This window comes from Streptomyces sp. NPDC033180 (assembly GCF_055577645.1).
Genome location: NZ_JBVIPU010000009.1, coordinates 1 through 219245, shown reverse-complemented (window position 1 = coordinate 219245; position 219245 = coordinate 1). Strand labels below are relative to the sequence as shown.

Here is a 219245-nt window from a genome sequence, read left to right as displayed (position 1 = left end):
GGCCGTGCGTAGTGCTCGTCCCGCAGACTCAGCTGAAGCCCCGCCGCCGGGTCGCCGAGCCAGAACGCGTCCTGGTTGCGGGTGGGCGTGTCCCACTCCCAGTCGTACGCCGCCGGGCATGCCCGGCCCGTCAGACCGAGCCCCATCGCGTACCGCGCGATCTCCTCGCGGACCGGCACGTCCAGCGTCACGTCGAGCTCGGTGTCGGCTGTGGCCTCCACGGTGGCGCGCACCACGAGGAGGCCGTCGGCCTCCAACTCGCCCTCGGTGCGCAGGAGTACGTCCTGCCCTGCCGCCCGCGCCGACCAGCGCACCCGCGCCGGGCCCGGCCGGTCCATGCTGAGCGGCCCGTGCTCCAGAGGGCGGCCGATGTCCAGCGTGACGGGTGCGGCGAGCAGGTCACGCGGCGGTCCGTCGACGCGCGTGACGGCCGGCGTGAAGGTGGAGACCAGCCGCCGGGGGAGCCCTTCCGGGCCGAGCTCGACCGTGCGGCCGAGCAGCGTCAGGCGCTGCCCGCCGGCTTCCGCGGCCCCCAACTCGAGCGGGGTGTACGGGGCCACCGGTTGATCGTCCTGCGCGAGCGTCGAGTCCAGCCATCCGAGGCGCGCGAGCCGCCACGGTTCGCCGGCGCCGCCGTCGGTGACGACGTCCTGCCCGACGGTGAGGCGCAGCGGCAGCACGCGCTCCGGGGAGCCGGACGCGCGGACGGCGATCTCCCCTTCGTACAGGCCGGGTTGAGCGTCCTCGGGGATCTCCACGCCGAACCACAGCGCCCCCGCGCACCCTTCGCCGACCGAGACGTGCCGCTCGAAGCCCTGCCCGCGCGCGTCGATGCCGCCCGTGCTGAGGCACCGTACGGAGAAGGGGAGCCCGCGGATCTCGGCGCGCACATCCGTCAGCTCCTGGAGCGCGTACACGCCGGTCTGCACCGCGTGGAACTCCCCGCGGTCGGCCGTGACGTCGAGCGGCGCGAAGGGCGTGCCCAGGGCCCAGCGTGCCGGGAGCCGTTCGTAGCGGCCGAGCGGATGGGTGCGGTCCTCGCCGAAGAGGAGGAACCGCTCGTCGGTACAGGCCTGTTGGACACGTGAGCACTCGTCATCCGTCGCCGCGAAGCCGAGCGGCGCGAAGGAGTCGACCGCGCTGGCCGCCTCGTAACCGAAGGCCTCGGCGCGCGGCAGCTTCTCCCAGCCGGAGTCGCCGTGCAGGCCGCAGCGGTGCACCCAGCCCGGGTCCGCCGTCGGCGTCGGGGGCCGGTAGGCGGCCTGCGGATAGTAGGGCTTGCCCGTGTGCGCGTACGGGAGGTAGTGCACGGCGTAGGTGCCGGGGCCGTCCACCGGCTCGAAGGCGACGCGTCCCGCCTCGGCCGTGACCTCCACGGCGACGGTGTTGCGCACGCGTTCCCCGGACGGCCCGACCACGATCACGTCCACCGCGCCGGGGTCCGGGTCCTGGCGCCGCCACGGCAGTTCGGCCGCGACGGCCGGGGCCGTGCTGTCGGTGGCGGCGGTGCGTACGAGAATGCGGTGGTTGCCGTAGACGTCGCTGTCCCAGGAGCCGATCCCGCATGCCAGCTCCGGATGGCCGGTCTCACCCATCTGTGCTCCCCCAAGGGCGCTATTTATTAGGTAAGTTTCTCAATCGCTCCGGGTCACACTGGAGATCAACCGATCGCGCTGTCAAGGGGGACGCCTTGAATCGGGGAGACATGAGTGGGGACCCGTCGCTGCTGCGCCGCCTGAACGCGGCAGCCGCCCTGCGTGTGCTGCGCGAGCGGGACGAGATCACCGTGCCCGAACTGGCCACGCTCATCGGGGTGTCGCGGCCCACGGCTCAGGACCTCACGGCCCAGCTCCTGCGCGAGGGGCGCCTGGTGGAGTTGACCCCGGGCAGCGGCAGCGTGGGCAGGCCCGCCCGCAGGTTCCGCTTCCGGGCCGAGGCCGCCCACGTCCTGGGCGTGGACATCGGCGCGCACAAGATCCTGGTGCACGCCGCTGACCTGCTCGGCCGCAGCGTGGCCACCCAGCGCGTCGCCGTCACGCCCGAACTCCCCGCGGCCCAGCGCCTGGACGCCGTCCGCGAGGCGATCGCGGGCTGCCTCGCCAAGCCCGCCGCGGCGAACGTGCGCCCGCTGGCGACCGGCGTCGGCACCAGCGGCATGGTGGACGCCGTGGGCCGGGTGGCGGAGAGCGACTCGCTGCCCCAGTGGACGGGCCTCGACCTCACCCGCGAACTCGCCGACCCTGGCCACGGTCCCGTCGTCGTGGGCAACGACATCCAGCTCGCGACCCTCGCCGAGTGCACCGGGGGAGTGTCGGTGGGCGCGGGCGACTGCGTGTACCTGTACGTCGGCAACCGCCTGGGTATCGGCCTGTGGCTCCGCGGCGAGTTGTACCGCGGACACCACGGCGCGGCGGGCGAGATGGTCGCCGGGGACGGCTGGGAGCGCTGCTACCAGCGGCTTCTCGACTGGTTCGCCGGGCACGAGGGCGCGGACAGGCCCACCCGCGAGAACGCCGCCCGCGCGGTGGTGACCGCGGCGGCCGCGGGCGACGGCGGCGCCCGGTACACCCTGCGCGCCTTCGCCGAGGGCCTCGCCGAAAGCCTGGCCCGCCACGTCGCCGTACTCGACCCGCGGTCCGTCGTACTCGGCGGCGGCATCTCTCGCGCCGGCGCCCTGCTCAGCGAGCCGTTCGCGGCGCGGCTCGGCGCGCTCTGCCCCAACCGGCCGACCGTCCAAACCTCCGCACTAGGCGAGGAATCAACCGCAATCGGGGCAGCTCGCCTCGCACTGGAACACATCGATCACGCCGAACAGAAAAATCCAACTCTCTAGGGCCAGCAGGTGGTTGACGGGCGGGAGTCACGCTTCGATGATGTGGCTCTCTTTCGGCAAGTTGGCTACTTAATTGGCCGACTCTCGACTGCCGTCCCGGCTGTCGGCTGCCACTTTTCTGTTCCGTCGTGCCGCCAGGCCAGGGAGTACGTGTGACATCCCCAGCAACGCAACGCAGGCCACGAGCCGCGTCGCCGCCACCGTCCGGGTCAGATCCGACGTCGGATCCGAAGGCCCCCGGGCCGCCGCGCCACCGCCGCGTCCCGCTCCGCGTCCGACTGCGGAACAACTGGGTGATGCTCGCCCTCATGGCCCCGGGCCTGCTCTTCTTCCTGCTCTTCTTCTACGTCCCGATGGTCGGCAACGTCATCGCCTTCCAGGACTACCAGCCCTTCATCGGCTTCAAGGACAGCCCCCTGGTCGGCCTCGCCAACTTCCAGGAGCTCTTCGCCGACCCGGCCTTCTGGGAAGCGGTCCGCAACACGCTCGCCTTCGCCGCGCTCCAGCTGATCTTCTTCTTCCCGGCGCCGCTCGCCCTCGCCCTGCTCATCAACAGCCTGGTCAGCCCGCGCATCAAGAAGTTCGTGCAGAGCGTCGTCTATCTGCCCCACTTCATCTCCTGGGTCCTGGTCGTCGCGCTCTTCCAGCAAGTGCTCGGCGGGGCGGGCCTGTTCAGCAACTACCTGCGCGACCACGGCATGTCTGCACTGGACGTGATGACCGACCCGGGCACCTTCCCCCTCCTCATCACCGGCCAGGTGATCTGGAAGGACATCGGCTGGGGCATGATCATCTACCTGGCTGCCCTCGCGAGCGTCGACCAGAGCCTGTACGAGTCGGCGGCCGTCGACGGCGCCGGACGCTGGCGCCGCATGTGGCACGTCACCCTGCCCGCCGTGCGCGGCGTCACGATCATGCTCCTTGTGCTGCGCCTCGGTGACGTCCTGTCCGTCGGCTTCGAGCAGTTCCTGCTCCAGCGCGACGCGGTCGGGGCCCGCGCCTCGGAAGTCCTCGACACGTACATCTACTACCACGGCGTCGTCTACGGCGACTGGGGCGTCGGCGCCGCCGCGGGCCTGGTCAAGGGCGTCGTCGGGGCCCTGATGATCTACGGCGCCAACAAGGTCGCCCACGCCTTCGGAGAGCACGGGGTGTACAGCAAATGAGCAGCTTCGGATTCCCCCTGCGCTCGCCGCGGCCCCGCGAGGAGCGGCCCGCCTGGGAAGAGCCGCCGACGAAGATCGGCTCGACCGCCAAGGCCGTCGTCATCACCGTCATCTGCGCCGTGATGATCCTGCCCTTCCTCACGGTCCTCTCCACCAGCCTCGCCTCCCGCGAGGAGATCACCGAAGCCGGCGGCTTCGTCCTCTTCCCCACGGACCCGACCCTGGAGGCGTACCAGACGATCCTCTCCGGCGGCATCGTCTCCCGAGCCGTCGTCGTCAGCGTCCTGATCACGCTCGTCGGCACGGCACTCTCGCTCCTGACGACGATCGCGCTCGCCTACGGCCTCAGCAAACGCGGCGTCCCCGGCAGCAAGCCGATCCTCCTGATGGTGCTCTTCACGCTGCTCTTCGTGCCGGGCATGGTGCCGATGTACGTGGTGGTCAAGGAGCTCGGACTCCTCGACTCCTACTGGTCGTTGATCCTCCCGGTCATGATCAACGCCTTCAACCTCGTCGTCCTGCGGGCGTTCTTCATGAACATCCCCGAGGAGCTCTATCAGGCGGCACGGATCGACGGCGCGGGCGACTGGCGAATCCTGACCCGCATCGTGCTTCCGCTCTCCAAGGGCGTAGTCGCCGTCGTGGGGCTCTTCTACGCGGTGACGTACTGGAACGCGTTCTTCAACGCGATGCTCTACCTCAACGACTCGGGCAAGTGGCCCATCCAGCTGGTCCTGCGCACCTACGTCGTCCAGGGCAAGTCCATCTCCGGCGACCAGCTGGGCGTCAGCCATATGCCGCCGCAGCAGTCGATCTCCATGGCCGTCGTGATGATCGCGCTCATCCCGATCCTGCTGCTCTTCCCGTTCCTGCAGAAGTACTTCACCAAGGGCGTGCTCACCGGCGCCATCAAGGGCTGAACTCTCTTTCCTCTGAACCCCTTTGCGGAGATTCCCATGACAGGCATGTCCCGACGCACATTCCTGAGCCTCTCGACCGCCGTCGCGGCGGGCGCCGCCGCCACCTCGCTGACGGGCTGCGGCTCGGGCGCCAAGAAGACGGGCGAGACGGCATCGGCGAAGGTGAAGCTGCCTTCGTACGTCCCCTTCAGCAAGGTCAAGCCCGATCTGCCGCCGAACGCGAAGGGGTTGTCGGCGGGCTTCCTGTCGTACCCCAAGGACCTGGTGCGCAGCGTCCCGAAGACTCCCGGCGACGGCTCGAAGATCACGATGCTGACCGAGATCTGGACGCAGCCGCCGCTGCCCAAGGACTCCAACGCGTACTGGAAGAAGGTCAACAAGGAGCTCGGCGTCGACCTCACGGCGATCCTGGGCACCGACCCCGGTTACGAGGAGAAGTTCTCCGCCGTCATCGCAGGCGGCGATCTGCCGGACCTGCTGTGGATACCGCCGAACCAGGGCATCCAGCACATCGCCGAACTGCTCGAGGCCAAGTGTGCGGACATCACCGAGTACGTCTCGGGCGACGCGGTGAAGAAGTACCCCAACCTTGCCGCGATGACCCCCGCGCACTGGAAGACGGCGGTCGTCAACGGCAAGATCTGGGGTGCGCCCGTCCCGTACCCCGCTTTCGGTCAGGTCTACGCGGGCAACCCCGAGGTCTGGGAGAAGGCCGACGGGATCCAGGCGACCAGCCCGGAGGAGTTCCTCGCCAAGTGCAAGGAGGTCACCGGCGGCAAGGTCTGGGCCCTTGAGCCGATCTACGTGAACGCGGCCAGCGTCCTGAGCCAGTGTTTCGGAGCCCCCAACAAGTGGCGGCAGAACAAGGACGGTTCGCTCACCTGGTTCCAGGAGACCGACGAGTACGAGGAAGCTCTGAACTTTGTGCTCAAGCTGAAGAAGGCGGGCGTCTTCTATCCCGGCAACCCCAAGATGGCCGACGCGTACATCAAGATGGCGCAGGGCTCGATCGGCGCCACTGTCCACGCCAACCCCTACAACGCGCGCCAGGAAATCCGTGTCCAGGACCCGTCACTGGCTGCCGAGATCATGATCCCGTTCGCCGCGGGAGGCAACAAGCCCCATCACCACTACCACCTCGGCACCATCGGGTACACCGCCATCAAGAAGGGCGACGAGAAGCGGGTGCGCATGCTGCTCGAGGTGCTCAACTACCTGGCGGCGCCGTTCGGGAGCAAGGAGCGCGAGTTCCTCGAGTACGGCACGGAGGGCGAGGACTTCACGTTCGACAAGAACGGCTTCCCGGACCGCACGAAGAGGGGAAAGGAGCAGGTCGAGGGCCTGTACAGTGGACTGCAGACGTCGACGACCTCGCCCTTCGCCCTCATCGCCTCCAGCTTTCCCGGAAGCGAGCGGGCGCAGGACGTCAAGGACGTGTACGCCGCCGAGCAGAAGCTCATCGAGACCGCCATCCGTAACCCCGTGGTCGGCCACTACTCGGACGCGTACACGCAGCATTACGGCCGCATGGACACCGAGTCACGGGACCTCGTCAACGACATCGTCAGCGGCCGTAAGAAGCTGAGTGAATGGAAGCCGTTCTGGGCGGAGTGGCGGAACAGGGGAGTGGAGCAGATGGCACGCGAGTTCCAGAAGTCGATCGAGCGGAGCGCCTGATGCGTCAGGGCGCGGTGTCGCGCACGTCGGTCTTTGCCAACTCCGACTTCCGGTACGAGTAAGCGAAGTAGATGACAAGACCGACCGCGAACCACACCGCGAACCGCGCCCATGTCTGCCACTGCAGGAAAGTGATCAGCCAGATGGAGAAGACGACGCCGATGGCGGGCACCACCGGCATTCCGGGGCAGCGGAACGTACGCGGCAGATCGGGCTGCTTGTAGCGCAGCACGATCACCGCGACGCACACCACGACGAACGCCAACAGGATGCCGATGTTGGTGAGTTCGGCCGCCTCGCCGATCGGCAGGAAACCGGCGATGGCGGCCGACGCGAACCCGACGATCCACGTCACCCGGGTGGGCACGTGCCGGGTCTTGTGCGTCTTGGCGAACCACTTCGGCAGCAGCCCGTCACGCGACATGCTGAACCAGACGCGGGTGACGCCCAGCATGAAGGTGAACATCACGGTGAGGATGCCGATGATCGCGCCGACCGCGATGACATCGGCGAGACCGCCGAGGCCCACCGACTTGAAGGCGGTGGAGAATCCGCTCTCCGGGTCGATGTCCTTGTAGTCCTGCATGCCGGTGAGGACGAGACAGGCCAGGACGTACAGGACCATCGAGATCGCGAGGGAGTAGAGGATCGCCTTCGGCATGTGGCGCTGCGCGTCCTTGGATTCCTCGGCGGCGGTGCTCATCGCGTCGTAGCCGAAGACGGCGAAGAAGACCGTGGCCGCGCCCGTGAACGCCCCGCTGACGCCGAAGGGGAAGAACGGCTCGTAGTTCCCGGTGTTGATGTGGAAGAACCCGACCGCGATCACCACGAGCACGACGATGACCTTCAGCACGACGACGACCATCTCGAAGCGTGCCGCGTTCTTGATGCCGAGGGTCAGCAGATAGGCGATGAGCAGACACAGCACCGCGGCGAACAGGTCGACCTTGTGGCCGTCCCCGGTGCCGGGGGCGCCCAGCATCCAGTTCGGCAACTGGGCGCCCATGTCGTTGAGCAGGAAGTTGAAGTAGCCGGAGATGCCGATCGCGACCACCGCCACGATCGCCGTGTACTCCAGGAGCAGGTCCCAGCCGATGAACCACCCGGTGAGCTCGCCGAGCACCACATAGCCGTAGGTGTACGCCGATCCCGCCTTCGGGATGAGGCCCGCGAACTCGGCGTACGAGAAGGCCGCCGCCGCGCTCGCGACGCCGGCGATGAGGAAGGAGATGAGGACGGCGGGCCCGGCCGTGCCGTTGGCCACCGTCCCGGCGAGGGTGAAGATGCCGGCGCCGATGATGCCGCCGACGCCGATCGCGGTGAGCTGCCAGAGGCCGAGCGAGCGGGAGAGCCCGCCCTCCGCTCCCGCCTCTGTCTCTTCGATGTGTTCGATGGGCTTGCGGCGCAGGACGCCGTGCCCCATCCGGAGTCCCGCCATGAGCTCCACCTTTTCGCGGACGGCAGTCGGCTGATGGCGGATCATGATGGCGCAGGGGTGAGCATGACGGAAGACGCCACACCCCTCAAAGGTGTGAGGGTTCAGCAGTCTGGCGGCTGTGGGCTACGGAACCACGGTGACGGGCCACCGGCCCGCCTTGACGAGGCGCACCGCGACCGATCCGACGATCCGGTGGCCCGCCTGCTCGGATGCGCCGACGACCACGGCGTCCGCCTTGAGGTCGTCGGCCGCGGTGACCAGGCCGCTGTACGGGTCGCCGCGGAAGGTGTGGAACTCCCAGCGCACGTCGAATATGTCCTTCACCCGCTCGGCCGCGTCTCTGATCTCGGTGATCAGTCCCTCGGCGATCTCATCGGTCGCCTCGGCCACCGGGGCGCCGAGGGCGGCCCCCGCGGCCATCACCGGCTGGATGTAGACGACGGCGAGCAGGGCGCGCTGCCGCCGTGCAAGGCCTCCGGCATATGCCGCGGCCCTGAGTGAGGAGTCCGAACCGTCGACACCGACGACGATCACCTTCGGGCCGTCGGTACCGCGTTCGAACTGGTGGAAGTGGTCTTCAGTCACAGCCGAGAGGTTAACGGAGAGCACCGTTCCTGTTGAGGGCGCCCACGGCCGGGGCGGCGGCCACTGGCTCGACGGGCGGAGTGCACGTGCTCGACGGGCTTGCGCGCGCCCGCTCGACGGGCGGCACCGGCCGACCCTTCCTAGGGTCGATCCATGAGCACCAGCGTGGAAAGTCCGAGGACCGCGCCTTCGCAGGGCGCGCGTGACCGCTTCCTCAGACGAGTGCCGGAAGGGTTCGCCACCTTCTTCGGCGCCCTCGGCCTCTTCTGCGCGATCCTCGCGGTCATCGCCCCGCTGCGCCACCTCCTGCGCCCGGTGATCGGCGTCCTTGGCCTCCTCACGGTCCCGGTGAGCCCCAACCTCGCCTACGCCGTCTTCCTCTTCCTCCTCGCCGCCGCGACTGCAGCCCGCAAGAAGGTCGCGTGGTGGCTGGTCATCATCTACCTGGGCCTCCTCCTCGCTTTTGACGTGCTCGGCATCGCCCTCGGCTTCTGGGCGGACTCGCTCCCCTCGCTGATCGTCTGCGGCGCCGCCTTCGCCCTCCTGGTCCTGGCCCGCAAGGAGTTCTCCGCGGACTCCCGCCGAGGCGCGGTCCGGCGGGCCGTCCTCGTGCTGGTCGCGGGTCTCGCCGTGGCGATCCTGCTCGGCTGGGGCCTCGTCGCGCTCTTTCCGGGTACGTTGCCTCGCGGCGAGGCCCTGCCGTGGGCGGCGAACCGCGTCTGCGGCGGGCTCTTCACCGGCCACGACTACTTCGACGGCAGGCCACCGCGCACCCTGCACTTCTGGCTCGGCCTCTTCGGCGCCCTCGCCCTCCTGAACGCCGCCGCCGCGCTCTTCCGCTCCCAGCGCATGGAAGCCGCCCTGCACGGCGACGAGGAACCCCGCATCCGCGCACTCCTCGGCACGTACGGCGCCCAGGACTCGCTCGGCTACTTCGCCACGCGGCGCGACAAGGCCGTCGTCTTCTCGCCCAGCGGCAAGGCCGCCGTCACCTACCGCGTCGAGGCGGGCGTCTGCCTGGCCAGCGGCGACCCCGTCGGTGACCGCGAGGCCTGGCCGCACGCGATCGGCGCCTGGCTGGACGTGGCCCGGCAGTACGCCTGGGCCCCGGCCGTGATGGGCGCCTCCGAGGAGGGCGCCACCGCCTACGCGCGCTCCGGGCTCGGCGCGCTCCAGCTCGGAGACGAGGCGATCCTGCATGTCGCGGGCTTCGACCTGGACGGCCGTGACATGCGCGTCACACGCCAGGCGGTGAACCGCGTCCGCCGCACCGGCGCCACCACCCGCATCCGCCGTCACTCCACCCTCACCGACGAGGAGATGGAGGCGATCGTCGACAGGGCGGACGCCTGGCGGGACACCGAGACCGAGCGCGGCTTCTCCATGGCGCTCGACCGGCTCGGCGACCCCGAGGACGGCGACTGCCTGCTCGTAGAGGCCCTTGACGCCGACGGCCGGCTCATCGCGCTGCTCTCCCTCGTCCCCTGGGGCAAGGACGGCATCTCCCTGGATCTGATGCGCCGCGACCGGGCCACCGCGCCCAACGGCGTCATGGAGTTCATGGTCGCCGAACTCTGCGCGGGCGCGGGCAAGTTCGGGGTCCGCCGGATTTCCCTGAACTTCGCCGTGTTCCGCTCGGTCTTCGAGGAGGGCGCCCGCATCGGCGCGGGGCCGGTGCTGCGGCTGTGGCGCAAGCTGCTGCTCTTCTTCTCCAAATGGTGGCAGCTCGAAGCGCTCTACCGCTCCAACGCGAAGTACCACCCCGAGTGGTATCCGCGCTTCATCTGTTACGGAGACGCCGGAGCCCTCGCCCGGATCAGCCTCGCCTCGGGCATCGCCGAGGGCTTCGTCTCCGTGCCCTCGCTGCGCAAGCTCTGGGGCAAGGGCCGACGCTCCAAGGGCGTCACCAAGCCCACCAGCACGGAGGGCCTGCCGCCGATCTCCGCCCTCGGCCTCGCGGGACACGGGGACGCCACGGACGCCGACCCCTTGGCCGCGCTCCCCGACCAGGTCCGCATCCGCCACCGCAAGCTCGACGGGCTGCGGGCCGACGGCATCGACCCCTACCCCGTGGGCCTGGCGCCGCGGACCCACACTCTGGCCGATGTGACGCCTGCCCTGACGGGGGTGGAGGTCACGGTCGCGGGCCGCGTCATGCTCGTACGCGACTTCGGCGGGGTCGTCTTCGCCGTCCTGCGCGACTGGTCGGGCGACCGCCAACTCGCCCTGACCCGCGACCGTTCGGGTCCCGGAGTCCTGGACCGGTTCGCCTCCGGCACCGACATCGGCGACCACATCACCGCCACCGGCACGGTCGGCACCAGCGACCAGGGCGAGCTCACCGTCTTCGTCACCGGCTGGCAGCTCACCGGCAAGTGCCTGCGCCCGCTGCCCGACAAGCGCCGCGGTCTAGCCGACCCCGAGGCCAAGGTCCGCCGCCGCTACCTCGACCTGGTCGCGAGCCCCGGCGCCCGCGACGTCGTGCGGGCCCGCTCCACCGCCGTACAGGCCCTGCGCCAGGGGCTGTTGGACCGCGGCTATCTGGAGGTCGAGACCCCGATGCTCCAGCAGATCCACGGCGGCGCCAACGCCCGCCCCTTCACCACCCACATCAACGCCTACGACCTCGACCTCTACCTGCGCATCGCACCCGAGCTGTATCTGAAGCGGCTGTGCGTCGGCGGCATGGAGAAGGTCTTCGAGATGGGCCGCACCTTCCGCAACGAAGGCGTCTCCTACAAGCACAACCCCGAGTTCACGATGCTGGAGGCCTACCAGGCGTTCGCCGATTACGACGTGATGCTCGACCTCACCCGCGAACTCATCCAGGGCGCCGCCACTGCCGCCTTCGGCACACCCGTCGCCCGCAAGGCGGACGCGGACGGGCGGCTCACCGAGCACGACATCTCCGGCCCCTGGCCCGTCAAGACCGTCTACGGCGCGATCTCCGAAGCGCTCGGCGACGAGGTCGACGCCGACACCCCACTCCCGCGGCTGCACCAGCTCTGCGACCGCGCGAACGTCCCGTACAAGCCGGACGACGGCCGCGGCGACGTCGTCCTGGAGATGTACGAGCGGCTCGTCGAGGAGAAGACGCAGCTGCCCACCTTCTACAAGGACTTCCCGACCGACGTCTCCCCGCTGACCCGGCAGCACCGCACCGACCCGCGTCTCGCCGAGCGCTGGGACCTGGTCGCCTTCGGAACCGAACTGGGCACCGCGTACTCGGAGTTGACCGACCCCGTCGAGCAGCGCCGCCGCCTCACCGCACAGTCGCTGCTCGCCGCCGGGGGAGACCCGGAGGCGATGGAGCTGGACGAGGACTTCCTGGACGCCCTGGAGTACGCGATGCCGCCCACCGGCGGGCTCGGCATCGGCGTCGACCGGCTCGTCATGTTCCTCACCGGCCTGACGATCCGGGAAACGCTGCCCTTCCCGCTCGTCCGCCGCCGCTGATCCCCTCCCGCCCCTCGTCGGTTCTGCTGGTCCCATCGGGTGCTTTCGCGGCCCGCCGTGGTGTTGCTGGTCCTCCCCGGCCTTCCGCCATGCGACGGATTAGTAATGAAAAAGGATCAGATGACTCCAGGGCGGCGCGCACTCCTGCGCGGCGCCGCTGTCTTCGGTCTGGCCGCGGCCGCGGGGTGTTCCGGCACGGAGCGGCCGACGACCCCAGGACCCACGGCTCCCAGCGGTGCGGCGGCCGGTGGCCCGCCCGCCGCACGTGCCCGCAAGCCCTCCGCGTACCGCCTGCAGCCCATGGCGGGGCAGGGCCCGCCGCATGCCGCGCGCGCCCTGCCCCGCGTCCGCAGGAAGCCGATCCTGCGCATGGACGGACAGGGCCGCAGCATGTTCCTGACCTTCGACGACGGCCCGGACCCCCGCTACACACCGGGCATCCTGCGCACCCTGCGCGAGTACGACGTCCGCGCGACGTTCTTCGTCTGCGGCGAGATGGCGGTCGACAACAAGGATCTGCTGCGCGAGATGGCCGACGACGGGCATCTGATCGGCAACCACACCTGGACACATCCGCTGCTCCCGAAGATGAGCCGGAGCGCGATGCGCGAGGAGATCGAGCGCACCTGCGAGGTCGTCGAGGACGCCGTGGGCGAACCCCCCGCCTGGTTCCGCGCCCCCTACGGGGCCTGGAACCGCAACGCCTTCCAGCTCGGCGCCGACCTGGGCATGGAGCCGCTCGCCTGGACCGTGGACACCCTGGACTGGACCGAGCCGGGCACCGGCGCGATCATCCGGCGCGTACGGGCCGGTGCGGGGCCCGGTGTCGTGGTGCTCTCGCACGACGCGGGCGGCGACCGTTCCCAGAGCGTCGAGGCCCTGCGGACGTACCTCCCCGAACTCATCGATTCGGGTTACCGGATCACCGTGCCGAGCCGCTACTCCATGTAGGGGCTCGTAGGACGTGAGTTCAGGGCGTTGTTTCGCCCGCCCGGTGCCGTGTTCCGCCGACGCATTCGCCGTCAGCGCACATCCACCAGGCGGGCGAAAGCGACTACGTTCCCGTCGTATCCGGACCGCTTGGAGAACCCGCCGCCGCAGGTGATGACGCGCAGTTCCGGAGCTCCCTTGTCGCTGTATACACGGCTGCCCGGGAAATTGTTCTTCTCGAACACTTCGATTCCGTAGACCTCGAAAACCGCGGTCTTGCGATCCCTGCGCAGGATCTCGACGCGATTTCCCTTCTTCAGCGAGCCAAGACCGTAGAAGACGGCAGGGCCCTGCTGATTGTCGACATGGCCGACGATCACGGATGTGCCCTTCTCGCCCGGCGAGACGGCACCGGTGAACCAGCCGGCGAGGTTCGGGTCCTCCGGCGGCGGCGCGTCCACCCACCCGTCCTGGTCGAGCCCGACCGGCATGACCGGCGCGTCCACCCGGATGCCCTTGATCCCCACGCGCTCGGCGGGGGAGAACGTCAGTGGCGCGACAGCATCCCCGTCGGGCGTCCGGTCCGCCGCGGCGGCGGACGCCGGCTGGGGCGGGCCCACGTCGAATTCCCCTGAGCCATTCCGGATCAGCGCGAGGCCGGTCAGCAGGACAAGCGCCATCGCGCCCCACGGCGCGCGCTTGCGCTGCGGTTCCTCTTCATCGGCCGGCTGGGACAAAGGCATTCTCTGATCCCCTCTCAACGCGGCATTCGAACCGCGTCCGTTGCGCGTACAAGAACGCTAAGCGCGGCGCGCGCGACGGGCGACAGAGCGGGAGCGAACGGGTGGCGCCCATACCGGGCATGCGCCATATGAGTCGTGGTCGGCAGGAAATTTCTGACGGTCCGTGACCTGCGGCAATATCGGCTTGTACGTTCGCGCTTCGGCGTGTCGCCTCACCAGGACGGCCGATCGTCGAAATGCGGGTCTGTGCACGGCAACTGAGGGTCTGTTTGGGAGGCGCTCTCGCCGATCGACCGGGGACGGTTACCCCGGGGCGTCTTCCGCGGAGGATTCACATGCGTGCTTCTCGTATGCGCACCACTCGTGCCCTCGCGGTCGCAGTCACCGCGGGTGCCGTCGTCGGCCTCGCCGCCCCGACGGCATCGGCCTGGGCCGATCCGTCCAACATCGTCGCCATGCCGAGCGTGATCCCCCGAGGGGGACAGCTGACGGTCACGGTCGACGGCACGGCCTGCCACACCCCTGGCAGCAAGGTCACGTCGAACGCCTTCCCCAACACGAACCTGAAGACCATGGGCGGCGGCACGGCCAGCGCGAACCCCATGGTCTACCACCACGCCAGCCCCGGGGCCCACAGCATCACCGTGCACTGCGGCGGCAAGACCCTCACCAAGCCCGACGCGTTCACCGTCATCCACGGCGGTGTCCGCGGTGGTCTCGGCGGCAGCAGCAACGCCGGGGCGACCGGCACCGACATGGCGATCGGCGGGGCGCTTGTGGCGGTCGCGCTGGTCGGTGGCGGGGTCTTCTGGATGCGCCGCCGCTCGGAGAACGCGGGGCGCGGCCTCTGACCGTACGCCCCCGATACCGGCGCTCCCGTCACTCGCACGTCGGGGTGCCCGTACGTCGGGTGTGACCCGTTCCGCCCTCCTGACCGGCGCGTCCCCCCTTCCGCGCCGGTCGGGCGGCGGTTCGTGCCGGCCCGCATGTCGCAGCCCGGACGCCCGCTGAGCGCAGCGGTGTCCGGGCTGCGACATGCGGGTCGGCGTGCGGGGTCAGGAGTTGCCGTTGCCGTCCCCGGTGCGGCGACGCGTCCAGTAATACGCGGTGCCGAGTGTCCCCACGATCAGGGCGCCCCCGAGGGCGATCTCGTGCACATCGAGCCCGCCGAGGCTGCCGCCGGCGCCGGCCTTGACTCCGTGACGGACCGGGGCGCTCGGGTGGTGAGTGGGGTGGTGCGTGGGGTTCTGGGTGGGGCGGCCCGTGGCGATGGTGAGGTCCGTCGTGCCCTTCTCGCCCTTGCAGTCGAAGGTCACTTCGTACATCGCGCCCGGTTTGGCGTCCTCGAAGACCGTCGCGGTGGCCGACTGCTGCCCCTGGGGGATCTGGGCGTCGTTGAAGACACCGGAGGTGACGGTCGTGTTCCCTTCGCAGCCGTCCACGCTGAGGGTGACCTGGCCGCCGGCGGCGATGGTGGACGGGGTGACGCGGAAGCCGAACGAAGTGATGTTGTTGTTCGTGTCGTTCTCGTCAGCGACGGCAGTCGAGGCGGCGGTCGCGGTGAGGGTCAGGGTCGTGGCGGCGAGTAGAGCGGCCGAGGCGACGCGTATCGCGCGCATGCGAATTCCTCCGGGTCCCCGAGGAGCAGCCGCGGACCTTCTTCCGCTTTCACCTGATATGCACCTCGATGCCGAAAACGCTAAACAGGAAGCCACACCCCCGCGATCGCAGCCGCGCGAACGGGGCAACGGTGTGGGCCGGACAGGGGAACGGGGCGGAGTGTCGCGGGGCGGGTGCCGGGGGTTCGCGGCGTGGGGGGTGTAGTGGGGCGGGGCGGGTGCGGCGTGTGTGGGGGGCGAGGCTACCGGGCGGGCGTTGGCGCTCGGGATGCGCGAGGCTGCCTGGCCCTGCGCGGGCGGCGATGGCGTAGGGGCGCGAGGCTGCCGGGCGGTGGCGGTGGCATTTTGACGGCCCGGCTGTGTGCGTGCTGCCGCGATCCTTCCGTCGCGTCTCGGCTGCGAGCTGCGGTTTGGTCGGCGGGGGCCGGGTTGTGGTCTGCGCGGCGATCAGTCCGATGGCTTCGGGGTGCCTGGCCCTCTGTGCGTGGCGCGTGGCTGTGGGGCGGTGGCGGTGGCGTTGAGGCGGCCCGGCTGCCGGTTGCCTGCTGCCGCGATCAGACCGATGACTTTCGGGGGTGGTGTCGACCGGGCGGCCCTGGCCGGGAGGGGGGGGCAGGGCCGGTGTCGCGTCCAACTTGCTGTTTCTGCGCGGAAATCCAAGCCTGCGCAAGCTGCGGGCCCCGCAGCGGCTCAGGAACTCTTGGTCCACACATGCGCCCCGCTGCCGCGCCACTCCACGAGGTGGGGGTCGTCGAGGGCCATGTCGGCGTCGCCGAGACCCGCCCGGCGCAGGAATTCCACCAGGTCGCGGTCGTCGCGCGCGACACCGACGGCCTGCCCGCGCACGGTCACCCGCCGTCCGCCGTCGGCAGCGGGCGGGTGGACGATGATGGGTGTCTGCCAGGTCATGCCACCAGAGTGCGCCGCGCGGGGCCGCCGCGCAGCACGGTTTACGGACCCGTGTGCGAAGCCGGTGCCGGGGAGCCGGAGTAACCCCTGCGCCGACACCCCTCCCAGAGGCGCCCGCCGGACGGCGCGAGCACCTCGTCGACCAGCGCGACGAGGCCCGATGCCCTGCCCTCCAGGCCCCGCCGCGCCACGGCATCCAGCTCGGCGGAGAAGCCCGGCCGTACCTCGCCCACGCGCCGCACCGGCCAGCTCCCGCCACCCAGCCACGACCCCGTACGCAAGAGGACGAACTCGCCGATCCGCCGGGCGATCTCGGTGACGATGCGCAGGCGCTCGCCGGCCGCCCCCAGTTCCTCCGCCGTCACCTCGCGCGGCCCGGCCGCCATCAACTCCCGCGCCCCGTCACGGGGTCGGGCTGCCGCAGATTCCCTGCTCATCTCCCGGCGTTGCCGAAGAGCGCTTGGAACGGCTCCGGGGTGGCTGCGACGCCCCGGCTGTAGGGGGCGTCGAAGTCCCAGATGAGGAAGAGCAGGAAGGCGATCAAGGCCGAGAACAGCCCCGCCAGGATGAGTTCGCGGGGGGTTCGGCGGATCTGCAGGGCGAAGATCATGCCGACGGTGACGAGACCGCCCGTGATGAGCCCGAACCAGACCACGCCCGGCATGGTGGCCCCCGCACTGTCGCCACGGGAGCTTCGCGCGTCGGCGGCGGCCGCGACCGCGTCGACTAGCGGCTGGTAGGCCTGGGCCTCGAAGTCGGACTTGGGGTGGTAGTCGGTGACGTCGTGGCGTACGCGGGAGAGGAGTTGGGAGCCGCGGTCGGTGAGTTCACCGGTGTCAGCCATGGCATCCCACTCGGTGGTGACGACATGGCTGACATACGCGTCCACGTCCTTACGGATGCGCTCGCGGACGTCAGCGGGATAGACCCGCGCCCGCTCGGACACCTCGTGCAACGCCTGGGCCTCGCTGTGCACATGGTCCTGGGCGACGCTGCGGGCCTCCCAGACACCGGCGATGGCCAGGCCGAGGACGATGGCGTACACCACGCCGATCATCATCGTCATGTACTCGATGACGTCCGGAGTCTCCGAAGCGTCGTAGTCCGGGCTCGTCCTGCGGTGCCGCAGGAAGGTGACGACGAGGACGACGCCGCACGCGGCCGCCATCGCGAGGGTGAGAACAAGCCATTCCGACATGGGACCTCCGACGGTTCAGCGCGGCCGCAGCGCGGCTACGGCGAGCACCGCGGGCGCGGTGATGAGCAGGGTGAGCGAGACCAGGGAAGGGCCGCTGCGGGGCGGCGTCCTGCGTGGCGCGGCGCGGTAAGCGGGGTAACTCACCGGCTTCGGCGTGACCTTGGGGGGAACGGTGGGTGTCGGCTTCGGGCTCGGAGGCGGGGGCGGCGGTGGTGGCGCGGGCTCCGGAGGGGCCGGGCGCGCGGGCGGTGGCGGTGGCGGCGGGGGAGGCGGCGGCTCGGGCGCCGGTGGCTCCGGTCGAGGCGGCGGAGCCGGAGCGGGCGGCGGCGGAGGAGGTGGTGGAGGCGGCGGAGGCGGAGGCTTCGGGTGGCGCGTGGGGCCCGCTTTGCAGACCACTCCGTCACCCGCGACAGCCACGGCGTCACCGCCGGGACCGTCACCGATCGAGGCGTAGCCGCAGTTGTCGGCGGGCGCGGCGGCGGGCGCGACGGCGGGCGCGGCGGCGGGCGCGGCGGCGGGCGCGACGGCTAGTGCCGCGGGTGCGACCGCCGGCGCCGCGGCGGAGGCGATGACCGGTACCGCCGCAGCAGCCGGCGCACCGAGCAGCCAAGCCAGCACCAGCAGCGCCGGTAAGCGTGTGACCAGGCCGGACGAGGCCCTCATGGATCCATACACGTCAGGGATCATGGGCAGCATGTCGCCCTGCCACGCCGATGCCGCCCTCCTGTGACCCGAAGGGAGGAGACGCCGGGCGTGAGATTGACGAACAAAAGATTCTTGGACGCCGGTTGAACACACCGGCCGTTCCCACCCGTACCTAGGGCCATGCGTGACGCACTCAGCGGCGCGATACCCAAGGGACAGCGGGAGTCAGAAATGAAGACCTGGCGGAGCGCCTCGCTCGTAGCGACAGCTGCGGCCATGCTGGCGCTGACGACGGCGTGCGGTCAGGAAAAGGGGGACCAGTCGCCGAACGGACAGAACGTCGGCAACCAGGCCCCGGCCAAGTCGGACGGGTACGGTGCAGGCGACGGATACGGCGCAGACACGGGCGACGCGAAGGAGGGGGCGGGCAAGGCCAAGGCCGCCGGTCAACTCGCCGTCTGGGACAGCAAGAAGCTCGGCAAGGTCGTCACCGACAGCGAGGGCCGCACGCTCTACCGCTTCGACAAGGACACCGCCCAGCCCCCCAAGTCGAACTGTGACGGCGCCTGCGCCACGACGTGGCCCGTCGCGTCTCCGGAGGGCGCGGCGCCGCCGCCCGGCGTGGACAAGTCCCTCCTCGGCGAGGTCACCCGTACCGACGGCAGCAAGCAGCTGACCATCGACGGCTGGCCGATGTACCGGTACGCCAAGGACACCAAGGCCGGAGACGCCAAGGGCCAGGGCGTGGGCGGGACTTGGTACGCCGCCGCCCCCGACGGCAAGAAGGCGGCGCCCGCCGCCGACGAGGCCGACCCCCCGGCCGAGACCGCACCCGTCGACCCTGCGGGGCTCTCCACCCGCAAGGACCCCAAGCTCGGGGAGATCGTCGTGGACAAGAACGGCATGACCGTCTACCGGTTCACGAAGGACTCCGCCTGGCCGATGAAGTCCGCGTGCACCGGCGCCTGCCTGGAGAAGTGGCCGGTGGTTCCGCCCGTCGACAAGAACGACACCAAGGGAATTCTCAAGAAGGGGTTCGTCGTCTTCGACCGCCCCGACGGACAGCGCCAGCAGACGATCGACTGCTGGCCGATGTACACCTTCGCCGGTGACAAGAAGCCCGGCGACACGAACGGGCAGGGCGTGGGCGGCACTTGGTACGCCGCCGGCCCTGACGGAAAGCCTGTCGGCGCCCCGAAGTAGACGTACGGGAATCAGACGTACGGGAATCAGACGTACGGGAAGCAGACGTACGGGAAATAGACGTACAGGAAATAGAGGTACAGAAGCAGCCGGCGCCGCAGGGCAAGTGCGAAGAAGAACTCAGCCATGAAGGGGGGCAGTCAGAAGTACCTCGCGTACGGTCTACCGGTCCGTTCCTTTCTCCCCTCCCGGGGAAGGAACGGACCGGTTCTTTGGGTTGATATTCGGCACTTGCCACAGGCAGTGACCGAGAACGGACGGCCAATTTCCGTTTTGACTCGCTCCTTTGGCGGACGATCAGTAGCCTCGCCTTCGAACACCGGCTCGTCTCGCCTACGTCTTGGAGTCCTGATGGAGCGTCCCGCCTGGGCCCCGCAGGGCATCGACATCACGATGCCCAGCGTGTCCCGCATCTACGACTACTACCTGGGCGGTTCGCACAACTTCGAGGTCGACCGGGACGCAGCCCGCCGGGCCATGGAGTTCATGCCGGGGCTGCCCAAGATCATGCAGGCGAATCGTGCCTTCATGCGCCGAGCGGTGCGTTTCGCCGTCGACGAGGGCATCACCCAGTTCCTCGACATCGGTTCGGGCATCCCCACCTTCGGCAACGTCCACGAGGTCGCGCGGCGGGCGGACCCCGAGAGCCGCGTGGTGTACGTCGACCACGACGCGGTGGCCGTCGCACACAGCAGGGCTGTGCTCGACGGCGACGAGAAGGCAGCCGTCGTCGCCGCGGATCTGCGCAAACCGCAGGACATTCTGGGCAGTTCGGAGGTCGATGAGCTGCTCGACCTGGACCGCCCGGTGGCCCTTCTTCTCGTCGCCGTCCTGCATTTCGTGGAGGACGCGTACGATCCCTGTACAGCGGTCGCCGAACTGCGGGATGCACTCGCGCCCGGCAGCCTGATCGCCGTCACGCACGCCTCGTACGAAGGGATGCCGATCCCCGCCGAGCAGGCCGGTCAGGCCGTCGGCGTCTACAAGGACATCCGCAATCCACTGATCATGCGCTCGCGCGAAGAGATCGCGCGGTTCTTCGAGGGATACGACATGGTGGAACCCGGCCTCGTGCCGATGCCGCGCTGGCGGCCCGACACCGCGCCCGAGGAGGAGGATCCGTACGCCTTCTCCGGGTTCGCCGGCGTGGGGCGCAAGGCATGAGCGGGGAACCGGACGGCCCCGAGGACAGAGTGCGCAGGTTCGCCACCATCTGGAGCCGTGCCATCTTCCCGGTGACGGCGACCTCGCTGACCCGTCCCGAGTTCGAGCAGCAACTGGTGCCGCTGGCGCGGAGGTTGCGCGCCGCGCTGCACGAGCGGATCTTCGAATCGGCCGAGGGCCAGGCGATCGGCGCCGCGCTGGTCGGCACGCACTGCACCGATCCCGAGGCGCTGAGCCGCACGCTCGACTGCGTGGACGCCTACCTCGTCCTGTACTGCGGCGACGACGGGCCCCAGGAGGAGCTGAGGGCCCGCTCCGCGCGCCTGCAGCACGCCGTGGCCGCGGGCTTCGCGGCAGCCCTTCGCGAGCGGACCCTCGTCGAGCAGGAGGCGATATCCCGGGCCGCCCTGGACGCGCGCAGCGCCGTCGCCGAAGCCCTGCACGCGAGCGAGGCACGCTTCCGTGCCGTCTTCCACGGCGCGGCGATCGGCATCGGCATAGCCGACCTCACGGGCACGGTCCTCGAGGTGAACGACGCCCTGATCCGTATGTTCGGCGGCCTGGAGAACCAGCTGCGCGGGCGCAACGTCGCGGAGTGGACGCACCCCGACGACTCGCCCCACGTCTGGAAGCTCTACGACGAGCTGGTGCGCGGCGAGCGCGAGCACTACCGCGTGGAGAAGGCCTTCTACCGGCCCGACGGTACCGTCCTGTGGACCAACCTGACCGTCTCGCTGCTGCGTGACGCGGACGGAGTGCCGCAGTACCAGCTGGCGTTGATGGAGGACACCACCGAGCGCCGGCTGCTGAACCTGCGCCTTCGCTACGAGGCCACGCACGACGCGCTCACCGGACTGCCGAACCGGACCCTGTTCTTCGAGCGCCTGGAGAAGGCCCTCGCGGCGGGCGACGGCGCACGGTTCGGGCTCTGCTATCTCGACCTCGACGGCTTCAAGACCGTCAACGACAGCCTCGGCCACGCGGCGGGCGACCGGCTCCTCGTCGAGGTCGCCGACCGGCTGCAGTCCTGCGCCACGGCACCCGGCGAGATGGTCGCGCGGCTCGGCGGCGACGAGTTCGTGGCGCTGACCACCGGCCGTGACACCGAGGTCGAGGTGGACGAACTCGCGGGCCGCATCATGCACGCGCTCTCCACGCCCATCCGCGTCGAGGGGCGCGAGCTGACCGTGCGCGGCAGCATCGGCATAGTCGAAGGCCCGGCCGGGGAGCGCGGCGCGGCGGAGGTGCTGCGCAGCGCGGACATCACGATGTACCGCGCGAAGTCCGCGGGCGGCAACCGCTTCGAGCTCGCCGACCCCGAGGCGGACGCCCGCGCCATCACACGGCACGGTCTGACCACCGCGCTGCCCGCGGCTTTGGAGCGGGGCGAGTTCTTCATCGAGTACCAGCCCCTGGTGCACCTGGGCGACGGCAGCGTGCGCGGGGCCGAGGCGCTGGTGCGGTGGCTGCATCCGCAGCACGGCATCATCGGCCCGGACCGCTTCATTCCGCTCGCCGAGCACACCGGTCTGATCGTTCCGCTCGGCCGCTGGGTCCTGGAGGAATCGGTCCGCCAGGCCCGCACGTGGAAGGCGCGGCACAAGGACGCGGGACCGCTGCGGGTGAACGTGAACCTCTCGCCCATGCAGCTGAACCACCCCGGCCTGGTCTCGGACACGGTGGAGATCCTGGAGCGCTCCGGGCTCGAACCGGGCGCCCTGTGCCTGGAGGTCACCGAGTCCGCGCTGATCGGCGCCGACGACGACCTGCTCAAGCCGCTGCGGCGGCTGGCCGAGATGGGCGTGGACATCGCGCTCGACGACTTCGGCACGGGCTACTCGAACCTCGCCAATCTGCGCCGCCTGCCGGTGAGCATCCTCAAGCTCGACCGCTCCTTCACCCAGGGCATGCAGCACTTCCCGGCCGACCCCGTCGACCTGAAGATCGTCGAGGGGATCGTCGCACTGGCCCACAGCCTGAACCTCGCGGTCACGGTGGAGGGCGTCGAGACGGGCGCGCAGGCGGATCAGCTGCGAGAGTTGGGATGCGACACGGCGCAGGGCTGGTACTACGCGCGGCCCGGCCCGCCTGACCAGCTGCACGAGCTTGCGCTGGCGGACGCGACGAGCTGAGGAGTACGAGAGTGTCCGACGGAGTGATCCAGTGGGTGTACGCCTTCGTGGACCGGCCCAAGGACCGGTTCGCGAAGGCCCATGACTTCTGGGCGGCGGTCACCGGGACGCGACTCTCCGCGTTCCGCGGCGACGACGACCAGTTCGTGACGCTCCTTCCCGACGGGGCCCACGCCGTCCTGAAGGCGCAGGCGGTCGAAGGCTCCGGCGGCGCTCACCTCGACTTCGCCGTGGAGGACGTGCCGGCCAAGGCGCGCGAGGCCCGCGCACTCGGAGCCGTCCCGGTCCTTACGGGGGAGGGCCTTGAGGTCCTGCGCTCTCCGGGCGGCCAGCTGTTCTGCGTGGTGGAGTGGGAGGGCGAGAAGCTCCGCCCCGAACCGCTCGCCCTGCCGGACGGCACCACGAGCCGCCTCGACCAGATCTGCCTCGACGTGCCGCCGGCGGTGTTCGAGGCGGAGAAGGCGTTCTGGCCCGCCTTCACGGGGTGGTCCGACCGCCCGGGTTCGCGCCCCGAGTTCCACCTCGTGGAGCCCGATCCGCGTCTGCCGATGCGGATCCTGCTCCAACGTCTCGACGAGGACGGGCCGGCGGGAGCGCACCCGGACTTCTCCTGCTCCGACCTCGACGCGGATCGCGTCCGGCACGAAGCGCTCGGCGCCGAGGCGGTGTGGCGCGGGCCGCACTGGATCGTGATGCGGGACCCGGCGGGGGGCACGTACTGCTTGACGATCAGGAATCCCGAGACGGGCGGCTTGCCCGACGCGCGCTGACCCCGCTTCAACCTGCGGGCCGGTGGGGGCCGGCCGCGCAGTTCCCCGCGCCCCCGGCGGGGCGCTCAAGGTGCCCGTCTGGGGCTTCCTGATCGTGCCGGGCCCCCGCGGGGTCCGCCCTCCTCAAGGGGCGCGGGGCTGTGACATATGCGGCTCCGCCGCGCGGGCGTGCCCAGCCCCCACCGGGCCCGCGGTCTCGACACGGCACCGGAGCGCCTACCGCTCCAGGAGCATCCGCTGCAGCTCCCGCGCAGCCCGTGGCGGAGCCACGTCGCTGCGGTGGGCGAGGGCGATCGTGCGGTGCAGGGTCGGCCGGGCGAGGGGCGTCATCCGCAGGCCGCGGCCCGCGCGTTCGGCCACCATGCGGGGCACTACCGCCACCCCGAGCCCGGCCCGCACGAAGCCGAGCACCGCGTCCATCTCGCCGCCCTCGACCGCGAACTCCGGCTCGAATCCCTCGGCCCGGCAGGCGGCGACCGTCAGCTCCCGCAGGTCGTAGCCGTGCCGGAACATCACGAGCCGTTCCCGCTCCAGATCCGCGACGCGCACCGACCTGCCGCCGAACTTGCGCACGTCCGGCGACGACACCACGACCAGGTCCTCGCGGAGCAGCTCGACGGTGGTCAGGGCGGGGGACGGTGACGGGAGCGGAAGCACCACGATGGCCAAGTCCAGTGCTCCGCGCGCCAGTTCGCGTACGAGGTCGTGGGAGCCGCCCTCCTCCAGGAGGAGCTGGATGCCGGGGTGGCGGTCGTGGAAGGCGCGCAGGACCTCGGGCAGCAGGCCCGTGCAGACGCTGGGCGTCGCCCCCAGGCGGATCCTGCCGCGGCGCAGCTGGGCCAGCTCCTGGACCTCGATCCGGGCGGTGTCGGCGTCCGCGAGGATCCGGCGGGCCAGCGGAAGCAGCGCCTCGCCCGCGTCGGTCAGCGCGATGTTCCCGCGGGCCCTGCTGAAGAGCTCGGCGCCCAGCTCCTTCTCCAGGGCGCGGACCTGCTGGGAGAGCGAGGGCTGGGATACGTGCACCTGCTCGGCGGCCCGAGTGAAATGCCTGGTCTCGGCCACCGCGACGAAGTAGAGGAGTTGCTGGAACTGCATACACGTCAGGATACGGCCGATGATAGCCATTCGCTATCGAGATGAGCTGATCCATCTCTTGGACCGATCGGGACTTTCGGCCTTAGCGTCGGTCCCATGGCTCTGGCAACGCGGACGGACCGAAAACGGTCGTCGATGACGCGCACGATCTGGGACTCGTCCGTCGGCAAGAAGACAGTGATGGCAGTGAGCGGCCTGATCATGCTGCTCTACCTGATCGCCCACATGATCGGGAACCTGAAGATCTTCTTCGGGCCCGAGGAGCTCAACCACTACGCCCACTGGCTGCGCACGGTCGGCGAGCCCTTCATGCACTACGAGTGGACGCTGTGGCTGATCCGCGTCGTCCTCGTCGTCGCCGTGGTCGCGCACGCCGTCTCCGCGTACCAGCTGAGCCGCCGCGACATCAAGGCGCGGCCCACCCGGTACGTGAACAAGAAGGCGGGCAAGAGCTTCGCCACGCGCACCATGCGCTGGGGCGGGATCATCCTCGCCCTGTTCATCGTCTGGCACATCCTGGACCTGACGACCGGCACCGTGCACCCGGGCGGCTACGAGCACCTGCACCCGTACCAGAACATCATCGACACGTTCTCCACGTGGTACGGCAACGTCATCTACATCGTCGCCGTGGTCGCCCTCGGCTTCCACGTCCGCCACGGACTGTGGAGCGCCGCGCAGACCCTCGGCGCGGGCAGGGCGGCCCGCGACCGCGCCCTCAAGATCATCGCCAATGGCCTCGCGCTGGTCCTGACGGCGGGCTTCGTCGTCGTACCCGTGGCCGTCATGACCGGAGTGGTGAGCTAGCAGATGAGTTCCTCCCGTGAGCACACCTCCAGCGCGTACTCCTCCCGCGAGTACGCCGACTACGCGACCGGGGAGCCGGTCGTCGACACCAAGGCTCCGGCCGGTCCCGTCGCCGAGCGCTGGGACACCCGCCGCTTCGAGGCCAAGCTGGTCAACCCCGCCAACCGCCGCAAGCACACCGTGATCGTCGTCGGCACCGGCCTCGCGGGCGGCTCAGCGGGCGCCACGCTCGCCGAACAGGGCTACCACGTGGTGCAGTTCTGCTACCAGGACTCACCGCGCCGCGCCCACTCCATCGCCGCGCAGGGCGGTATCAACGCCGCGAAGAACTACCGCAACGACGGCGACTCCGTCCACCGGCTCTTCTACGACACCGTCAAGGGCGGCGACTTCCGCGCCCGCGAGTCCAACGTCCACCGCCTCGCGCAGATCTCGGTGGAGATCATCGACCAGTGCGTCGCACAGGGCGTGCCCTTCGCCCGCGAGTACGGCGGCCTGCTCGACACCCGCTCCTTCGGCGGCGTTCAGGTCTCCCGGACGTTCTACGCACGCGGCCAGACGGGACAGCAGCTCCTCCTCGGCGCCTACCAGGCACTCAGCCGGCAGATCGCGGCGGGAAACGTGGAGATGCACCCGCGCACCGAGATGCTCGACGTGATCGTGGTCGACGGACGGGCCCGCGGCATCGTCGCCCGCGACCTGATCACCGGCAGGATCGAGACGTACTTCGCCGACGCGGTGGTCCTGGCATCCGGCGGGTACGGCAACGTCTTCTACCTGTCGACGAACGCCATGAACTCCAACGCCACGGCCGTATGGCGTGCGCACCGGCGCGGCGCCTACTTCGCCAACCCCTGCTTCACGCAGATCCACCCGACGTGCATTCCGCGCACCGGCGACCACCAGTCGAAGCTGACGCTGATGAGTGAGTCACTGCGCAACGACGGCCGGATCTGGGTCCCCAAGGCCCAGGGCGACGACCGCCCGCCGAACAAGATCCCCGAGGACGAGCGCGACTACTACCTGGAGCGCATCTACCCCTCCTTCGGCAACCTCGTGCCCCGCGACATCGCCTCGCGCGCCGCGAAGAACGTGTGCGACGAGGGCCGCGGGGTCGGCCCCGGCGGGCAGGGCGTCTATCTCGACTTCGCCGACGCCATCAAGCGCATGGGCCAGAAGGCGGTCGAGGCCAAGTACGGCAACCTCTTCGACATGTACGCGCGGATCACCGACGAGGACCCGTACAGGACGCCGATGCGGATCTACCCCGCCGTGCACTACACGATGGGCGGACTCTGGGTCGACTACGACCTGCAGACCACCGTCCCCGGCCTGTTCGCGGTCGGCGAGGCCAACTTCTCCGACCACGGCGCGAACCGGCTCGGCGCTTCGGCCCTGATGCAGGGCCTCGCCGACGGCTACTTCGTGCTGCCGTCCACGATCAACGACTACCTCGCCCGCAATCCGCACCACGCCGAGGTCGACGCCGATCACCCCGTCGTACGCGAGGTCCTCGACGAGACCGCCGACCGCATCACCCGGCTCCTCGCCGTCGACGGCGACCGCACCCCCGACTCCTTCCACCGTGAACTCGGCGAGGTGATGTGGGAGTTCTGCGGCATGGCCCGTACGGAGACGGGTCTTCGCAAGGCGCTTGAGCGCATTCCGCAGATCCGCGAGGAGTTCTGGCGCCGGATCAAGGTTCCCGGCACCGGCGAGGAGTTCAACCAGTCCCTGGAGAAGGCGAACCGCATCGTCGACTACCTGGAGCTCGCCGAGCTGATGTGCCTCGACGCCCTGCATCGCGCCGAGTCCTGCGGCGGCCACTTCCGCGAGGAGTCGCAGACGCCGGACGGCGAGGCGGCGCGCGTGGACGAGGAGTTCTCCTACGCGGCCGCCTGGGAGTTCACGGCCACGGGTGAGGCTCCCACCCTCCACAAGGAAGACCTCGTCTTCGAGTACGTCCACCCCACTCAGCGGAGCTACGCATGAAGCTCACCCTGCGCGTCTGGCGCCAGCAGAACGCCGACGCCGACGGCGCCATGTCCACCTACGAGGTGGACGGCATCTCGTCCGACATGTCCTTCCTGGAGATGCTGGACACCCTCAACGAAGAGCTCATCGTCAAGGGCGACGACCCCGTCGCCTTCGACCACGACTGCCGCGAGGGCATCTGCGGTGCGTGCTCGCTCGTCATCAACGGCGACGCGCACGGGCCCGAGCGCACCACCACCTGCCAGCTGCACATGCGGTCCTTCAAGGACGGCGACACGATCGACATCGAGCCGTGGCGGGCCGCTGCCTTCCCGGTCGTCAAGGACCTGGTCGTGGACCGGTCGTCCTTCGACCGCATCATCCAGTCCGGCGGCTACATCAGCGCTCCGACCGGTGCCGCCCCCGAGGCGCATGCGGCGCCCGTGCCGAAGCCGGACGCGGACTTCGCCTTCGAGCACGCGGAGTGCATCGGTTGCGGCGCCTGCGTCGCCGCCTGCCCCAACGGCTCGGCCATGCTGTTCACTTCCGCCAAGGTCAACCACCTGGGTGTCCTGCCCCAGGGTGCGCCCGAGCGCGAGACGCGTGTCCTGGACATGGTCGCGCAGATGGACGAGGAGGGCTTCGGCGGCTGTACGTTGACCGGCGAGTGCGCGACCGCCTGCCCCAAGGGCATTCCGCTGCCTTCCATCTCCGCGATGAACAAGGAGTGGCTGCGGGCCACGAGGAAGGTGAGCCGCTAGGCATCGTGTGGGGCTGTGGGGATCTGCGGGTCGTTTGTGGCTTGTCACGCAGTTCCCCGCGCCCTTTCGGGCCGCGTACCGTCGCCGCATGCACCCGGGAGCGTACGACCCCGCCAGGCCGGCCGTCGTCACCGCCGACGGCACGAGGACCCTCACCTACGGACAGCTCGAAGAACGCTCCCTGCGGCTCGCGGATCATCTGCGGGCCGCAGGCTTGCGCAGGGGCGACCACTTCGCCCTGCTCAGCGACAACGACCCGCGCGCCCTGGAGGTCTACTGGGCGGCGCTGCGCTCGGGCCTCTATCTCACGGCCGTCAATCACCACCTCACGACGGACGAGGCCGCGTACATCGTCCGTGACTGCGGCGCGAAGGCGCTGATCATTTCCGGCTCGCTCACCGAATTCGGCGCGGCGGTGACGGAGTTGGCGGGCGGCCCGCCGATCAGGCTCGGCCTGGACGACGGAACGTACGAGAAGGCGCTGGAGTCGGCGTCCGCGCAGCCGCCCGACCACCAGCCGCGCGGCGCCGACATGCTCTACTCCTCCGGCACCACGGGCCGCCCCAAGGGCATCAAGCCCGTGCTGCCCGAGGGGGACGTGCGCGAGGAGCCGAGCACCTACGTGCTGATCTTCCAGGCCATGTACGGCTTCGGCGAGGACACCGTCTACCTCTCGCCCGCCCCGATCTACCACGCGGCGCCGCTGCGCTTCTGCGGAGTCGTCACGGCGCTCGGCGGCACCGTCGTCCTCATGGACACCTTCGACGCGGAAGGCGCCCTGGCGGCCGTCGAACGCCACCGGGTCACGCACAGCCAGTGGGTGCCGACCATGTTCGTACGGATGCTGAAGCTGCCCGCCGAGGTACGCGAGCGCTACGACCTGTCGTCGATGAGGACCGCCATCCACGCCGCCGCGCCCTGCGCCGTCGAGGTCAAGCGGCGGATGCTGGAGTGGTGGGGGCCTGTCCTGTACGAGTACTACTCGTCGACGGAGGGCAACGGCATCACGTTCATCTCGCCCGAGGAATGGCTGCGCAAGCCCGGGTCCGTCGGCAAGGACGGACTCCTCGGCGAGCTGCGGATCTGTGACGACGCGGGCGAGCCGCTGCCGATCGGCGAGACCGGCACCGTCTACTTCGAGCGCGAGGAACTCCCCTTCCGCTACCACGGCGACGAGGACCGCACCCGTGAGGCCCAGCACCCCACACATCCGAACTGGACCACCACCGGGGACATCGGGCACGTCGACGAAGACGGCTATCTCTTCCTCACCGACCGCAAGGCATTCATGATCATCTCGGGTGGTGTGAACGTCTATCCGCAGGAGGCCGAGGACTGCCTCGTGCTGCATCCGGCGGTCGCGGACGTCGCGGTGATCGGGGTGCCGGACCCGGAGATGGGGGAGGCCGTCAAGGCGGTGGTGCGCCCGGCCGACGGTGTGGCCGTGGGGCCCGAACTGGAGCGTGAGCTGGTCGCGTTCGTGCGGGAGCGCATCGCCCACTACAAGGCGCCGCGTTCTGTGGACTTCACTGACTCGCTGCCGCGGACCCCCACCGGGAAGCTGGCCAAGTCCTCGCTGCGAAGGTCGTACTGGGAATGACGCGAAGGGGCGGGTCGTGTCAGTCGATCTCGCCGCTCGCCAGGACCGTCGCGCGGAAGGACGCCACCACCGGCCGCAGATCGATGACGTGCCAAGCCGCCCAGAGGTGAACGGACGCCTTGTGCCAGGGCAGTTCACGTACGGCGACGCCGTCCGTCGTGCCGCGCACCATGCTCCTCTGGATGAGGGCGAGGCCGAGTCCGGAGGCGACGAGGCCGAGCGCGGTGAGCGGCTCGGCGGCGTCCAGGCGGATGTCCGGGGTGAAGCCGGAGGCCACGCACGAGGCGAGGAAGGCGTCGCGCCAGGCCGGGTCCTGCGAGTTCTCGACCGCGATCCACGCCTGGCCGTCCAGGTCGCCCGGCGCCAACTCCGCCTGCGCGGCCAGGGGATGAGCCGCGGGCAGCGCGAGCATCAGCGGGTCTTCGAGGAGGGGCGCCGCCAGGAGGTCCGGATCGTCGCCCGACGGCGGCTCCCGGACTAGGGCGATGTCGAGACTGCGCTGCCGCAGGCCCTCGAACTGTTCCGCCGCGGAGAGACTGTAGAGGGCCACATGGATGCCGGGACGCTCCTCCTGGAGGGTGCGCAGCGCGCCCGGCAGGACGCCGGTGTGCATGGCATCGCCCACGTATCCGATGCACAGGCCGCCCTCCTCGCCGCGGCCCAGCCTGCGGCCGAGATTCTCCAGACGGTCGGCGTGCCGCAGCAGGGCGCGGGCCTCGCTCAGGAAGACCCGGCCGTCGGCGGTGAGACGGATGCGCTGCTGGCTGCGCTCGAACAGGACGAGACCGAGCTGCTTCTCCAGCTGGGCGATCTGGCGGCTGAGCGGGGACTGGGAGATGTGCAGTGCTTCCGCTGCCCTGCCGACGTGTTCCGTCTCGGCGACGGCCACGAAGTAGCGGAGTTGTCGCAGGTCAAGCATGTAAGACCTCGGAGGACTCAAGTGTGTCCAAGCGAGTCTTGGACAGTCTCAAGCATCGATCCTAACCTCGAACTCGCAAGGCCGACGGATAACCCGAACCAGAGGAAACCGTCGGAAACCCACCACCGCGAGGAATCCCCATGAGCATCACCTCCCTCCTCCCCGGAGCGCTCGGCTTCGGCACCGCCCCGCTCGGCAACATGTTCCGCGCCATCCCCGACGAAGAGGCCGCGGCCACCGTCGAGGCCGCCTGGGACCAGGGCATCCGCTACTTCGACACCGCCCCCTTCTACGGCGCGGGCCTCTCCGAGATCCGTCTCGGCGACGTCCTCGCGGGCCACCCCCGCGACGACTACGTCCTGAGCACGAAGGTCGGCCGCGTCATCCTGGACGAGGTAGAGGACCCCGCGGCCCGGGACCTCGGCGAGAAGGGCGGCCTCTTCGAGCACGGCCGCCCGAACAAGATGGTCAACGACTACACGGCCGACGCCACCCTCCGCTCCATCGAGGACAGCCTGAAGCGGCTCAGGACGGACCGGCTCGACATCGTGTGGGTGCACGATGTCGCGCAGGACTTCTACGGCGACGAGTGGCTCGCCGCCTACGAGACAGCCCGCACGGGTGCCTTCCGCACCCTGGACAGGCTGCGCGACGAGGGTGTCATCAAGGCCTGGGGCCTTGGCGTGAACCGCGTGGAGCCGCTCGAACTCACCCTCGACCTGGACGAGCCGAGGCCCGACGCGTTCCTCCTCGCCGGCCGCTACACCCTCCTCGACCACGACCGCGCCCTCCAGCGCCTGCTCCCGGCCGCCGAGGCCCGGAACGTCGACATCGTCGTGGGCGGTCCCTACAGCTCGGGCATTCTGGCGGGCGGACAGCACTTCGAGTACCAGAAGGCGCCCGCGGAGATCATCGCCAAGGTCGAGCGCATCAAGGCGCTCGCCGAGCGGCACGGGGTCGGCATCAAGTCCGCCGCGCTGCAGTTCTCCCTCGCCCACCCGGCGACGGTCGCGGCGATCCCCGGGGCCACCAAGCCGAGTCGCATAGCCGAGGACGTCGCCGCGCTCGGCGAGAGTGTCCCTGCCGGGTTCTGGGGGGACCTGCGTGCGGAGAAGCTGATCGCCGCGGACGCGCCGGTTCCCACGGCCTGACCGCCAACTGCCCCCGCCCACACCCTCGTACCTCTCACAAGGAGAACCCGTGGCTTCCACCTCCGCGTCCATCGAGATCCCCGTACCGGCCGGCCGCGTCTGGCAGCTCATCGGCGGCTTCGACTCGCTGCCCGACTGGCTTCCGTTCATCCCCGCCAGCGAGTCCAGCGAGGGCGGCCGCGTGCGCACTCTCACGAGCGAGGACGGCGGCGTCATCATCGAGCGCCTCCTGACCTTCGACGAGAAGGCGCGCACCTACAGCTACTCGATCCTGAAGGCTCCCTTCCCCGCCACGGATTACGTGGCCACCCTCACCGTGCGAGAGGTGCCCGGACAGGAGGCGTCCCGCGTCGAGTGGTGCGGCGTCTTCACGCCGGTGGGGGTCGGTGAGGACGAGGTCGTCGCCCTCTTCCACGGCATCTTCAGCGACGGCCTCGCCGCCCTGAAGCAGACCCTCGCCGTCTGAGGCAGCGGTCGTCCGTCAGACCCGGGCGATGAGCTTGACCTCGACAAGCAGCTCCGGGAAGGCGAGCCGAGGGGTGCCGATCATGGTGCTCGCCACCTGGGGGTCCGGCCGACCGTAGGCCTCCTTGCGCACCGGTCCCGCCACGGCGTCAGCCGCGTCGACATCGAGTGCGTAGATGACTTCCTCGACGACGTCGTCAAGCGATGCGCCGAAGCGCCGGAGCAGTTCCGCCGCGTTGGCGTAGCACTGGCGCAGCTGATCGCCCATGAGGGAGAAGTCCGTGACCAGTGCGGCATCATTGAGGGGAGCGGGAGCGACGACTTCCGTCCCGCTGTGGGCCACTTGGCCGGAGAGGTAGATGGTGTCGCCGCGTCTGACCGCCTGTACGTACCCGTAGGTCTTTTCCCACGGGACGCCGAAACTCTCGACTTGCTGTGCGCTGCTCATGAGGCCGACGGTATGAGGCAGTTCCGGGGCGGACCAGGCTCGGCTGTGCCACTTACGGCAAGGATCGTGCCAGAGCCGGCATCAGGTCCGCGAAGGTACGAGGGGGCGCAGTTGGGATCCGCGGAAGGCCGGACGGTGGTCGCGATCCTGGTGATGCCGCGTGTGTTCGCGCTCGACGTCAGCATTCCTGAGCATGTCTTCGGGCGGCATCCGGGCTATCGAGTCCTCGTGCGCGCAGATGTGAGCGGCGGGGCGTCGCTCGCCGATGTTGAATCGGCCGACATCGTCGTCGTGCCCGGCTATGAGGAACCGCACGTCCCGGTCCCGGACGCGTACCTGAAGGCACTGCGGATCGCCGTCGAACGGGGTGCCCGTGTCGTGGCCATCTGCACAGGGGTGTTCGCGCTCGCGGCCTGCGGGATTCTGGACGGCAAGTCGGCCACGACGCATTGGCGCCATACCGAAGAACTCCGTCTTGCGTATCCGTTGGTGGACGTCGTCGAGAATCGGGTGTTCACCGAGGACGGGGCCCTTCTCACGTGCGCGGGCGGAGGCGCCGGAATCGACGCGTGCCTCCATGTCGTCGAGAGGGATTTCGGTACGACCGCCTCGGACGGCGTGGCGAAGGACCTCGTCTTCTCCTCCACGCGTGGCGCGAACGAACCGCAGTACAGGGACGTGCCCGCGCCACCGCGCGACAGCCTGCGGGCAACGCGGGAGTGGGTGCTCGACAACCTGGGAGCCGCGATCACCGTGCAGCGGCTTGCCGACCAGAGCCTGCTGTCGCGGCGGACCCTCATCCGTCGTTTCGTGCGCGAGACTGGCCTGCCCCCCATGCAGTGGGTCGCGCTCCAGCGGATTCTCGGTGCGCGCCGGCTCCTTGAGTCGTCCGACTGGTCGGTCGAGAGGATCTCCGGAGCGACGGGATTCGGATCGGCCGCCAATTTCCGGACGATCTTCCGAAGAGAAGTGGGCGTGACCCCGACCGCCTACCGGAAGACGCATGGTTGAGTCCTCCGGAGTGATCTACTGGCCTTGGGGGACAAGGCGGGGGTTCGCGTTCGGGGGGCCACACAGTCGCACCGCAGCAGGAGGTAGCAGCATGCTCGTCGATCTCTCCGGCAAGACCGCCCTCGTCACCGGATCGACCCAGGGAATCGGGGCGGCCATCGCGGTCGGCCTGGCCCGGGCGGGCGCCCGGGTGGCCGTCAACGGACGGTCCGCCGCCTCCGTCGACAAGGCCGTCGAGCGGCTGAAGGAGGAGCACGGCCGTGCCGAACTCCTCCCGGCTCCCGGTGACATCTCCACCGACGAAGGCGCCGCGCAGGTCTTCGCGGCAGTTCCCCGCGTGGACATCCTCATCAACAACCTGGGCATCTTCGGTGCGGAGCCGGCACTCGACATCAGCGACGACGAATGGCGCCGCTACTTCGAGGTCAACGTACTGACCGCCGTCCGCATGATCCGTCACTATCTGCCCGGGATGAAGGAGCGCTCCTGGGGCCGGATCCAGAACATCGCCAGCGACTCGGCGATCGTCATTCCCGCCGAGATGATTCACTACGGCACGTCGAAAACCGCCCTCCTCGCGGTCTCCCGGGGCTTCGCGAAGGAGGCCGCCGGATCGGGCGTGACCGTCAACTCCGTGATCGCGGGCCCCACGCACACCGGCGGCGTGGAGGACTTCGTGTACGAACTGGTCGACTCGGCCCTGCCCTGGGACGAGGCGCAGCGGGAATTCATGGTCAAGCACCGCCCGCAGTCCCTGATCCAGCGGCTCATCGAGCCGGAGGAGATCGCGCACATGGTGGTCTATCTCAGCTCTCCGTTGGCCTCCGCCACGACGGGCGGCGCGATCCGCGTCGACGGCGGCTACGTGGACGCGATCGTGCCGTAGCCATGACCTCCACAGCCATGACCTCGACCACCGTGCCCCGCACCGCCGGCCTCCTGCTCGGCGTGGACATCGGGACGTCCTCCTCCAAGGGCGTCCTCGTCCGCCCCGACGGCACGCTCCTCGCCCAGGCGCAGCGCGAGCACACGACGTCCACACCGCACCCCGGCTGGTTCGAGCACGACGCGGACGGCGTGTGGTGGCCCGAATTCCGGTCGCTGGCACGGGAGTTGCTGGCCGCACTGCCCGTCGGGGAATCGCTCGCCGCGGTCGGGGTCAGCGGCATCGGCCCCTGCCTGCTCCCCGTCGACGAGGAGGGCACGCCGGTCCGCCCTGCCATCCTGTACGGCATCGACACCCGGGCCGGCACCGAGATCGCCGACCAGAACGAGCGCTACGGCCCCGAGGAGATCATCCGCCGCTGCGGCTCGCCCCTGACCAGCCAGGCGATCGGCCCGAAGCTCGCCTGGCTGCGCCGCAACGAACCGGCGGCCTATCGCGCCACCCACCGCTGGTACATGGCGAGTTCGTACCTCGTCCACCGTCTCACCGGCCGGTACGTCCTCGACCACCACTCGGCGAGTCAGTGCACTCCGCTGTACGACCTCGCCGCCCGAGCCTGGATGGATGACCGCTGCGAGGAGATCGCCCCGGGCCTCGAGTGGCCCGAGCTGGTCTGGCCTGCCGACGTCGTCGGCGCCGTGACCCCTGGGGCCGAGGCCCTCACCGGCCTCCCCGCGGGCACCCCCGTCGTCGCGGGCACGGTCGACGCCTGGGCGGAAGCGGCCGGTGTCGGCGTCGCCGCCCCCGGTGACCTCATGCTCATGTACGGCACGACGATGTTCCTGGTAGGCATCCTGCCGGAGCCGCTGACCAGCCCGCACCTGTGGGGCACGGCGGGCGCGTTCCCGGGCACCTACTGCCTTGCCGCCGGAATGGCGACCTCGGGCGCGGTCACCGGCTGGCTGCGTGACCTCACCGGCACCTCGTACGAGCAACTGACCGCGGAAGCAGGCGCGTTGCCGCCCGGGGCCGAGGGGCTGCTGATGCTGCCGTACTTCGCGGGGGAGCGCACCCCGCTCTTCGACCCCGACGCGCGAGGACTCCTCCACGGCCTGACACTGCGGCACGGCCGCGGCCATCTCTACCGGGCCGCCCTGGAGGCCACCGCCTACGGTGTGCGGCACAATCTCGCCGCCATGACCGAGGCGGGCGCCACGGCCGACCGCCTGGTCGCGGTCGGCGGTGGCGCCCGTGTGCTGTGGACCCGGATCGTCTCCGACGTGACGGGACGCGTGCAGCATCTGCCGCGCCACACCATCGGAGCCGCGTACGGCGACGCGTTCCTGGCGGCCGTCGGGGCCGGTCTTGCCGAGCCCGGCGACATCGCGCACTGGAACCCGACGGTCGAGGTGGTCGCGCCGGACGCCACCACCTCGGCCGTCTACGACCGGCTCTACGGGCTCTACCTGGACCTGTATCCGGCGACCCGCGAGGCCGCGCACCAGCTCGCGCGCCTCAACTAGGCTGTGTCGACTAGTTGTTGGTGGTCACGTGGACGTAGTCGACGACGAGCTGCTGCGGGAAGGTCGTGCTGCCGTCCGGGTCGCCGGGCCAGTAGCCACCGACCGCGAGGTTGAGGATCAGGAAGAAGGGCTTGTCGAAGACCCACTGCTTGCCGCCGAGGTCGGCCGGGGTGCGGGTCTGGTAGACGTTGCCGTCCACGGACCACGTGACCTTGTTGGGCGACCAGTCCACCGCGAAGGTGTGGAACTTGTCCGAGAAGGCCTCGCCGCCGGGCAGGGTGTAGCCCGCGCCGATGCCGCCCGAGCCCGAGTAGCCGGGGCCGTGCAGCGTGCCGTGGACGGTGCCGGGTTCGAAGCCGACGTTCTCCATGACGTCGATCTCGCCGCTCTGGGGCCAGCCCACGTTGCCGATGTCGGCGCCGAGCATCCAGAACGCGGGCCACATGCCCTGCCCCTTCGGCACCTTCATCCGGGCCTCGACATGGCCGTACGTCTGGGTGAACTTGCCCGAGGTGTTGAGGCGGGCCGAGGTGTACTCGCAACGGCCGTACCAGCACTGGTAGTTCTCGGGGTTCTCCTTGCGGGCGGTGATGACCAGATTGCCCTGGCCGTCGAGGGCGGCGTTCTTGTTGCCCGAGGTGTAGAACTGCCGCTCGTGGTTGTTGACGTTGTCGCCGGTCTCGATCTGCCACTTGCCGCCGTCCACCGCGGAGCCGGCGGGCCCGTTGAAGTCGTCGGTGAAGGTGGGGGCCGCGGCGGCACCGGCGGTGGAGGTGGGGGAGGGGGCCGCCGAGGCTCCGGAGGGGAGTCCGGTGAGCGCCGTGGCGCAGCAGGCCAGGGCGGCGGTGGTGAGCGCCGCACGGCGGCGCCAAGAGGTGTGCACTGTCATCACATCGCTTCACGTGGGGGTGGCGAGGAAGTGGGGGGGTGCGAGGTACGGGGGGGCATCAGGGCATGCGCGCATCAGGGCATGCGCATGACAACGCGACATCAAGGACTGAACGCGGCGAGCGATCAACCCCGACGCTTTGTTCAGTACTTGATTTAAGGCAGACTCCCGGGCGCCGTCAAGGAGTTGGTGTGTACCAACCTCAGTGAACCCCGCCGTACGCTCGCGCCAGATACGGCGCCGTCCGGCTGCCCTCGGCCTGCGCCACTACTGCCGGCGGCCCCGAAGCGACCACCCGGCCGCCCTCGTCACCGCCGCCCGGACCCAGGTCGATCACCCAGTCCGCGCCGGCCACCACCGCCATGTCGTGCTCGACGACCACCACCGAGTGGCCGGCGTCGACCAGGCCGTGCAACTGGCGCAGCAGGACCTCGACGTCGGCCGGGTGGAGTCCGGTCGTCGGCTCGTCCAGGAGGTAGAGCGTGTGGCCGCGCCGGACCCGCTGCAACTCGCTGGCCAGCTTGATGCGTTGGGCCTCCCCGCCCGACAGCTCCGTCGCGGGCTGCCCGAGGCGCAGATAACCGAGACCCACGTCGAGGAGGGTCCGCAGACTGCGGGCCACCACCGGGGTGTCCGCGAAGAACTCCGCCGCCGCCTCCACCGTCAGGTCGAGCACCTCCGCGATGTTCCGTCCCTGGTACGTCACTTCGAGGGTCTCGGGGTTGTAGCGCGCACCCCCGCAGGCGGGACACGGCGCGTACGTACTGGGCAGGAAGAGCAGCTCCACGCTCACGAACCCCTCGCCCTGGCAGGTCTCGCACCGCCCGCCCGCGACGTTGAACGAGAATCGGCCGACGCCGTACCCCCGCGTGCGTGCCGCGTCCGTGGCCGCGAAGACCTTGCGCACGACGTCGAAGAGGCCGGTGTAGGTGGCCAGATTGGAGCGCGGCGTGCGGCCGATCGGCTTCTGGTCGACGCACACCAGGCGGCCCACGCCCGCCAGCTCCTCGGTGACCTCGCCGATGAGCGTGGACTTGCCCGAGCCGGAGACGCCGGTGACCGCGGTGAAGGCGCCGAGCGGGAACTCGGCCGTCACCTCGCGCAGGTTGTGCCGGCTGACGGGGCCGACCTTCAGCCAGCCGCGCGGGCCGCGCACCTCGCGGGCGGGAGCGGGCTCGCGATCGAAGAGGAAACGGGCCGTCGCGGACTCCGTGACGCCGGCCAGATCCGCCACCGGGCCGCTGTGCAGTACCTGCCCGCCGTGCTCGCCCGCGTCAGGACCCACGTCGACGAGCCAGTCCGCGTGGCGCATGACATCGAGATGGTGCTCCACGACGAAGACCGAGTTGCCCGCGGCCTTGAGCCGGTCCAGGACGGTGAGCAGGGACTCCGTGTCCGCCGGGTGCAGACCCGCCGACGGTTCGTCCAGGACGTACACGACGCCGAAGAGCCCCGAACGCAACTGGGTCGCCAGGCGCAGCCGTTGCAGCTCACCCGTGGAGAGGGTGGGCGTGGCGCGGTCCGGGCTCAGATAGCCGAGGCCCAGCTCGGTGATCGTGGCGATGCGGGCCAGGAGGTCCGCGGTCAGGACACGGGCAGCCTCCGAACCCGCGTCGCTCTCCAGGGACTTGGCAAGATCAGAGAGCGGAAGCGCGGCGAGATCGGCGATCGTGCGGCCCGCGAACGTGACCGCCATCGCCTCCGGGCGCAGCCTGCTGCCGCCGCACGCCGGGCAGTCGGCGCTCGCCAGGAACCGCTCGGCCTTGGCGCGCAGGGTCTGGCTCTTGGAGTCCGAGAAGGTCTTCATCACATAGCGCTGGGCGCTCATGTACGTGCCCTGGTACGGGCGTTGGATGCGGCCCGCGTCCCGCACCGGGTGCACCGTCACCACCGGCTGCTCGTCCGTGAACAGGATCCAGTCCCGGTCGGCCTGCGGCAGCTCGCGCCAGGGCCTGTCGACGTCGTGGCTCAGGGCGTCGAGCACATCGCGGAGGTTCTTGCCCTGCCAGGCACCGGGCCAGGCCGCGATCGCGCCCTCGCGGATGGAGAGGGACGGGTCGGGGACCAGGAGCTCCTCGGTCGTGCGGTGTACGCGGCCGAGGCCATGGCACTCAGGGCAGGCCCCGGCGGCCGTGTTCGGTGAGAAGGCGTCCGAGTCGAGCCGCTCGGCGCCCTTGGGGTAGGTGCCCGCGCGGGAGAACAGCATGCGCAGGGAATTCGAGAGGTTCGTGACCGTGCCCACCGAGGAGCGGGACGTGGGCGCCGAGCGCCGCTGCTGGAGCGAGACGGCAGGGGGCAGGCCGGTGATCTCACCGACCTTGGGCGCCCCCACCTGGTGGATCAGCCGTCGGGCGTACGGGGCGACGGACTCGAAGTAGCGGCGCTGAGCCTCCGCGTAGATGGTCCCGAAGGCGAGGGACGACTTTCCCGAGCCGGATACCCCGGTGAAGACCGCGAGGACGTCACGCGGAACGTCCACGTCGACGTTCCGGAGATTGTGCTCGCGGGCACCCCGGACACGTACGAACGGATCGTGGGGGCTGTGCATGGGGACTCCGTACGCGGCTCGGGGGCAAACCCCACGATTCTAGGTCCCGGCCAGACCCGCGACCCGGGCCAGGCGCCGGAAGGAGTCGAGCAGGCCCTCACGGTCGTACGTACTGGTCGTGACCAGCACTTCCTGTGCGCCGCTCTCCTTGACCAGCGTCTCAAGATCGTCGGCCACCTGCTCCTCCGTGCCGTGGATGTGGCCGACGAGACCGGCTTCGTAGAAACCGCGCTCCTTCTCGGTCATCCGCATCTCCGGTGCCTCGATGCGCTCGGCCGGGGGCAGCGGCGGGAAGGTGCCGTGAGTGCGCGAGTACGCCATCGACCAGGCTTCCGGTATCAGCAGGCGGCGGGCCTCCTCGGGCGTCTCGGCGACGGCGATCGTGCCCGAGACGACGACGTACGGCTCGCTCGACCAGACGGAGGGCCGGAAGGAGGCGCGGTAGTGCTCGATGCCGCGGAGCATCTTCTCGCGGCTTCTGATGTCGCCGATGACCATCGGGAGCCCGGCCCGCGCCGCGATGGTGGCGCCCTCGCCGATGGCCAGGACGAACGGCGGGACGGTCATGCCCTCGGAGGGGCGGGCGTGCGCTCCGGTGTCGGACGTGCCGCGGAACCAGCCGAGGAGCTCGGTGAGCTGCGCCGCGAAGTCGTCGGCGTCGTGCTTGTCCCGGCCAAGGGCCTTGCGCACCCCGTCGGTGAACCCCACTGAGCGGCCGAGCCCCATGTCTATGCGCCCGGGGAAAAGCGCTTCGAGGACGCCGAACTGCTCGGCGACGACGAGGGGTTGATGGTTCGGCAGCATCACGCCGCCCGTGCCGACCCGGATCGTGCGCGTCGCCGCGGCGACGGCGGAGGCCAGGACGGTCGGCGCGGAGCCCGCGACGCCCGGTACCGCGTGGTGCTCCGACACCCAGAGGCGGTGGTATCCGAGCCCTTCGAGCTCCTGGGCGAGGCGCACGGTGTCACGCAGCGCCTCGGGGCCGTCGTGCCCCTCGCGGGTGCGGGAACGGTCGAGGACGGAGTAGCGGGTTGAACCGATCACTGAGGTCACACCGGGTTCAACGCCTGAGCGGCGCCGGGATTCCCGGGGTCGGGGTCGGGGCGGGGCCGACGCGGGGACTGCCTACGCTGGGCGCGTGACGGACGACAGCAGGCCACTTGCCGTATTCGACCTGGACAACACGCTCGCGGACACCGCGCACCGCCAGCGCTTCCTGGAGCGCAAGCCGCGGGACTGGGCGTCCTTCTTCGCGGCGGCCCCGGACGACCCGCCGCTGGAGCGGGGCGTGGCTCTCGCCCTGAAGAGCGCGCGGGAGTGCGAGGTCGTCTACCTCACGGGCAGGCCCGAGCGGTGCCGCGAGGACACCGTGGCGTGGCTGGCGGCGCAGGGGCTTCCGGAGGGGCGCGTCTGGATGCGCCGGAACGACGACCGGCGGCCCGCCCGCCGCACCAAGCTGGAGATCCTGCGGCGGATCTCCGGGTCCCGCGAGGTCCGGATGCTGGTGGACGACGACGAGCTGGTGTGCGACGAGGCCGAGCGGGCGGGCTTCAAGGTCGTACGAGCGCGCTGGGCGAGCACGTCCGCCGCGCTGAAAGACGCTCAGGAGCGCGAGGGGCGGACGTGACCGCTCGGTGGTGGGCTCGGTGGCGGGGTCAGGCGCTGTCGCCGTCCTCAAGGCGGAACCCGACCTTCAGGCCCACCTGGTAGTGCTCGATCTCGCCGTTCTCGATGTGGCCGCGCACCTGGGTCACTTCGAACCAGTCCAGCGAACGCAGCGTCTGCGAGGCGCGGGTGATGCCGTTGCGGATGGCCTGGTCGACTCCTTCGTGCGAGGTGCCGACGATCTCGGTGACCCGATAGGTGTGGTCGGACATGAGGGTGTTCCTCTCCGCCGTGTGGTGACCGCACAGCTGTGGGGTGACGTCACTCCACCGTGCCCCACCACGCGGCCGTGCGCGAGGTGGTGAGCGAGGGGCGCACCGAAATCTCCGAGTCCGGTGCCGTTCCCCCTTGACCGACCCATTGGTACAGACCAAAATCCAGCCGTACCCGTTCGAGCCGCCAGCTCACCCCCCGCGTCGGGCCGACCTTCCCTGTCCGCAGGCAGAAAGTGACCCACGTGAAACCGCACCGCCGCGCCGCCGTGTCCGTGTCCCTCGTCCTCGCCGCCACCGCGCTGCTCCCCGGATGCGGCGTCCTGCCGGGCGGGGGTCAGGACAAGCGGACGGTCACTGTGTGGCTCATGCGAGGCAGCGCGTCGGCGGATTTCATCAAGCGGTTCACCACGGACTTCGAGCAGCGGAACGGCGCCATCGATCTGGAGATACGCCTCCAGGAGTGGACCGGCATCGGCGGCAAGGTCAAGGCCGGGCTCAAGGCCGATGACGGGCCCGACGTCATCGAGGTCGGCAACACCCAGGTCGCTCAGTACGTCGACGAGGGCGGGCTCTACGACCTCACCCTGGAGTCCGCACGCGACCTCGGCATGAAGGACTGGCTGCCGGGCCTCGCCGAGCCGGGGCGCTACAACGGCAGCCAATACGGCATCCCCTGGTACGCCGCCAACCGCGTCGTCATCTACAACAAGGACCTTTTCGCACAGGCCGGAATCGAGCGGCCGCCCAGGACGCGCGAGCAGTGGATCGCCGCTACGCGACGGCTCAACTCCGGCGGCAGCCAGGGGATCTACCTGGCAGGGCAGGACTGGTACACCCTGGCCGGCTTCATCTGGGACGAGGGCGGCGATCTTGCCACGGAGGACAAGGGGTCGCGAGGCGTGTGGGAGGGCAGCCTGCACACTCCCGCGGCGCTGCGGGGCATGGAGTTCTACCGTCAGCTGCAGGCCCTGGGCGAGGGCCCTCGCGACGCGGACGAGGAGCATCCGCCGCAGGCAGGGATATTCGCCAAGGGGGACGTGGCGCAGATCGTCGCCGTGCCCGGCACGGCGCGGGCCATCGAGGAGGCGAATCCCGAACTGAAGGGAAAACTCGGCTACTTCCCCGTCCCGGGCAAGACGGCGGCGAAGCCGGGCGCCGTCTTCACCGGCGGCTCCGACCTCGTGGTGCGCGGGAAGACGGACGACCGCGCGGGCGCGGTCGCCGTGATCGAGGCGCTGGCAGGCAAGAAGTGGCAGACGGACCTCGCCCGGACCATGAACTACGTGCCGAACAAGACGACCCTCGCCTCCGCCGTCTCGGGCGAGGAAGGCGTCGCCGCGATGGCCGCGGGCGCCGCGCGGGGCCGGGCGACACCGGCCTCGCCGAAGTGGGCGGCGGTGGAGGCGGACAACCCCATCAAGGCGTACATGTCCAAGGTGCTCACCGGGGGTGACCCGGCGACGGAGGCGAAGGCGGCCTCGCGCCGGATCACCCGGGAACTGGACGTCAGCGGGCCGTGAGGGTCACGGGCCCCTCGCGCCGGCCCCCTACCGCGCCTCGCTCAGCGACAGCGCGAAGCGCGCCCGCTCGTCCGTCCACCAGTGGGTCAGCTTCAAGCCCGCCGACGCCAGTTCGGAACGTACGCCCTCCTCACGGAACTTCGCCGAGATCTCCGTCCGCATCTCCTCGTGGCGGTCGAAGTCGACCGCCAGGTCCAGTGCCGGGATCTTCACCGTCTGGACGGCCAGCGAGCGCAGGCGCATCTCGATCCACTCGTGCTCGCTGTCCCAGGCGGCCACGTGCGAGAACGCGTCGGGGTCGAAGTCCGCGCCGAGCTCGCGGTTGATGACGGTCAGGACGTTCTTGTTGAAGGAGGCCGTGACGCCCGCCCCGTCGTCGTACGCCGAGACGAGCACCGACTCCTCCTTCACCAGGTCCGTGCCGAGCAGCAGCGCGTCACCGGGGGAGAGCAGGGTGCGCACCGACGCCAGGAACGCCGAGCGCTCCGCGGGCAGCAGGTTGCCGATCGTGCCGCCCAGGAAGGCGACCAGACGCGGGCCCGGCGTGCCCGGCAGGGCGAGGCCGCGGGTGAAGTCGGCGATCAGGGCGTGCACGTTGAGGGAGGGGCGCGCGGCGATCAGGGCGTTCGCGGCGCCGGTGAGCGCACTCTCGCTCACGTCCACGGGGACGTACGTGTGCAGACCGGGAAGCGCGTCGATCAGGTGGCGGGTCTTCTCCGACGAGCCCGATCCCAGCTCGATCAGCGTGCGCGCGCCCGTCGCCCCGGCGATCTCCGCGGCGCGGGTCTGCAGGATCTCGCGCTCGGCGCGCGTCGGGTAGTACTCCGGGAGCGTGGTGATCTCGTCGAAGAGCGCGCTGCCCCGCGCGTCGTAGAACCACTTGGGCGGCAGCGTCTTGGGCGTGCGGGTGAGGCCGTGCAGGACGTCGGCGCGCAGAGCGGCGTCGGTGGCGTCGCGCGGCAGGGTGCGGGTCAGCTGGAACGGGCTCACGCGGTGGGCTCCTTGAGCGGGGTCAGCAGGACATCGGTACGGCTCGCGGCGAGCAGAGTGTGGTCGGGCACCTGTCGCCAGTGCGGATCGTCGTCGTAGGGCTCGGAGGCCACGACGGTGCGGCGGCCCGGCTCGGCGAGATACCAGAGGGTGTCGCCCCAGGCGGTCGCGGCGATCGTCTCGCCATTGGTGAGCAGGAGGTTGAGGCGCGACCCGGGGGCCGCCTCGGCGACCTCGACCACGGTGTCCGCGAGGGCCTGGCCCTCGTCGTCGCCACTGCGCAGCCGGTGCAGGACGAGCGCCCACACCAGCGCGGAGTCGCAGCGCGCCTCCATGGACAGGAGGTCGGCGGGCGGCAGGAGGCGGGACACCGCTGCGAGCGAGTGGGGCCAGCCGGTGACCGCGCCGTTGTGGCTGAACAGCCAGGTCCCTGCGGCGAACGGCGCCGCCGCGGCCTCACCGTCGGCGCCCGCCTCGGTCGCGTCGCGCACCGCGGCGAGCACGGCGCAGGAGCGGACGACACGGGCGAGGTCCGCGAAGGACTGGTCGCCCCAGATCGGCCCTGAGCGGCGGTAGCGCGCGGGCACCGGGTCGCCGTCGGCGTACCAGCCGACCCCGAAGCCGTCGGCGTTGACCGTGCCGTAGCGCTGCCGACGCGGCGCCCATGACTGGCGGAACAGGCTGTGCACAGGGTCCACGAGGAGCTTGCCGAGAGGCTCATCGGGGCCCAGGAACGCCAGATGACGGCACATCAGGAGGCCTCCGCCGGGTTCGCGTCGCGCGCGGTGCGGAACCCGGAGAAGATCTGCCGCCGGATCGGATGGTCCCAGTTGCGGAACGTGCCCCGGCACGCCACCTCGTCCACGGAGAACGCCCCGCCACGCAGGACCTTGTAGTCACCGCCGAAGAAGACGTCCGAGTACTCGCGGTAGGGGAAGGGGGCGAATCCCGGATAGGGCAGGAAGTCGCTTGCGGTCCACTCCCACACGTCACCGATCAACTGGCGTACGCCGAGCGGGGATTCGCCGGCCGGATAGCTGCCGGCGGGGGCCGGACGCAGATGGCGCTGGCCCAGGTTCGCGCGCTCGGGTGTGGGGTCCGCGTCGCCCCACGGGTAGCGCATCGAGCGGTCGGACGCCGGGTCGTGCCGGGCGGCCTTCTCCCACTCCTCCTCGCTGGGCAGCCGCCGCCCCGCCCACCGGGCGTAAGCGTCCGCCTCGTACCAACTGACGTGCAGGACCGGCTCGTCGGGCGGCACGGCCTCGACCGTACCGAAGTGGCGGCGCAGCCACTGGCCGCCCTCGCGGCGCCAGAACAGCGGTGCCGAGAGTCCGTTGCCGCGGACCATGTCCCAGCCCGCGGGGGCCCACCACCGCTGCTCCTCATAGCCGCCGTCGGTGATGAAGCGCTGGTAGTCGGCGTTGGTCACCGGTGTCGTGTCGATGAAGAACGGCGGCACGAGGCGGTGGTGCGCCGGACGTTCGTTGTCCAGGGCCCACGGCTCGGTGGAGGTGCCCATGGTGAACGGGCCGCCCGGTACGAGGACTTCGGCCGGTCCGCGGAACGGCTCCGCGGGACCGGGGTCCGGCGCCGTCAGCGCCGTGGGGCCCGAGCGCAGCTGATGGGTGATCAGCATCGTCTCGTCGTGCTGCTGTTCGTGCTGCGCGATCATGCCGAACGCGAAGCCCGCGTCGGTCAGCGGCGAACCGCGAAACGGTGTGCTCTCCAGGACGTCGAGAGCGCGCCCTCGGACATCGGCCGCGTAACGGCGGGCCTCGGCGGGCGCGAGCAGCGGCAGGCTCGGCCGCTCGGAGCGCGGGTGCTCGAAGGCGTCGTACAAGCCGTCGATCTCGGGTCGCATGGCGTCGCGGCCCGCCACCGCCCGCAGCAGCCACATCTCCTCCTGGTTGCCGATGTGCGCCAGGTCCCAGACCAGGGGCGACATCAACGGCGAGTGCTGTGCGGTCAGTTCGGGTTCCTCGACGCACGTGGTGAGGAGCGAGGTGCGGTCCCTGGCGGCGAGCAGCGCCGCCAGGGCACGCCGGCGAAGCGCATCGGGGTCGCTGACGGTTCCGGTCATCGGAGGATGCCCTTCTCGTGCTCGTGGTCGTAGTGGTGGCCGTCCAGGTGCCCGTCGAGCAGGTCGTCCGCCGGGCAGCGGCCCCGCGCGACATACCGCTCGGCGTACGCGGCGACGGCTTCCCGCACCTGGGCGCTCGCGCCCATCCGGGGCAGCGCGTCGGCCGCCGCCGCGAAGCACGCGGCCGCGGCCTCGCGCAGCTCCGGGTCGGTGAGCCCGTGCCGCGCCGCGTCCAGCCAGAGCGGGCTGCGCGGCGCCGCGGGTGCGCCGGGCGGGCACGCGCGCTCGGCCAGCGGCTTCACCGTGCGATAGGCGGTCTCGGCGGCCTGTGGGTCGTCGAAAAGCGCGCTCGTCACGGCGAGCGGCACGATCCAGCCGCTGTGGCCCGGCTGGGCGTCGACCATCCGCAGCTCCAGGTGGCCGCGTGGTCGTACGGGCGGGAAGAGGGTGGTCAGGTGGTAGTCGAGGTCGTCGCGGGTCGGAGGGCGTGGCCCGCCCGAGCGGGCCCAGGTGCGGAAGGTGAGCCCTTCCGGGACGGCCCACGGGGTGCCGTTCCGGTCGTCCTCGCCGCCCTCGCCCCTGAGGTCTCTGATGAACATCACGGGTGCGTCGAGCGCGTGCCGCGTCCAGGCCGCGCGCGGTTCCGCGTCCATCGACGGGGCGCCGGACGTGCCCGGGTCGATCGACGCCCACACGGCCTGCCGCGTGGAGCGCCAGCCGGTGGAACGGCCGTCCTGGACCGGCGAGTTGGCGAACGCGGCGACCAGCACGGGGCCAAGGAGATGCGCGAGCCGCCACCGCCGTCCGTAGCCGAGCGGGCCCGGCTCCTCGTGCCCCGCGTCCAGGCAGATCTGCACGGATGCCGTGGAGCACATCATGCGGCGGCCCGCGGGCCCCGTGCGGTCGAGATAGCGCTCCATCGCGTCATAGCGCGGCCGGTGCAGGATGCGGGACGGCGGGCGCCAGGGATCGGCCCCGAGACCGGTGAGCGTCAGATCCAGGGTGGCGAGGCGGTCACGTACGAGGGAGAGATCGGCCGATACGGCGGATACGCACTCCATGAGCGAGGCGGCGGGGAGCGAGCTGAGCTCCAGCTGGCCGCCTGGTTCGACGGTGATCAGGGAGTGCAGGGGCAGGGCCCGCAGTGCGGCGTAGGCCGCTTCGAGGCGGGCGGGGGACACGGGCAGATGGAGCCGGTTCGGCTCGTGGATCAGCCATTCCAGTTCGACACCGGTGACGCGGGGTGGCCCGGTCTTGAAGCAGATGCCGGTGACCAGCGCCTCCGCTTCGGACTCGGATACCGCGGTGCCGTACTTCGCGCGGTACGTCGTACAGTCGCCCTCGGGCATGCAGGGGTCCTCCTGTTCAAGTTCTGCCTGGTCCAGCGGTTGTGGACCACCCGGTCAACTCGATTGGGTGCCGACTGAGTTGGCAGCGCTCGTCCCACCCAAGACCAGGTCGGCCATTCGCACAAGAGTGCCCCTGGGGTCGAGTCGATGCCAGGGAATTCTGTTGCGGCGGGCGACGGGAAGAGCTCACCATGCGTTCATGTGTGAGACGGGGGACAGGGCAGCGGAGGTCGGGTCGGGGGAGCGAGCATGAGTGCGCGACTGCGTGGCATCGCGCAGCAGACCGAGGAAATCGTGGCAGCAGGGCGGTACGCCGCTCCGGGTGGCCGCGAGGTGGTGATCGCGGATGCGGTGGACGCCGCGCGCTCCGGCACGCGGATGTTCGGTCCGGCGGCCCTGGACGTGCCGCCCGTGACTCCCGTGACGCCGCCCGAGCTGATCCCCACGGTAGTCGAGGTCACCGGAGAGAGCAGCTTGGAGGCCACTCGCCGCCTGACGGCCGCGGAAGGGGGCCCTGTGGCCGCCTTGAACTTCTCCTCCGCGCGCAATCCCGGCGGCGGCTATCTGAACGGCGCCCAGGCGCAGGAGGAGGCCCTGTGCCGGGCCTCGGCTCTGTACACGTGCGTGCGCGCGGCCCGGGAGTTCTACGACCACCACCGCGCCCACCGCGACCCCTTCTACAGCGACCGGGTGATCCACTCCCCGGCCGTGCCGGTCTTCCGCGACGACCGGGGGCAGCTCCTCGACGAGGCGTACACGGTCGGCTTCCTGACGTCCGCGGCGCCGAACGCGGGCGTCGTGCTGCGGCAGGCCCCCGAGCGTGCGAAGGACCTTCCGTCCGCCCTGGCCCGGCGAGCGGACCGGGTCCTGGAGACGGCCGTGGCCTGCGGGTACCGGCGACTCGTGCTCGGGGCGTGGGGCTGCGGGGTCTTCCAGAACGACCCGGCGCGGGTGGCGGACGCGTTCCGGGTGCTCATCGACGAAGGCGGCCGGTTCCACGGGTACTTCGAGCACATCGTGTTCGGGGTGCTCGACCGTACGCGCGGCGCGGTGACGCGGGCCGCCTTCGAGGAGACGTTCGGCGCGGGGTTCAAGGGCCCCGTAAGGGGCGCGGGGAGCTGCGCGACCGCGACCAGCCCCCACCGGCCCGCAGGTTCATCACTACGAGTGCGGCGAAGCGTTCAGCGCCAGCCGTAGCGCTCCTGCAACCGCCGTACGACCAGGTTGAACCGCATCCGGTCGAGCGCGCACGCCTCGCGTCGCATGCCCGCGTCGTGCACCCGAAGCACCCGGTCGATGTCCACCCACGACTCGCGCCCCTCCCGGTCCCAGGGCCCGCTGCCGATCGGCACCCACTCCCTGTCGTTCGCATGCTGCTTGCTGGAGAGCTGCACCGCGAGCAGCGTGCCGCGCGCCTCGCGGGCCACGACCAGGACGGGGCGGTCCTTGCCGCGCCCGTCGTTCTCCTCGTAGGGCACCCACGTCCAGACGATCTCGCCCGGGTCGGGATCGCCGTCGTGGGCCGGGGCGTACGTCGTCTGAACCTGGCCGACCTCGCGGGGCTCGGCCTCGGTGGTCGCGGTGCGGCCTGTGCGGCCCGGGTGGGCGGACATCTGCGGGTCATCGGTATTGGCAGTCACGCGGGCCACCGTAGAACCTGTCCGCCCCAACCCGCGGGGCGGGTCCGCCCGATGGACCGCAGGCTGCCCGCACCGCTCAGGCGGCTTCGGGCCACTGCTCGTACCAGCGCTGGTCCGCCTCCAGTTGTGCGGCAAGGGAGATCAGCAGCGGTTCGCTGCCCGCCGGCCCCAGCAGCTGCGCGCCGACCGGAAGGCCGCCGTCCGCCTTGCCCGCGGGCACGTTGACGCCGGGCCAGCCAAGGACGTTCCACGTCCACGCGTAGGGGCAGGCGGCGATCATGGCCTGGTCGGTGCGCCAGCCGCTGAGGGCGGCCATGGTGCCGATACGGGGCGGGGGAGTGGCGGTGGTGGGCGTGAGGACGACGTCGTACGTCGAGAAGATCGCACCCACACGGCGGTGCAGGGCGGCCTCGGCGCGGCGGGCGAGACGCAGCGGGGCGCCGCCGAGCACGCGTCCCAGGCGGGCCGCCTCCTTGGTCCGGGGGTCGAGCAGCTGCGCGTCGGGAATCTCGCGGGCCCAGTCGGTGATGCCCGCCGTGGCGCGCGGCACGAAGTCCAGACCGATCTGGCCGTAGCGCGGGTCGGCCTCCTCCACGTCGTGGCCGAGCGCGGCGAGCCGGTCAGCCAGGACGATGACCTTCCGGCGCACCACGGGATGCAGCCGCTTGGGGGTCGCGGTGAACGGCATGCGCAGGGAGAGGGCGATCCGCAGCCGCCCCGGCTCGCGCCTCGCCGCGTCCGTGGCGCTGATGGCGGGCGGTTTGTGCAGGTCACCGCTGTGGTTGCCGCTCGCCGCGTCGAGCAGCAGGGCCGCGTCGGCGACGGTCCTCGCGAGCGGGCCGTTGACGGTGATGCCGTTGAACGCCTCGGGCCAGGGCCACGTCGATATGCGGCCGCGCTGCGGCTTGATCCCGACGAGATGGGTCCAGGCGGCGGGGATGCGCACCGAGCCCGCGCCGTCCGAGCCGAGCGCGGCGGGGACGAGGCCCGCGGCGATCGCGGCCGCCGAGCCGCCCGACGAACCGCCGGGGGTGTGGCCGGTGTGCCAGGGGTTGCGGGTGTCACCGAAGCCGGGCCCCTCCGTGAAGGGCCACTGCCCCAGCTCGCAGGTGTTTGTCTTGCCGACGATCACGGCGCCGGCCGCACGCAGGCGGCGTACCGACTCCGCGTCCTCCTGCTTCGGCGGGAAGTCGCCCCGGCAGCCGAACGCGGTCGGCTCGCCCGCTATGTCGGTGTCGTCCTTCACGGCGAGCGGCACGCCGAGCAGCGGACGCCCCGCCCCGCCGGCCGCCAACTCCCGGTCCGCGGCGTCCGCTTCGACGAGCGCGGCCTCAGCCCGCACCAGCTTGAAGGCGTTGAGCATGGGCTGCGAGGCCTCGATCCGCGCCAGCGTCCGCTCCGTGAGCGCGCGTGCGGACACTTCCCCGTCGGCCAGCGCGCGAGCGGTCCGCGCGAGGCCATCGGCACGGTCGACTGTCATGTGGGGGCACCTTTGATCGACGGGCAGGTGCACGCACGCTAACCGGCGCGGCCGGAACGCGGTACGTGTGCAGGGCAGTTCACGCCGCGCACGGCAGCCGGCCGGTCCGATGCGCGGGCCGTGGCCGCTCCGACGCCCGCCTGAGAGCGCTTCCGCGCCGTCTGGAAAGATGAGCCTTGTCATGGCGCAGATACCGAACAAGACCCCACAGCAGCAGGCGCAGCAGTCCGCGCAGTACTCCGTGCCGACCAGCGCCGACGTTGCACGCCTCGCGGGAGTCTCGCGCGCGACCGTCTCGTACGTCCTGAACAACACGAGCGCCGTCCGCATCAGCGAGCCCACCCGCCGCCGCGTGCACGAGGCCGCCAAGGAACTGGGGTACGTCCCGCACGCCGCGGCCCGCAGCCTGCGCGCGGGGCACACCCGTGTGGTCCTGATGCCCACGCCGCAGATCCCGGCGGGCCCGCTCTTCAGCGAGTTCTTCAACGAGCTGCAGTGGGCGCTGAGCAGGTTCGACTACACCGTCGTGCAGTACGGCAGCCTCGGCCTGACCGGCGAGGAGGCGGCCCGGGCCTGGGCCGAGCTGCGCCCGGTCGCGGTACTCGCCCCCGCCGCCTCGGGGCTCGGCGCGCGCGGTGTGAACGTCCTGAAGCGCTCGGGCGCCAAGGCCGTCTTCACGATCGGCCCGCAGCGGGCCGAGGGCGCCCACGCCCTGCTGATGGACCAGCGCCTCGTGGGGCAGTGCGCCGCCACCCACCTCCTGGAGCGCGGCAGCCGGCACATCGGCGTCGTGATCCCCGAGGAGCGGGGCCTTCGGCCTTTCGCGTGCCCGCGCGCCGAAGGCGTCCGCCGCACCCTCGCAGAGCACGGCACGGACGCCACGACGACCGAGCTGCCCCTGGCGTACGACGAGGAGTCCGCGGCCCGGCTCGCGGCGCGCTGGCGCTCGCTGGGGGTCGACGGGGTGTTCACGTACAACGACGAGTACGCGATGCTGCTGATGCGGGCGCTGCAGGACGAAGGCATCGCCGTCCCCGAGGAGACGGCGATGATCGGCGCCGACGACTTGATGCTCGGCAGACTCCTGCGGCCGCGCCTCAGCACGGTCCGCATCGATCTGCCGTCGGGCCAGAAACTCGCGGAGCTCGTCGACCGGGTCGTGCGTGACCCGGGCATGGAGCCCGAGGTGCACGACGTGCTCGGTGTGACGGCGGTGCGCCGCGAGTCCAGCTGACCCTGCTGCTGGTGGGAGCTGCTCTGCTTGTGGGCTCTGCCTGTGGGGGCTTCCTTACTGCTCCTGCGCCTGGGCCTTGGCCTGCTCCTCGGCGACGGACTGGCGGACCTCGTCCATGTCCAGCTTCCTTGCCTGCCCGATGACGTCCTCCAGGGCGGCCTCCGGCAGGGCGCCGGGCTGCGCGAAGACGGCCACCTGATCGCGGACGATCATCAGCGTCGGGATCGACTGGATGCCGAAGGCCTGAGCGAGCTCGGGCTGCGCCTCCGTGTCCACCTTGCCGAAGATCATGTCGGGATTGGCCTCGGCGGCCTTCTCGTAGACGGGCGCGAACGACCGGCACGGACCGCACCACTCCGCCCAGAAGTCGATCAGGACGAATTCGTTGTCCGTGACCGTCTGGTCGAAGTTTTCCTTGGTGAGCTCCACAGTCGTGCTGCTCATGGTGTTTCCCTCTTCCTGCTGTCGGTCGAAGCCGCTGTGCACAACGGCCCGGGCGGCAGACGTATTCCACGCGCTCACCCGTGCTCGCTGTCGCGCGCGTACCCATGTGGCCACGTCGCACACCTGCGACCACACTGGCTTCCATGACGGATTCGAAGACGTACGACGTAGTGGTCCTCGGTGCGGGTCCCGTGGGGGAGAACGTCGCGGACCGGGCCCGTGCGGGCGGCCTGAGCGTGGCGATCGTGGAGAGCGAACTCGTCGGGGGCGAATGTTCGTACTGGGCGTGCATGCCGAGCAAGGCGCTGCTGCGCCCGGTCATCGCCCGCGCGGACGCCCGCAAGGTCCCCGGACTGCGCCAGTCGGTGCAGGGTTCTCTCGACGCGGCGGCGGTCCTCGCGCACCGGGACGACTACACCTCGCACTGGAAGGACGACGGCCAGGTCGGCTGGCTGGACTCGATCGGCGTCGACCTCCACCGCGGCCACGGCCGCATCGCCGGAACACGTCAGGTGAGTGTCACGGGCTCCGACGGGACCGAGCAGGCCCTCACCGCCCGCCACGCCGTGGCTGTGTGCACCGGCACCCGCGCCGCGCTGCCCGACCTGCCGGGCCTGGCCGATGTGAGGCCGTGGACGAGCCGGGAGGCCACGAGCGCGGATCATGCGCCCGGTCGCCTCGCGGTGGTCGGCGGCGGCGTCGTCGCCGTGGAGATGGCCACGGCATGGCAGGCGCTCGGCTCGCAGGTCACGCTGCTGGTGCGCGGTGACGGGCTGCTGCCGCGCATGGAGCCGTTCGCCGGGGAGCTGGTCACCACGGCGCTCACGGAGGCGGGCGCGGACGTCCGCACCGGCGTCTCCGTCACGGCCGTGCGCAGGGAGAACGGCACGGTCACCGCGACCCTGAGCAGCGGCGACGGCCTGGAGACGGACGAGATCCTGTTCGCCACGGGCCGCGCACCGCGCACGGACGACCTGGGCCTCGATTCGATCGGCATGGACCCCGGCTCCTGGCTGCCGGTCGACGAGAGCCTGCGGGTGCAGGGCAGCGACTGGCTCTACGCGGTGGGCGACGCCAACCACCGCGCGCTCCTCACCCACCAGGGGAAGTACCAGGCCCGCGTCGCGGGCGCCGCGATCACCGCCCGCGCCCAGGGCGTCCCCCTCCTGGAGACGGACACCTGGGGCGCGCACTCGGCCACCGCCGACCATGCGGCCGTACCGCAGGTGGTCTTCACCGACCCCGAGGTGGCATCCGCGGGTCTGACCCTCGCGGAGGCGGAATCCGCGGGCCGCCGCGTGCGTGCAGTGGACTACGACATGGCGGGCGTGGCGGGCGCGGGGCTCTACGCGGACGGCTACGAAGGCCGTGCACGCATGATCGTCGACCTCGATCGCGAGATCCTGCTCGGCGTGACCTTCGTGGGCCCCGGCGTCGGCGAACTCATCCACTCGGCGACGGTGGCGATCGCGGGAGAGGTGCCGATCGACCGACTGTGGCACGCGGTCCCGGCTTACCCGACGATCAGTGAGGTGTGGCTGCGGCTGCTGGAGACGTATCGGGGATAGCCCACGCGGCGCTCGCACCGCCCGATCCGGAGCCCGTCACTCACGGTGTCCCCCTGGGGGGTGACACCGTGATCCACACCGGGCTCACTCACCCGCGTCCCGCCACGCCCCCTCCCGCAGCAGCCGAAGGCCGTTGAGCCCCACGATCACGGTGGAGCCCTCGTGGCCGAGTACGCCGAGGGGGAGCGGCAGGCTGCCGACGAGATCCCAGGTGACCAGTGCGGCGATGAACGTTCCGGCGATCACCAGGTTCTGGACAACGAGCCCGCGGGCACGCCGGGACAGTGCGATCACCCTTGGCACGGTGGCGAGTTCATCCCGCACGATGACGGCGTCGGCGGTCTCCAGGGCGAGGTCGGAACCGGCCCGGCCCATCGCGATGCCGGTGTGGGCCGCGGCGAGGGCGGGGGCGTCGTTCACGCCGTCGCCGATGACCAGGACCTTGCGTCCCGCGTCCGCCGCCTCACGAACCGCCGCGACCTTGTCCTGCGGGAGCAACCCGGCCCGTACGTCATCGATGCCGGCCTCCGCCGCGAGCCGGGCGGCAGCCTGCGCGTTGTCACCGGTGAGCAGCATCGGAGCGGTCCCGGTGAGGGATTCCAGGGCGGTGACGGTCGGCGCCGCGTCCGGGCGCAGGCGGTCGGAGATGCCGAGCACGCCCACGGGGGCTCCGTCGCGCAGGACGAGCACGGCGGTCCGGCCTTCCTCGCCCAACTTCCGTGCGCGAGCGAGTACTTCGATGTCCGCCGCCTTGGCGGGCTCGCCCGTCGGGCCGGTTTCGAGCAGCCGTGCCGGAGCGCCCACCCGGACGGTCGCACCCTCGACCGTGGCGCTCACCCCGACCCCCGGCACCGAGGCGAAGTCCGCCACCGTCGGGACGGTGAGGCCGCGGGCGCGCGCCGCGCTCACGACGGCGCGACCCAGGGGATGTTCGCTGCGGTGCTCGGCCGCCGCCGCGAGCGCGAGGAGGGCGTCGTCGGTCAGGGTGCTGCCGGGGAGCGCGTGGACAGCGGTCACCCGGGGCGTCCCCTCGGTCAGGGTGCCCGTCTTGTCGAGGGCGACCGCGTCGACCTGACCCAGACGCTCCATCACGACGGCCGACTTGACCAGGACGCCGTGCCGCCCCGCGTTCGCGATCGCCGACAGCAGCGGCGGCATCGTGGCGAGGACCACCGCGCACGGCGAAGCCACGATCATGAAGGTCATCGCCCGCAGCAGTGCCCCGGTCAGGTCGTCGCCGAGCGCAAGCGGCACGGCGAACACGGCGAGCGTGGCGACGACCATGCCGAGCGAGTAGCGCTGCTCCACCTTCTCGATGAACAGCTGCGTCGGCGCCTTGGTCTCCGACGCCTCCTCCACCATCGCCACGATCCGCGCGATCACCGAGTCCGACGCGTCACGCCCGACCCGCACCCGCAGTGCCCCCGCCCCGTTCAGCGTGCCCGCGAACACCTCGTCCCCGGCCTCCTTGGTGACCGGCAGCGGCTCCCCGGTGATCGTCGCCTGGTCGACGTCACTGGCGCCGTCGAGTACCTCGCCGTCCGCGCCGACCCGCTCACCGGGCCGTACGAGGATGATGTCGTCGACCTTCAACTCGGCGGCGTCGACGGCCACTTCACCGCCCCCGGCGGTCACTCGTGCGGCCGTGGCGGGCGCGAGGTCGAGCAGGCTGCGCACCGAGTCGGCGGTACGCGCGGTGGCAAGGGCCTCCAGGGTGCCAGAGGTGGCGAAGATGATGATGAGCAGGGCCCCGTCCATCACCTGCCCGATCGAGGCCGCCCCGAGGGCCGCGACGATCATCAGCAGGTCCACGTCCAGGGTCTTTCGGCGCAGCGCGCGCAGTCCCGCGAGCGCCGGCTCCCAGCCACCGGCGACGTACGCGACGGCAAACAGCGGGCCCCACAGCCATGCGGCGCCCCCGATCACCTCGAGCGGCAGCGCGACCAGGAACGCGACCGTGGCCGCCGCCGCCCAGCGGGCCTCGGCGAGCGCGAGGACGCGGGTGCGGCGGCGTGGAACCCCCGCAGGTCCGGCGGGAGTTCCCCGGTCGGAGCGGTGGAGCAGGGCAGTGGGCATGGCGAAGTAACCCTTCACGGGCTGGGGAACGGCAACGCCCACACCGTACAGGAACGAATGAACAGCTTTTCATGTGTGCATGTGTCATCGATAGGATGGCGCCATGGGCCACGGAGTCGACGACAAACGCACCGCCACCACGCGCGAACGCCTGGACGCCGTGGGGGCCGCCGACGTTGCCGCCACCCTCCAAGCCCTGGCGACGCCCTCACGGCTGCTGATCCTCGCCCGTCTGCAGGAGGGACCCTGCGCGGCCGGCGAGCTGGCCGAGGCCGTCGGCATGGAGCAGTCGGCCTGCTCCCACCAGTTGCGCCTGCTGCGCAACCTCGGCCTGATCACCGGCGAACGGCACGGCCGCTCCGTCATCTACGCCCTCTACGACCACCACGTCGCCGAACTCCTCGACCAGGCGCTCTTCCACGTCGAGCACCTGCGCCTCGGTCTGCGGGACACACCGCGGGGCGGCTAGCCTGAGAGTGATCTTCGATGAGAATCTCTTGATTCCGCATGGGTGAGGCCCGCGCAGGCGGAATCCGCACAGGTGAGGTCCGCACAGGTGAGGGAGTACGGCGTGTGGCCCGTGGTGGCGGTCGTGGCCGTCGGCGGTGCGATCGGCGCGTCCGCCCGCTACGGCGCGTCCCTGATCTGGCCGACCGCCCCCGACACCTTCCCCACGACGACGCTCCTGGTGAACGTCATCGGGTGCGCGGTCATGGGTGTCTTCATGGTGGTCCTCACCGAAACGCGGACGCCGCACCGCCTGCTGCGGCCCTTCTTCGGCACCGGTGTGCTCGGCGGCTTCACCACCTTCTCCACCTACGCGGTGGACATCGAGCGCCTGGTGGAGGGCGGCCACGCCGGCACGGGCCTGGCGTATCTCGGACTGACGCTGCTCGCGGCCCTCGCGGCAGTGTGGAGCGCGGCGTGGGCGACGCGCCGCGTCGTGGCGTGGAGGCGACCATGACCAGACTGACGGGTACGGCCCTGCGTGTGACGGTCTTCGTCGGCGAGGCCGACATCTGGCACCACAAGCCGGTCTACTCGGAGATCGTCCACCGCGCCCGCGAGGCGGGCCTCGCGGGCGCCGGCGTCTTCCGGGGCATCGAGGGATTCGGCGCCTCGTCGCTCATCCACACGCAGCGGCTCCTCTCGCTGAGCGAGGACCTGCCCGTCGCGGTCGTGATCGTGGACGACGAGGACAAGATTCGCGCGTTCCTGCCGCAGCTCGACGAACTGGTCACCGAGGGACTCGTGATCCTCGACGACTGCGAGGTCATCCGGTACGTGGGCCGGGGCGGGGCCGACCGGTGACCTGGCTCTGCGTGGTGGCAGGGGCGATGATCGGCGCCCCGCTGCGGTTCCTCACCGACCGTGCCGTGCAGGCCGGGCACGACTCGGTCTTCCCTTGGGGCACGTTCGCGGTCAACGTGGCGGGCAGCCTGGTCCTCGGCGTGCTCACCGGCGCGACCATCGCGGGCGCGGCCTCCTCCCACACCCAGCTCTTCCTCGGCACCGGCCTCTGCGGCGCCCTGACGACGTACTCGACCTTCTCGTACGAGACGCTGCGGCTCTCCGAGGGCGGGGCCAGGTTCTACGCGGCGGTCAATGTCGTGGCGAGTGTGGTCGCGGCGCTCGGCGCGGTCTTCGTGGGCGTCGCGGTGGGGGAGGCGGTGTGGGGGAGTTGAGGCACCCCAGGGATTGCCTCGGTCCCGGGCTCAGGCCTCGGCGAAGTCCCCCGAGAGGGCCGCGGCCACCCGCAGGTGCCGGGCCGCGTCGGCGTCCCGTCCCTGCCGCTCGAGCGTGCGGCCGAGGAGCAGCCGCGCGTACTGCTCGACGGGGTCGAGCTCGATGACCGTACGCAACTCGCTTTCCGCGCGCCGCAGTTGGGCCGAGTGGTAGTAGGCGCGGGCCAGCAGCAGACGCGGGGCGACCTGCTCCGGCACCTCGTCGGCCAGGGTGCCGAGGATGCGCGCCGCCGTGGCGTACTCCTTGGCGTCGAAGAACTGCCGCGCGCGCTCCCAGCGCTCCGTCGCGGTTCCGTGGTCGTAGTACGTCGTGTCCACTGTTGCCTCCTTCGAGCCGTCCAACGACCACGGGTGGTCAAGAATTCCACTAAGAGGGCGCCGGAGGGCGGGCGCCGGGACGACGGGTCCGGAATGACCGGGGCGCGTGCCTGACGGCAGATGCCCAGCGGGTCTAGGTTGTGCGGCATGAGCAATCTTGATCGCGAGGCGGTCCCGTCCCTGTGCGGCGGTCGAGGGTTCGTCGTCGCCGAACCGGTCCGGGAACTCCTCAGCCCCCGCAAGGTCAAGCTCGGCGAGTCCACCGAGGTCCGCCGCCTGCTGCCCAACCTGGGCCGCCGCATGGTCGGCGCCTGGTGCTTCGTGGACCACTACGGCCCGGACGACATCGCGGACGAGCCCGGCATGCAGGTGGGCCCCCACCCGCACATGGGCCTGCAGACGGTGAGCTGGCTGCACGAGGGCGAGGTACTGCACCGCGACTCCACGGGCAGCCTCCAGACGATCCGTCCCCGCGAGCTGGGCCTGATGACCTCGGGCCGGGCGATCTCGCACTCCGAGGAAAGCCCCAGGAAGCACGCCCGCCTCCTGCACGGCGCCCAGCTGTGGGTGGCGCTGCCCGACGTCCACCGCGACGCCGACCCGCGCTTCGAGCACCACGCGGAGCTGCCCCTGGTCACGGCCCCCGGCCTGACGGCGACGCTCATCCTGGGCACGGTCGACGGCACCACGTCACCCGGCACGACCTACACCCCGATCGTCGGCGCCGACCTCACCCTGACCCGCGACGCGGACGTACGCCTGCCACTGGACCCCGACTTCGAGTACGCGGTCCTCAGCATGTCCGGTGAGACCCGGGTGGACGGCGTCCCCGTCCTGCCCGGCTCGATGCTGTATCTGGGCTGCGGCCGCACCGAACTGCCGCTGCACGCCGAGTCGGACGCGGGCCTGATGCTCCTCGGCGGCGAGCCGTTCAACGAGGAACTGATCATGTGGTGGAACTTCATCGGGCGGTCCAACGAGGACATCGCGCAGGCCCGTTCGGACTGGATGGACAGCTCGCGCTTCGGTGAGGTGAAGGGCTATGCCGGTGACCGCATCCCCGCGCCGGACCTGCCGCCCGTGCCGCTGAAACCGCGGGGGCGGGTGCGCTGAGCTGGGCAAATGTCTGACCGGCTCGAAATTCGAGCAGTGCTTGGCTCAGGATGGCGATTAGGGGCCGCGATGTAGCGCAGCCCTTGGATCCGGATGCTGCAGAGGGGCTTCACAGTCCATGGTGTGCTCTTCTGTGGCAGAGCTTGGCAGACCTGATGCCGACCTTTCTGACTGCCCGTCAGATTGGTTGGCGTGCAGGTTGGACGCACCTAGCTGTCCCTGCCGGCGATGAACCGCCGACCTGAAGAGTGTCTGACCGTTGAACAGCCGGTTCCTTCATCTTCCGTACCTCGTGTCCTGTGGCGGTGGACCTTGCGGAACGCGATCTCTGAGTGAATGCCAGATCTGGCCGCGTACGTGTCAAGTAGGCATGCAAACTCTTCACACTTCCCACGCCGGCTGCACGACGCAAGGTGGCATGGTTGATCGACTGACGGGCCGGACACTCCGCGTCCGCGTTGGGGGGACATTCATGCGTACTCGTACCGCTGCAGCTTCGGCCGCTTTGATCCTGTGCACGGTGATGGGCTCGGCGGCCTGCTCGTCGCCCTCGGACGGCAACCCATCTTCGGGTGCCTCGACCTCGGACGAACAGGGCAAGAGCCAGCGTCAGGCGAACAGGGTTGCCCCCGACGCCGATCCCTCGGCCTGCGCGACTTCCAGCGAGGAGATCCCGGAAGGCTGCGCGGTCGACATGGATGTAGACGAGATGGACGAGGCGACTCCGGCCACGGAGCCGCCTGCCACCGATACGTGGGTACCCCCGACGAACTGACTGCGCCCACGGCGGGCTGCCTGGCTCGACGGGGGAGCGTCGAAGTTCGTCGGCGGGGCTGAGAGCGCCGTAGGCGAGCCTCCGCGCCTCCCGTCTTCACGAAATCCCCCACACCTTTCACGTACTCGTTCGATTATGATCACGGCGCGTTCATAATTGGTTGAAGACCTCAACTACGAGGTCAGGGGTGGGGGGTGGGGGCACAGATACATGAGCACGAAGACGCGTTTGAAGAGTGCTGTTCTGGGCGGCGCAGTGATGCTTGCACTGTCCGCGATCGTCGCGTTCCCGGCACAGGCTGACGACCAGCCGCCCACGGAACTCGTCAAGGTGGAGATGCCGGCGGATCTGGAAATCGTGGAGGCAACTCCTGCGACAGCGGCAACCCCGGCGCCCGACTCTGCGGCTGCCTCCAAGGCTCCGAGCCGCCCCTGCCTGGTAGTGACCTCCACGTACGGATCGACCGGCTGTTTCCAGCCCTACGGCGACCTCATCTGGTCGCAGGACACTGCGTCGGACGGCCTCTCGTCCGTCACGGTTGTCCACACCGACTACGGACGCCCGGCCTACGGCTGCGTGAACAGCAGCAAGGCCGGCAGCTGGGGCTACTGCAACAAGGACTACAAGGAGAAGGGCAACGTGTGGCTTGAGGTCTTGCGTTACGACAGCAAGACCAAGGACTGGTACCAGCCCATTGCCAAGTCCAGCAAGATCCCCGTAGACGGCCAGTAGAGCTCAAGGGCATCTTGCGGATGTCATGCTGCCGTGGAGGCCCTTGGGGGGTCCGGGGTCTCCACGCTGCCCTCGCCGGGCTTGCTCCACAGTAGAGGACATGCGGGCGCGTGCGGCCCCCTCGGCCGTCGGCCTCGTTCCGCTTCGGCATCGCGCAGTCGGGCCGTGCACTTGCCGCATCGCTGGCCTTCGTAGAGCAAGGCGAAGGGAGTCGAAGCGGGTCCGGGCAGAGCCGGGATTGAGCTGGTCTCGCCGACCGGTCCTGTCCGCGGCGATGGTGGCCCTAAACGCTCTCCGTGCGGCTATCGCATGGAGGTACCAGGGGCACTCTCTGTGGGTCATGACCGCCGAACTGGGCTGCTCCCGACCGCCTCAGCGGTGCCCGACGCGATCCGTTGTTCAACGGGCCCGAAGTTGCACGCAGGTGTCCCGCGCGAGGCGGCGCGGCAGAGCTGCTGTGGCGACTCGACTGTGTACACCGACACTGGTTGCCGATAGGCGGGGCTCCTGCGCGTCGGCCAGCGAAGGAGCCATCGAGATCGCGGACTGCCAGCGAGCTCTACGTTGCCTCTTCCTGGTCAAGGCGCTGCATGAGATGTGTAATTCGGGACAGCGCTGCCTGTGCTTGATCGAGTGTGTCCTGGAGGTTGCTCACGTCCGTCCGCAGAGCTTTGCGGACGTCTACCGGCGGCAAAGCGGTCACGAAGGTGCCTTTGCCTTGGGTGGTTTCGATCAACCCTTCCTCTCGTAGCACCGCGTGCGCGCCGCGAATCGTGTTCAGCCCGTCAACCTGGTACTCGGCCATCAGGTTGGCGATGGGCGGCAGAGCGGTCCCGACCGGGAACTCTCCCTCGCCGAGTCGCCTGCGGAGGTCGTCGGCGATCTCTCGGTATCGCGGTGTCTTCGCCATACTCAACACACTAGGAGGTCTAGAGGTCTTAGGCAAGCGGCTTTCCACCGGAAGGAGGGCTTCCGTGCTTCAAGCCCTCGGCTGGGGAATCTGATGGCCCGGCTGGAAGTATCCAGTAACTGCTCGGCGTTGTTGCTCTCTCAGCCGAAGAGGGGGAGGTGTCGGGCCTGAAGCTGTTTCGCACGGACGCGACGAATGGCGGCATGACCGAGGTCATGCCGCGTCGGGCCGAAGCCGAGGCCGATGTACAGGGTCTCGTCGAGGCAGACATGGAGACCCTGCTGGGCGTTCGATTCCTGGCGAGCGAGGACGGCACTGGGCCGATCCACGGGGGCCGGATCGATGCGCCAGGATTGGACGCCGTCTGGTAGTCCGCAACGGCTGCCACCCGCCCCGAGGGCAGACCCGGCCGGTACGTGTGCCTGATCGCCTTCGTTCTCCACGTCAGTCATGGGGACACTGCCGCGCCCGGATCTTGGCCGTCGTGCTGCGAAGTTTCCGGTTCCCTGAGGGGTCATCCCGCTGCCTGGCAGCGCTCGGTGGCACCGGGAGAGTGTGCAAGGGGCCGGACTGCCGGGGTCCGGTCGTTTCCGGTCACTTTCCGGACGGCAACGGTTCCGCAGGGTGCAACAGAAGAGGGATTGTGAAGTGGTTCAGGCCCGTCCGTAGATATTTGTCTGCCCTGAGGGGAGGGGCTTGTTCCGCCATGTGTGGCATGGGTGTTCGGGGGAACGGGCGGGTGACTTGTGGTGATGGCGTGTCAGGTTGTGTGCCTCTCGTGACCGTTGGGGTCTGCGGGATGTGACTTCCTGTGGGGGAAGCCTTGATGCATCGCACTTGGGGTGCGCGCCTTTCGCGCGCCCGGAAAAGATCAACTCTGGCGTCGGCGGCCATACTTGCCTCCGGGGCCCTGACACTGTCCCTGCTACCGGCTGCGGGGATCGCAGCAGCGGCGGATGATCCAGGTTCGGCGTGGGGCAAGGACGCTCCCTCGTTCACGACGCTGCCGGTGAAGGTCGGTTCGAACGACCCAGTAGCACCGCAGGCCGAGCGCACGCCCTCCGACGAGGTCGCCGCCTGGAGGGCCGAGCAGAAGAAGCGGGCACAGGGCGACGGCAGCACCGGCCGTTCGGGTCGCGCGGCGCCCAGCGATTACGTGCCGGAGGGGCAGGGCGATGTGCCCTGGCACAAGATCAGCAACTTCGCGATAACCGACGCGTTGACGGCCCGGGTCGACTACTCGACCGGCAACCTGATGCTGACCGCGACCGACTTCCAGATCGCCGGTGTAGGCCAGTCTCTGAGCCTGTCGCGCACCTACAACTCCTTGGACGCCCCGTGGGGGAAGGTGTCCCAAAGGTGGTGGCAGCAGTACGAGCGCTACCTCCAGGTCCTGGACGACGAGGTGGTGCTGTACGACGCCTCGGGCAACAGCCTGCGCTTCACCAAGAAGGCTGATGGCACCTTCACCACCCCCAAGGGCTACTCGAAGGAACTGAAGAAGAACGCGGACGGCACCTACACGGTCACCAACTGGAAGTCCTCATCCAAGGACACCTACAACGCTGATGGCACGCTGACCAAGGTCACCGACAAGAACAAGGGCACCATCACCGTCACCCAGCACGACGAGGGCGGGCAGAACAAGGGCTTCAAGCTGACCGAGACCCGCTCGAACCGGTGGATCGACCTGGTCAGGACCGACGCCTCGCAGTGGCAGGCCAAGGACAGCGCGGGCCGCACCGCCGTCTTCGACCTCGACCCGGCCGGGAACCTGCACAAGACCACGAACGCCGAGGGCAAGACCACCACATTCGACTACGACTCCTCCCGCCGCCTGACAAAGATCACCACGGCGGAGGGCCGAGTCACCGTCTTCACCTACGATGCGGCGAACCGTGTCACGTCCATGCTGCGCGCCACGGAGTTCAACGGCTCCGGCCACACGGGGCCGACGTGGACGTATGAGTACGACGCCGCCTCGCCGACGGCGGCGGGCACGACCAAGGTCACCGACCCCGAACAGCACGCCACCAGCTACCAGCACGACGGTGACGGAGAAGTGGAGAAGGTCACCGACGCCCTCAAGCACTCCCGCTCGACGAAGTTCGACGCGAACCACAACGTCGACACGTCCACGGACGCGATGGGCTCGGGCAGCACGCCCGGCAACGTGACCGACTACGGGTTCAGCACCCGCAACAACCTGGAAAGTGCTGCGTCGCCGACGGGCGGGAAGGCGGTCACGAGCTGGCAGACGATCGCCGGCGGGGACGTGCCGAAGGATTCCACCAACGCGGACGGTGAGAAGACCAAGTACGGCTACGACACCGCGGGCAACACCAAGTCGGTGGCTCAGGAGGGCACCGGTGGCGGCAGCGTCTCCTACACCTACAACCCGGCCACTCCCAACTGCGGTGGTTTCGAGGGCCAGCGGTGTGCGGCCGAGACGAAAATGTCGGCGTCCAAGACGGTGAAAACGTCCTTCACCTACGATGACAAGGGCAACCTGACCAAGGTGAGCCCGCCGGGGCCGCTGGGGGAGACGACCTACACGTACGACAGCCTGGGCCGCACCGAAACTCTCACCGACGGCCGCGGCATCAAGAAGGTGTTCGCCTACGACCACCTGGACCGCATCAAGACCGTCTCCACCACCAACGACACGGTCCGCTACTTCTACGACGACGACGGCAACCTCCGCCAGCGCGACGACAACACGGGCACGGTCAAGTACCAGTTCGACCCGCTGCAGCGCGAGACCGTCCGCACCCTGCAGGACGGCTCCCAGACCCTGTTGGCCTACACCCCGGCCGGCAACGTCGACTTCTACCAGGACCCGGCCGGCAAGGTCGACTACACCTGGAACGAGGTGAACAAACTCAAGAACCTCAAGGACCCGCAGGGCCGGGTGACGGAGTACAAGTACAACAACAATGACGTCCGCACGGAGACCGCCTACCCCGGCGGCACGGTGCAGAAGGTCGACGTAGACAAGTCCAGCCGCCCCGAAAAGATCAGGGCAACGTCCAGCAAGGGCACGCTGGTCGACCTCGCCTACACCTACGGCTACGGGACCGGCGCCAAGACGGACGGCGACAAGATCCGCACCAAGACCGACGCGGTGACCGGGTTGAAGACGACCTACAGCTATGACGGGGCTGGACGCTTCTCCTACGCGGCGGAGAACAAGGGCTCCACGCTGAACGAGTCCTGGCAGTACTGCTACGACCTGGCCGGCAACCTCACCAGCCAGGGCACGGAGAAGGGCTGCCCCCGCGGCACCACTTACACCGTGAACGACGCGCAGCAGATCACCGCGAAAAACGGCTCGTCCACGAACTGGTCCTACGACAAGCAGGGCCACGAGACTGCGGCGGCCCCGACGCCGGAAGGCACCCGCACGGGTGAGAAGTGGTCGGATCACAGCCAGCTGACCTCGCTGACGGTGGGCGGCAAGACCTACGAGGGCCAGTACGGCTCGACCGACCAGAGCGAGCGCATCAAGCTGGGCGACACGTTCTTCCACAACGGCCCGATCGGCCTGTCGGCCACGTCAACTGCCGGTGTGGGCACAGGCTTTAACCGGGAACCGGGGGGCACACTCAACTCCATGACCCGTGACGGGAAGGCGTACTTCTACCTCACCGACGCTCTCGGCTCGGTCGTCGCCACCGCCGACGAATCCGGCGCCAAGGTCAACTCCTATTCCTACAGCCCCCGCGGGGTCACACGCTCCGTCAGCACCGAGAAGGCCAGCCAGCCCTACCGGTTCGCCGGCGGCTATCAGGACGTCACCGGCATGTACCACTTCGCGGCCCGCTACTACGACCCCAACATCGGTCGCTTCAACAGCCCCGACCCCTCCGGCCAGGAACAGAACCCCTACCTGTACGCCGAAGGCGACCCCGTAAACCGCATCGACCCCAATGGTCTGCTCAGTCTCGGGGGAATCGTTGACGGCCTCGGTAAGGCTGTCGATGCCTACGACGTTGCCCAAATCGGTAAGGATATCGCGAAGGGTGACGTGCCAGCAGTTTCAGCAGGCATCGCCAGCTTCACCGCGGGGTTTGTAGTCGGCACAGCGTGCACGGCGGCAAGTGGTGGAGTTGGACTGGCTTCCGGAGCTGCCTGCCTGTGGGCCGGATACGCTGCAGGGGAGATAGTGAACACCGTGCTTGAGCCCTGATAACGGTGATCGCGGGGCAGGAACTCACCACGTTCCTGCCCCGCAGTCCATCAACGGAGGAACGAAGATGCCCAGGGAAACCAAGAAGAACTCACTATCGAGCGGAGAGTACCGGAAAGCGTGGAGAAATCTTGCCCTCGCATTTGTCCTGCTTTATTTCTTGATCGGTGCGAGCTCGATGGCTACTGGTAGCTCGACGGGGAGCGCCTGGCTTCGCCCTCTCGGCCTCATTGCTCCGGCACTTGGTATGGCATTTGTGATTCGCAGCAGGCGCCCCAGAGCATAACTTGGTGAGACGGAGTTCTCGCCTCATAATTTGGAGTACTGCGTACCCGCGAGCCGGTTCATGTGGCAACAGACTGACGAGGCGGGTGCGCTGACCCGACCTGTTCGGCGCGGATCTCGGTTTCTCGTCGAACGGCTGTGGCGCCGGGGCCGGATGACGCCGAAGGGCCCGGCGACTTGATGCGCTGAGGGGTGACATAGCGTATCGGGCATGTCCATGCCCCCGTCACCGCCCGGTGGCTTCGGCGCTGCCCCGCCCCCGTACGGCCAGCCGCCCCAACCGCCCCCCTTTCATCCGCCGTTCCCACAGCAGGGGCAGCCGTACGGGCCTCCCCAGCCCTATGCCACGGGGCCTGCTCCTTGGGGAGCCCCGCCCATGGCTCCGCCGCCTCGTCGTAGCACCGGCAAGGTGCTGGCCGTGGTCGGGGTCGGTGTGGGGGCGCTGGTGGTGGTGATCGCCGGGTTCGCGGTGTTCGGCGGCGCCGGGTTCCCGGAGGCGAAGTACCGCCTGCGGGTGCCCGCCGAGCTGGCCGGGGGAACGTTCAAGCTTGGCGCGGACCTCTCGGACACCTCGGGACGGCAGATCGTGGAGGACAACCGGAACCGCAGCAATGTCCGCAACCCGACGGCTGTCGTGGGCAGTTACACGGGACAGGGCGAGCAGGACGGCAGCAGGCTCGTGGTGTCCGGCATGTACGGGCAGTTCAGGGACCCGGCGTTGGCGAGGGACCACATGATGGACGGCGCTGCCGAAGCCGAGGGCGCCACGGTCGCCGTCCCCGCCCACGACGTCACCCCCGAAGGCTCGGGCATGACGCTGCGGTGCCAGGTGCTGACCTCCGAACAGGGCGGGGCATCGAGCAACGTTCCGATGTGCGCGTGGAACGACGACAACACGGGAGCGGCGGTGGGTCTGATCACCGACGAGAACGTGGACCAGAATCCCAAGGACGTCGACCTGGACCAGGTCGCGCGGACGACACTGAAGGTACGCGAGGACATGCGCGAGCCCATCAGCTGAGGCACGTTGCCCGGGTGGGCGGGGGTCGGGCAGCGCCACCGTCGTCCGGTCGCACGGCCCCCCGCTGCTACGCATGCCTACCCTCGCCGTGCGACGTCGGGTGCTCCGCGGTGCGCGACCGCCGCGTCGCGCTCGCTACCGCGCGGCGTGAGTGTCCGCGCCGGGATCACTCCGTGCCGTCAGCCGGCAGGCGCTCCGGCAGCCCGAGCCGCGGGAACCGGTCGTCGTGGAACGTGATGATCTCGGTGATCGCCCTGCCGGTGACGCGTAGGACATCGATCGTCAGCGGCAGGTACGCGCCGTCCTGCTGCTGCCAGAGGTAGAAGGCGATGGCGGGTTGCCGGTTCACCGAGGTGGGGACGGCGCGCAGGCCCTTCAAGCCCACGAAGCCGCTCTCGACCCAGTCGTTCACCACCGCGTCGCGGCCGACGTAGAGGCCCGGCGTGGGCGGCATCGAGCAGCGGACGTCGTCCCGCAGCAGTGCGGCGAGCCCGTCGATGTCCGTGGCCACACTGGCGTCGGTATAGCGGCGCACCATCTCGCGCGTCCCGGTGTCCTGTTCGCCGCCGGTCCAGTCCTGCCGCTCGGTGGGCAGGTGCTCCCGCACGCCGGTGCGGGCCCGCTGCAGCGCGCTGTTCACGGAGTTGACGGAGTCGCCCAGGAGCTCCGCGACGTTCTTCGCCGGCCAGCCGAGTACATCCCGAAGGATCAGTACGGCTCGCGGGCGCGGCGCGAGGTGCTGGACTGCGACCAGGTACGCCAGCTCGATCGTCTCCCGCGCGACGGCGACGGTCTCCGGCTCGTCCGCGTCGCCCGCGGGCAGCTCGTCGAGCAGCCGGTCCGGGTAGGGCTGCAGCCACAGCACCTCGCCGCCGGTCGCAGGCTCCGGGCGGCACTTGGCGACCAGGTCCAGGCAGGCGTTGGTGGCGATCCGGTACAGCCAGGCCCGGAACGTCGACCGCCCCTCGAAGGTCTCCCGCCGCCGCCAGGCACGCAGGAACGTCTCCTGCACGGTGTCCTCGGCGTCCTCGAACGACCCGAGCATCCGGTAGCAGTGCACGTGCAGCTCCCGCCGGTGCCGCTCCGCCAGCCCCGAGAACGCCGGTTCGTCGAGTTCGCCGAGCCCGCTCACGTCCAGACCGCTCACGTCCAGACCGCTCACGCCCACCTTCTCCGGCCGCATGTCCGCACTCATCACGTCATCCTCCGCCTCGTCGTGTCCCGTCGTACGTGTGACGGGTGAGGGCGCGAAAACTCATCACTGGGCTCGGTCGGCCCGGTGTGCGCGCGGGGCGAAGGAGGATGATCCGCAGCGCCGATCAGGCGCGGTCGTGGAGAGTGACGTGGTACCCGTCGGGGTCGGTGAAGGTGAAGGTCCGGCCGAAGGGGCCGTCGATCGGTGCGGAGACGATGGTGTGACCGTCGGCGGCGAGAGCATCGTGGATGGCCTGGACGTCTGTGGCGTGGAGCCAGATCGCGGCGCCGATGCCGGGCTGGGCGACGGATGCGAGATCGGTGCCGGGAACGACGTCGCGGAGTGCGAACGCGATCGGCTTCGTCTCGAAGACGACGGCGTGCGGAGGTCCGGCCTGCGAGCGGACGAGGCCGAGGTACTGCTCGTAGAACGCCTGCGAAGCGTCGCGGTCGCGCGCCTGGAGCGAGATGAAGTCGGGGCCGGTGACGGGCATGATGATGCTCCTTCTCTTCGTGTCAGCTTCCTGACACAGGACACGGTATGTCAGGTTGCTGACACGCATCAAGGCGGGGTCGGCCTGGAGACGTCGCCGGGCTCCTGCTGAAGGAGGCGTCGAGTGCCCTCCGTGCAGCCATGGAGGAGGTGCTGCGGCCGCTGGGGATGAGCGTGACGCACTACTCCTGCCTCGAGCTGCTGGCTCAGCGACCGGGCCTGTCGAACTCCGAGCTCGCGCGGGGCGCGTTCGTGACGCGGCAGCCGATGAACGTGCTGCTCCAGGCCCTGGAACGAGACGGCTACGTGACCAGGCCCGCGGAGGCGGCCGTCGGGAAGGTCCTTCCCGCGCGGCTCACGCCTCGCGGCCGACGGAGTCTGGAGAAGGCGACCGTGGCGGCCCGGTCCGTCGAGGTCAGAATGCTGGCCGGCATGACCGAGGCCGAGCAGTCAGTCGCGTTCCGGACCCTGGACTACTCGGCCGAGCCCGGGTTCTCGTGCTTGTGGGCATGGAAGCGCGCCTTCTTCTGGCGATTCCCGCAGGTGTTCATGTCGCACCATCTGCGGGTGCGGCTTCGGCTGGTGTCGAAGAAGGCAGCTTGGCAGGTTGGCGATGCGCACAAGGCGAGTTTTCCGTCTCGTTCGCCCGTGATGATGCTGATCGCGTCGGCGGCGACAACGCCCAGGGCGTCCTCCACGGAGGAAGCCGAGCCGAGCCGCCATTGCCGCTTGCCCTCGGGCGTCAGGACAGCCGCGGCCCGACCTTGCGTGCTGCGGTCGTTGATGACCTGGACGGCCGCCGCGGGGAGAGGGAGAGGGTCTCGGCGCGCGGCCGCTGTCGCGGCGGCGTGAATCGATTCCCTCAGCTCCCAAGCGCGTTCGAGCTGCGCGGTGGTGCAGGACTCCACGGCGAGACCGCTCACCGTCAGCCAGTCGACGAGCCGGTTCGGCGTGGGAACGCGCTCCACAGCGTTGCCGCAACGCTCCGTCAGGGTCGCCGTGAAGCTGGTCGCCAGCACCTTACCGAGACGGAAGTCGGGAAACCGAGCACTCATGGAACCACCATAGCTGGTTGCACACCGGCATCGCGCCTGCTAGAACCGTCTTAGCCGGTTCCGCCGGTCCCACGATGGCCAGGAGGTCTCATGTGCCGCCCAACCAGCGACGTTCAAGTATTCGAAGCCCACGCGACCGACACCGACCTCGACGACCTGCGCGCGCGACTGGCGGCGGCACGGCTGCCGGAAGCTGAGACGGTCTACCGCGCCGCGCCCGACCCGCATCGATGGGAACAGGGCGTTCCTCTTGCCGACCTCGTGGACGTCGTGAACTACTGGCGCACCGGGTACAACTGGCGGTCGTTCGAAGCGCGCCTCAACCAGATCGGCCAGTTCCGCACGACCATTGACGATCTGGGGATCCACTTCCTGCACCGCCGATCCACCCGCGCGGACGCCACCCCTCTGCTCCTGACCCATGGATGGCCAGGCAGCGTCGCCGAGTTCACCCACGTAATCGAGGAACTGGCGGATCCGAAAGACGCGGACGCACCAGCGTTCCACGTCGTGGCCCCGTCGCTACCGGGCTTCGGTTACAGCGACAAGCCGGCCACCACCGGGTGGGGAACCGAAAAGATCGCGGCCGCCTGGGTGGAGCTGATGGGAAGGCTCGGCTACAGCAAGTTCGCGGCCCACGGCGGCGACTGGGGAGGTGTGATCACCACGATCCTCGGCGGCAGGTTCCCGGAGCACGTTCTCGGCATCCACACAACGGTCGCCCAGGCGCCGCCCGGGTTGACAACGGACGGGCTGACGGCGGCCGAGCGCCAATGGACTGCGGAAACCCGCGATTTCTGGCGCCACCGGGCGGCGTACGCGAAGCAGCAGGCGACCCGACCGCAGACCATCGGCTACTCGCTCGTCGACTCACCGGTCGGGCTTCTCGCCTGGATCCTTGACAAGTTCGCCGAGTGGACCGATACCGAGGACAGCCCGTTCGAGACGATCTCCATGGACAGCGTCCTCGACAACGTCACCCTGTACTGGCTGACCAGGACCGGCGCATCGTCGGCCCGCATCTACTACGAAAGCCACAACTCACTCGACCCCGAACTGCGCGTCGACGTCCCGTCAGCGATCAGTACGTACCCCCACGACATCGAGAAGTATCCGCGTGCCTGGGCACAGGAGCGGTTCCGGCAGGTCGTCCGATGGAGGACACCTGAAACGGGGGGACATTTCCCGTCGCTGGAGGTTCCCGAGTATTTCGTCAAGGATCTGCAAGAGGGCCTCGCGGCAGTGCTGGCCGCCGGCGGAAGCCGGTCATGACGTTGTTGACGCCGGCGTGGAGGCGTGAGGCCATGGACACCTGCTCCCCGACGGCAACTCGCCCGACGAGGCGGCGGCCGTACTGGCCCGAGGCCGCCGGACGCGTCGGTGCCGACGTCCGGCGGCCCGTCGGCGCGGCATCGGAGGGGGAGCCCCTCCCGCGCGCTGCCGCCGCTCAGCGCTCCGGCTGAGTCCGGAGCGTCACCGTGCAGGAGAACACCGGCAGTTCGCCCTGCTGGGCGTTGACCGTGATGGACATGTGGCCCTCGCTGTTCGGAGTGAGGGGCCCCGTCGTGATCAGGCAGGGCTGGTCGAACTCCACGTACCGGAAGAACGCCGTGTCGAAGGCGACCGGCGCCACCGTGTGCGGCATGGCCGAGGCCTGGGCCGCCTGGGCTGCGGCCTCCAGCAGGACCATGCCCGGGAGGTGGTCGTGCGGGTGGTCGAAGAGCACGCTGTGCGAGGTGTCCACGCGCAGCTGCCAGGTGTTCGGCTCGCTCGTGGGTGAAAGGACCACATTGCGCGCGTCGCTGCGGCCGACGTGGGATGCCGGCACGGGAGGGGTGAGCGGGATCGCCCGGGCGAAGGCGCTCGCGGCATCCGCGTAGTTGCCGCGCAGCCGGTCGTAGATGGCCGGGGGATGGGTGGTGTACTCCAGCGAGGCGGTGCCCAGCGGCCTGCCCGCGCGGCTGGCCTCCACCTGGGAGGCCAGCTGCACCGAGCCCAGCCGGCGTCGCTTGACCTGTGTGTGGACGATGAGCAGCTCCACCTCGGCCGGCTCCGCGTCCGTGCCGAGCGCATCGATGTCGATGGTGGACCGGAGCTGTTCCCAGCCCAGGCGATGGTTGAGGGGGATGTCGTGTGCGGCATGGGTCAGGAGCGCGAGCGCCTGGCGCAGCGTCTCCGTCACCAACAACGGGCTGTAGCTGTCGCCTTCGGTGTAGAAGCTGTGCCGGTGCGGCCAGCGCGCGGTGACGATCTGGGACACCTCGGAGACCGAGCGCCATCCGGTGACCAGGGCTTCATCCTGGATGGACTTGCGCACGAGCTTCTCGGTGGCTATCGAATCTGTCGCCGAGGTGGTGATGGTGAGCGTCATGACGAGTTCTCTCCCCTGGAACTGCATGTTGAACTAAGGCATGAGGAGGTACTGGGTCTCCCCGTACCTGCAGTAAGATAAAGAATAGTATTTTTCTTGTCGAAGCTGATCAGCGGGGTGCACATGGCGGTGCGAGCGGTGAAGCAGGAGAGGGCGGCGCGAACGCGGGCCGCCCTCATTCGTGCGGCGGCGGAGGTGTTCGGGGAGTACGGCTTCGCCGGCGCCAGCGTCTCGCGGATCGCGGACAGGGCGGGGCTGACCCTCGGGGCGGTGTACTTCCACTTCAAGTCCAAGGAGGAACTCGCGCGCGAGATCGTCGCGGCACAGCCCGGCCTCGTAGTGCCGCCGCAGGACTCGCACGGCCTGCAGCACGCCATCGACGTCACGCTGACGTGGGCGTACCAACTGCTCGAGGATCCCGTCCTGCAGGCCGGTGCCCGCCTGGTGATGGATCAGGAGAGCTTCGTGCCCAAGAGCGAGAACTCGCACCAGCAGTGGATGGGCATCCTCCTGCGCGACTTCCAGGACGCCCAGAAGCGGCGCGAGTTGAGGGCCGGGGCGGACGTGGAGGCGTATGCCCGCCTCATCGTGAGTGCTTGTACGGGGGCGCAGATGCACGCGCAGCTGGAGACCTCCCGCATCGACCTGCCCGAGCGGGTCGAGGAGGCCTGGCGGTGCCTGCTGCCCGCGATCGCGGCACCCGGCACGATCAAGAAGATGCAGTTCGGCAAGGAGCGAGGAGTGACGTCATGAAGCAGTGGGCGACAGAAGGCCCGAAGATCGTGGTGACCGGTGCCACGGGGGCGGTGGGCCGGCATGTCGCCCGCGGCCTCGGGGCGCGGGGCGGTGCCCGGCTGTTGGTACGGGACGCGGACAAGGCCGCCCGGTTGGAGCTGCCCGGCGAGATCGTCACGGGCGACTACGAGGACCTCGGGCGCCTGGAGGAGGTGCTGGCCGGGGCCGACGCGGTCTTCGTGGTGACCGCCAACCCGTTGCGGCCCAAGGACGACGAGAACATTCTGCGGGCCGCCCGCTCGCAGGGGGTGCGGCGGGCGGTGAAACTGTCCTGGACGGCCGTGGCGGACCCTGGCGCCGATGACCTGATCGCAGCCTGGAACCGCGAAAGCGAGGCCCTGCTGCGTGACTCGGGCCTCGACTGGACGGTGCTGCGCATGCGCTCGCCCATGAGCAACACGTTGTCCTGGGCACCCTCGATACGCGCGGAATCGGTTGTCAGGAGCCCCGGGGGCGATGCGCGTACCGCGTGCGTCGATCCGCGTGATGTGGCCGAGGTGGCAGTGCGGGCGCTCACCGGTCCCGGCCACGAGGCGAAGGCGTACGCACTGACGGGGCCGCAGCCCCTGACGCCGCGGGAGCAGACCGAGCAGCTCGCCGAGGTTCTTCGACGTCCCTTGCGATTCGAGGAACTGACGCTTGATCAGGCACTGGCGCGCTGGCGCGAGCGCCTGCCCGAGCCTCTCGCGTGGGCGCTCGCGGAAGCGGCAGGGCGACGTGCCGCCGATGCCTCGGCCGGCACCGAGGGCGACCTCGAGATGCTGCTGGGGCGGCCGGCCACCACCTATCGGAGGTGGGCCGCCGATCACGCCACGAGTTTCGTGTGACCGGCAGGGGCACCGACCTGCTTGCGGGGCGGTGTGGTCACGGTCTGCGCAGACCGCGTCTGCGCAGTACATGACCGCCCAGTACCTGAACGCGCAGTACATGACCGCGCAGTACATGACCGCGCCCAGTACCTGAACGCGCGGCACGTGAACGCGCCGCACCAGCACAGGAGTAACGCCATGGAAACGTCTCACGCGCCGCTGCACGCCAAGACGGTGATGATCACGGGGGCTTCCAGCGGCATCGGTGCCGCGGCGGCGCGGCTCTTCGCCGAACAGGGAGCGGCGGTGGGGCTCATGGCCCGCCGGGAGGGCAGGCTGCGCGAGCTCGCCGATGAGATCGCGGCGGCGGGCGGCCGGGCCCTGGTGACGGCGGGGGACGTGACCGAGCCGAAGGATGTCGAGCGGGCGGTTGCCACGCTGGTCGATGAGTTCGGAGGGCTGGACGCGGCGTTCAACAACGCCGGCTGGGGCTCCATAGGCACGCCGATCCACGAGACGGACGACGCGGTGTTCCAGCAGATCATGGACGTGAACGTGCGGGGCGTGTGGAACTGCCTCAAGCACCAGATCCCGGTGATGCTGCGGCAGGGGAGCGGCTCGGTCGTCAACACCTGCAGTACCGCGGGCGCGTTCGCGACCGGAGCCATCGCCCCTTACGTGGCGGCCAAGCACGCGGTGCTGGGGCTGACGAAGGCAGCCGCCGCCGAGTACGGCGTCCACGGCATACGCGTCAACGCCCTGATGGTGGGCGCCACTCGCACCGAGCTGATGGAGACGGCCATGGAGCAGGTGCCCCAGCTCGAACAGGCATCGGTGGCCCGGGCCATCCAGCACCGCCTCGCCGACCCGGTGGAGGTGGCCCGAGCGGCCGCCTGGCTCTGCGGCGACCAGGCGTCCTTCATCACGGGGGCCGCGGTGCCCGTCGACGGGGGGTGCAGCGCCGTGTGAGGAGGTGTCCGACGCCGGTCCGTCGAGTCCGCGTGGCTTGTTCGTGGGTGGGTCTGCGCTGTCCATGGGAGTCTGCGTTGCTCATGGGGACGCCCGCGTTCACGGTTCGTCGGCGGGGGGTGCGGCGATCGACTCCTCGCCGTCGGTGGGCGCGGGCAACCTCACCTCAGGGAGGGCCTGTCGCCAGATGCGGGTGAGCATGGTGACGTTGCTGCCCGGCGTCTCGGGGCAGCAACGATGGCAGAGGGTCGCTTCCACCCCGCAGACCAGGTGCACCGCCATTTCCGTGATCGCCGCCCGGTCCACTCCCGGCAGGCTCCCGGCCGGCGCGTCCCGCAGCCGAGCGCCGATCGTCGGCGCCCACAGGCACTGCCAGGCGGGCTGTCCCTCTGATCCCTCCCGGGCCAGGCGCGCGGCGGCCCGTACCGAGGGGTTGCGTTCCAGGAGTTCCACGAGTGCGAGCGTCAGTGACACCACGGACTGCAAGGGGGGTTCCTGGCGCGCGACCACATGATCGACGAGCACGCGGGTGGCGGCGGCGCCGTCTTCCCTGACGGCCGCCGCGAGTTCCCCCTTCGAGGCGAAGTGGAAGGTCAGTGCGCCCATCGAGATCTCTGCCGCCCGGGCTATTCGGGCGAGTGACGAACCGGAGTAGCCGAGTCGGTCGAACTCGCTCGCGGCCGCCCTCAACAGTGCGCGGCGAGTCCGGCCCGCCCTTTCCTGCTTCACTGTGACCCTTCCTGGAAGGTGTGCTCGTCCGCCTGTGCCGTTTCCTCGGACGGGAAGACCCCGTGGGGTGCCGGGGACGCCGCAGCGGAATGCCTTCCTCCACCGCGCACCTGCCCGCTTCGGGGCCGGGCGCGGTACGTCCGGGAAAAACATAGCAATCACTATTATTCTAGCTTGGTGGCAGGGCGGATCCAAACGCGGGCGCGCGTCCACCGCGTGCGGTGCCGGATGCCGTGTCGGGTCAACGGCGTGCTGGGGGGCCGGGGTTGGCCGGGCGGCCCGGATCGCCGGGCCGTGCCGGGGCCGCCATCGCTGGCAGAACCACTGACATAGCGACTGGCAGAGCCACAGAGGCACTGACAGAGCCACTGACAGAGGCCACGCCCGTGGACGTGGCCTCTGCCAGTGGCTCTGTCGGCGATCACCTCTGTCGGTGGTCGGTATGTCCGGACCCGTTACAGCGCCTTGATCGCTCCGCCGTCGATGACGTAGTCGGCGCCCGTGATGCTGCCCGCGAGATCGGAGAGCAGGAACACGATCAGGGCCGCGACCTCGTCGGCCTCGATCATGCGGCCCGTGGTGATGCCGAAGGTCCCCGGTATGCCCTGGAGGAAGGAGGTGTGCTCGGCGCCGGCTTCGGCTGCGACCTGTTGGCCGTAGCCGTCGGGGGCCTCCCAGATGGAGGTGCGGACCACTCCCGGGGAGACGGTGTTGACCCGCACGCCCTGAGGGCCGAACTCCTCGGCCATGGCCTTCCCTGTCGCGGTGAGCGCCGCCTTGGCCGCGCTGTAGGCGACCGGGCTGCCGCCGGGCTGCCGGGCGGAGACGGACGAGATGTTGACCATCGCGCCGCGGCGCTCGATCAGGCTGGGCAGCGCGGCCCGGGCGGCCCGCACTGTGCTGAGCAGGTTCAGGTCCATGTTGCGCAGCCATTGCGCGTCGTCGGTGTCGAGGAATCCGGCGGCGCGGAGGTCGTCGCCGGCTCCGACGTTGTTCACCAGCAGGTCGATGCCGCGCAGCTCCGCGAGGGCGGCTGTCATGAGCGTGGTGACGCCTTCGGCGGTGCTCAGATCGGCCGATACCGTGAGCGCCCCGGTCTCCTTCAGCTCGGGCGTGATGGTGCGGGCGGCACCCACGACGCGGACGCCTTCCGCGACGAGCCTTCGGACGGTGGCCAGGCCGATGCCCCGGCTTGCGCCGGTGACTACGGCCGTCTTGGAGGTGAGGTTGAGGTTCATGGTGCTCCGGATCTCGAACGGCGTGTGAAAGGACGGGTGTTGGGGGGCAGGGGTGCGGGGGCGTGTCCCCGGTTCAGGTGCGCGGAGTCACCATCAGCGGGAGGCTGCTCGGATGCGGCAAGGAGCTGTTCGACTCCGTGATCCGCCCGGTGCCCGGTTGGATCCGAAGCTGCCAGTGGGTGACGAGACTGGCAAGAGCCACCGTCATCGTGGTCTCGGCGAGGTGCTCTCCGACGCACCGGTGCGGTCCCGTGCCCCACGGGAAGTAGGCACCGCGCGGCAGATCCTGGCCGGCCGGGGAATCGCTCCGCTCGGGGTCGAAGCGGCGTGGATGGGCATACGTGGCAGGGTTGCGGTGCATGGCACGCGGGCTGTACCCGATCTCGGAGCCCGCGCGGACGAGGGTCCCGCCGAGCTCGATGTCGTGCCGGGCACGCCGGGTGAACAGCATGGGCGCGTGCAGCCGCAGCGTTTCGTCGACGACCTTGCGGGTGTACGAGAGGTCCTTGAGGCGGTCGTAGTCGAGCGGCCCTCCGTCCAGGACGGCCGAGGCCTCTGCGTGTATCCGCTGCTGGACTTCGGGCCGGACAGTCGTCTCGAACACGGCCCAGGTCAGCGAGGTGCTGGTGGTTTCCAGGGCCGCGAAGAGCATCATCAGGAACTCGCTGCGGACCTGCTCGTCGGTGTACGGCAGGCCCGTCAGCGGGTGCGTCGACTTCAGCAGCACAGCCAGGACGTCGTGAGCGGCCACCGGGTGGGTGCGGCGGTCCTGGATCAGTGTGTCGACGATGGCGTGGAAGCGCCGGACGGCCGCGTTGAACCGGCGGTTTCCCGGTGTGGGCAGGGACATCAGGAAATCGGGGAGCACGGTCCTGGGGATCAGTCTGCGGGCGATCATGAAGAGGGTCCGCCGGATGTCGCGTACGACGTCATCACTCAGGTCGGCGCTGAACAGGGCACGCAGCACGACGGCCGCGACAAGATCCGACAGCGCCTCGTCCGCGGCGACGGGTCTGCCGGGCCGCCAGGACGAGAACCGCCGGTCGGCTTCCTCGACGATGTCCTGAGTGTGGGAGCGGACGCCGCGCCGGCTGAAGGCGGGTTTGACGACCCGCCGCTGGTGGCTGTGAGCCACGCCGTTCGAGGCGATCAGCGGATTGCCGAAGTGGCCGGCGAGGCCCTCGAAGAAGCGGCCCCGCTCGAAGGCATCGGTGTCCACCTGGATGCGGTGGACGAGAGCCGGGGCGTTGGCCAGGTAAAGGTGGAAAGGACCGAAGCCGACGCGTACCAGTGGGTCGTCGGTGCGGGTGGACTCGAAGAAGGACAGCGGTCTGCGCAGCAGGGCGGGCGCGTGTCCGAGGAGGGGGGCCCTGCCCGGAGCGGGCGGGCAGGGCGATGGTGCGGTGCTCGGCATGGGGGGCTCGGCTCCTCGGCGGAGGTCGGGGCGAGGCTCGTCGTCAGCGGTGGTCGCCGGACACGGTACCGACGGCCAGTGTGTTGCCCTCGCTGATGTAACCGTCGGGGGAGTTCAGCGGGTGGTCGGGCGCGTCGGGATCGGTGAACCGCTGCCACTCCTCGCTCAGGCCGAGTGTCAGGGCCTGCCCGGCGAGCTGGGCGCAGGCGGCGGTGTAGAACTCCGTCGCGGCGGGGGTCAGCGGCGAGTGGTGCTCGATCAGGACGGTACGTTGACGCACTTCGGTCAGTCCGGCCCGTTTGAGGTGGCGGTACAGCTCCCGGGTGCGCAGGAGTTGGCGGGCGTAGCCCGGTGCGGCGCCCGCGGCGCGGAAGAAGTCGCCGAACAGATAGGGGTCGGCGGGCCGTGCGGTGATCAGGTGGGCGTCGAGGTCCTTGACGGCCACGGTGCCGCCCGGGCGTACCACACGAGTGAACTCGGCCAGTGCGGCGGCCAGTTCGTCGTCGTCGAGGTACTGCACGGTGTTGGAGCACCACACGGAGTCGAAGGAGTCGTCAGGGTAGGGCAGTTCGAGCAGGCTCGCCCGGCGCACCTCGACGGGGCAGGGCAGTTTCCACTCCCCGACGCGCCGTGCGGCGAGCGCGACGTTCTCCTCGGCGAGGTCGATGGCGGTGACCCTGCCGCTCGCGCCCACGAGGGAGCCCAGGTGCGGTAGGAAGTCGCCAGGCCCGCAGCCGGCGTCGAGCACGTGCTGTCCCGGTTCGATGCCCGCTCGGTCGAGGAGGTCGAGGTAGGGATGTTCGCAGGCGCGGAAGTGGGTGTCGACCACGGAGTGGTGGGTGAAGCCGAGGCCGGTCGACGTGGTGTAGCCCCAGTCCTTGTGGTCTTCGGTCAGCATCAGAGGTCTCTGCTTCCGGTGTTGGCGTCGACGGGTGCCGCGGCGCGGTCGTCATCCGTGGTGGTGATCTCGGAGAGGAGGCGGCTCAGGGCCGCGGTGACCGCCTCGGGCGCTTCCAGGGGCTGCAGGTGTCCCGCGTCCGCAACCGTGACCAGCCGCCCATGCGGCAGGGCGTCGGTTACGTGCTGGGACTCCTCGGCGGTGACCAGTTCGTCCTCGGCCCCGGCGATCACCGTGGCCGGTATCCGGGCGGCGCGCAGCACGTCGGTGGAGTCGGGGCGCACGGCGATGGCCCGTTGGGCCCAGGCCAGGGCGGCCGGGTCGGCAGCGCGGGCGTCGGCCAGGACGCGGGCCAGGAGCTCGGGGCTGCGCCGCCGGGTCGTGGCGCCGAGCAGTGCGGGTGTGACGCGCTCCACCACGGCAGGGCCGGTCTTCCCGTCCTGGACGACATGGGCGAACTGCAGGCGCTGGGCGGCGGCTTCGGGGCTGTCGGGAGTGGCTCGCGCGGACAGCAGGGCGAGTCCCGCGACCCGGTCGGGGAAGCGCCGCAGGAACGCCATCGCCGCGTATCCGCCCATGGACGATCCGGCCAGGGCGGCCCGCTCGATGCCGTGCTCGTCGAGGGTGCGGGCCAGGTCGTCGGCCACGGTGTCGAGGGACGGCGGCGCGTCGCCGAGCGGCGTGGTGCCGAATCCGCGCTGATCGGGGGTGAGGACCCGATGGCCGAGCGCGCGCAGGGCACCCGCCTGGGCCTCCCACATCGTGGCGTGCAGCGACAGGGCGTGCAGCAGCACTATGGGTACGGGGGGCGCCGCCGGGGCGGTCATCGGGAGGCCTCCGCTTCCGCTGTGGTGATGAACTCCCTTATGTGTTCCGGAAGTTCACGGCCGCGGCGCCAGGCCACGGTCACCGGGGCGGGCGGCAGGTCGTGAATGGGCACCACGCGGATGCTCGGCGGCGCGATGTCGGCGAGCGACAGGAGCGATATGTGCACCGCCTCGCCCCTTGCCACCATGCCCATCATCTCGGGGATGGCGGAGACCAGGCGGTTGCGGCGGATGAGGCGTCCTGCCGGGGTGCGCGGCGGTACGACCTCGTCCCACACGTACGCGGGGAAGGTGCCCGGCCGGGCGAAGGTGTCGTGGTCGGCGAGTTCCTCGATGGAGACCGAATCGCGGGCGGCGAGCGGATGCCCCGCGCCGACGACGACCGCGCGGGCGTCCTCGGCGAGCACCCGGCTGGTGACCAGGTCGGGCTCTCTGAGGCCGAACTTGATGATCATCAGATCCAGTTCGTCCGCTCGTATGCCGCTGAACGGGTCGGCGACGTCGTACTCGCTGAGGCGCACGTCGGCCTCGTCCCAGCCGGCAAGGCCGATGATGTGGGACGCCACCGCGGCGGAGCCGTGATAGCCGAACCGGATGACCCGGGCGTCGGTGGCGGTCGGGGCCGGGTGCGTGGTCGCGGTCGCTTCAGGCAAGGAGTGCCTCCTCGGTGAGTCCGGCGGCGGCCTTCAGCCGGCCGGGGAGCTGGTGGTCGGTGACGGCGCGCACGCGGGCCAGGCGTGCCTGTACCCCGGACATGCGCGGTAATTGACGCAGCGTCAGTTGATCCCCGGGGGTGATGACCCCGTCCAGGACCGCCTCGACGAGCACATGATTGACGTGAACGACCGCTTCGGAGACGGTGCAGTCGGCGGTGGCGACGTACAGCTCGCGGTACCCGCCGCGACGGGCGCCCGCCGGGGGCTCGCCGGGGATCTCGATGACGGTGTCCGGTCGGTCCGGCAGGGCGGCCCGGCCGTCGAAGAGCTTGAGGAGCCGGCGCAGTCCGGCCGTCTCCGCGGCCGGCCCCGGCGCGGCCCACGCCGCCGAGAGATCGGGGGCGACGTGCGCGAAGGTGAACCGTTCGCGCAGGTGCGCGGGGTTGCCCGCGAGGAACACGGTACGGGTGAACGACGAGCGCCAGGCGGCCGCACGCTCGGGCCCCACGCTCAGGGCGAACACGCAGGTTTCGCGGGCCCATTGGGCGAGGTCGAAGCTGCGCAGCACCACGGCGGCCAGGGTGCCCGCGTCGGCGTCCTCCGCGGCGATGGCGTGCTGGGCCGCCACGAGGCCGTCGTAGCTGTCCATGTCGTGCCGCGCGGCGAGGTCGGGCCGTGCCGCACGGATGCGTGCGGCGGCCCCCTCGCGCAGGCCCTGTTGGGTCAAGGTCATGAGAACACCGTCGTCAGGAGGTCTGATGCGGGGGCGGCGCGGCGCTTGCCGAGCAGGCCGGAGGTCAGCCGGTAGGGATCGACGTACACGTGGTCCTTGCGGTGGCGCGCGAGATGCTCGTCGAGCGGGCGCGGCGCATCGTGCCGGGCTGAGGCCAGGAGCTGCCCGGCGCGCTTGATGCTCTGGTGCAGCAGGTCGGCGCGGAAGGACTGCTGTCGGCCGGGCCCGAGCATGGCGATGAAGTACAGCCGCATGCCCAGACGGACGGCGGCCGGGTCGTGCTCGCCGCGCACGGCCCGCAGAAGCGCGTCCGCGTGCACGTCCCGCCAGCCGCCCTGGCGTGCCGAGAGGATCTGACCGTCGATGGGGACGCGGCCAAGACTCACTCGCCGCACGCTGGGCCCCAGTGCCGTGAGCACCCGATCCAGCTGTTGGTAGTCGGGGTCGAGGTCGCTGTCGTAGAGCAGCACCACTTCGTCGAAGTCCGGTGCCATGGGCAGGAGTTCGCGCAGCGCGCAGGCCAGGTAGTTGGCACGCCCGTCGGCCGTGACCAGCTGCCGCAGCGGCAGCCCGAAGCGGGTGAGGTCCAGGTAGACCGGGCCGCCGACCTCGCGCTGGTCCAGGCACATGCCGAGACCGGCCAGGCGGTGCAGGGCGGCGTCGAGAGTGAGACCGGGCGGCTGGTGGCGCAGCAGGCCGGGGTCGTGCAGGCCCAGCGCGGCGTAGTGCTCGCTCCACAGTTGCAGGACGCGGGCGCTCGCGGGGTGCACCCAGCCGTGCTCGACCGCGTCGGCGTAGGGCCGCAGGGCCCGGGCCGACACGCGTGGTGCCGCGCGGAAGCCGACGTACAGTTCGCCGATGCCTTCCTCGGTGAGGTCGGCGTAGTCGGTGTCGCCGCGCGTGCGGTCGAGGAACTCCCAGAACCCCAGGGTCTGTTCGGTGGGGTGGTAGGTGGTGTGGCTGTAGCGCAAGGTGACGTCGGCCAGCGGCCGGGTGGCCCGGTACATCACGTCCGTCCACAGGAGCCCCTTGAGATGGCTGGGGGTCAGTGGCTTGGAAGGCGTGATGGTGATCGGTGCGAGCAGGACCCGGCGGCGGTCCGAGGGCGATGCCCTCGGGTGCGGTCTCGGCTGCTCCAGGGGGAGGGCCGTCATACGAGAGCCCCCTCGGCCGCCATGACCGCGCGGACGAGCTCGTCCCGGTCGGGTCCCTCGGGCCGGGGCTCGGCGGGCGGCCTCGCCTGCCGGACACGGGCGAGGAACGTCTCGTCGCCGAGCACCTCGGCGGGGGTGCTGAGTGACATCAGGATGCGGGTCAGCCCTCGCCACACCGTGCCGTCGGTGCGCGCCGCGGCCGCTATAGCCGCGAAACCGGGCAGGCCGTCCTGGGACCGGACCGGCGCGGGAGCGGGCGTGCCGTCGATGGCGGCCCGCCAGTTGGCGATGCGCAGCCGGTCGGACGCGGCGGACTGCTCGTACCAGGGCTGGAACAGCTGCTGCGTCATCCGTGCCACCGCCTCGCGCTGCGCGATGTCGACGTCCGGCTGCCCGTCGATCAGGTCGGCGAGCCGGAAGGCGTGTTCGAGGGCGAGCGACATGCCGCGGCCGAACAGCGGGTTGGTGATGCAGGCCGCGTCGCCCACCGGGAACAGCCCGGCGACCGGCACCTGTTGCGTACTCGCTGTGCCCCACAGGGTGTTGGCGGGGCTGGTGATCACACGGACCGGCGAGATCGGCGCGCTGACACTGCTCTCCAGCCAGGGGGTGAGACCCGGGGTGGCGCGCGCTGCCGCGGTGAACCCGGCTCGGCTGCGCAGCCCGTGCAGTGCCCGGTCGCCGGGCAGGGTGGCCAGGGCGATGGAGAAGGTGTCGTTGTCGCCGGGGTGCAGGACTCCGGCGTAGTGGCCGAAGATGTCGCCGACGGCGTTGCCGCGGTTGATCGGGCCCGGCAGGGTGCTGGTCCTGAGCTGGTAGAAGCGGGTGTACCCGGTGAGCCCCGACGGGCTCGTGCGGTCTGCGGCGACCGGCAGGCCCGCGTCGCTCAGCCACGTGCGCGACAGCGCGCGGCGTCCCGTCGCGTCCACCACGATATCGGCGGGGATGCGCGTGCCGTCGCCGGTGACGACGGCACGCACCCGCCGTGCGGACCGGTCGAGTTCGATGCCGCCGACGGTGGTGTCGTGCCGGACGGTGACGCCGGGCCGCTCGCTGACCGTCCGGTGGAGCATCAGCTCCAGGCTGGCGCGGCGGCACCCGAGTGCTACCAGTTCCTCGTCACCGGGCTCGCGTGCGGCGTCGGTGGCGCCCGCGGGCAGGGCGTCGGTGAGGTCGAGGGTGGGGGCGCCCGCGACTCGAGCCGCGGCGAGCACCTGCGGGGCCTGTTCGCGCAGCACTCGCACACCGAGCGAGGTGAGGGTGTGCGAGTGCAGCCCCTGCGGCACGGTCGGCCGCTTCCACCAGGAGACGGCCTCGGCGATGGACCACTGGGGAGGCTTCGGCGCCCGTTCCAGGACCAGGACGCGATAGCCGATGCCGGACAGCGCCAGCGCACTGGCGAGTCCGGCGATGCTGCCACCGACGACTATGGCTGACGGCATGTCAGCGCCGCCGTCCGTGGACGAAGAAGACCCGCCGCACGTCGTTCACCTCGCGCGAGGGCACCGGGTCCGGCCAGCGCCCGAAGTCCGCGCCCTCCTCCCCGGGCTGGGGTGCCCGCACAGTGAAGCCATAGCGGTCGAAAAGGGCCTCCGGTTCGTCCGTGCCGAACAGCCAGGGGCAGCCCCACCTCTCGAACACATCCAGCAGCCCCCGCATCTGAGGCAGCGTCAGGGCAGCGGCGTTGACGATGTCGGCGGCGATGCGGCTGCCGGGCGCGGAGATCGCGGCGACCCGCTCCAGGATGCGGTGGGTGTCCGGCTCGGGGATGTAGTAGAGCAGCCCTTCCAGCAGCCATGTGGAGGGGACGGTGGGGTCGTACCCCGCCGCCCGCAGATCGTCCTCCCAGGAGGGGGAGGTGAGGTCGACGGCGACCTTGCGATGGTCCGTGCGCGGCTCGACGTCGGGCAGCCGCTCCTCCTTGTAGGCGAGGACGGCGGGGCGATCGACCTCGAACCACCGCACGCGGGAAGGCCAGTTGAGCCGGTAGGCGCGCGAGTCCATGCCGGCCGGGGCGAGCACGATCTGGGTGGTCTGCTCGTCGGCCGCCGCCTCCTGCAGGTAGTCGTCGAAGAACCTGGTGCGGATGGCGTTGTAGTCGGGGGTGCTCGGCAGGGTCCGTGCGAGGCCCGGCGGGAAGGTGGCCGCACGGACCTCCGCGAGCAGTTCGGGGCCGATGTCCCCCGCGAGCGCCGCGGCGTACGGGTCCTCGTACAGCCGGTCAGGGCGCTTGGTCTCGGCGGCACGCAGAGCGGCGGTGAGGAGCGCGGTGCGTTCGACGGCGTCCAGTGATGCGGTCATTGCAGTCCTTGTTCTCTCGTGCGAGGAGGCCCGCGAGCGGTGCCTCAAGTACCCGTCTGTGGCGGGGTGTTCGCGGGTCGGGGTCGAGGAGGCGGCAGCGCACTCAGCTGCGGGCGGGTTCCGTGAGCCGGGCCCACTGCTGTGGGTCCTGCCGGAAGAGCCGGTCCTTGACCTGGGTGGGGCGGATGCCGCCGGCTACCTGCTGCTGCCAGTCGCGCAGGAACGCGTCGGGGTCGAGCAGGAGCAGTGACGGAGCGGCGAGCCGGTTCGTGGTGCGCGCCGCGTGGTAGCCGGCCGACTCGCGCCGCAGTGCCTGGTCGAGCCGGTCGGTGAAGCGGGCCGACTCGTCCTGGCTCCACGGTGTCGTCGCCGATACCGCGAACTCGTACGCCGCGGTCCGTCGCGGGTCCGTCGCCACCCGGCAGGCGGCGTTGCGCAGGTCGAGGCCCGTGGCGTCGAGGGCGCTCTGCAGGGCCCGGATGACCTGGGCGTCGCGCAGCCGCTCCCCGGCGTGGTCGGAGCGGTTGTTGCCGCGGCCGGTGTACTCGACGCGGGGTACGCCTTCTTGATGGTCGACGACCCGTACGACGTCACCGACGGCGTACCGGTAGAGCCCGCCGACGTGGCTGAACACGACGTGGTAGTCGCGGCCCGGCTCCAGCTCGTCGGGCCGCAGCGTGGCGGTGTCGGGCCCGAGGTCCTGATCGGCGTCGGCGAACTCGTGCACCGCGGCCGAGACGACGAGGCTGCCCGCCGTGCGGTGCCGGTCGAGAGCCACGCCCACCGGCCCCTCGGAGGCGGCGACGGGCGCTGGGAGCGCTGTCACGCCGGGACCGAACTCCTCGCGCAGCCGCGGGAGATAAAGCGATGCGAGCCCCGTGGTCCAGCAGAACAGGGCGCGCATGTTCGGCCAGATGTGCGCGGGGCGAACGGTGCCGTGGCGCTCTGCGAGGCGCTCGAGATCAGTTGCCCGCTCGGGGTTGGGGGAGCCGCACGGCACTCCGCCCAGGGTGCCGTCGCGTACCTCCTTGACGATGCGGGGCAACCACTGGCGCAGCTGATAGGGCAGCGCCGCCACCATCGCGGGGTTGATGCCGATGACACAGCGCACATCGCTTTCCACCGCGAGGCGCAGCCGCAGGTACATCTTCTCCAGGTGCTCGTCGGCCGCGACCGGGACGGGGAGCGTTGCCCAGGGGGCTCCGGTGCCGGGCTCCGCGGAGAGCGGCTCGCCGAAGGCCGAGCCGAAGTCGACCTGGCTCGCGCCGACATGCGGCCGCCCGGACGCGGTGGTCGGCGGGGCGGAGAGCGGGTCGTGCTTGAGGTTGAGCACGGCGCCCGGGTGGCTCAGAACGTCCGGGAAGTGCTCGATCAGGGGCGCCCACGCGGCGTAGTAGAAGGGGAAGAAGGTGGTGCGCATGAAGCGGGGCGTCACCGGGATCTTCTTGTGTCCGCCGGTGCTGCCACTGCTGGTGAAGAAGACGGCGGGCCGGTCGGCGGTCAGGACGCCGGGCTCACCGCCCGCGGCGCGTTCGATCCATGGTTCCAGGTCCGTGTAGGTCTGGACCGGCACGGCCTTGCGGAAGTCGTCCAAGGTGCGGATGCGGTCGAAGCCGTGCTGCTTTCCGTACTCCGTACCGGAGTTGAAGTCGAGAAGGTCGCGCAGCACGCGCTCCTGGTGGCCCGCCGCGTCGACGAAGGTGTCCCGCAGCCCCTGGCGTTCGGCGAACACGCGGGCGCGGTAGCGGCGCAGCCGGTCGGGATCCGTCCATGACTCAGCCGAACTCATGGGTGAGCACCTCTCGTATCGCCGCCGCGGTGTCCTCCGGGCGGTCGTGTTCCTCGATCACGGTCACGGGCAGGGACTGGATCTCGTCCCGCATCGTCTTGGCGAGGTCGGTCTGATAGCGGCGAAAGCCGTCCCACTCGGGCCGCGGGCCGTAGTGCTCGAGCAGGTTGAGGTCGAGACCCATGCGGCTGCGCCGCCACGCCGTCTCGGGCGCCACGTCGAGGTAGACCACACGGCGCGGCTGGGGGAAGCTGCGCCACCACGCGAACAGCTGGCTGTCCGGGGCCCCCGCGAGACGGCACTTCGCCAGGAACTTGTAGTAGTAGGAGTCGACGACCACGGGCCCTCCCGATGCCTCCTCGCGCAGCAGCTGGTCCCGCAGATGGACGACAGCGGTCTGCACCAGGGTGGAGAGGAACTCCGGGGACCAGGCCTCCGGGTGGGGCGCGACGTCCTTGACGACGTTCCTGCGCAGCCGGCCGATCAGGGTGTGCTCGGGGGCGAGGCGGGCGTCGTCGACGGACAGCAACCGCCACTGGGGCGCGGACCGGCCGAGGTGGTCGAGGGCGGTCGACTTGCCCGCCTGGTCGGGGCCGAGCACGACGCAGAAGGGCGGATGCCCGGCGCTCGGCACGGTGTGGGCATGAGGGGTCACGGTGATGTCGCTCCCTGGGCCGGGGTGGTTCGTGGCTCGCTCGGGCTGCCGCGCTGCCGGCCGGAGCACATGGATCGAGCGTGGACAACGAAGGTACGAATTACCGGATTGTGCGTGTATGCGAAGTCTACGTGGACAACTCGCAGAAGAATAGCGGCAGTTGGGGCAGGAGGGGCAGGAGATGCGCGGGGGCCGACGGTCTCAGCCGTCGGCCCCCGCGTGGCCCGCCTCGGCCGGGGGAAGGCAGGCGGGCCCGTTCATGAGGCTCACTGGTCGACGGTGGACTTCTCCCGCTCCGGCGGAATCAGATCGTCCACGGGGGCCACCCGTACCTCGGTCGGCTGGTGGCGCGGTTTCTCGGCCGGTCGGGACGAGCGCCCCCAGCGGGTCATGGCGGGTCGTTCGACCAGAGTGTGGAGCAACCAGGCGAAGAACAGACTGGCGACGGCGAACAGGAGGGAGATCCCGATGGCGCCGGGCGTCGACCAGGTCTGCTCGGCTCCGATGAGCTTGTGGCCGTAGTGCAGGACCAGGTCGTGGACCATGTAGAAGGCGAAGGAGACCTCGCCGAGCCAGATCATGACCCGTCCGCGGAACGGGGACCGGGTGCCGTTGACATCCGCCTGGGCGCCCGCGGCGATGACCATCATGAGCGGGATGACGGTCACGGCGAGCATGCCGTAGATCGCCGGCACGAACATCAGGACGATGAGGGACACACCCAGCAGCGGTATGGCCGCGGAGAGCCGGACGGGCAGCCACAGGCCGCTGCGCACGAGCCGGGCGAGAAGGATGCCGAGCGTGAAGTCGAGCATCCTGACCGGCGGGAGGTTGTAGACGATGTAGAAGTGCCGGAGCGGAATGTCGGCCCACGGGGCCAACGGACGGTCGGGAACGAAGAGTTGGACGCAGATCGGCACCAGTACGACGGCGGCCAGGACGCCGGCCGTCCATGCCCACAGACGGTTGCGCGGAATGCGCAGGATGAGCCGGTGCAGGAGCGGGAAGGACAGATAGAAGAGCGCTTCACACGCCAGCGACCAGGCGGGCCGGTTGGTGCTGGAGAACACGTTCGGGCTGGGGAACCACGACTGGATGAGCAGCACACCGGGCACGGTGTTCCCCAGGTTGAGGGCCTGGCCGGTCCAGAGCAGGAGCAGGGCGCCGATCACCAGCGTGACCAGATGGTTCGGGTAGACCTTCATCAGCCGCCGGCGCCAGAACGCGCGGACGGTGTCGTTCGGCCGCGCCGACCAGGTCAGGACGAATCCGCTGAGGATGAAGAAGAAGCCGACCCCGACCCAGCCGAGGCGGTTGACGGTCTGCGTCAGCGAGTCGTTTACCTTCGGGTCGTCCCAGAGGTTCTCGATGGCGATGTGGGCTAGGAAGACGAACAAGGCTGCGATGAAGCGCATCCCCGTCAGGGAAGGCAGCCGTTTGTGCACGTTGGACCCCACGGGTCGACTCCAGTTCTCCTGCCGCTGAGCGGCGATACGCGGTGGATGGGACGAGCAGAGGGAACGGGTTCGCCTCTGCTCGGTCGCCTTCTGTCAGAGCCCGGAACTCCGCCCCCGCAGCGCCTAGTTGTGCGCCGGTGAGGGGGTCTGTTCCGTGGCGGGGGCTGCGGTCGTGGTTGCGGTCGGGGTGCGTCGGCCAAGGGCCGCGGCCACGAAGGCCAGCAGCAGGCCGCCCGCGGTGAGGAGGGCGCCGGCCCCGTTCACCGAGGCGTATCCCAGGCCGGCGCTGATGGTCAGACCACCGACCCACGCGCCAAGGGCCACACCGATGTTGAACGCGGCGATGTTGGCGGACGAGACCAGGGCATTGGCGCCCCCCGCCTGTTTGATGATGTACATCTGCAGCGGCGAGAGCGTCGCGAATCCCACACCGCCGAGCAGCGCGAGGGTCGCGGCCGCGGCGGGCCGGTTGTGCACGGTGATCGTGAACAGGGCCAGCGTCGCCGCGAGGCCGGCGAGTACCACCAGGATCGTGGGCATCAAGGCGCGGTCGGCGGCCTTGCCGCCGAGCAGGTTGCCGATGACCAGGCCGACGCCGAACAGGACGAGCAGCCAGCTGATGGCTCCGGTGCTGTAGCCGGCGACCTCGGTCATCAGCGGGGTGACGTAGGTGAACGAGGCGTGCAGGCCGCTGATGCCGATGGCGGTGATGCCGAAGGCCAGCCACACCTGCGGACGCCGGAAGGCGGCGAGCTGTCCGCGCAGTCCCTCCGTGGGGTCGGCCGGGGCGTGCGGCACCAGCAGGGCGATGCCGATGAAGCCGATCAGCCCGAGGCCGGCGACGACCCAGAAGGTGGAGCGCCAGCCGAACTGCTGGCCGAGCAGGGTGCCCATGGGCACGCCGAGCACATTGGCCAGGGTCAGGCCGGTGAACATCAGCGAGATGGCGCGGGCCCGCTTGGCCGGTTCGACCATGTCGGCCGCGACGACGGTGCTGACACCGAAGAACGCGCCGTGTGCGAAGGCGGAGACGATGCGTCCGAACATCAGCAGCCCGTAGGTCTGCGCGACGGCGGACAGCAGGCTGCCCGCGATGAACAGCGCCATCAGCGCCAGCAGGATGACCTTGCGCGGCATGCGTGCGGTCAGGGCGGTGAGTGCGGGTCCGCCGACGACGACACCGAGTGCGTATCCGGATGTCAGCAGGCCTGCCGTCGCGATCGACACGTGCAAGTCGCCGGCGACCTCGTTCAGCAGACCGTTGATGATGAATTCGGTGGTACCGATCCCGAATGAACTGATGGCCAGGGCCAACAGGGCGAGGGGCATGGACAACCTCCTGTCAGTTGTGTGTGCCGCGGGGTGCGGACAACGGGGATAATAATTGCACACGCCGTATATCCGTGTGCGCGGTCTACCCGACAAGGCGCATAAACTGCGTGCGCAAGTGGCGGCGGGGCGGCCGGACTTGGGGGAGACCGACCGCCCCGCCGTGACCTGAGGTCGTCGCGGGAGTGGTGGTCTTCGCTACGGGATGTCGATCTCGTTGCGGTAGACCATGAGCTTGGCGTCCTTGGCCACGTAGTAGTTCTGGACCGAGTACGCGATGGTGGCGAAGTCCAGTCGGCCGTCTCCGTTGAAGTCGGCGGTGGCGATGCGGGCGACGGATTCGTCGGAGACCCGCCACTTGGTCCAGATGCCGTTCTTCAGGTCGACGGCCTTGTAGTACATGACCCCCTGCCACGGCCACGGGCCGCGCAGGGCGACCAGGAACTCGTCCTCACCGTCGCCGTCGAAATCGGCGGTGACGATCTGGTGACCGGGGCCCTCGCCGTTCTCGTTGGGGTCGCCGTAGACGTCGAGCAGGACGCGGTTCCACTCGACCTCGCCGGCCGCCCCGTCGGTGGCCTTCGTGTAGACGGCGACGGTGTTGCCGTGGAAGGGCTCGATGGCGGCGACGTACGCCATGGGATCGTCGCCGACACGGCCGACGTTGAGGTCGCCGCTGCCGCGGAACCCGGTCTGCTCGAACTGCGTGAGCTCGCCGGTGCCGATGAGCTTGCGGATCCACTCCTTCGTGCCCTCGTCCCAGTACATCCACGTCACGCCCTCGTCGGAGGCGAGCAGCAGGGAGTCGCGGTCCGAGCCCGGGATGAGGCCTTTCTTCTTCTCCGCACCGTGGATCATCCGGAAGTGAGTGTCGTCGATGACGGTCATCGGCCACTCCTCCGCGCTGTGCACGTCGTCGGGCTGTGTGAACAGCACGACGGGGAGCACCGCGTGGACGTCCTCCCTGGCCACGATCGGCAGGCCGATGATCTCAAGACGCTCGTTCTGGGTGAAGTGGCCGACGCGCAGCCGGTGCATACCGGTGGTCCGGCCTATGTAGTGGCGCTTCCAGCGCGACTCGTCCTTGTCCGGGCTTCCGGGGTTCTCCAACCAGTCGATCTTTCCACCGGCGTCGTTGGCGTCGTAGATGGTGCCGATGGGCCCGTACAGGTCGTAGCAGACGATGATGTCGGGGTGGCCGTTGCCGCTGACGTCCGCGTAGTCCGCGCCCACCGGCATCTTGATCCGGTCGGCGACCAGGCGCCGGGTCCAGTCCTCACCGTTCTGGTACCAGTAGATCTCGCCCAGGCTCAGGCCGTAGCCGAACAGGTCGGGCTTACCGTCGTTGTCGATGTCGGGCGCCTCGAGCCAGTAGCCGTCGCGCAGTTGGTCGGCGACTGTCTCGGGGGTGAACTCGGGGGCGCGGAACGGGGTCGCGTCATGGTGGGGCATGGTCTTCTCCAAGGCGTCTCAGCGGGCGATGGCGTGGTATTCGACGGCGAGCCAGACGCAGTCGGTGTCGGCGCGGTACTGGTGCCAGGGGTAGCGGAACGAGCCGTCGGGTTCCTGGACACAGAAGGGGTCCGGCGTGGTGTAGCCGGGGCTCATCCGCAGGTCCTCGTAGAGCGCCGCGTGGTCCTGGGCGGAGAACTTCTGCATGCGGCCAAGCCCGTGGACCTGCGTGTGCACCTCGATGAAGTCGTGCCGGTTGTGGATGGCGCAGTCGGTGCCCGCCGGAGCGAACCAGAGGTTCACCTTGACCTTGAACGTCTGTTCCCGCTCCGGCAGTTGGGTCTGCTTGAGGACGTACGCCGGATCGAAGCTGAGCGTTCCCGCGTCGTCCTGCGGGCTGAGCCACAGGGGAGTGTCCCGGGGGAAGGGGGTCGTCTCGCCGTCCTGCGGATCTGGTGCCGGCAGATCACCGAGGAGCCGCCACCCCGGCTCGTCGACGATCGGCGCCACAGGGACGGCGTCGTCCGTGCGCAACAGGACGAGGGCGTCGGCCCGTTCGATGGTGGTCTCGCGCAGGATGGTGGACGACAGCGGCGGGATGGCCTTGCGCGGTTCCTGGGCGATGTGGACCGCTTCGACGCCCAGGTTGACGACGATGGCGGAGCCACTCACGAAGTAGTTGTCGGCATTGCGCACCAGCGTCGCTTCGACGTGCCGGCCCGTGAAGCTGAGCGGAGTCTCGGCGTCAGGGGCCTCGGTGGTGGCGCGGACGAGAGGGGCGGGGTCGGTCACGGTCTGTTTCCCTTGCCAGTCGGTGTGGGTGCTCCGGGCCGCGCGGCTCAGGCGGGCGTGGCGGTGGTGGTGCGCGCCAGCTCCACCGACAGGTCGTCGATGGGGTTGGCCGGAGCGAAGGAGTCGGCGGCCGGCCCGTCGCCGAAGTAGTGGGCGATGGCCTTGACGGTGCGCTCCGTCGCGCGGCCGTCGCCGTACGGGTTGGCGGCGGTGGCCATGCGGCGGTAGGCCTCGGGGCTGCGCAGCAGTTCGGTCGCCGCCGCCACGATGCCGTCCCGGTCCGTCCCGACCAGCCGTGCGGTACCGGCCACGACGGCCTCGGAGCGCTCGGTCACATTCCCCAGGACCAGCGTCGGCTTGCCGAGCGCGGGACCCTCCTCCTGCGCGCCGCTGCTGTCCGAAAGGACGATGTCCGCACGTCGCATGAGCTTGCTGAAGCTCAGATAGGGCAGCGGGTCGACCACGGTGATGTTCGGGTGGTCGCCGATCTTCGGGAGCAGGGCGTTGCGCACCACGGGGTTGCGGTGCAGCGGGACGACGACACGGACGTCGGGTTCCTCCGCCACGTCGACGAAGGCCTCCGCGATCTCGGACAGGTGCGGCCACGCCTCGCGCCGGTGAGCGGAGGCGACGACGATGCGCCGGGTGTCCGAGTCGAGGTCCTCCAGCGCGGGGTGGCCGTAGGAGGAGGACTTGCCGCTGGCCCACTGGAGGGCGTCGATGACGGTGTTTCCCGTGACCACGATGTCGTCATCGGCGATCCCCTCCCGCAGCAGGTTGGTGCGGTTGCCCGGGGTGGGAGCGAGATGCAGCGCCGCGATCTGTGCCACGAGCCTGCGGTTGCCCTCCTCGGGGAACGGCGACCGCAAGTGCCCGCTGCGCAGCCCCGCTTCGACGTGCACAACGGGAATCTGGTGGTGGAAGCCGGACAGTGCGGCGGCCAGGGTGGTCGCCGTGTCGCCGTGGACGAGCACGGCCTGTGCCGACAGGTCCTTGAACACCTCACCGAGTCCGTGCAGGGACCGGGAGGTCACCTGGGACAGCGTCTGCTTCGGCGCCATGATCTCCAGATCGATGTCCGGCTCGAGGTCGAAGGCGTCCAGGGTCTCGTCGAGCATCTGCCGGTGCTGTCCGGTCGAGACGACGATCGGGTGGAAACGTGGGTCGTCCTGAAGCGCTCGGATCACCGGCGCGAACTTGATGGCCTCCGGTCGGGTACCGAGAACAACTGCAACGGTCCGCATTCTTTTCATCCTCAGGCTCGTCAATGGGCAGGCTCGCCCCGGGGCGGTCACCGGCGATTCACGCGCACGGGTCCAGGGTCGGGGCCGAACAACGCCGCTCTCGGGACGACGTCAACGCGTCGACGGGAGAGCTCAGATAGGCATCTGCTGCACGAAGGGGGTTTCTGCGGTGGAAAGAGAAAGCGACGCTTTCCCCTCGCCCGTTCCCCCGGAATCCACGGCGCTGTGGAGGCAGTCTCTGCCGGTGCGCCGGGAAGAAACCCTGGCGCGGTGAATGACAGTACGCAATCGCCGCTCGGAATCAATGGCCGAGCGGAATACCCCGGACATTCTTGGCAAGTTCAAGAAGTCTCGGCGTCCGGCCGCGGGACCGTGTCACACTCCCGGTCGGCCCGACGGGGCGGCGTCACCCCTCCGCCCGTCGGGGCCGGCGCCTCTTCGGCCACGAAGGTCCGCAGCCACTTGAGGAATCCGGGCCCCAGGTCCTCGCGTTCGCACGCCAACCGCACGGTGGCGCGCAGGTATTCCGCGCGGTCGCCCGTGTCGTAGCGGCGCCCGGAGAACACCACGCCGTGCACCGGCCCGCCCTGTTCCGATCCTGCGAGTTCCCGCAGCGCGTCCGTGAGTTGGATCTCGCCGCCGCGGCCCGGCTCGGTGCGGCGCAGCACGTCGAAGATCTCCGGGGCCAGGACATACCGGCCGATGACCGCGTAGTTGCTCGGCGCGCTGCCGGGTGACGGCTTCTCCACCAGGTCCGTGATGCGCACGACGTCGCCGTCGGTGTCCGCCTCCACCGCGGCACACCCGTACAGGTGGACCTGGTCCGGGCCCACCTCCATCAGCGCCACCACGCTGCCGCCGTGCTCCGCGTGAACTTCGGCCATGCGGGCGAGGAGCGGGTCCCGCTCGTCGATCAGGTCGTCTCCCAGGAGCACCGCGAAGGGCTCGGCGCCCACGTGCGGAGCGGCGCACAGGACGGCATGCCCGAGTCCGCGCGGGTCGCCCTGGCGCACGTAGTGGATGTCGGCGAGCCCGGTGGAGGCCGATACCTGGGAGAGCCGGTCTTCGTCGCCCTTGCGCCGCAGCACTTCTTCGAGTTCGTAGTTGCGGTCGAAGTGGTCCTCAAGAGGACGCTTGTTGCGTCCGGTCACCATGAGGACGTCGGAAATTCCAGCGGAGACGGCTTCCTCGACCACGTATTGGATGGCGGGCTTGTCCACCACAGGAAGCATTTCCTTGGGGGTGGCCTTGGTTGCGGGAAGGAAGCGAGTTCCCAGCCCCGCAACGGGGATGACAGCCTTGGAGATGACGACAGATGTATCAGGCATGGAGAAAACCTACGAGCTGCTTCCCGGCGCTCGAAGCGGTTCTCCTCCAGGAGCGACGACTTCGGCACATTCGAGGGTCAAGAGATCGCACTCTCGGATGTCGGTCCGCGCCCCGGCCGGCCTGGTGGGTGCGGAACTGCCCGGCTCCGGCAGGCCGAGGGGGCGGGTGGCGATGCCGCGCAACGCGGCCTCCCAGATCCGGGTGAACTCCCTGGACGGGTCGGGCCCGCCCTCGGCGCGAGTGGTGGTGCGGACGTGCGCCTCCGCGCCGGCGACGAGGAGCCGAGCCAGTGCGACGAGCGTGGCGCGGTCGCGGGTCCCGGGGCACTCGCTCTCGGGCACCTGCGCGATCAGTCGCTCGACCGTCGGGAGCCAGCAGTCCGACCAGTCGCACGCGGAGTCCGCGCGCTCGCGGGCGAGTCGTGCGGCCGCACGCACCAGGGAGTCCCGTCGAAGGAGGGTCGCCAGCGCGAGGGTCACGGAGACGACGGTTCTCAGAGGGGGCGCCTCCCGCTCGGTCATCACCTGCTCCACGACGGAGCGCGTAGTGGCCACGCCCTGCTCCTGTACCTCGTCGGCCAGCGCCTTCTTCGAGGGGAAGTGGAAGGTCAGGGCGCCCATGGAGATGTCGGCCGCCTCACTGATCCGGGCGAGTGCCGTGCCCTCGTAGCCCGCGTCGTCGAAGACGGAGGCCGCCGCCCGGATCAAGGTCTCTCTCGTACGGGCGGATCGTGCCTGTTTCGCCATGGTCTGCCTCCAGGATGCGCACACCCGAGCAGGCCTGGGCGGCCGTTGGGCGTGGAAGATGTACGGGAAAACGGGCCGGTGTGCCGTTGCGTTCCACCCGCCCGTCGCCGGCGCGGACGGCTCCGCGACGCGACGTGAGGCCACCACGTGGTCTGCCGCCGGTCCGCGCGGCCTGCGCCGCCCAGTATTCAGCCGTGGTGATGTACGGCACAACGCGGGCCCCTGGAAGGCGCGTTCGGATGTGGGCCCGCGCGCCGCCGGCCCCGCCGTTGCTGTGATCGAAGCCCCCGCCGAGCCGTCATCGGGTGATGGGTGAATCCCGTACCGACTTGGCAAAGTCTCGGTTCGGCACGGTTCCCGGTTTAAAAAAAGAACGACTACTATTATTTTTGTGGTCGTCGGGACGCTTTGCAATGCCAAGGGGAGGCATCATGATGGAACACCGCGCAGGTCTGGACGGCACACTCAGCTCCTTCACGGAGGAGCTCTTCGCTCAACTGTCGCGTGCTGACCAGCGTCGTTGGGCCCGCGCCTACCTCCAAGGGCTCCTGGCCACGCCGGGCAAGAAGTCGGTGCGCCGACTGGCCGCGTCGGTGTCGAGCTCGCCCACGGCTTCTCAGTCACTGCAGCAGTTCGTCAACGCCAGCCCGTGGGACTGGGAACCGACGCGCAGGCAGCTGATACGCGTGGCCGAGCGACATGGCTGGGCGCGGGCGTGGGTCGTCGAGACCGCCGTCCTGCCCAAGCGAGGCGATCACTCCTGCGGGGTGCACCGCCGCTTCGTCCCGTCGGTCGGCCGTACCGTCAACTGCCAGCTGGGCATCGGCGCCTTCCTGTCCTCGGAGAACGGGGATCTCCCCGTCGACTGGCGGTTGTTGCTTCCCGAACAGTGGGGCGACGACACCCGGCTGTGCGAGCGCGCACGCGTTCCCGAAACGGCTCGGAGCCAGCCCCTGTGGGCGCATGTCCTCGGCCTGGTGGAGAACCTCGCGGCCCATACGTCGTTTCCCGCGGTCCCCGTCGTCACGGATGTGAGCGACTACCCCGAGGGCATCTGCCTGCTGGAGCAACTCACCGGCCTCGGACGCGACTTCGTCGTATCCGTTCCCCTGGATCTGCCGGTTCTTCCGGCCCTCTCGCGATCGTCCGGCGTGAGCCGTGACGACACCGACGCGCGGGGCGCCCTCGGTGCCGCTCGCTTCCTGCAGCGGCACGGCACCCGGCACCCGCACACCGTCACGTTCGCCCCTCCGGGGCAACGGCAGCAACAGGTGCGCACCGTGTCCGGACTGGTCCGCCTGCCCGGCAGTCGGCACACCTACCGGGTCTTCGCCGACCGGCCGTCGGAGGGCGAGCGCCCCCTGCGCGTGTGGATCACCAATCTGGTGGACCGGGGCATCGAGCACCTCACCACTCTCGCCCGCATGCACAGCGGCACGGTCTCGACTCTGCGGTCCCTGGAAGCGGACTATGGGCTGCTCGACTTCGAGGGGCGCTCCTTCCCCGGCTGGCACCACCACATGACCCTGGTGTCCGCGGCGTACGCGTACAGCCGTCTGTTCTCCACTCCTGGTCAGGACCCTCAACTCGACATATACCGCCAGACCTCGGAGCTGTTCCCCGCGTGAGTCCACCACCCAACAAAGAGGAAGTCATGCCACTCGCACTACTGGCCCTGGCTGTCGGGGCCTTCGGGATCGGGACCAACGAGTTCCTGATCATGGGCCTGCTGCCTGACATAGCAGCAGACATGTCCGTCTCCATCCCCACGGCCGGCCTGCTGATCTCCGGTTACGCACTCGGTGTTGCCGTGGGGGCACCGATCATCATCGCGTTCACGATGCGGGTGAGCCACAAGCACGTACTGCTGGGACTCCTCGGGCTTTTCATGATCGGCAACGCCGTGGGGGCGCTCGCGCCGAACTACAGCCTTCTCATGACGGGCCGCATCATCTCGGCCCTGTGCCACGGTGCGTTCTTCGGAATCGGCTCGGTCGTCGCCGCTTCGCTGGTCGCCCCCACGAAGCAGGCGAGCGCCGTAGCGATGATGTTCAGCGGTCTGACGATCGCCAACGTCGTGGGTGTCCCGCTCGGCACCTGGCTCGGCCAGGTGGCCAGCTGGCGTGTCGCCTTCTGGGCGGTGACGGGGCTCGGCGTGATCGGCTTCATCGTCGTGGCGGCCCTGTTGCCGAGCCGGCCCGCGGATCCCGAGGCCTCGCTGCGACAGGAGCTCGCGGCCTTCAGGCGTCCCCAGGTCTGGCTCGCTCTGGCCATGACCACACTGGGCTTCAGCGGCCTGTTCGCCTCGTACAGCTATGTCACCCCGATGATGACCGACGTCACCGGGTACGCGGCGGGCAGTGTCATGTGGCTGCTCGTGCTCTTCGGCTGCGGCTTCGTGGTCGGCAACTCGCTCGGCGGCAGGGCCGCGAACCGCAGTCCGATGGCGACGATTCTGGTGCTCTTCACCGCGTTGACCGTGGTGCTCGCGACCTTCACCTTCACGGCTCACTACAAGCCGCTCGCGGCGGTCTGGCTCTTCCTGCTGGGCGCGATCGTGTTCGGCACCGTGCCGCCGCTGCAGACCCGTGTGATGCAGGAGGCGCCGGGAGCGGGCACCCTTGCCTCCGCCGCCAACATCGCGGGATTCAACCTCGGCAACGCCATCGGTGCCTGGGCGGGAGGCCTGGCCATCAGCGGTGGCCTCGCGTACAACCACACGAGCTGGGTCGGCGCGCTGCTCAGTGGCGGCGGACTGGTACTCGCGGTGATCACCGCCCTCATCTCGAGGCGCGCAAAGCCGGTTTCCCGGGCCCAGGACCCGCCTGCCCCGGTCGTGACATCCAGCGAGGGCGATCCGGTACAGGTCGCTGCCCGGTCCTGAGGGGAGGGACCAGGGGAAACGAGGAGGAGCACCACGGAGGAGCACCACGGAGGAGCAGCACGGTCTGCCGACGCGCGACTGTCAGTGCCGAGTGCCAGGCTGGTGTCACAAGGACCTGCGAAGGGAATCGTCGTGATCACCACTGACACCGCTCCCGGCTCCCCCTGCTGGCTCGACCTCGGCACCCTCGACGTCCGCGCCGCCGCGGACTTCTACGGCGCGGTTCTCGGCTGGGATTACGAGTCCATGGGCGAGGCGGAGGACATGGACGGCGGCATGTTCCAGAAGGACGGCAAGACCGTCGCCGGGCTCGGCAAGCTCACCGAGGAGGGCGCGCGCTCTGCCTGGATGGTCTATTACACGGTCACCGACGCGGACACCACGACTCAGGCCGTGGAGCGCGCGGGTGGCACGGTGCGGGTGGCGCCGAGGGACCTGGACGACTGGGGGCGGATGGCGCAGTACAGCGACCCGCTGGGAGGCCAGTTCGCCGTCTGGCAGCCGGGGAAGAACGCCGGCTTCGAGCTGGCGGACGACCCGGGCTCGCTGTCCTGGACCGAGCTGATGACGAGCGACGCGACCGCAGCGAAGGAGTTCTACGGCGGCGTCCTCGGCTGGCAGTTCAGCAACATGGAGATGCCGGGCGGTGGTGGGACCTACACCCTCATCACTCCTGCCGGACTTCCCCAGGAGCGCATGCAGGGCGGCCTGATGGAGCTCCGCAAGGAGGACCTCGCGCTGACCGGCGGGCGGCCGTACTGGCACCCGGTCTTCGCCGTCGCCGATTGTGACGCCGCGGTCGCCCAGGTCACCGGGAACGGCGGCAGCGTGCAGATGGGGCCCGAAGACGTGGAGGGCGTCGGCCGCCTGGCCGTCTGCCTCGACCCCTCGAACGCGGAATTCGTGGTGCTCGCCCCCGCCGAGAGCTGAGCCCTGAGAGGGCCTGGACGCCGAGGAGGGTGGGGCTGGACCCACTTCCGAACCGATCTGGCAGGCATCGGGTTCCTTGCCGTGCAGAGTGGAGTCACCGAGCCGTACCGGCCGGGGTTCACGAAGCAGAAGGAAAGGCTCATGCGACAGGTCGTGTCGTGGGCGGCAAGTGCCTGCGTCGGGTTCGTCCGGTCATGCGTGGTGGTGCTCGTCAGCATGCTGGTGCCGGCCGTATGGGCCGCCGCCGTGGCGCTGGGGGTCTGGTGGGGGGCGGGAAACCCGTGGTCGTGGGTCGCGCCGCTCGTGCTGGTGACGGTGGGCTCGCTCGGCCTGTCCCGCCCCGTCTGCCGGATCTTCCGGCTCCTGGTCGCACGGTGGACGGGCGCTGTCACCCCCGCCGGATACCGCCAGGCGGAGCCGGTGGTGCGGATGTCCACCGGGTTCTGGTGGAACGGCTTCTCGTACGAGCGCACTCGCCGCGATGCCCTCATGGACCAGCGGCGGCGCATCCGCTGGAGCGACCCGGCCAACTGGCGTGACCTGCGCTTCACGGGGATCGCGCCGCTCACCGCGGGCGTGGTCGCGGCGGTTCCGCCGAGCGGGGTCGCGGTGGCGTTCCTCGGGATCGGCTCGTCGGCACTCCCCGCACGCCTGCTCGGGGTGCTCGGCCCGGCCATGGCCATCGCGAGCGGCCCGTACGCCTGGCGGATCGTCGAGCCGGTGACCGCACGCTTTCTGCGCGCGTCGCCCGCGATGCTCCTCGCGGACCGGGTGGACGAGCTGACCGCCCAGCGCGCGGACACCACGATCGCGCAGGCCGCCGAGATCCGCCGGATCGAGCGCGACCTGCACGACGGAGCGCAGGCCCGCCTGGTCGCGCTCGGGCTCTCCCTCGCGACTGCCGAAAAGCTGATGGAGAGCGACCCCGACCAGGCCAGAGCGCTGATGCGGGAGGCGCGATCGGGCGCGACCACCTCCCTGACCGAACTCCGCGAACTGGTCAACGGAATCAACCCGCCGGTGCTCAACGACCGGGGGCTCCTCGACGCCGTTCGCGCTCTCGCCCTGGACAGCCCGCTCGAAGCGACTGTCAGCACAGACATCCAGCACGCCGACATCCAGCACGCCGACGTTCAGCACGCCGACGTCCCGTTGCGCCTGGACCCGCCCATCGAGTCCGCCGCGTACTTCGGGATCGCCGAACTGCTCACCAACGCGGTCAAGCACGCCCACGCGACCCGGATACGGATCTCCATCGCGCACGACGGCGCCGGACTCGTCATCGAGGTCGAGGACGACGGCAGGGGCGGGGCGAGTGCGCGAACCGGTGGTGGACTCGAGGGGCTGCGCCGCCGCCTCGCGGTCTTCGACGGCACCCTGGAGCTCACCAGCCCGGCAGGCGGGCCGACCCGCGTGAGAATAGTGGTGCCATGCGAATCGTTGTAGCCGAAGACCTCTACCTCCTGCGCGACGGAATGGTCCGCCTCATCGAGGCGTGCGGACACCAGGTGGTGGCCACGGCGGGCACCGGACCCGACACGCTCGACGCGCTCCTGACCTGGCGCCCGGATGTCGCCGTCGTCGACGTCCGCATGCCGCCGACCCAGACGGACGAGGGCCTGCGGGCAGCCATTGCCGCCCGCGGCGAACTGCCCGGCCTGCCGGTCCTGATCCTCTCCCAGTACGTCGAACAGCTCTATGCCAGGGAGCTGTTGGCCGACGGGGCCGGCGGCATCGGCTACTTCCTCAAGGAGAGCGTGTTCGACGCCGACCAGTTCATCGACGCACTGGAACGCGTCGCAGCTGGCGGAACCGCCATGGACCCGGCCGTCATCGCGAAACTGCTGTCGAGCGGTTCGTCGAACCGACTGCTGGAGCGCCTGACCGAACGCGAACACTCCGTGCTGGCCCTCATGGCCGAAGGACTGTCCAACCAGGCCATCGCCCGGCGGCTGTTCCTGAGCGACAGCGCCATCAGCAAGTACACCACCTCCCTGTTCGGCAAGCTCGGCATCACCGATGACGACGACAGCAACCGTCGCGTCCTCGCCGTCCTCACCTATCTGAACAATCCCTGAGGGGCGCGAAAGGGTCGATCGTAGAAGCGGGACAGGCTCCGCAGGACACAGGCGGGCTTGTCGCCGCCCTCGATCTCGACCGTGCCGTCGACCGCGATCTGCACCCCGCCCCGCACCGTGTCGACGGATCGGGTGGAACTTGAACCCCTTCACGCCGTACTCCTGCACGAGCCGGCGGGCCTGTCGCGCACAGGCCGAGGCCGAGGCCGGGGCCGCGCCCCGATCCCGTGACGACGGCGACCTTGCCGCGCAGGTCCACGGCGTACGAGTCCAGCATGGACAGACCCCTCCAACAGGCAGTGACAAGAGATGGTTTGGCGGGTCGGGGGAACACGACTCCGGTCGGCATCGGCCCGCAGAAAGGAAGCCGAGATAGACGATTGTTGTCGTCAATGATTGTTTCCAACATCGGTAATGCGGCGTGCCGGACACTGCCAGCGGTGACCGCCGACTGCCCGCGAACCACCGACCAGGGAGAGCGCACCTCATGACCAGCCGGAAGACCACCGCCGAGCCCGTGGAGGAAGGATCCGTCGACGAGGGTGCGCCCTGGATGCGGGGCCTGCACGCGGATGCGGGCTATCTGCTCTACCGCCTCGGCCTGCGCTCGGGTCAGCTCTTCAACGCGGCGCTCCAGAGATCGGGCCTGCGCCTGCGCCATTACGCGCTGCTGCGCTACCTGGCCACCGTGGAGGGCGCGGCACAGCGCGAGCTGAGCGAGGAGCTCGGCTACGACCCCAGCGCGATCGTCGGCCTGGTCGACGACCTGGAACGCCTCGGCTTCGTCGACCGCCGACCCGCCCCCGACGACCGCCGCCGCCGCATCGTCGCCCTCGCCCCGGCGGGCCACGACTTCCTACGGGACTCCGAGGGGGCGGCCCGGGGGGTCACTGACGAACTCCTGTCCCCGCTCGGGCCCGAGGAGCGGGAGACGTTGCATGTGCTGCTTTCGCGGATGGCGCATACGGGGGGCGAGGTCTGACCCCCCCCGCATGCGCCGGGATCGTTCGGGTCAGGTCCCCGAGGCCAGCTCCGCCCTCACCTCGCGGGCCGCCGCGACCAGGCTCTCCAGGGAGGCCTTGGTTTCGGGCCAGCCGCGGGTCTTGAGGCCGCAGTCCGGGTTCACCCACAGGCGTTCGGCGGGGATGGCCTCAAGTCCCTTGCGCAGCAAGGCCGCTGCTTCCTCGGTGCTCGGTACGCGCGGGGAGTGGATGTCGTAGACCCCGGGGCCCGCCTCCCGCGGGTAGCCGTGTTCGGCCAGCTCGCGGGCCACCTGCATGTGTGAGCGTGCCGCCTCCAGGCTGATGACGTCGGCGTCGAGGTCGTCGATGGCCTGGACGATGTCGCCGAACTCGGCGTAGCACATGTGGGTGTGGATCTGTGTGTCCGGTCGGACGCCGCTGGTGGTGAGGCGGAAGGACTCCGTGGCCCAGTCCAGGTACGCGGCGTGCTCGGCGGTGCGCAGCGGCAGCGTCTCGCGCAGCGCGGGCTCGTCCACCTGGATGACCGAAGTCCCCGCCGCCTCCAGGTCGTTGACCTCGTCGCGCAGGGCGAGGGCCACCTGACGTGCCGTGTCACCGAGCGGTTGGTCGTCGCGGACGAAGGACCAGGCGAGCATGGTGACGGGGCCGGTGAGCATGCCCTTCACGGGGCGGTCGGTGAGCGAGTTGGCGTACGACGTCCAGCGCACCGTCATCGGTTCGGGGCGTGAGATGTCACCCGCGAGGACCGGCGGGCGCACATAGCGGGTGCCGTACGACTGGACCCAGCCGTGCTGCGTGGCGAGATAGCCGGTGAGCTGCTCGGCGAAGTACTGCACCATGTCGTTGCGTTCGGGCTCACCGTGCACCAGGACGTCGATGCCCGCCTTCTCCTGGAAGGCGAGGACCTCGCGGATCTCCGAGCGGATGCGCTCTTCGTAGCCGTCCGTGTCGATGCGGCCCGCACGCAAGTCGGCCCGCGCCGTGCGCAGTTCGGCGGTCTGCGGGAACGAGCCGATGGTGGTCGTGGGAAGGAGCGGCAGACCGAGGCGGGTCCGCTGGGCCGCCGCACGCTCCGGATAGGCGTGCGCACGGCGGGCGTCGGCGCCCGTGACGGCGGCGACGCGGGAGCGTACGGCCGGGTCATGGGTCAGAGCCGAGCCCGAGCGGGACGCCAGATCGGCGCGGTTGGCGGACAGTTCGGCCGCGATGGCCCCCGTGCCCTGGGCCAGGCCGCGGGCCAGCGTGGCGATCTCGGTGGTCTTCTGATGGGCGAAGGCCAGCCAGCGGGCGATCTGCGGGTCGATGTCACGCTCGGCGGTGGAGTCCAGCGGGACGTGCAGCAGGGAGCAGGACGCGCAGACGTCGACCCGGTCGGCGAGGCCCAGGAGCGTGCCCAGGGTGGAAAGGGACTTCTCCAGGTCGTTGATCCAGATGTTGCGGCCGTTGACGACGCCCGCGACCAGCCGCTTGCCGGGCAGCCCGCCGACGGCGGCGAGATCCTCGAGCTGGCCGGCGGCGGACTCCGTGAAGTCCAGGGCGAGGCCCTCGACCGGAGCCTTGGCGAGCACGGGCAGCGCCTCGCCGAGCCTGCCGAAGTAGGAGGCGACGAGCAGCTTCGGACGGTCGGTGAGAGCGCCCAGGTCGCGGTACGCGCGGGCAACGGTGTTGAGTTCGGCCGGGGTGCGGTCCTGGACCAGGGCGGGCTCGTCGAGCTGCACCCACTCGGCGCCCGCAGCGCGCAGGTCGGCGAGGACCTCCGCGTACACGGGCAGCAGGCGGTCGAGCAGCGTCAGCGGCTCGAAGTCGGCGGCCACGCCGGGCGCGGGCTTGGCGAGCAGCAGATAGGTGACCGGGCCGACAAGGACGGGACGGGCGGCGAGGCCGAGCGCGACGGCCTCCCTGAGCTCGTCCACCTGCTTGGTGGAGTCGGAGGTGAAGACGGTGTCGGGGCCCAGCTCCGGCACGAGGTAGTGGTAGTTGGTGTCGAACCACTTGGTCATCTCGAGCGGCGCCACGTCCTGGGTGCCGCGGGCCATCGCGAAGTAGCCGTCGAGCGCGTCGGTGTCGACGGCCTCGCGGTGCCGCAGCGGGACGGCTCCGACCATGACGCTGGTGTCCAGGACGTGGTCGTAGTACGAGAAGTCACCGGTCGGCACTTCGTGGATGCCGGCGTCGGTCAGGCGCCGCCAGGTGGACCGGCGCAGCTGCGCCGCGGTCTCCCGGAGGGTGTCGGCGGTGACGCGGCCCTTCCAATAGCCCTCGACGGCCTTCTTCAGTTCCCGGTCGGGGCCCTGGCGGGGGTAGCCGTACACGGTGGACCGTGCTGCCGGGGCTGCGGACTTCGCTGTCACGGAAATCTCCTTCGCGAGATGACTCCTGAGGATCCCGGGGACGGGACACGGACGCGAAGGGATGACGAACCGGGCGGACCGAACGCACGCCACCGGCGTGGTGCTCCACCTGATCTGTACGCCGACCCGCCCACGAGGTCACCGGGATGTCCGCGCGTGAGGGATCACGCACGGGCAACGGGCAGGTCTTCGGACTCGCGGGCACACCTGCCGAGGCAGATTCCTACTGGCCGTCGCTTCCCGGACCCGGGCTCGGATCCAGTGCGTATGACGGCGGTCGTTCCCACTCACCGCTGCGGGGCAGTCCCGGATTCCCACCGGGTTCCCTCTTGCGACGCGTCTGCCTGGCGGGCAGGGCGAACCAGCTGCACCGATCAGGCTAGAGGGTGGTCGGCTTCTTGGGCAGTACTGATCACATTCCGGACCGTGAGGTGAGACACGGGCCCGTGGGCGGGGCGGGCACATGGGTGGGGCGGGCACATGGGCGGGGCGGGCACATGGGCGGGGCGGGCACGTGAAGGGGCGCGGAACAGATCACCACTCTGTTCCGCGCCCCGCTCACAGCAGCCGCGGGCCCCTCAGCCCGGCGGCGGACCCGGGCCCCTCAGCCCCGGTCGTAGAGGTGGAACCCGCGTCCGCTCTTGCGGCCGAGCAGCCCCGCTTCGACCATGCGCGAGAGCAGCGGCGGCGGGGCGTACAGGGGTTCCTTGAACTCTTCGTAGAGAGATGCCGCGATGGAGGCGACCGTGTCCAGGCCGATCAGGTCCGCCAGCTTGAGCGGGCCCATCGGGTGTGCGCAGCCGAGCTCCATGCCCGCGTCCACGTCGGCCGCCGTCGCGAAGCCGGACTCCGTCATGCGGATCGCCGAGAGGAGGTAGGGCACGAGCAGCGCGTTGACGACGAAACCCGCCCTGTCCTTGGACCGCACGACCGTCTTGCCCAGCGTGTACGTGGCGAAGTCCTCGACGGCGGCGACGGTCTGCGCGGCTGTGTGCAGCGAGGAGACGACCTCGACCAGGGGAAGGACGGGTGCGGGGTTGAAGAAGTGCAGTCCGATGACGCGGTCGGCCCGATGGGTCGCCATGCCCAGCCGCATGACCGGGATGGAGGAGGTGTTGGTGGCGAGGATCGCCCCGGGGTCCTCGACGACCTTGTCCAGGGCGGCGAAGATCTCCGTCTTCGCCGCCGTGTCCTCGACCACCGCCTCGACGACGAGGTGGCGGTCGGCCAGGTCGTCCAGGCTGCCGGTGACGACCATGCGGGCCAGGGCGTCCTCGGCGTCGGCGCGGTCCAACGTGCCGCGTTGGACGGCGCGTTCGAGTGACGTGGCAACGCGTTCGCGGGCGGCGCGGGCGGCGAGGGCGTCGGCCTCGCACACCACGGTGTCGAGGCCGGCGCGGGCGCACACCTCGGCGATTCCGGCGCCCATCCGGCCCCCGCCCACCACACCGACCCGGCGGATGGCCGCGGTCATGACTGTCCCTGCGAACGGCGCACGAGCGGCTGGTCCACGAGGTGGCGGCGGTAGGCGTCGGTGGTGAAGAACGAGGGCAACTCGCGTGCCAGTGCGCTCCGTTCGAAGAGACCGCGGATCTCGTCGAGGGGCGCCCACGGGTACTGCGCCCCCAGGGCGGCGAGCTCGTCCTCCACCAGCGCGAGCACGGTCGCCCGATCCACCACCCGATGGCGCAGCCACTGCCAGATCTGCACCCGGGCGATCTCGGCCGTGGCGGCGTCCTCCATCAGGCCGTACAGGGCGAGGGCCCCCTGCCCGCGCAGCCAGGCGGCGAAGTAGCGCAGGGCGACCGCGATGTTGGTGCGCACGCCCTCCGACGTGGGTGGTGCGCTGACGCGGCGCACGGACAGCAGCTGGGCCGCCGTCACCTCGACGTCGTCGCGGGTGCGGTCGATCTGGTGCGGGCGGGTGTCGAGTACTCCGTCGAACACCTCGCGGCATACGGGGACAAGCGCGGGGTGGGCGACCCATGAGCCGTCGAAGCCGTCCTCGACTTCGCGTTCCTTGTCGAGCCGCACCGTGGCGAGGGCCGCCCGGTGGGCTTCGGGGTCCTTGCCGGGCACGTGGGCGGCCATGCCGCCGATCGCGTGGGCGCCCCGCTTGTGGCAGGTGCGTACGAGGAGGTCGGTGTACGCGCGCATGAAGGGAGCGGTCATGGTGACCTTCGCCCGGTCGGGCAGCAGGAAGTCGGTGCGGTGCCCGAAGGTCCTGATGAGGCTGAAGAGGTAGTCCCAGCGGCCCGCGTTGAGGCCCGAGCTGTGCTCGCGGAGCTCGTAGAGGATCTCCTCCATCTGGACGGCCGCCGTGATGGTCTCGATCAGGACGGTGGCCCGAATCGTGCCGCGGGGGATGCCGATGAGGTCCTGGGCGAGGACGAACACGTCGTTCCACAGCCGTGCCTCGTCGCGGTTCTCCAGCTTCGGCAGATAGAAGTACGGACCGTGGCCGGCGTCGATCTGCCGCTGGGCGCAGTGGAAGAAGTAGAGCCCGAAGTCCACGAGGGAGGCGGGCGCCGGCCGGCCGTCGATCTGCAGGTGTGCCTCGGTCAGGTGCCAGCCGCGCGGGCGTACGACGATGGTCGCGAGCTGCTCGCCGAGCCGGTACCGCTTGCCCTCCGGTGTGGTGAAGTCGATCCGCCGCTCGATCGCGTCGAGCAGGTTCAGCTGACCGCCGACGATGTTGTCCCAGGTGGGTGAGGTGGCGTCCTCGAAGTCCGCCATCCACACCCGAGCACCCGAGTTGAGGGCGTTGACCGTCATCGCACGCTCGGGCGGCCCGGTGATCTCCACGCGACGGTCGGTGAGGCCGGGGGCCGATGGAGCCACCTGCCAGGAGTCGTCCGCCCGGATACGGGCGGTGGCGATGGAGAAGTCGAGAGGGGAGCCGGAAGCGAGCCGGGAGTTCACCCGCGTGCGCTCCTTGAGGATCTCCAGGCGGCGGTCGGCGAAGGCGTCGACGAGGCGGCCGACGAACTCCAGCGCCTCGGGGGTGAGGATCTCGTCGTGCCGGTGGCCAGGTACGCCGAGGACCTGCGCACGGCTTGTCGGAGCGGAGATGGACATGCGGGTCTCCTCAGCAAGGGGGCGGACGGACGGGACGGTGGGGGCGCCCCGTGAGGGGCGCGGGGCCGTGACATATGGGGCTCCGTCCCGCGGGCGCACCCAGCCCCCACCGGCCCGCGGACATCAATGCGGCGATCCGGCGAAGCGCCTAGTGGAACTGCTCTTCCTCGGTGGAACCGGAGAGCGCCGTCGTGGAGGAGGCCGGGTTGACGGCGGTGGACACCTGGTCGAAGTAGCCGGTGCCGACCTCACGCTGGTGCTTCACGGCGGTGAAGCCCTGCGCCTGCGCGGCGAACTCGCGCTCCTGGAGGTCCACATAGGCCGTCATGCCGTGCTCGGCGTAACCGCGGGCCAGGTCGAACATGCCGTGGTTGAGGGAGTGGAAGCCGGCCAGGGTGATGAACTGGAAGCGGTATCCCATGGCTCCCAGCTCCCGCTGGAACTTGGCGATCTGGTCGTCGTCCAGGGCGGCACGCCAGTTGAAGGACGGCGAGCAGTTGTAGGCGAGCATCTGGTCGGGGTGCTCGGCGTGGATCGCCTCGGCGAACTCGCGGGCCTGGGCGAGGTCGGGGGTGCCGGTCTCGACCCAGATGAGATCCGCGTACGGGGCGTAGGCGAGGCCGCGGGCGATGACGGGCTCCATGCCGCCGCGCACCCGGTAGAAGCCCTCGGCGGTGCGCTCGCCCGTCACGAACCGCGCGTCGCGCTCGTCGACATCGCTGGTCAGCAGGTTCGCCGCGAGCGCGTCCGTGCGCGCCACGATCAGCGTCGGCACATCGGCGATGTCGGCGGCCAGACGGGCCGCGTTGAGAGTACGGATGTGCTGGCCGGTCGGCACGAGGACCTTGCCGCCCAGGTGACCGCACTTCTTCTCCGAGGCGAGCTGGTCCTCGTAGTGGATGCCTGCCGCGCCGGCGGCGATCATCGCCTTGGTCAGTTCGAAGGCGTTGAGCGGTCCGCCGAAGCCCGCTTCCGCGTCGGCGACGATGGGCGCGAGCCAGTCGGTGGTGTCGTCGCCGCCCTCGGCGGTGGCGATCTGGTCGGCGCGCAGCAGCGCGTTGTTGATCCGACGGACCACCTGCGGCACCGAGTTGGCGGGGTAGAGCGACTGGTCGGGGTAGGTGTGCCCGGCCTGGTTGGCGTCGGCGGCCACCTGCCAGCCGGACAGGTAGATCGCCTGCAGACCGGCCTTGACCTGCTGGACCGCCTGGCCGCCGGTCAGTGCGCCGAGCGCGTGGATGTAGTCCTGCTCATGCAGTTGGCGCCACAGCCGCTCGGCGCCGCGCCGGGCCAGGGTGTGCTCCTCGCGGACGCTGCCGGAGAGCCTGACCACATCCTCGGCGGAGTAGGTGCGCTCGATGCCCTCCCACCGGGCGTCGGCCGCCCAGCGCTGAGCCAGCTCCTGGGTCGTTGCCGTCGTCGTCCCTGCCTGTGCCATGACCGTCTCCCGGGGAATCGTGAACTGTGCGAATGTCTGGCACTGAGTGCCGGGTAAATCTGGAGTGCGGCCCGCCGGTTCCGTGGGTGAGCAATCCGAGCAATGACGCCGAGGCGGGCGGAACGGGTCGGGATCACCGACGTCAGGGCATTGAGTCGTATCCCGATTCCGATCCGCCCGACGGAGTCCGGCGGGCCGCAGTACGACTCTGGCATCGGCACTCAGTGCCAACAACCGGGGAAAGCTGCCAAGTTCTGCGCATCTTTCCTCGCCGTATTGCCAACTCTGTTAATGCCGAAAGCCCGGCTCGCGTGGCTACCATCGCCAGCAGCACGAGCGGTGCCGACGAGGGTGATCGTGTCCGGACAGGAGCCACGGGTGAGCAAGACGTACGCGGGAGCACGGCTGCGACGGTTGCGGGAGGAACGCCGCATGAGCCAGGCCGACCTGGCCCGCGCCCTGGCCATCTCGCCGAGCTATCTGAACCAGATGGAGCACGACTCCCGGCCGCTGACCGTGCCCGTGCTGCTGCGTCTCACGGAGGCGTTCGGCGTCGACCCGGGCTTCTTCTCCGAGCGTGACACCAGCCGCCTGGTCGCCGACCTGCGGGACGCCCTCACCGGCGAGGTGTCCGCGGGCCGGGTCTCCGCGTCCGACCTCTCGGATCTGGCCTCGCGCATGCCCGCCGTGGCGAAGGTCCTGGTGGACCTCGGCCGCCGCAACCAGCTCCTGACCGAACAGCTCTCCGAGGCCGCGGAGGGCCGGGGTCCGGGGACAGCGGCACAGCCCCGCTCGGCGCACGAGGAGATCCGCGAGTTCTTCTACCGGCGCCAGAACTACCTGCACGACATGGACGTGGCCGCCGAGCAGTTCGCCGCTCAGATCGGCGTACGCCCCGGCGAGGTCGTGCGTGCCCTGTCCGCGCGCCTCGCCGAGCGCCACGGGGTGCGCCTGGCCGCGGACGCCGACCGGCTCCTGCACCACTACGATCCGGCGGCCCGGGTCCTGCACCTCTCCAACCGGCTGCGCCCCGGCCAGCAGGCGTTCCGGATGGCCACCCAGCTCGCCCTGCTCGAGTACGCGGACGAGATCTCCGCGCTCGCGTCGGAGGACTTCGGCCAGGGGACCGCGGCCTGGCCGCTGGCCCGCATCGGCATCGCCAACTACTTCGCCGCCGCGCTGATCCTGCCCTACCGCCGCTTCCACACGGCCGCGGAGGAGTTCCGCTACGACATCGAGCGGCTCACCGACCACTTCGGCCTCGGCTACGAGACCATCTGCCACCGCCTCAGCACCCTGCAGCGCTCCCGGCTGCGCGGCGTGCCCTTCTCCTTCGTCCGGGTCGACAGGGCGGGCAACATGTCGAAGCGTCAGTCCGCCACTGCCTTCCACTTCTCCCGCGCGGGCGGCACCTGCCCGCTGTGGAACGTGTACGAGGCGTTCGCCGTACCCGGCCGCATTCATGTCCAGGTCGCCTCCATGCCGGACGGGCAGCGCTTCCTGTGGACCGCCCGCGCGGTGACGCGGCACCGCGGCGGCTGGGGAGAGCCCGGCAAGACCTTCGCCATCGGCCTCGGCTGCGAGATCCGCCATGCCGCGCGGCTCGTCTACTCCGACGGTCTCGATCTCGACAGCGCCTCGTCCGCCGTGCCCATCGGCATGGGCTGCCGCCTCTGCGAACGCACCGACTGCCCCCAGCGGGCGGTGCCCCCGCTGGACCGCCGCCTGGCGATCGACGAGAACAGCAGCACCTTCGTCCCCTATCCCGTGGCCGGGGAGCAGCGGGGGACCTGAAGGTCTTATTGCACATCGGTTGCAACTACACTCCACCTGCAGAAAGAAAGCTGTAGGGGAAGGAGACGCCGGTGGCAGCGGGGCGCATTGTGCTGGGGATCGAGTCGTCGTGCGACGAGACCGGAGCGGGGATCGTCTCGCAGGGGCGTCTGCTCGCCCATGCGGTGGCGTCGAGCATGGACGAGCACGCCCGGTTCGGCGGAGTGGTCCCCGAGATCGCCGCGCGAGCGCATCTGCACTCCTTCACCCCGGTCGTCCACCGCGCCCTCGACCAGGCGGGTCTGAAGCTCTCCGACATCGGCGCGGTGGCGGTCACCACGGGGCCCGGTCTGTCCGGCGCGCTGCAGGTCGGCCTCGCGGGGGCCAGGACCCTGGCCTATGGGCTCGATGTCCCGCTGTACGGGGTGCACCACCTGGCCGGGCACGTCGCCGCCGACTCGCTGGAGCACGGCCCGCTGCCCGATCCCTGCGTGGTGCTCATCGTCTCCGGCGGGCACACCTCCCTGCTGCTCGTCCGGGACCTGGCCCGCGATCCGATCGTGCACCTGGGGGACACGCTGGACGACGCGGCGGGCGAGTGCTTCGACAAGGTCGCCCGCGTCTTCGGACTGCCCTATCCGGGAGGCCCCGCCATCGACCGCGCGGCCCGGAGCGGCGACCCGCGCGCGGTGGCCTTCCCCCGCCCGCTCACCGGGCCGAAGGACGACCCGTACGCCTTCTCCTTCTCCGGCCTCAAGACCGCCGCCGCGCGCTGGGCCGAGGGGCACGCGGGCCGTGATCTTCCGGTGGCCGACGGTGCGGCCTCGCTCCAGGAGGCCGTCGCGGACGTTCTGACCCGCAAGGCGCTTGCCGCCTGCCGGGATCACGGGGTCGGAACCCTCGTCGTGGTCGGCGGAGTCGCCGCCAACTCGCGGGTGCGGTCGCTCGCCGAGGAGCGGTGCGCCGCCGCCGGGGTGCGGCTGCGCGTGCCCCCGATGACCCTGTGCACGGACAACGGCGCGATGATCGCCGCCGTCGGCGATCTGCTCGTGCGCGCCGGTGCCGAGCCCGCTCCCTGGGACGTGTCGATCGACCCGTCAGCCCCGCTGGCGTACGCGGCCCTGCAGCCGAGGGCGGCCGCGGCGAGGGCGGCCTGATGACGGCGGTCGTCCGGCTCCTGCGCGGCGAGCAACTGCTCGCGCACATCGACGCCTTGTGCACCGTCTATGCCGAAGCCTTCCGCGTGCCGCCCTGGTACGAGGACGAGGAGAGGGTGGCGGAGTTCGCGGTCCGGCTCGCGGGCGACGTACGGCGCCCCGGCTTCACCGCGGCCATCGCCCTTGAGGGGACGGACATCGCCGGGTTCACCACCGGGTGGACCACGCCCGACCCCTTTCCCGCCGACCGCTGTTACCCGCAGGCGGTGGCCGGACTCGGCGCCGAGCGCGCCCTGTCGTGGCTGTGCGGAGCCCGTGAGATAGACGAACTCGCCGTGCGCCCCACCGCGCAGGGCACCGGAATCGGGGCCGCACTCCTTGGGGCGATGGCCGCCGGTGCTCCCGACGACCGTGTCTGGCTGCTGACTTCGGTCCGGTCGGCGCAGGCCATGAGCTTCTACGACCGTCAGGGCTGGACCCAGGCGACGCATCCCTCTCCAGACGGCAAGGGCGTCGTGGTCTTCCTCGGGCCACGTCATCCCGCCCGGACTCTCGCGCTGTGCGGCGGGGAGGGGCGGGTCCCGACACTGTGACCGGGGAGTGTGCTGCCATCCACACGGCACTGGCGAAGTCCGAAGCTACCTGGACATGTACCTCAGCGACTGGTTCGCCGCATGGGACCGGCTGGGGGTGCTGCGTACCCCGACGGTCGTGGCCGTCTCCGGCTGTGCGCTCGGTGGCGGCTGGTGCCCGCCGACGAACTCCTCACAGAGGCCCTCTCCGTCGCGGAGACCGTCGCGGGGATGTCCCTGCCCGTCGCGATGATGGCGAAGGAAGCGGTGTCCCGCGCCTTCGAGACGACCCTCGCGGAGGGCGTGCGCTTCGAACGCAGCTTGTTCCACGCCGTGTTCGCGACCGCGGACCAGAGGGAGGGCATGGCCGCATGCGTCGAGAAGCGGCCCCCCGGCTTCACACACTCCTGAGACGGGGTGCTGAGCCGGTGGCGGTTCCCCGGCCTCCTGGGGAACGTGGCGCGTGCCGACCGCGCACGGGCCGAGGCACCTGGGCTGACCAGGGGCGTACGCCCTGGTCGTGTGCGCTCGCGCGTGCGACAGGTGGGGTGGTCCCGCAAGTTGTCAGTTGACTCGATTGCGCACTAGGGTCGCCACGCCTTGGTGCTCGGGAAATCGGTGTGATGCCGGTGCGGCCCTCGCCACTGTGATCGGGAAGTCCGGCTCCAGCCCTCGCGGCAGCCACTGGGTACGCGCGTACCCGGGAAGGCGGAGTCCGGTCGGTACGACCCGTCAGCCAGGAGACCGGCCAAGGCGCGTTGTCCATCCACGAGGTGCTGGAGAGGGTCTGCTTAGCCATGCACATAGCCGAGGGTTTCCTCCCACCGGCGCACGCGATCGCCTGGGGCGTTGCGTCCACGCCGTTTGTCGTCCACGGAGTCCGCTCCCTCACCCGTGAGGTCAAGGAACACCCGGAGAGCACCCTGCTCCTGGGCGCCTCCGGAGCCTTCACTTTTGTCCTTTCCGCGCTGAAAATCCCATCCGTCACGGGCAGTTGCTCGCATCCGACGGGGACCGGGCTCGGCGCGATCCTGTTCCGGCCGCCGATCATGACGGTGCTTGGCACCATCACGCTGCTGTTCCAGGCACTGCTGCTCGCCCACGGCGGGCTCACCACACTCGGCGCCAACGTCTTCTCCATGGCGATCATCGGGCCATGGGCCGGATACGCCGTCTACCGGCTCCTGAAGCGGTATGACGTGCCGCTCATGGTCGCCGTGTTCTTCGGGGCGTTCGTCGCCGACCTGTCCACGTACTGCGTCACCAGCGTCCAGCTCGCCATGGCCTTCCCCGACCCCGGCAGCGGATTCCTCGGCGCCCTGGGCAAGTTCGGCGGCATCTTCGCCGTCACGCAGATCCCCCTCGCGGTCAGCGAGGGGCTGCTCACCGTCATCGTGATGCGGCTGCTCGTGCAGTCCAGCAAGGGCGAGCTCACGCGGCTCGGCGTGCTGCTCCAGGGCAAGCGGCAGGGCCCGAAGACGGTCGAGACGACCAAGACGACGGAGACGGGGGCCAGCGCCTGATGAGTCGGAACGCGAAGATCAACACTCTGCTCCTCCTCATCGTCGCCGCCCTCGCGGTGCTGCCGTTGGCGCTCGGGCTCGGCGACGACGAGAAGGAGCCGTTCGCCGGGGCCGACGCCCAGGCCGAGACCGCGATCACGGAGATCAAGCCGGATTACGAGCCGTGGTTCTCACCGCTGTACGAACCCCCCTCCGGAGAGGTCGAGTCGGCGCTCTTCGCGCTGCAGGCGGCGCTGGGCGCGGGTGTCCTCGCGTACTACTTCGGTCTGCGCAAGGGGCGCCGCCAGGGCGCGGAGATCGCGCGGGCCGAAACCGAGGGGGCGCCCGCGGAGAAGACCGCTGACGCTCAGAGCACCCGGGCCGACACCGAACAGGTCTGACCCCCCTTGCTGCCCATCGACGCGGCGGCGCACAGCAGTCGCTGGCGCCGCCGCCACCCCGTGGACAAGGCCGTGCTCGGGCTCGGCCTCACGGTCGTGGCCGTGTCCCTGCCGCCCTGGCCGGGTGCCGCCCTCGTCCTCGTCGCCGCGCTCGCCGTGCTGCTCGGGCCCGCCGGAGTGCCGCCGCGCACACTGTGGCGTGCCTACCGCGTACCGCTCGGCTTCTGCGTCACCGGCGCCCTGACCCTGCTCGTCCAACTCGGCGGACCCGAAGGGTTCGTCACGCTCGCCGACGGCGGACCCGCGCGGGCGGCCGGACTGCTCCTGCGCACATCGGCGGCCTCGCTCGGCGTCCTGCTGTTCGCCTTCACCACGCCTCTGTCGGACCTGCTGCCCCGCCTGGTGAGGGCGGGTGTACCGGCGCCGGTCGTCGACGTGGCACTCGTCATGTACCGGATGAGCTTCCTGCTCCTGGACTCCATGAGCCGGATCCGGCAGGCGCAGGCCGCGCGCCTCGGCCACACCACCCGGGCCGCCACCTGGCGCTCCCTCGGCGGACTTGGCGCCACCGCGTTTGTGCGGGCCTTCGACCGGGCGGGCCGGCTCCAGGCCGGGCTCGCCGGCCGCGGGTACGACGGAACCCTGCGGGTGCTCGTGCCCGACGCCCGGATCTCACGGAGCTTCGTGGCCGCCAGCACGGTCCTCCTCATGGGCCTGGTGGCCCTCACCCTCGTACTGGAAAGGCTTCTTCCATGAGCGAGCCGAGCGAGCCCAGCGCTCCTCGCGAGCCGAGCGGGCCCTTGGTCGCTCTGCGCGGCGCTTCCTACGCGTACGACGACGGGCCCACCGTGCTCAGCGGTCTGGACTTCGACGTCACCGAGGGCCGTGCGCTCGCGCTCCTCGGCCGCAACGGCAGCGGCAAGACCACCCTGATGCGGCTACTGAGCGGCGGACTGCGCCCGGACCAGGGCGAGTTGACGCTCGGGGGTGCTCCCGTGACATACGACCGCAAGGGGCTCACCCGGCTGCGCACCACCGTTCAGCTGGTCGTCCAGGACCCCGACGACCAGCTGTTCGCCGCATCGGTCGAGCAGGACGTGTCCTTCGGGCCGCTGAATCTGGGGCTGCCGGACGGCGAGGTGCGCGCCCGCGTCGCAGAGGCGCTCGCCGCGCTCGACATCAGCGCCCTGGCGGACCGCCCCACCCACCTCCTCTCCTACGGTCAGCGGAAGCGGACGGCCATCGCGGGTGCCGTGGCGATGCGCCCCCGCGTCCTGATCCTCGACGAGCCGACCGCGGGGCTCGACCCCGACGGCCAGGAACGCCTCCTGGCCACTCTGCAAGGCCTGCGGGACGCGGGGACGACGGTGGTGATGGCCACCCACGACGTGGACCTGGCCCTGCGCTGGGCCGACGACGCGGCGCTTCTCACGCCGTCGGGAGTGCGCACGGGACCGGTGGCGCGGATGCTCGCCCAGCAAGAACTCCTGGCCCAGGCGGGCCTCCGCCTGCCGTGGGGAATCGCCGTCACGGAACTGCTGCGGACGAAGGGCCTGCTGGCCGGGGCGGAAGACGGCCCGCGCACGCCCGAGGAGCTGGCGGCTTACATGGCTTCGGTAGTGCCTGGCGCTTCAGCGGGCTGACCGGCGCGGGGCACGGTCGGGCAGGAGCGTCATGGCCAGGAGCGGGATCGCGGCGAGGGCGAGCCACGGCGCCCAGGGGGGCAGCCCTGCGTCCAGGAGCGAGCCCGTCGCCGCGCTGCCCGCCAGGACGATCAGGCCGGAGACCGATGACAGGGCGCCGGTGTAGAGGCCCAGCCTGCCGTCGGGCGTGAGGTCGGGGACCCAGGCGCGGGCGGCCGGGGCCACCAGCATCTGGCCGAGGGTGAGCAGGACGACGAAGGCGGCGGCGGGCAGCAGCCCGGCCACCCCGGCCCACGCGGCAGGCCGCGCGACGGCCACCACGGCGAACCCCGCGGAGATGAGGGCGAGCCCCGCCGCCATGGAGCGCCGCTCGTCCAGCCGTCCCGCGGCCCAGTGGGTGACCGGGAGCTGCGTGGTCACCACGAGCAGGGAGGAGAGGGCGAACAGCCAGGCGAGCGGCGCCTGCGACCCGGCCGCGCGCTCCACCTCCTGGGGGAGGGCGAGGTAGAGCTGGTTGTACGCCAGGAGATACGCGCCGTAGGCACAACACACCGCCAGGAAGCGGCGGTTGCGCAGCAACTCACCCACACCTCCTCGTACCCGGATCCGCTCGCGCCCCGGGATGTGCTGGGGCAGCAGCCACAGGTGCCCGGCAAGGACGAGGACGAAGACCCCGGCCCCGGCCAGGCACACGGTGCGGAAGTCGACGGAGAGCAGCAGTGCGCCGAGGAGCGGACCGAGGAACGCGCCGGCCTGGCCCGCCACGGTGAGCAGGGCGAGGACGCGGGTGCGCGGGCCGCTCCCCGACTCCTCCCAGAGCACTGCCTGCCGGGCGACTTCGGATTCCACGGCGGGGGAGAACAGGGCGGCGGCGAAGCCGATCAGGAGGACCGCGCCGATGACCGACCAGGTCTGCTGCGCGTAGCCGAGCCAGGCGAAACCGGCGATCCGCAGCAGGCAGCCGGTGAGCACGACCGGCCGTACGCCGTACCGGTCGGTCAGGGCGCCGCCCACGACGAAGAGCCCCTGTTGGCTGAACGTCCGCAGGCCGAGCACGAGTCCGACCAGCCAGCCCGCCATGCCGATCGCCGCCCCCAGGTGCTCGGCCAGGAAGGGCAGCACGGCGAAGAAGCCGATATTGAAGGCGAGTTGGGTCAGGATCAGCAGGCGAAGCAGCGGCGACAGGTGCGGCCAGGTGCGTTCGCGGTGTGAGCGTTTCGCGTTCCGGAGCCGCGCGGGTGAGGACAGCTGATGTCGACTGCTCACCGGGCAACCGTCCCGGCCGTGGTCAACTCCCGCTCGGTGGGCGGTATGTCCACCACGCGAGGGTGCTCTTCGGGTCGGCCCCTGCGCCGCGGCCACCGGGGGATCGGTACTCCACCCGCCGCCGTCACCGCGAGAGCGCCGAGGAGAGCGAGTGCGGCTGCCGGAGCGAGCAGGGCCCAGGGGGCGCGTTCGGCGTAGGGCTGGTTCTCGGCGAGCAGCAGACCCCACTCGGGGGACGGGGGCTGCGCGCCGAGGCCGAGGAAGCCGAGGGCTGCCAGGGCCAGCGCGACGGCGGGGAGCCGCAGCAGCGCGTGGCGGGTGACGGGCGGCAGCACCGCGGGCAGCAGATGGTGCCGGAGCTGGTGCCGACGGCCTGCGCCCAGACTCCGCGTCGCCGTCAGGTGGAGCGTGGCGCGCTCCTGGAGGAGCAGGGCGGCGGTATGGGCGGCGAGCGGAACCCAGGCGACGACGGCCACGGCGATCGCCGGGGTGGCCGCTCCGCTGCCCGCGACCCCGGCGACGAGGAGACCCGCGAGCGTCGGCGGTATCGCGTTGAGCGTGTCGAGAAGAGGGCCGGAGAACCGGGGCAGAAGACCGAGCAGGACGCCGGCCACCAGCGCGAAGGCGCTGATCCCCAGGGCCAGCGCGAGGGTGTGGAGCGCGCCGTGCCCGACCCGGGCCAGCACATCGCGCCCCAGGGCATCGGTGCCGAACGGGTGCGCCCAGGACGGTGCTTGGAGCCGGGCCGCGGTGTCCAGGGCGAGAGGATCCCGGGCCAGGCTCAACAGGATGACGCCGAGCAGCACACCGGCGTACAGGAACGGCAGCCGACTGGGCGCGGGCGGCTCGGGAAGGTGCAGCGTGGGCAGGGCTCCGTCGCGCAGCGCGGGGCCGCTCGTGAGCCGGGACGCGAGGCGGAAAAGAGCGCCCGCCACGGCGGCGAGCAGGACGAGCGCGAGCGTGCCGGCCTGGAGGACGGGCAGATCCTGCGCCACCGCGGCCTGCAGGGTGGTGCGACCGAGCCCGGGGATGTCGAAGACCTGCTCCACGGCGACCGCGCCACCGGTCAGGCCCACGACGAACAGACCGACGTTCGGCAGCAGTCCGGGGACGCAGCGGCGCAGCGCCTGGCGCGCGATGCGTCCGTGCGGGATGCCGCGGGCCGCGGCGGCGCGCGCCCAGGGTTCGGCGAAGGCGCCGGGCAGCAGGTCGTCGAGGAGCCGCCCGAGCAGCGCCCCGGCGGGAAGACCGAGCGAGAGCGCGGGCAGCACGAGCCACTGGGGCCCGTACCAGCCGAGCGCCGGCAGCCAGGCCAGTTGCACGCCGACCACGGTGGCGAGCACCGATGCGGTCAGGAACTCGGGCATCGCCGCGACGACCGCGGCCCCGCCGCCCGAGTGCCCGCGTCCGGAGAGCCGACGGCGGGAGCCGAGCCACAGGGTGCGCGAACACACCGCGCCCGCGGCCACGACGGCCGCCACCAGCGCCGCGGACATGAGTAGCAACGAGACACCCAGGGCCTGCGCCACGGAGGGCAGTACCGCTTCACCGGAGATCCACGACTGCCCGGCGTCCCCGCGCAGCAGCCCGCCCGTCCACTGGGCGAGCAGATGCAACGGTCCTTCGTCCAGGCCGAGTTGGGCGCGCACGGCCGCCACGGCCTCGGGGGTGGGGGTGCGCTCCGCCGCCCGGGCCTTGAGCACGGTGAGCGCCGGGTCGGTGCGCGAAAGCCAGGGCAGCAGACCGATCAGGCACAGCAGCGCGACGGCGATGACCACGCGCCAGAACAGCGCCGGTCCGCGGACGAACCCTTTTCGCATGGGGCCCTCAGCGCCTGGTGCCGGTACCGACCAGCGTCCGCTCGTACGGGTCGAGGATCTCGCCCCGCACCGAGCCGCCGACGCCCGTGATGATCCGCTGGTGGACCAGCGGCACGACCGCGTCGGTGCCGAGGATCGCGGACTCGGCGGCCATGGTCGCGTCCTGCCGCGTCGCGGTGTCGGCCGTGTTCTCGGCCTTCCGTACGGCCTTGTCGACGGAGGTGTCGCACAGCTGGGAGAGGTTGTAGCTGCCGTCGCAGGTGTAGTCGCTGGCGAGGACCGACACGGGGTCGCCGGTGTCGAGCATGGTGTTGCGGGCGCCGACGAACGCGTCGAACTTCCCGGCCAGCGCGTCACCCTCGATACGGGAGGACTCCCGCACTTCCAGCGTCACCTTGAACCCGGCCTTCTGCAGCTGCTGCTTGAGCACCTGGGCGACCTCGGGGAGCTCGGGCCGGTTGTCGTACGTGGCCAGGGTGATGGACTTGCCGCCGGGCGAGGTGGCCCGCGCTTGTCCCCCGGGCTTGTGCCGCTTCCCCTCGGCCCAGTTCAGGGCGGGCCCGAAGATGCCCTTGCCGGTGTCGGCGTGGCCCTCGTAGACGTCCTTGGCGAGCGCGGACGTGTCGATCGCGGCGCGGGCCGCGGCGCGCAGGCCGGGATCCTTGAAGGCACCCTTCTCCGTGTTGAGCTGGAGCGCGGTGGTGCGTGCCGTGGCGGTCTCGCGGCCGTGCCCCTCGTCGAGTGAGGCGGCCTGCGAGACGGGGACAGCCTCGGCGATGTCCACGTCGCCGGTGCGCAGGGCGTTGGTGCGCGCGGTGCCGTCGGCGATGAACCGCGCGTCGACGCCGGACGCCTGCGCGCGACCGCCCCAGTAGTCGTCGAAGCGGTCGAGGGTGGCCGCGGTGGCGCCGGTGGTCTTCGTGAGCTCGAAAGGCCCCGTGCCGGTGCCGACCGGGTTGGCCTTGTCCCCCTTCTCGTACGCCTTCGCGGAGAGCACGGCGAGGCCGGGGCTCGACAGGCGCAGCGGCAGCGCGGGATCGGGGGCCTTGGTGGTGATCCGGACCTGGTCGTCGCCGACGGGCTCGGCGGTGAGCGATGCCCCGGACAGCGCGGCGGTGACGGGCTCGGCCCTGCCCGCGTGGGTGAGGGCCGACGCGACGGCGGCAGGTGTGACGCGGGTGCCGTCCTGGAACTCGGCCTGGCGCAGGGTGAACAGCCAGCCGCGGTCGCTTTCCTGCTTCCAGGACGCGGCGAGCGCCGGGGCGGCGGCGCCGTTCGCGTCCAGTTCGGTCAGACCCTCGGTGACGCCGAGACGGCTGAGGAGGGTGGCGTCGGCGCCGTACGGGGAGAAGTTCTCGGAGGGAGGGAAGGCCAGCGCGACCTTCAGCCGGGCGCCTTCCGCGGTGTCGCCGGACGCGTCGTTCTTGGCGGCGAAACAGCCGGCGAGCAGCGGGGCGACGAGCAGGCCGGCTATGAGGGGGAGGGGCCGGGGGCCGACGGAGCGCATGGTCCTCGTTCTCGGGGTGGGGGTGTCCGGAAGTGCGGCCACAGGTTACATGACAACCATTTCCATTAATGAGGCGGGGGTCATGGGCGTGCCCGGGAGAGGGGGTGGGCTTACGGCTGCCGCATGGGTACTTCGAAATGCATGACGCGTGATGTGCCGGAGTCCTCGCGCTCGTCGTGTACCACTTTCCCCAGGGAGCGCCAGAAGCCCTCGGCGCCGGTCACCGCCGGGTCGGTGTGCAGATAGACCGACCGGTATCCGCCGTCCGTCGCGGCGAAGTCCAACAGCTGGCCGACCAGCTGCCGGGCAAGGCCGCGGCGCCGGTGCTCGGCCCGTACGTAGACGCGTCGCAGTTGCGCCGTCTCGCCCGAAGGGAAGCGTTCGGCGATCCAGCGCGGATTCGGCGGGTGTGCGGGGCCCCGGGAGTCGAGGGCTGCGGTGGCGGCGACCGCTCCGTCGCGCTCGTCCACCGCGACGAGCAGGGTGTGGCGGGCGGGTCTCAGATACGCGCCGTCGAGGTCGATGATGTCGCCGTGCCAGCGCGGCACGTATCCCGTGCCGAAGTCGTGGTAGACGGTGTCGAGCATGACGGCTCGCGCGGCGCCGAGGTCGTCGGCGGTGGTCGTCGTGATGCGGTATCCAAGCACTTGCACATCCTAAGCATTAAGGAGATATGGCCTGTCACCAGCGGTATTGCCGAGCAGTTGAACCGCGCACGCGCACGACGTTGCATGGTCATGCGAAGTCATGCATACTCTTCCTATGTCCAAGGTCCTCACCTCCCTCCCCACCGGCGAGCGCGTCGGCATTGCCTTCTCCGGCGGTCTCGACACCTCGGTCGCCGTCGCCTGGATGCGTGACAAGGGCGCCGTCCCCTGCACGTACACCGCCGACATCGGTCAGTACGACGAGCCCGACATCGCCTCCGTGCCCGGCCGTGCCTCCGCGTACGGCGCCGAGATCACCCGGCTCGTCGACTGCCGTGAGGCGCTGGTCGAGGAAGGGCTCGCGGCGCTCGCGTGCGGTGCCTTCCACATCAGGTCGGGCGGGCGTCCGTACTTCAACACCACGCCGCTCGGCCGTGCCGTGACCGGCACGCTCCTGGTGCGGGCGATGCTGGAGGACGGGGTGCAGATCTGGGGCGACGGCTCCACGTTCAAGGGCAACGACATCGAGCGGTTCTACCGGTACGGGCTGCTCGCCAACCCGCACCTGCGGATCTACAAGCCCTGGCTGGACGCGGACTTCGTCACGGAGCTCGGCGGCCGCAAGGAGATGTCGGAGTGGCTGCTCGCGCACCAGCTGCCCTACCGCGACTCGACGGAGAAGGCGTACTCCACGGACGCCAACATCTGGGGCGCCACGCACGAGGCCAAGACCCTCGAGCACCTCGACACCGGCCTTGAGACCGTCGACCCGATCATGGGCGTGCGGTTCTGGGACCCGTCGGTGGAGATCGACACGGAGGACGTGACGATCGGCTTCGACCAGGGCCGCCCGGTCACGGTCAACGGCAAGGAGTTCTCCTCCCCGGTCGACCTCGTCATGGAGGCCAACGCGATCGGCGGCCGGCACGGCCTCGGCATGTCCGACCAGATCGAGAACCGGATCATCGAGGCCAAGAGCCGCGGCATCTACGAGGCGCCCGGCATGGCGCTCCTGCACATCGCCTACGAGCGCCTGGTCAACGCGATCCACAACGAGGACACCCTGGCCGCGTACCACAACGAGGGCCGGCGCCTCGGCCGGCTGATGTACGAGGGCCGCTGGCTGGACCCGCAGGCGCTGATGATCCGCGAGTCGCTGCAGCGCTGGGTCGGCGCGGCGATCACCGGAGAGGTGACGCTGCGGCTGCGGCGCGGCGAGGACTACTCGATCCTCGACACCACGGGCCCCGCGTTCAGCTACCACCCGGACAAGCTCTCGATGGAGCGGACCGAGGACTCGGCGTTCGGTCCGGTGGACCGGATCGGTCAGCTCACCATGCGGAACCTCGACATCGCCGACTCCCGTGCGCGCCTGGAGCAGTACGCGGGCCTCGGCCTGGTCGGCTCCGGCCATCCGACGCCGATCGGTGCCGCGCAGGCCGCGTCGACCGGTCTGATCGGCGCCATGGACGGCGGCGGCGCGGAGGCGATCGCCTCGCGCGGCGAGACCACGGAAGAGGAGTCGATGCTGGACCGCGCCGCGATGGAGTCCGGCACGGACTGACACCGCTCACCGGTCGTACGCACCTGACGGCGGGCCCCGGCGGATTTCGATCCGCCGGGGCCCGCCGTCGTCGTAAGGGGGAGAGGCGGAGAGCCGCGTCTTTCAGGGAGTGGCAGCCGAGCGGTCGGCGCGGACCACGCCGAAGACGTCCGCCATCCGCAGTGCCGCCTCCAGGTCGCCGTCGACCTCGATGACCTGGGCGCTGAGGGCGTCCTCGAGCGGCAGGGAGCCTGCGCCCAGCTGGAGCAGGGTGCCCAGGTCGGTGACGAGTGTCGCGGCCGCGTCCGGCGCGGGGCCGAGGCCCGTCTCGACGGTGCCGTCGTCGACGCGGGCGTGGAAGACGAGATCCCCGATCACCCACTCGTAGGTCTCGCGTACGCCAAGAGCGCGGTCCGGGCGGAACGAGGCGCCGACGGCTCCGACGATGCCGTGGCGGCCACCGGTGGCCTCGGGGTGCGCGCCGAGGATGGCGATCGCCCGTGCGGCGGCCGGGAGTTCACCCTCCAGCCGGGCGAGACCGCGTGCGGCGGCGTCCTCGACGTCCACGAGGCGGGCGCCGATGGCGAGGAACGTCCCGAGGTCGGTCGTGATGGCGCAGACGGCGTCCGCGGCGCTGCCGTGCCGGATGTCGAGCACGCCGTCGTCGACCCGGAGGTGGAACGCGTCGCCGTCCACCCGGAACTCGTACGTCTCCCGCACACCGCCGGCCTGTTCGGGCCGGAAGCTGGCGCGCAGACAGCCGAGCACCCAGCTGAGCCGGAAGGTGTCGCCCGGCCGGGGCGCGGTCGGCAGTCGCATGCCCCAGCGGGTGAGCTCATCGAGCACCGGGCGCATGGCGGCGCCGAGTTCGGTCAGTTCGTAGACCGCCGACGGCGCCGGGGGCGGCAGCTTGGCCTGGCTGAGGATGCCCGCCTCGCGCAGCGCGCGCAGCCGTTCGGCCAGGACGTTGGGGCCGATGCCGGGCAGTCCGGCGAGGAGGTCGGTGTAGCGCCGGGGGCCGAGCAGCAGCTCGCGCACGATCAGCAGGGACCACCGGCCGCCGACGACGTCCAGGGCCCGCGCCGCCGGGCAGGACTGGTCATAGCTGCGTGTCATGCGGGTCGGCCGCCTTCCCCGTTGATAGCAGGCACTTAGGTTTTCCATAGTACCGATCAACTTGGGGGCAGCTGGGGCCTGTTGAGTAGCGCCGAGGTGGGCGAGGACCTCGGGCAGGGGTTTCACCACGACCGCGGCCGACCGGCTGTCACCTGATCGACGGCGGCTGATCACCCCGTCAGCACGGGCATACATGCACGCAGGGGGACATCAGGCGTCCAGTACGCGGAACGAGAAGAGGCATCCCACATGTCAGCGCAAGAAGGCCCCGGCATGCCCGCCGAGATGAAGGCCGTCCAGTACCGCAGCGTCGGCGCCGCTCCCGAGGTGGTCACCGTCCCGCGGCCGGAGCCGGGCCCCGGCCAGGTGCTCGTGAAGGTCACCGCCGCGGGCGTCTGCCACTCCGACATCGCGCTGATGAGCTGGCCCGCCGAGGCGCTGGCCTTCCCGTTGCCGCTCACCCTCGGCCATGAGGGAGCCGGAACCGTCGCCGCGCTGGGCGAGGGCGCCGCCGGCTTCGAGGTCGGCGACGCCGTGGCCGTCTATGGGCCGTGGGGCTGCGGAGCCTGCCTGATGTGCGCGCGGGGCAAGGAGAACTACTGCACGCGCGCCGCCGAGCTCGGCATCTTTCCGCCCGGACTGGGGGCTCCCGGTGCCATCGCCGAGTACATGATCGTGGACGACGTCCGTCATCTGGTCCCGCTGGACGGCCTCGACCCCGTGACCGCCGTGCCGCTCACCGACGCGGGCCTGACCCCGTACCACGCCATCAAGACGTCCCTGCCGAAGCTGACCCCCGGCAGCACCGCCGTGGTCATCGGCACGGGCGGCCTGGGGCACGTCGCCATCCAGCTGCTGCGCGCGCTGACCCCGGCACGGGTGATCGCCCTCGACGTCACCGACGGGAAGCTGCGACTGGCTCACCAGGTCGGTGCTCATGAGACCGTCCTGTCGGACGAGCGTGCGGCGAAGAAGGTCCGTGCGCTGACCGGCGGCCTCGGCGCCCAGGCGGTGTTCGACTTCGTCGGCGTGCCGCCCACCGTCGTCACGGCGACCGCGTGCGCGGCGGTGGAGGCGGACGTCACCATCGTCGGCATCGGCGGCGGAGCCGCGTCCGTCGGCTTCGGCACGATCCCCTACGACGCGGCGGTCCGCGTCCCGTACTGGGGCAGCAGGGCCGAGCTGATCGAGGTACTCGACCTGGCCCGTTCCGGCGTGATCGACGTCCATGTGGAGACGTACGCACTGAACGACGCCCCCAAGGCGTACGAGCACCTGCACGAAGGCCGGGTCAGCGGTCGGGCAGTCGTCCTGCCCAACGGCTGACCCGGCCCGTGGTACACGTTCGCCGGATGTCCGGTGTCCAGTTGTGTCTCGCGCCTGGGCGCGCGGCACGCCTAGATGCTCAGGAGCCGTTCCGTGGCCTCCCGGTACTGCCGCAGCGCGAGGCGCAGTTCTTCCGTGTGCGCCTCGGTGTCGTGGCCCTGCCAGCCCGCGCGCAGCGTGCGCCGTCGTTCGGTGAGGGTTTCGGTCAGGTGCCTGACGGCGTCGTCGAAGAGGCCGTCAGCCTCTTCCACCGCCTGGCGCGGGCTCTCGACGAAGGTGCTGAGAGCCTGTTGGAGCCGCAGGCCGAACTTGTCCCGTTCGTCCTGCGGAAGGAGCACCGGGCCGGATTCGGTGGCGTGGGTGCCGGTGGTGGGGGTGCCTGTGGCGTGGGAGCCGGTGGCGGGGGAGGGGGGCGCGGCGTGGCCGGGGGCAGGAGCGGGGGCGCCGCTGCCGATGGCCTGCTCGCGCGGTGTGAGGTGCTGGGCGTCCGTCATGACGTGCCACTTCCCTTCGCGTGACGCCGGGGCAGTGCCCACGGGGTGTGGCCGCGGTCGGCGGTGGACTGCCGGCCGTGCCGGGTGGAGTCGACCGTGTGCTCGGCGACCAGTGCCTCGAAGAGGCGTCGCGCCTCGACCATGGCCTCGCGCATTTCCTCGGTGCCGCCCTGCCCGCGGGTCGCCGTGTGCACCTTGCGGTATCCGTGGACGGAGTGCGCATGGTGGACGGAGAGCGCGGCCACCTGCTCATCGAAGCGCTCACCGTCGGGGAAGCCCCGGTCCCTGGCCAGGCGGGCAAGGAGAGCGTCGGCCTCGACGACGGCCTGCTGCGGTGATTCGACGAACTGCTCCTGGACGCCGGCCCACTGCGCCACATAGCGCTCGCGCGCGCCGGGCGGCAGGGGCTCGGCCTTGACGGAGCCGTGGAGTCGTACGCGCTCGCGGAGCTCCTGTTCGGCTGCCCGTACGTCCCCGTCGTGACGGGCGACGGTGTGGTCGTACTCGGGCCCGAAGCGATGCTTCAGGCTGCGTCCGCCGCCCCGGGCTCGCCGCAGTCCGACGAAGAGGACGGCGGCTGCTGCGATGACGACCACGGCGATGATGACGGCGGTGATCATGGCTGCCTCCCTTGAACTCGTGGTCCGTTCAGCTGGTTTCGTGGTCGTTCGGCGCTGAAGCCGGCCGGTGGGCACCCACGCGACGTGGGCACCGATCGGGGCGTCTGCGATCAGCGGTCGAACGACTGCTTCCGATTTGGCATGGCGGCCGAGTACCCCCATGTTCGGCAATCAGTCGGCCCAGGGGCGCCCCACCCGGCTCGGGAGCGTCGACACGCCCGCGCTCCCGAGGTCGCCGGATCCGCCGCATCGGATGACATGCTCAAACGATCGGTGAAGTCGAGACCGCCGTACGGCGAGTGCCGGTGAAACCTGGACCACGCGAAGGGCAAGTGCGAAGTGCTGACCGTGCTGGTGCTGGCCGCCGATCACCGGGCCATGGACCTGATCCCGCAGATCGAGGCCGTCCCCGGCGTGTACGTCATCTCCCAGACGGACGACAGCTTCCTCGCCATGGCACGGGCCCGCGCACTGCTGCCGGACGTCCTGGTCATCGACCTCAGCGCCCGCTTCGCCGGAGATGCCGCGACGGTCATCGACCAGGCACGCCAACTCCAGCCGCCCAGCCACATCCTGGTCCACTCGGGCGACGCCGTGGTGGGGGCCGTCTCCGCCGCGGGCGTGGTCGGACCCGCTGCGGGCGGCTCACCGCCGGGGCTCGCGCACGCGCTGGCACGTCTGGCCGGTGAGCCGGCCCCGCCGCCGTGACCGGGCCGGCCCGACCCTCCTACGCCTCCGCGACCCGCACCGAGAGTCCGTAGTCCAGCTCGGACCCGTCGACCAGGAGCGCCTCGACGGTGCGGGTTTCGGGATCGATGTCGGCCTCCATGCCGTCACCCGCGTACCGGGGGAACCCGGAGGACCCGGTCTCGCCGGTGGCCACCACGACGGCCGAGCGCAGGGCGCCGCGGGCATCGGTCGTACTCGCGCCGTCCCCCGTGAACCCGGGGACCAGCAGGATCTCGAAACGCTGCGGGACAGTGTTCATGCACGTGACGCTAGACAGGACTCGCGCACCACGCACGTCCACCGCTGCCGGTCGGCCCCGCCGGCGCTCCTCATCGGACGGTCAGATCCACTCGCAGCGGCACCGGCGGAGCGGCATCCGCCGGTTGTTCGACGCGGACTGTGGTCTCTGCCGTGCCGGGCGGGCCCGAGAGCGGGTCCGCCCGGCACGTGAGCGTGTACTGGCCCGCTGCGGGGGCGGCGAGAGAGAACCGCCCCTCGGCGTCCGTCACGGCGGCGATGTCCGGCAGGGGCCGTGGCCCCTTCGTGAACAGGACGTGGGCGCCTGTCACCGGGGCGCCCGACGCGGTGCGGACGATGCCGGTGATCTCCATTGCGGGCCTGCTCTCGCTCATCGGGATGTGCTCACGCTTTCCACGCCACGTAGTTGTTGAAGACGGGTGTGGTGAACCGGGTCCCCGAGTTCACGCGGGCCCCGCCGTAGGCGTGTATGGCGAAGCCGTAGCGGTTGTTGTTGTCGATGCGGTAGACGGAGCTGCCGCTCTGCCCGCCGGCGGTGTCGATGTCGTAGTACACCTTGCGCGCGGCGACCGAGTCGATCCCGCGTGCCGCGTACCAGAGTGTCCCCGGCGGCTTGTCGCCCGGATAGCCGGCGATGTTCCCGGTGGCCTTGAGCAGGTCCGAGTCCGACCAGACGCCGAAGCCGAACCAGCCCGTGGTCGCGCCGATGTTGGAGGGCGTGATGATGGCGCCGTAGTCGAAGTTCTCGTCGCCGTTCTCCGTCCAGCCGGTCACGGAACGGAAGCTGGTGCACGTGATGCTGCCGTAGGGCAGTGAGGCGCCGTTGCGGCCCGGCATGACCTGGATGCTCTTCACCCAGCCGTCCCGGCCCGCCACGCCGCTGCCCTTGATGTAGACGCAGTGGCCCGCGGTGGCGAGGGTGTGCGGTCCGAGGAGCCAGCCGGTGCCCTGGTAGAGGGCGTTGTCGCGGGCCGTGATCAGCAGGTAGCAGTGCACCCGCCACGGATACACGCTGGTGTTGGTGATCTGGGTACGGTCATCGGGACCGTGCACGGTCTCCGGAGCCAGGGGCGGCGGGCCGAAGGACGCCTCGCCGATGTCGGGCAGCGCGGCGGTCGGGGCCGTCCACGCCTCCGGAGCGAAGTGCTCCGGGCGCCGGTAGCCCTCGACGTGCTCAAGGCCCTCGCCCGTCGAGTGCTGTGCTTCGCCCTGCGTCCCCTCGGACGCGGGCTGGAGTACCGCTTCCTGCTCGGGGGCCAGGGTCACGGAGCCGTCGTCGGGTTCGTTGGTCACTGCGCTGTGCGGGTCTTGCGGCATGCTGGATCACCCGGCTTCTCTGAGAGCTGAGATGTGATGCCTTTCCGACGCCGCGGCCGCAACGTTTAGGGTCAATGCTTCTTCTACTGCCGCCGGACAAGTGCCGCAATGGGCCTTTTGCGCCGACCGGCGCGCGTGCGCATGTCCGTTCTTTCGGGGCGCCGAGTGCGTCAACCGACCGGCTCCCGGGGCCCATGCGGCGCGCAGGGTGTCAGCTCACACCGCCGTCTCACGGCGGACGGCCCGGGCCAGGTCTCAGGAGCCCCCACACGGCACCCGCGCCCCGGCCGCTGCCGGCGCGGGCGGGGCGCGATGCCTCAATCACGTCTCGAACAAACAAGCAGCACCGACGAGCGGGGCACGGCAGGTCGCCCCGCCCGTCTGCGAACAGCCGACCGGCGGCGCACCACGGGCGGGCGTTAGCCTCGTCCCGGACGACAGGGCAGTGGACGACAGGGCAGTGGAAGGGAGACGGGTGTGGCGGAGCAGCGGGGGCGTTCCCGGCGACGGGGGCAGGGTGAGCTGGAGGCGCAGGTCCTGGCGGCGCTGCGCGAGGCGGAGGGCCCCGCGACCGCGGGCTGGGTACAGGAGCGGCTCGGCGCTGACCTCGCGTACACGACTGTCGTGACGATCCTGAGCCGCCTCCTGGACAAGGGCGCGGTGACCCGCGAGCGCGCGGGCCGCTCTTTCGCCTGGACACCGTCGGCCGACGAGGCGGGCCTCGCGGCACGCAAGATGCGCAAGGTGCTCGACGGCGAGCGCGATCGCGAGGCGGTCCTCGCCAGCTTCCTCACCGCGCTGCCGCCGGGCGACGAACAGGTGCTGCGTGAGCTGCTGCGGCAGGACGAGGCGGAGAGGGACGCCTGAACCGCCATGGGGATGTTCGTCCTTCTGCCGCTGGTGCTTCCGCTGACGGCCTGGCCGGTGGCCCGGCTCGCCGAGCAGCGTCTGCACCCGCGCAGCGCCACCCGACTGCTCACGGTGGTCGCCGCGATCATGGCGCTCTGCAGCACCCTGTGCCTGGGCCTGCTGATGGTCGTGGGCACGGCGCAACTGCCCGGGAACCCGCTGCCTGACGGCTGGTCGGACCCCGAGGTGCGCGCCGCCGTCCCGTACGACGAGGTCGCCGGGCGCCTTGCCATTCCGGGGCTGCTCGCCGTGGCCGTGGCGTGCGGCAGGACCCTGTGGCGCCACCGCCAGGTACGCCGCCGCGCCCACCGCGCCCTTGCCGGTCTTCCCGGCACCGCCGTCGCCGTCCTGCCCGACGACGTGCCCTACGCGTACGCGCTCCCCGGCGGCGACCGCGACCGGGTCGTGGTCACCACCGCCCTGCTCGACGGCCTCGAACCCGCCGAGCGCCGCGCCCTGTTCGCCCATGAACGCGCCCACCTCGCGACCCGGCACCACCGCTACCTGCTCGCCGTGCAGCTGGCCGCGCGCGCCAATCCGTTCCTGCGCCCGCTGCGTACGGCCGTGTCCTACACGACCGAGCGCTGGGCGGACGAGGCCGCCGCCCACTCCGTCGGCGACCGCAGGACCGTCGCCCGCGCGATCGGCAAGGCGGCTCTGCACTCCCGGGGCGCCCCGGCCCCGACCCTGGCCGGACTCGCCGCGCCGGGGCCCGTGCCGCGCCGGGTCGCCGCCCTGCTCGGCCCGGCTCCCGCGGCGCGCAGCTGGCCTTCCGTGTTCACCGCGGTGGGGCTCGCGGCGTGGGCCGCGGCGGCGGGGGCGGCGGCCTCCGCCATGTCGTCGGCGAACTCCGCGGTGACGATGGTCCTGATCCTGCACGCGGCCACCCCGCTCTAGCCCCGTTCCCGACCCCCGGAACCCTGCCGCCGCGCTTTGCCGTTCCTTTACAGTGGCTGTAGAAGCCCTACCGCTTCCACGCCACCGCCCTCGTACGACACTTCGTACGAGTACGAGAAGGAGCCACGGACCCGCAATGGGTGAGCCTCCCAGTACGAACCGTGCCATGCCCCGCCCGCTGTCCGAGCGCGAGGGAACGGGGGTGGCACGGTGACCGAGCTCCTGCTTCTGCTGCTCGCCCTGCTCCTCACGCTCGCCTGCGCGGTGTTCGTGGCGGCCGAGTTCTCCCTGACCACTGTCGAGCGCGGTGACCTGGAGCGCGCCGTCGAGGCGGGGGAGCGGGGTGCCGAAGGCGCCCTGAAGGCGGTCCGGCGCCTCACCCTCCAGCTGTCCGGCGCCCAGCTCGGCATCACCGTCACGTCACTGGTGATCGGCATGCTCGCCGAACCGTCCCTCGCGGCCCTCCTGCGCGGCCCGCTGGAGGCGGCCGGACTCGGTGGTGCAGCCCCGACCACGGCCACCCTGCTCGGCGTGGCCCTGTCCACCGTGATCCTGATGGTCGTCGGCGAACTGGTGCCGAAGAACTGGGCGATCTCCCGGCCGCTGGCCGTCGCCAAGGTGGTGGCAACGCCGCAACGCGGCTTCACCGCGGCCTTCGGCCCGTTCATCCGGCACCTGAACAACACCGCCAACCACGTCGTACGCCGCTTCGGCCTGGAACCCGCGGAGGAACTGGCCTCCGCGCGCACCCCCGAGGAGCTGATCGCCCTCGCCCGACGCTCGGCCGCCGAGGGCGCCCTGGAGGCGGACTCGGCCGAACTGTTCGTCCGCACCCTGCACTTGAGCGAGCTGACCGCGGAGAACGTGATGACCCCGCGGGTGGACGTACGCGCCCTGGAGGCGCACGCCACGGCCGCCGACGCGGCGAACCTGACGCACGCCACGGGCCTGTCCCGCTTCCCCGTCTTCCGCGACAGCCTGGACGAGGTCATCGGCACCGTGCACATCCGTGACGTGCTCGCCCTGCCCCCGGAGAAGCGGCAGCTCACCCCGGTCACCGACCTCGCCGCCGAGCCCCTGCTCGTGCCCGACAGCCTGCCCGCCGACCGGCTTCTGGAGCGGATGCGTCAGACCCGCACGATGGCCGTGGTCATCGACGAGTACGGCGGCACGGCCGGTGTCGCGACCGTGGAGGACATCGTCGAGGAGGTCGTCGGCGAGGTCCGCGACGAGCACGACCCCGTCGAGGTCCCCGACCTGCTGCCCGCCCAGGCCGCCCCGGACGGACGTACCGTCTGGGAGGCCGGCGGCAGCGTCCGGATCGACCAGCTCGCCGCGATAGGCCTCACCGCGCCCGAAGGACCGTACGAGACCGTGGCAGGACTGATCGCCACCCGGCTGACCCGCATCCCGGCCGAGGGTGACGCCGTCGACCTCGACGGCTGGCGACTGGCCGTCCTGACGGTCGAGCACCACCGCGCCGACCGGATCCGCATCACCGAACCGGCGCTCCAGGTGCCGCGCCAGGCCGTGGAGGAGGCGCGATGACCACGCTCCAGCTCGCCATCGGCGCCCTGACCCTGCTCACCAACGCGTTCTTCGTCGGCGCCGAGTTCGCCCTGATCTCCGTACGCCGCAGCCAGATCGAACCCCGCGCCCAGGCGGGCGACAAGCGCGCCCGCATCACCCTGTGGGGCCTGCGGCACATCTCCGCGATGATGGCCACCGCCCAACTCGGCATCACTGTCTCCTCGTTGGTGCTCGGCGCGGTCGCCGAACCCGCCATCGCGCACCTCCTGGAGCCCGCCTTCGAGGCGGTCCACATCCCGCACGCCCTGGTGCACCCGTTCGCCTTCGTCATCGCCCTGACCGTGGCGACGTATCTGCACATGCTGATCGGGGAGATGATCCCCAAGAACATCGCGCTCGCCGCCCCCGCGAGGACCGCCCTGCTGCTCGGCCCGCCGCTCGTCGCCCTCACCCGCGCCCTCAGGCCGGTCGTCTTCGGTATCAACGCCTTCGCCAACACCCTGCTGAGACTGCTCAGGGTCGAACCGAAGGACGAGGTCGAGTCCGTCTACACGGACGACCAGCTCGCCCGGATGGTCGTCGACTCCAGCGCTGCCGGGCTCCTCTCGGCGGCCGACGGCGAGCGGCTGCGCGACGCGCTCGAGCTCGGCACCCGGCCGGTCGGCGAGATCCTCGTGCCGACGGCCAAGATGCGCACCGTCGAGGACTCCGTCACCCCGGAGCGTCTGGAGCGCGTGGCCGCGGACGCGGGCTTCTCCCGCTTCCCGGTGACAGGACCGGGCGGCACCCTGCTCGGCTACCTCCACATCAAGGACACCCTGGGCATCGCGGAGCGGGAGCAGCCCTTCCCGCGCGGTGTGTTGCACGTGGTCACGCGGGTGCACATCGACACGCCGCTCGACGACACCCTCACGGCGCTGCGGGCCGCGGGCAGTCACCTGGCCGCGGTCACCGGCGAGAGCGGCACGGTCCTCGGGTTCGTCACCATGGAGGACGTGCTGTCCGAGCTGGTGGGTCCCTCTCCGGCGGCACTCGGCTGATTCACAGGTGGCGCGACTGTACGCGCGGGGGCTCCGGTGGCTAGGGTGCCCGTGATGTTCTACACAGGTGTAGCACCCGCATCGGACGTAAGACGCGAGACCGCGGGCCCGGGATCCCCCGGGAGGTCCCGTGAGTGAGCCTGTCCGTTCGATGAACCGGGCCGAGGCGCTGCGGGCGCCGCTGCCCGCCGCGCGCAGTGCGCCTCCCAAGGCTCCGGCGGCCCCCGCCGTGGCGCCGGAGCCTTTGGTCAAGCGCCGGGACTCGTTCTTCGACAACGCCAAGTACCTGGCGATCGTGCTGGTCGCGATGGGCCACGCGTGGGAGCCCCTGCGCGGCGACAGCCGGGCGGCGGCCGCGCTCTACATCACCGTCTACACCTTCCACATGCCGGCGTTCATCGTCATCTCCGGCTATTTCTCGCGGAGTTTCGACGCGAGCCCCGGTCGCCTCAGGCGTCTGGTGACGGGCATCGCCGTGCCTTACGTCATCTTCGAAGTCGCGTACACCTTCTTCAAGCGCTGGGCGGGCGACGACCCGACGTACCCCATCAGCCTGCTCGACCCCTGGTACCTCACCTGGTTCCTGGTCGCGCTCTTCGTCTGGCGGCTCACCACCCCGCTCTGGAAGGTGGTGCGTTGGCCCCTGCCGATAGCGCTCGCCATCGCCGTGCTCGCCTCGGTCTCGCCGGATATCGGCGACGACCTGGACCTGCAACGGGTGCTGCAGTTCCTGCCGTTCTTCGTCCTGGGTCTGTGCCTGAAGCCCGAGCACTTCAAGATCGTGCGCCGCCGGGAGGCCCGCATCCTGGCGCTGCCCGTCTTCGCGGGGGCCCTGCTGTTCGCGTACTGGGCGGCGCCGCGCATGAACGCCGCGTGGTTCTACCGCCGGGACAGCGCACAGGAGTTGGCGGCGCCCGGCTGGGCCGGTGGAGTGATGACGCTCGCGATGTTCGGCTGTTCGGCGGTCCTCGTCGCGTGCTTCTTCGCCTGGGTGCCGGGCCGAAGGCTCTGGTTCACCGCGCTGGGCGCGGGCACGCTCTACGGCTATCTGCTGCACGGGTTCATCGCCAAGGGCTCCCGCTTCTGGGACTGGTACGACCTCGACTGGCTGCACACTCCGCTCGGCGAGATCACCGTCACCCTCGGCGCGGCGACCCTCATCACCGTGCTCTGCACGCCACCGGTGCAGCGCCTCTTCCGGTTCGCGATGGAACCCGACATGGAGTGGGCGTTCAAGAAGGACGCGAAGGCGGTCGCCCGCGGCCGCGGCGCACACCGGCGGCGCTGAGCCCGCTCACCGTGCGTCCGGCGCGGGTCCGAAGCGGCGCCGGTACGCCGACGGGGCGAGGCCGGTCTCGCGGCGCATCAGGGCGCGCAGATTGGCGGTGGTGCCGAGCCCGCTGCGGCGGGCGACCGTGTCGAAGGGGGCCACGCCCCGCTCGATCAACCGGCAGGCCAGCGCGAGACGTTCGCCGGTGAGCCAGGCCAGCGGTGTGGTGCCCAGCTGGGCCTGGAAGCGGCGGTGGAGGGTGGCGGGGCTGAGTGCGGCGCGCGCCGCCAGTCCCGGTACGGAGAGGGGCGAGTCGAGCCGTTCCTGGGCCCAGGCGAGGAGCGGCGCCAGGGACTCGTCCGGCACATCGGGCACCGGCCGCTCCACGAACTGCCGCTGACCGCCGTCCCGGTGGGATGCGAAGACGAGGCGCCGGCTCACCGCGTTGGCGACCTCGGCGCCGTGGTCGCGCCGGACCAGGTGCAGCCCGAGATCGAGGGCGGCGGCGCTGCCGGCGGCGGTGAGGATGTCGCCGTCGTCGACGAAGAGCACATCCGGTTCGAGCTGTACGCCGGGGAAACGGGCCCGGAAGTCGTCCGCCCACTGCCAGTGCGCGGTGGCCCGGCGCCCGTCGAGGACCCCAGCCTCGGCGAGCGTGAAGGCCCCGCTGCAGAACCCGACGAGCCGGGCGCCTCGGGCGTGCGCCCGGCGCACCGCGTCGAGGACGGCCGGGCGCCGGGGAACCTCGATGTCGGGCCGGTTGGGCACGATCAGGGTGTCCGCCGACTCGGCGGCGCCCAGGTCGGCGACGCCCGTGAGCGTGAAGAACCCGTCCCGCATCAGGGTGCGCGGCTCGGGTGAGCAGAGAGTGAACTCGTAGAGCTCACGCCCGAGGTCGGGCCGGCGCAGACCGAACACCTCGGTGGCGCAGCCGAGCTCGAAGGGGTTGGAGTTCGCGTCGACGATGACGACGACGCGATGCGGGGCCCTTCCCTCGGCGTCCTGCCCCTCGGAGGCCTCGACCTGAGAGGATTCTTGCGACATACGCTATTTCTACCACTCACGAGGGCGGCGGTGACCGGCGGACGCTGGACCCATGAGCAACGAACCCATCGCCCTCAGCAAGGCCCTGGCCTCCTTCGACGCCCTCTGGAGCCCGCGCATCGTCACCCGCGTCAACGACTACGACGTACGCGTGGCCAAGGTCGAGGGCGACCACCTCTGGCACGTCCACGACGACACCGACGAGTTCTTCCTGGTCCTCGAAGGCGAACTTCGCATCTCCCTGCGCGAGCCAGCCGGTGAGCGCACGGTCACCCTCCCCAAGGACGCCGTCTTCACGGTCCCGCGCGGCACGGAGCACAAGCCGTCGGCCCCGACGGGCGCCAGAATCCTCGTCTTCGAGCCCACAGGCACCCCGACAGTCGGCGACCGCCACGACGACATCCCACCCCACGTCGACGCGACGACGGGCCACCGGCTCGATCTCTGAGGACGGCTCAGTGGCCGGGGTGCGGCCGGACCCGTCTACCGCCCCATCTGGGCAGCGGCGCACAACAGCGGTATGCCAAGTGTCGAGCCGTCAACCACGAGAGGGTGGGCCAGAGATGTGGACCGCTGGATTCTGGAAGGCCACCGCGGAGCGTGCGCTCCGTACCTTCGCGCAGTCGCTGGCCGCCGTCCTGGTCGCCGGGGCGACCACCCTCCTGGACGTCGAATGGAAGGCGGCGCTCGCCACCGCGGGGATGGCGACGCTGCTGGCCGTGCTGACGGCGGTCGGCGCCGCGAACGCCGGGGCGCGCGGGCCCGGCATCACGGAGACTCCCTCCACCCGCGGCCGGCCTACGGGCTGACCACCCGGCCGGACTCCACCGAAAGCCGCGCGCCCCGGAACCGCTCCCGCAGCCTCCGGTCGTGCGACACCACGACCAGCGTGCCCCCGTATCCCGCCAGTGCCTCGTCGAGCTCCTCGACAAGGGCGGGGGAGAGGTGGTTCGTCGGTTCGTCGAGCAGGAGGAGGTCGGCCGGGCGCGTCACCAGGCGTGCGAGCGCCAAGCGGCGGCGCTGGCCCACGGAGAGCCCCCGCACCGGCACCACCAGGTCCTCCTCACGGAAGAGGCCGAGGGACAGGAGTGTTCGGGAGTGCTCCTCGGGGAGTCCCTCCAGGCCCGCCGCGAACGCTTCGAGCAGCGGCCTCGCCGTGTCCTCGTACGCGATGTGCTCGATCTCCTGCGGCAAGTACCCGATGCGGGCCGGGAGTTGGACCTCCCCGCGATCCGGGGCGAGCACTCCGGCAAGGACGCCGAGCAGCGTCGACTTGCCCGCGCCGTTCACCCCGGTCACCAGCGTGCGCGAGCCCGGATCGAGTGTCAGGCGGTCGACGAAGAGGCGTTCGCCCACCGCGATGTCCGTCAACGAGACCGGGCGTACGAAGGGGTGGCCGCCGCCCTCGATGCCCTCGCCCGGGGTGAAGTGCAGCGGGTCGGGCGGGCGCGGCACCGGCTCCGCGCGCAGCCTGCGCAGCCGCTCGCGCGCGTTGCGCACGATCCCGGACAACTGGCCCTCCACCGACCGCTGATGGCCCGCGAATCGGGGGCTCTCGCTCATCCGCCAGCCCACCGAGAGCCGGTTGGAGCCGCCCTCGGCGAGCCGCTCCTGCCGCTCGACCTCGTCGCTCCACTCGCGGTAGCGCTCCTCCCAGCGGCGCCGGGCCGTGGCGCGCTGTTCCAGGTAGCCGTGCCAGCCACCGCCGAAGCGGGCAACGGACCCGCGGTCGCCGTCGACCTCGACGATCACCTCGGCGACGCGGTCGAGGAAGACACGGTCGTGGGTGACGGCGACGACCGTGCCCCGGTGGGCACGCAGCCGCTCCTCCAGCCAGCCGAGCGCCTGGTCGTCCAGGTGGTTCGTCGGCTCGTCCAGGAGGAGCAGCTCGGGCTGCGGAGCCAGGACGCAGGCGAGCGCGAGGCGCGCGGCCTCGCCGCCGGACAGCGAGCCCAGGGTGCGCGAACGCTCCAGGTGCGGGACGCCGAGGCCGTGCAGGGCGGCTTCGACGCGGGCATCCGCGCGGTAGCCCTCACGCGCCTCGAAGGCGGCGATGAGGTCCCCGTACGCGGCGAGTTCGGCCGAACCCGCCGCGCCGAGCGACTCCTCCGCCTGCCGGATCCGCCGCTCCAGGTCCCGCAGTTCGGCGAGCGCGTCATCCACCGCGTCCTGCACGGTGGCGTGCGGCGGAAGGCGCAGGGTCTGCGCGAGATAGCCGGTACCGCCGTCCGAGACGACGGCCACCTCGCCGTCGGCGGGCGCGAACTCGCCCGCCATCAGCCGCAGCAGCGTCGACTTGCCCGAGCCGTTCTCACCGATGACGCACGCCTTCTCGCCGGGCCGCACCGAGAGGGAGACCCGCTGAAGCACGGGCCGCTCCGGATAGCCGTACGACACCTCGCGCAGGACGAGTTGACTCACAGTGCGCATCCCCCTCGGCTCACACGGGCTGACCGAACAGCTCCCGCAGTACATCCTCCATGGTGACCATGCCGGCCAGCCTGCCGTCCGAGCCGAGCACTGCCGCCACATGCGTGCGGCTGCCCCGCATCGCGGTCAGCACGTCGTCCAGCGGCGTGGTCTCACGGACCTGGGCGATCTTCCGCATGTCCGGCACCCGGAACGGCAGATCGCGCGGCATCCGGTCGAGCGCGTCCTTGACGTGGAGATAGCCGACGATGCGACGGCCGTCGTCCACGACGGGGAAGCGCGAGAAACCGGACTCCGCCGAAAGCCGCTCGAGCTCCTCGGGCGTCACGCCCACCCGGGCGTAGACCACGCTCTCCAGCGGGAGCACCACATCCCTGACGGGGCGGCGGCCCAGCTCCAGGGCGTCGTGCAGCCGCTCCTGGGCGCGGTCGTCGAGCAGGCCGGCGTCGCCGGAGTCCTTGACCATCCGGGCGAGTTCGTCGTCCGAGAAGGACGCGCTCACCTCGTCCTTCGCCTCGACCCTGAGCAGCTTCAGAAGGCCGTTGGCGAACGCGTTGATCGCGAAGATGACCGGGCGCAGCGCTCGCGCGATCGCGACCAGCGGCGGGCCGAGCAGCAGAGCCGTGCGCACCGGCTCGGCCAGCGAGATGTTCTTGGGGATCATCTCGCCGAGCAGCATGTGCAGATACGTCGCGAGCGCCAGGGCGATGACGAACGAGATCGGGTGGACCAGACCGTGCGGCACCCCGACCCCGTCGAACAGCGGCTCCAGGATGTGCGCTATCGCGGGCTCGGCGACGATGCCGAGGACCAGCGTGCACAGCGTGATGCCGAGCTGCGCCGCGGCGAGCAGCGCGGAGACGTGCTGCAGGCCCCACAGCACGCTCTTGGCACGCCGGTCGTCGTCCTCGGCGTACGGCTCGATCTGGCTCCGGCGTACGGAGATGAGGGCGAACTCGGCGCCCACGAAGAAGGCGTTGACGACGAGGGTCGCCAGGCCGATCAGCAACTGGATGGCGGTCATCGCTCCTCCTCCTGGTGGTCGTCGTGCAGGGGCGCGTGCAGCAGGACGCGGGCCGCGCGGCGGCCGCGGGCGTCCACGACGTCGAGCCGCCAGCCGCCCACCCGAAGGCTGTCGCCCTCGGCGGGGATACGGCCGAGCTCGGTCGCGACGAGCCCGGCGAGCGTCTCGTACGGGCCGTCCGGCGCGCGCAGGCCGACGCGGGCCAGCTGGTCGGTGCGGGCCGAGCCGTCGGCGGAGTACCGCGTGCGGCCGTCGTCGTCCGTGCCGTCGGGGGCGATGTCGGGCGTCTCGTGCGGGTCGTGCTCGTCCCGCACCTCGCCGACGACCTCCTCGACGATGTCCTCCAGGGTCGCGACGCCGGCCGTGCCGCCGTACTCGTCGATGACCACGGCCATCGTGCGCTTGCCGGAGAGCCGGTCGAGCAGGCGGTCGACGGTCAGCGACTCCGGTACGAGGAGGGGCTCGCGCATCAGCTCGGCGACGGGGAAGCGGGCGCGGCGCTCGGCCGGTACGGCCAGGACGTCCTTGATGTGCGCGACGCCGACGACCGAGTCGAGGTTGCCGCGGTAGACGGGGAAGCGGGACAGACCCGTCGCCCGGGTGGCGTTCGCGACGTCCTCGCAGGTGGCCATCACGTCGAGGGCCATGACCTGGACCCGCGGCGTCATCACGTTCTCCGCGGAGAGGTCGGCGAGGTTCAGGGTGCGGACGAACAGCTCGGCGGTGTCCGCCTCCAGGGAGCCCTCCTTGGCGGAGTGCCGGGCGAGCGCCACCAGCTCCTTGGGGCTGCGCGCGGAGGCCAGCTCCTCGGTGGGCTGGATGCCGAAGCGGCGTACGGAGCGGTTCGCGGTGTTGTTCAGATGCGCGATGAAGGGGCGGAACAGGGAGCTGAAGAGCCGCTGCGGTGTCGCCACCCGTTTGGCGACGGCCAGCGGCGACGAGATCGCCCAGTTCTTGGGGACCAGCTCGCCGACGACCATCAGGAAGACCGTCGACAGGGCCGTACCGATGACCAGGGCGATCGACGAGGCCGCCGATGTGGGGATGCCCATGGCGCGCAGCGGGCCCGAGATCAGCTTGGCGATGGAGGACTCGGAGAGCATGCCGACGACCAGGTTGGTGACGGTGATGCCCAGCTGGGCCCCGGAGAGCTGGAAGGTGAGGTTCTTTACGGCTTTGAGAGCGCCGGCGGCACCGCGCTCGCCGCGCTCGGCGGCTCGCTCCAGTTCGCTGCGCTCGACCGTCGTGAGGGAGAACTCGGCCGCGACGAAGACACCGCAGGCCAGCGAGAGCAGCACCGCCACGAGGAGCAGGAGCACTTCGGTCATCGGGTCACCTCCGTCCCATGATCGGGCAGGGACAGGGCGAATGCGCGATGTCGGGTACTAGGAGGCTCGCCCATGGGCGGACGCTCACACCTTTCGTAGACGTTCGAGTGGTCCGTCCATATTAAAGGATCAGCAAAGCCCACTCCTGCGGACCAGCTGCGGGTACCCGCAGCTGGTCCGCTCAGTCGGCGAGGTGCTTCACCCAGCGGCTCCACTGCGGCTCGGGAGCGTAGCCCGCGGCATGCCAGGTGTGATGGGCCTGCTCGTTGCGGTTCAGGACCATGGCGTCGCCGCGCCGCCCGCCGAGGCCCACGAAACGCTCCTCGGCCGCGGCGAGCAACGCCGAGCCGATGCCCTGGCGGCGGTGGTCCGGGTGTACGGCCAGGCGGTAGAGGTGACAGCGCCAGCCGTCGAAGCCGGCTATCGCGGTGCCGGCGAGGAGGCCGTCGCGCTCCGCGAGCAGCAGGGCCTCGGGGTCCCGTGCGAGGAGACGCGCCACTCCGTCGTGGTCGTCGCTGATGCTCGTCCCCTCGGCGGCCTCGTGCCAGAACCGCAGCACGGTGTCGATGTCGGAAGGGGTCGCGCAGCGGATGTGGAGATCACTCATGGGGAGATGTAAGCAGTGCGACCGCTGGCGCGGCGAGCGGTTTCGGTGGCCCGTCGGGTCCCCGGCCCCTGCCGTCTGCCTCGGAGCGGAAACCTGCCATGAAAACTTTTTCTAGAAAATAGCTCTAGAAACAGTCATGATTGGTCCAGAATCGCGGTCATGGTCAATCGTGAGTCCGAGCCGGTGCGTCAGCCCGTGCCCGGCAACCCCTACGTCCAGCCGGTGCCCCCGGCCGGTCCCCGGCCAAGGCTCGGCGCGATCCTTGGTGCCGGCGCCGTCGCCCTGATCCTGATCGGTGTGGGCCTCTACGCCGTCACGCAAGCAGACGGAGACGGCGACGGCAGCGGTTCCCGTGAGCCCGTCGCCGGGCAGACACGGGCATCGCAGGACGGCGACCGGGAGTCTGCCGGCCCCGACCGGGACGCCGACGCGAAGGACGACGGGTCGGCCGCCGTGATCGACGTCAACGCGGGACGCAAGCCCGGTGAGGCCAAGGCCTGGGTCGCCATGAACGACATCAAGCTGCCGGGCAAGGGCGCGCAGCTCCTCGACCTGTGGCACGTGCCCGGGATCGTGGCCCAGGCCGAGTACAACGAGGTCACCGGCTACCGGACCGCCGACGGCTCGAAGGCGTGGTCGGTGCCGCTGCCCGGCACGGTGTGCGACACCCCGGTGAACCCCACGCCGGACGGCAAGGTCGTGGTCGTGTACACGAAGCGGAAGTCCGAGGGGAACTCGCAGTGCGACCAGCTGCGGATGATCGACCTGAAGACCGGCGAGAAGGGCTGGCACAAGGAGCTCGTCGACGGCGGCTTCTGGGACGACACCAGCATGACGCACGTCGCCATCACGGGCAGCACCGTCCTGGTCGACCAGAGCGCCACGATGCGCGCCTACCGGATCGGCGACGGCAAGCGGCTGTACACGACCGAGCGGGAGAAGAAGGGCGGTTGCTCCCTCGACGGCGTCGCGGGCGGCACGCGGCTGCTCCAGGTGGAGTCCTGCCAGCCGGGCAGTCCCAGCACGCACGGCCGGCTCAAGAGGCTCGACCCCCGCACCGGCGACGTCAAGTGGAGCTACCGGACCAAGAAGGGCTGGAGCATCCGGAAGGTCTACTCCGTGGACCCGGCCGTGGTCGCCGTCCAGAACCGCGACGACATGGACGAGTGGGCCGTCGTCGCCGTCGACGACAAGGGTGGTCAGCGCTCCTGGATCAGTGTCGACAAGGGCCCGCACAAGTTCGCGATGTGCGCGGGGGCCGGGGACTCCGGCGAGGGCGTGCAGAACTGCCCGGGGGCCGCTGTCGGCGCGGACACGTTCTATCTGGCGAGCGAACCCGAGGACGGCGTCCTCGGACCGAACAAGATCGTCGCCTACGACCTCCGTACGGGGAAGTCCAAGTGGACCGGCTCGGTCGACGGCGGACGGCAGTTCGTGCCCGTCCCCGTGGCCGGAGGCGACCGGCCCGGGGTGATCGCCTACGCGCGGGCGCAGGACGGCAAGAGCGGGCAGACCGTGCGGTTCGGCCCCGGTGGCGGCAAGCCGGACGTGCTGCTGCGGCACACCTCGTCGGCCCAGAGCATGGAGGCCGCGATGTTCGCGGGCCACACCCTGTATGCCGACAAGCGGTTCTTCGTGGCTCCCACGCGCCTGGACGGCAAGAGCCACGGCGGCAAGGGCGAGGAAGGCAGCGCCCGCATGCTCTCCTTCGCCCGCTGAGTCCGGTCGAGCAGCACACCGCCCTACCCTCACCAGCAGTGGAGCCACGATGACGCAGCCGCCCCCCGAACAGTCCCCGCAGCACCCTCAGGGCCCCGTGCCCGCGCAGGGCGCCTTCGGCCCGCCCCCGCAAGGCGCCTTCGGCCCGCCCCAGCAGGGGCAGACCCCGGGCTTCGGCCCGCCCGTCGCCCCGCCGCCCAGCGGCTACGGCCCCCATCAGGTCTACCAGTCGATACCGGCGCCCGTCCCGCCACCGGGCGCGGGGGGCAGACGGCCCGGTCGGCGTACCGCGATCGTCGTCTCCGTCGTCGCCGTGCTCGCCCTGATCGTCGGCGGCGGCGTCTGGTACGCCACCTCTGCGGGCGACGGCTCGAAGGAGAAGACAGCGGCCAAGCCGGGCGGCGACGCCGCTGCGCCCACGTATGAGAAGCCCGAGGAGAAGGCGCCGAAGGACCCCAAGGCCTTCTTCACGGGCAAGGCCTTGCAGCCCAAGTTGCCCAAGGGGCAGACCACTTGGAAGGCGCAGGGCTCCTGGCTCACCGACAAGGTGTACGCGAAGTCCTCGGTCGAGGCGATCGTCGGCATCGACGCCACGTCGGGGAAGGAGCTCTGGCGCCTGCCGAAGCCGGGGGAGTCGTGCGCGGGCTCCCCGGACCTGGGCAAGGGCAACATCGCCGTCGTGGTCACGGGGGCGAAAGTGCAGGACGACAGAGGCTTCAAGGACGCGTGCACCGAGGTCACCGCCGTCGACGTGGACACCGGTGAGAAGCTCTGGACCAAGTCGATCAGCATCGGCTACCAGAAGGAGAAGACGGCGTTCAATCAGGTCACCATCAGCGGCGACACGGTCGCTGTCGGAGGGCTCTACGGAGGCGCGGCTTTCGACCTGCGCAGCGGCGACGTCCGGTGGGAGCCGAAGCAGGGGGACAAGTGCCGCGACGTCGGGTACGGGGGTGGCGAGCGGCTCGTGGCGGTCCGCTCCTGCGGCGACTACGGCTCGGAGCGCTTCCAGGTCCAGCTCCTCGACCCGGCCACGGGAAAGTCGAAGTGGACCCACAAGCTGCCGGCGGGCGTCCGCAGCCCCAGCCTGGTCTCCACCAAGCCGGTGGTCGTCGCCCTCGACTCCGGTGAGATCACCTCGTCCGGAGCCACGGATGTCTTCCCCCTCGACGAGAAGGGCAATCGGCGTACGAGGATCGCCTTGACGGACGGCAAGTACCTGCACAAGTGCGGCACCGTCTCCGTCGTCCAGGACTGCCGGGGCATCGCGGCGGGCAACGGCAAGCTCTACGTCGCCACCGAGAAGCGCGAAGGGGCGAAGGAGTACTCGTCGACGAACGACATCGTGGTCTTCTCGCTGGCCACCGGCAAGACCACGGGGGAGAAGGTGGAGGCGGGCGACAGCTCCCCCATCTTCCCGATCCGCATGGACGGCGGGAACGTGCTCGTCTACAAGAGCGGCCCCTACGCGCAGGTCGTCTCCCTCGATGGCAGGAACCTGAAGAAGGAGACGGTGCTTCTCGACGCGGGCACCCGGCCGACCGCGCTCCCGCCCCTGATCTCCGAACTGCGCTTCCACCGAAACAAACTGTTCCTCAGCTCCGATCTGCTCGGCCAGTACTCCGCGGACAGGAAGACGATCATGATGTTCGGGTTCGCGGCCAAGTAGTTCGCGGCCAAGCAGGCGGACAGGACTTGGGCGCCCAGTTCTTCTCAGGGCAAGTTCGGTGCCCGCGGTACGGGCCCGGACAGGTGGGGACAGCGGCAGCGGATCATCACTCGTGCGCGATGGCCGCCAGCACATTCATGCGCGACGCACGCAGCGCGGGCAGCAGGGCCGCCGCGAGGCCGACGACCACCGAGCCGATCAGCACCGCGAGCACCGTCGTCCAGGGGATCGCGAACGCCGTCATGCCCTGCAGCGCGAGCACCTGCTGCGCCGCGACGCCCCACACCAGACCGAGCGCGAGGCCGAGCAGCGCGCCGAACACCGCGATCACCACAGACTCCAGCCGGATCATCCGGCGCAACTGCCGCCGGGCGAGCCCGATGGCACGCAGCAGACCGATCTCGCGGGTGCGCTCCACGACCGAAAGAGCAAGCGTGTTGACCACACCGAGGACCGCGATGATGATCGCCAGGCCGAGCAGCGCGTAGACGAGGTAGAGCATCACGGCGATCTGCTCGCGGATCAGTTCCTTGTAGTCGGCCTGGTCGCGGACCTGCACCTGCGGGTACGGGTCGAGGGTCTTCTCGAGCCGGTCGCGCAGGGTGTCGGCGCCCGTGCCCGAGGCCGCGTTCACATACAGCGCGGAGTCCTGACCGCCCGGCACGAACTCCTCGACCGTCTCCATGCCGAAGAAGATCCCGCCCTCGATGCCGAACCCCTCGGATCCCGGCTGGTCGGTGAGTGCGCCCACCGTCAGTTCCGTCTTGCGTCCGCCGGGGAACTCCACGGAAAGCCTGGAGCCCACCCGGGCCTTGTGTTCCCGCGCGAAGTCCCGCTGCATGGCGATGCTTCCGGGAGCGAGCGCCCGTGAGGTCCCGCCGTCGACGTACGTGACGCGGGCGACGTCGTCGAGGCGCGGGTCGTAGCCCGCCGCGGTCGTCTCCACGCTCTTGCCGTCCGGCATGGACACCTTCACGGGCGCGAACCGCTGGCGCACGACGAGCCCGGCGCCCTCGGTGTCCTTCACCTTCTCGGTGATCTCCTGCGAGAAGGGCATGAAGTTGCTGTTCTGCACGACGAAGTCGGCGCCCAGCGTCTTGTCGATCTGTTCGTCGAACGAATTGGTCATCGACGCGCTCGCCACGGACATGCCGCTCACCAGGGCGAGGCCCACCATCAGCGCGGCGGCCGTGGCGCCCGTGCGGCGCGGGTTGCGCAGCGCGTTGCGCTGGCTCATCCGGCCGACCGAGCCGAACAGGGCGGGGAACGCGCCGCCGAGCACCCGGATCACCGGGCGGACGAGGAGCGGTCCCGCGATCACGGTGGAGATCAGGGTGAGGACGAGACCGAGACCGAGCAGGGACGCCGCCGACGAGGTCCTCTCCGCGGTGGCACAGCCCACCAGGGCGGCGGCGCCCGCCGCCCCGACGATCGCGCCGACGGCCGCGCGAATCCTCAACGGCCGTCCCACACCCGCGATTTCGGCGTCCGCGAGGGCGGCCATCGGCGAGACCTGCGCCGCGCGCCGCGCCGGGAGGTACGCCGCCACGAACGTGACGCCGACCCCGACGACGTACGAGGCGACGGGAGTTCCCCACCCGATGACCATCTCGGTGGACTTCAGGTTCATCCCGAAGGCGCCCATCAGCTCGATGAGCCCGGCCGCGAGGCCGATCCCCGCCGCGAGGCCGAGCGTGGAGCCGACCACGCCGAGCAGGACGGCCTCGGTGAGCACGGAGCGGCGGACCTGTCTGCGGTCGGCGCCGAGCGCGCGCAGCAGGCCCAGTTCGCGGGTGCGCTGCGCGATCAGCATCGAGAAGGTGTTGACGATCAGGAAGATGCCGACCAGGACGGCGATACCGGCGAAGCCGAGCATCACGTACTTGATGACGTCCAGGAAGCCGCCGAGTTCGGAAGCCGCGGAGTCGGCCTGTTCGTCGGCGGTCTTCAGGTCGTAGCCCGAGCCCAGTTCGGCGGCGATGCGGCGCTTGAGCTCGGTGTCGCTGACACCGGCGGCAGCGTCCACGGCGATGCCCGTGGCCGCGTCCTTGCCGCCCAGGAGTTCGCGCTGGGCGGTCGGGGTGTCCAGGAAGAGCAGGGCCGCTCCGGGGTTGGTGGTGGTGAAGGTGACGATGCCGACCACCTCGACCTTGAACGAGCCCGGCGCGGCGAGCACCGTGAGGGTGTCGCCGATCTGCACGTCCTTCTTGTCGGCCGTGTCCGCGTCGAGCAGCGCCTGGTCCTTGCCGCGCGGGGCGTGCCCCGAGGTCAGCTCGACGGGGCTGCGGTCGCTGACGTACCAGTTCGTGGCGAGGGTGGGGGCCCCGGTGGTGGGCCCGACCGGGTCGTTCTTGCTGTCGACGACCGTGATGTTCTCGACGGCCGCGTCGATACGGGTCCGGGCGACCCCGTCGACCCCGGCGAGGCGGTCGGCGAGTTTCGCGGGGACCGTCGGTGTCTGCCCCGATGGCACCGCCTCGTTCAGGTTCTCCTTCGGCTCGACGGTCACATCGGCGGACGTCGAGGCGAAGAGCCGGTCGAAGGTGCGGGCCACCGTGTCCGAGAAGATCAGGCTGCCCGCTACGAACGCCACCGAGAGGATCACGGCGAGCGCGGAGAGCAGCAGTCGGCCCTTGTGCGCGAGGAAGCTCCTGAGCGTCGCCTTCAGCATCGCCGCTGGCCGCCTCAGTCCCGGTCCGGCGCGCTGTCGGCGCCCTGGCCGCTGTCGGCCCCGTCGGCCGCGGGACGGCTCTCCTTGGGCACCGCGTGGATCACGTCGAATCGTTTGAGGCGTTCGAGGACCGACTCCGCCGTAGGACGCGGCATCTCGTCGACGATGCGGCCGTCCGCGAGGAAGAGCACCAGGTCGGCATGGGCGGCGGCGCCGGGATCGTGGGTCACCATGACGACGGTCTGCTCCAGCTTGTCGACGGCCTCGCGCAGGAAGCCGAGCACTTCGAGGCCCGCACGCGAGTCGAGGTTGCCGGTCGGCTCGTCCGCGAAGATCAGTTCGGGACGCGAGGCGAGCGCCCGCGCGCACGCCACGCGTTGCTGCTGGCCGCCGGAGAGCTGGGCGGGCCGGTGTTTGAGGCGGTCGCGCAGGCCCAGCGTCTCGATGACGTGGTCAAGCCACTCGCGGTCGGGGCGCTGACCGGCGATGTCCATCGGCAACGTGATGTTCTCGGCGGCGTTCAGGGTGGGGATGAGGTTGAAGGACTGGAACATGAATCCGATGCGGTCGCGCCGCAGCTGTGTCAGCTCCCGCTCCTTCAGCCCCGTGATCTCGGTGTCGCCGAGCCACACCTGACCCGCGGAGACCGTGTCGAGCCCGGCGAGCAGGTGCATGAGCGTGGACTTCCCCGAGCCGGACGGGCCCATGACGGCCGTGAACCGTCCGCGCGCGATGTCCACGTCGACCGCGTCGAGGGCGAGCACGGTGGTCTCGCCGGAGCCGTACGCCTTGGTCAGACCGCGTGCCCGTGCGGCTACCTCGGTGGACTCCGCAAGGCCTGTGGCCGATGCCGAAGCAGGTGTGGACAACGCCGCCTCCTGGGTCGTGGACGCTCCAACTCCCTTAATCCTGCCGAGAGTAGAGGGTCTGGGCGGGCGTCGGTATCCCTCCAAGGTCGTGAACCGAAGACGCATGTAAGGGGCACTGGACGGGCTCCTCATGTGCGCCCCCGCGCCCTCGTGAGCCCTCCCGCACCCTCTTGCCGGTGCTAGCGCCGCGGCGCTAGCTTGAGGGCATGGCGAAGACCCAGCTGAACGTGCGGGTGGACGAAGGCACCGCCCGGGCCGCGCGCGAGCGAGCCCTCGCCCGCGGGATGAGCGTGAACCGCTACATCGAGGAACTGGTCAGGCAGGACGCCGGCGAGGTCGGCCACACCTTCGTCGAGGCCGCCGCCGATTTCATGAAGCAGTACGAATCCGTCTTCGCCGAAGAGTTCGGTGCTGAGCGCGAGGGTCGTCGCTGAGCCCTTGAACCTCAGAATCGATCTTGCCTGGCTTCTGATGATCGCCGAACACAAGACGCCCGGAGACCCGCAGGTCACCGACTGGGGTGCCCTGGTGGCCGCCGTCAGCCGGCACGAGGCGGAGATCTTCGGCGTGCCCGTCTACGAGGGCCCGCACGACCGGGCCGCCGCCCTGCTCCAGGTCCTCCTGCACATCCCTGCCCTGGAACGCTCCAACGCCCTGTTCGCCTCGTCCGCCGCCTACGCCTATCTGGTCGCCAGCGGCGTGAAGGTCGTCACCTCCCCCGAGCAGGTGCGCGAGCTGGCCCGCCTGGTGAAGGAGGACGGGGCGAGCGTGCGGGCCATCGCGGACGAGCTGCGGAAGTGGAGCCGCTAGCCTTCGGGCAAGCCGCCGCCCGGCGGGAACTCACAGGTCGGTGGCCCGCGGGTGACGTGGCTCGTACAGGCCCACCTCGCCGCCGCCCGGCAGCCTGAAGCGGGTGAGCAGACCCCAGCCGGCGTCGGTGACCGGCTGGGTGAACTTCACGCCCCCGGCGGTCAGTTCCCGCACCGTTTCCGCCACGTCGTCGCACATCAGATAGAGCTCGTGCGCCTCGGGCCCCGGCGTGGGATGGACGGCGGCCTCCGCGGGCGGCAGCTTGAAGATCAGCCAGCCGCCGCCCGCGTCGACGTGGGGGTAGTCCAGTACGTCCCGGAAGAAGGCCCGGTCGGCTTCGGCGTCGTTGCTGTAGATGATGAGGTGCGCGCCATTGATCATGCGGCGAGGATAGGTTCGGCGGGAGAGAGCCGCACTCCAGGAGGACGCCCATGCCTGCCGCCATCCAGCCGATGATCATCACCCCGGACCTCGAACGGCTGTTGCGTTTCTACCAGGAGCTGCTCGGGGCCGTGGAGGTGTCGAGGACTCCGGATGAGGGGCCCGCGTTCTTCGTGGACCTGCGCATCGGCGACTCGGAGCTCGGTGTGGTCTCGGACGCGAGCGTGCCGCTGGACACGCCGCAGCGCATTTTGCTGAGCGTGGCGGTGGAGGCCGTGGACGACCTCCTCGAGCGGGTGGACTCCCTCGGTGGTGAGACGCTCGGGCCGGCCAACGACATGCCGTGGGGGCAGCGCGTCGCGCACATCAAGGACCCGGACGGCAACGCGGTCAACCTCACGCAGCTGATCTGAGCCCCGCCTGCCCGTCTTGTCGGCGCGGGGCGGTTCAGTCGCTCTCGGGCCGCCGTGCGGTGCCGAGCACGCAGTAGGAGGAGGGCAGCCGCGGACCCTGCGGGGGCACCGACAGCCGCCGGTACGGGCCGATCTCGAAGCCCGCGGCGCGCAGGGCGCCCAGCGGGTCCCGCGCGACGTGACAGCCGCCGAAGAGGAGGGGCCAGACTGTGCGGTCCAGGACGCGCTGCGTGGCCGCCATCGCAGCGCCCGGAGCCACGCCGTGCTCGAAGAACCGCAGCTCGCCGCCCGGCCGCAGGACGCGCCGCAGCTCGCCGAGCGCGCGGGGCACGTCGTGCACGCTGCACAGCACCAGCGAGGCCACGGCGCCGTCGAAGGCCTCGCTCTTGACCGGCAGCGCCTCGGCGGCGCCGGGCACGACGTCGACCGGCACGTCGGCCCGCACGGCCGCGGACGCTGCCAACTGCCGCAGGATGCGCTCCGGTTCGATCGCCACGACCTCGGAGACCGCCGCCGGATAGTGCGCGAAGTTCAGGCCGTTCCCCGCACCGACCTCGATCACCCGCCCGGAAAGCCCGGCGAGCAGCTCCTTGCGGTACGTGGCGATGACGCGCTCGGCGGCCACGCTCTGGCGGGCGTAGAACCGGGCGAAGACGGGGTGGTGCACCGCGTCCCGTGACGCGGCTTTGGCGAAGCGAGGTGACATGGGCCCTCCTCGACGGGACGAGCGGATACCGCAATGGTGCCCCGGCGCGACCGGTTTCCCCCATGCCGACGCGAACGACCCCCTCGCGGCGGGGCGCCGCCTCCCTCGGATGCCGCTGGGCCCCTGCCTCCACCCCCGGAGTTCAGCGCGTAGCCCCGATGCCCTGGGGCGCCTCCCGCTCGGTGAACGTTGCCGCGTCCCAGCTGCCGCCCAGCTGTGGAGCCAGCCAACCGGCCGCGTGGGTGCGGAAGTCGGCGCGGGTGAGGGACCCCGCACCCTGCGGGACAGCACCGAGCAGCGGTGCGCCCGCTGACTGCGGCAGGTCCGCGAGGTTGCAGCGTGACGCCAGGTCCGGTGCGCCGGGCCAGCTGCCGACCGTGACGCCCAGAGGGGCCAGGCCACGGGCCCGCAGTGCCTCCGCCGTGAGCGCCGTCGAGTTCAGCGTGCCGAGGCCCGCCGACGCGACCACCAGGACCGGGGCCTCGAGGAGGCGGGCGGCGTCGGCGAGGGTGGCGCCCTCGTCGTCGTAGCGGACGAGCAGGCCGCCCGCGCCCTCGATCAGGACCAGGTCGTGCTCCGTCGCCAACTTCTGTGCCGCGTCGGCCACTTCGTACGGGCGCACCGGTGCCATGCCCGCCCGCCGTGCCGCGGTGTTCGGCGCCAACGGCTCGGGGAAGCGGGCGAGTTCGAGGGTGGTGATCTCGTGGCCTGCCAGCCGCGTCACCTCTTCCGCGTCGCCCGGCTCGCCGGGCGCCACCCCCGTCTGCGCGGGCTTGAGCATCGCGACGCTGCGCCCCGAGGCAAGGGCGAGGGCGGCCACCGCCGCCGTCGTCACCGTCTTGCCGATCTCGGTGCCCGTCCCGGACACCACCATGACCGTCATCTCAGCCCTCCTTCGCCGCCGCGCACACCGCGCGCCCGATCCGTGCCACGTCGTCGTCGCTCGTGATGAACGGCGGCATCGTGTAGATGAGGTCGCGGAACGGCCGCACCCACACCCCCTCGCGGGTCGCGGCGCGGGTCGCCGCCGCCATGTCCACGTCGTGGTCAAGCTGTACGACGCCGATCGCGCCGAGCACGCGTACGTCACGGACGCCCGGCAGGTCAGCCGCCTCGGCCAGCGTGGCGCGCAGGCCCGCCTCGATGCGTTTGACCTCGGTCTGCCAGTCCTGCCCGAGGAGCAGCTCGATCGAGGCGGCGGCCACCGCGGTGGCCAGCGGATTGCCCATGAACGTCGGGCCGTGGGCCAGGACCGGCACCTCGCCCCGCGAGATTCCGTCCGCGACCCGCGATGTGCACAGCGTCGCCGCCAGCGTCAGATAGCCGCCGGTCAGCGCCTTGCCCAGGCACATCACATCGGGCGTGACCCCGGCGTGGTCGGCGGCGAACAGCGCACCCGTGCGGCCGAACCCCGTGGCGATCTCGTCGAACACGAGCAGCACGTCGTGCTCGTCGCAGGCCTCCCGCAACACGCGCAGATACGCGGGGGAGTGGAACCGCATACCGCCCGCGCCCTGCACCACGGGCTCCACGATCACGGCGGCAAGCTCGTCGGCGTGGCGCCCGATCATCTCCCGCAGGTGGTCCGCGTACGCGTCGTCGTACGCCTCGAAGCCCGCGGGCGGCGCGTCCGCGAACACCTGCTCGGGCAGCGCCCCCTGCCAGAGCTCGTGCATACCGCCCTCGGGGTCGCACACCGACATGGGCTGCCAGGTGTCCCCGTGGTAGCCGCCCCGCCAGGTCATCATCCGCCGCTTGGCCGGGCGGCCGAGCGAGCGCCAGTGCTGCAGGCACATCTTGACCGCGACCTCGACCGACACCGAACCGGAGTCCGCGAGGAAGACATGCTCGAGCCCCTCCGGCGCTATGTCGACAAGGCGCTTCGCCAGACGGACGGCGGGCTCATGGGTGAGCCCGCCGAACATGACATGGCTCATCCGGTCCAGCTGCCCGCGCACCGCGTCGTTGAGCACAGGGTGGTTGTAGCCGTGGATCGCCGACCACCAGGACGACATCCCGTCGACCAACTCGCCCCGGTCGCCCGCGAGTCGCAGCCGCACACCGCTCGCCGACTCGATGACCAGGGGCTCCTGGCGGCCGGGCATGGGGCCGTACGGATGCCACACATGACGGCGGTCCAGGTCGAGCAGCTCGGGCACGGAGAGGTCAGGCATTGGGCGCCAGATCCGTTCCCGCGCCCCGGCGGCGTACCGCCACCAGGTCCGTGCGTGCCTCGGACGTCTCACCCTCCGCGGCCTCGACCGGCGCCGGCTCGGACGAACCGCACGGCCCGCAGCCGCCCCCGGCATCGCCGTGCGACCCGCAGCCGGCCGCCGCCAACGCGTCCGCGCGGTGCTCCGGAAGCGTCACCGTGTCCGTGCCCTCGACCTCGAAACCGGCGTCCGCGATCATCTCAAGGTCGGTCTTGCCGGCCTGGCCCTCACTGGTCAGGTAGTCGCCCAGGAAGATCGAGTTGGCGAGGTGCAGCGCCAGGGGCTGCATCGTGCGCAGGTGCACCTCGCGGCCGCCCGCGATGCGGACCTCCACGTCGGGGCAGACGAAGCGGACCATCGCCAGGATGCGCAGGCAGCGCTGCGGGGTGAGGTTCCACTCCTTGGCGAGCGGGGTGCCCTCGAAGGGGATCAGGAAGTTGACCGGCACCGAGTCGGGGTCGAGGTCGCGCAGCGCGTAGACCACGTCCACCAGGTCCTCGTCGCTCTCGCCCATGCCCGCGATAAGACCCGAACAGGCGGAGAGGCCCGCGGCCTGCGCCTGCTGCACGGTGTCCACGCGGTCGGCGTACGTGTGGGTGGTGGTGATCTCGCCGTACGTCCCCTCGGACGTGTTGAGGTTGTGGTTGTACGCGTCCGCGCCCGCCGTGCGCAGTTTGTCCGCCTGGCCCGCGGAGAGCAGTCCGAGGCACGCGCACACCTCGACGCCTTCGTGTCGGTCCTTGATCGCCTCGATGGTCTGCGAGACCCGGTCGACGTCACGGTCGGTCGGACCGCGCCCGCTGGCGACCAGGCAGACCCGCTTGGCACCGCCCGCGACACCGGCCGCGGCGGCCTGCGAGGCCTCGTCGGGCTTGAGCCAGGTGTACTTGAGGATGCCGGCCGTCGAGCCGAGGCGCTGCGAACAGTACGAGCAGTCCTCCGGGCAGAGCCCCGACTTGAGGTTGACCAGATAGTTGAGTTTCACCCGGCGCCCGAACCACTGGCGCCGTACCTTCCCGGCGGCGGAAACCACGTCGAGAAGCTCGTCGTCGGAGGTGGCCAGCACGGCCAGCGCCTCTTCACGGGTCGGCAGCTCGCGCCGAAGCCCCTTGTCCACCAGCATGTTCAGCAGATCCATGGCGCTGATCCTTACGCAACTGAGCCTCGCTTTCCAAGGAGACTTCGCACAACAGACACGCTGAGAGGTGTGGGTATTGCCACATCCTGGCCCGGTGGCCGGGCGGCTAGGGTCTGTGCACTGTCTACAAACCGGCCAGTGCTGACGACCCGGAGGGACCCCATGGCGAGCTCGCCGTTCGACTGGATCGACGAGCAGGCGAGCCTGCGCGCACGGGCCGGACTCGTCCGCACCCTGCGCCCCCGCCCCGCCGACGCCGGCGGCCTCCTCGACCTGGCGAGCAACGACTACCTGGGTCTTGCCAGGCACCCCGCGATCACCGAGGCCGCGGCAACGGCGGCCCGGCGCTGGGGCGGTGGAGCCACCGGTTCGCGCCTGGTGACCGGCTCCACCGAACTGCACGCGGAACTCGAGCGCGAGCTCGCCGAGTTCTGCGGCTTCGAGGCCGCGCTGGTCCTTTCCTCCGGATACGCCGCGAACCTCGCCGCCGTCACCGCTCTCGCCCCGTACGGATCGCTGATCGTCTCGGACGCGGGCAACCACGCCTCGCTGATCGACGGCTGCCGTCTGGCACGCGGTACGACGCAGGTGGTGCCGCACGCCGATCCCGAAGCGGTGCGCAAGACACTGGACGGCCACACGGGACCCTCTGTCGTCGTGTCGGACACGGTCTTCTCGGTCGACGGCGACGCGGCTTCACTGACCGAACTCAGTTCCGTCTGCGGTGAGTTCGGTGCCGGTCTCATCGTCGACGACGCCCATGGGCTCGGCGTGCTCGGCGACGGGGGACGCGGCGCCCCGCAGGCCGCCGGCCTCGCGGGCACGGCTCACACGGTGGCCACGGTCACCCTGTCGAAGTCCTTCGGCAGCCAGGGCGGCGCCGTCCTCGGGCCCGCCAAGGTCATCGACCATCTGGTCAACGCGGCCCGGACCTTCATCTTCGACACGGGGCTCGCTCCCGCCGCCGCGGGCGCGGCCCTCGCGGCCCTGCGGCTGCTTCGCGGGGAGCCGGAGCGTGCCGCGCGGGCACGCGCGGTCGCGGCCGAGCTGCATCAACGCCTCACGGCGGAAGGTCTCTCGGCGGTACGCCCCGACGCCGCCGTCGTCTCCGTGCGGGCGCCCTCGCCGGAAGCGGCCGTGCGCTGGGCCGCCGACTGCCGGGGCGCGGGCCTCGCCGTCGGCTGCTTCCGTCCGCCGTCGGTTCCCGACGGCATCTCGCGGCTGCGGCTGACCGCCCGGGCGGATCTCACCGACGCGCAGATCGCCGATGCCGTACGAGTGATCAGCCGCGCCGCACCCCGGTAGTCACCGGAGGCCGTGGACGAAGGCCTCCCATGTCGCGGGTGAGAAGAGCAGGGCGGGCCCTGCCGTGTTCTTCGAGTCGCGCACGGCGAGCAGCCCCTGCTTCGGCCCTGAAGCGAGCGAGGCTGTCTCCACGCAGTTGTTCATGCCGTTGCTGCGGCTGCTGCGGTACCACCGTGCGTCGTGCAGAGAGGTGCTGGAAGGTACGTGCCGAGGCAGTGCAGTCATGGTGCCCCCTTACGCGCCGTCACGTATCCCGGCGATGTGTTCCGTTGATTCCTCGGGTGAAAGCGCCTTTCCCTGAAGGGAGTTGAAGGCCTCCGTGTATGCCTGGAGGTCTTCTTTCCGTTCGAGGTAGAGGCTACTCGTCAAGTGGTCGAGAACAACCACATCCAGATCAGCAATGTTCGGAAATGAGAAGATAACGAAAGACCCGATGAGTCCCACATGCTCTCCGGCGGCGAATGGCAGCACCTGAAGTCGTACATGGGGCAACTGTCCGGCTTCCAGTAACCGCTTCAACTGACCAGCGAGCACCTGGCTGCCGCCCACCGGCCGGTGCAGCACCGCCTCGTCAAGGATCACGCTCAATCGCAGCGGGGGAGCCGTGCGCAGCACGTCCTGACGGGCCAGACGCACCTCCACCAGCGTGTCCACCTGCTCGTCCGGCAGTCCGTCGAGCGCGGCCCGCGTCACCGCACGCGCGTAGTCCGGCGTCTGCAACAGGCCCGGCACGACGGTGGTCTCCAGGGTGCGCATCCGACAGGCCTGTGACTCCAGACTGATGAAGTCGCGGTAGGCGGGCGGCAGCAGCTCGCGATAGGCGTGCCACCAGTGGCGGCGACCAACGTCGTCGTCCGAGCCCGCCAATGCCACCAGCAACTGGCGGAGTTGGGGGTCCCGCACCTCGTACGCATCGAGCAGCAGTCCTACGTCGGCCGCCTTGACGCTGCTACGCCCCGTCTCGATCCGGCTGACCTTCGACTGATGCCACCCGACCCGGTCCGCCGCCTGGCCACTGGTGAGCCCGGCGTGCGCGCGCAGCGCGCGCAGTTCGGCGCCGAGTTTCCGACGGCGCACCGCGGGACCGTACCGCATGTCCGTCTCCTTCCCGACGGAGCGTTCCTATTCGGCCTTCCCAGGGCCGCTCAGGGGCGACAGTAGAGGAAGCGCCGACCTCGCGCCCAAATACGGTCTCTCGTAGCAGAGTTCACCGCTTCGAGCGACAGATATATGCACATCCTGGTGGATGGCCACCTGTGAGGGGCCCAAGAGTGGCAGGCTGGCGCGAAGCACCATTCCGGGACTGTCCTCGTTACTTCCGCTACGAGTCGGAGCCGAGCCCGGTGGGAAAGGGACAACGTCGCCATGGCAGACCTTCAGGAAGCATCCGTCACCCTGCCGAGCGATCCTGCCTCGGTCTCCGCGGCCCGGAAATACGTCTTGAGCGTCCTTGCCGAGTGGGGCCTGCCGGGCGAGACCGAAGCGGCCGACACGGTCCGGCTCATCGTCTCCGAACTCGCCACGAACGCCGTCCAGCACACCCGGGGCCAGTCGCCCACCTTCCGGGTGGACATCGAGCTCGACCGGGACGAACAGCTGCGCATCGGCGTCACCGACAGCCACCCGCGCTACCCCAAGCGGCTGCCCGCGGCCGTCCAGCAGGACAACGGCCGCGGCCTGGTGATCATCCGCTGGCTCACCACGGAGTGCGGCGGCAGGCTGTCGGTCACCCCCACAGCGGAGGGCGGCAAGACGGTCTGGATCGCGCTGCCGTGGACCGCGCCGGTCCGCGGTGAGGCAACGGCACCCTCGGCCTCGCCCTCACCCCGCTGAGCGTCCGAAGGCCCCCCGGAGCAGGGCCCGGAAGGTGTCCGCCGCCGGATGCGACTCGTCGGTGCGGTGGACGACGGAGATCGTGCGGCGCAGGCTGCCCGGCTCCAGCGGCCGCATCCCCACCGGCGTCGCAGCCGTCCGCGCCACCATCTCCGGTACGACGGCGACGCCGAGCCCGGCGCTGACCAGCGCGCACACCAGCGCGTAGCCCGGAGTCTCGACCAGGACCGCGGGCGTCGCGCCGGCCCGCGCCAGCGCGGACTCCACGCCCTGCCGGGGCGGATGCGTCGGCGCCATGCTGATGAGCGGCTGCCCGGCGAGTTCGGTCAGGGGCAGCCGTGAGGGGGAGTTCGCGAGTGCGTGCCCAGGCGCGGTCACCAGGACCAGTTCCTCCACCAGGATCGGCTCCGCCGTCACGGACGCGGGCAGCGGCACCGGATCCGCAGGCTCGTACGTATGCGTGAGGGCGAGGTCGACCTCGCCCGCCGCCACGGCCGCGACGCCGAGCGGCGGTTCATAGCCCCGTACCGTCAGATCGATGTCCGGATGTGCGCGGCGGAACGCCGTCAGCGCGGGCGGCACCAGATGGATCCCGGCGGTGGTGAAGGTGCCCACGCGCAGCCTGCCGCCGGAAAGACCCGCGAGACGGGCCAGTTCGTGCCGGGCCTGCTCCATCTCGTCCAGGACCCGGCGGGCCCGCGCGAGCAGCAGCTCACCCGCGCCGGTCAGACGCGCCCCGCGGTGATGCCGGACCAGGAGCGCGGTGCCCGCCTCCCGCTCGAGCTTGGCCAGCTGCTGGGAGAGGGCGGGCACGGTGTAGCCGAGGCGCTCGGCTGCGCGGGTGATCGACCCGGCCTCGGAGACCGCCACCAGTGCGGCGAGCCGCGTCGGGTCGTACATGGTCTCTCCCGGTACAGGAGCCGACGGGCGCTGGAGCGGTCCGTCGTCGTGGGGCTAAAGGCCTGCTTAAGGCAGACCCAGGATATTGCACATACCTGCTGAAGGCAGAAGAACGGCAGGCTGGAAGCCATGGACGCACAACTGGTCGCCTTCACCGGGGTCGCCGCGGGCATGGTCGCCATGCCGGGCGCCGACTTCGCCGTCGTGGTGCGCAACGCCCTCGCCTCCCGCCGTGCCGGGGTCATCTGCGCGGTCGGTGTCGCGGGCGGGCTCCTGGTGCACACGGCGCTCGCGGTGGCCGGGGTCGCGGCGGTCCTCGCGGCGGTTCCCACGCTGTTCCGGGCGTTGCAGGCCGCGGGTGGGGCCTACGTGCTGTACCTCGGCTACCGCGCGCTGCGGTCGGCGGCGCGTCCGCTCGAGAGCTTCGGTGCGCGGGACGGCGCGGAGCAGGCGGCGGCCGGGGGCAGCCTGCGGCAGGGCTTCTTCACCAACGCCCTCAACCCCAAGGCGCCCATCACCTTCCTCAGCGTGCTGCCCCAGTTCGTGCCCGCGGGCAGCCCCGCGATGCCGAGGACCCTGCTGCTCGCGTCCATCATCGTGGCCCTCGCCCTGGTGTGGTTCCCGGTCGTCGCCCTCCTGGTCGACCGGCTCGGGCGGTGGCTGCGCAGGCCGCGCACGGCCCGTGCCATCGAGGGCGGCACGGGCGTCGCGCTCAGCGTGCTCGGCCTGGTGCTCCTCACCGAGGCCCTGCTGGCCTGACGCCGCGCGACGTGTCCGATTCCGTGCCCTCGTCGCCCCCACTCCCGTCCTCGCCCTTGTCCGCCGCGCCGCGCACCAGGAGGGGGAGCAGGCCCCACAGGCCGGCGCACACCACCAGCGTGCCCGCGCTCGCGATGATCCCTCCGGTCCTGCCCACCGCCACGTCGACGACCAGCAGCACGGCGCCGGAGACCGCGAACACCAGGACCCCCAGACCGACGCCGGCGAGGCGGGACGACACCCGCACGATCAGCGGCTTGGCGCGCTGCCCGAACAGCGACCTGTGCACGGCGGCCGGAGCGGTGAACAACGCCGCGGCGAGGACGGCGAGCAGCAGCGTGGTCACGTAGGTGGCGCGCTGCACCGTGTCGAGCGAGGGGAAGCGCTCGGTGAAAGCGAGCGTCAGCAGGAACGCGAAGAGGATCTGCACCCCGGCCTGCGTGACCCGCAGTTCCTGGAGGATCTCCGCGAAGTTGCGATCGGCGCGTTCGAAGCGCGTCTCGTTGCGTGGCGGCTCGCCTGCGGTGGAGGGACTGTTGTTTTCGGCCATGGCGCACGAGTATCCGCGTCGAGGTGCCCCACGCCTGGCGGGCACGCCGAGCGGAGGGCCGGGCGAGCGGTGGCGGGCGGCCGTGCGGCCGCCGCCACCGCCCCCGGACGGGCCGGTGACCGGCGGTCAGTGACGGGCCATCAGCGCACCCGGCCGTAGGAGACGCTCTTCGTCCAGATCTTCTCGAGCCGCACCACGGTGTTCGACTTGGGAGCGTGCCAGATCCGGCCCTTGCCGGCGTAAATGCCGACGTGGTAGACGTTCCGGCCGGAGTGGAAGAAGACCAGGTCACCGCGGGTGCGGTTGGACGCGGAGACATGGCGGGTCTTGTTGTACTGCTGTCCGGCGGTGCGCGGCAGTTTCTTGCCCGCGCGCTTGAACGAGTACTGGGTCAGGCCCGAGCAGTCGAACCGGTTCGGCCCCGTCGCTCCGTAGCCGTACGGGGAGCCTTTCTTGGAGGCGGCGATCTTGAGCGCCTTCGTCCCGTGAGTCGCCGCCTCTGCCTCCGACGTGAGCCCTGGGGCCACGAGCGTGCCGCCTACGACGGCGAGCGTGAGGGCCGATACGGAACCGGCCCTGGTGAGCAGCGACGGAACATGATTCAGCGCGGTCATGCGCAACCCTTCGTCAACCGCCTGTGAAGGATGACCTGTCGGATTCGGGCTGACAAAGTTGCCCGGCCGCGATGTGCGGCTTCACCCCAAGGGCCTGCGTCCGGACTTTCCGGACCGACCCGTCATGCCTGGGTCCTCCACTCCTGCCAATGCACCGATGTCGACCGGTCATCCGGGCGGCGGCAGGACTCGGCGTCCGCCCGGACCGCCCCGCCGCTGCGGCGGGGGCTTGTCGTCGAAAGGGATCTTGACCCGTCAAGGGCGCGAATTCCGAGCCGAAACGGCGTTTTGTGAGGCTCCTCACGGCTGAACCGTTCGGGTGGACAAGGTCGGATTCGGGGTCCGGGAACGGCACCCGACGATCGTTCGACCAGCACCGGAACAAGTAATTCCGGCCCCCGCGTACACATCTGACGCAACTGCAGACGGCCCGAATAACGACGATTGTCTACGCCGAACGAGGTAGCCCGTTTGGTTCGTTTGAGATCGGCCCGGGACGCATCGGACTCCGGGCCGCTGGATGACGGGTGCTCAGGACGCTGTCGGAGGCGGAACGGTGACCCGCCCGGCCCGCCGCTCCCCGTCGAGGACCCGCAGAGCCCGTGCCAACGTCGCTGCGTGCACGGCGCTCTCTCCCCGCTGGTGCATGAGCGTCAGCGCGTCCCGCAGGGCGGTCGCGCTGCCGACCAGGGCCTGGGCGGCGCGCAGCCCGCCGTAGGTGTCCGAGGCGCGGGCGGGGTTGATCCGGCCCACCAGGTCGATCACTTCGAGGTACCGGTCGATCAACTCGCCCTCGGCGCGGGTGAGCGCGGGCAGCGGAGGAAGTTCGGGTGGCAGCATCGGCGCTTCACCCCGCGCCCGGGGTGCGGAGGGACGACTTGCGGCTCGCGATGATCCGGTCCACCAGGCCGTAGTCAACTGCCTCGGTCGCGCTGAGGATCTTGTCCCGTTCGATGTCGGCCGAGACGCGTTCCGCGCTCTGGCCCGTGTGTTGGACGAGCAGCCTCTCCAGTTGCGCGCGGGTGCGCAGGAGTTCGTCGGCTTGGATCGCCAGGTCGGAGGTCTGGCCGTGGACCGGCTCGGCGAGCGAGGGCTGGTGGATCAGCACCCGGGCGCCGGGCAGCGCGAACCGCTTGCCGGGCGTCCCCGCGGCCAGCAGGACGGCGGCCGACGACGCTGCCTGCCCCAGGCACGTCGTCTCCACGTCGCAGGAGACGAACCGGATCGTGTCGTAGATCGCGGTCATCGCGCTGAACGAGCCGCCGGGGGAGTTGATGTAGAGCGCGATGTCGCGGTCGGGCGCCAGATATTCGAGGTGCATGAACTGTGCCATCACGTCGTTGGCCGACGTGTCGTCGATCGGCGTCCCCAGGAAGACGATGCGCTCCTCGAGGAGCTTCGAGTACGGGTCGAGGGTCCGCTGCCCCGTGCTGGTGCGCTCGGTGAACTCGGGCAGGACATAGCGGGCGAACGGTCGGTTCATGGCACGTCTCTCCTCTGCCGGGGTCGGCTGCTCCCCAAGGCTCCTGTAAAAAATGTACAGGACGTACGTAACGTTCGGGTGAGATGGCGCGACGACGTGGGCATGCTCCGCATCGTCGTGATCTCCCATCCCGAGCCGAAGGTGTCGTCCAATGAGCCCCGAAGCCCAGCTCGTCCACCTCACCGCCCGTGAACTCGCCGCCGGAATCCGCACCCGGGAGCTGTCGGCCCGCGAGGTCGTCCAGGCGCACCTGGAGCGGATCGAGCAGGTCAACGGTTCCGTGAACGCGGTGGTGACCCTGGTGGCGGAGCGCGCCCTCGACGAGGCGCGCACCGCCGACGAGGCCGCCGCGCGCGGCGAGCCGCTCGGCCCGCTGCACGGGTTGCCCGTCGCCCACAAGGACACCCACGACACCCGCGGCGTCCGGACCACCTATGGGACGCCGCTCCTCGCCGGCAACGTCCCGGACAGGGACGAGTTGATCGTCGAACGCATCCGCGCCGCCGGGGCGATCACCATCGGTAAGACCAACGTGCCCGAGTTCGCCGCCGGTTCGCACACCGTCAACCCGCTCTTCGGGGCCACCCGCAATCCGTACGACCCTCAGCGGTCGGCGGGCGGCAGCAGCGGGGGAGCGGCGGCGGCGCTCGCGTGCGGCATGCATCCTCTGGCCGACGGCAGCGACATGGGCGGTTCGCTGCGCAACCCGGCGTCGTTCTGCAACGTGGTGGGCCTGCGCCCCTCGCCGGGCCGGGTGCCGAGCTGGCCGGACACCGCGCCCTGGTCGACGATGACCGTGCAGGGGCCGATGGCCCGCACGGTCGCCGACGCGGCCCTGCTGCTGTCCGTCGTCGCCGGGCCCGACCCGCGCTCACCGATCGCCCTCGAGACGCCGGGAAGCGCGTTCGGTGGGTCGCTTGACCGGGACTTGGGAAGGCTGCGGATCGCCTGGTCGCCGGACCTGGGAGGGGCGGTGCCGGTCGACCGTGAGGTCAGGGACGTGCTCGCGCCCGCGGTCACGGCCTTCGCCGACATGGGGTGCGCGGTCGAGGAAGCGTGCCCCGATCTGTCCGGCGCCGACGAGGTGTTCCGCACCTTCCGCGCCTGGCAGTTCCATCTGGCGCTCGGCGGCCTGCTGAAGACCGCGACCGAACGGATCAAACCCAGCCTGGTCCGGAATATACGACAAGGGAGCACACTCACCGGCATCGACCTGGAGCGGGCCACCGTGCTGCACGGTCAACTGTTCCACCGGGTGCGGGAGTTCTTCGAGCGGTACGACGCGCTGGTCCTGCCCACCAGTCAAGTCCCCCCGTTCCCCATTGATTTGGAGTATCCGGACAAGGTCGACGGGGTGCCCATGGCGGACTATCTGGACTGGATGCGCTCGGCGTACCTGGTGTCCGCGACCGGCAGCCCGGCCCTGTCCGTGCCCGCCGGATTCACCCCCGGCGGACTGCCGGTCGGGCTGCAGATCGTCGGGCCGCACCGCGGCGACCTACGGGTTCTGCAGATCGGTCACGCTTTTGAACAAGCGACCCGGCACGGCGAACGCAGGCCGGAGCGGAGCGTTACGCGTCCCGGCGGCCGGGTACTCGGGCGCCATGGATCGTTTGGAGCATCTGGACAAGAGACTCATCGATGAACTGACGCACGCGGCCCGCGAGGCCGTACGCGACGAGCTGAAGGAGCAGACGCGCAAGCAGCGCCGCAAGGCCGCGCTGTACGCCGGTGCGGGGGCCGTCGGCCTCTACGCGGGCGCCGCGCTTGCGCTCGCTCTCGGCCTCGCGCTGGCTCTGGGGCTGCCCGACTGGGCGGCCGCGCTGATCACCGCGGTGGTCCTCGGTGTCGTGGCCTTCCTGTTGCGCGGCGCGGCCCGTCCTTCCGTGGACCGGGAGCCATCCATGGCCCCTCCGCCCGTGACACCGCAGGCGCCCGCACCGCCGACCGTGCCGCCGACCGTGGACGCGACGCACCCGGGGGGCACGGAGCCCGAGGTGCCGCACCGCTGGGGCCAGTGAGCCGCGACACCTCAAGAGAGATGTTTGGCCAACGAATTACGGGCCACTCGTGAAGAAGAGGTGGCCATATTGAACACATCGTCGGATCCAGAGAAGAAAAAGGCGAGTTCGCAGAACTCGCGCAGTTCAACCGAAAACGCGGAAAGCGGCGGGACGCAGCGCCGCCCGGGCCCCATGGAGGTGCTGCGCACCGCACGCACCCAGCTCGCCGAGCTGACCGGGATGGTCGCCGAGTCCGTGTCGTCCTTCGAGCAGACCGAGGACGGCTGGACGCTGGAGATCGAGGTCCTGGAACTCACCCGGGTGCCGGACACGATGAGTCTCCTCGCGAGCTACCAGGTGGAGTGCGACCCGCAGGGCGAGCTCCTTGGCTACCGGCGCATCCGCCGCTACGAACGCGGTCGGGCCGACGGTCAGAAGGCCGGCGGCCGGTAGCGAACCCGTCGCGCGGGTTTTCCGCGGATTTTCCAACAGACTCCCCAGATAAGGAGGGCCGGTCGTCATGACCGTTGTCCCTGCACAGCAATCCGGTGGATCGGGCGGCACCAGTGGCCTCTACGACGTCCTGGAGCTCGTTCTCGACCGTGGCCTCGTCATTGACGCCTTCGTGCGTGTCTCGCTCGTCGGCATCGAGATCCTGAAGATCGACGTACGTGTGGTCATAGCCAGCGTGGACACGTATCTGCGCTTCGCCGAGGCGTGCAACCGCCTCGACTTGGAGGCGGGACCGCGCAAGGACCCCGGTCTCCCCGACCTGGTGGGCGAGATGACCGAGTCCGGCGCGCGCGGCAAGTCCAAGGGCGCGCTGTCCGGTGCCGCCGAGACCATTTCCGACGCGTTCAAGCAGTCCCGTGAAGAGGGTCAGTCGGAGTCCCGTCCGCGCGCCCGTAAGAGCACGTCCGCGCGCAGGAAGGAGGAGCAGGAATGAGCACGTACGTCTACGGCATCGCCGCGAGTACACACCCGGCACTGCCCGAAGGCATGGACGGCGTAGGGAAGCCCTCTCGCCCCGTGCGCATCGTCAAGGAAGGCGACTTGGCGGCGATCGTCAGTGAGGCGCCCGAGTCGCTGCGCGCCAAGCGCCACGACCTGCTGGCCCACCAGAACGTGCTGAACGAGGCAGGCGCGGCGGGCCCGGTCCTTCCCATGCGGTTCGGCAATGTCGCCCCGGACGACGCGTCCGTCACGAGCGTGCTCGCCGAACGCGCCGAGCACTACCGCGAGCGGCTCGCGACGCTGGCCGGCAAGGTCGAGTACAACGTCAAGGCGAGCCACGAGGAGCAGGCCGCCCTGCACCGCGTGATGGCCGACAACCCCGAGGTGCAGGCACTGGCCGAGGCCAACCGCCAGGCGGGTGGCGGAAGTTACGAACAGAAGCTGCAGCTCGGCGAGATGGTGGTGGCCGCGCTCCAGGCCCGCGAGGCCGAGGACGCGGTGGAACTGCACCGCACTCTGGAGCCTGCCGCGCACGCCGTCAGTGTGGGCCCCGAGTCCACCGGATGGCTGGCCAACCTGTCGTTCCTGGTGGAGCGCGACTCGTCCGCGGTGTTCCTCGCCGCCGTCGATGAGGTCCGCAAGGGTCATCCGCACATCGAGCTGCGCGTCAACGGCCCGCTGCCGCCCTACAGCTTCGTCGAGCCCGGCCCCTCCGAGCCGACCGGAGCCACTGCGGAGTCCGCGTCCTCGCAGGCGGGCGGCGAGTAACCGATGGGTCTGATCGGCGAAGTACTGATGCTGCCGTTCGCCCCGGTGCGCGGCGGCCTCTGGGCGGTGAGCCAGGTACTCGCCGAGGCCGAGCGGCTGTACTACGACCCGGCCACCGTCCGGTCCGAACTCGCCCTTCTCGAGCAGCGGCTCGAGTCGGGCGAGCTCGGAGAGGAGGAATTCGACCGCTTGGAGGACGAGTTGCTCGACCGACTGGAAATTGGCCTGCGCGGCGGCGCGGGAACCGACAACGGGACCACATGATGAATCGACTGGGAATGGGCCTCGCCGTAGGGGCTGGATACGTCCTCGGGCGTACGAAGAAGATGAAGCTGGCGTTCGCGGTCGGCACCATGGTGGCCGGCAAGCGGATGAACCTGAGCCCGCGTGCCCTGGGCGATCTTCTGTCGCAACAGCTGCAGAACAACCCGCAGTTCAAGGAGATAGGCGACCAGCTGCGCGGGGACCTGCGCGGCGTGGGCAAGGCCGCCACCGGGGCGCTGGTCGAGCGGCAGATCTCGGGACTTGCCGACCGGCTGCACGGTCGGACGGCGGATGTGCGCGACCAGCTCGCGGGCGTGAAGCCGGACATGCCGGGTCGCGGTCGCGATGAGGACTCGGAAGAGCCCGACGACGCGTACGAGGAGTACGACGACGAGGACGAGCAAGGCCGTCGGGACGAGCGGGACCGTGAGGAGTCCGTGGACGAGGAGTCCGAGGAGGAGCCCGACGAAAGGCCGCGGTCGAGGAAGCAGGCTCCCGCGAAGAAGGCCGCCCCGAAGAAGGCGGCGGCCAAGAAGAGCACCGCAAGGAAGACGGCGGCGCAGAAGAGCCCTGCGAAGAAGGCGGCGAAGAAGGCCCCCGCCCGGGCCGCGGCGAAGAGCTCCGCGCGCCGCGCCACCGGGGCCCGGCTGCCGAAGGAGGGGGGCCGCGATGAGTGACACCCTGAAGTCCGGGACGGACAAGGCGAAGGACAATCCGCTCGCCGGCATCGCGCAGAGCGAGGCCGCCGACCGGCTGAAGGCAGAGGTCCAGGAGTATCTCGGCGCCCAGGCCCAGCGGCTGCTCGTCGGTGTGGGCCACAAGCTCGGCGAGACGACGGGCAAGCTCAACGACATCGCCGAGGGCAACAGTCCTGGCTTCGCCAAGCTCGCCCTCGACGGCGGCCGCAAGATGGCCGAGGGTAAGGGGCCGCTGCGGTCCGCCGTGGAGGTCGGCGCAGGCCGGGCCAAGGACAGTGTGATCGGTGCCTTCAAGAACATGACCGGAGGCAAGGGCCGCCGCAAGGGCGGGGCAGGCAAGAAGCCCACGGTCATCATGGAGTTCATCGACGTGGGCGTGCCGCTGCGCACGGCGTACGACCAGTGGACCCAGTACCAGGATTTCAGCACCTTCGCCAAGGGCGTCAAGAGCGCGAACCGCGCCGACGACACCACCTCCGACTGGCAGGCCAAGGTCTTCTGGTCCAACCGGAGTTGGAAGGCACACACCACCGAACAGGTCGCGGACGACCGGATCGCGTGGACCTCGGAGGGTGCGAAGGGCACGACGAAGGGTGTCGTCTCCTTCCACTCGCTGGCCGAGAACCTCACGCGCGTCCTGCTGGTCCTGGAGTACTACCCGCAGGGTCTCTTCGAGAAGACGGGCAACATCTGGCGCGCTCAGGGCCGCCGGGCCCGGCTCGACCTGAAGAACTTCGCGCGGTTCATCACCATCAAGGGTGAGGCGGAGGACGGCTGGCGCGGTGAGATCCGCGACGGCGAAGTCGTCCACAGCCACGAGGACGCGCTCGCGGAGGAGCAGGAGCAGGCCGAGGGCGAAGCGGAGGACGTCGCGGAGGACGAGTACGAGCGCGATGACGAGGGGCAGCCTGAAGAGTCCTACGAGGACGAAGAGGAGCAGCCCGAGGAGTCCTACGAGGACGAGGAAGACGAGGGCGAGGACGAAGCGAAGTTCGAGGAGGACGAGGACGAGGGCGAGGCGAAGTATGACGAGGATGACGAGGGAGTAGAGGACGAGAAGTACGAAGAAGAGCCCGCGACGAGCGGGAGTCGCCGATGACCATGCCCAGCCGGATGCCGGAGCCGTATGGACAGGGCGGCGGTGCGAACCTCGCCGACATCCTGGAGCGCGTGCTCGACAAGGGGATCGTGATCGCCGGTGACATCCGGATCAACCTGCTCGACATCGAACTGCTCACCATCAAGCTGCGGCTGATCGTCGCCTCCGTCGACAAGGCGAAGGAGATGGGGATCGACTGGTGGGAGGACGACCCCGCGCTGTCCACCCGGGCGCGTCGCGACGAACTCACGCGTGAGAACGCCGAGTTGCGTGCCCATGTCGCCGAACTGGAGCAGGGCAGGACGGGCGAGGCGGAGCGAGGCAGGACGAGGAGCGACAAGTCGGAGCAGAGCAAGACAGCGCAGAGCAAGACGGAGCAGAGCAAGACAGCGCAGAGCAAGGCGGAGGAAAGCACATGAGTGGACTGCGGTACGTCTACGCGATCTGCCGGCCCTTCGACGCGGCGCTCCAGGCGCAGGTGACCGGAGTGGACGGCGTGCCCCCCGGTCAGCTGTCCCACCACGGCCTGATCGCGGTGGTCGGCACCGTGCAGGAGCGGGACTTCGCCGAGGAATCGCTCCGGCGCCATCTGGAGGACCTGGACTGGCTGAGCGCGACCGCACGTGCCCACCAGGCCGTGATCGACGCGCTCACCGCGGTAACCACGCCGCTGCCGCTGCGGCTGGCGACCGTGTTCCGTGACGACGCCGGGGTGCGCGCCATGATGGAGGCGCGGGAGGACTCCTTCCGGCGCACGCTCGACCGGCTCGACGGCCGCGTGGAATGGGGCGTCAAGATCTACTCCGACGCGCAGGCCGCACGCCCGGCGGCCGAGCCGGAGAAGCCCGCGTCGGGCCGGGATTACCTGCGCCAGCGGCGACAGCGCAACAGGGCGCACGAAGAGATGTGGGAGAGCGCGGAGAAGTTCGCGCACCGGCTGCACGACACGCTCTGCGAGCGGGCGGAGGACGCCCGGCTGCACGCCCCTCAGAACTCCGCGCTCTCCAAGGAATCGGGCCGCAACGTACACAATGCGGCCTATCTGGTGTCACGTGCGGACTCGGAGGCCTTCGTGGAACTGGTGGAAGGCGTGCAGGGCCAGGATCCCGGCATGCGCGTGGAGCTCACCGGACCGTGGGCCGCGTACTCCTTCGCCGGCGTGGAGGCTGAGGTGGAGGCCGGAGGGGGCGACACGGCCGACGGCCTGGCGGGGGAGGTGGGACCGTGACCGTCATCGAACGCCGGGAGGTCGCCCTGGTAGACCTGCTCGACCGGCTCCTCGCGGGCGGGGTCGTCATCTCCGGGGACCTCACTCTGCGCATCGCGGACGTCGATCTCGTCCGCATCGACCTGAACGCGCTCATCAGCTCGGTGAACGAGCAAGTTCCCTCGCCCTTCGAGGAGTTGCTGTGAGTGAGCGCGAGCGCGAGCAGGGGCAGGAGCGGGCAGCAGGGAAGAACCGCTTGGAGCTCGAACCGGACACCGTGGAACGCGACCTGATCAAGCTCGTCCTGACCGTCGTGGAACTGCTGCGCCAGCTCATGGAGCGGCAGGCCGTGCGCCGGTTCGACACCGGGGAGCTCGACGAGGACCAGGAGGAGCGCATCGGGCTCACGCTGATGCTCCTTGACGACCGCATGGCCGAGCTGCGCGAGCGCTACGGCCTGCGGCCCGAGGACCTGAATCTGGACCTCGGGCCGCTGGGGCCGCTGCTTCCGAGGGATTAGCCGCCGGAAGCGGCCGACTTCGCGAACTCCTTCATGAACGCGTCGCAGAACGCCTTCAGGTCGTCCGGCTTGCGGCTGGTGATCAGCGTGTTGGGTCCGTCGTGGCATACCTTCACCTGCTCGTCGACCCAGGTGCCGCCCGCGTTGCGGATGTCCGTACGGACGCTCGGGAACGAGGTGAGCCCCCGTCCCGACACGACGTCCGCCTCGACGAGGATCCACGGGGCGTGGCAGATCGCGGCCACCGGACGGCCGGTGTCGAAGAAGCCGCGTACGAAGGACACGGCCCCCTCGTCGAGGCGCAGCGCGTCAGGATTGGCCACGCCGCCCGGAAGGACGAGGCCGTCGAAGGAATCGGGCGACACCTCGCCGACGACCTTGTCCACGGGAAACGTGTCGGCCTTGTCGAGATGGTCGAAGGCCTGGATGCGGCCCGGCTCCGTCGACACGAGGACGGGCTCGCCGCCCGCGTCGGTCACCGCCTTCCAGGGGTCGGTGAGTTCGATCTGCTCGACGCCCTCGGGCGCCATCAGAAATGCGATACGCATGGTTGCTCACTTTCTTTGTCGGGGTCTGTTGCCCGGTTTCTTTGTTGGGATTTGTTGCCCGGCGGACTAGCGGGCCGTGTCCCGCACGACCCGCACGGTGTCGAGGCCGGGGTCCGCGGCGTCCGGCAGGTTCATCCCGGCCGTCTTCCCGGTGCGCAGATAGCGCAGCACCGGCTCGGTGAGACGTTCGCCGGGCAGGGCCGCGGGGATGCCCGGTGGGTACGGCGTCAGCATCTCGGCCGCCACGCGCCCCGCCGCCTCGGCCACCGGCACGTCGACAGTGGGCCCGAAGTAGGCGTCGCGGGGCAGATCGACCTGGGCAAGCCGCAGCGCGGTGGGGGAGGGGACCTCCACCTCCGGTACCGGACGCAGTCCGGGAGCGGCGTGGGCCAGGGCGCGTAGGGAGGCCAGGAGTTCGTCCGTCGTCTCCCGGTCGTCGGCGTGGGTGAGCTGGGTGCTGATGCGGCGGTGGTCGGCCAGGTGAGCCTCGACCGAGCGGTGCTCGCGCAGCCAGTCCGCGGCCCGGAATCCCGAGGTGCCCAACCCGCTCACGTCGATGACGACCGGCAGCGGGTCGAAGTCGGCGGCGGGCCCGCAGAAGTCGTCGCGGTCGTTCACATGCAGCCCGTCGATCTCCTCGATCGCGGCCCGGACGTCGGCCGCCAGATCCAGGGCGGCCCCCATCAGCTCCTTGCCGCGCAGAGCCATCTGGCGGCGCCAGCCGTCGAGGCCGGCGTAGATGAGCACGGACGGGCTCGTGGTGCCGAACAGGTCCGCCCGGGACTTCAGCACCGTCGGGTCGATCAGCTCGCCCTGGAGATGGAAGACGGAACCCTGCTCCAGGCCGCTGCCCATCTTGTGGATGCTGGTCACACAGATGTCGGCGCCCGCGTCCATCGCCCAGGACGGCAGGTCGGGGTGGAACGGCAGATGCGCGCCCCAGGCCTCGTCCACGATGAGCGGCCGGGAGCGGCGGTGGCAGACATCCGCGATGCCCCGCAGGTCGGCGCAGCTGCCGTACGGAGTGGGGCTGGTGACCAGGGCGCCCTTCGCGTCGGGATGGGCGGTGAACGCCTCGGCGTAGGCCTCGGCCGTTGGAGGGTGTGCCAGATGCCGCTCGGGGTCCCAGGAGGGATCGACCCAGACCGGCCGGATCCCGGAGAGGACCAGCGCCGATACGACGGACTTGTGCGCGTCGCGCCCGATGAGCAGTTTCTCGTGCGGGCCCGCGGCCGAGAGCATCGCCGCCTTGACCGACAGGGAGCTGCCGCACGTGGAGAAGAAGGTGTGCGACGCGTGCACGGCGTCGGCCATCAGCCGCTCGGCCCGTTCGAGGACCTGGCCGCGGCCTAGACGGTCGTCGAGGCTCCCGGAGGCGAGGAGGTCGCCGTGAAAGACGGCGTCGCCCAGCACCTCACGCACCAGTGGATCGGCGCCCCGGGCCTGTTTGTGGCCCGGGGGCGTGAAAGCGATGCGGCCCTGTCTGCGGTGGTCGGCCAGGGCTTCGAGTACGGGGGCTCGGGCGTGATCGACGGTCATGGATCACGAGTTCCCTGGTCCCCTCAAGGTCAATCAGAGTGACTGAGCTCAGGCCAGTTGGGTACTCAGAGTCACATGCGGATGAGTGTGATGGACGTGGGGTCGAATGCGGTCCGGCTGGTCGTGGTGGACGCGGAGGACGGTGTGCCGTTGCCGGTCCACACCGCCAAGTGGAAGGTGAGACTCTCTGAGGAGGTCGGCCCGAGCGGGGTGATCCCCGAAGACTCGCTGGGGCAGCTTGTCACGGCGGTGGCCGAGGCGGCCGGGACCGCCCGGAGATGGGGGGCGGCGGAGCCCCTCGCCTTCGCCACGACGGTCGTCCGCAGCGCGCCCAACCGGCTGGACGTGCTGGAGACGATCGGCGAGGAGACCGGCGTACGGCTGTGCACGCTGCCCGGAGAGGTGGAGGCCGAACTCACCTTCCTCGGCGCCCGACGGTGGATGGGCTGGCGGGCCGGGCCGCTGGCCCTGTTCGACATCGGCGGCGGCTCGCTGGAGGTCGCCTTCGGACGCGGACGGCTGCCGGACTACGTGGCCTCGCTGCCCCTCGGCGCGCGCCGGCTGACCCGGGAGTTCTTCGACGGCGAGGACCCGCCGACCGAACAGAGCGTGAAGGCGCTGCGGCGCAAGGTGCGTCACCAGCTGCGGGACGTCGCCGCACGCATCCGCTGGGAGGGGCCGCGCACCGCCGTGGCGACGTCCCGGACGTTTCAGCAGCTTGCCCGGCTCGGTGGCGCCGCCCCTGGCCGCCACGGGCCTTTCATGGCACGGCAGTTGAGCCGGGCGGACCTGCGCCACTGCCGTGACCGGCTCGCCGCCCTGCCGGCCGCCGAGCGTGCCGACCTGCCGGGGGTCTCGGCGCCGCGGGCCGCGCAGAGCCTGGCCGGGGCGATCGTGGGGCACACGGCGATGAAGCTGACGGGCGTCAAGACGGTCACCCTCTGTCCCTGGGCCATCCGTGAAGGCGTGCTCCTGCGCCACATGGAGGACGGCGGGGCGTGGTGGGCGGAGTTCAGCCAGGGCGAGGCCGCTGTGCGCGCCGCCCACCCGGTGCCGCTGCGGATCGCGGCCCTGGGGCACTGAGCCCCGCGGCGCTGAATCAGTGCTCCGCGGCGCTGGGACGGGCGCGAGGCGTGCCGGTGCCGACGCTCTGCCGTCGGCGCAGCGCCGCACGCTCCTCCGCGTTGGTCCCGCCCCAGACGCCGTGGGCCTGGCCGCTGTCGAGGGCCCAGGCGAGGCAGGGCCGTAGCACAGGACAGCGCACGCAGATCCGTTTGGCGGCCAGCTCCTCGCGCAGCGCGGAGCCGGCCGCGCTGACGGCGAAGAACAGGTCGGGGTCGGCTCGCGCGCAGAGCGCGCCTGTCATCCACTCCATCAACGCCTCACCTCGGGGGTGGAGTTCACCCCCTCCCGGCCGGGTCCGGTCCGGACGAGGAGGAGGCCCCGTCAGGCTCATTCCTCCTCGGTACTCGCTGCCGCAGGTGCCACCCGAAGCTGGGCGATCGCCGTGGCCAATTGCTGTCGGAACGCCTTCGGGATCTTCCCTCCCGTGACGGCACTGACCAGTTCGTCGGACACGAGATGCAGCTTGGTGTTCGTGTTCTGGGAGATCGAGACCAGCACGCTCCACGCGTCATCGGCGCTCAGGCCGAAGGAGGCCATCAGGATTCCGCGCGCCATGTCGATGACGGGACGCGTCTCCATGGCCCGCCGCAGCTGACCGAGTTCGACGCGCGGGTCCTGCTCGGCGGCGGCGTCCGACACGGCCACCAGGTCACCGTCGAGGGGAGGTTCGATCGGCAGCAGTTGCCCTTCGCCCTCGCCCGGCGGGTACGAGGACATGAAGCGCGTGGCTGCACTGTCCTCCGCGAGCTGAGTGGGAAGTGCACGTTCTGTCATGGCGGCCACTCCGTAGGCGTCCTGGCGTCATCACCTCACCCAGCGTCGGGCGGAGGAGGCACACACGTCAAGAGATACCTGAAATGTTGTTCGCCCTTTTGGATGCGCGAATCAAACGCCCTATCTTGGAGTGATGGCTGCAGTACCTGAACCCCACAGCGGTTGGACCTTCCTCACCAACCACGCACGTGTGCTGGCCGCGATCGCTGACGACCCTGCCACGCGCATTCGGGACATCGCCGCTCGCTGCCGGCTCACCGAGCGGGCCGTGCAGAAGATCGTTTCCGATCTGGAGGAGGGCGGTTATCTCTCCCACACGCGTCAAGGGCGCTCCAACACGTATCGCATCGAAACGGGGACCATCCTGCGTCACCCCGCCGAGTCCGGGCTCGCCGTCGCGGAACTCCTCTCGCTCCTCGCCCAGCACGACGTCGACCACGCCGAAGGGGCGCGGCAGTTGGAGTCCTCGCCGTCGCGCGCACGCCGCCCGGAATCCGGCCGGTGACCGGCGAGGTACGGATCAACTCGCCAGCGGCGGCAGCACCTTGGTGCGGTGGAAGTCGAAGAACCCTCCGTTCGCGGGCCTGCTCGAAGTGGGTCGGCGGGGGCAGGAGTCGGGCGAGCTCCCCGGGGAGCTGCTCGTGGGCCCGGAGTGCCGATGATCCCGTCCTCGATCCGGCCCGCGAGCTCGGCGGCATCGGGGCCGAAGGCGGAAACGTCGATGGGCACCGGTTCATCGTTGACGGTGGCCGCGAAGTGCGCGGGGATACGCCTGCCAGGCCGCCGTTCCCCCCGGAATCGGCCGCCCGGCGGGTCCCTCGCCGGGCGGCCGGTGGCGGGCTCACTGCCGAACCCTCCCGGGAGCGGTTGGGCGGCGTGCCGCCACTTCCCCAGTACCGGGCTCGGTCCGGTCCAAACGGCTCCACGGCCCCGTGCACGCCCCCACCTCTGACCCGTCCGCGGCCAATGCCACCTCCGTCGCCCGAATCTCGGCAGGGATGCACTCCAGGTCCTGGCGATCGGTGACGACCGCGGCACCTCAAGGCGGGGAGCGGCCTGTGCCCCTCTGACCTGCGACGGATCCGGTTCGCGGGTCGAATGGCCATGCCGGGCGCCGGTTAAGCTGGGGAGCATGGCCTACGAGATTCCGGTGACGCAAGCCCGAGCAGAGCTCGCCGACCTGATCAACCGCGTCGTGTACGGCGGTGAGCGAGTGGTCGTCACCCGTCATGGCAAGCCGCTCGTGGCCCTCGTCTCCGCTGCGGACCTGGAACGACTCGAGGCGTTGCCGTCAGCGGACGAGGAAGGGGTGGTCAGCTCCGTCTCGTCGTTGCGCTCCACGTCGTCCCCGGCGCCCGGCGCGGGCGAACGGCAGCGTTTCGGCATCGCCGCCGAGCACCGCGGCCCCGACACGGCGTAGCCGTAAGGCAATTGAGCACCTGAATGGCCGTACGCCCCCGTCCGCTACAGCGGGGGCGTACGGCTGTCTCCGTGTGCTGCGGGGTCAGGCGACCGGCGCCGCTTCCCTCACCGTCGGCGCGTCGTCGCGTGCCGGGTCGGCAGGGCGGCGGCGGAGCGCGCCGAGCAGCACGCCCGTCAGGCCGAGCAGGGCCCAGGCGGCGAGGGTGAGAAGCGGCCCCGTGACGCGCGCGCCGTCGAAGAAGGACACCGAGCGCAGCAGGGAGCCTCCGGCACCCGGCGGCAGCAACGCTGGCCCAGGTGCTCGGCCGCAGGACCGGCGTGCGGGAGGGGGAGGCCCCGTACTTCCCGCGTCTGATCGTCCAGGTGTGGGCGGAGACCCTGCGCAACGAGGAGCTCGCGGCCGTGATGAACGAGGGATACGCGAAGGTGCGCGTGGCCTGGGTGAAGATCGTCGAGGGGTATCAGGCGGCGGGCATGATACGGGACGACATCCCGGCCGACCATGTCGCGCGAGTGATGGTCGCCGCGGCCCAGGGGTTCGCCGCGCAGCTGGCGCTGTTCGACGAGGTCCCGGTCGAGGCGCTGCAGGGCGGTCTGCGGGGTCTGATGAGTATGGGGCAGCCCAGCTGCTGGTCATGGAGCGGTCAAGCGCTGGTTAACCTCGTTGAAACTCCTCCCAACTACCCTGCCATGCCACGCCACCAGGGGATTTCGTAGCCGGGGTGCGCGCGATCCAGCGCGTTGCCTGTGTGTTACATCTATATCCGTCGCGGTGGCCGCGGCAGCCGGACCCCGCACGGTCCGGAGCGAGGACTGTGAGGTGGGACGCGTGCAACTGACCCCGCACGAGCAGGAGAGACTGCTCATCCATGTGGCCGCGGACGTGGCCGAGAAGCGAAGGGCGCGGGGGCTGCAGCTCAATCACCCCGAGGCGATCGCGCTCATCACGTCCCACATCCTCGAAGGCGCCCGTGACGGCCGCACCGTCTCCGAACTCATGTCGTCGGGGCGCAAGGTGCTCACCCGTGACGACGTCATGAGCGGCATCCCGGAGATGATCCACGACGTCCAGGTCGAGGCCACCTTCCCGGACGGCACCAAGCTCGTCACCGTCCACGACCCGATCGTCTGACGGGGGACGGCCAGATGAGTTCCGCGCAGAGCCCCACACAGCTCGCCACACAGCTCGCCCCGCAGCTCGCCACAGGGCCCCTCGTGCCCGGCGAGATCCTCTTCGCCGACGAGCCCGTCGCCTACAACGCGGGCCGTGAAGTCACCGCCCTCACCGTCCTCAACGCCGCCGACCGTCCCGTCCAGGTCGGCTCCCACTACCACTTCGCCGAGGCCAACCCCGGTCTCGACTTCGACCGCGCCGCCGCGCACGGCAAGCGGCTCAACATCGCCGCAGGCACCGCCGTGCGCTTCGAGCCCGGAATCCCCGTCGACGTCGAACTCGTCCCCCTGGCCGGTCTGCGCATCGTGCCAGGGCTGCGCGGCGAGACCGGAGGCCCTCTCGATGCCTGAGCTGTCCCGCGCCGCGTACGCCGACCTGTTCGGCCCCACCACGGGCGACCGGATCCGGCTCGCCGACACCGATCTCCTCGTCGAGATCGAGGAGGACCGCTCCGGCGGCCCCGGACGCTCCGGCGACGAGTCGGTCTTCGGCGGCGGCAAGGTCATCCGCGAGTCGATGGGCCAGTCGCGCACGACGCGCGCCGAAGGAGCCCCCGACACCGTCATCACCGGCGCTGTGATCATCGACCACTGGGGCATAGTCAAGGCCGACATCGGCATACGGGACGGCCGCATCACCGGCATCGGCAAGTCCGGCAACCCGGACACGATGGACGGCGTACACCCCGATCTCGTGATCGGCCCGGAGACCGAAGTCCTCGCGGGCAACGGCAAGATCCTCACCGCGGGCGGCATCGACACCCACATCCACTTCATCTCGCCGACCATCGTCGACGAGGCGCTCGCCTCCGGTGTCACCACCCTCATCGGCGGCGGCACGGGGCCGGCCGAAGGCAGCAAGGCGACCACGATCACGCCCGGCTCCTGGCACCTGGCCCGAATGTTCGCGGCGATGGAGTCGAGCCCCGTCAACATCGGCTTCCTCGGCAAGGGCAACACGGTCTCCAGCGAGTCCATGCACGCCCAACTGCGGGCCGGAGCCGTCAGCTTCAAGATCCATGAGGACTGGGGCGCGACCCCCGCCACCATCGACGCGTGCCTGAACGTCTGCGAGGACACCGGCGCCCAGCTCGCCGTCCACACCGACACCCTCAACGAAGCGGGCTTCATCGACGCCACCTTCGGCGCCGTCGCGGGCCGCACCCTGCACGCCTTCCACGTCGAGGGCGCGGGCGGTGGGCACGCACCGGACATGATCACGGCGGTGTCGCTGCCGAACATGCTGCCGAGCTCCACCAACCCGACCCGGCCGCACACCGTCAACACCGTCGAGGAACACCTCGACATGCTGATGGTCTGTCACCACCTCAACCCCGCGGTCCCCGAGGACCTCGCCTTCGCCGAGTCGCGCATCCGGCCCACCACCATCGGGGCCGAGGACATCCTGCACGACATCGGCGCCATCTCGATCATGTCGTCGGACTCGCAGGCCATGGGGCGCATCGGCGAGGTCGTCATGCGTACCTGGCAGACCGCGCACGTGATGAAGCGGCGGCGTGGCTTCCTGCCGGGCGACACCCGCGCCGACAACCGGCGCGCACGTCGCTATGTCGCCAAGTACACGATCAACGCCGCGATCGCGCAGGGCGTCGACCACGAGATCGGCTCGGTCGAGAGCGGCAAGCTCGCCGACCTGGTGCTGTGGGACCCCGCGTTCTTCGGCGTCAAGCCCCAGCTGGTCATCAAGGGCGGGCAGATCGCGTACGCGCAGATGGGCGACGCCAACGCCTCCATCCCCACGCCGCAGCCGGTGCTCCCGCGGCCCATGTTCGGCGCCCGCGGGGCGGCGCCGGGGCTCAACTCCGTCAACTTCGTGACGCAGTCGGCGCTGGACGACGGCCTGCCGGAACGGCTCGGCCTGGCCAAGGAGTTCACCGCGATCCGCTCCACACGCGGGCGCTCCAAGGCGGACATGCGCGAGAACGACGCCCTGCCGCGGGTGGAGGTCGCTCCCGACAGCTTCGCCGTCACCATCGACGGCGAGCTCGTCGAGCCGTCACCCGCTGCCGAACTTCCGCTCGCGCAGCGGTACTTCCTCTTCTGATGGGCGGTTGTTCTGATGCCGGTCGACCGTCATGTCTAGCGCCGCGCTGCTCGTCCTTGCCGACGGCCGGTTCCCCGCCGGAGGGCACGCCCACTCCGGCGGGGCCGAGGAAGCTGTCAAAGCGGGACGGATCACCGGCGCCGCGAACCTGGCGGAATTCTGCCGGGGGCGGCTGCACACGACGGGCCTCGTCTCCGCCTCGCTGGCGGCGGCCGCCGCGCTCGGGCTCGATCCGCTGGATCTTGACGAGGCCGCCGACGCGCGGACGCCGTCGGCCGCGCTGCGGGTCGCGGGGCGGCGCCTCGGGCGGCAGATGATGCGGGCCGCCCGAGCCGCGTGGCCCGACCCCTCGCTGGACCAGCTGGCCGCGGCCCGGCCGAAGGGGGCGCACCAGCCCGTCGTGCTCGGCCTTGCCGCGCGGGCGGCGGGACTAGGCGCCGAGGACGCCGCGTACTGCTCCGCGTACGAGTGCGTCAGCGGGCCCGCGACGGCGACCGTGCGGCTGCTGAGCCTGGACCCGTTCGACGCGACGGGGGTGCTTGCCCGGCTCGCGCCTGAGCTCGACCTCGTCGCGCGGGCGGCGGCGGAGGCGGGCCTCGCGGCCCTGGCAGACGGGGTCGACGCATTGCCCGCGGCTTCAGCTCCGCTGTTGGAGGTCGGGGCCGAGGCGCATGCGGCATGGCCGGCGCGGCTGTTCGCGTCGTAGGGGCGGTTCTTCTCCCCGCACCCACCCCTTCCCGAAGCTGGTGCTCCGCCCCAGACCCGCTCCTCGAACGCCGGAGGGGCTATCCATCCGTGAACCACTGGAGTCGCAAAATGCACCTCGATCACTCCCACGACGAGTCCACCGCCGTGAGCGCCGACGCCCACCGCCCCGACGGGCGCCGCCGCGCCCTGCGGATCGGGCTCGGCGGGCCGGTCGGATCCGGCAAGACCGCCACCGTCGCCGCGCTCTGCAAGGAGCTGCGGGCCGAGCTGTCCCTGGCCGTCGTCACGAATGACATCTACACGCGCGAGGACGCCGAGTTCCTGCTGCGCGAGGCCGTGCTTCCGCCCGAGCGGATCACCGCCGTGGAGACCGGCGCGTGCCCGCACACCGCGATCCGAGACGACATCTCCGCCAACCTGGAGGCCGTGGAGGACCTGGAGGACGAGACGGGCCCGCTGGACCTCATCCTCGTCGAGTCCGGCGGGGACAACCTCACCGCCACCTTCTCCAAGGGACTCGTCGACGCGCAGATCTTCGTCATCGACGTCGCCGGCGGCGACGACATCCCGCGCAAGGGCGGCCCCGGCGTCAGCACCGCCGACCTCCTGGTCGTCAACAAGACCGACCTCGCCCCGCACGTCGGCTCCGACCTCGCCCGCATGGCCGCGGACGCCAAGGCCCAGCGCGCCGAACTTCCGGTCGTCTTCCAGTCGTTGAGGTCGGACGACGGCGTCGGACCCGTCGCCGCCTGGGTGCGCGCCCAGTACGCCGCCTGGACCGCGTCCGCATGAGTACGCAGACCGTCCCCGCATCGGGGGTGCGGGGCACCGCCCGCATCACCGCGCGAGGCGACGGGCGGGGCGGCACCGTCCTGCCCGTGCTCGACGGGGAAGGGCAGCTCGCCCCGCGCCGTACCCGGTCGGCGGGAAAGGGCGCGCACGTCACCCTCGTCGGAGCGATGAGCGGCCCTCTCGGGGGTGACCACCTGAGGGTCGAGGCCGCCGCCCACGACGGGGCCCGGCTGCACATCGGTTCGGCCGCCGCCACGCTCGCCCTGCCGGGCCAGTCGAAGGCGGCGGCGCGCTACGACGTGCGGCTCACCGTCGGTGACGACGCGGAACTGTGCTGGCTGCCGGAGCAGTTGATCTCCGTACGCGACAGCGATCTGCGGGTGACCACGCGGGCCGAGCTCTCCGGGAGCGCGCGCCTGGTGCTGCGGGAGGAGCAGGTGCTCGGGCGGACCGGCGAGGACGCGGGACGCCTGAGCAGCCGCCTCACCGTGCGCCGGGCGGGGCGGCTCCTCCTCGATCAGGAACTCTCCTGCGGGCCCGGATCGCCCGGCGGATGGGACGGTCCGGCCGTCCTTGCGGGGCATCGTGCGGTCGGTCAACTCGTCGTCGTACGACCGGAGTTCGAGCAGGATCGGCCCGCGCCCGCGCTCCTCGGCGACGGCGCCGCGCTCACTCCGCTCGCCGGGCCCGCCGTGCTCGTCACCGCCGTCGCCCCCGACGCGCTGCGGGTCCGCCGCGCCCTCGACGGGGCGCTGCGCACACTCACGTGAACAGGGGCATAACCGCTCAGCGGGGTTCCCGGCACCGTCTATCGGATTGGTAAAGAAACCCCTGCCCGGTCTGTCGCACTGAACCCGATGACCGACAGGATCCTCCTACTGTTCGAAAATCGACAGGTAAATCGACAGGGGGAGGAACCAGTTGAGACGCACCACAGCATTCGGCGCCGCGGGCACGCTCATCACGGGCTCGCTCATAGCGGGCGCGATCATGGCGCCCGTCGCCAATGCCGACGCTCGCGGGGGCAGCGGCAGCGCTGACGCCCGCCAGCGCACCAGCGCGGAGGCACGCGGTGTCGCGCTCGCGGCGCAGCGTGCCGCCAAGGCCGGCATCGACTGGCAGGCGTGCCCTGCGGACTGGGGTCTGGAGAAGGCCGTCACGTGCGGCTGGGTGACCGTTCCGGTCGATTACGCCAAGCCCAACGGCAAGAAGATCAAGCTCGCCGTGGACCACATCGGCAACACCGGGACGAAGAAGGAGCGCCAGGGCGCGCTCGTCTACAACCCCGGCGGCCCCGGCGGTTCCGGGCTCCGCTTCCCCAACCGCGTGGCCACCAAGGCCAAGCTCTGGGAGAAGACGGCGAAGGCCTACGACTTCGTGGGCTTCGACCCGCGCGGTGTGGGCCACTCGGCGCCCATCTCCTGCGTGGACCCGCAGGAGTTCGTCAAGGCCCCCAAGCTCGACCCGGTGCCGGACTCCGAGGCGGACAAGCGCGCCCAGCGCAAGCTCGCCGCCGAGTACGCGGCCGGCTGCGCCGAGCGCAGCGGCGACATGCTGCCGCACATGACGACGCCGAACACCGCGCGTGACCTGGACGTCATCCGGGCCGCGCTCGGCGAGAAGAAGCTGAACTTCCTCGGCGTCTCCTACGGCACCTACCTCGGCGCGGTCTACGGGACGCTGTTCCCGACGCACGTGCGCCGCATGGTCGTCGACTCGGTGGTCAACCCCTCGAAGAAGAAGATCTGGTACGAGGCCAACCTCGACCAGGACATCGCCTTCGAGATCCGCCTCAAGGACTGGATGAAGTGGGTCGCCAAGTACGACGCCACCTTCCACCTCGGGGACACCGCGGGGAAGGTCGCCAAGAACTGGGACAAGCTCCGTGCCGCCGCGAAGAAGGAACCCCTGGGCGGAGTGGTCGGCCCCGCCGAGCTCATCGCCTACTTCCAGAGCGCTCCGTACTACGACTCCGCCTGGGTGGAGATCGCGACGAACTTCGGCAAGTACGTCGCCGGTGACGCCAAGCCGCTGATCGAGGCAGCCAGCCCCGACCTTTCGGACACCGCGGGCAACATCGCGTCGGAGAACGGCAACGCCGTCTACACGGCCGTCGAGTGCGCGGACGCCAAGTGGCCCACCAGCTGGAAGAAGTGGGACCGCGACAACACCCGCATCCACCGCGACAACCCGTTCATGACGTGGTCCAACGCCTGGATGAACCTGCCCTGCGCGACCTGGAAGAGCAAGCAGCACGAGCCGGTCGAGGTCAAGACCGGCAAGGGCCTGCCGCCCGTCCTCATCGCGCAGTCGACCCGCGACGCGGCCACCCCGTACGAGGGTGCCGTCGAGCTGCACAAGCGGTTCAAGGGCTCGCGTCTGATCACGGAGAAGGACGCCGGCTCGCACGGCATCACGAACCTGGTCAACCCGTGCCTCAACGACCGTGTCGACACCTACCTCCTGACGGGCAAGGTGGACAGCAAGGACGTGACGTGCGCACCGCACGCCACGCCCAAGCCGTGACGGTCCGCCCATAGGCAGTCGTCGGGCACCTGAGCAAGGGGCGACCGGGAAACCCCGGTCGCCCCTTCGCTGTGCCGCCCCCTATACCGCCTGCTGCTCTACCGCCTGCTGCGCGATCTCGGCCGTACGCGGCTCGGCGATCGCCTCGTAGTCCGCGGTGCGCAGGGCCAGCGAACGGTCCAGTCGCGCAGCGTTGAAGAACAGCTCGTCATGCGCGAGCAGCGCCGGATCCACGACCAGTTCGAGCTCGGCGTCGAAGGAGAACGGCAGGATCGTGCCGCTCACGCTGCCCGCGAGCCGCTCGGCGGCTTCCTGCGTCGCGAAGCCCGCGTACGTACCGCCGAGAAGCTGCTTGACCGCGTTCAGATCGACGCGCCGGTCGCCGGGCACCACCGCGAGCACGTACCGCTTCGTCTTCTTGCCGATCTTCACCATCACCACGATGCACTTGGCCGCCTGCTGGAGGGTGTTGCCCCGCAGCGCGCTCACCGCCTCCGTGGCGCCCTCCTCCTCGTGCTCGATGACGCGGTACGCCGCGCCCCGTTCGTCGAGAAGCCCGATCAGCTTGGTGTACAGGCCGTGTCCGCTCATGGGTACGACCGTACGTCACAGCATCAACTCAGCGGCATCCGGGGGAACTTCCGCCGGTTCGCCGCGGCGGCGCGCTCCGCCTCCTCCGCCTTCACGACCGCTGCGTACTTGTCGACGTACTCCTGCCCGGAGAGCCCGAGGATGGCGTACATGATCTCGTCCGTGACCGCGCGCAGGACCGCCTTCTCGTTCTCCATGCCCGCGTAGCGCGAGAAGTCGAGCGGTGCGCCGAAGCGGATGGACACACGTCGGAAGTTCGGCAGTTTCTGGCCCGGCGGCTGAGCCTCGAACGTGCCGATCATCGCGCACGGGATCACCGGCACCTGCGCCTTGAGCGCCATCGCGGCGACACCGACCTTCCCCTTGTAGAGGCGCCCGTCGTGCGACCGTGTGCCCTCCGGATAGATGCCGAGCAGCTCCCCCTTGCTCAGCACCCCGAGGCCCTCGCGGATCGCGGCACGGCCCGCCTCCTTGCCGGAGCGGTCCACCGGGATCTGTCCGGCGCTGCGGAAGAACGTGGCCGTCAGGCGGCCCCTGATGCCGGGTCCCGTGAAGTACTCGGCCTTCGCCAGGAAAGTGATCCGCCGCTTGATGATGGCGGGCATCAGAAAGTGGTCCGAGAACGAGAGGTGGTTGCCCGCCACGATCGCCGCACCCGATTCCGGTACATGCTCGAGCCCCTCGATGCGCGGCCGGAACATGAGCCGCAGCAGCGGCCCCAGGACGACGTACTTGAGCAGGTAGTAGAACACCCATTGCTCCTTGACATAGGTGGACCGGCCTGGGTGCTGCGTCGTCGCAGGTCACGGGTCCTCGCGCAGCGGTCAGTTTAGGTGCGCCGTCCCGACGGGAGAAGGGACCGAGGCCGGGTGCCTCGGTCCCTTCGCGCACCTGTGCGGTCCGGCCGACGGGACGTCCGTCCGGGGGGTGCGCGGGACTCGTCCGGGTGACCGTGCGGCGTGTCGTCCGCGCGGGCGGTGGGTGCGGGGGTGGCCTGGGCTCTCTCCGACGCAGTACGTCACCGTCACAGGAGGACCCCATGAGGTCTCGTCCCACGTCCCGCCTGCGCCCGGCCGCGGCCACCGCCGCCGCGCTGCTCTCCCTCGCCGTGGCCGCGCCCGCCCAAGCCGCCGACGAATCGGCCCCCGAGCGGCCGAGCGGCGTCTTCCTCACCGTCACCGGACAGGACAACGCCTGGGTCCGCGGGGTGCTGCTCGACTGCGTGACCCAGCGGCCCGTGCACCATCCGCACGCGGCCGAGGCCTGCGCGGCGATCGACGCCGCGGGCGGGGACTTCGCCGCGCTGCCCGCGAAGTCGGGGACCTGCACCAAGCAGTACGCCCCGGTCACCGTGAGCGCGACGGGGCTTCACCGCGGCAAGCCGGTCCGCTGGCACAAGAAGTACGGCAACGCCTGCGAGATGGAGTACTCGACGGGCGCCGTCTTCCGCTTCTGACGGGCGCCCTCGACACTTCGCCGAGGCGCCGCCCCCGCACCTTTCCTCGACCCCGCGCGGCGCCTCAGGGGGTGCTGCGCGAGAGCACCATCGCCAGCGTGAGCATCCCGACGACGACCCAGCCGAACCACAGCCAGCCGTTGCTTCCGAGCGCGACCGAGTACGCGGTCACCGCGACCAAGCCTCCGATGGTGAATACACCCATCGTCTTCGTAGAATCAGGCATCGTCCTGCCTCCTCCCGGCAGCCCCGACGCCTCGACGCCAAGACCGCGGCCTGAGACCATCCTGACCCGCGAAGACCCTTTGCCGCTAGCGCCCGCGCGCGGCCAGTGATGCCAGATAGGCGTTGTACGCCTCCAGCTCCTTGTCACCGTCACGGTCGGCGGCCCGGTCCGTACGCCGTGCCTGGCGCTGTTCGGAGCGGTACCACTGGAAGAGCAGCGCGAGCAGCACGAGCACCGAGGGCACCTCACTGAACGCCCAGGCGATGCCGCCCGCGGCGGTCTGATCAGCGAGTGCGTCGATGCCCAGGGAAGAAGGCGGATTCTTGTACGTACCGACCATCGGCTCGGACGCCATCATCAGCGCGATGCCGAAGAACGCGTGGAAGGGCATGCCCGCGAACAGCTCCAGCATCCGCATGATGTAGCCGGGCCGGTGCGGACCCGGGTCGACGCCCATGATCGGCCAGAAAAAGACGAGGCCGACCGCGAGGAAGTGCACCATCATGCCGATGTGACCCGCCTTGGATCCCATCAGAGTGTCGAAGAGCGGGGTGAAGTACAGCGCGTACAGGCTCGCGATGAACAGCGGGATCGTGAACGCGGGGTGCGTGATGATCTTCATGTAGCGGCTCTGCAGGATCCACAGCAGCCACTCGCGTGGGCCCTTGTGTCCGCGGGCAGCGACCGGCAGCGCACGCAGAGCGAGGGTGATCGGAGCGCCCATCAGGATCAGGATCGGCGAGAGCATGCTGATGATCATGTGCTGCACCATGTGCACGCTGAACATGACCATGCCGTAGTCGTTCAGCTTGGTGCACATCACGAGCAGGATGGTCAGCACGCCCGCCACGAAGGAGATCGTGCGGCCGACCGGCCACTTGTCACCGCGTCGTACGAGCCGGACCACGCCCCAGCCGTAGAGCGCGAGGGCCACCAGGCAGCCGATGAGGAAGAAGGGGTCGGCCGAGAGTTCGAGCCCGCGCCCCAGCGTGAACGGCGGCAGATCCATGTTCATGCCGTGCCCGCTGTGATCCATCCACTGGCTCCTGATTCGTGCGGTTGTGCGCTGTGTGTCCGCACCAGACTAGAACGGCCCCCGGACGCATCGGCGTCCGGGGGCCGTTCGCGCCCGAAGGAGCGCGGGGCTGTATCGATGTGCGGCTCCACCGCGTGGGCGCGACCAGCCACGACGCACCCGCAGGTGCGTGACGGCCGGGTGCGGTTCAGCCAGCGCAGCGTTACAGCACGCACTCCGCCTCTGCGTACCGCTCGTCCGGCACCGTCTTCAGTGTCTCGACGGCCTCGGCGAGCGGGACCATCGTGATGTCGGTGCCGCGCAGCGCCGTCATCTTGCCGAACTCCCCGCGGTGCACGGCCTCCACGGCGTGCCAGCCGAAGCGCGTGGCGAGCACACGGTCGTACGCGGTGGGGGTGCCGCCGCGCTGGACGTGCCCGAGGATCACCGGGCGTGCCTCCTTGCCCAGGCGCTGCTCCAGCTCGATGGAGAGTTGGCGGGCGATGCCGGCGAACCGCTCGTGGCCGTACATGTCCTTGATGCCCTCGTCGAACTCCATCGAGCCCTCACGGGGCTTGGCACCCTCGGCGGCCACGACGATCGCGAACTTCTTGCCGGCGGAGAACCGTTCGCCGACCTTCCGCGTGAGTTCCTCGATGTCGAAGGGACGTTCCGGCACGACGATCGCGTGCGCGCCCGCGGCCATGCCCGAGTGCAGCGCGATCCAGCCGGTGTGCCGGCCCATGACCTCGACGATCAGGACCCGCTGGTGCGACTCGGCGGTCGTCTTGAGGCGGTCGAGGGCCTCGGTCGCCACGCCGACCGCGGTGTCGAAGCCGAACGTCACGTCGGTGACCGCGATGTCGTTGTCGATCGTCTTGGGCACCCCGACGATCGGCAGACCCGCGTCCGAAAGGAGCCGGGCCGCCTTCAGCGTGCCTTCGCCGCCGATCGGGATGACCGCGTCGAGGCCGAGGTCGGCGAGGTGGCCCTTGGCCCGCTCGACGCCGCCGCGCAGCTGGGCGGGCTGGACACGCGAGGAGCCGAGAATCGTTCCGCCACGCGCCAGAATGCCGCCCACCGCGTCCAGGTCGAGCTTGCGGTAGTCGCATTCGAGCAGGCCACGCCAGCCGTCGTGGAAGCCGATGACCTCGTCGCCGTGATCGACGACGGCGCGGTGCACGACCGAACGGATGACGGCATTCAGACCGGGGCAGTCGCCGCCGGAGGTGAGGACACCAATGCGCATAGCCCGGGAAACCTTTGCAACGTGGGCCGAAGTCCGGACCACGTCGTCCGGCTGGAACCCCGCCACCCTATAGGCGACAGGGGGCGGGGCCGCACCGGGCGTCCGACTGCTGGACTGTGCCGCTCACCTGTGCGGCGGGGGCTTCAGGCGGGCTGCTGCGCGGCGTTCATCCGCTCGGCGCGCAGCGCCTCGTACCAGCGGTCGTCCGTCGGCGGCAGCGCGTTCACGTCGAGGGCCAGCTTCAGGAGCAGGTCCGCGATCAGCGGGTTGCGGGCCAGGACGGGGCCGTGCATGTACGTGCCGAAGACGGTGCCGTTGTACGCGCCCTCGGTGCCGTCGCCCGTGCCGTTGCCCCGGCCGAGCGTGACGCGTGCGAGCGGCCGCGCGGACGGGCCGATGTGCGTGATGCCCTGGTGGTTCTCGAAGCCGGTCAGCGGGGGCAGGCCCAGCTGCGGGTCGATGTCGCCGAGGACGTCGCCGACGCAGCGGTCGCCCTCGCCGCGGGTGGAGATCACGTCGAGCAGGCCGAGGCCCGGCTCGCGCTGGCCGAGGTCGTTGATGAACTCGTTGCCCAGGATCTGGTAGCCCGCGCACACCGAGAAGACGATCGCGCCGTTGCCCACGGCCCGCTGCAGTCCGCCGTCGCGGCGCAGCCGCTCGGCCGCGAGGCGCTGCGGGCGGTCCTCACCGCCGCCGATCAGGTAGATGTCTCCGGAGGTGGGCACCGGCTGGTCGCTGCGCACGTCGTAGCGCTCGACCTGGAGGCCGCGCTGGTGGGCGCGGCGCTCCACGACCAGGGCGTTGCCCTGGTCTCCGTACGTGCTGAGCAGGTCGGGGTAGACCCACACCAGCCGCAGGCTGTTGTCGCTCATGCTCATTCGTCCCTACGAGGGTCTAGAGGGTCCGGTGGGGTCAGTTGCCGACGCGGCGGCGCAGGTCCTGGAACGCGGTGTAGTTCGCGATCGTCTCGATCCGGCCGGGCGGCGCCAGCTGCACGGCCTCGTCGAGGGACTCGCAGACCCGGAAGTCGAGGCCGGCGACCTCAAGACGCACGGCGAGGTCCAGCTTGCGGTCGCCGAGCACGAAGATCGGGTGTCCGGCAAGACGGGTGTAGTCCACGTCCCACAGCCAGGAGGTGTCGGTGCCGTCGGCGCCACGGGCGTTGACGGAGAGCACCACCGGGGTGGGCGGCGGGTCGATCAGCGAAAACGTCTCGAGCCAGCCCGCGGGGTTCTTCGCGAGCAGCAGGCGCAGATCGCGTCCCTGGAACTGCACGACGTCATAGCGTCCGGCGACGGCCTGCACCTGGTACATCCGTTCCAGGGCGACCTGCGGCGGCACGCCGAAGACGGCGGCGACGGCGGCCGACGTGGTCGCGTTCGCCTTGTTCGCCCGGCCCGGAAGCTGCAGATGGATCGGCCAGGCCGAGCCGTGCGGGTCCAGGACGTGGTCGCCGGAGAGCACCCAGCTGGGCGCGGGGCGGCGGAAGCCGCACTCGCCGCAGAACCAGTCGTCCCCGGGGCGCTGCATCACACCGCCGCAGGAGGGGCACGACCAGGCGTCGTCCTTCCACTCCTGGCCGGCGGCCACCCACACGACGTTCGGGGACGAGGACGCGGCCCAGACGACCAGCGGGTCGTCCGCGTTCGCGATCACGACCGCCTTGGATCCCGCCAGGCCCTCGCGCCAGTTCTCCGCCATCATGCGGGTCTCGGCGGCACGGTCCAGCTGGTCGCGCGAGAGGTTCAGGAGCGCGATCGCCTTCGGCTCCACGTCACGGGCGACACCGGCGAGGTACTTCTCGTCGACCTCGATGACGCCGAACCTGGCGTCCGAGCCGCCGGCGAGGGCCGATGTGATGCCCGCCGGCATGTTCGCGCCCAGGGCGTTCGACACCACGGGCCCGCTGGCGCGCAGCGCCTCCGCGAGCAGCCGGGTCGTGGTCGTCTTGCCGTTCGTGGCGGAGACGAGCACCACGTCCAGGTGCGTGGCGAGACGCCCGAGCAGGTCGGGGTCGAGCTTGAGCGATACGCGGCCGCCGATCACCGATCCGCTGCCGCGGCCCGCCGCGCGCGACACCGCCGCGGCCGCCTTGCCCGCCGTCACGGCCAGCTTGGCCCGCGGCGACAGCGGGTCCGTGTTGCCTGCCATCAGTTCTGGATCCTCCTTGCGTACGGCGCCGCGCCTGCCCCCGGCAACGCGATGAACCTCAGCCTATCGAGATCCATTGTCAAGGCCGAACCGCGGCACCACCCCGACCCCGGGGCTTTGCAAGGACCGTACCCTTGCGGCCATGCGAAGCGGCTCGATCCCGGGCGCCTCAGGGCGCGTACGACCCCTGACCCTCCTCGGTGACCCCGTGCTGCACAAGCCCTGTGAGGAGGTCACCGACTTCGACCCCGAACTGGCCCGGCTCATCGAGGACATGTACGCCACGATGTATGCGGCCCAGGGCGTGGGTCTGGCGGCCAACCAGATCGGCGTGAGCCGACGCGTGTTCGTGTACGACTGCCCGGACGACGACGATGTGCGTCACCTCGGGTACGTGGTGAACCCGCGCCTCGTCGAGGCGGACGGGGTCAGCGTGCGCGGCCCCGAGGGCTGTCTGTCGCTGCCGGGCCTCGAAGCGAGCACCCCGCGCTTCGACCACGCCGTGGTCGAGGGCGTCACCATGCTCGGCGAGCCGGTGCGGGTGCACGGGACCGGCTGGTTCGCGCGCTGCCTGCAGCACGAGTGCGACCACGTGGAGGGCGGCGTCTACACCGATCACGTCACGGGCTGGCGGCGGCGCAGGGTGCTGCGGGCCGCAGCGAAGGCGTCCTGGAGCAGCTGACTTCGCGCGGTCGGCCGGTCCGACGAGGTTCTCAGAAGCCGGGGCCGCCGACGCGGTCGCCCGCCGCGGCGAGCCGCCCCCACAGCAGGTCGGCCAGGCTGCTGACCAACTCCGCGCGCGGGCAGGGCCGTTCGCCCAGCCACCAGTCGCCTGCCGCGTGCATCATGCCGACGATGCCGTGCCCCCACACGCGCGCGAGCTGCGCGCTGCCGGGACCGAGGTCGACGCGCTCCTCTATGACCTGCGCGAGCTCCTCGCCCATGCGGCGAAGGACGGGGGCCGAGTGCAGGCCCACGTCGAAGCCCTGGTCACCGGGGGCGGCGGCGTCCGAGGGGTGCATGAGGAAGCGGTAGACCTGCGGGCGGGCCTCGATCGCCGCGAGGTAGGTGTCCAGGGTCTGTTCGACCCGCTCCCGGCGCTCGGCCGGGGCGTCCAGGGCGGCGCGCAGCGCTTCGAGGAGCGCGTCGGTGTGCCGCTTGGCGAGTGCGGCGTACAGTCCGCCCTTGTCGCCGAAGTGCCGGTACAGGATCGGCTTGGTGATGCCGGCCTCCGCGGCGATGGCGTTCATCGAGGCGCCGGGCCCGTCGCGCAGCACCACCCGGTCGGCGGCCTCCAGCAACTCGCGGCGCCGGCGCTCGGCAGACCGCTGCTGATCGGTCTGCTGTGTGGTGGTCTCCATAGCGTTTCTCTCCCCGCCCGTGCGATTGCGCCCCGCACGCGCAACGTAACACCCCGCGCGCGGTGCCGATCGAACGGGCGGCCGGGAGTTGACATCGGCTACCGGCCGGTAACAGACTCCAGTTACCGCAAGTAACGTACGTCTTCACCGCAGGTCCTGGAGGGGTCATGGCCGAGTTCACCATGGAGCTCAACGACGAACAGAAGGAGGTCCGGGACTGGCTCCACGGGTTCGCCGCTGATGTGATCCGGCCCGCCGCCGCCGAGTGGGACGAGCGCGAAGAGACTCCTTGGCCGATCATCCAGGAGGCGTCGAAGCTGGGGATCTACTCCCTGGACTTCTACGCCCAGCAGTTCTTCGACCCCACGGGCCTCGGCATCGTGATGGCGACCGAGGAGATCTTCTGGGGCGACGCGGGCATCGGCCTCTCCATCATGGGTACGGGCCTGGCCGCCGTCGGCGTTCTCGCCAACGGCACCGAGGAGCAGATCGGCACCTGGATCCCGCAGATGTACGGCGACGTGAACGACGTCAAGCTCGCCGCCTTCTGCTCCTCCGAGCCCGACGCCGGCTCCGACGTGGCGGCGATGCGCACCCGCGCCGTCTACGACGAGGCCAAGGACGAGTGGGTCCTCAACGGCACCAAGACCTGGGCGACCAACGGCGGCATAGCCAATGTGCACGTCGTCGTCGCGGTCGTCGACTCCGAGCTCGGCTCCAAGGGCCACGCGTCCTTCATCGTCCCGCCGAACACCCCGGGCCTCTCCCAGGGCCAGAAGTTCAAGAAGCACGGCATCCGCGCCTCGCACACCGCCGAGGTCGTCCTGGAGGACGTCCGCGTCCCCGGCCACTGCCTGCTCGGCGGCAAGGAGAAGCTCGACGAGCGCCTCGCCCGCGCCCGGGAGCGCGCCAAGACGGGTGGCGAGCGCGTGAAGAACGCCGCGATGGCCACCTTCGAGGCCTCCCGCCCGGCGGTCGGCGCCATGGCGGTGGGCACGGCGCGCGCCGCCTACGAAGAGGCCCTGGAGTACGCCAAGACGCGTACGCAGTTCGGTCGCCCGATCATCGACAACCAGGGCATCGCCTTCCAGCTCGCCGACATGCGTACGCAGATCGACGCGGCCCGTCTCCTTGTCTGGCGCGCGTCGTGGATGGCGAGCACGGGCAAGAAGTTCGAGTCGGCCGAGGGCTCCATGTCGAAGCTGTACGCGAGCGAGGTCGCCAAGAAGGTCACCGCGCAGGCGGTGCAGATCCTCGGCGGCAACGGCTTCACGCGCGAGTACCCGGTGGAGCGCATGCACCGGGACGCGGCGATCTACACGATCTTCGAGGGTACGAGCGAGATCCAGCGTCTGGTGATCGCGCGCACGCTGTCGGGGATGCCGATCCGCTAGGCACCGGCCGCAGGCGGGTGAGGAGTGGCCGTAGGAGGTAGACAGGCAAACTTGCAAACTTGCCTGTCTACCTCCTACGGTCGTGTCATGACCGAGAAGCCCGGGGACCCGGCCCCCGAGCAGGTCGCGGCAGATCTCACGGCCGTCCTCGGACGCGTCGTGCGGCGGCTGCGTACTGCGTCACCAGCGGCCGGGCTCAGCGCGTCGCAGCGCACCGTCCTCGCCCTCCTGGACCGGGAGGGGCCCGCCACCACGGCCGCTCTGGCCCGCGCCGAGCTCGTACGGCCGCAGTCGATGCGGATGACGGTGGGCGCCCTGGAGAGAATGGAGCTGATCGAGCGCGCCCCCGATCCGAACGACGGGCGGCAGTCCGTCGTCTCCGTGACGGGCAAGGGGCGCCGCACCCTCGCGGACGCGCGCGCCGCCAAGCAGGGATGGCTCTCCGGCGCCATCGCCGACGGCCTCGATGCCGACGAGCGGCGCCGACTGGCCGACGCGGTCGAGCTGTTGGAGCGGCTGGTGCAGCAGTGAGCGCGCGGCCCACTGCGCGTCCCGGACCGAAGCCCGACGCCGTCGACGACCAACTCCCCGGCCACACCCGCGTAAGAGAGATCTGAGCCATGACTGCCACCACCCTCGACCCCACCACGGCACTCGTCGTCGTCGACCTCCAGAAGGGCATCACCGCCCTGCCCACGGCTCACCCGTCCGGCCAGATCGTCGAACGGTCAGCCCGCCTCGCCGACGCGTTCCGCGAGCGCGGTCTGCCCGTCGTCCTGGTCCGGGTCACCGGCGGCGCCCCCGGGCGCACCGAAGGCCCGGCTCGCGGCGGCGACGTGCCCGCCGACTGGGCGGACCTGGTCCCCGAACTCGGCCGCCGGGACAGCGACATCGTCGTCACCAAGCAGCAGTGGGGCGCCTTCTACGGCACTGACCTCGACCTCCAGCTGCGCCGCCGCGGCGTCACCCAGGTCGTCGTCGCCGGAATCGCGACGAGCATCGGCGTCGAGTCGACGGCCCGCGCGGCACACGAGCACGGCTACCACGTCACGGTCGCCGTCGACGCCGTGACCGACATGGACGCCGACGCGCACCGCAACAGCATCGAGAAGATCTTCCCGAGGCTCGGCGAGACGGACACGGCGGAGGCGATCGCGAAGCTGCTGTGAGCAGCGGGGTCTACGGCCGGTACACGTACGGCGTCGTCACGCTCAGCGGCACGAAGCCCAGGCGCTGGAGGATCGGGCGGCTGTCGTCGGAGGCGTCCACCTGGAGGTAGCGGTAGCCGCGGTCTGCGGCGATGCGGGCGCGGTGGGCGACAAGGGCGCGGTAGATGCCCCTGCCCCGCCACCGCGGAGCGGTGCCGCCGCCCCAGAGGCCGGCGAAGTCCGTGCCGGGGTAGAACTCCATCCGGGCCGAGCTCACCGGCACGTCGTCCGCCATCGCGACCACCGCCACGACGGCGTCCGGGCTCTCGGTCAGCTGGGTGAGGACCCGCTGGGCGAGGCGTTCGCCGAGTCCCGAGCTGTCGCCGAACGCCACGTCATGGGCGTCCGCCATGAGCCGCACGCCGTACGCGTCCGTCACCGGGAGCAGACGTACCCCGTCCGGGAGTTCGGGCTCGGTGGGCAGATCGGCGACCTCGGCCACCATCACCGCCTCCGGCGGCTCGGGAACGAAACCGGCCGCCCGCAGCCGGTCGGCGAGGTCGGCGGGGCGGTCGTGCGCATGCAGCTTCCACTCGAAATCGCGCCCGAGAGCCGTGAAGTACCGCACCTGCTCGGCGATGGCGGCGTCCGCCGTGGCCGCGTCGACGTCCGCCCAGTGGACGCCGTTCCAGTCGTGCTCGGCGCCGGTCTGCCGGACAACGGCTCCGTTGCGTTCGACGCGCGCGCCGGGGCTGTCCGTCTGCGCGCCGCGCCGGATCTGCCGGTCGTAGGCTGCCAATACCGCTTGATGATCCATGTGGGTACTTCAGCAGGGGCGAAGGCAGGCGGCAACCGAATTCGGGGCGGTCACGCCTGCCAGTGACAGCGCAGGGCCGCGGTGGCGAAGCCGGGGCCGAAGGCGACCATGACGCCGCGGGCGCCGTCTGCGGGGGGAGCGGCGTGGGTGCGTTCGAGGACCCTCAGGACGCTGACGCCGCCGAGGTTGCCCTCGTCGGTGAGGGTGTCGGTGGAGTGGCGGGAATGGTGGGGAGTGAGGCCCAGGGCAGCGGCGGTGTCGGAGATGATGCGGGGGCTGCCGGGGTGGATGACGGCGAAGTCGGGCGTCTCGGTCGGGCCGTACCACTGCTTGAAGTGGGGCAGCACCTCTGCGGCCGCGCTGAGAGCCTTCTTGCTGGAGTCGAAGTGGATCCCCTCCACGTCGATGCGGCCCCGCTGGCGATCGAGGCTGTCGGCCAGGACGTACTCGAAGGTGTCGTCGATCGCGAGCCCCGGGCCGAGCGGGCTGTCCGTGACCACGGCCGCGGATGCCGAGTCCCCGAACAGGGCCTTGTAGATCATCGATTCGATGCTGGTGTCGGAGTGCTGGTAGATGGCGGAAAGGACCTCCGCGCCCACCACCAGGATCTTGCTTCCGGGGCGCGCGGCGACCAGTTCAGCGGCACGGATAAGGGTGTGGGCGCCCCCGGGGCAGGCCACTGTGGTCAGCGCTATGCGGCGCACCGTAGGGCGCAGACCGAGACGTTCGATGAGGTTGACGTCGAGATTCGGGATCGCCCAACTGGTGGTGTGCGTAGTGACGATCGCGTCGATGTCCCCGGCGGTCAGTCCGGCGGTGTCGAGGGCCGCGACGGCGGCACGCTCGGCCATCGCGAGAGCGTCGTTGAACGCCACGCGAGCTCGCTCTCCCATGTCGGCCGAGCCGGAAACGGTGGGCGAGTCCAGAGGCCGGGTGAAGTGGCGGGTGCGCACTCCGCAGTTGCCGACCACACGAAGAATCGCCCGGAGCCGGGGGTGGCCACCGTGATGGGCGAGTATGTCGTCGGCTATCTCGGAGGTAGTGACTTTGTGGTCACCCAGGACTGTCGTGGGTCTGGAGACATGAACGGGCACGAGGTGACTCCCACGGGGGGTTGAGGCGGATGTGGGGGATAGGCCACAACGTACTTCAAGGTGTTGACGTCGTCCCCCCTCCGAACCGCGGAGGTCAACAGACTTGATGTGCCGTCAGTGCGCGCGCAGCATGGGCGCACGCGTGTGGGCACGCTGCGCTCCCGCATGGAACACGAGGATCATGAGCCGAGCTCCGGGCGCGGTCAAGGGCTGCGCGGCGCACATGGTGACCCAGCCCGGGCCCTCTTCGGCGTGGAGCAGCGGACGTTCGTCACCGTCCGGGTGCGGATAGGGCTTTCCGGCGTCATAGGGAGCGGCGGTCTCGGGATCGGCGAGAACCTCCTTCTCGATCTGGCGCAGGGTGCCGTCCTCCGGCCGCGACGCGAGGGCGCCCCGCAGCTGCGGCAGCACCATGGGCGCCCAGGCGTTGTGCCAGTCCATCAAAGTCCGGCGGCCGGCGGGGTCGAGGACCATCCATCGCATGATGTTGCCGGGGACGTTCCGGCCGGGGAACATTTCGGTGAGTGCTTCGTTATAGGCGAGCATGTCCCACGAGGCATCAGTGACGTACGCCATGTGCCGGACGCCGTCGACAGCCTCCTGCCACACACCGGGCACTTCCTTCCCGGACGACGGATGAAGGGGGCCGGGCGGCTCCTGCAGCAGCGCGAACCGGCACAGCGACACCCATTCCTGCTCATTGAGCCCGAACAGCAGCGCGACATCCCGCAGCAGCGAAGCAGGCGGATTGGGGTAACTGCCCGACTCCAGGCGGTGGTACGTCCCGATGGCCCGGTGCAGGAGCTGGTCCACCTGGTGCTGGGAGAGGCCTCTGGCGCGTCGCCCCTGGCCCGTGGGGCGGCTGAAGCCGTGCGATTCGGGGGCGATGAGGGCGCGTCGTTCGCGGAGCAGAGCGCGGAGCGCCGTTTTGTTCATGGTGGGTAATCCCTCTTGGTGCACGCCGAGTTGAGCATCAGCAGTCTAAATATTCCCACCATCTTTGGTAGTAAAGATTGCCCGAAGAAAAACGATCAGGCGATGCTGCATCATGGACGGAGCGGGACCACCGACCTGCGAGTTCCATCGTCGGTGGGCACGCGGACACAACTGTGGGGCATCTTGACCGAGAAGCTTGAAGTTGGCTGAAATTCCTCGGCGTTGGGTACCCCCTAGGCCCATTGGGCCGCTGCGGGAAGAGTATGGATCGGTTGTTCGTATTCCGATGTGTGTGGTCGGAAACGTCGCACTCGGCACGTACGACGCGTGACTTCCCGAATCGGTTCCTGGGTCCACTGGCTGCGGCCGGTGCCGTCACTCGCCATTACGTAGCGGCCACGGTACCGGCCGCCCGCGGTTGTCCGCGGGCGGTTCACGCGGCGGGAAGCTCATGCGGTGGAAAGCTGCTCCTCGGCCCGGGCCAGGACCTCCGTCACGCGCAGGCCGAACCGCACGTCGCAGTCGTGCGGCTGACCGGATCGTGCCGACTCGACGAGTGCGTCGACCGCCGCGCGGAACGCGTCGAGCGCTCCACCGCCCGACGGCATCAGGGCGATCCCCGCCTCGCCGCGCAGCTCCACCGCCACCCCCGAGGCCTTCGCGGGGGTGGTCAGGCTCAGCGCCGCCGTGCTCGACGCCCCGCCGCTGTGCCGCAGGATCAGATGGACCAGGTCCGCCCGTCCGGCCGCCGCCGTCACGTCGGTCACGTCACCGAGCACCGGCATCAGGACGGAGAGGGCGTGCGGGCCGACGTCCCACAGGCCGCCCCGCCGCGCCCGCCACGGCGAGGAGAACGGGCTGGAGCCGTCCGCCGCGTAGAACGAGCTGTACCAGTCCGCGCGCCCCGCGAACCAGCCCTCCGTCGCCGCCTGCTCGCTCACCCACGCCGCCGTCGGCCCGGCGAAGCGCAGCGTGCAGAAGACCACGGACGCCACCCGGGCCGCTTCGGCCGCCGCCGCGAGGTCGTGCGCCGCGGCCACCGTCGTCGCCACCGGCTTGTCCAGGAGCAGATGGCAGCCCGCCGCCGCGGCCCGCACGGCCAGCGGTGCCTGCACGTCCGGCGGCACAGCGAACGCCACGGCGTCGCTCGCGGCGAACAGTTCATCCACGTCCGCGTAGGCCGTGGTCGCGTGCGTCGAAGCCAGCGCGGCCGCCGCGTCGGGCCGCCGGCCCCACACGCCGCGGAGCTCCACGCCCGGGTGCGCGGCGAGTGCCGGAGCGTGCGTGGACGAGGCCCAGGAGCCCGTGCCGACCAGTCCCATTCGCAGTCTCTTCATGGCCGGCATTATGGCTGACTCCATACCGTCTACTGAGACGATTCCCGGTTCCCGCAAGGCAGTTGGCTGCTCCTGGCTCTTGTGCCCAAGCCGTGAGTGGCTTGATCTCGTATCCGAACTCGGCGGTAATGAAGGGCCATTCACCCGCTATGGTGAATTCCCATTCACTTGGCATCTCCTCCATTCACGTCTCTGGCTTTTCGTGCCCGCGCTGGAGTGATCATGAAGTTCGCCCCGATATCTCCCGCATCTTCCGCAGGCGGCGCGGGCATATGCGCCCGGTCGGGCCGCCGCGACGCCGAAGCGACAAAAGCGGCCATCATCCGCGCCGCCCGCCACCTCATGGCCCGGCACGCCCACGCCGACATCACGCTCAAGGCGGTGGCCGAACGGGCCGGTGTGAGCGCGCCACTGATCCTGAAGTACTTCGGCAACAAGCACGCGCTCTTCGCCCGGATCATGTCCTTCGAGACCGATGCCGATGCCCTGCTCGACGCGCCCCTCGCCGTACTGGGCCACCACATGGTCCACCACCTGCTGACCGGCCAGGCCGAGCACGGCGCGGATCCCATCCTGCGGATCGTCTTCGCCCCGCTCCACCGGGAACAGGGCGACACTCTGCGCGGCAACTTCCGTACGCAGGTGGTGCGTCGCCTCAGCGAGCGCCTCGAAGGGCCGGACGCGGGCGTGCGCGCCGAGCTCGCGGTGGGCACGCTGCTCGGTCTGGGCGTGATGTACGGAATAGCCCGCGGACCACACCTGCGCGGCACGCCCATCGCCGACATCACCGATCGGTACGCGCCCACCGTGCAGGCTTTCCTCACGCCCCCAGCGGCGCCCTCCGGCGCCCCGTCGACCTCCGAAACGGAAGAACACGTATGAGCGACGCGACTGAACGCCCGGCATTGGCACGCGAGTTGGGTATGGAGCCGCACCCGGAAGGCGGCTGGTTCGTCGAGACCTGGGCCTCGGACCACTCCTTCACGCCCACCGGCTACCCCGGCGCGAGGAACGCGGCCACCGCCATCTACTTCCTGCTCTGCCCGGGAGAGGAGTCCCGCTGGCACGTGGTGCGCTCCGACGAGATCTGGCTGTGGCACCGCGGTGGCCCCCTGGATCTGCGTCTGGGAGGTGACGGCGCTCTCCCGAAGGAGGGCGCGGCGCCCATGCGCCTCGGCCCGGGCGTCGAGCACGGCGAGCGCCCGCAGATCCTGGTGCCGGGCGGCGTGTGGCAGGCGGCACGTCCCACCGGCGACGAGCCGGTCCTGGTGAGCTGCGTCGTCGCGCCCGGTTTCGACTACGCCGACTTCCGGCTGGCGGACTGACGCGGCGCGGTCGCGGGTGCCTCCCGGGGCGAGCACACCACCGTGGACGCCGAGTCCTTCCCCCGGTGCACGACGGCGACCGCCGCGAGCCCGACCGCGAGGCCCAACGCCGTCTGTACGCCGAAGGGTTCGCCGAACATCAGGGCGCCCCACAGGGCCGTCACCGGCGCCATCAGGAACATCAGCGTGTTGACCTGCGTGACTCCGGAGCGCCGCAGGATCAGCCAGTAGAGGCCGTAGCCGCCGAACGTGGAGAGCGTCACCAGCCAGCTGATCGCCACCCAGAACGACGCCTCCGCCGGCGGCTCCGCGGCGCCCGCGCCCACGGCGAGCGCCGTGAAGATGACGGCGCTGGTCACGCAGTGGACCGTCATCGCGACCGCCGGGGCGACCGGGCGCAGGGAGCGGCGGTCCAGGAAGGTCGCCGCGACCAGCGAGAACATCCCGAGGAACGGCACCAGATAGGCCCACCAGGGAGCGTCGGTGCCGGCCGTGGCGTCCGCCGCCGTCACGATGACGACTCCGCTCACGCCGAGTCCGAGGCCCACCCACTGTGTGCGCGAGACGTACTGGCCGAGCAGCGGCCCGGCGAGCGCGCCCGCCACCAGTGGCTGGGTCCCGTCGATCAGGGCCGTGGTGCCGCTGGAGACGCCGAGCTGGATCGCGTAGTACACGGTGAGCAGATAGCCGCTCTGCGAGAGCGCGCCGATGGCCGCCTGCCGTATCGCGTCCCGCGCCGTGAGCCCGCGCCAGGACGCCCGCGCCACGGTGAGGGCGACGACCGTGAGCACGAGGGCGAGCGGTAGGAACCGCCACATCAGGACCGTCACCGCGGACGCGCTCCCGGCGCCCAGCTTGGCCCCGATGAAGCCGGAGCTCCAGGTCAGTACGAACGCGATCGAAAGCAGGACGTTCATGGCGCTCCTCCGAGTGAGGTAAACCGATCTGTCTACTCTCCGCGAGTATACAGATCGGTTTACTATGGAGTCATGAGTGAGCTGCTGAGTGAGATGGTGAAGGGCGCCGCCGAAGCCGAGGGCGCACCGCGGAGGATCGTCATGACGCCGGGCGCGCGGCGTGCCCTGGATGCCGCGAGTGCGCTGTTCTACGACCGCGGCATCCACGCCGTCGGGGTGGACCTCATCGCCGCCGAGGCCGGGGTCGCCAAGAAGACGCTCTATGACCGGTTCGGCTCCAAGGAGCAGATCGTCGTCGAGTATCTGGCCGCCCGCGACGAGCGCTGGCAGGCCTTCCTCGCCCCGTACGTCGAGACCGCGAAGACCCCGCGGGCCAGGATCCTGGCCGTGTTCGACGCCTCGCGCGACTGGGCCGAAACGAACAGCACCAAGGGCTGCAGCATGGTCAACGCGCATGCCGAGATCAGCGACCCCGCGCACCCCGCGTTTCGGGTCATCACCGGCCAGAAGGCCTGGACGCTCGCCCTGTTCACCGGCCTCGCCCGCGAGATCGCGCCCCGGCGGGCGGTGGAGCTGGGCCACACGCTCATGCTGCTGCACGAGGGCGCCCTGGTCGCACACGGCCTGCGCATCTTTCCGGACGCCATCGAGCACGCCCGTGGCGAGGCGGCGGCGCTCCTTCGCGATGTGCGCGGCGCCACCTCCGGCGCTGATGAAAAGCGCAGGTGACAGGCCCTTTGGGGAAGTCTTTGCCGTTGGCCGGAATGTGTCGTTCCGTGTTGTCGGCTCATTGACCGTACGCGGTCGCGGGGCGCACGCTTGGGCATATAGCTGCTGTCTACACCTAGTTTCTCGGGTGGAGCGCACAGGCAGCGTGGAGCAGGAGGTAGCGCATGTGTGGCATAACTGGCTGGGTCTCCTTCGACCGTGATCTGCGGTCCGCGTCCGGCACGTTGGACGCGATGACCGAGACGATGTCCTGCCGCGGCCCCGACGACCGTGGAACCTGGATCGAAGGCCCGGCCGGACTCGGGCACCGCAGGCTCGCCATCATCGACCTGCCGGGCGGGCGCCAGCCCATGACCGCGCGGACACCACGCGGCACCGTCGCCCTCGTCTATTCGGGGGAGACCTACAACTTCACCGAACTGCGCCGTGAACTGACCGGTCGCGGCCACGAGTTCACCACCGAGTCCGACACCGAGGTCGTCCTGCGCGGCTATCTGGAGTGGGGTGAGGCGGTCGCCGAGCGGCTCAACGGCATGTACGCCTTCGCGGTGTGGGACGGCAGGCACGACAAGCTCGTCATGATCCGCGACCGTATGGGCATCAAGCCCTTCTACTACTACGAGACCCCGGACGGCGTCCTGTTCGGCTCCGAGCCCAAGGCGATCCTCGCCAACCCGCTGGCCCGCGCCCGGGTGACCGTCGATGGTCTGCGCGAGCTCTTCACCTTCGTCAAGACGCCCGGCCACGCCGTGTGGGACGGCATGAACGAGGTCGAACCCGGGACCGTCGTGACCGTCGACCGCTCCGGTCTGCGCCGCCACGCCTACTGGCAGTTGGAGACCCGGCCGCACCCCGACGGCCGCGACGAGTCAGTCGCCAAGGTGCGCGAGCTCCTCGACGACATCGTGCGCCGCCAGCTCGTCTCGGACGTGCCGCGCTGCACCCTGCTCTCCGGCGGTCTCGACTCCTCGGCGATGACCGCGCTCGCCGCACGTCAACTCGGCGAGGCCGGCGAGACCGTACGCAGCTTCGCCGTCGACTTCGTCGGCCAGAGCGAGAACTTCGTCGCCGACGCCCTGCGCTCCACCCCGGACACGCCCTATGTGCACGACGTGGCCAAGGCCGCCGGCACCGATCACCGCGACATAGTCCTGGACTCGCACGCCCTGGCCGACCCCGAGGTCCGGGCCAAGATGATCCGCGCCCGCGACCTGCCCATGGGCTTCGGCGACATGGACGCCTCCCTCTACCTCCTCTTCCGGGCCATCCGCGAACACTCGACCGTCGCGCTCTCGGGAGAGTCGGCGGACGAGGTCTTCGGCGGCTACCTGCAGTTCTTCGACGAAGAGGCCCGCAACGCCGAGACCTTCCCCTGGCTGGTGAAGTTCGCCGAGCAGTTCGGTGACGACGCGGACGTCCTGCGCCCGGACTTGACCGCCGCCCTCGACCTGCCCTCGTACGTCCGGCGCAGCTACGACACGGCGGTCGCCGGAATCCAGCGGCTCGACGGCGAGAGCGACTTCGAGTTCCGGATGCGGAAGATCTGCCATCTGCACCTGACCCGCTTCGTGCGTGTCCTGCTCGACCGCAAGGACCGCGCGAGCATGGCCGTCGGCCTGGAGGTGCGGGTGCCGTTCTGCGACCACCGCCTGGTCGAGTACGTCTACAACGCCCCCTGGTCCCTGAAGTCCTTCGACGGCAGGGAGAAGAGCCTGCTGCGGGAGGCGACGGCGGACGTCCTGCCGCGGTCCGTGTACGACCGGGTGAAGAGCCCCTATCCCTCCACTCAGGACCCCAAGTACGCCATCGCCCTCCAGGGACACGTCAAGGACCTGCTCGCCGAGCCCTCACACCCGGTCTTCGACCTCGTCGACCGGGACCGGGTGACGCGGGCTGCGGGACGGGACATCCCGCAGATCACCCAGGCGTCCCGGCGTGGCCTCGAACGCACCCTGGACCTGGCCCTCTGGCTCGACCTGTACAAGCCCGAGATCTCCCTGGTCTGAGCCCGGGCCGCCCCTGACCCCCACTGCACCGGAGGTCATCGCCCGGACCTCACTGCCCCGAGCAACTGCGGACCGTCGGCTGTGGTGGCACCCGTTCCTCCGGATCGGGCTCCACCGCGGTCGCGAGGGTGTCGAGGAAGCGCTGGAGCGCGGGGGCGCCGTCGGGGCCAAGGCTCCGGCGGATCGGCGGCACGGCCGCCGGAGCGCCGGAGCCGCGCCGGGCCCCCGCGGTGAGGCAGGGAAGCTCCGCGGCGTCGACGGTCACGGCCCGGCGTATGAACTCGTCGACCGGGAGGCCGAGTTGGTCCGCGTTCCGCAGGACCGCTTCGTACTCGTCGGGTGTGAACAAGACCTGCACAGGCTTGGCACCGTCCATGAACGCATGATGCCGTCCGAGGGGTGCGCCGCGCGGTGCGGTTGGCATATTCACGCTCGAAGGCGTGAAACGGACCGGAGTGGACATGAACGGTCGGAAATAGAGGTAGGCCCCGACCGGACGGGGGAATCGCGATCGGGACCTACGCACTGTTCAACGGTGAACCAACCCTCGATGTTCCCAGGTGAGGGACCTGTCGCTGTGAGCTGCGTTACGCGCCGGGTGGTGTCGAGGAGTCCGGGGACGGCAGGGAGCGCGCGATGCGGAACCCCACGTCGTCGATCCGGAACGTAGGGTGACTGCGGCGCCGTACCGAGGCCCGGCAGCTCCAGTGCTCGTCGAACCACCCACCGCCGCGGAGCACCCGATAGGTGCCGTACACCTCGGGGTCGTAGAGGTCCCAGCACCACTCCCACACGTTGCCGATCATGTCGTGCAGGCCCCACGCGTTGGGCTGCTTACCGCCCACGTCGTGGATCCGTCCGGCGCCGTTGCCACCGTGCCAGGCGATCTCGTCGAGCGGCCCGTACCGCGCGCCGGCCGTACCGGCCCGGCACGCGTGCTCCCACTCGGCCTCGGTCGGCAGCCGGTAACCGTCGGCGCAGACATCCCACGCGGCGTCCTGATCGGCGCCGAGGGCGTAGGCGGGAGTGCGGCCCTCGCGCAGGGACAGGGCGTTGCAGAACCGGACCGCGTCCAGCCAGGAAACACCCTCGGCGGGCAGCAGGTCGCCGCGCGCGGTGCTCGGCCGCTCGCCGGTGACCTGCGCGTACTGCTCCTGGGTGACAGGGAACGCGGCCAGTTCGTGGGCCGCGACCTCCACCGGCCAACTGCGTCGCGTCCGCCGGTCCGACAGCGTCACCTGCCCCGCCGGGACGCTGATCATCTCGTTCTCCGTACTCAGGTCGACAACAGGCGGGCCGCACGCATCTGCAGGTAGCGCGTCTCGGGGACGCTCAGCGTACGCTTGGCCGCCAACTGGTAGGCGGTGCGGGCCGCGTCCGTCTCGCCCGCCCGCTCCAGGAGATGGGCGCGCACGGCGTCGAGCCGGTGATGGCCCGCCAACCGGTCCTCGAGCGCCGCGACTTCGGCTAGCCCCGCGCGCGGCCCGTGCACCATCGCGAAGGCCACGGCGCGGCCGAGTTCTGCCATGGGCTCCGGAGCGCGGCGTACGAGGATGTCGTAGAGGGCGAGGATCTGCGGCCAGTCGGTGTCGTCGGCGCGCGCGGCCTCGTCGTGCAGCGCGGCGATCGCCGCCTGCAACTGGTAGGCGCCCGCGGGGCCTTGGGACAGGGCCCGCTCGACCAGCGCGGAGCCTTCCTCGATGGCACGCCTGTCCCAGCGCGAGCGGTCCTGTTCGTCGAGCGGGATGAGTTCCCCGTGCGGGCCGGTGCGGGCCGCGCTGCGGGCCTCGGTGAGCAGCATGAGCGCGAGCAGCCCGGTCACCGCGCCCTCGTCGGGCAGCAGCGTGCGAACGGAACGGGTGAGCCGGATCGCCTCGCGCGCCAGATCCGAGCGGTGCAGGGCGCTGCCGGATGTCGCTGTGTATCCCTCGTTGAAGATGAGGTAGAGCACCTGGAGCACCACCGCGAGCCGCTGATCACGGTCCTGGGCGCACGGCTGCCGGAACGGCACCCCTTTGATCTTCGCCTTCGCCCTGCTGATCCGCTGGGCCATCGTCGCCTCGGGCACGAAATGGGCACGGGCGATCTCGGCCGTGGTCAGACCACCGACCGCGCGCAGCGTCAGCGCGACCTGCGCGGCCGGGCTCAGCCCCGGATGGCAGCACAGGAAGAGCAGGGTCAGGGTGTCGTCGTCGGACGGCGCGCGGCTCTCGCCCGGCGCGGGCGCCGTGAAGGCGTCCCGGGGCGACAGCTGCGCGGCCTCCTCCTCGCGTCTGCGCCGCGCCTCGTCACTGCGCAGCTGATCCGTGAGCCGCCGCGACGCGACCCTGATCAGCCAGCCGCGCGGATTCTCGGGAACGCCCTGCTCGGGCCACTGCCGCGCGGCGGCGAGCAGGGCCTCCTGCACCGCGTCCTCTGCCTCGCCGAAGTGCCCGTACCTGCGCACGAGCGCGCCGAGGACCTGCGGCGCGTGCAGGCGCAGCAGGTCCTCGACCACGGCTGTGCTGTTCAGGACGCGTCGTCGGGGCCGCCCATGATCGGGCGGATCACGACGGGGTAGTTCGGTGCGCCCTCGGGAACGGGGCACTGCTGGATGCGGTTGGCGATCTCGGTGACGCGGTCCAGGCTCGCGCAGTCGAGAACCCAGTACCCGGCGAGGACCTCCTTCGTCTCGCCGTAGGGACCGTCCGTGATGACCGGCCGGCCGTCCTTGTCCACATCGACCAGACGGGTCTGCGCGGGCTCGGCCAGGCCCTGCCCGTCGACGATCTCGCCGGACTCGGCCAGATCGTCGTTGAGCGCGCCCATGAAGGCGAACATCGCCTGCAGGTCCTTCTCGCTCCACGCCGGGCTGGTCGCGTTGCCCTTGCCGCTCTGCGCCTCGTAGTCCGCCTGCGTTCCCTGAACCATCACCAGGTACTTCATGATGTCGCTCCTCGGCTGTGCGGTGGTCACCCCTTGTGGGCAACTCTCACAGGGGACGTCGGAGCGGACGACCCGTTCTCGACATTACGCCGGAACAATTTCTACGCCCTGTCGAAGCGACGTACGGTCCGACCATGACGACGTACGCACAGCGAGCCGAGCAGTTCCGCGCCCTGCACCGCGCAGGCGAGCCCCTGCTGCTTCCCAACGCCTGGGATCACGCCTCCGCGGCGGCGCTCGCCCACGGCGGCTTCCCGGCGATCGGCACCACCAGCCTGGGTGTGGCGGCCGCCGTCGGCAAGGCGGACGCCACCGGCGGCACACGGGAGGAAACCCTGCGCCTCGCCCACGGCCTGGCCCGGCTGCCCGCGCTGATCACCGTGGACATCGAGGGCGGCTTCAGCGACCGGCCCGGGGAGGTGGCGGCGCTCGCGGCGGAACTCGTCGGGGCGGGAGTGGTGGGCGTGAACATCGAGGACGGCCGCCCGGACGGGACGCTGGCCGACACGGCACTGCAGTGCGAGCTGATCCGCGCAGTCAAGGAGAGCGCCCCCGATCTGTTCGTGAACGCGCGCACCGACACGTACTGGCTGCGCGCCGGGGGAGCGGGTGAGACCGAACGCCGGGTCGCGGACTATCAACTTGCGGGCGCCGACGGCGTGTTCGTTCCCGGCCTCCAGGACGAGAAGGTCATCACGGGACTGGTCGATGGGCTGGCCGACGCCCCGCTGAACATCCTCTTCACGCCGGGCGCCCTGCCGTACAGGCGCCTCGCGGAGCTCGGCGTGCGCCGGGTGAGCAGCGGCTCGCTGCTCTTCCGCGCCGCGCTGCACGGAGCCGTCGAGGCGGCGCGATCGATCGCCCGAGGCGGCGCGGTGCCGGAGGACCTGCCCTCGTACGCGGATGCCCAGGCGCTCTCGGCGGCTTACGGCGATGGGGTGTAGGGCGGTGTCGGGGGCGAGTCGTCCGCGTCGCGCTTCTTCTCGTCCCCGTGCCCAGGCCACCACGCCGCGTGCCCGATCAGGGCCGTCAGCGCGGGCGTGAAGATCATCGCCATGACGAAGGCGGCGATGAGGATGCCGAAGGAGAGGGAGAAGCCCATCTGGGAGAGCGTCGAGTTGCCCGCGAGCATCAGCGTCGCGAACGTGCCCGCCAGGATCACACCCGCCGAGCCGATCGTCGGGCCGGAGTGGCGGACCGCCGTGCCCGCCGCGTCGTGCGGGGTGCGGCCCGCGCGTGCCTCCTCGCGCAGCCGGGACACCATCAGGATGTTGTAGTCCGTGCCGAGCGCGACCACGAACAAATACATGATCACGGGCAGCATGAACATCAACCCGGGCTGGCTGCCGATCTGTTGGAAGAGCAGCGAGGTCGCGCCCAGGGTCGCGCCGAAGCCGAGCGCCACCGACAGCATCAGGTACCAGGGCGCCACCAGGCTGCGCAGGAGCAGGCCGAGGATGACCATGATGGCGAGCGCGGCCACCGGGAAGACCACCGAATAGTCGCGGTCCACGGCCTTGTTGATGTCGACGTACACCGCGGTCGTCCCGCCGACGAGCGCTTCGGCGCCCGCCGGGGCGTCCTCGTGGGCGATCGGCCGCAGGCGGTCCTTGACCGTCTCCAGGGCCTTGTCGGACGCGGGCGGATCCGAGAGCACCACGGAGTACGACGCCGTCGCGCCGTCCGGGCTCAGACGGGGAGCGGCGACCTCGCCCACACCGCGGACCTCGTCGAGCTGCGCTCGGAAGGCGGCAGTCCGCGCTTCGGGGAGCGGCCCGTCGTCCGTCGAGGTGAGGTAGACGAAGGTCGGGTCGGTGGTGCCCGCGGGGAAGCCCTTCTGGAGGTTCTTCAGGGCGACCATCGACTCCTTGTCCTTGGGCAGCGAGGAGCCCGCCAGGTCGAAGTTGGCCCTGTAGCCGAGAGCGCCGAGGGTGAGCGCGCCCATGAACAGGGCCGACACCAGGGCCCAGAGGGCGGGCTTACGGGCGATGGACGCGCCGAGGCGCGCGAATCCGGTGCCCTGCGGCTCGCGCTGCCACGACTTCGAGGGCCAGAACACCTTCGTGCCGAGCAGCGAGACGACGGCGGGGACCAGCGTGAGCCCGGCGAGCAGCGTCACGAAGACCGCGATGGCCAAAGCGGGGCCCATGGACCGCAGCATGCCGAGCGAGGAGAGCGTGAGCGCGGCGAACGCGACGATCACGGCGCCCGCCGCCGAAGTGATCGCCTCACCGACCCGCTCCACGGCATGCACCATGCCGCCCTTGGGATCCTCGCCGGCCCGCAGCGCCTCTCGATAGCGGAACAGCAGGAACAGGATGTAGTCCGTGCCGACGCCGAACAGGACGACGGTGAGGAGTTCCTGGATGGAGGAGTCGGCCTTCATGTCGAAGGCCTTGTTCGCGGAGGCGATCAGACCGGTCGCCATCGGCGAGATGAGGCCGATCAGGACCACGGGAAGCAGCGCGATGATCGGGCTCCGGAAGATCACCAGAAGCAGCACGATGATGATCACGATCGTGCCGACTCCGACGAGCAGCCCGGCCCGCTCCGACGCGTCGCTCTCGTCGAGAGCCTGGGCGGCGGAGCCGGTGATCCCGGCCGAGAGGTCCGTGCCCTTCAGCTCGGGCTTGAGGTCGGAGCGCAGCTCCTCGACCGCGTCCTGCTGAGCGGTGTCCTCGGGGTTGGTGATCTTCGGCATCGCGACGACCGACGTCTGCACGAGCTTGTTGGGGGAGACCGCGCCGGGCACGACCGCCTGCACCTGGGGGATCTTCTGGGCCTGCAGATCCTTGGAGACGCGGGTGACGTCCGCGGAGTCGGCAACCGTCAGCTTTCCGCCGTCGGAGCGCTGGAAGACGATGATCGCGCCGACATTCTGCTGTTTGGGGAACTCGGCTTCCTGTACGTCGGCCGCGCGGATGGACTCGTAATGGTCAGGAAGGAAGCTCGCCTCGTCGCTGCTCGAGGTGAGCTTCGGCGCCAGGGAGATCACGGCACCGGCCACCACGACCCACGCCAGGATGATCCACCAGGGGCGACGGACCACGAACCGGCCCAGGCCAGAGAACATCGGCTGCTGCCTCTCCCTCGCCCCCGAGGCGTAACAGAGCGTCCTGACCAAGGATCTTCCGGACCGGGCGGCCCCGCCACTTGAGCCGTTCGGCGCAATGCGGGGGCACGCCCGGAGGCGACCGGGGGACGCCCGGAGGCGACCGCGTGCCGTCAGAAGTTGATCATGTGCCCGGCCAGGCCGTGCACCGCTTCCTTGACCGCCTCGCCGAGCGTCGGGTGCGCGTGCACGTTGCGGGAGACCTCGTGCACGGTCAGGTCCCACTGCTGGGCCAGGGTCAGCTCGGGAAGGAGCTCGGTGACGTCCGGGCCGATCAGGTGGGCGCCGATGATCTCGCCGTACTGCGCGTCACTGATGATCTTCACGAAACCGACGGTGTCGCCGAGGCCGTGCGCCTTGCCGTTCGCCATGAACGGGAACTTGGCGACCTTGACGTCGAAGCCCTTCTCCTTGGCCTGCGCCTCGGTCCAGCCGAAGCTGGCGATCTGCGGCTGGGAGTAGGTGGCGCGCGGGATCATCGGGTAGTCGAGTTCCATCGTCTCGGCGCCCGCGAGGGTCTCGGCGGCCACGATGCCCATGGACTCGGCGGTGTGCGCGAGCATCAGCTTGGCGGTGACGTCACCGATGGCGTAGATGTGCGGCACGTTCGTCCGCCCGCGCCCGTCGATGTCGATGGCGCCGCGCTCGGTCAGCGCCACGCCCGCCGCCTCCAGGCCGAAGCCCGTGACGTTCGGCGCGAAGCCGATGGCCTGCAGGACCTTGTCCGCCTCCAGGACCTCCTGCTTGCCGTCCTTGCCCGTCACCGTGACCTTGACCTTGGCGCCGGACTCGTCGATCGACTCGACGCGGGTCGAGGTCCTCACCTCGATGCCGAGCTTGCGGTACTGCTTGGCCAGCTCCGTCGAGACGTCCGCGTCCTCAAGGGGCGCGACGCGGTCGAGGAACTCGACGATGGTGACCTTCACGCCGTAGTTGTGCAGGACGTAGGCGAACTCGATGCCGATGGCGCCGGCGCCCGCGATCACGATCGACTCCGGCACGCTGTCGGCGAGGATCTGCTCCTCGTACGTCACCACGCGCTCGGAACGCTCCGTGCCGGGCAGCAGCTTCGGCGTCGCGCCCGTGGCGATGACGCAGTTCTCGAACGTGATCGTGTCCGTGCTGCCGTCCGACTTGGCGACCTGGAGCGTGTTCGCGTCGAGGAACGTGCCCCGGCCGTCGAACTCGGTGATCTTGTTCTTCTTCATGAGGAAGTGGACGCCCTTGACGCGGCCGTCCGCGACGGTGCGGCTGCGGTTGAACGCCTCGCCGTAGTCGAAGGAGACATTCCCGTCGACCTTGATGCCGTACGTCTTCTGCTCGTGCGTGAACAGATGGGCCAGCTCCGCGTTGCGCAGCAGCGCCTTGGTCGGGATGCAGCCGACGTTCAGGCAGACACCTCCCCAGTACTTCTCCTCGACGACCGCTACCCGCTTGCCCAGCTGGGCGGCGCGGATGGCGGCCACATAGCCGCCGGGTCCTGCTCCGAGTACGACGACGTCGAAGCGGTCTTCCATGGGGAGGTCCTCTCTGGTGGTACGTATCCGGTGGTACGTGACTCGCGCACGTCCGATCATGCGCCATCCGGCCGCCTCGCGGGCGGCCGGGTGTCCGATGTCATGCCGCCCGCCCTCCCTGCTTGACTCAACCGCCCCTGAGAGCCCGCGCGTTGATGATTCGGCCCGGGTTCACCCGGTCGTGAGTGACGGGATAGTGTCGCCGTGACGGAGCAGAAACACATGTCCCTCTGGGAGAGGTGGAGAACGCGCTGTGGCGGCAGACGACCAGGCCGAGTTGATGTCCATTCCCTTCGACGTGCCGACATCGGCACGTGCCTACGGCTGGATGCTCGGCGGCAAGGACAACTACGCGGTCGACCGCGACTTCCTGCTGCGGACACTGCCCGACTTCCCCGAGTGCGTCGACATCGCCCGGCAGAACCGCGAGTTCCTGTTCCGCGTGGTGCGCCATCTGACCCGGGCGGGGATCCGCCAGTTCATCGACATGGGCTGCGGCCTGCCGACCGACGAGAACGTCCACCAGGTCGCCCGGCGCTTCGCACCGGACACCCGCGTCGTCTACGTGGACCTCGATCCGATCGTCCTCGCGCACGGCAGAGCACTGCTCGCCGACGACGCCACCACCGCCGTCATCAACGGCGACATGCGTGACCAGGAAGCGATCCTCGGCCACCCCGATGTCGTCCGCCTCATCGACTTCGACGAGCCGGTCGCTGTGCTCTTCCTGTCGGTGGTGCACCACCTCACCGACGCCGACGGCCCGCGCCGTGTGCTGCGCACGATCATCGACCGGGCGGCACCCGGCAGCTACCTCGGCCTCTCGCAGGTAGTCGCCGACGACCCCGTGCGCGGCGCCGCGATGACCGCGCACATCTCCGGCGGCGGCGTCCCCTGGCAGACCCGCACCCCGGCCGAGGTCGACACCCTCCTCGACGGCCTGGAGCCGGTCGAGCCCGGCCTGGTGAACCTGGTCGACTGGCGCCCCGACGCCGACCAGCCCCCGCTCGCCCCGGTCCACGAGGATCTGGCCCCCTACCTGGGAGCCACCGAGCAGAGCAAGGGGATCTACGAGTACGGGGGTTTGCTCCGCAAGGCATAGCCATACACAATGGTGTGCATGATCCAGCACCTGACCGCCGCCGTGAGGACCTTCCAGGTTCCGTGGCGCTGTGGGTGCGAGCGATCGGGTCGCTAGCTGCCCGGGGATACGTCTCCAGCCGTCCGGAGTCCCCTCTCCGTGACGCCACCCGTTCACTCACAACTGAAGGATCACCATGGCCGTGGTTTCCCCTGCCGTTACCCCCGCTGCTTCCGGTTCTCCCACCTCTCCCACGCTCCGTGACGCGCGCGTACCCGCCGACGGCATGTACGAAGGCCGCCGCACCCTGCGCCGCGTCCCCGAGGGCTGGGAGGAGCGCCCGTACGAACTGATCGACGTCGTCCCCCAGGGGCGCGTCATCGGCGCCGAGATCCGCGGCGTCGACCTCGCGCAGCCGCTCACGCCCGCGCTGCGCGAGGAGCTGGGCCGCGCGCTCCTGGAGTGGAAGGTGCTCTTCTTCAGGGGCGCCGGCATCACCTCCGAGCAGCAGCGCTCCTTCGCCCTCAACTGGGGTGAGTTGGAGACCAATCCGCTGCTCGCGCGCGGCTCGGCCGACGACGTCGTCCGGTTCGACAAGGGCGGCAGCGCCGTCCCCACGTACGAGAACGTCTGGCACGCCGACGTCACCTTCCGCGAGCGTCCCGCGCTCGGCGCCGTCCTGCAGCTGCGTGAGGTGCCGCCGGTGGGCGGCGACACGATGTGGGCCGACATGGCCGCCGCGTACGACAACCTCCCCGACGAGGTGAAGGCCCGCATCGAGGACGCCGAGGCGGTGCACGACTTCATCCCCGGCTTCGTCCGCTTCTACGGCCCCGAGAAGCTGATCCCGCTCCAGGAGCAGTTCCCGCCGGTCACGCACCCCGTCGTGCGCAGGCACCCGGAGACCGGGCGGAAGATGCTCTTCGTGAACACGTCCTTCACCACGCACATCGTGGGCATGGAGCGGGCCGAGAGCGACCGGCTCCTGAGCTATCTGGTGCGGCAGGCGCAGGTCCCGGAGTACCAGGTGCGGTTCCACTGGCAGGCGGGTGACGTCGCCTTCTGGGACAACCGCTCCACCCAGCACTACGCCGTCGACGACTACGCCCCGCACCGTCGCGTGGCCGAACGCGTCGCGATCGCGGGCGACCGCCCGTACTGATCCGTCGGCCACCGGCGGGCGACCGCCGGTGGCCGGGACACCTCGGAAGGAATCTCATGTCAGCCGCAGAGCGCTTTCCGTTGACGCCCGAGCCGATCCACGTCCCCGACGCGGTGCTCGACGACCTCAGGGCGCGGCTGCGGCTGACGAGGTGGCCCGCCGACGTCGGCAACGACGACGGGTACTACGGCGTTCGCCGCGGTTTTCTCCAGGAGTTGGCCGAATACTGGCTCCACGACTACGACTGGCGCAAGGCCGAAGAGGCGATCAACTCCTACGAGCACTACCGGGTGAGTGTCGACGGCGTGCCCGTGCACTTCATGCGCAGGCCCGGCGTCGGCCCGGCCCCCACCCCGCTCATCCTCACGCACGGCTGGCCCTGGACCTTCTGGCACTGGTCCAGGGTGGTGGATCCGCTCGCCGACCCCGCCGCGTACGGCGGTGACCCGGCGGACGCGTTCGACGTCATCGTCCCCTCCCTGCCGGGCTTCGGCTTCTCCACGCCGCTGCCGGGCCACCCCGACATGAACTTCTGGAAGGTCGCCGACCTCTGGCACACCTTGATGACCGAGACGCTCGGCCACGAGAAGTACGCCGCGGGTGGGTGTGACATCGGCGCCCTCGTCGCCGGTCAGCTCGGCCACAAGTACGCGGACGAACTGCACGGCATCCACATCGGCTCCGGCCAGAAGCTCACCATGTTCAACGGCGACCGGGGCTGGGACCTCAGCGGCGGCCGGCCGATCCCCGAGGGCCTTCCCGAGCCCGCGCACCGCCAACTCATCTCCCTGGAAAGGCGCTTCGCCGCCCACCTGGCCGTGCACGTCCTCGGGCCCAGCACCCTCTCCTACGGTCTCAGCGACTCACCGGTCGGCCTGCTCGCCTGGATCCTGGAGCGCTGGGAGAAATGGAGCGACAGCCGTGGCGACGTCGAGAGCGTCTTCTCCAAGGACGACCTCCTCACCCACGCCATGATCTTCTGGGTGAACAACGCCATCGGCACGTCCGTACGCTATTACGCCAACGCCAACCGCTATCCCTGGACGCCCTCCCATGACCGGCAGCCGGTCATCGAGGCGCCCACCGGGATCACCTTCGTCGCCCACGAGAACCCGCCCGGTGTCACCTCCACCGAGCAGCGCGTCGAGAGCTGGCTCGCCGGCGACCGGGCCGACTGGTATCAGCACGTGAACCTCACCGCGCACGACAGCGGCGGCCACTTCATCCCGTGGGAGATTCCCGACGGCTGGGTGCGCGACCTGCGCCGCACGTTCCGCGGCCGGCGCTGAGGCGTCCCCGCCGCCTCGCTCCCCTCAACCCGCCGGTGAACGACGCCACTTGACCTCGCCTTCCTGCCACTCGGCCGTGGGGGCGAGTCCCGCGGCGGTGGCGACCGCGGCCGATGCCCGGTGGTCCGGACGGACGTGGGCGACGACATCACGCACCGCCGGTTGCCCGGCCAGCCAGCCGACCAGGCCGCGGGCCGCCTCCACGGCAATGCCCCGCCCCTGCCAGGGAGTTCCCACGACCCAGGCGATCTCCGCGACCAGCTCGCCAGTGGCCTCGGCGGGCACCACCGTCGCCTGCACAGTCCCGACGAGGCACTCCTCGTCGCGCAGCCGCAGCACCCAACTGCACCAGGAGACCGCAGGATCGGGGGACCCGGCGGTCATCCGCCGGTAGCGCGCACGCAGGGCCTTCGGCTCGTCGGGAGAGCCACCGATGAACGTGTGCAGGGCAGGATCAAAGAGCACATCGGACATCTCGTCGGCGTGCTCGACCCGGAGAGGTACGAGGACGAGGCGGGCGGTGCCGATCTCCTCGGCGTGGACCGTGGGCATGCGTCAGCGTAACCGGGGGGCCGGCCCCTCCTGTCGGCGTCCGAGCAGGAACGCACGCTCGGCCGCGTTGTCGGTGTGCGCCAGTGCGGCGTCGTACGCGCGGGCCGCCTCGTCGGGGCGGTTCAGGCGGCGGAGCAGGTCGGCGCGGATGGCGTGGAAGACGTGGTAACTGTCGAGAGACAGGTCGTCCACCAGGGTCAGTGCCTCGGCGGGGCCCTTGACCTCGGCCACCGCGACGGCGCGGTTGAGGGCCGCCACCGGGCTCGGGGCCACGGCGATGAGCTGGTCGTACAGCTGGAGGATCTGGCCCCAGTCGGTGGCAGCCGCGGTCGGCGCGTCGCTGTGCACCGCGTTGATGGCGGCCTGGATCTGGTACGGACCCGGCCTGCCGCGGCGCAGGCAGCGGCGGACAAGCTCCTGGCCCTCGGTGATCAGGGCGCGGTCCCACCGTCCGCGGTCCTGGTCGGCGAGGAGGACGAGCCGACCGTCCGCGGTGGTCCTGGCCGCTCGCCGGGACTCGGAGAGCAGCATGAGCGCGAGCAGACCCAGGGCCTCCGGCTCATCGGGCATCAGCTCGGCCAGGAGCCGTGCCAGGCGGATCGCCTCCGCGCAGAGGTCATCGCGGACGAGCGCGTCCCCCGCGCTGGCGGTGTGCCCCTCGTTGAAGACGAGGTAGACGACCGCGAGGACCGCGCGAAGCCGTTCGGGCAGATCCGCTTCGCTGGGGATGCGGTACGGGATGTGCGCGTCGCGGATCTTCCCCTTGGCCCGCACGATCCGCTGGGCCATCGTCGGCTCGGGCACCAGGAAGGCGCGGGCGATCTCCGCGGTGGTCAGGCCGCCCAGGAGGCGCAGTGTGAGGGCCACCCGCGCCGCGGGGGCGAGCGCCGGGTGGCAGCAGGTGAAGATCAGACGCAGTCGGTCGTCGCGCACGGGTCCCTCCCAGGCCGGTGCCTCGTGGGCGTGCAGCAGGGCGGCCTGCGCGTGCCGGTCCTCGCGGGACGCCTCCCTGCGGAGGCGGTCGATCGCGCGGTTGCGGGCGGTGGTGATGATCCAGCCGGCCGGGCTCGGCGGCAGGCCGGAGGCCGGCCATCGCTGCGCCGCCGTGGCGAACGCCTCCTGGACCGCCTCCTCGGCGATGTCGATGTCGCCGAAGACGCGGACCAGGACGGCCACCGCGCGCCCGTACTCCTCACGGAAGACCCGCTCGATCACCTCCGAGGTGACCTCCGGCGGAGGATCCGACGTGACCTCCGGGGAACCCGACGGCACTAGCAGGATCCGTGCTGCAGCGGCCTGACCTCGACGGGCAGGGTGATGGCACGGGCCACCTTCTCGCCCCATGCGAGCGCCTCGTCCAGGTCGGCCGCCCGGATGACGGTGAAGCCGCCCAGATGCTCCTTGCCCTCGACGTACGGTCCGTCCGTCGTGAGCATTTCGCTGTCCTTGAGGCGCAGTACGGTCGCCGTGCTCGGCGGGAAGAGGCCCCCGGCGAACACCCAGGCGCCCGCCTCCCTGAGCTCGGCGTTCACCGCTTCGACGTCACGCATGATCGGTTCGAGGACCTCCGGCTCCGGCACGCCGCCGTCGGGCTGGTAGATGCTGATCAGGTACTGGTTCATGGCTGCCTCTCCTTGGCGGATCGCCTCCGTGACCGGCCCGGTGCCGGCCTCTCACTGTCTACACGAACGGCAATCGGCCGGATCGACATGCCCGGTCGAGATGCGGAGGGAAAAATCCGCTCAGTGTTTTCGCCGGGCGGATTTCCCTGGTGGCCCTCCCCCTGCGGTTTCCCGGCGATCGGTGATGACCGCGTCGAGGTGCCGCAGCGCCGCCGTCACCCGCGCCGGGTCGTCGAAGAACGGGTCGTCAGGGACGGGCAGCGACGGAGAACGGGTCGTCCGGGACGGGCAGCGACCCCGCGAGAGCGAGCCCGCGGCCCCTGGCCCACGTCGCGTCGTCCACGCCCACCGCCTCGCGGAACGCGCCCCGCGCCTCGTCCGGCAGGAACAGCCACGCGGGCAGCAGGTCGACCGCCGGGTCGCCCACGGCCGGCGTCCCGAAGTCGATGACCGCGTTCAGTCGTCCTTCGACTGCCAGGAGATTGCCGGTCGCGAGGTCGCCGTGGACCCACACCGGCGGCCCGCCCCACGCGGGAGCCGCGAGGGCCGCGTCCCTTCCCGACCCTCCAGCCGCCGGTAGACGGACCAGGGGAAGGGGTAGCCCTCGCCGGGCTCGCCCCTGCCCAGCGGCTCGGAGATGGTGAGCGGCAGCCGCGGCGCGAGCCACGGCAGCCACCGCTGCTCCGCCTCCACCTGCCCGACCCACCGCCGGTAACGCGGCAGCCGTACGGACATGTCGTCGCCGAGCCGGTAGGTCGCGTTGTCCATGCCGGATCGCGGGACCGGAGTGATCGGCAGGCCCGCCCACCGGGGGAACTGCGCCGCGAGCAACCGGCGAACCAGGTCCGTGTCGATCGACGGATCACGCTCGACGCCGCTGTGGTCGTCCGGTCCGCCTGATGCCATGTCCAACTCCTGGTCATGAACAGCGCCTTGGACGTCGCTCAGGGCGTCGTCCAAGGCGCTGTCGTGGGTGTCGAGGCCTCATCCCACCGTCAGGGCGGAGGCCGCGTCCACCCGATTTCCGCTCGGTGCGCGGCAGGTGAGGGCTCAGAACGCGAGGGCCGCGCCTCCCGCGATGCTCGCGCGCATCTCGCAGCTGTTGCCGAAGGTCTTGGTCCACGCGACTCGCTTGCCCTGCCACACGCCGTCCACGGTGACCACGACGGGCTTCCACTCCTTCGTGCACATCATGCCGGGTGACTTGCCCACCAACTGGGCGAACTCGCCGTTGACCGCGCGCAGTTCGGCGCAGGCGGCGGACGCCGAGGGGTGGCTGCCCGAGGCCTTGGGCATACAGGTCAGGGTCACGGCGCGCTGCATCGTCGCGGTGTCCGCCTCTTCGCCCTGGCCGACCGCGAGGACCAGCGACGAGGGCGCGTAGAGGCCGGCGGCGGCCGCCTTGGGCTGGGCCTGCGCCGTGCCAGAGGTTCCGGACATCACGCAGGCGGCCACGACAGCGGTGGCGCCCACCGTCTTGAGGAAGAAACGCACGTCAAGTCTCCTTTGATGCGGGTGAGTTGCTGGTTGCTGACTGGAGTCTTGCCGGTGCGGAGAGTGAGCTCCAAATGTATGGTCGATTTCCGGATGCATGTGTCCGCTCAGCGGTCGTCGGATGACTGTTCGGGCAGCTCAGAGCGGGCGCCGGGACTGCGGGAAGGCGCGCGAGAGGTGTCCAACATGTGGACCGGAAGCGGTGGTGCAAGTCAGAACAACTGTCTGACCTGCGACGACAGTTGTTTCTGTTTTCTACCGGAATCGATGGTCGACCGGAAAGCATCGGTGCTAAGGGCTCAGGCAGCCCGATCGGGCATCAGCCCAGCCTGACCGTGACCCGCTGGGTGGCCCCCTTCGTCCCGCTGAGATCCCCGAAGGTCAGCTTCAGGGAAGTGCCCGTGACCGCCGAGGTGACCGTGGCGGGCTTGTCCGTCACCGCGGAGACGGCCTGGTTCCAGGTGAGGGTCAAGGAGGTCTGCGCGCGCATCGGGTCGCTGACGCAGATGACCGCGGTGCCCTCGCCCTTCTCGCTGATCTGCACGGAGCAGGGCGCGCTCGCGGTCAGCTCGCCGACCGTGCCGCCGAACCAGAAGTTGACCCCGGTGAAGCCGAGTGACGGAACGGAAACACCCTGCTGGCGATCGGAGTTGGCGAGTATCCGGACCCATCCGGTGTCCGCCGACCGGGCCGCCGTCTGTGCCGCGCTCGCCCCCGGCAGCAGGGCGTAGGCGTACGTCCCCTTCGTCGGGGCGCTGCCGTGGTCGACGTACATCGTGAGGTACTTGCGGGCGAGCGTGGTCGTGGCGCCGCCCTTGTTGATGTCGCTCCACTTGCCACCGCGTTCCTCGCGCAGGGCCTTGACCGTCGCGCCGCCGGGGAAGACGTAACCGCCGTGGCCCCCTATGTGCGCCCACTTGGCGCCGGTGAGCGTCGCCGACCAGGGAGTGCCGGTCGGCTTGGCCGCGCCGTCCACCTGGAAGGAAGTGGTGCCCGTCGGGCCGAGGTTGCGGTTCTCCACGGTCGTCTCGACCGCCGCGCCGTCCGTGCAGGCGATGCCCGCGCCAAGGCAGACGATCGCATCGTCCAGGCAGAACCACGACTTCTTCGCGCGCAGCGTGCTCTGCAGTCCTTTCAAGTACTGCCCGATGGAGGCTCGTTGGCCGTCGCTCGACCCGCCCACCCACTTCACGTCCGGCAGACAAGCGCCCCAGTCGCCGCCCGCCGCGTCCGCGAGCACCTTGCGCGACGCCGTGATGCCGGGCAGTCGGTACGGGTCGACCGTGGGCCAGAAGGCGTCGCTGTACTGCCCGTTGGCGTAGCTGTCGCCCCACCAGTAGAGCATTCCCGAGCCGGTGTGCCAGCCGCGCAGGTTCTCGCCGTTACCCGTCTCGTAGTACGTGATGCGGGGATCGGCCATGCTGATCGACGCCGCCCAGCCGGGGCGCCGGTGCGTGGCCCGGGCCATGTTGGGGAAGAGGCGGTGGCCGGTGGGCTCGGCGATCGCGGCCACCGACGTGTCGTCCTCGACTCCCTGCAGCCTGGCCAGGCTTGTCAGGCCGAGTGAGGCGTCGCTCAGGGGCGGGCTGTAGTAGTCGCGCCGCATCCAGCCCTTGACCAGGCCGCGCCAGCGCGCGTTCTCGGCCGCGCTCGCGCCCTGGCCCAGGAGCACCACGGCCGACATGATGGGGTGGCCGCGCCGGTGGTCGTCCGCCTGGATCTTCTTGGTGTCAAAAGCGGCGAGACCGCGGCTGATGGCGCGGCCCGCGACACCGTCCATGACGAGCCCGTTGTAGATGAACGGGGCCCACGCGTTCTCCACGGCATCGAAGATGATCTGCTTCCTGGTGTCCGTGACCTCCCAACTTGAGCCGCGCAGCAGGGAGAAGAGCATGCCGAGTCCGCCCAGCATCACAGACCCGTACGACCCCGTGTAGGGCACGGTGGTGTGCTGGATGAACGACCCGTCGGTGTAGAGGCCGTCGCCGGTCGTCACGTAAGGGAAGACGGGGGAGAGGGCGTCCCTGGCAAGCGCGATCTTCGCGGCACTGGCGCCGACGACCCCGCGCAGCGCGAGCACACGGCACAGGTCGACGCGGTTGGCTCCGGTGCTCGTCCCGGTGTAGCTGCCCACCGCCGAGTCGGGCACGAAGTGGTCAACGGCCTTGCAGTAGTTGCCCACCTGGGTCGCGGACAGGTGGTCGTACATGAGCACGCAGACGTCGAGGAGGTTCTGCGGGGCGCCTATCTGCCAGCTGTACCAGTTGCCGAACCGCGCCTGGTTCTCGTTGTAGACCTGCGTGTACAGATGGTCGAGGCCGGTGAGGATGTCGGCGCTGAGGCCCGCGTCGCCGGTCAGGCCCGTGCCTTCCTGCCGGTAGGCCTGGGCCATGGTGCCCAGCCTGCTGTAGCCCGTCACCACGTTCGCGGAGTAGCCGTACGACTCCTGGTCGGTGTCCGGATCGGGGTCGGCGTACGAGGCGTCCGCCCACAGGGAGCCCGAGGCGGGCGCCATGGTGTCGCGCAACTCCCGTGCGGTGGCGCCGAGTTCGGCGAGGCGGCTCTTGAAAGGCTCGGCCGTGGGGGAGAAGCCCTCGCCGAGTACCAGAGTGCGCCACTTGGCGCGCAGCGTCGCGTACGCGTCCGCCTCCACCGCAGCTGCCGCCTCGGCACTGGGCGACAGACCCGAGGATGCCAGGGCGAGCGCGGAGCCGCCGGTGCCGAGCAGGAAGGCGCGGCGGGACCAGGGAGAGTGCATGGGGTCTCCGATGGTGGGGACGGGAGAGGCGGTAGAGGCGCGGGGGCCGTGACGGGAGCAAGCGCTTTCTAGCATGGGTCCGGGCCACTGCTCAATGGGTTGCGCAACGCGCTGTAGCGTCAGGGGCATGAACGATCACGCAGTGGTGGATGTGGGCGACGTACGCCTGGCCTATCGGACCTGGGGCGACTCGTACGGAGCGCCCGTCGTGCTGCTGCACGGGCTCGGCGGCTCATCGGCGACCTGGGAGCAGGTCGGGCAGCTGCTCGGCCAGGAGTGGCGGGTGTACGCGCTTGACCTGCGCGGGCACGGCGAGAGCGACTGGCCGGACGAGTACTCGGTCGAGCTGATGCGGGACGACGTACTCGGCTTCCTCGACGAGCTGGGCATCGACCGGGTGGGCGTCGTGGGCCACTCCATGGGCGGGGTCGTGGCGTACCTGCTCGCCGAGGAGCACCCGGACCGCGTCGAACGACTCGTCCTGGAGGAGACGCCGCCGCCCTACCCGCGCGACCTGGTCGAGGCCCCGCACCCCGGCGGGGCCATCGACTTCGACTGGCCCGTGTCCCCCGCGGTGCGCGCGCAGATCTTCGACCCCGATCCCGAGTGGGCCCAGCGGCTCGGTGAGATCGTCGCGCCGACCCTGATCGTGGCGGGCGGCCCCGACAGCAGCATGCCGCAGGGGGGCATCCCCGACATGGCCACGGCGATCCCCGACTCCCGGCTGATCACGATCCCGGTCGGCCACTCGGTGCACGAGGCGAGCCCGCAGCAGTTCGCGGAGCAGGTCAGCGAGTTCTTCACCAGCTGAGCGGGTGGGGTGGCCCCCGATGGTCGCCGAGATGCGGCGCGGTGCGGGGTGGGGTGGCGCGGGGTGGGGGGGGGGGGGGGGGGGGGGGGGGCAGGGGGGGGGGGGGGGGGGGGGGTGGGTGGGGGGGGGGGGGGGGGGGGGGGAGGGGGCGTGGCCGCAGCGGGGGTCGCGAGGAGCGAGGCGGCCAGGGCCAGATG

Annotated in this window: 216 protein-coding genes, 5 pseudogenes and 3 riboswitches (1 of these 224 running past the window's edge); of the genes and pseudogenes, 109 read left to right on the top strand and 112 right to left on the bottom strand. The window is 70.5% G+C overall.

What is annotated here, in order from left to right:
* Positions 1-1595 carry the 5' portion of a glycoside hydrolase domain-containing protein gene (locus ACZ5WE_RS24505; protein ID WP_467692196.1) on the bottom strand. It extends 1330 nt beyond the left edge of the window, so only the first 1595 of its 2925 coding nucleotides appear in the window; its start codon is at positions 1593-1595; the stop codon falls past the left edge of the window.
* A 110-nt stretch (positions 1596-1705) separates the two neighbouring features.
* Here ACZ5WE_RS24505 and ACZ5WE_RS24500 point away from each other — a divergent pair, with 110 nt between their 5' ends.
* The 4 genes from ACZ5WE_RS24500 to ACZ5WE_RS24485 all read left to right on the top strand — a co-directional run bounded on the left by ACZ5WE_RS24500 (position 1706) and on the right by ACZ5WE_RS24485 (position 6596).
* The gene (locus ACZ5WE_RS24500) at positions 1706-2833 is read left to right on the top strand and encodes an ROK family protein (protein WP_467692194.1); all 1128 of its coding nucleotides are present in this window, start codon (positions 1706-1708) and stop codon (positions 2831-2833) included.
* 296 nt (positions 2834-3129) lie between these two features.
* Entirely contained in the window at positions 3130-3999 is an 870-nt protein-coding gene (locus ACZ5WE_RS24495; RefSeq protein ID WP_467692192.1) for an ABC transporter permease, read from the top strand.
* Positions 3996-4919 (top strand): carbohydrate ABC transporter permease, encoded by a 924-nt coding sequence (locus tag ACZ5WE_RS24490; RefSeq protein WP_467692190.1) that lies wholly within the window; start codon positions 3996-3998, stop codon positions 4917-4919. The genes ACZ5WE_RS24495 and ACZ5WE_RS24490 overlap by 4 nt, the downstream gene beginning before the upstream one ends.
* Before the next feature lie 45 nt (positions 4920-4964).
* A complete protein-coding gene (locus tag ACZ5WE_RS24485; protein WP_467692188.1) occupies positions 4965-6596 on the top strand; it encodes an extracellular solute-binding protein in 1632 nt (543 codons plus the stop codon).
* A 4-nt stretch (positions 6597-6600) separates the two neighbouring features.
* On the opposite strand, the gene ACZ5WE_RS24480 is transcribed toward ACZ5WE_RS24485, so the two are convergent.
* Positions 6601-8034 (bottom strand): amino acid permease, encoded by a 1434-nt coding sequence (locus ACZ5WE_RS24480; RefSeq protein WP_467692186.1) that lies wholly within the window; start codon positions 8032-8034, stop codon positions 6601-6603.
* A 123-nt stretch (positions 8035-8157) separates the two neighbouring features.
* Complete coding sequence (locus tag ACZ5WE_RS24475) at positions 8158-8619, bottom strand: universal stress protein (RefSeq protein ID WP_467692184.1); 462 nt, start codon at positions 8617-8619, stop codon at positions 8158-8160.
* A gap of 153 nt (positions 8620-8772) precedes the next feature.
* On the opposite strand from ACZ5WE_RS24475, the gene lysX reads away from it, so the two are divergent.
* Positions 8773-12075, top strand: a complete 3303-nt coding sequence (gene lysX, locus ACZ5WE_RS24470; RefSeq protein ID WP_467692182.1) for a bifunctional lysylphosphatidylglycerol synthetase/lysine--tRNA ligase LysX — start codon at positions 8773-8775, stop codon at positions 12073-12075.
* Between the two features lie 105 nt (positions 12076-12180).
* A complete protein-coding gene (locus ACZ5WE_RS24465) occupies positions 12181-13026 on the top strand; it encodes a polysaccharide deacetylase family protein (protein ID WP_467692180.1) in 846 nt (281 codons plus the stop codon).
* Between the two features lie 71 nt (positions 13027-13097).
* Here ACZ5WE_RS24465 and ACZ5WE_RS24460 read toward each other — a convergent pair whose 3' ends face one another.
* A complete protein-coding gene (locus tag ACZ5WE_RS24460; protein WP_467692179.1) occupies positions 13098-13748 on the bottom strand; it encodes a class F sortase in 651 nt (216 codons plus the stop codon).
* Positions 13749-14098: 350 nt separating this feature from the next.
* On the opposite strand from ACZ5WE_RS24460, the gene ACZ5WE_RS24455 reads away from it, so the two are divergent.
* The gene (locus ACZ5WE_RS24455) at positions 14099-14599 is read left to right on the top strand and encodes a hypothetical protein (protein WP_467692177.1); all 501 of its coding nucleotides are present in this window, start codon (positions 14099-14101) and stop codon (positions 14597-14599) included.
* Between the two features lie 204 nt (positions 14600-14803).
* Here the strand turns inward: ACZ5WE_RS24455 and ACZ5WE_RS24450 are convergent, their stop codons facing one another.
* The 5 genes from ACZ5WE_RS24450 to ACZ5WE_RS24430 all read right to left on the bottom strand — a co-directional run bounded on the left by ACZ5WE_RS24450 (position 14804) and on the right by ACZ5WE_RS24430 (position 18149).
* A complete protein-coding gene (locus tag ACZ5WE_RS24450) occupies positions 14804-15367 on the bottom strand; it encodes a hypothetical protein (protein WP_467692175.1) in 564 nt (187 codons plus the stop codon).
* Between the two features lie 690 nt (positions 15368-16057).
* Positions 16058-16276: a hypothetical protein gene (locus tag ACZ5WE_RS24445; protein ID WP_467692173.1), complete on the bottom strand. Its 219-nt coding sequence runs from the start codon at positions 16274-16276 to the stop codon at positions 16058-16060.
* Positions 16277-16317: 41 nt separating this feature from the next.
* Positions 16318-16713 carry a hypothetical protein gene (locus ACZ5WE_RS24440; protein WP_467692172.1) on the bottom strand — a complete coding sequence of 132 codons (396 nt, stop codon included), beginning with the start codon at positions 16711-16713 and terminating at the stop codon, positions 16318-16320.
* Positions 16710-17474: a bestrophin-like domain gene (locus ACZ5WE_RS24435; protein WP_467692170.1), complete on the bottom strand. Its 765-nt coding sequence runs from the start codon at positions 17472-17474 to the stop codon at positions 16710-16712. The genes ACZ5WE_RS24440 and ACZ5WE_RS24435 overlap by 4 nt, the downstream gene beginning before the upstream one ends.
* Positions 17475-17489: 15 nt before the next feature.
* The gene (locus ACZ5WE_RS24430; RefSeq protein WP_467692168.1) at positions 17490-18149 is read right to left on the bottom strand and encodes a hypothetical protein; all 660 of its coding nucleotides are present in this window, start codon (positions 18147-18149) and stop codon (positions 17490-17492) included.
* A gap of 201 nt (positions 18150-18350) precedes the next feature.
* Between ACZ5WE_RS24430 and ACZ5WE_RS24425 the strand changes: the two genes are divergently transcribed.
* The 4 genes from ACZ5WE_RS24425 (at position 18351) to ACZ5WE_RS24410 (ending at position 23388) form a co-directional block, all read left to right on the top strand.
* Positions 18351-19322, top strand: a complete 972-nt coding sequence (locus ACZ5WE_RS24425; RefSeq protein ID WP_467692166.1) for an SCO0930 family lipoprotein — start codon at positions 18351-18353, stop codon at positions 19320-19322.
* 351 nt (positions 19323-19673) lie between these two features.
* Positions 19674-20486, top strand: coding sequence for an SAM-dependent methyltransferase (locus ACZ5WE_RS24420; RefSeq protein ID WP_467692165.1), 813 nt, complete (start codon positions 19674-19676; stop codon positions 20484-20486).
* The gene (locus ACZ5WE_RS24415) at positions 20483-22618 is read left to right on the top strand and encodes a putative bifunctional diguanylate cyclase/phosphodiesterase (protein WP_467692163.1); all 2136 of its coding nucleotides are present in this window, start codon (positions 20483-20485) and stop codon (positions 22616-22618) included. The genes ACZ5WE_RS24420 and ACZ5WE_RS24415 overlap by 4 nt, the downstream gene beginning before the upstream one ends.
* Positions 22619-22629: 11 nt before the next feature.
* Positions 22630-23388, top strand: a complete 759-nt coding sequence (locus ACZ5WE_RS24410; protein ID WP_467692162.1) for a VOC family protein — start codon at positions 22630-22632, stop codon at positions 23386-23388.
* Between the two features lie 216 nt (positions 23389-23604).
* Here the strand turns inward: ACZ5WE_RS24410 and ACZ5WE_RS24405 are convergent, their stop codons facing one another.
* On the bottom strand, positions 23605-24483 hold the full coding sequence (locus ACZ5WE_RS24405; protein WP_467692161.1) for a LysR family transcriptional regulator: 879 nt from the start codon (positions 24481-24483) through the stop codon (positions 23605-23607).
* A gap of 135 nt (positions 24484-24618) precedes the next feature.
* Here ACZ5WE_RS24405 and ACZ5WE_RS24400 point away from each other — a divergent pair, with 135 nt between their 5' ends.
* The 4 genes from ACZ5WE_RS24400 to ACZ5WE_RS24385 all read left to right on the top strand — a co-directional run bounded on the left by ACZ5WE_RS24400 (position 24619) and on the right by ACZ5WE_RS24385 (position 29625).
* Positions 24619-25290, top strand: a complete 672-nt coding sequence (locus ACZ5WE_RS24400) for a succinate dehydrogenase (protein ID WP_467692344.1) — start codon at positions 24619-24621, stop codon at positions 25288-25290.
* A gap of 3 nt (positions 25291-25293) precedes the next feature.
* Positions 25294-27282, top strand: coding sequence for a fumarate reductase/succinate dehydrogenase flavoprotein subunit (locus ACZ5WE_RS24395; RefSeq protein ID WP_467692159.1), 1989 nt, complete (start codon positions 25294-25296; stop codon positions 27280-27282).
* Positions 27279-28025 carry a succinate dehydrogenase/fumarate reductase iron-sulfur subunit gene (locus ACZ5WE_RS24390; protein WP_467692157.1) on the top strand — a complete coding sequence of 249 codons (747 nt, stop codon included), beginning with the start codon at positions 27279-27281 and terminating at the stop codon, positions 28023-28025. The genes ACZ5WE_RS24395 and ACZ5WE_RS24390 overlap by 4 nt, the downstream gene beginning before the upstream one ends.
* Positions 28026-28113: 88 nt before the next feature.
* A complete protein-coding gene (locus ACZ5WE_RS24385; protein ID WP_467692156.1) occupies positions 28114-29625 on the top strand; it encodes an acyl-CoA synthetase in 1512 nt (503 codons plus the stop codon).
* A gap of 19 nt (positions 29626-29644) precedes the next feature.
* Here the strand turns inward: ACZ5WE_RS24385 and ACZ5WE_RS24380 are convergent, their stop codons facing one another.
* Positions 29645-30544, bottom strand: a complete 900-nt coding sequence (locus tag ACZ5WE_RS24380; RefSeq protein ID WP_467692154.1) for a LysR substrate-binding domain-containing protein — start codon at positions 30542-30544, stop codon at positions 29645-29647.
* 140 nt (positions 30545-30684) lie between these two features.
* On the opposite strand from ACZ5WE_RS24380, the gene ACZ5WE_RS24375 reads away from it, so the two are divergent.
* Positions 30685-31695: an aldo/keto reductase gene (locus tag ACZ5WE_RS24375; RefSeq protein WP_467692152.1), complete on the top strand. Its 1011-nt coding sequence runs from the start codon at positions 30685-30687 to the stop codon at positions 31693-31695.
* Positions 31696-31744: 49 nt separating this feature from the next.
* Entirely contained in the window at positions 31745-32161 is a 417-nt protein-coding gene (locus ACZ5WE_RS24370; protein WP_467692150.1) for an SRPBCC family protein, read from the top strand.
* 15 nt (positions 32162-32176) lie between these two features.
* On the opposite strand, the gene ACZ5WE_RS24365 is transcribed toward ACZ5WE_RS24370, so the two are convergent.
* The gene (locus tag ACZ5WE_RS24365) at positions 32177-32608 is read right to left on the bottom strand and encodes a Rid family hydrolase (protein ID WP_467692148.1); all 432 of its coding nucleotides are present in this window, start codon (positions 32606-32608) and stop codon (positions 32177-32179) included.
* 111 nt (positions 32609-32719) lie between these two features.
* On the opposite strand from ACZ5WE_RS24365, the gene ACZ5WE_RS24360 reads away from it, so the two are divergent.
* From ACZ5WE_RS24360 to ACZ5WE_RS24350, 3 genes are all read left to right on the top strand, one after another.
* Positions 32720-33619, top strand: coding sequence for a GlxA family transcriptional regulator (locus ACZ5WE_RS24360; RefSeq protein ID WP_467692146.1), 900 nt, complete (start codon positions 32720-32722; stop codon positions 33617-33619).
* A 91-nt stretch (positions 33620-33710) separates the two neighbouring features.
* Entirely contained in the window at positions 33711-34505 is a 795-nt protein-coding gene (locus ACZ5WE_RS24355) for an SDR family NAD(P)-dependent oxidoreductase (RefSeq protein WP_467692144.1), read from the top strand.
* Between the two features lie 2 nt (positions 34506-34507).
* Positions 34508-36028, top strand: a complete 1521-nt coding sequence (locus tag ACZ5WE_RS24350; RefSeq protein WP_467692142.1) for an FGGY-family carbohydrate kinase — start codon at positions 34508-34510, stop codon at positions 36026-36028.
* A gap of 10 nt (positions 36029-36038) precedes the next feature.
* Here ACZ5WE_RS24350 and ACZ5WE_RS24345 read toward each other — a convergent pair whose 3' ends face one another.
* From ACZ5WE_RS24345 to ACZ5WE_RS24335, 3 genes are all read right to left on the bottom strand, one after another.
* Complete coding sequence (locus ACZ5WE_RS24345) at positions 36039-36917, bottom strand: glycoside hydrolase family 16 protein (RefSeq protein WP_467692140.1); 879 nt, start codon at positions 36915-36917, stop codon at positions 36039-36041.
* A 202-nt stretch (positions 36918-37119) separates the two neighbouring features.
* The gene (locus tag ACZ5WE_RS24340; RefSeq protein WP_467692138.1) at positions 37120-39465 is read right to left on the bottom strand and encodes an ATP-binding cassette domain-containing protein; all 2346 of its coding nucleotides are present in this window, start codon (positions 39463-39465) and stop codon (positions 37120-37122) included.
* A 39-nt stretch (positions 39466-39504) separates the two neighbouring features.
* On the bottom strand, positions 39505-40518 hold the full coding sequence (locus ACZ5WE_RS24335) for an LLM class flavin-dependent oxidoreductase (RefSeq protein WP_467692136.1): 1014 nt from the start codon (positions 40516-40518) through the stop codon (positions 39505-39507).
* An 85-nt stretch (positions 40519-40603) separates the two neighbouring features.
* Between ACZ5WE_RS24335 and ACZ5WE_RS24330 the strand changes: the two genes are divergently transcribed.
* Positions 40604-41092 (top strand): phosphatase domain-containing protein, encoded by a 489-nt coding sequence (locus ACZ5WE_RS24330; protein ID WP_467692134.1) that lies wholly within the window; start codon positions 40604-40606, stop codon positions 41090-41092.
* A 28-nt stretch (positions 41093-41120) separates the two neighbouring features.
* Here the strand turns inward: ACZ5WE_RS24330 and ACZ5WE_RS24325 are convergent, their stop codons facing one another.
* Complete coding sequence (locus ACZ5WE_RS24325; RefSeq protein ID WP_467692132.1) at positions 41121-41342, bottom strand: dodecin; 222 nt, start codon at positions 41340-41342, stop codon at positions 41121-41123.
* 245 nt (positions 41343-41587) lie between these two features.
* Between ACZ5WE_RS24325 and ACZ5WE_RS24320 the strand changes: the two genes are divergently transcribed.
* Positions 41588-42865, top strand: coding sequence for an extracellular solute-binding protein (locus ACZ5WE_RS24320; RefSeq protein WP_467692131.1), 1278 nt, complete (start codon positions 41588-41590; stop codon positions 42863-42865).
* A 27-nt stretch (positions 42866-42892) separates the two neighbouring features.
* Here the strand turns inward: ACZ5WE_RS24320 and egtD are convergent, their stop codons facing one another.
* From egtD to egtA, 4 genes are read right to left on the bottom strand one after another with little or no spacing between them, the layout of a single operon-like run.
* Entirely contained in the window at positions 42893-43855 is a 963-nt protein-coding gene (egtD, locus tag ACZ5WE_RS24315) for an L-histidine N(alpha)-methyltransferase (protein ID WP_467692130.1), read from the bottom strand.
* A complete protein-coding gene (gene egtC, locus ACZ5WE_RS24310) occupies positions 43852-44607 on the bottom strand; it encodes an ergothioneine biosynthesis protein EgtC (protein WP_467692128.1) in 756 nt (251 codons plus the stop codon). The genes egtD and egtC overlap by 4 nt, the downstream gene beginning before the upstream one ends.
* Entirely contained in the window at positions 44607-45935 is a 1329-nt protein-coding gene (gene egtB / locus ACZ5WE_RS24305; protein WP_467692126.1) for an ergothioneine biosynthesis protein EgtB, read from the bottom strand. The genes egtC and egtB overlap by 1 nt, the downstream gene beginning before the upstream one ends.
* Complete coding sequence (egtA, locus tag ACZ5WE_RS24300) at positions 45932-47284, bottom strand: ergothioneine biosynthesis glutamate--cysteine ligase EgtA (RefSeq protein WP_467692124.1); 1353 nt, start codon at positions 47282-47284, stop codon at positions 45932-45934. Before egtA ends, egtB begins: the two co-directional genes overlap by 4 nt.
* Before the next feature lie 249 nt (positions 47285-47533).
* Between egtA and ACZ5WE_RS24295 the strand changes: the two genes are divergently transcribed.
* A complete protein-coding gene (locus ACZ5WE_RS24295; protein ID WP_467692122.1) occupies positions 47534-48481 on the top strand; it encodes a TIGR02452 family protein in 948 nt (315 codons plus the stop codon).
* Here the strand turns inward: ACZ5WE_RS24295 and ACZ5WE_RS24290 are convergent.
* Complete coding sequence (locus ACZ5WE_RS24290) at positions 48466-48897, bottom strand: type II toxin-antitoxin system PemK/MazF family toxin (RefSeq protein ID WP_467692342.1); 432 nt, start codon at positions 48895-48897, stop codon at positions 48466-48468. The two genes, ACZ5WE_RS24295 and ACZ5WE_RS24290, sit on opposite strands and share 16 nt — an antisense overlap.
* Before the next feature lie 103 nt (positions 48898-49000).
* Positions 49001-50404, bottom strand: coding sequence for an amidase (locus ACZ5WE_RS24285; RefSeq protein ID WP_467692120.1), 1404 nt, complete (start codon positions 50402-50404; stop codon positions 49001-49003).
* 181 nt (positions 50405-50585) lie between these two features.
* Here ACZ5WE_RS24285 and ACZ5WE_RS24280 point away from each other — a divergent pair, with 181 nt between their 5' ends.
* Positions 50586-51638: a LacI family DNA-binding transcriptional regulator gene (locus ACZ5WE_RS24280; RefSeq protein ID WP_467692119.1), complete on the top strand. Its 1053-nt coding sequence runs from the start codon at positions 50586-50588 to the stop codon at positions 51636-51638.
* Between the two features lie 54 nt (positions 51639-51692).
* On the opposite strand, the gene trxA is transcribed toward ACZ5WE_RS24280, so the two are convergent.
* The gene (trxA, locus tag ACZ5WE_RS24275; protein WP_467692117.1) at positions 51693-52082 is read right to left on the bottom strand and encodes a thioredoxin; all 390 of its coding nucleotides are present in this window, start codon (positions 52080-52082) and stop codon (positions 51693-51695) included.
* A 143-nt stretch (positions 52083-52225) separates the two neighbouring features.
* Between trxA and ACZ5WE_RS24270 the strand changes: the two genes are divergently transcribed.
* Complete coding sequence (locus tag ACZ5WE_RS24270) at positions 52226-53650, top strand: dihydrolipoyl dehydrogenase family protein (RefSeq protein WP_467692115.1); 1425 nt, start codon at positions 52226-52228, stop codon at positions 53648-53650.
* Between the two features lie 84 nt (positions 53651-53734).
* Here the strand turns inward: ACZ5WE_RS24270 and ACZ5WE_RS24265 are convergent, their stop codons facing one another.
* Positions 53735-55726 (bottom strand): heavy metal translocating P-type ATPase, encoded by a 1992-nt coding sequence (locus ACZ5WE_RS24265; RefSeq protein WP_467692114.1) that lies wholly within the window; start codon positions 55724-55726, stop codon positions 53735-53737.
* A 103-nt stretch (positions 55727-55829) separates the two neighbouring features.
* Here ACZ5WE_RS24265 and ACZ5WE_RS24260 point away from each other — a divergent pair, with 103 nt between their 5' ends.
* From ACZ5WE_RS24260 to crcB (ACZ5WE_RS24245), 4 genes are all read left to right on the top strand, one after another.
* The gene (locus ACZ5WE_RS24260; RefSeq protein ID WP_467692112.1) at positions 55830-56195 is read left to right on the top strand and encodes an ArsR/SmtB family transcription factor; all 366 of its coding nucleotides are present in this window, start codon (positions 55830-55832) and stop codon (positions 56193-56195) included.
* Positions 56196-56297: 102 nt separating this feature from the next.
* Positions 56298-56690 (top strand): fluoride efflux transporter CrcB, encoded by a 393-nt coding sequence (crcB, locus tag ACZ5WE_RS24255; RefSeq protein WP_467692110.1) that lies wholly within the window; start codon positions 56298-56300, stop codon positions 56688-56690.
* Entirely contained in the window at positions 56687-57037 is a 351-nt protein-coding gene (locus ACZ5WE_RS24250; protein ID WP_467692108.1) for a DUF190 domain-containing protein, read from the top strand. The genes crcB (ACZ5WE_RS24255) and ACZ5WE_RS24250 overlap by 4 nt, the downstream gene beginning before the upstream one ends.
* Positions 57034-57411, top strand: a complete 378-nt coding sequence (crcB, locus tag ACZ5WE_RS24245) for a fluoride efflux transporter CrcB (protein WP_467692106.1) — start codon at positions 57034-57036, stop codon at positions 57409-57411. Before ACZ5WE_RS24250 ends, crcB (ACZ5WE_RS24245) begins: the two co-directional genes overlap by 4 nt.
* Before the next feature lie 30 nt (positions 57412-57441).
* On the opposite strand, the gene ACZ5WE_RS24240 is transcribed toward crcB (ACZ5WE_RS24245), so the two are convergent.
* The gene (locus tag ACZ5WE_RS24240; protein WP_467692105.1) at positions 57442-57789 is read right to left on the bottom strand and encodes a tetratricopeptide repeat protein; all 348 of its coding nucleotides are present in this window, start codon (positions 57787-57789) and stop codon (positions 57442-57444) included.
* A gap of 147 nt (positions 57790-57936) precedes the next feature.
* On the opposite strand from ACZ5WE_RS24240, the gene ACZ5WE_RS24235 reads away from it, so the two are divergent.
* From ACZ5WE_RS24235 to ACZ5WE_RS24225, 3 genes are all read left to right on the top strand, one after another.
* Complete coding sequence (locus ACZ5WE_RS24235; protein WP_467692103.1) at positions 57937-58902, top strand: pirin family protein; 966 nt, start codon at positions 57937-57939, stop codon at positions 58900-58902.
* Between the two features lie 472 nt (positions 58903-59374).
* On the top strand, positions 59375-59677 hold the full coding sequence (locus ACZ5WE_RS24230; protein WP_467692101.1) for a hypothetical protein: 303 nt from the start codon (positions 59375-59377) through the stop codon (positions 59675-59677).
* Positions 59678-59935: 258 nt separating this feature from the next.
* Complete coding sequence (locus tag ACZ5WE_RS24225) at positions 59936-60409, top strand: hypothetical protein (protein ID WP_467692100.1); 474 nt, start codon at positions 59936-59938, stop codon at positions 60407-60409.
* A gap of 559 nt (positions 60410-60968) precedes the next feature.
* Here the strand turns inward: ACZ5WE_RS24225 and ACZ5WE_RS24220 are convergent.
* Positions 60969-61319, bottom strand: coding sequence for a winged helix-turn-helix domain-containing protein (locus ACZ5WE_RS24220; protein ID WP_467692098.1), 351 nt, complete (start codon positions 61317-61319; stop codon positions 60969-60971).
* A gap of 158 nt (positions 61320-61477) precedes the next feature.
* On the opposite strand from ACZ5WE_RS24220, the pseudogene ACZ5WE_RS24215 reads away from it, so the two are divergent.
* From ACZ5WE_RS24215 to ACZ5WE_RS24205, 3 genes and pseudogenes are all read left to right on the top strand, one after another.
* Positions 61478-61678, top strand: a pseudogene (locus tag ACZ5WE_RS24215) (DUF5655 domain-containing protein); the annotation flags it as partial.
* 650 nt (positions 61679-62328) lie between these two features.
* The gene (locus ACZ5WE_RS24210; protein ID WP_467692096.1) at positions 62329-65508 is read left to right on the top strand and encodes an RHS repeat-associated core domain-containing protein; all 3180 of its coding nucleotides are present in this window, start codon (positions 62329-62331) and stop codon (positions 65506-65508) included.
* A 661-nt stretch (positions 65509-66169) separates the two neighbouring features.
* Entirely contained in the window at positions 66170-66814 is a 645-nt protein-coding gene (locus ACZ5WE_RS24205; protein WP_467692094.1) for a hypothetical protein, read from the top strand.
* 166 nt (positions 66815-66980) lie between these two features.
* Here ACZ5WE_RS24205 and ACZ5WE_RS24200 read toward each other — a convergent pair whose 3' ends face one another.
* The gene (locus ACZ5WE_RS24200; RefSeq protein ID WP_467692092.1) at positions 66981-68009 is read right to left on the bottom strand and encodes an RNA polymerase subunit sigma-70; all 1029 of its coding nucleotides are present in this window, start codon (positions 68007-68009) and stop codon (positions 66981-66983) included.
* Between the two features lie 124 nt (positions 68010-68133).
* Positions 68134-68502, bottom strand: a complete 369-nt coding sequence (locus ACZ5WE_RS24195) for a VOC family protein (RefSeq protein WP_467692091.1) — start codon at positions 68500-68502, stop codon at positions 68134-68136.
* 84 nt (positions 68503-68586) lie between these two features.
* Here ACZ5WE_RS24195 and ACZ5WE_RS24190 point away from each other — a divergent pair.
* Positions 68587-68972: pseudogene (locus ACZ5WE_RS24190) on the top strand (MarR family winged helix-turn-helix transcriptional regulator); the annotation flags it as partial.
* A gap of 2 nt (positions 68973-68974) precedes the next feature.
* Here ACZ5WE_RS24190 and ACZ5WE_RS24185 read toward each other — a convergent pair.
* The gene (locus ACZ5WE_RS24185; protein WP_467692089.1) at positions 68975-69556 is read right to left on the bottom strand and encodes a CGNR zinc finger domain-containing protein; all 582 of its coding nucleotides are present in this window, start codon (positions 69554-69556) and stop codon (positions 68975-68977) included.
* Positions 69557-69646: 90 nt separating this feature from the next.
* On the opposite strand from ACZ5WE_RS24185, the gene ACZ5WE_RS24180 reads away from it, so the two are divergent.
* Entirely contained in the window at positions 69647-70828 is a 1182-nt protein-coding gene (locus ACZ5WE_RS24180) for an epoxide hydrolase family protein (protein ID WP_467692087.1), read from the top strand.
* 175 nt (positions 70829-71003) lie between these two features.
* Here the strand turns inward: ACZ5WE_RS24180 and ACZ5WE_RS24175 are convergent, their stop codons facing one another.
* Entirely contained in the window at positions 71004-71927 is a 924-nt protein-coding gene (locus ACZ5WE_RS24175; protein ID WP_467692085.1) for a ScbA/BarX family gamma-butyrolactone biosynthesis protein, read from the bottom strand.
* Positions 71928-72050: 123 nt separating this feature from the next.
* Between ACZ5WE_RS24175 and ACZ5WE_RS24170 the strand changes: the two genes are divergently transcribed.
* The 3 genes from ACZ5WE_RS24170 (at position 72051) to ACZ5WE_RS24160 (ending at position 74500) form a co-directional block, all read left to right on the top strand.
* Positions 72051-72680, top strand: a complete 630-nt coding sequence (locus tag ACZ5WE_RS24170; protein ID WP_467692340.1) for a ScbR family autoregulator-binding transcription factor — start codon at positions 72051-72053, stop codon at positions 72678-72680.
* A complete protein-coding gene (locus ACZ5WE_RS24165; protein WP_467692083.1) occupies positions 72677-73549 on the top strand; it encodes an NAD(P)H-binding protein in 873 nt (290 codons plus the stop codon). The genes ACZ5WE_RS24170 and ACZ5WE_RS24165 overlap by 4 nt, the downstream gene beginning before the upstream one ends.
* 180 nt (positions 73550-73729) lie before the next feature.
* Positions 73730-74500, top strand: a complete 771-nt coding sequence (locus tag ACZ5WE_RS24160; RefSeq protein WP_467692081.1) for an SDR family NAD(P)-dependent oxidoreductase — start codon at positions 73730-73732, stop codon at positions 74498-74500.
* A gap of 99 nt (positions 74501-74599) precedes the next feature.
* On the opposite strand, the gene ACZ5WE_RS24155 is transcribed toward ACZ5WE_RS24160, so the two are convergent.
* From ACZ5WE_RS24155 to ACZ5WE_RS24065, 19 genes and pseudogenes are all read right to left on the bottom strand, one after another.
* Positions 74600-75229 (bottom strand): TetR family transcriptional regulator, encoded by a 630-nt coding sequence (locus ACZ5WE_RS24155; RefSeq protein WP_467692079.1) that lies wholly within the window; start codon positions 75227-75229, stop codon positions 74600-74602.
* 455 nt (positions 75230-75684) lie between these two features.
* Positions 75685-76467 carry an SDR family oxidoreductase gene (locus ACZ5WE_RS24150; RefSeq protein ID WP_467692077.1) on the bottom strand — a complete coding sequence of 261 codons (783 nt, stop codon included), beginning with the start codon at positions 76465-76467 and terminating at the stop codon, positions 75685-75687.
* Between the two features lie 73 nt (positions 76468-76540).
* The gene (locus ACZ5WE_RS24145) at positions 76541-77881 is read right to left on the bottom strand and encodes a cytochrome P450 (protein WP_467692075.1); all 1341 of its coding nucleotides are present in this window, start codon (positions 77879-77881) and stop codon (positions 76541-76543) included.
* A 43-nt stretch (positions 77882-77924) separates the two neighbouring features.
* Positions 77925-78779 carry a class I SAM-dependent methyltransferase gene (locus tag ACZ5WE_RS24140; RefSeq protein WP_467692074.1) on the bottom strand — a complete coding sequence of 285 codons (855 nt, stop codon included), beginning with the start codon at positions 78777-78779 and terminating at the stop codon, positions 77925-77927.
* On the bottom strand, positions 78779-79606 hold the full coding sequence (locus ACZ5WE_RS24135) for an alpha/beta fold hydrolase (RefSeq protein WP_467692072.1): 828 nt from the start codon (positions 79604-79606) through the stop codon (positions 78779-78781). Before ACZ5WE_RS24135 ends, ACZ5WE_RS24140 begins: the two co-directional genes overlap by 1 nt.
* Positions 79603-80259: a substrate-binding domain-containing protein gene (locus ACZ5WE_RS24130; protein ID WP_467692070.1), complete on the bottom strand. Its 657-nt coding sequence runs from the start codon at positions 80257-80259 to the stop codon at positions 79603-79605. Before ACZ5WE_RS24130 ends, ACZ5WE_RS24135 begins: the two co-directional genes overlap by 4 nt.
* On the bottom strand, positions 80252-80995 hold the full coding sequence (locus tag ACZ5WE_RS24125) for a DUF6182 family protein (protein ID WP_467692069.1): 744 nt from the start codon (positions 80993-80995) through the stop codon (positions 80252-80254). Before ACZ5WE_RS24125 ends, ACZ5WE_RS24130 begins: the two co-directional genes overlap by 8 nt.
* Positions 80992-82149, bottom strand: a complete 1158-nt coding sequence (locus tag ACZ5WE_RS24120; RefSeq protein WP_467692067.1) for a hypothetical protein — start codon at positions 82147-82149, stop codon at positions 80992-80994. Before ACZ5WE_RS24120 ends, ACZ5WE_RS24125 begins: the two co-directional genes overlap by 4 nt.
* Entirely contained in the window at positions 82146-83591 is a 1446-nt protein-coding gene (locus ACZ5WE_RS24115; protein ID WP_467692065.1) for an FAD-dependent oxidoreductase, read from the bottom strand. The genes ACZ5WE_RS24120 and ACZ5WE_RS24115 overlap by 4 nt, the downstream gene beginning before the upstream one ends.
* 1 nt (position 83592) lies before the next feature.
* The gene (locus ACZ5WE_RS24110; protein ID WP_467692064.1) at positions 83593-84450 is read right to left on the bottom strand and encodes a class I SAM-dependent methyltransferase; all 858 of its coding nucleotides are present in this window, start codon (positions 84448-84450) and stop codon (positions 83593-83595) included.
* A 103-nt stretch (positions 84451-84553) separates the two neighbouring features.
* Complete coding sequence (locus ACZ5WE_RS24105; protein ID WP_467692062.1) at positions 84554-86239, bottom strand: GH3 auxin-responsive promoter family protein; 1686 nt, start codon at positions 86237-86239, stop codon at positions 84554-84556.
* The gene (locus ACZ5WE_RS24100) at positions 86226-86894 is read right to left on the bottom strand and encodes a dTMP kinase (protein ID WP_467692061.1); all 669 of its coding nucleotides are present in this window, start codon (positions 86892-86894) and stop codon (positions 86226-86228) included. The genes ACZ5WE_RS24105 and ACZ5WE_RS24100 overlap by 14 nt, the downstream gene beginning before the upstream one ends.
* A 266-nt stretch (positions 86895-87160) precedes the next feature.
* Entirely contained in the window at positions 87161-88309 is a 1149-nt protein-coding gene (locus ACZ5WE_RS24095) for an acyltransferase family protein (RefSeq protein ID WP_467692060.1), read from the bottom strand.
* A 165-nt stretch (positions 88310-88474) separates the two neighbouring features.
* Complete coding sequence (locus ACZ5WE_RS24090) at positions 88475-89680, bottom strand: MFS transporter (RefSeq protein WP_467692059.1); 1206 nt, start codon at positions 89678-89680, stop codon at positions 88475-88477.
* Positions 89681-89878: 198 nt separating this feature from the next.
* Complete coding sequence (locus ACZ5WE_RS24085; protein ID WP_467692058.1) at positions 89879-91132, bottom strand: FG-GAP repeat domain-containing protein; 1254 nt, start codon at positions 91130-91132, stop codon at positions 89879-89881.
* 18 nt (positions 91133-91150) lie between these two features.
* On the bottom strand, positions 91151-91924 hold the full coding sequence (locus ACZ5WE_RS24080) for a hypothetical protein (protein WP_467692056.1): 774 nt from the start codon (positions 91922-91924) through the stop codon (positions 91151-91153).
* Between the two features lie 47 nt (positions 91925-91971).
* Positions 91972-93168 (bottom strand): non-hydrolyzing UDP-N-acetylglucosamine 2-epimerase, encoded by a 1197-nt coding sequence (wecB, locus tag ACZ5WE_RS24075; RefSeq protein ID WP_467692055.1) that lies wholly within the window; start codon positions 93166-93168, stop codon positions 91972-91974.
* A gap of 434 nt (positions 93169-93602) precedes the next feature.
* A pseudogene (gene galU / locus ACZ5WE_RS24070) lies at positions 93603-94496 on the bottom strand (UTP--glucose-1-phosphate uridylyltransferase GalU); the annotation flags it as partial.
* A 9-nt stretch (positions 94497-94505) separates the two neighbouring features.
* Positions 94506-95243, bottom strand: coding sequence for a TetR family transcriptional regulator (locus ACZ5WE_RS24065; protein WP_467692054.1), 738 nt, complete (start codon positions 95241-95243; stop codon positions 94506-94508).
* A gap of 431 nt (positions 95244-95674) precedes the next feature.
* Between ACZ5WE_RS24065 and ACZ5WE_RS24060 the strand changes: the two genes are divergently transcribed.
* From ACZ5WE_RS24060 to ACZ5WE_RS24035, 6 genes are all read left to right on the top strand, one after another.
* Positions 95675-96871, top strand: a complete 1197-nt coding sequence (locus ACZ5WE_RS24060; protein WP_467692052.1) for an IS701 family transposase — start codon at positions 95675-95677, stop codon at positions 96869-96871.
* 26 nt (positions 96872-96897) lie between these two features.
* Positions 96898-98127 (top strand): MFS transporter, encoded by a 1230-nt coding sequence (locus tag ACZ5WE_RS24055; protein WP_467692051.1) that lies wholly within the window; start codon positions 96898-96900, stop codon positions 98125-98127.
* A gap of 132 nt (positions 98128-98259) precedes the next feature.
* Positions 98260-99057, top strand: coding sequence for a VOC family protein (locus tag ACZ5WE_RS24050; RefSeq protein WP_467692050.1), 798 nt, complete (start codon positions 98260-98262; stop codon positions 99055-99057).
* Between the two features lie 141 nt (positions 99058-99198).
* Positions 99199-100503, top strand: coding sequence for a sensor histidine kinase (locus tag ACZ5WE_RS24045; protein ID WP_467692048.1), 1305 nt, complete (start codon positions 99199-99201; stop codon positions 100501-100503).
* Positions 100488-101135, top strand: a complete 648-nt coding sequence (locus ACZ5WE_RS24040) for a response regulator transcription factor (protein WP_467692046.1) — start codon at positions 100488-100490, stop codon at positions 101133-101135. The genes ACZ5WE_RS24045 and ACZ5WE_RS24040 overlap by 16 nt, the downstream gene beginning before the upstream one ends.
* Positions 101136-101622: 487 nt before the next feature.
* Entirely contained in the window at positions 101623-102117 is a 495-nt protein-coding gene (locus tag ACZ5WE_RS24035) for a MarR family winged helix-turn-helix transcriptional regulator (protein WP_467692044.1), read from the top strand.
* A 30-nt stretch (positions 102118-102147) separates the two neighbouring features.
* Here the strand turns inward: ACZ5WE_RS24035 and metE are convergent, their stop codons facing one another.
* The 4 genes from metE to aceA all read right to left on the bottom strand — a co-directional run bounded on the left by metE (position 102148) and on the right by aceA (position 108985).
* Positions 102148-104469 (bottom strand): 5-methyltetrahydropteroyltriglutamate--homocysteine S-methyltransferase, encoded by a 2322-nt coding sequence (gene metE, locus ACZ5WE_RS24030; protein WP_467692042.1) that lies wholly within the window; start codon positions 104467-104469, stop codon positions 102148-102150.
* Between the two features lie 163 nt (positions 104470-104632).
* Positions 104633-104850, bottom strand: a riboswitch (cobalamin riboswitch).
* Between the two features lie 223 nt (positions 104851-105073).
* A complete protein-coding gene (locus tag ACZ5WE_RS24025) occupies positions 105074-105943 on the bottom strand; it encodes a 3-hydroxybutyryl-CoA dehydrogenase (RefSeq protein ID WP_467692040.1) in 870 nt (289 codons plus the stop codon).
* On the bottom strand, positions 105940-107547 hold the full coding sequence (gene aceB / locus ACZ5WE_RS24020) for a malate synthase A (protein WP_467692038.1): 1608 nt from the start codon (positions 107545-107547) through the stop codon (positions 105940-105942). The genes ACZ5WE_RS24025 and aceB overlap by 4 nt, the downstream gene beginning before the upstream one ends.
* Positions 107548-107695: 148 nt before the next feature.
* Positions 107696-108985: an isocitrate lyase gene (aceA, locus tag ACZ5WE_RS24015; protein ID WP_467692036.1), complete on the bottom strand. Its 1290-nt coding sequence runs from the start codon at positions 108983-108985 to the stop codon at positions 107696-107698.
* Positions 108986-109363: 378 nt separating this feature from the next.
* Between aceA and ACZ5WE_RS24010 the strand changes: the two genes are divergently transcribed.
* The 8 genes and pseudogenes from ACZ5WE_RS24010 (at position 109364) to ACZ5WE_RS23975 (ending at position 116033) form a co-directional block, all read left to right on the top strand.
* Positions 109364-110779, top strand: a complete 1416-nt coding sequence (locus ACZ5WE_RS24010) for a short-chain fatty acyl-CoA regulator family protein (protein WP_467692034.1) — start codon at positions 109364-109366, stop codon at positions 110777-110779.
* Between the two features lie 71 nt (positions 110780-110850).
* On the top strand, positions 110851-111915 hold the full coding sequence (gene tsaD, locus ACZ5WE_RS24005; RefSeq protein WP_467692032.1) for a tRNA (adenosine(37)-N6)-threonylcarbamoyltransferase complex transferase subunit TsaD: 1065 nt from the start codon (positions 110851-110853) through the stop codon (positions 111913-111915).
* On the top strand, positions 111915-112508 hold the full coding sequence (locus ACZ5WE_RS24000) for a GNAT family N-acetyltransferase (protein ID WP_467692030.1): 594 nt from the start codon (positions 111915-111917) through the stop codon (positions 112506-112508). Before tsaD ends, ACZ5WE_RS24000 begins: the two co-directional genes overlap by 1 nt.
* Positions 112509-112548: 40 nt before the next feature.
* Positions 112549-112898, top strand: a pseudogene (locus ACZ5WE_RS23995) (enoyl-CoA hydratase-related protein); the annotation flags it as partial.
* A gap of 173 nt (positions 112899-113071) precedes the next feature.
* Positions 113072-113254: riboswitch (cobalamin riboswitch) on the top strand.
* A gap of 30 nt (positions 113255-113284) precedes the next feature.
* A complete protein-coding gene (locus ACZ5WE_RS23990; RefSeq protein WP_467692028.1) occupies positions 113285-114010 on the top strand; it encodes an energy-coupling factor ABC transporter permease in 726 nt (241 codons plus the stop codon).
* The gene (locus ACZ5WE_RS23985; RefSeq protein WP_467692026.1) at positions 114010-114390 is read left to right on the top strand and encodes an energy-coupling factor ABC transporter substrate-binding protein; all 381 of its coding nucleotides are present in this window, start codon (positions 114010-114012) and stop codon (positions 114388-114390) included. The genes ACZ5WE_RS23990 and ACZ5WE_RS23985 overlap by 1 nt, the downstream gene beginning before the upstream one ends.
* 6 nt (positions 114391-114396) lie before the next feature.
* Positions 114397-115146 carry a cobalt ECF transporter T component CbiQ gene (gene cbiQ / locus ACZ5WE_RS23980; RefSeq protein WP_469157298.1) on the top strand — a complete coding sequence of 250 codons (750 nt, stop codon included), beginning with the start codon at positions 114397-114399 and terminating at the stop codon, positions 115144-115146.
* A complete protein-coding gene (locus ACZ5WE_RS23975; protein ID WP_467692022.1) occupies positions 115143-116033 on the top strand; it encodes an energy-coupling factor ABC transporter ATP-binding protein in 891 nt (296 codons plus the stop codon). The genes cbiQ and ACZ5WE_RS23975 overlap by 4 nt, the downstream gene beginning before the upstream one ends.
* Here ACZ5WE_RS23975 and ACZ5WE_RS23970 read toward each other — a convergent pair.
* The 4 genes from ACZ5WE_RS23970 to ACZ5WE_RS23955 all read right to left on the bottom strand — a co-directional run bounded on the left by ACZ5WE_RS23970 (position 116022) and on the right by ACZ5WE_RS23955 (position 121279).
* Entirely contained in the window at positions 116022-117218 is a 1197-nt protein-coding gene (locus ACZ5WE_RS23970) for an MDR family MFS transporter (RefSeq protein WP_467692338.1), read from the bottom strand. The two genes, ACZ5WE_RS23975 and ACZ5WE_RS23970, sit on opposite strands and share 12 nt — an antisense overlap.
* 77 nt (positions 117219-117295) lie before the next feature.
* Positions 117296-119119, bottom strand: coding sequence for an ABC transporter permease subunit (locus ACZ5WE_RS23965; RefSeq protein WP_467692020.1), 1824 nt, complete (start codon positions 119117-119119; stop codon positions 117296-117298).
* Between the two features lie 7 nt (positions 119120-119126).
* A complete protein-coding gene (locus tag ACZ5WE_RS23960; protein WP_467692019.1) occupies positions 119127-120626 on the bottom strand; it encodes an ABC transporter substrate-binding protein in 1500 nt (499 codons plus the stop codon).
* A 110-nt stretch (positions 120627-120736) separates the two neighbouring features.
* Entirely contained in the window at positions 120737-121279 is a 543-nt protein-coding gene (locus ACZ5WE_RS23955) for a GNAT family N-acetyltransferase (protein ID WP_467692017.1), read from the bottom strand.
* A gap of 109 nt (positions 121280-121388) precedes the next feature.
* On the opposite strand from ACZ5WE_RS23955, the gene argG reads away from it, so the two are divergent.
* Positions 121389-122837 carry an argininosuccinate synthase gene (argG, locus tag ACZ5WE_RS23950; RefSeq protein WP_467692015.1) on the top strand — a complete coding sequence of 483 codons (1449 nt, stop codon included), beginning with the start codon at positions 121389-121391 and terminating at the stop codon, positions 122835-122837.
* A gap of 102 nt (positions 122838-122939) precedes the next feature.
* On the opposite strand, the gene ACZ5WE_RS23945 is transcribed toward argG, so the two are convergent.
* Positions 122940-123932, bottom strand: coding sequence for a winged helix-turn-helix transcriptional regulator (locus ACZ5WE_RS23945; RefSeq protein WP_467692013.1), 993 nt, complete (start codon positions 123930-123932; stop codon positions 122940-122942).
* 285 nt (positions 123933-124217) lie between these two features.
* Here ACZ5WE_RS23945 and ACZ5WE_RS23940 point away from each other — a divergent pair, with 285 nt between their 5' ends.
* Positions 124218-125258: an NAD(P)-dependent alcohol dehydrogenase gene (locus ACZ5WE_RS23940; RefSeq protein WP_467692336.1), complete on the top strand. Its 1041-nt coding sequence runs from the start codon at positions 124218-124220 to the stop codon at positions 125256-125258.
* A gap of 71 nt (positions 125259-125329) precedes the next feature.
* On the opposite strand, the gene ACZ5WE_RS23935 is transcribed toward ACZ5WE_RS23940, so the two are convergent.
* Both ACZ5WE_RS23935 and ACZ5WE_RS23930 read right to left on the bottom strand, forming a co-directional pair.
* Complete coding sequence (locus tag ACZ5WE_RS23935) at positions 125330-125752, bottom strand: hypothetical protein (protein ID WP_467692012.1); 423 nt, start codon at positions 125750-125752, stop codon at positions 125330-125332.
* Complete coding sequence (locus tag ACZ5WE_RS23930) at positions 125749-126372, bottom strand: hypothetical protein (RefSeq protein ID WP_467692011.1); 624 nt, start codon at positions 126370-126372, stop codon at positions 125749-125751. Before ACZ5WE_RS23930 ends, ACZ5WE_RS23935 begins: the two co-directional genes overlap by 4 nt.
* A gap of 339 nt (positions 126373-126711) precedes the next feature.
* Here ACZ5WE_RS23930 and ACZ5WE_RS23925 point away from each other — a divergent pair, with 339 nt between their 5' ends.
* Positions 126712-127080: a response regulator gene (locus tag ACZ5WE_RS23925; RefSeq protein ID WP_467692010.1), complete on the top strand. Its 369-nt coding sequence runs from the start codon at positions 126712-126714 to the stop codon at positions 127078-127080.
* Positions 127081-127099: 19 nt separating this feature from the next.
* Here the strand turns inward: ACZ5WE_RS23925 and ACZ5WE_RS23920 are convergent, their stop codons facing one another.
* The 3 genes from ACZ5WE_RS23920 to ACZ5WE_RS23910 form a co-directional block, all read right to left on the bottom strand.
* Complete coding sequence (locus tag ACZ5WE_RS23920; RefSeq protein WP_467692008.1) at positions 127100-127360, bottom strand: hypothetical protein; 261 nt, start codon at positions 127358-127360, stop codon at positions 127100-127102.
* A gap of 70 nt (positions 127361-127430) precedes the next feature.
* A complete protein-coding gene (locus tag ACZ5WE_RS23915) occupies positions 127431-127733 on the bottom strand; it encodes a carboxypeptidase-like regulatory domain-containing protein (RefSeq protein WP_467692006.1) in 303 nt (100 codons plus the stop codon).
* Between the two features lie 10 nt (positions 127734-127743).
* Complete coding sequence (locus ACZ5WE_RS23910; RefSeq protein ID WP_467692004.1) at positions 127744-128676, bottom strand: trypsin-like serine peptidase; 933 nt, start codon at positions 128674-128676, stop codon at positions 127744-127746.
* Between the two features lie 477 nt (positions 128677-129153).
* Between ACZ5WE_RS23910 and ACZ5WE_RS23905 the strand changes: the two genes are divergently transcribed.
* The 5 genes from ACZ5WE_RS23905 (at position 129154) to ACZ5WE_RS23885 (ending at position 134340) form a co-directional block, all read left to right on the top strand.
* Complete coding sequence (locus ACZ5WE_RS23905; protein ID WP_467692002.1) at positions 129154-129543, top strand: BlaI/MecI/CopY family transcriptional regulator; 390 nt, start codon at positions 129154-129156, stop codon at positions 129541-129543.
* Between the two features lie 6 nt (positions 129544-129549).
* A complete protein-coding gene (locus ACZ5WE_RS23900) occupies positions 129550-130482 on the top strand; it encodes a M56 family metallopeptidase (RefSeq protein ID WP_467692001.1) in 933 nt (310 codons plus the stop codon).
* Between the two features lie 210 nt (positions 130483-130692).
* Positions 130693-132030, top strand: a complete 1338-nt coding sequence (locus tag ACZ5WE_RS23895; protein WP_467692000.1) for a hemolysin family protein — start codon at positions 130693-130695, stop codon at positions 132028-132030.
* The gene (locus tag ACZ5WE_RS23890; RefSeq protein ID WP_467691999.1) at positions 132027-133052 is read left to right on the top strand and encodes a hemolysin family protein; all 1026 of its coding nucleotides are present in this window, start codon (positions 132027-132029) and stop codon (positions 133050-133052) included. The genes ACZ5WE_RS23895 and ACZ5WE_RS23890 overlap by 4 nt, the downstream gene beginning before the upstream one ends.
* A 151-nt stretch (positions 133053-133203) precedes the next feature.
* Positions 133204-134340, top strand: a complete 1137-nt coding sequence (locus ACZ5WE_RS23885) for an acyltransferase family protein (protein WP_467692334.1) — start codon at positions 133204-133206, stop codon at positions 134338-134340.
* A gap of 6 nt (positions 134341-134346) precedes the next feature.
* On the opposite strand, the gene ACZ5WE_RS23880 is transcribed toward ACZ5WE_RS23885, so the two are convergent.
* Complete coding sequence (locus ACZ5WE_RS23880; RefSeq protein WP_467691997.1) at positions 134347-135366, bottom strand: GlxA family transcriptional regulator; 1020 nt, start codon at positions 135364-135366, stop codon at positions 134347-134349.
* Between the two features lie 52 nt (positions 135367-135418).
* Between ACZ5WE_RS23880 and ACZ5WE_RS23875 the strand changes: the two genes are divergently transcribed.
* The gene (locus ACZ5WE_RS23875; protein WP_467691996.1) at positions 135419-135814 is read left to right on the top strand and encodes a cupin domain-containing protein; all 396 of its coding nucleotides are present in this window, start codon (positions 135419-135421) and stop codon (positions 135812-135814) included.
* A gap of 115 nt (positions 135815-135929) precedes the next feature.
* Positions 135930-136175 carry a holin gene (locus ACZ5WE_RS23870; protein ID WP_467691994.1) on the top strand — a complete coding sequence of 82 codons (246 nt, stop codon included), beginning with the start codon at positions 135930-135932 and terminating at the stop codon, positions 136173-136175.
* Here ACZ5WE_RS23870 and ACZ5WE_RS23865 read toward each other — a convergent pair.
* The 4 genes from ACZ5WE_RS23865 to ACZ5WE_RS23850 all read right to left on the bottom strand — a co-directional run bounded on the left by ACZ5WE_RS23865 (position 136165) and on the right by ACZ5WE_RS23850 (position 140755).
* Positions 136165-137796 (bottom strand): ABC-F family ATP-binding cassette domain-containing protein, encoded by a 1632-nt coding sequence (locus ACZ5WE_RS23865; RefSeq protein WP_467691992.1) that lies wholly within the window; start codon positions 137794-137796, stop codon positions 136165-136167. The genes ACZ5WE_RS23870 and ACZ5WE_RS23865 overlap by 11 nt on opposite strands.
* A 10-nt stretch (positions 137797-137806) precedes the next feature.
* A complete protein-coding gene (locus tag ACZ5WE_RS23860; RefSeq protein WP_467691991.1) occupies positions 137807-138820 on the bottom strand; it encodes a hemolysin family protein in 1014 nt (337 codons plus the stop codon).
* Positions 138817-140148, bottom strand: coding sequence for a hemolysin family protein (locus ACZ5WE_RS23855; RefSeq protein ID WP_467691990.1), 1332 nt, complete (start codon positions 140146-140148; stop codon positions 138817-138819). The genes ACZ5WE_RS23860 and ACZ5WE_RS23855 overlap by 4 nt, the downstream gene beginning before the upstream one ends.
* Positions 140149-140329: 181 nt before the next feature.
* Positions 140330-140755 carry a GNAT family N-acetyltransferase gene (locus tag ACZ5WE_RS23850; RefSeq protein ID WP_467691989.1) on the bottom strand — a complete coding sequence of 142 codons (426 nt, stop codon included), beginning with the start codon at positions 140753-140755 and terminating at the stop codon, positions 140330-140332.
* A 159-nt stretch (positions 140756-140914) separates the two neighbouring features.
* Between ACZ5WE_RS23850 and ACZ5WE_RS23845 the strand changes: the two genes are divergently transcribed.
* On the top strand, positions 140915-142474 hold the full coding sequence (locus tag ACZ5WE_RS23845) for an outer membrane protein assembly factor BamB family protein (protein WP_467691987.1): 1560 nt from the start codon (positions 140915-140917) through the stop codon (positions 142472-142474).
* A 49-nt stretch (positions 142475-142523) separates the two neighbouring features.
* Entirely contained in the window at positions 142524-144143 is a 1620-nt protein-coding gene (locus ACZ5WE_RS23840; protein ID WP_467691986.1) for an outer membrane protein assembly factor BamB family protein, read from the top strand.
* A gap of 106 nt (positions 144144-144249) precedes the next feature.
* Here ACZ5WE_RS23840 and ACZ5WE_RS23835 read toward each other — a convergent pair whose 3' ends face one another.
* On the bottom strand, positions 144250-146814 hold the full coding sequence (locus ACZ5WE_RS23835) for an ABC transporter permease (RefSeq protein WP_467691985.1): 2565 nt from the start codon (positions 146812-146814) through the stop codon (positions 144250-144252).
* Between the two features lie 14 nt (positions 146815-146828).
* Complete coding sequence (locus ACZ5WE_RS23830) at positions 146829-147683, bottom strand: ABC transporter ATP-binding protein (protein ID WP_467691984.1); 855 nt, start codon at positions 147681-147683, stop codon at positions 146829-146831.
* Positions 147684-147889: 206 nt separating this feature from the next.
* Here ACZ5WE_RS23830 and ACZ5WE_RS23825 point away from each other — a divergent pair, with 206 nt between their 5' ends.
* Positions 147890-148117, top strand: a complete 228-nt coding sequence (locus ACZ5WE_RS23825) for an antitoxin (RefSeq protein ID WP_467691983.1) — start codon at positions 147890-147892, stop codon at positions 148115-148117.
* A gap of 4 nt (positions 148118-148121) precedes the next feature.
* On the top strand, positions 148122-148493 hold the full coding sequence (locus ACZ5WE_RS23820; protein WP_467691981.1) for a fic family toxin-antitoxin system, toxin component: 372 nt from the start codon (positions 148122-148124) through the stop codon (positions 148491-148493).
* 30 nt (positions 148494-148523) lie between these two features.
* Here ACZ5WE_RS23820 and ACZ5WE_RS23815 read toward each other — a convergent pair whose 3' ends face one another.
* Positions 148524-148874, bottom strand: a complete 351-nt coding sequence (locus ACZ5WE_RS23815; RefSeq protein ID WP_467691980.1) for a VOC family protein — start codon at positions 148872-148874, stop codon at positions 148524-148526.
* A 50-nt stretch (positions 148875-148924) separates the two neighbouring features.
* Here ACZ5WE_RS23815 and ACZ5WE_RS23810 point away from each other — a divergent pair, with 50 nt between their 5' ends.
* Entirely contained in the window at positions 148925-149287 is a 363-nt protein-coding gene (locus ACZ5WE_RS23810) for a VOC family protein (protein ID WP_467691979.1), read from the top strand.
* A 34-nt stretch (positions 149288-149321) separates the two neighbouring features.
* Here ACZ5WE_RS23810 and ACZ5WE_RS23805 read toward each other — a convergent pair whose 3' ends face one another.
* From ACZ5WE_RS23805 to bioB, 4 genes are all read right to left on the bottom strand, one after another.
* A complete protein-coding gene (locus ACZ5WE_RS23805; protein WP_467691977.1) occupies positions 149322-149993 on the bottom strand; it encodes a class I SAM-dependent methyltransferase in 672 nt (223 codons plus the stop codon).
* A 142-nt stretch (positions 149994-150135) separates the two neighbouring features.
* On the bottom strand, positions 150136-150876 hold the full coding sequence (bioD, locus tag ACZ5WE_RS23800) for a dethiobiotin synthase (protein WP_467691975.1): 741 nt from the start codon (positions 150874-150876) through the stop codon (positions 150136-150138).
* Position 150877: 1 nt separating this feature from the next.
* Entirely contained in the window at positions 150878-152167 is a 1290-nt protein-coding gene (locus tag ACZ5WE_RS23795; protein WP_467691973.1) for an adenosylmethionine--8-amino-7-oxononanoate transaminase, read from the bottom strand.
* The gene (gene bioB, locus ACZ5WE_RS23790; protein WP_467691971.1) at positions 152160-153344 is read right to left on the bottom strand and encodes a biotin synthase BioB; all 1185 of its coding nucleotides are present in this window, start codon (positions 153342-153344) and stop codon (positions 152160-152162) included. The genes ACZ5WE_RS23795 and bioB overlap by 8 nt, the downstream gene beginning before the upstream one ends.
* A gap of 162 nt (positions 153345-153506) precedes the next feature.
* On the opposite strand from bioB, the gene ACZ5WE_RS23785 reads away from it, so the two are divergent.
* Positions 153507-154649, top strand: a complete 1143-nt coding sequence (locus ACZ5WE_RS23785; protein ID WP_467691970.1) for an 8-amino-7-oxononanoate synthase — start codon at positions 153507-153509, stop codon at positions 154647-154649.
* On the opposite strand, the gene ACZ5WE_RS23780 is transcribed toward ACZ5WE_RS23785, so the two are convergent.
* Complete coding sequence (locus tag ACZ5WE_RS23780) at positions 154650-154874, bottom strand: DUF397 domain-containing protein (RefSeq protein ID WP_467691968.1); 225 nt, start codon at positions 154872-154874, stop codon at positions 154650-154652.
* Positions 154875-154883: 9 nt separating this feature from the next.
* A complete protein-coding gene (locus ACZ5WE_RS23775) occupies positions 154884-155744 on the bottom strand; it encodes a helix-turn-helix domain-containing protein (RefSeq protein ID WP_467691966.1) in 861 nt (286 codons plus the stop codon).
* Positions 155745-156014: 270 nt separating this feature from the next.
* Between ACZ5WE_RS23775 and ACZ5WE_RS23770 the strand changes: the two genes are divergently transcribed.
* Positions 156015-156482 (top strand): ATP-binding protein, encoded by a 468-nt coding sequence (locus ACZ5WE_RS23770; protein WP_467691964.1) that lies wholly within the window; start codon positions 156015-156017, stop codon positions 156480-156482.
* On the opposite strand, the gene ACZ5WE_RS23765 is transcribed toward ACZ5WE_RS23770, so the two are convergent.
* Positions 156471-157382 (bottom strand): LysR family transcriptional regulator, encoded by a 912-nt coding sequence (locus ACZ5WE_RS23765; RefSeq protein WP_467691962.1) that lies wholly within the window; start codon positions 157380-157382, stop codon positions 156471-156473. The two genes, ACZ5WE_RS23770 and ACZ5WE_RS23765, sit on opposite strands and share 12 nt — an antisense overlap.
* A gap of 129 nt (positions 157383-157511) precedes the next feature.
* On the opposite strand from ACZ5WE_RS23765, the gene ACZ5WE_RS23760 reads away from it, so the two are divergent.
* A complete protein-coding gene (locus tag ACZ5WE_RS23760; protein ID WP_467691960.1) occupies positions 157512-158141 on the top strand; it encodes a LysE family translocator in 630 nt (209 codons plus the stop codon).
* Here ACZ5WE_RS23760 and ACZ5WE_RS23755 read toward each other — a convergent pair.
* From ACZ5WE_RS23755 to ACZ5WE_RS23740, 4 genes are all read right to left on the bottom strand, one after another.
* Positions 158119-158691 (bottom strand): DUF6328 family protein, encoded by a 573-nt coding sequence (locus ACZ5WE_RS23755; protein WP_467691958.1) that lies wholly within the window; start codon positions 158689-158691, stop codon positions 158119-158121. The genes ACZ5WE_RS23760 and ACZ5WE_RS23755 overlap by 23 nt on opposite strands.
* Positions 158692-158831: 140 nt before the next feature.
* Complete coding sequence (locus ACZ5WE_RS23750) at positions 158832-159305, bottom strand: C40 family peptidase (protein WP_467691956.1); 474 nt, start codon at positions 159303-159305, stop codon at positions 158832-158834.
* Between the two features lie 3 nt (positions 159306-159308).
* Positions 159309-159481: riboswitch (cyclic di-AMP (ydaO/yuaA leader) on the bottom strand.
* Positions 159482-159836: 355 nt separating this feature from the next.
* Positions 159837-160145, bottom strand: coding sequence for a hypothetical protein (locus ACZ5WE_RS23745; RefSeq protein WP_467691954.1), 309 nt, complete (start codon positions 160143-160145; stop codon positions 159837-159839).
* A gap of 7 nt (positions 160146-160152) precedes the next feature.
* Entirely contained in the window at positions 160153-160788 is a 636-nt protein-coding gene (locus ACZ5WE_RS23740; protein ID WP_467691952.1) for an ATP-dependent Clp protease proteolytic subunit, read from the bottom strand.
* A gap of 151 nt (positions 160789-160939) precedes the next feature.
* Between ACZ5WE_RS23740 and ACZ5WE_RS23735 the strand changes: the two genes are divergently transcribed.
* The 12 genes from ACZ5WE_RS23735 to ACZ5WE_RS23680 all read left to right on the top strand — a co-directional run bounded on the left by ACZ5WE_RS23735 (position 160940) and on the right by ACZ5WE_RS23680 (position 168301).
* On the top strand, positions 160940-162433 hold the full coding sequence (locus ACZ5WE_RS23735) for an amidase (RefSeq protein ID WP_467691950.1): 1494 nt from the start codon (positions 160940-160942) through the stop codon (positions 162431-162433).
* Positions 162393-162809: a phage holin family protein gene (locus ACZ5WE_RS23730; protein WP_467691949.1), complete on the top strand. Its 417-nt coding sequence runs from the start codon at positions 162393-162395 to the stop codon at positions 162807-162809. The genes ACZ5WE_RS23735 and ACZ5WE_RS23730 overlap by 41 nt, the downstream gene beginning before the upstream one ends.
* A gap of 66 nt (positions 162810-162875) precedes the next feature.
* Positions 162876-163244, top strand: coding sequence for a gas vesicle protein GvpO (locus ACZ5WE_RS23725; RefSeq protein WP_467692332.1), 369 nt, complete (start codon positions 162876-162878; stop codon positions 163242-163244).
* A gap of 67 nt (positions 163245-163311) precedes the next feature.
* Positions 163312-163737 carry a gas vesicle structural protein GvpA gene (locus ACZ5WE_RS23720; RefSeq protein WP_467691947.1) on the top strand — a complete coding sequence of 142 codons (426 nt, stop codon included), beginning with the start codon at positions 163312-163314 and terminating at the stop codon, positions 163735-163737.
* Positions 163734-164513: a GvpL/GvpF family gas vesicle protein gene (locus ACZ5WE_RS23715; RefSeq protein WP_467691945.1), complete on the top strand. Its 780-nt coding sequence runs from the start codon at positions 163734-163736 to the stop codon at positions 164511-164513. The genes ACZ5WE_RS23720 and ACZ5WE_RS23715 overlap by 4 nt, the downstream gene beginning before the upstream one ends.
* Positions 164514-164516: 3 nt before the next feature.
* Positions 164517-164777, top strand: a complete 261-nt coding sequence (locus ACZ5WE_RS23710) for a gas vesicle protein GvpG (protein ID WP_467691944.1) — start codon at positions 164517-164519, stop codon at positions 164775-164777.
* Complete coding sequence (locus tag ACZ5WE_RS23705; protein WP_467692330.1) at positions 164777-165454, top strand: DNA primase; 678 nt, start codon at positions 164777-164779, stop codon at positions 165452-165454. The genes ACZ5WE_RS23710 and ACZ5WE_RS23705 overlap by 1 nt, the downstream gene beginning before the upstream one ends.
* Positions 165447-166574, top strand: a complete 1128-nt coding sequence (locus ACZ5WE_RS23700; RefSeq protein ID WP_467691943.1) for an SRPBCC family protein — start codon at positions 165447-165449, stop codon at positions 166572-166574. The genes ACZ5WE_RS23705 and ACZ5WE_RS23700 overlap by 8 nt, the downstream gene beginning before the upstream one ends.
* Positions 166571-166993 carry a gas vesicle protein gene (locus tag ACZ5WE_RS23695; protein ID WP_467691942.1) on the top strand — a complete coding sequence of 141 codons (423 nt, stop codon included), beginning with the start codon at positions 166571-166573 and terminating at the stop codon, positions 166991-166993. Before ACZ5WE_RS23700 ends, ACZ5WE_RS23695 begins: the two co-directional genes overlap by 4 nt.
* A complete protein-coding gene (locus tag ACZ5WE_RS23690; RefSeq protein WP_467691940.1) occupies positions 166990-167802 on the top strand; it encodes a GvpL/GvpF family gas vesicle protein in 813 nt (270 codons plus the stop codon). The genes ACZ5WE_RS23695 and ACZ5WE_RS23690 overlap by 4 nt, the downstream gene beginning before the upstream one ends.
* Positions 167799-167987 carry a gas vesicle protein gene (locus ACZ5WE_RS23685; RefSeq protein WP_367047438.1) on the top strand — a complete coding sequence of 63 codons (189 nt, stop codon included), beginning with the start codon at positions 167799-167801 and terminating at the stop codon, positions 167985-167987. Before ACZ5WE_RS23690 ends, ACZ5WE_RS23685 begins: the two co-directional genes overlap by 4 nt.
* A complete protein-coding gene (locus ACZ5WE_RS23680; RefSeq protein WP_467691938.1) occupies positions 167984-168301 on the top strand; it encodes a gas vesicle protein K in 318 nt (105 codons plus the stop codon). The genes ACZ5WE_RS23685 and ACZ5WE_RS23680 overlap by 4 nt, the downstream gene beginning before the upstream one ends.
* Here ACZ5WE_RS23680 and ACZ5WE_RS23675 read toward each other — a convergent pair.
* Positions 168298-168849: a type 1 glutamine amidotransferase domain-containing protein gene (locus ACZ5WE_RS23675; RefSeq protein WP_467691937.1), complete on the bottom strand. Its 552-nt coding sequence runs from the start codon at positions 168847-168849 to the stop codon at positions 168298-168300. The two genes, ACZ5WE_RS23680 and ACZ5WE_RS23675, sit on opposite strands and share 4 nt — an antisense overlap.
* A 66-nt stretch (positions 168850-168915) precedes the next feature.
* The gene (locus ACZ5WE_RS23670) at positions 168916-170388 is read right to left on the bottom strand and encodes an aminotransferase class I/II-fold pyridoxal phosphate-dependent enzyme (protein ID WP_467691936.1); all 1473 of its coding nucleotides are present in this window, start codon (positions 170386-170388) and stop codon (positions 168916-168918) included.
* A gap of 75 nt (positions 170389-170463) precedes the next feature.
* Here ACZ5WE_RS23670 and ACZ5WE_RS23665 point away from each other — a divergent pair, with 75 nt between their 5' ends.
* Positions 170464-171471, top strand: a complete 1008-nt coding sequence (locus ACZ5WE_RS23665) for a Ppx/GppA family phosphatase (protein ID WP_467691935.1) — start codon at positions 170464-170466, stop codon at positions 171469-171471.
* Between the two features lie 16 nt (positions 171472-171487).
* On the opposite strand, the gene ACZ5WE_RS23660 is transcribed toward ACZ5WE_RS23665, so the two are convergent.
* Positions 171488-171763 carry a WhiB family transcriptional regulator gene (locus ACZ5WE_RS23660; protein ID WP_467691933.1) on the bottom strand — a complete coding sequence of 92 codons (276 nt, stop codon included), beginning with the start codon at positions 171761-171763 and terminating at the stop codon, positions 171488-171490.
* A gap of 77 nt (positions 171764-171840) precedes the next feature.
* Complete coding sequence (locus ACZ5WE_RS23655) at positions 171841-172287, bottom strand: ANTAR domain-containing protein (protein ID WP_467691931.1); 447 nt, start codon at positions 172285-172287, stop codon at positions 171841-171843.
* Positions 172288-172420: 133 nt separating this feature from the next.
* Between ACZ5WE_RS23655 and ACZ5WE_RS23650 the strand changes: the two genes are divergently transcribed.
* Positions 172421-172792 (top strand): helix-turn-helix transcriptional regulator, encoded by a 372-nt coding sequence (locus tag ACZ5WE_RS23650; RefSeq protein ID WP_467691930.1) that lies wholly within the window; start codon positions 172421-172423, stop codon positions 172790-172792.
* A 627-nt stretch (positions 172793-173419) separates the two neighbouring features.
* On the top strand, positions 173420-173707 hold the full coding sequence (locus ACZ5WE_RS23645) for a type II toxin-antitoxin system Phd/YefM family antitoxin (protein WP_467691928.1): 288 nt from the start codon (positions 173420-173422) through the stop codon (positions 173705-173707).
* A gap of 84 nt (positions 173708-173791) precedes the next feature.
* Here ACZ5WE_RS23645 and ACZ5WE_RS23640 read toward each other — a convergent pair whose 3' ends face one another.
* A complete protein-coding gene (locus ACZ5WE_RS23640) occupies positions 173792-173956 on the bottom strand; it encodes a hypothetical protein (RefSeq protein WP_467691927.1) in 165 nt (54 codons plus the stop codon).
* Between the two features lie 50 nt (positions 173957-174006).
* On the opposite strand from ACZ5WE_RS23640, the gene ACZ5WE_RS23635 reads away from it, so the two are divergent.
* The 8 genes from ACZ5WE_RS23635 to ACZ5WE_RS23600 all read left to right on the top strand — a co-directional run bounded on the left by ACZ5WE_RS23635 (position 174007) and on the right by ACZ5WE_RS23600 (position 180973).
* A complete protein-coding gene (locus ACZ5WE_RS23635; RefSeq protein ID WP_467691925.1) occupies positions 174007-174426 on the top strand; it encodes a TetR family transcriptional regulator C-terminal domain-containing protein in 420 nt (139 codons plus the stop codon).
* 112 nt (positions 174427-174538) lie between these two features.
* Entirely contained in the window at positions 174539-174841 is a 303-nt protein-coding gene (locus tag ACZ5WE_RS23630) for an urease subunit gamma (RefSeq protein ID WP_467692328.1), read from the top strand.
* A 14-nt stretch (positions 174842-174855) separates the two neighbouring features.
* On the top strand, positions 174856-175233 hold the full coding sequence (locus ACZ5WE_RS23625; protein ID WP_467691923.1) for an urease subunit beta: 378 nt from the start codon (positions 174856-174858) through the stop codon (positions 175231-175233).
* Positions 175226-176947 (top strand): urease subunit alpha, encoded by a 1722-nt coding sequence (locus ACZ5WE_RS23620; protein WP_467691922.1) that lies wholly within the window; start codon positions 175226-175228, stop codon positions 176945-176947. Before ACZ5WE_RS23625 ends, ACZ5WE_RS23620 begins: the two co-directional genes overlap by 8 nt.
* Positions 176948-176978: 31 nt before the next feature.
* Positions 176979-177653, top strand: a complete 675-nt coding sequence (locus tag ACZ5WE_RS23615; RefSeq protein WP_467691920.1) for an urease accessory protein UreF — start codon at positions 176979-176981, stop codon at positions 177651-177653.
* Positions 177654-177763: 110 nt separating this feature from the next.
* Positions 177764-178447 (top strand): urease accessory protein UreG, encoded by a 684-nt coding sequence (gene ureG / locus ACZ5WE_RS23610; RefSeq protein WP_467691919.1) that lies wholly within the window; start codon positions 177764-177766, stop codon positions 178445-178447.
* Positions 178444-179217: an urease accessory protein UreD gene (locus ACZ5WE_RS23605; protein ID WP_467691917.1), complete on the top strand. Its 774-nt coding sequence runs from the start codon at positions 178444-178446 to the stop codon at positions 179215-179217. Before ureG ends, ACZ5WE_RS23605 begins: the two co-directional genes overlap by 4 nt.
* A gap of 151 nt (positions 179218-179368) precedes the next feature.
* Positions 179369-180973: an alpha/beta hydrolase gene (locus ACZ5WE_RS23600; protein ID WP_467691915.1), complete on the top strand. Its 1605-nt coding sequence runs from the start codon at positions 179369-179371 to the stop codon at positions 180971-180973.
* A gap of 81 nt (positions 180974-181054) precedes the next feature.
* Here the strand turns inward: ACZ5WE_RS23600 and ACZ5WE_RS23595 are convergent, their stop codons facing one another.
* Together ACZ5WE_RS23595 and ACZ5WE_RS23590 are read right to left on the bottom strand one after the other, a co-directional pair.
* Positions 181055-181564: a YbaK/EbsC family protein gene (locus tag ACZ5WE_RS23595; protein WP_467691913.1), complete on the bottom strand. Its 510-nt coding sequence runs from the start codon at positions 181562-181564 to the stop codon at positions 181055-181057.
* Positions 181565-181587: 23 nt separating this feature from the next.
* Positions 181588-182316: a lysophospholipid acyltransferase family protein gene (locus ACZ5WE_RS23590; RefSeq protein ID WP_467691911.1), complete on the bottom strand. Its 729-nt coding sequence runs from the start codon at positions 182314-182316 to the stop codon at positions 181588-181590.
* Positions 182317-182603: 287 nt separating this feature from the next.
* On the opposite strand from ACZ5WE_RS23590, the gene ACZ5WE_RS23585 reads away from it, so the two are divergent.
* Complete coding sequence (locus tag ACZ5WE_RS23585; RefSeq protein WP_467691909.1) at positions 182604-183020, top strand: SSI family serine proteinase inhibitor; 417 nt, start codon at positions 182604-182606, stop codon at positions 183018-183020.
* Positions 183021-183084: 64 nt separating this feature from the next.
* Here ACZ5WE_RS23585 and ACZ5WE_RS23580 read toward each other — a convergent pair whose 3' ends face one another.
* The 5 genes from ACZ5WE_RS23580 to ACZ5WE_RS23560 form a co-directional block, all read right to left on the bottom strand.
* Positions 183085-183246: a hypothetical protein gene (locus ACZ5WE_RS23580; RefSeq protein WP_467691907.1), complete on the bottom strand. Its 162-nt coding sequence runs from the start codon at positions 183244-183246 to the stop codon at positions 183085-183087.
* Positions 183247-183331: 85 nt separating this feature from the next.
* The gene (locus ACZ5WE_RS23575; protein WP_467691905.1) at positions 183332-184282 is read right to left on the bottom strand and encodes a cytochrome c oxidase assembly protein; all 951 of its coding nucleotides are present in this window, start codon (positions 184280-184282) and stop codon (positions 183332-183334) included.
* 202 nt (positions 184283-184484) lie between these two features.
* A complete protein-coding gene (locus ACZ5WE_RS23570) occupies positions 184485-185510 on the bottom strand; it encodes a 6-phosphofructokinase (protein WP_467691904.1) in 1026 nt (341 codons plus the stop codon).
* A 143-nt stretch (positions 185511-185653) separates the two neighbouring features.
* On the bottom strand, positions 185654-186382 hold the full coding sequence (locus ACZ5WE_RS23565; RefSeq protein WP_467691902.1) for a type 1 glutamine amidotransferase: 729 nt from the start codon (positions 186380-186382) through the stop codon (positions 185654-185656).
* A 40-nt stretch (positions 186383-186422) separates the two neighbouring features.
* Positions 186423-187661: a MurT ligase domain-containing protein gene (locus ACZ5WE_RS23560; RefSeq protein ID WP_344519320.1), complete on the bottom strand. Its 1239-nt coding sequence runs from the start codon at positions 187659-187661 to the stop codon at positions 186423-186425.
* 142 nt (positions 187662-187803) lie between these two features.
* Between ACZ5WE_RS23560 and def the strand changes: the two genes are divergently transcribed.
* Positions 187804-188343 (top strand): peptide deformylase, encoded by a 540-nt coding sequence (gene def, locus ACZ5WE_RS23555; protein ID WP_467691901.1) that lies wholly within the window; start codon positions 187804-187806, stop codon positions 188341-188343.
* 31 nt (positions 188344-188374) lie between these two features.
* On the opposite strand, the gene ACZ5WE_RS23550 is transcribed toward def, so the two are convergent.
* Positions 188375-189022, bottom strand: a complete 648-nt coding sequence (locus ACZ5WE_RS23550) for a TetR/AcrR family transcriptional regulator (protein ID WP_363207121.1) — start codon at positions 189020-189022, stop codon at positions 188375-188377.
* 167 nt (positions 189023-189189) lie between these two features.
* Here ACZ5WE_RS23550 and ACZ5WE_RS23545 point away from each other — a divergent pair, with 167 nt between their 5' ends.
* The 3 genes from ACZ5WE_RS23545 (at position 189190) to ACZ5WE_RS23535 (ending at position 191585) form a co-directional block, all read left to right on the top strand.
* Positions 189190-190416, top strand: coding sequence for an acyl-CoA dehydrogenase family protein (locus ACZ5WE_RS23545; protein WP_467691899.1), 1227 nt, complete (start codon positions 189190-189192; stop codon positions 190414-190416).
* 87 nt (positions 190417-190503) lie between these two features.
* A complete protein-coding gene (locus ACZ5WE_RS23540; protein WP_467691898.1) occupies positions 190504-190947 on the top strand; it encodes a MarR family winged helix-turn-helix transcriptional regulator in 444 nt (147 codons plus the stop codon).
* 89 nt (positions 190948-191036) lie between these two features.
* On the top strand, positions 191037-191585 hold the full coding sequence (locus ACZ5WE_RS23535) for an isochorismatase family protein (protein ID WP_467691897.1): 549 nt from the start codon (positions 191037-191039) through the stop codon (positions 191583-191585).
* Between the two features lie 10 nt (positions 191586-191595).
* Here the strand turns inward: ACZ5WE_RS23535 and ACZ5WE_RS23530 are convergent, their stop codons facing one another.
* The 4 genes from ACZ5WE_RS23530 to ACZ5WE_RS23515 form a co-directional block, all read right to left on the bottom strand.
* Positions 191596-192381: a GNAT family N-acetyltransferase gene (locus ACZ5WE_RS23530; RefSeq protein ID WP_467691896.1), complete on the bottom strand. Its 786-nt coding sequence runs from the start codon at positions 192379-192381 to the stop codon at positions 191596-191598.
* A 50-nt stretch (positions 192382-192431) separates the two neighbouring features.
* Positions 192432-193256 (bottom strand): PhlD, encoded by an 825-nt coding sequence (locus ACZ5WE_RS23525; RefSeq protein ID WP_467691895.1) that lies wholly within the window; start codon positions 193254-193256, stop codon positions 192432-192434.
* 333 nt (positions 193257-193589) lie between these two features.
* Positions 193590-194411 carry an MmyB family transcriptional regulator gene (locus ACZ5WE_RS23520; protein WP_467691894.1) on the bottom strand — a complete coding sequence of 274 codons (822 nt, stop codon included), beginning with the start codon at positions 194409-194411 and terminating at the stop codon, positions 193590-193592.
* Positions 194412-194860: 449 nt separating this feature from the next.
* Entirely contained in the window at positions 194861-195757 is an 897-nt protein-coding gene (locus ACZ5WE_RS23515) for a Gfo/Idh/MocA family protein (protein ID WP_467691892.1), read from the bottom strand.
* A gap of 213 nt (positions 195758-195970) precedes the next feature.
* On the opposite strand from ACZ5WE_RS23515, the gene ACZ5WE_RS23510 reads away from it, so the two are divergent.
* On the top strand, positions 195971-196630 hold the full coding sequence (locus ACZ5WE_RS23510) for a TetR/AcrR family transcriptional regulator (protein WP_467691891.1): 660 nt from the start codon (positions 195971-195973) through the stop codon (positions 196628-196630).
* A complete protein-coding gene (locus tag ACZ5WE_RS23505) occupies positions 196627-197073 on the top strand; it encodes a cupin domain-containing protein (RefSeq protein WP_467691890.1) in 447 nt (148 codons plus the stop codon). The genes ACZ5WE_RS23510 and ACZ5WE_RS23505 overlap by 4 nt, the downstream gene beginning before the upstream one ends.
* Here ACZ5WE_RS23505 and ACZ5WE_RS23500 read toward each other — a convergent pair.
* A complete protein-coding gene (locus tag ACZ5WE_RS23500; protein WP_467691888.1) occupies positions 197046-197990 on the bottom strand; it encodes a DMT family transporter in 945 nt (314 codons plus the stop codon). The genes ACZ5WE_RS23505 and ACZ5WE_RS23500 overlap by 28 nt on opposite strands.
* Positions 197991-198062: 72 nt before the next feature.
* Here ACZ5WE_RS23500 and ACZ5WE_RS23495 point away from each other — a divergent pair, with 72 nt between their 5' ends.
* Together ACZ5WE_RS23495 and asnB are read left to right on the top strand one after the other, a co-directional pair.
* A complete protein-coding gene (locus ACZ5WE_RS23495) occupies positions 198063-198719 on the top strand; it encodes a TetR/AcrR family transcriptional regulator (RefSeq protein WP_467691887.1) in 657 nt (218 codons plus the stop codon).
* A 164-nt stretch (positions 198720-198883) separates the two neighbouring features.
* Complete coding sequence (asnB, locus tag ACZ5WE_RS23490; protein WP_467691886.1) at positions 198884-200725, top strand: asparagine synthase (glutamine-hydrolyzing); 1842 nt, start codon at positions 198884-198886, stop codon at positions 200723-200725.
* Between the two features lie 49 nt (positions 200726-200774).
* Here asnB and ACZ5WE_RS23485 read toward each other — a convergent pair whose 3' ends face one another.
* From ACZ5WE_RS23485 to ACZ5WE_RS23470, 4 genes are all read right to left on the bottom strand, one after another.
* Positions 200775-201101 carry a hypothetical protein gene (locus ACZ5WE_RS23485; RefSeq protein WP_467691884.1) on the bottom strand — a complete coding sequence of 109 codons (327 nt, stop codon included), beginning with the start codon at positions 201099-201101 and terminating at the stop codon, positions 200775-200777.
* Positions 201102-201312: 211 nt separating this feature from the next.
* Positions 201313-201987 carry a formylglycine-generating enzyme family protein gene (locus ACZ5WE_RS23480; protein WP_467691882.1) on the bottom strand — a complete coding sequence of 225 codons (675 nt, stop codon included), beginning with the start codon at positions 201985-201987 and terminating at the stop codon, positions 201313-201315.
* A 14-nt stretch (positions 201988-202001) separates the two neighbouring features.
* Positions 202002-203222, bottom strand: coding sequence for an RNA polymerase sigma factor (locus ACZ5WE_RS23475; RefSeq protein WP_467691881.1), 1221 nt, complete (start codon positions 203220-203222; stop codon positions 202002-202004).
* A gap of 11 nt (positions 203223-203233) precedes the next feature.
* Positions 203234-203650, bottom strand: coding sequence for a YciI family protein (locus ACZ5WE_RS23470; RefSeq protein WP_467691879.1), 417 nt, complete (start codon positions 203648-203650; stop codon positions 203234-203236).
* A 134-nt stretch (positions 203651-203784) separates the two neighbouring features.
* Here ACZ5WE_RS23470 and ACZ5WE_RS23465 point away from each other — a divergent pair, with 134 nt between their 5' ends.
* A complete protein-coding gene (locus ACZ5WE_RS23465; RefSeq protein ID WP_467691878.1) occupies positions 203785-204594 on the top strand; it encodes an isocitrate lyase/PEP mutase family protein in 810 nt (269 codons plus the stop codon).
* Here ACZ5WE_RS23465 and ACZ5WE_RS23460 read toward each other — a convergent pair.
* Together ACZ5WE_RS23460 and lpdA are read right to left on the bottom strand one after the other, a co-directional pair.
* Complete coding sequence (locus ACZ5WE_RS23460) at positions 204576-206723, bottom strand: MMPL family transporter (protein ID WP_467691876.1); 2148 nt, start codon at positions 206721-206723, stop codon at positions 204576-204578. The genes ACZ5WE_RS23465 and ACZ5WE_RS23460 overlap by 19 nt on opposite strands.
* Positions 206724-206875: 152 nt before the next feature.
* Positions 206876-208279, bottom strand: a complete 1404-nt coding sequence (gene lpdA / locus ACZ5WE_RS23455; RefSeq protein WP_467691874.1) for a dihydrolipoyl dehydrogenase — start codon at positions 208277-208279, stop codon at positions 206876-206878.
* Between the two features lie 253 nt (positions 208280-208532).
* Here lpdA and ACZ5WE_RS23450 point away from each other — a divergent pair, with 253 nt between their 5' ends.
* From ACZ5WE_RS23450 to ACZ5WE_RS23440, 3 genes are all read left to right on the top strand, one after another.
* The gene (locus ACZ5WE_RS23450) at positions 208533-209381 is read left to right on the top strand and encodes an SAM-dependent methyltransferase (RefSeq protein ID WP_467691872.1); all 849 of its coding nucleotides are present in this window, start codon (positions 208533-208535) and stop codon (positions 209379-209381) included.
* 265 nt (positions 209382-209646) lie between these two features.
* Positions 209647-210522 (top strand): TauD/TfdA dioxygenase family protein, encoded by an 876-nt coding sequence (locus tag ACZ5WE_RS23445; protein WP_467692326.1) that lies wholly within the window; start codon positions 209647-209649, stop codon positions 210520-210522.
* A gap of 56 nt (positions 210523-210578) precedes the next feature.
* Positions 210579-211811: an epoxide hydrolase family protein gene (locus ACZ5WE_RS23440; RefSeq protein WP_467691870.1), complete on the top strand. Its 1233-nt coding sequence runs from the start codon at positions 210579-210581 to the stop codon at positions 211809-211811.
* Positions 211812-211835: 24 nt separating this feature from the next.
* Here the strand turns inward: ACZ5WE_RS23440 and ACZ5WE_RS23435 are convergent, their stop codons facing one another.
* The 6 genes and pseudogenes from ACZ5WE_RS23435 to ACZ5WE_RS23410 form a co-directional block, all read right to left on the bottom strand.
* Complete coding sequence (locus tag ACZ5WE_RS23435; RefSeq protein ID WP_467691868.1) at positions 211836-212363, bottom strand: GNAT family N-acetyltransferase; 528 nt, start codon at positions 212361-212363, stop codon at positions 211836-211838.
* A gap of 3 nt (positions 212364-212366) precedes the next feature.
* Positions 212367-213635 carry an RNA polymerase sigma factor gene (locus tag ACZ5WE_RS23430; protein WP_467691866.1) on the bottom strand — a complete coding sequence of 423 codons (1269 nt, stop codon included), beginning with the start codon at positions 213633-213635 and terminating at the stop codon, positions 212367-212369.
* Positions 213635-213985 (bottom strand): YciI family protein, encoded by a 351-nt coding sequence (locus ACZ5WE_RS23425; RefSeq protein ID WP_467691864.1) that lies wholly within the window; start codon positions 213983-213985, stop codon positions 213635-213637. Before ACZ5WE_RS23425 ends, ACZ5WE_RS23430 begins: the two co-directional genes overlap by 1 nt.
* A gap of 247 nt (positions 213986-214232) precedes the next feature.
* Positions 214233-214891, bottom strand: a pseudogene (locus tag ACZ5WE_RS23420) (aminoglycoside phosphotransferase family protein).
* 144 nt (positions 214892-215035) lie between these two features.
* Positions 215036-215479 carry a subtilase-type protease inhibitor gene (locus ACZ5WE_RS23415; RefSeq protein WP_467691862.1) on the bottom strand — a complete coding sequence of 148 codons (444 nt, stop codon included), beginning with the start codon at positions 215477-215479 and terminating at the stop codon, positions 215036-215038.
* Positions 215480-215798: 319 nt separating this feature from the next.
* Positions 215799-218237, bottom strand: a complete 2439-nt coding sequence (locus ACZ5WE_RS23410) for a polysaccharide lyase 8 family protein (protein ID WP_467691860.1) — start codon at positions 218235-218237, stop codon at positions 215799-215801.
* Between the two features lie 127 nt (positions 218238-218364).
* On the opposite strand from ACZ5WE_RS23410, the gene ACZ5WE_RS23405 reads away from it, so the two are divergent.
* Positions 218365-219048 (top strand): alpha/beta fold hydrolase, encoded by a 684-nt coding sequence (locus tag ACZ5WE_RS23405; protein ID WP_467691858.1) that lies wholly within the window; start codon positions 218365-218367, stop codon positions 219046-219048.
* The last annotated feature ends 197 nt before the right edge of the window (positions 219049-219245 follow it).

Excerpts from the sequence above, each read along its gene's own strand:
- ACZ5WE_RS24500 (WP_467692194.1), top strand. The coding sequence starts at position 1,706 with ATGAGTGGGGACCCGTCGCTGCTGCGCCGCCTGAACGCGGCAGCCGCC.
- ACZ5WE_RS24495 (WP_467692192.1), top strand. The coding sequence starts at position 3,130 with ATGCTCGCCCTCATGGCCCCGGGCCTGCTCTTCTTCCTGCTCTTCTTC.
- ACZ5WE_RS24490 (WP_467692190.1), top strand. The coding sequence starts at position 3,996 with ATGAGCAGCTTCGGATTCCCCCTGCGCTCGCCGCGGCCCCGCGAGGAG.
- ACZ5WE_RS24485 (WP_467692188.1), top strand. The coding sequence starts at position 4,965 with ATGTCCCGACGCACATTCCTGAGCCTCTCGACCGCCGTCGCGGCGGGC.
- ACZ5WE_RS24480 (WP_467692186.1), bottom strand. The coding sequence starts at position 8,034 with ATGGCGGGACTCCGGATGGGGCACGGCGTCCTGCGCCGCAAGCCCATC.
- lysX (WP_467692182.1), top strand. The coding sequence starts at position 8,773 with ATGAGCACCAGCGTGGAAAGTCCGAGGACCGCGCCTTCGCAGGGCGCG.
- ACZ5WE_RS24465 (WP_467692180.1), top strand. The coding sequence starts at position 12,181 with ATGAAAAAGGATCAGATGACTCCAGGGCGGCGCGCACTCCTGCGCGGC.
- ACZ5WE_RS24460 (WP_467692179.1), bottom strand. The coding sequence starts at position 13,748 with ATGCCTTTGTCCCAGCCGGCCGATGAAGAGGAACCGCAGCGCAAGCGC.
- ACZ5WE_RS24455 (WP_467692177.1), top strand. The coding sequence starts at position 14,099 with ATGCGCACCACTCGTGCCCTCGCGGTCGCAGTCACCGCGGGTGCCGTC.
- ACZ5WE_RS24450 (WP_467692175.1), bottom strand. The coding sequence starts at position 15,367 with ATGCGCGCGATACGCGTCGCCTCGGCCGCTCTACTCGCCGCCACGACC.
- ACZ5WE_RS24445 (WP_467692173.1), bottom strand. The coding sequence starts at position 16,276 with ATGACCTGGCAGACACCCATCATCGTCCACCCGCCCGCTGCCGACGGC.
- ACZ5WE_RS24440 (WP_467692172.1), bottom strand. The coding sequence starts at position 16,713 with ATGAGCAGGGAATCTGCGGCAGCCCGACCCCGTGACGGGGCGCGGGAG.
- ACZ5WE_RS24435 (WP_467692170.1), bottom strand. The coding sequence starts at position 17,474 with ATGTCGGAATGGCTTGTTCTCACCCTCGCGATGGCGGCCGCGTGCGGC.
- ACZ5WE_RS24425 (WP_467692166.1), top strand. The coding sequence starts at position 18,351 with ATGAAGACCTGGCGGAGCGCCTCGCTCGTAGCGACAGCTGCGGCCATG.
- ACZ5WE_RS24420 (WP_467692165.1), top strand. The coding sequence starts at position 19,674 with ATGGAGCGTCCCGCCTGGGCCCCGCAGGGCATCGACATCACGATGCCC.
- ACZ5WE_RS24415 (WP_467692163.1), top strand. The coding sequence starts at position 20,483 with ATGAGCGGGGAACCGGACGGCCCCGAGGACAGAGTGCGCAGGTTCGCC.
- ACZ5WE_RS24405 (WP_467692161.1), bottom strand. The coding sequence starts at position 24,483 with ATGCAGTTCCAGCAACTCCTCTACTTCGTCGCGGTGGCCGAGACCAGG.
- ACZ5WE_RS24400 (WP_467692344.1), top strand. The coding sequence starts at position 24,619 with ATGACGCGCACGATCTGGGACTCGTCCGTCGGCAAGAAGACAGTGATG.
- ACZ5WE_RS24395 (WP_467692159.1), top strand. The coding sequence starts at position 25,294 with ATGAGTTCCTCCCGTGAGCACACCTCCAGCGCGTACTCCTCCCGCGAG.
- ACZ5WE_RS24390 (WP_467692157.1), top strand. The coding sequence starts at position 27,279 with ATGAAGCTCACCCTGCGCGTCTGGCGCCAGCAGAACGCCGACGCCGAC.
- ACZ5WE_RS24385 (WP_467692156.1), top strand. The coding sequence starts at position 28,114 with ATGCACCCGGGAGCGTACGACCCCGCCAGGCCGGCCGTCGTCACCGCC.
- ACZ5WE_RS24380 (WP_467692154.1), bottom strand. The coding sequence starts at position 30,544 with ATGCTTGACCTGCGACAACTCCGCTACTTCGTGGCCGTCGCCGAGACG.
- ACZ5WE_RS24375 (WP_467692152.1), top strand. The coding sequence starts at position 30,685 with ATGAGCATCACCTCCCTCCTCCCCGGAGCGCTCGGCTTCGGCACCGCC.
- ACZ5WE_RS24365 (WP_467692148.1), bottom strand. The coding sequence starts at position 32,608 with ATGAGCAGCGCACAGCAAGTCGAGAGTTTCGGCGTCCCGTGGGAAAAG.
- ACZ5WE_RS24355 (WP_467692144.1), top strand. The coding sequence starts at position 33,711 with ATGCTCGTCGATCTCTCCGGCAAGACCGCCCTCGTCACCGGATCGACC.
- ACZ5WE_RS24350 (WP_467692142.1), top strand. The coding sequence starts at position 34,508 with ATGACCTCCACAGCCATGACCTCGACCACCGTGCCCCGCACCGCCGGC.
- ACZ5WE_RS24345 (WP_467692140.1), bottom strand. The coding sequence starts at position 36,917 with ATGACAGTGCACACCTCTTGGCGCCGCCGTGCGGCGCTCACCACCGCC.
- ACZ5WE_RS24340 (WP_467692138.1), bottom strand. The coding sequence starts at position 39,465 with ATGCACAGCCCCCACGATCCGTTCGTACGTGTCCGGGGTGCCCGCGAG.
- ACZ5WE_RS24325 (WP_467692132.1), bottom strand. The coding sequence starts at position 41,342 with ATGTCCGACCACACCTATCGGGTCACCGAGATCGTCGGCACCTCGCAC.
- egtC (WP_467692128.1), bottom strand. The coding sequence starts at position 44,607 with ATGTGCCGTCATCTGGCGTTCCTGGGCCCCGATGAGCCTCTCGGCAAG.
- egtB (WP_467692126.1), bottom strand. The coding sequence starts at position 45,935 with ATGACCGGAACCGTCAGCGACCCCGATGCGCTTCGCCGGCGTGCCCTG.
- egtA (WP_467692124.1), bottom strand. The coding sequence starts at position 47,284 with ATGCCCGAGGGCGACTGTACGACGTACCGCGCGAAGTACGGCACCGCG.
- ACZ5WE_RS24295 (WP_467692122.1), top strand. The coding sequence starts at position 47,534 with ATGAGTGCGCGACTGCGTGGCATCGCGCAGCAGACCGAGGAAATCGTG.
- ACZ5WE_RS24290 (WP_467692342.1), bottom strand. The coding sequence starts at position 48,897 with ATGTCCGCCCACCCGGGCCGCACAGGCCGCACCGCGACCACCGAGGCC.
- ACZ5WE_RS24285 (WP_467692120.1), bottom strand. The coding sequence starts at position 50,404 with ATGACAGTCGACCGTGCCGATGGCCTCGCGCGGACCGCTCGCGCGCTG.
- ACZ5WE_RS24280 (WP_467692119.1), top strand. The coding sequence starts at position 50,586 with ATGGCGCAGATACCGAACAAGACCCCACAGCAGCAGGCGCAGCAGTCC.
- trxA (WP_467692117.1), bottom strand. The coding sequence starts at position 52,082 with ATGAGCAGCACGACTGTGGAGCTCACCAAGGAAAACTTCGACCAGACG.
- ACZ5WE_RS24270 (WP_467692115.1), top strand. The coding sequence starts at position 52,226 with ATGACGGATTCGAAGACGTACGACGTAGTGGTCCTCGGTGCGGGTCCC.
- ACZ5WE_RS24265 (WP_467692114.1), bottom strand. The coding sequence starts at position 55,726 with ATGCCCACTGCCCTGCTCCACCGCTCCGACCGGGGAACTCCCGCCGGA.
- ACZ5WE_RS24260 (WP_467692112.1), top strand. The coding sequence starts at position 55,830 with ATGGGCCACGGAGTCGACGACAAACGCACCGCCACCACGCGCGAACGC.
- ACZ5WE_RS24250 (WP_467692108.1), top strand. The coding sequence starts at position 56,687 with ATGACCAGACTGACGGGTACGGCCCTGCGTGTGACGGTCTTCGTCGGC.
- ACZ5WE_RS24235 (WP_467692103.1), top strand. The coding sequence starts at position 57,937 with ATGAGCAATCTTGATCGCGAGGCGGTCCCGTCCCTGTGCGGCGGTCGA.
- ACZ5WE_RS24230 (WP_467692101.1), top strand. The coding sequence starts at position 59,375 with ATGCGTACTCGTACCGCTGCAGCTTCGGCCGCTTTGATCCTGTGCACG.
- ACZ5WE_RS24225 (WP_467692100.1), top strand. The coding sequence starts at position 59,936 with ATGCTTGCACTGTCCGCGATCGTCGCGTTCCCGGCACAGGCTGACGAC.
- ACZ5WE_RS24220 (WP_467692098.1), bottom strand. The coding sequence starts at position 61,319 with ATGGCGAAGACACCGCGATACCGAGAGATCGCCGACGACCTCCGCAGG.
- ACZ5WE_RS24205 (WP_467692094.1), top strand. The coding sequence starts at position 66,170 with ATGGCTCCGCCGCCTCGTCGTAGCACCGGCAAGGTGCTGGCCGTGGTC.
- ACZ5WE_RS24200 (WP_467692092.1), bottom strand. The coding sequence starts at position 68,009 with ATGAGTGCGGACATGCGGCCGGAGAAGGTGGGCGTGAGCGGTCTGGAC.
- ACZ5WE_RS24195 (WP_467692091.1), bottom strand. The coding sequence starts at position 68,502 with ATGCCCGTCACCGGCCCCGACTTCATCTCGCTCCAGGCGCGCGACCGC.
- ACZ5WE_RS24185 (WP_467692089.1), bottom strand. The coding sequence starts at position 69,556 with ATGAGTGCTCGGTTTCCCGACTTCCGTCTCGGTAAGGTGCTGGCGACC.
- ACZ5WE_RS24180 (WP_467692087.1), top strand. The coding sequence starts at position 69,647 with ATGTGCCGCCCAACCAGCGACGTTCAAGTATTCGAAGCCCACGCGACC.
- ACZ5WE_RS24175 (WP_467692085.1), bottom strand. The coding sequence starts at position 71,927 with ATGACGCTCACCATCACCACCTCGGCGACAGATTCGATAGCCACCGAG.
- ACZ5WE_RS24170 (WP_467692340.1), top strand. The coding sequence starts at position 72,051 with ATGGCGGTGCGAGCGGTGAAGCAGGAGAGGGCGGCGCGAACGCGGGCC.
- ACZ5WE_RS24165 (WP_467692083.1), top strand. The coding sequence starts at position 72,677 with ATGAAGCAGTGGGCGACAGAAGGCCCGAAGATCGTGGTGACCGGTGCC.
- ACZ5WE_RS24160 (WP_467692081.1), top strand. The coding sequence starts at position 73,730 with ATGGAAACGTCTCACGCGCCGCTGCACGCCAAGACGGTGATGATCACG.
- ACZ5WE_RS24150 (WP_467692077.1), bottom strand. The coding sequence starts at position 76,467 with ATGAACCTCAACCTCACCTCCAAGACGGCCGTAGTCACCGGCGCAAGC.
- ACZ5WE_RS24145 (WP_467692075.1), bottom strand. The coding sequence starts at position 77,881 with ATGCCGAGCACCGCACCATCGCCCTGCCCGCCCGCTCCGGGCAGGGCC.
- ACZ5WE_RS24140 (WP_467692074.1), bottom strand. The coding sequence starts at position 78,779 with ATGCTGACCGAAGACCACAAGGACTGGGGCTACACCACGTCGACCGGC.
- ACZ5WE_RS24135 (WP_467692072.1), bottom strand. The coding sequence starts at position 79,606 with ATGACCGCCCCGGCGGCGCCCCCCGTACCCATAGTGCTGCTGCACGCC.
- ACZ5WE_RS24125 (WP_467692069.1), bottom strand. The coding sequence starts at position 80,995 with ATGACCTTGACCCAACAGGGCCTGCGCGAGGGGGCCGCCGCACGCATC.
- ACZ5WE_RS24120 (WP_467692067.1), bottom strand. The coding sequence starts at position 82,149 with ATGACGGCCCTCCCCCTGGAGCAGCCGAGACCGCACCCGAGGGCATCG.
- ACZ5WE_RS24115 (WP_467692065.1), bottom strand. The coding sequence starts at position 83,591 with ATGCCGTCAGCCATAGTCGTCGGTGGCAGCATCGCCGGACTCGCCAGT.
- ACZ5WE_RS24110 (WP_467692064.1), bottom strand. The coding sequence starts at position 84,450 with ATGACCGCATCACTGGACGCCGTCGAACGCACCGCGCTCCTCACCGCC.
- ACZ5WE_RS24105 (WP_467692062.1), bottom strand. The coding sequence starts at position 86,239 with ATGAGTTCGGCTGAGTCATGGACGGATCCCGACCGGCTGCGCCGCTAC.
- ACZ5WE_RS24095 (WP_467692060.1), bottom strand. The coding sequence starts at position 88,309 with ATGCGCTTCATCGCAGCCTTGTTCGTCTTCCTAGCCCACATCGCCATC.
- ACZ5WE_RS24090 (WP_467692059.1), bottom strand. The coding sequence starts at position 89,680 with ATGCCCCTCGCCCTGTTGGCCCTGGCCATCAGTTCATTCGGGATCGGT.
- ACZ5WE_RS24085 (WP_467692058.1), bottom strand. The coding sequence starts at position 91,132 with ATGCCCCACCATGACGCGACCCCGTTCCGCGCCCCCGAGTTCACCCCC.
- wecB (WP_467692055.1), bottom strand. The coding sequence starts at position 93,168 with ATGCGGACCGTTGCAGTTGTTCTCGGTACCCGACCGGAGGCCATCAAG.
- ACZ5WE_RS24065 (WP_467692054.1), bottom strand. The coding sequence starts at position 95,243 with ATGGCGAAACAGGCACGATCCGCCCGTACGAGAGAGACCTTGATCCGG.
- ACZ5WE_RS24060 (WP_467692052.1), top strand. The coding sequence starts at position 95,675 with ATGATGGAACACCGCGCAGGTCTGGACGGCACACTCAGCTCCTTCACG.
- ACZ5WE_RS24055 (WP_467692051.1), top strand. The coding sequence starts at position 96,898 with ATGCCACTCGCACTACTGGCCCTGGCTGTCGGGGCCTTCGGGATCGGG.
- ACZ5WE_RS24045 (WP_467692048.1), top strand. The coding sequence starts at position 99,199 with ATGCGACAGGTCGTGTCGTGGGCGGCAAGTGCCTGCGTCGGGTTCGTC.
- ACZ5WE_RS24040 (WP_467692046.1), top strand. The coding sequence starts at position 100,488 with ATGCGAATCGTTGTAGCCGAAGACCTCTACCTCCTGCGCGACGGAATG.
- ACZ5WE_RS24035 (WP_467692044.1), top strand. The coding sequence starts at position 101,623 with ATGACCAGCCGGAAGACCACCGCCGAGCCCGTGGAGGAAGGATCCGTC.
- ACZ5WE_RS24025 (WP_467692040.1), bottom strand. The coding sequence starts at position 105,943 with ATGACCGCGGCCATCCGCCGGGTCGGTGTGGTGGGCGGGGGCCGGATG.
- aceB (WP_467692038.1), bottom strand. The coding sequence starts at position 107,547 with ATGTCCATCTCCGCTCCGACAAGCCGTGCGCAGGTCCTCGGCGTACCT.
- aceA (WP_467692036.1), bottom strand. The coding sequence starts at position 108,985 with ATGGCACAGGCAGGGACGACGACGGCAACGACCCAGGAGCTGGCTCAG.
- ACZ5WE_RS24000 (WP_467692030.1), top strand. The coding sequence starts at position 111,915 with ATGACGGCGGTCGTCCGGCTCCTGCGCGGCGAGCAACTGCTCGCGCAC.
- ACZ5WE_RS23990 (WP_467692028.1), top strand. The coding sequence starts at position 113,285 with ATGCACATAGCCGAGGGTTTCCTCCCACCGGCGCACGCGATCGCCTGG.
- ACZ5WE_RS23985 (WP_467692026.1), top strand. The coding sequence starts at position 114,010 with ATGAGTCGGAACGCGAAGATCAACACTCTGCTCCTCCTCATCGTCGCC.
- ACZ5WE_RS23975 (WP_467692022.1), top strand. The coding sequence starts at position 115,143 with ATGAGCGAGCCGAGCGAGCCCAGCGCTCCTCGCGAGCCGAGCGGGCCC.
- ACZ5WE_RS23965 (WP_467692020.1), bottom strand. The coding sequence starts at position 119,119 with ATGCGAAAAGGGTTCGTCCGCGGACCGGCGCTGTTCTGGCGCGTGGTC.
- ACZ5WE_RS23960 (WP_467692019.1), bottom strand. The coding sequence starts at position 120,626 with ATGCGCTCCGTCGGCCCCCGGCCCCTCCCCCTCATAGCCGGCCTGCTC.
- argG (WP_467692015.1), top strand. The coding sequence starts at position 121,389 with ATGTCCAAGGTCCTCACCTCCCTCCCCACCGGCGAGCGCGTCGGCATT.
- ACZ5WE_RS23945 (WP_467692013.1), bottom strand. The coding sequence starts at position 123,932 with ATGACACGCAGCTATGACCAGTCCTGCCCGGCGGCGCGGGCCCTGGAC.
- ACZ5WE_RS23940 (WP_467692336.1), top strand. The coding sequence starts at position 124,218 with ATGAAGGCCGTCCAGTACCGCAGCGTCGGCGCCGCTCCCGAGGTGGTC.
- ACZ5WE_RS23935 (WP_467692012.1), bottom strand. The coding sequence starts at position 125,752 with ATGACGGACGCCCAGCACCTCACACCGCGCGAGCAGGCCATCGGCAGC.
- ACZ5WE_RS23930 (WP_467692011.1), bottom strand. The coding sequence starts at position 126,372 with ATGATCACCGCCGTCATCATCGCCGTGGTCGTCATCGCAGCAGCCGCC.
- ACZ5WE_RS23920 (WP_467692008.1), bottom strand. The coding sequence starts at position 127,360 with ATGAACACTGTCCCGCAGCGTTTCGAGATCCTGCTGGTCCCCGGGTTC.
- ACZ5WE_RS23915 (WP_467692006.1), bottom strand. The coding sequence starts at position 127,733 with ATGAGCGAGAGCAGGCCCGCAATGGAGATCACCGGCATCGTCCGCACC.
- ACZ5WE_RS23910 (WP_467692004.1), bottom strand. The coding sequence starts at position 128,676 with ATGCCGCAAGACCCGCACAGCGCAGTGACCAACGAACCCGACGACGGC.
- ACZ5WE_RS23900 (WP_467692001.1), top strand. The coding sequence starts at position 129,550 with ATGGGGATGTTCGTCCTTCTGCCGCTGGTGCTTCCGCTGACGGCCTGG.
- ACZ5WE_RS23890 (WP_467691999.1), top strand. The coding sequence starts at position 132,027 with ATGACCACGCTCCAGCTCGCCATCGGCGCCCTGACCCTGCTCACCAAC.
- ACZ5WE_RS23885 (WP_467692334.1), top strand. The coding sequence starts at position 133,204 with ATGAACCGGGCCGAGGCGCTGCGGGCGCCGCTGCCCGCCGCGCGCAGT.
- ACZ5WE_RS23880 (WP_467691997.1), bottom strand. The coding sequence starts at position 135,366 with ATGTCGCAAGAATCCTCTCAGGTCGAGGCCTCCGAGGGGCAGGACGCC.
- ACZ5WE_RS23875 (WP_467691996.1), top strand. The coding sequence starts at position 135,419 with ATGAGCAACGAACCCATCGCCCTCAGCAAGGCCCTGGCCTCCTTCGAC.
- ACZ5WE_RS23870 (WP_467691994.1), top strand. The coding sequence starts at position 135,930 with ATGTGGACCGCTGGATTCTGGAAGGCCACCGCGGAGCGTGCGCTCCGT.
- ACZ5WE_RS23865 (WP_467691992.1), bottom strand. The coding sequence starts at position 137,796 with ATGCGCACTGTGAGTCAACTCGTCCTGCGCGAGGTGTCGTACGGCTAT.
- ACZ5WE_RS23860 (WP_467691991.1), bottom strand. The coding sequence starts at position 138,820 with ATGACCGCCATCCAGTTGCTGATCGGCCTGGCGACCCTCGTCGTCAAC.
- ACZ5WE_RS23855 (WP_467691990.1), bottom strand. The coding sequence starts at position 140,148 with ATGACCGAAGTGCTCCTGCTCCTCGTGGCGGTGCTGCTCTCGCTGGCC.
- ACZ5WE_RS23850 (WP_467691989.1), bottom strand. The coding sequence starts at position 140,755 with ATGAGTGATCTCCACATCCGCTGCGCGACCCCTTCCGACATCGACACC.
- ACZ5WE_RS23845 (WP_467691987.1), top strand. The coding sequence starts at position 140,915 with ATGGTCAATCGTGAGTCCGAGCCGGTGCGTCAGCCCGTGCCCGGCAAC.
- ACZ5WE_RS23840 (WP_467691986.1), top strand. The coding sequence starts at position 142,524 with ATGACGCAGCCGCCCCCCGAACAGTCCCCGCAGCACCCTCAGGGCCCC.
- ACZ5WE_RS23835 (WP_467691985.1), bottom strand. The coding sequence starts at position 146,814 with ATGCTGAAGGCGACGCTCAGGAGCTTCCTCGCGCACAAGGGCCGACTG.
- ACZ5WE_RS23825 (WP_467691983.1), top strand. The coding sequence starts at position 147,890 with ATGGCGAAGACCCAGCTGAACGTGCGGGTGGACGAAGGCACCGCCCGG.
- ACZ5WE_RS23815 (WP_467691980.1), bottom strand. The coding sequence starts at position 148,874 with ATGATCAATGGCGCGCACCTCATCATCTACAGCAACGACGCCGAAGCC.
- ACZ5WE_RS23810 (WP_467691979.1), top strand. The coding sequence starts at position 148,925 with ATGCCTGCCGCCATCCAGCCGATGATCATCACCCCGGACCTCGAACGG.
- ACZ5WE_RS23805 (WP_467691977.1), bottom strand. The coding sequence starts at position 149,993 with ATGTCACCTCGCTTCGCCAAAGCCGCGTCACGGGACGCGGTGCACCAC.
- bioD (WP_467691975.1), bottom strand. The coding sequence starts at position 150,876 with ATGACGGTCATGGTGGTGTCCGGGACGGGCACCGAGATCGGCAAGACG.
- ACZ5WE_RS23795 (WP_467691973.1), bottom strand. The coding sequence starts at position 152,167 with ATGCCTGACCTCTCCGTGCCCGAGCTGCTCGACCTGGACCGCCGTCAT.
- bioB (WP_467691971.1), bottom strand. The coding sequence starts at position 153,344 with ATGGATCTGCTGAACATGCTGGTGGACAAGGGGCTTCGGCGCGAGCTG.
- ACZ5WE_RS23785 (WP_467691970.1), top strand. The coding sequence starts at position 153,507 with ATGGCGAGCTCGCCGTTCGACTGGATCGACGAGCAGGCGAGCCTGCGC.
- ACZ5WE_RS23780 (WP_467691968.1), bottom strand. The coding sequence starts at position 154,874 with ATGACTGCACTGCCTCGGCACGTACCTTCCAGCACCTCTCTGCACGAC.
- ACZ5WE_RS23775 (WP_467691966.1), bottom strand. The coding sequence starts at position 155,744 with ATGCGGTACGGTCCCGCGGTGCGCCGTCGGAAACTCGGCGCCGAACTG.
- ACZ5WE_RS23770 (WP_467691964.1), top strand. The coding sequence starts at position 156,015 with ATGGCAGACCTTCAGGAAGCATCCGTCACCCTGCCGAGCGATCCTGCC.
- ACZ5WE_RS23765 (WP_467691962.1), bottom strand. The coding sequence starts at position 157,382 with ATGTACGACCCGACGCGGCTCGCCGCACTGGTGGCGGTCTCCGAGGCC.
- ACZ5WE_RS23760 (WP_467691960.1), top strand. The coding sequence starts at position 157,512 with ATGGACGCACAACTGGTCGCCTTCACCGGGGTCGCCGCGGGCATGGTC.
- ACZ5WE_RS23755 (WP_467691958.1), bottom strand. The coding sequence starts at position 158,691 with ATGGCCGAAAACAACAGTCCCTCCACCGCAGGCGAGCCGCCACGCAAC.
- ACZ5WE_RS23750 (WP_467691956.1), bottom strand. The coding sequence starts at position 159,305 with ATGACCGCGCTGAATCATGTTCCGTCGCTGCTCACCAGGGCCGGTTCC.
- ACZ5WE_RS23745 (WP_467691954.1), bottom strand. The coding sequence starts at position 160,145 with ATGCTGCCACCCGAACTTCCTCCGCTGCCCGCGCTCACCCGCGCCGAG.
- ACZ5WE_RS23740 (WP_467691952.1), bottom strand. The coding sequence starts at position 160,788 with ATGAACCGACCGTTCGCCCGCTATGTCCTGCCCGAGTTCACCGAGCGC.
- ACZ5WE_RS23735 (WP_467691950.1), top strand. The coding sequence starts at position 160,940 with ATGAGCCCCGAAGCCCAGCTCGTCCACCTCACCGCCCGTGAACTCGCC.
- ACZ5WE_RS23730 (WP_467691949.1), top strand. The coding sequence starts at position 162,393 with ATGGATCGTTTGGAGCATCTGGACAAGAGACTCATCGATGAACTGACG.
- ACZ5WE_RS23720 (WP_467691947.1), top strand. The coding sequence starts at position 163,312 with ATGACCGTTGTCCCTGCACAGCAATCCGGTGGATCGGGCGGCACCAGT.
- ACZ5WE_RS23715 (WP_467691945.1), top strand. The coding sequence starts at position 163,734 with ATGAGCACGTACGTCTACGGCATCGCCGCGAGTACACACCCGGCACTG.
- ACZ5WE_RS23710 (WP_467691944.1), top strand. The coding sequence starts at position 164,517 with ATGGGTCTGATCGGCGAAGTACTGATGCTGCCGTTCGCCCCGGTGCGC.
- ACZ5WE_RS23705 (WP_467692330.1), top strand. The coding sequence starts at position 164,777 with ATGAATCGACTGGGAATGGGCCTCGCCGTAGGGGCTGGATACGTCCTC.
- ACZ5WE_RS23700 (WP_467691943.1), top strand. The coding sequence starts at position 165,447 with ATGAGTGACACCCTGAAGTCCGGGACGGACAAGGCGAAGGACAATCCG.
- ACZ5WE_RS23695 (WP_467691942.1), top strand. The coding sequence starts at position 166,571 with ATGACCATGCCCAGCCGGATGCCGGAGCCGTATGGACAGGGCGGCGGT.
- ACZ5WE_RS23690 (WP_467691940.1), top strand. The coding sequence starts at position 166,990 with ATGAGTGGACTGCGGTACGTCTACGCGATCTGCCGGCCCTTCGACGCG.
- ACZ5WE_RS23675 (WP_467691937.1), bottom strand. The coding sequence starts at position 168,849 with ATGCGTATCGCATTTCTGATGGCGCCCGAGGGCGTCGAGCAGATCGAA.
- ACZ5WE_RS23670 (WP_467691936.1), bottom strand. The coding sequence starts at position 170,388 with ATGACCGTCGATCACGCCCGAGCCCCCGTACTCGAAGCCCTGGCCGAC.
- ACZ5WE_RS23665 (WP_467691935.1), top strand. The coding sequence starts at position 170,464 with ATGCGGATGAGTGTGATGGACGTGGGGTCGAATGCGGTCCGGCTGGTC.
- ACZ5WE_RS23660 (WP_467691933.1), bottom strand. The coding sequence starts at position 171,763 with ATGGAGTGGATGACAGGCGCGCTCTGCGCGCGAGCCGACCCCGACCTG.
- ACZ5WE_RS23655 (WP_467691931.1), bottom strand. The coding sequence starts at position 172,287 with ATGACAGAACGTGCACTTCCCACTCAGCTCGCGGAGGACAGTGCAGCC.
- ACZ5WE_RS23650 (WP_467691930.1), top strand. The coding sequence starts at position 172,421 with ATGGCTGCAGTACCTGAACCCCACAGCGGTTGGACCTTCCTCACCAAC.
- ACZ5WE_RS23645 (WP_467691928.1), top strand. The coding sequence starts at position 173,420 with ATGGCCTACGAGATTCCGGTGACGCAAGCCCGAGCAGAGCTCGCCGAC.
- ACZ5WE_RS23625 (WP_467691923.1), top strand. The coding sequence starts at position 174,856 with ATGAGTTCCGCGCAGAGCCCCACACAGCTCGCCACACAGCTCGCCCCG.
- ACZ5WE_RS23620 (WP_467691922.1), top strand. The coding sequence starts at position 175,226 with ATGCCTGAGCTGTCCCGCGCCGCGTACGCCGACCTGTTCGGCCCCACC.
- ACZ5WE_RS23615 (WP_467691920.1), top strand. The coding sequence starts at position 176,979 with ATGTCTAGCGCCGCGCTGCTCGTCCTTGCCGACGGCCGGTTCCCCGCC.
- ureG (WP_467691919.1), top strand. The coding sequence starts at position 177,764 with ATGCACCTCGATCACTCCCACGACGAGTCCACCGCCGTGAGCGCCGAC.
- ACZ5WE_RS23605 (WP_467691917.1), top strand. The coding sequence starts at position 178,444 with ATGAGTACGCAGACCGTCCCCGCATCGGGGGTGCGGGGCACCGCCCGC.
- ACZ5WE_RS23595 (WP_467691913.1), bottom strand. The coding sequence starts at position 181,564 with ATGAGCGGACACGGCCTGTACACCAAGCTGATCGGGCTTCTCGACGAA.
- ACZ5WE_RS23585 (WP_467691909.1), top strand. The coding sequence starts at position 182,604 with ATGAGGTCTCGTCCCACGTCCCGCCTGCGCCCGGCCGCGGCCACCGCC.
- ACZ5WE_RS23580 (WP_467691907.1), bottom strand. The coding sequence starts at position 183,246 with ATGCCTGATTCTACGAAGACGATGGGTGTATTCACCATCGGAGGCTTG.
- ACZ5WE_RS23575 (WP_467691905.1), bottom strand. The coding sequence starts at position 184,282 with ATGGATCACAGCGGGCACGGCATGAACATGGATCTGCCGCCGTTCACG.
- ACZ5WE_RS23570 (WP_467691904.1), bottom strand. The coding sequence starts at position 185,510 with ATGCGCATTGGTGTCCTCACCTCCGGCGGCGACTGCCCCGGTCTGAAT.
- ACZ5WE_RS23565 (WP_467691902.1), bottom strand. The coding sequence starts at position 186,382 with ATGAGCGACAACAGCCTGCGGCTGGTGTGGGTCTACCCCGACCTGCTC.
- ACZ5WE_RS23560 (WP_344519320.1), bottom strand. The coding sequence starts at position 187,661 with ATGGCAGGCAACACGGACCCGCTGTCGCCGCGGGCCAAGCTGGCCGTG.
- def (WP_467691901.1), top strand. The coding sequence starts at position 187,804 with ATGCGAAGCGGCTCGATCCCGGGCGCCTCAGGGCGCGTACGACCCCTG.
- ACZ5WE_RS23550 (WP_363207121.1), bottom strand. The coding sequence starts at position 189,022 with ATGGAGACCACCACACAGCAGACCGATCAGCAGCGGTCTGCCGAGCGC.
- ACZ5WE_RS23545 (WP_467691899.1), top strand. The coding sequence starts at position 189,190 with ATGGCCGAGTTCACCATGGAGCTCAACGACGAACAGAAGGAGGTCCGG.
- ACZ5WE_RS23540 (WP_467691898.1), top strand. The coding sequence starts at position 190,504 with ATGACCGAGAAGCCCGGGGACCCGGCCCCCGAGCAGGTCGCGGCAGAT.
- ACZ5WE_RS23535 (WP_467691897.1), top strand. The coding sequence starts at position 191,037 with ATGACTGCCACCACCCTCGACCCCACCACGGCACTCGTCGTCGTCGAC.
- ACZ5WE_RS23530 (WP_467691896.1), bottom strand. The coding sequence starts at position 192,381 with ATGGATCATCAAGCGGTATTGGCAGCCTACGACCGGCAGATCCGGCGC.
- ACZ5WE_RS23520 (WP_467691894.1), bottom strand. The coding sequence starts at position 194,411 with ATGAACAAAACGGCGCTCCGCGCTCTGCTCCGCGAACGACGCGCCCTC.
- ACZ5WE_RS23515 (WP_467691892.1), bottom strand. The coding sequence starts at position 195,757 with ATGCCGGCCATGAAGAGACTGCGAATGGGACTGGTCGGCACGGGCTCC.
- ACZ5WE_RS23510 (WP_467691891.1), top strand. The coding sequence starts at position 195,971 with ATGAAGTTCGCCCCGATATCTCCCGCATCTTCCGCAGGCGGCGCGGGC.
- ACZ5WE_RS23505 (WP_467691890.1), top strand. The coding sequence starts at position 196,627 with ATGAGCGACGCGACTGAACGCCCGGCATTGGCACGCGAGTTGGGTATG.
- ACZ5WE_RS23500 (WP_467691888.1), bottom strand. The coding sequence starts at position 197,990 with ATGAACGTCCTGCTTTCGATCGCGTTCGTACTGACCTGGAGCTCCGGC.
- ACZ5WE_RS23495 (WP_467691887.1), top strand. The coding sequence starts at position 198,063 with ATGAGTGAGCTGCTGAGTGAGATGGTGAAGGGCGCCGCCGAAGCCGAG.
- asnB (WP_467691886.1), top strand. The coding sequence starts at position 198,884 with ATGTGTGGCATAACTGGCTGGGTCTCCTTCGACCGTGATCTGCGGTCC.
- ACZ5WE_RS23485 (WP_467691884.1), bottom strand. The coding sequence starts at position 201,101 with ATGGACGGTGCCAAGCCTGTGCAGGTCTTGTTCACACCCGACGAGTAC.
- ACZ5WE_RS23480 (WP_467691882.1), bottom strand. The coding sequence starts at position 201,987 with ATGATCAGCGTCCCGGCGGGGCAGGTGACGCTGTCGGACCGGCGGACG.
- ACZ5WE_RS23470 (WP_467691879.1), bottom strand. The coding sequence starts at position 203,650 with ATGAAGTACCTGGTGATGGTTCAGGGAACGCAGGCGGACTACGAGGCG.
- ACZ5WE_RS23465 (WP_467691878.1), top strand. The coding sequence starts at position 203,785 with ATGACGACGTACGCACAGCGAGCCGAGCAGTTCCGCGCCCTGCACCGC.
- ACZ5WE_RS23460 (WP_467691876.1), bottom strand. The coding sequence starts at position 206,723 with ATGTTCTCTGGCCTGGGCCGGTTCGTGGTCCGTCGCCCCTGGTGGATC.
- lpdA (WP_467691874.1), bottom strand. The coding sequence starts at position 208,279 with ATGGAAGACCGCTTCGACGTCGTCGTACTCGGAGCAGGACCCGGCGGC.
- ACZ5WE_RS23445 (WP_467692326.1), top strand. The coding sequence starts at position 209,647 with ATGTACGAAGGCCGCCGCACCCTGCGCCGCGTCCCCGAGGGCTGGGAG.
- ACZ5WE_RS23440 (WP_467691870.1), top strand. The coding sequence starts at position 210,579 with ATGTCAGCCGCAGAGCGCTTTCCGTTGACGCCCGAGCCGATCCACGTC.
- ACZ5WE_RS23435 (WP_467691868.1), bottom strand. The coding sequence starts at position 212,363 with ATGCCCACGGTCCACGCCGAGGAGATCGGCACCGCCCGCCTCGTCCTC.
- ACZ5WE_RS23425 (WP_467691864.1), bottom strand. The coding sequence starts at position 213,985 with ATGAACCAGTACCTGATCAGCATCTACCAGCCCGACGGCGGCGTGCCG.
- ACZ5WE_RS23410 (WP_467691860.1), bottom strand. The coding sequence starts at position 218,237 with ATGCACTCTCCCTGGTCCCGCCGCGCCTTCCTGCTCGGCACCGGCGGC.
- ACZ5WE_RS23405 (WP_467691858.1), top strand. The coding sequence starts at position 218,365 with ATGAACGATCACGCAGTGGTGGATGTGGGCGACGTACGCCTGGCCTAT.